Below are 230,686 nucleotides of genomic sequence, written 5' to 3'. Positions count from 1 at the left end.
GTATTTCAATAAATGTTTTCTCACTGAAGAGATTGAAATTGTCGATAGCAGTATTGAGTGCTTGCCAATTAAATCCCGTTTCAATAAAGAATAATTCTCCTTGCTGGAAGCCTTGCTGCCGGGCGGCCTGTCGAATGCTATCCCGAGTTTCTTGTACTAAAATCGGGGTGTCTGAACATATAAGATAAACGGGCAGGAGTGATTTTTGGTTTAGATGAGTGTCAAGTTGTTTGGATGATATTTTCATTTACCTTCAGTTTGGCCCCCTTTCCCGAAAACGGAAGGGGAAATCAAGCTTCTCCACATCTCTTTATAAATCAAAGATACCATCGTTCGGGTCATCTCTTGTTTCATTAGTCGGGTAGCGTTAGGAGTATATATTTGATTAGCATTTTGTATTAACTGACGTCGTAAAGTTAAATTTTTAGGACCCATCAATATTTGCCCGTTGACTGTTTCTAAGTCAAAGTCAACGCTTAATAAATAAGTGTAAAGTGTTGCTGTGCTGCCATATAAAATAGCAGGGATGAGAGGTTCCCAATTGATGTTAATAATTCGAAGGATAACCGGAGCGTCTTCTCTTGTTTTAGTTAAGTGGATGTTTAATGCTTGGAGCGTCCGGCTTAATTGAATAGGAAGTGGATCATAGGGATTAGGAGAATCGATATAAAGAATACGAAGATAAGAAGGAATATCATTGGATGATCGTGGTTTAAATCCACATCCTGCCACTGTGCTACAAATAAGCGTACCAATTAAAAGAATGAAAATCACTCGGATTTTATTTATCATGCGTCTTATACCACGATGTTGACCAATTTTTGAGGTACGACAATAACTTTTTTAATTTTTTTATCAGCAATATAGTGTTGGACACTATCTTGATTTAAGGCAGCGTTTTCAATTAGTTCGTCTGAAGCATCCGAAGAAACTTGAATTCGAGCTCGCAATTTCCCGTTGATTTGAACAACCATTTCAACTTGAGAAGTTTGTAGGGCTTTTAAATCTGGCTTAGGCCAGGAAGAATTTAAAATATTTTCCCCAAACCCTAAAGATTGCCAAAGAAAGTGGGTAATATGAGGGGTAATAGGGGACAACAAACGCAATAATATTCCTAAACCTTCATGAATTAAATGTGATTCTGCCTCATGTTCCGTGGTTAATTTCACAAGTAAATTTAAAATTTTCATTGTAGCCGAAACGACTGTATTAAATTGATAACGTTCTATATCGTTATTAGCTTGTAGTAAATGTTTATGTACCGATTGTCGAATGCGCTTGTGCTCAGAAGTTTCCCATTGGTAATGGTTTCGTTCTTTTTGCTGATTAATGTTCAGTAGAGCATCTTTAACCCGATCAGAGAAACCCCACAATTTTTTTAGAAAACGGTAGGCACCTTCGACACCACTATCTGACCATTCTAAATCTTGTTCTGGTGGAGCGGCAAAAATTATAAAAAGCCGAACGGTATCCGATCCATATTTTTTTACCAATGATTGAGGGGTAACTATATTTCCTTTGGATTTTGACATTTTTGCACCATCTTTTAAAATCATCCCTTGAGTAAGTAATCGCGAAAAGGGCTCATTAGAATTTAACAAACCAAGATCTCGGAGCACTTTATGAATGAAGCGCGCGTAAAGCAAATGCATGACAGCATGTTCAATGCCTCCAACATACTGGTCTACGGGAGTCCAATATTTAGCGCGATCATCTAGCATGGCACTATCTTGATCGGGGCAGGTATAACGAGCGTAATACCAGGAGGATTCGACAAAAGTATCCATTGTATCTGTTTCACGTACAGCAGCTTTATTGCAGACCGGACATTTGGTTTTATAAAATTCAGGACTCTCTTTTAACGGAGAGCCATGGCCAGTGGGAATTATATTTTTTGGCAAGAGGACAGGAAGTTGATTTTCGGGTACTGGAACGGTGCCACAACTTTTGCAATAAATAATAGGAATAGGTGTTCCCCAATAGCGTTGGCGCGAAATACCCCAATCGCGCAAGCGATAGTTTGTTTGGCGATTGCCGTGTCTGTGGGTTTTTAAATAATCTTCAATGACATCGAACGCTTTTTCTGAGTCAATCCCGTCAAATGGTCCTGAGTTAAAAAGTTTTCCAGGACCAATATAAGCGGCTTGATCGTAATTCCATTCACTCTCGTGAGTAGGTTTAATAACTGGCTTAATGGGTAGATTGTATTTCAGAGCAAATGCATGATCACGTTCATTGTGAGCCGGCACTCCCATAACCTCGCCGGAAGCGTATTCCATTAAGACAAAATTCGCAATCCAGATAGGTAATTTTTCCTGCGTGATCGGATGAATGGCAAAAAGACCCGTTACAATGCCTTCTTTTTCTTGAGTAGCTACATTCGCTTCCGACACACGTGTTTGTCTACATTTTTTAAAAAAGCAGCCACTTTTTTGGTTTTTTTAGCACGTGCTTTTGCAAGAGGATGTTCAGGAGCTATCGCAATATAGGAAATCCCCATGAGAGTATCTGGACGTGTAGTGAAAATCTTTAATTTATCAAGACTTTTTTCTAGAGCAAAAATTACTGTTGCCCCGTGAGATTGACCAATCCAATTCCGTTGCATTGTAATAACTTGTTCGGGCCACTCTTTCAATTCATCGAGATCTTTAAGAAGCTCTTCACTATAATTGGTAATTTTTAAAAACCATTGAGAGATTTCGCGCCGTTCTACAGCGACACCTGAACGCCATCCCCGTCCATTAATTACTTGCTCATTAGCTAACACGGTCTGATCAACAGGGTCCCAATTAACGATGGAGTTTTTTTGTAAGTGAGACCTTTTTTGTAGAGTTGGAGAAAGAACCATTGTTCCCAGCGGTAATAGGTAGGATCACAAGTCGCAATTTCTCGGGACCAATCGTAAGCAAAACCCAATTGTCTGAATTGTTTTCGCATTCTTTTGATGTTTCTACGGGTCCATTCCGTTGGAGGCAGTTTTCGTTGAATAGCGGCATTTTCTGCGGGTAGACCAAAGGCATCCCATCCCATGGGTTGCAAGACGTTTCGGCCTTTATGAAATTGGTAACGAGCAATTAGATCTCCAATGGTATAGTTGCGGACATGTCCCATATGGAGCTCTCCGCTCGGGTAGGGAAGCATTGTTAAACAATAAAATTTTTCCTTGCTTAAATCTTCTTTGACTTCAAAGCATTCATTTTCTTTCCAGTAATTTTGGGCAGCTTGCTCAATATCTAATGGGATATAGGGTGCATTCATAGTCAGTTAGGATACCTCACTGGTTAAGCTGATGGAAGCAGCGCCATAGATTCTTAAGGAAATATTAAATTTGATCAAAAGTTAACTATTTTTAGTATAACATTCTATTCTACAAAAAAATTAATTGTCTAAGGTAAAGAGAGTTTCTATGGAGAGGAAGGATTTACCAAAACGCAGAAGAGTAGTCGGAGCGAAATTAGTGTTTATTAGTAGAAAAAACAGGACTATTCATTTGGCTCCCAAAAGTCCAATTTATAGATCAGGGATGTTAATCCCCGTATAATCCCTCTTCATTTTTACTCGAGAGTAAACGTCATCAATTTTTGTGGCAGCACGTATCAAAATTAAGCCACCTGACTACTTCCTAATATGAATTTTTCTATGAGGGATTTTTTCCATGAGGGATTAGTAAAACGATTTGTCGATTTTGTGCAGGTTTTGCCTACGAGTTTAGGAAAACCATTAGGCAGTTTAATGAATGAAGGCTTATGAAGGCTTATTACAGGGGTAAATATTCATTAGACCATTACCAGAACAGCACTCTCAGGCGACCGCATTGGAACGTTATGCGGTATTCTCAACCGCTTTGCTCTAAAGGTGGCCCAATGTAATCGTCAATTAAAAGTTTTTTATTACTGATGAAGAGGGCAATTTCGTCAACCAATGGAATCCTTTTGAGGGCCTTTAACGGCAATCAAAAAAGCAGATTTTTATAAAATTATGCATTTTTCTTCTGCTTATTAGCGAAATACTTTTTCCATCACTCCTGTTTTAGCTCACCAGCTCTTATCTAAAGAGGGAGATTTTTGTGATTATCTAGGGGATAGGCTAATTTTTTCAGATTGGCTAGACGCTTTAGAAGGACAGTATACGGAAGGATCTGGAAGATTTTCTCATACCATTCAATTATTCAAACATGCGGGAGATGGTTTATTTGATATCTTGCCCGCTATCCCTGTGCAACTTCATGAATCTCCCGCAACAGCTCACGCTTTTGAACAACTCTTTTGAGAATATCAAAATTTTTCGGAAAATAAATTTAGCATGGATTTTATAAGCCACTTGGGTACTCGAGCAAATTCAATTCGAGAGGGAATACTTAAGGGAATGCTTATTGCTGATCCTAATTTAATTTTCACTCGAAATAACATTCCTTAAATATTCCTTTTATTTCTTCTAAAACCCCCGATATTGAGACCTAAAAAAATAAGCTCTAAATTAATTCTAACAAAAGAAAAATAATTACTATCCCTAAAATAGAGTAGTAGTTCCCATTTCATTAAGGGAGTTTTTTTACTCATTGGTGTTATTTGACCCGTCAAGACAATAAGTTTATTTTGTGGAACCGATTGGTGTATTTTTTTTCCTGAGGGATTCTATAATTGCAGTTATACCTGTGTTAGTGCTATAGATTAAGATCAAATAATGCCCTGTTTCTAAAGCACGCATCTGGGTAATTTGGAGTTGTTGAACAGAAGTGATAGTGTCATTAAACCAACTATGATCGCTCACTACCACGATAAATGCTTTTCCCTCCATACTATTTAGTACTTCGAATGGATAAGCAATTTCATAACAAATAAAAAGGAGGAAAAGAAATATTTTTTTGCATAAATAGCGGATTGGTTAATAGCGGACTAGTTCCATGGTCCGGAGCTTAAATCTGACATAGGAATATCGAAATATTTTATTACGCTTGGGTAAGCCGGCCGGTATTCGCCGAAAAGTACTAAATGACGCTTTAAATAAAGTCTGTATCCCTTACCTAAAACCGTAAGCCCATTAAAAAAACTTATATTAAAAAAACTTATTGAGTTTTTTCGTGATAAATTGGAATTCTAGAAATGACAGATGTTTGATATTCCTTTGATTTTTTATTCAAAGAATCGATAAAAGAAGAAATTTGTTTAGAATAAATAGGAATTCCAGCTTCAGACCATACACAATAGTATCACTCTGTCAGTGTTTGGATGTTTCCGTATAAAATAGGTGTGAAGAATTGAAAATAAGGGGTTAATATCCCATTCAATGGTTTAATGTATATTTCCTTAAACTATACTTAGTTGAAGAATCTCTTTTTAAGAGTGGGTCCATTGTCTGGTTGTCGAGCTTCCTCCCATAAGCAGAAAAATGACAATAACAAGAACGCTTAATATTTTTATTTTTACTTCTTTATGAAAAAATAAAAGATACAAACATCCGATAATTAAAGCCACAATTAAGGATACGCCATAGACCCCAATAAGAGGAGCAAAACCCTTGAAAGGAAAATGAATTTGGCTGTATCCCAGAAAAAGCCAAGGAAAACTAGTGAACAATTCACTTCGCAGCCATTCCCAAATTACCCACCAAGCGGAAAAACCAAACAATGAAGTTATTATTATTATTGCTTTTCGATGGAAAAGCAAAAAAAAAAAAAAAAAGAAAGAAAAACCCTGGATGATAATAAATACTAATAAAATAAAAATAAACAGGATAGTAATTAAAATTGCTAAAGGAACATTAGCATTTCCAAATTGATGTATTCTGACATAAATCCAACATAAATCCAAGAAGTCCCGATTCCAAAAAATCCCAAACCAAGTAACCATCCTCGCCATAAACTTTGTAAAGGATTAGAATGCTTCCAGATAGCTAATAAAATTTCTGGCGAAATAAAAGCAATTGGAAACCAATTGGCTGGCGCGAAAGCTAGAGGCAAGAGAGCGACAGCGAGTATTGTGAAAAGGTTAAAAAATTTTATTCATTATTAAGCGAAGTAATTGGATACTTCGTTTATTGACTAACATGATGGTTATTTTTAAGGAATCGATTTCAATCACTTCACACCCCATTTGGACAGGTGACCAATTTATTGCATGATATATCCATCAATCGTATCGAAATTTTCTTTACTAATTGTAGTTCCAAAGTAATCGTTGAAATCTTCAATTGGCGTCAGTGCTTGGACGATAAATTCATTTTCGCTACATTGAGTAATGTCAAGTTCTTCCTCTACGATATCAGTTTCATCTTTAATACTACCGACAATTTTTTTCAAAACATCTTCAATAAGTAATTAATCTGGAAACACCACCATACTTATCGGCTACAATATATGGTAGCGTTTTAATCGAAATTCTTTCAATAAAATGTCTACCGTGTTTACTTCTCGGGAATAAAAACAGCAGGCCGTACGAGGTCTTTAATTTGAATTTTTACTTTTCATCACGGCTTTCACTAATTACCGGAAAGCGAGAATTTTTGGAATCAATGGTAAGAGGGAGCGCTGACTATGGGGTTGTATCATGATCGATTACTACCATTTAAGCACAAGGAATCATGACATCAAGAACTTTCATTTGGAGACTTCTAAAACACCTTCAATAACACCTGCAATCATCGCCTAATGCCTCTCGATTGAGCAGTTTACGTTCTTTCGCATCGTGAAGGAGTTCAGTTAATTGTTCTCGGTCTTTGGGTTCTCGGAGTAAAACGTGACTTAAGCCGTTCCAAACAGGATCGGTTCGGGTTTGGTTCGTCACTCATTGTTTCTTACTGGTTATAAACTGGTTATAAAAGGGATTATTGTAACAAATATTACCCATCTTCATAAGGATCCTTATAGCCGAGTTGAGACAATATATTAATTTCTAATCTTTCCATTTCCGCGGCTTCTTGTGTTTCAATATGATCGTATCCTAACAAATGTAATACTCCGTGAATGACAAGATGGACAAAGTGAGCTTCTAAGGATTTATTTTGTGTCTCAGCCTCTTCGGCGACTATAGGAGTGCAGATAGCTAAATCCCCAAGTGAATTCGAGGGAAAGCCAAGAATAGGATCTTCGGAAAAAGACAAAATATTCGTGGGCCCCTTTTTGTGGCGATAAGTTTCGTTCAATGCGGCGCTTTCTTCGCGGTCAATAAAGCGAATTGTTAATTCGGATAAATTTTTATTCAAGGTTACTGGAACAAATTGAAAAGCAGTATTGACCCATTTCTGTAATTGCGAAAGAGTAGGAAGGGAAGAAAATTGGGTTGCATTTTGGACTTCAATATGAAGCTTCATTCTCTTCTTCGTATGCTTCGATAATCCGCTGAACCATAAGGGTGACGAACAATATCATTTGATTTGAAAAAAGTATTGGATTCTCATCAATGTCCCGCAATAGGGGAATAGCGTTTCGTAAACCGGACTCTGTATATTTGGGCAAATCAGCTTGGGTGATGTCTTTCCTGTGATTACAGCTTTAGAACTAAAACCTATACGAGTTAAAAACATTTTCATTTTTTCTTTAGTGGCGTTTTGTGCTTCATCTAAAATTACAAATGAATCGTTTAACCTTCGCCCGCTCATATACGCCAATGATGCAATTTCAATGGTTCCTTTTTCTAATAATTGATTTACTTTAACAAGCCCCAGAATTTTAAAATACGTAAGTTAAGATCAATTTTTGGGTTAAATCTCCAGTCAAATAACCCAATTTTTCTTCAGCTTCCACAGAAGGACATGTTAACACAATGCGGGAAACTTCTTCTTTTGCTAAATCTGCAATTGCACATGCAACACAGCTAGAAATGTTTTCCCAGTGCCTGAGGGACCAATCCCAAATTAATATCGTACTTCTGCATGGCATTGAGGTAATGCTGTTAAGGGGTATTAGGGGTAACGTGCTTTCACCTGTAATTTGGGGACTTTAAGTTCGTATTCGGCTTTTTCTTTATGGAAACTTTCGGGAGTTTGATAATTGATGTCTCGAATATGCAACAAAACTTCTTTGTCTACAGACTTGGGAATGTCAATAATTTTAAAGTTATTGCGGCGATTATCAATTTCTACCCCGAGATAATTTTCAATCAAATGTAAATTTCATCAAATTGACCGCAAAGCTTGGCGACCTCTGTTTATTGTCATCTGGCGTTAATTTGATCCCGTTGCGTTGATTCAGAAGGTTTCAACTTATCTTCCTTTTAACAGACCTCGCCCCACAAGGAATTCGGGCGGGCTTCTTTAATTCTAATTGTCACTATTTCTCCAATCAATCGCCCTTCTCCTATAAAATTCACCACTCGATTATTTTCCGTTCGACCGCTGAGTTGAACAGGGTATTTTTTGGAGGGTCCCGTAACTAAAACTTGTTGTTGAGTTCCTAGCATCGATTGGCTAATTTCCGCAGCTTTTATTTGGATACGATTTTGTAAAATCGCTAAACGTTCTTTTTTAACTGTAAAAGGGACATCATCAGGTAATTGGGCAGCAGGCGTACCTGGGCGAGGACTATAAATAAAACTGAAAGAATGATCGAAACCAATTTCGTGAATGAGATTCATGGTAGATTGGAAATCTGCCTTTGTCTCTCCCGGAAAACCGACGATAAAATCTGAAGAAATACTAATGCCAGGTCGAACCTGACGTACTTTACGAATTTTGGATTTAAATTCGAGGGCGGTATAGTTACGTTTCATGGCCGCTAAGATTCGGTCAGAACCACTTTGGACTGGTAAATGGAGGTGATTGACCAGTTTGGGCTCTTCGGCATAAGCATCAATCAAATTTTCTGAAAAAGCAGAAGGGTGAGAAGTGGTAAAGCGAATTCTCTTTACTTCTTTGATGGCCGCCAAATAATGAATGAGTAAAGCTAAGTCGGCTATCTGCCCGTCATGCATAAGACCACGGTAATCATTAACATTTTGACCGAGCAAGGTAATTTCTCGAACGCCTTGTTGGGTTAAACTGACGACTTCGGCAATGACGTCATCAAATGGCCGGCTAATTTCCTCACCCCGTGTATAAGGGACCACACAAAAGGTACAATATTTGCTGCATCCTTCCATAATGGAAACAAAAGCTGAAGGACCCTCTGCGCGAGGTTCAGGCAAACGATCAAATTTTTCGATTTCCGGGAAGGTTATGTCTATAACCGATTTTTTAGATTGGACTACTTCCTTTAACAGTTCCGGCAATCGGTGTAAGGTCTGTGGCCCGAAAACAATGTCTACAAAGGGGGCACGTCTTAAAATACTATCTCCTTCTTGGCTTGCCACACAACCTCCAACGCCAATGATCATATGAGGTCGTTTTTCTTTGAAGGGCCTCCATCGCCCTAATTCAGAAAATACTTTTTCTTGCGCTTTTTCTCGTACAGAGCATGTGTTAAGTAACAGAACGTCCGCGCTTTCGGGATTAGAAGTCAATTCCAAACCATGAGAAACATGAAGAACATCTGCCATTTTGGCAGAATCGTACTCATTCATCTGGCAGCCGTATGTTTTAACGTAAAGCTTCTTCATGAAGGATCAAATTCTACACGGTAATGAATGCACTAATCAATGTCTGAATTCATCTTTGGCAAAGCGTTAAGCATCATTCAGCCAAGATAACCTTTTTCGTTTTATTCGATGATTTTTCACTTCTTCATCGGGCACCGTCGTTGGAATACCCGTGGTTACTTCTTCTTCAAAACGAGCGAGTGTATCTTTCACATGCTTATCACTGGCTCGAAATGAAACAGCCAAATAAAGGGAAATAAGGGATAAAATACCAAGATATAAAAAATCCCAGCCAAAGGAGATCGCTTCGCGCCCTCCACCGTAAGAGCCTAAATAAGAAATAAGGCTCAGTCCAATTAGATAAGGCCACATCCAAAGAGAAGCGCGCCAATTCATATGGATGCCACGAGGGCGTTCAGAAAACAATCGATAAATAATAAAGAGCAAAAAAGACACGACCAAATTAATTCCCAATTTGGAAACGACACCCCAGCCTGTCCAATATATGATGAGAGTACAAATATAAAAGCCAATAAAACTCCATACCGTTGCTAACGGTAAACGAAAAACTCGTTTGTGGTCTGGCAATTGATAACGCAGCGATAAACAACAAATAGGCCCTGTGATGTAGGAAAGGGCGATAATTGATGACATAAATTCCGCCATGGCATACCATCCCTGGAAGGGTAAGAAAAATGTCATGCCAACAATAAAATTAATAAGAACGGCTTTGGCAGGAATCCATCTTTCATTTACTTCTTGCAAAAATTTAGGTAATTGGCGGTTAGTGCTTAATCCATACAAAGTTCGTGCTGCACTGGTACTATAGACAAGACCTGCGGCACTTGTGGCCACTAGCGCATCGACATAAAGCAAAATTGCCATCCAAGCGATGCCTAGCGTCATCAAAAGCCCGGCTAAGGGCCCTGTATCGCCCATAAAATGTATGTATAGCCAACCTTTTGATAAGGTGTGAGGACTTAAGGCACCAATGAAACTAATTTGCAATAGTACATAGATAATTAATACGATAGCTAAACTGCCAAGAATAGCGACCATAACAGTACGGCTTGGATTTTCTGCCTCCCCTGCGAGTTCCACCGCCTGTTTAAAACCATTAAAAGCAAATAAAATGCCTCCAGTGGCTAACGCAGCGAAAACTCCTTTCCAACCATTGGGGAGGAATCCACCGTATTGGAGATTAGCAAAATTATGTGGATGAAAAGCCACGATCATAAGAACAATAGCAGTCAAAATGGGAACAATTAATTTCCAAAATGAAAAAATGTTATTGAGATAAGTAATGAAGCGGATGGAATAAATATTAATCAAGCTAAAGCCCATCATCATGAACGTAGCGATAAGATAGCCTTCTGGACTCAACCCATGTACACCAGCGTCATGTTGGCGAATTAAATCGGGCCAGTAGTTGGTAGCATATTGGATCATCGCCTGAACTTCAGTAGCCGGGGCTGTCATTAAATTGAACCACGTAATCCAGCCAAAAAATAAGCTGACGAAGGTTCCATGAGTTAATTGGGGAAATCGGGTACTGCCCCCGGTAATGGGAAACATGGTGGCTATTTCTGCATAGGTGAGTGCGACAATCACTACCAACACCCCCGAAAATCCAAGCTAGGATTGAAGCAGGTCCTGCTAAACGGCCCACGTACAAGGAGCTGAAGAGCCATCCGGAACCAATCATAGCGCTCACAGCAGACATCATTAAACCAATTGGACCAATGCGTCGTTTGTAAGCATGAATATTGTTCATAACATCTCCTGGCATGACCCAGAAATTTAGAGGAGATAATTCTCCGCCAAGTTCAAGCTCATGGCGCACGAACGCTGAGATTATAACTACTTTTCCCTAGTGGGTTCAAATCGCACTGCTCCAGGATAATATCCAGGATAATAAATGAACAAGCAAATGAAGAACCTCTAAATAATTCGAGCGAATGGGCTAGGGGTCTTCCCGAATTATTACTTTTTGTTCTCGCAATATACGGTGACGTCTGAGTTAAAGAACAACGAACGAAATTTTTTCTTTAGTTTTTTTCTTTAGTTTCTCAGCTGGTTTTCTTTTCGTTTGATTTCCTTTTGGGCCTTTGACACGAAGTTTATGACTTGCGCCTCTTCTTGAGAAATAAGCGATTGGGGGTTAGAAAGTTTTGTCTCGACCTTAATTTCTTTAATCAACAATTTCTTTCCAGCCATTTTTAGCCGCTATCGCTAAAGGGAGTACCTTTCTCGAAGTCAGCTATAGGGTCGATACCCCGTCCGGCCTTATATTAAATTGCGCATTCCTCATTGACATTTAATACAGCGAGCTGAAGGGGGGTTTCCTTTCCCGTTTGAGCAAGCGCTGAAATGAGCACACTCAACGTTAATAAAGTGACTATAATTCATCGTGTACCTTTCCGCAGCGATCATCAGTTGATGTATAGCCTTCAAGAAGAAAACGTAAGATTCAACGCCTTTTTCGATCAAAATTTCTAAAATATCGGAGTTGCTTGTGATTACTGGCGATCCAGAGGAGGGCTTTCATTCCGTTTTCTTCACATCTTTCATGAAAAATATCCGAAATATCCCAAAAATTTTTACGCATAAATTTTTCTACATTAATTTTCCTACATTATTGAATGAGTCATTATAAGCATATAATTTGTACAGGAAAAGAATCTTTTCAGTAATAATATTCGAACATAAAGCTAAAAATCCCTAAGCCAGAACGTTAGTCTGGTCTGAACTGGAATGAAATTAGTGTTCATCTCTACTTAAGTGAGATACCATTATCGGATTGCTCTCTTAGCAGGAGTCTTACCATGAACGATTGTTATGTCACTACTGATGAAAAATCCCTGATTCCTATTAAGCCATTAATTTCAGAGAAATTATCCACGTGGCTCGATGTTCAAGAGCCGCGAGTGAAAGCCTGGGTAAATGCGAGTGGGTTTAAAGCAGAACCGGATACGCTCTGCCTTATTCCGGAAGAAACAGGCGCATTGCATCAAGTTTTAATTGGAGTAACAGATTCGGGACATTTTTGGCATTTTGGTGGGCTTCCGAAAATATTGCCGTCGGGAGTGTTTCAGTTGGATCCCACCGACTTTGAAGATGAAGATCATTTTCAACGGGCTCTGCTTGCCTTTGGGCTAGGCAGTTACCAATACAATACCTACCGTGAACGTTCGTCTTTTTCTGCTAAATTATGGGTTCCTTCTCACTATGAAACGTACCTCTTTAATTGGCTTACGACCATTTATTTAATTCGCGATTTAATTAACACCCCCTCTAAAGATATGGGGCCTACGGAATTGGCTGAAGCGGTGGTTAATGTTGCCAATGAGTTCGATGCAAAAATCCGAGTAATTCAGGAAGATAAACTCGAAACTGAGTTTCCTGCTATTTATGCTGTAGGTCGAGCTGGGGCTCGACCGCCCCTGTTTATTGATATGCATTGGGGCGATAAGAAAGCACCAAAAGTAACGTTGGTGGGAAAAGGCGTTTGCTTTGATACCGGGGGTTTGGATCTTAAAACTCCTGATGGCATGTTGCTGATGAAAAAAGATATGGGAGGAGCAGCTCATGCGCTTGGTTTAGCACGAATGATCATGCTACAGCAATTGCCAATACGATTACGATTACTAATTCCAGCGGCAGAAAATGCTGTTGGAAGTAAAAGTTATCGTCCAGGCGACGTTTTGCATACCCGCGCAGGGAAAACAGTCGAAATTACTAATACGGACGCTGAAGGTCGTTTGCTGTTAGCGGAAGCCTTAACGGAAGCAGTCAGAGAAGATCCTGATTTATTAATTGACTTTGCTACCCTTACAGGTGCTGCACGAGTAGCTCTGGGAGCTGATTTACCGGCGTTTTTTTGTAACCAAGATTCTCTTGCAGAAGAATTAATCGAGTCAGCGATTAAAACCCAAGATCCTATGTGGCGGCTCCCTTTTTATTTGCCTTATCGTAATTATTTAAAAAGTGAAATTGCAGATTTGGCTAATAGCAGCTCCGACCGTATGGCCGGAGCAATAACGGCGGCTTTATTTTTGAAATTTTTTGTTTCTGATCAAATCTCTTGGGCACATTTTGATATTTTTGCTTGGAATCAAGAAGAATCGCCCGGCCGGCCGGTGGGTGGGGAAGCTATGACTTTGCGAGCACTTTTTCATTATCTTAAAAGACGATTTTCATGATAATAGGGATATTCTTTGCTTGGATCTTTTTAATTAATTGGAGGGCATTTTGAATTATTATATTTTCGAACTCTTCCTAAATTCTGGATTCTAATTTCTATGAGCCTTCTTCTAATTAACAGTCCGAGCTTTCCTTTGGCATTAGTCGTTATTTTCGGAATAATTTGGTTACTTTTATCTGCGTTTGTTTTGATTTACCTGCGACATTATTTACTTCAATGTTTTAACAAACAATTGCCACCAATTTTCGAAGCAGAGAGGGAGGACGCTTTAGAGGCTGGTGATGTTTGGTGGAAAAAACAATTCTATAGTAGAAAACCCGATTGACAGAAATTATTTGCTCTGAAGAAACACTCACTCTTACACATGAGGAGAAATCCTTCATTGATAATCAATGATAGTCAAACGGAAACGTTGTGTGCGTTTTTAAAAGATTGGAAAATCTAACAAAACCAAAATATGCCAGAGCATGTGTGGAAATATATTAAAAAAGGAACGTTTTTGGGGCCTTATTGTTGATAAACGTTTGAAGGTCATGGATTTTATGCCCATGCTCATTCTACTGTCGTTGCGGGGCATCCAAAGAGGTGCCCCGGCATAAGCCCTCTTCTCTTAATCTCGCTTTTTTAAATGGCCCGATCTGGGTAGATAACATTTTTATTCCACTCGAATTTATTCTTGGTGGAAGATTAGCGCTTGGAAAAGGATGGTAAATGATGATGGAATGCTTGTGGATAGGGCGTGGAATTTCATTACTGTTTTAGCCATCGCCGTTGGACGAGGGATATGTGGATGAAGAAAATTAAATATCGATAGTGTTTGGGGGTGACATTTCCATCATCGGTCACCTCGTGGGAAAACTTACTAGTGGTATACGCTTAGTGCTTCATTTATTAGAGATATTAAAATAGAGATATTAAAACGTAAAAAAGCCAAACGAGGCATTGGAGCTCTTTGATTGGAGGGAGTAAGGCGGAGCTTGGAGAGGGAATAATTATGGTTGAAAAGCAAACTTACAAACATTGGTGGATGAAAACGGACGATGAAGAAATTCTTTGGCTTACGATTGACCGCGAAGATATGTCCATTAATTCTATGAATCGAGAGGTTTTTACAGAATTTAATCAGATTCTTGATTTCCTTTTAGACGAAAAACCCGAAGCAGTTATTTTATTATCCGGAAAGAAAAAAGGATTTATTGCTGGTGGTGATATTAAACAATTTGTAGATTTAAAAAACGAAAAAGAAGCTTTTGACCTTATTTGCCAAGCTCAATTGGTACTGGATAAATTAGAAGCCTTATCTATGCCAACCGCGTTACCATGATTAGTGGTTTTTGTTTGGGTGCTGGCTTAGGAAAGTGGCTTTAGCATGTCGCTATTGGGTGGCCGAAGATGATAAAGCCATGATTATCCGCTTGCCGGAAGTAAAATTAGGAATTCATCCAGGATGAGGCTCAGCACCGTTCATCTGCCTAAATTGATTGGTGCACCTAAAGCAATATCATGTTGCGGAGGTTCGCCTATCTCCGAGAAAAAAGCCGCTACACTAGATATTGTGGATGCAGCCATGCCACCACGAGAATTAAAGCGCGCTGCTCATTATTTCGTTTTACAAAACTACTTCCCATTATCCCAGAGGATGGGCCTCTTATTCGAATGCCGATTGGTTACGACTCTTGGTTGGGGCGAATATTTTATAAAAAATTAACTGCCGAAGTTAATTGAGCCCATTATCCTGCTCCTTATGCTATCGTGGATAATTGGATGAAATCTGGTATTAGTCAAGAGGCTTATTTAACAGAAGCCAAATCTATTGCGAAATTAATGCTGATAGAAATTAATTCTGATAGAAAATAGCAGTAATATGGTTGTGGGTGTGATAGGAGGTGATATTGCAACTTGGTGTGCTCTTCAGGGAATGCGGGTAACTTTACAAGATCAATCCACAGAAAAACTAGTGCCAGCCATTAGGCGAGCCTATTCTTTGTATAAGAAAAATTGGAGGTGCCTCAATTAATCTAAGAAGCGATGGATCGTTTATAACCTGATGCAGCAGGGAACGGAATTCGTACGGCAGATGTAATTATTGAAGCTGTATTTGAAGACTTAAAATTAAAACAGAATCTCTTTAAATCAATTGAGCCGCAATTAAAATCGGAAGCCGTTTTAGCAAAAAAACATAAAAACATCTAGTCTTTCTTTGGATGAGCTGGCTTCGGTTTTAAAAAACCAGAGCGATTAGTGGTGATTCATTTTTTCAACTCAGTAGTAAAACTGCCCTTGCTTGAATTGACGAAAGGTCAAAAAAACAGCTCTCGCTGTTGCTGAAAAAGCGGTAGCTTTTGTAGGGGAGATTGATAAATTGCCTTTGTCCGTTAGCATTAGCCAGGATTTTTTTAGTTAATCGGGCAATTATGGCGTATTTGTTAGAAGCTAATCGATTTTTAACGGATGGATTTTCTATAGAATTAATTGATAAGGCGGCAGTAGATTTTGGAATGCCCGTGGGGCCTATGGAATTCGGATCGAGTTGAATTGGATATTTGTTTGTTGGTAGCCAATCATTTGAAGGGTTTTTATGAGGATGAAGTTCCTCAAAAACTGGAATCTTTAGTTAAAGAAGACCATCTCGGAGTGAAAACTGGCCAAGAATTTTATTAGTATCGAGACGGAAAAAAGATAGGAGCAAAAAATGTGTCGAGCGAGTCTGCTAATTCTGATTTGACGAATCGATTGATATTACGATTTATAAACGAAGTAATGAAACGAAGTAATGAAATGTTTGGATGAAAGTGTTGTTGACAATGAGGATCTGGCAGACGCCGGAGTTATTTATATTCGGTGCGGGTTTCGCGCCTTTTCGTTGGAGGGCCTATTCATTGTGCCAGTGGCAATGAGTTTATACCCTGCAGGGCAAGAGCCCCTTTTTACTTAATTGGCTAGTCTTTGAAATATTACGGAGTTATTTTTAATATTACGGAGTTATTTTTAAAGCAATATTTCCTGTAACTCTACTGGGCGCTGTCATTAAAAATCTGTATTCGCATTTGGGAAATATATCTTCCCACCGTTAATTATATTTGATCCTATTTTTCATTATCGTTTTATTAGAAATTTATCTGTGTGGGTGCTCGCTTTGTACGAAAGCCGATGCGATTTTTAAGGGCATACCGATAAAATTAACTCAAGCATTTAGAAATGTCTACTTTAAGTTGTCATTAGTGTATTTGGAATTTTTTATTTTTATTATTGGTTTTTGTTTATTATTTTTTATTAGTTACTTCTTAAGTAATTTAATTGCATTATTTTTTATTTTTTGTGCATCAACCTCTTTTTCGAGCTTTGCTAGTATTAGTTTTTATTGCCTTCCCTTTGATGATTTTCTTTGTTTTATTTTTTCTTTTTTCTTTTGTAATTCTATTGGTGTTGAACCAGCTGAGTGTATGGGAAGGATTTCATCAAAGTGCACGCTACGTAGGATATAAAAACTAGTTACGAGTTTTTGTCTTATACGCTACCTATCTATTTTTTCTTCTTATTGTTTTGCCAACGACTTTGCATGGTAAATGGCTGATGGAGCATCATTTAAGTTTAATTTTTGATGCTATTATATTTTTAATTTTTGGACCGTTTTTAATTAATTTTACCATTTTGCTTTCAAACGACTTGCGATTACGCCATAGGGCATACATTAATCGCAATGAGTTTTGAGGAGATTTATTTTACTTTAGCCGACCAGGTAAGATTTAAGAGGTAAGATTTAAGAATAGGTAATAAGAATAGGTAAAAAGTGTCTGCTTAATTCTTCGAGCACTGCTTGATTTTCACTCCATACTTGATTTTCACTCCATAATTTTATTTTTAAATAGGGGGAACGTATACAATATCCCAAATTACACTGGAAATCTGGCATTAATTTTTCTAACTGACTAGCTAAAAGCCCTTCATTAGCCTTAACTAACAGCCAAGTTTTTCGATAAATTTTTTAAGGATAGTTACTTTCCTGCAATTTCGGAAAAAAGGCAGTGAAAAATAGGAAAACATTCTTTTGGCGGCCTTGGTAACATAAAAATATGTTTCCCTTGGTGCTGAAAATAGCAAGCTGCTGCTATTCCGTTAGTGTTGTGAATGGGTTTCCGTGCCTTCTGGTAATAAGGTTTGATGACGATTAGTGTCTAGAATAGGATATCAATAGGGTGTCCTCTATTAGTAAGTCAATTGACAATCCATTCCCAAAATTCCTCATGAAAAACTAAGCGACAACCTAAAGCGGATGAAAAAGCATAACGGACGCGATTATCAACAGTGGATCCCAAGCTTTCCGATCGTAAGCAATCAAGGGTTCGGTGACTAAAAAAACAAATAACGAATGGCTCGTAACGCATGGCTTATTGAATTTCTTGTTGATTATCACCAACGAGACAATCCGCTGACCGGTCTGGATACTATTTTCAATAAGAGCATGAATAAAATGAGTGGTATTTGTTTCAAGGGTATCCCACGTTGATAAGCTTTTCCCTGGTAGCGACGAAACCGACTCATTTTTTTATTCCGACCATTCGCGCTCTAGATATTGAAGCTTGTCAGGAATATCTGCCCAATCATCAGCATCTTTCGGAGCTTCTTTTTTGGCGGTAATAATAGGCCACTGCTTGGCAAGTTCTGCATTGAGTTTTAGAAAATATTGCTTTTCTTGGGGTAAGTCGTCTTCAGCAAAGATAGCATCGACGGGGCATTCCGGAACGCAAAGATTGCAATCAATGCATTCGTCTGGATCGATGACCAACATGTTGGGGCCTTCGTGGAAACAATCTACAGGACAGACTTCCACGCAGTCTGTGTACTTGCAACGTATACAGTGATCAATTACAATAAAAGTCATTTTACAGTAGCTCCCTTAGAAATTATAGTATAACGAAGAGTGTAATTGAAGCTATCAATTCCACTAAAATCAAAATCGTATCCCTATAAACAAAAACAACTTAGTTCAGTGAACATTTGTGGTAACGGTGGATAATATCAAAAGTTGGATTGAAGCGGGTTTGCCCGAGAGCCAAGTTGTTTTTGTAGAGGGAGATGGGCAGCATTTTGAAGCAGTGGTTTTATGTTCTACATTTGAAGGTAGAAACCGAGTAGCTCGTCATCGTATGGTTTACAATGCTCTCGGGAATCGCATGAAATCTGATATTCACGCCCTTTCCTTAAAAACGCATACGCCGGATGAATATAAAACGATCCCCGGGGCTAAAATTCTGGCTTACTGATTGTGTGGAGCGACTAGCGTCAAGGATGCATGAGAGATGGGCCAAAATAACCCACGGAGCAGAAAAATCACTAAGCCAGAGTTAAGTCGGAAACTATGAAAATAAAAAGAGATCAATTAATGAGTATCCAAGAAGAAATTCGACAACAAATAGAAACTAACCCTATTGTGTTGTATATGAAAGGAACGCCTGACTTTCCTCAATGCGGCTTTTCAGGACGTGTGGTTCATATTCTGCGCCAATGTGGAGCCCAGTTTACAAGCTTTGACGTTTTAGAGTCATCCGAGCTTCGTCAAGGAATTAAAGATTTTTCCAATTGGCCTACGATTCCCCAACTCTATATCAATGGTGAGCTTATTGGCGGAAGTGATATCGTTAGCGAACTGTTCACAAGCGGAGAGTTAACGAAATTGCTAGAAGGCTTATAGTTATTTACTCGAAATCCCATAAAGTTTTTCTTTTTACAGAAGAGGAAGAGGGAGTATTCTGTAAATGAAAAATTCGTTTGTATTTGGTGATTTCGGCCAGCTGCGTAGCTGACCATGCATGGTTTTGATCAAAATCAGCCAAACGCTTATCAATTTCGCTAATGTAAGCTCCTGAAGTCTTTTGATAATTATTTTTCTTTCTAAACATAAGCTCTGCTAAAATATGGTGCCTGATGAATTATAGTTAGATTGTAATATGAAATGAATATGCTTTCCATGACTAATTTACCACTGGTTCTGAAAGGATTCAACTTTTCAGAATTATTTACGATAAATGGGCTTGCAAAGCTGGATGCTGCTTTTCTGATTTTTCTAAAAACAAAAGATGAAATCTTGCACGCACGACTTCTGCGGTATCGAGAAAATGAACCCTTAAAACCTCAAGAGATCAGCGAGTTAATCATTGCCTGTGGGCCTCTTTTAGAAACTTTTATTGCAGATTTTTTTTCAATTGAGAAATCGGCCAACCATTTGCGTGTCGCCACTTTAAAAGAAAACATCATTTTTGCTTTCAAAAAATTCTATGTCTTGCGTCAAGCACGCAGGCTGCTCAAAAAGGCAGATTTAATAGAAAGTTTTTCACTATTAGATCAATGGGTAACTGATCAATTAGAAGAAAACAGATTAAATGAAGTTGATCGAGAATGGGCCATCGCTCGGTGGGGACAGCGGTTATTGGAAGCGCCTGAAGATAATGCAGCATTTATTGAAAAACTTACTTCCTGGTGTGTTGCTGCCCTTACTCAATTAGAAGGAAAGAATGCAGTAAGAGGATGGATAAGCTTTCGTTTACACAAACATCTAAATTATGAAAATTTAGTAGAAACGGTTGCTCTTCCTGAAGATGCACTGGGACGTTTAGAGGGGCCGCCGGAATCGCGCCGTTATCGGGACGGCTTCACTTTGACCGATCCGCGGATGGAACGGCGTGAAGCAATGGCCCATGTTCATTATTGTATTTATTGTCACAAAACTGATGGGGATTTTTGTTCCAAAGGATTTCCAGTAAAAAAAGGCGATCCAAATCGAAACCTAAAGATTAATCCTTTAGGTGAAACTTTAACAGGATGTCCCTTGGATGAAAAAATTTCCGAAATGCATATTTTGAAAAAGAAGGGCTATGCAATTGCTGCTTTAGCCACTGTTATGATCGATAATCCTATGTGCCCAGCTACGGGGCATCGTATTTGCAACGATTGTATGAAAGCTTGCATTTACCAAAAACAAGAGCCCGTTAACATTCCTCAGACTGAAACACGAATTTTAACGGACGTATTGGAATTACCCTGGGGTGTGGAGATCTATGATTTGCTTACACGTTGGAATCCCCTACGGCAAGAACAATACCTACCTAAAGCTTATAATGGAAAAAAAGTGTTGATTATGGGAATGGGGCCTGCTGGGTTTACATTGGCACATTTTCTTTTGATGGAAGGCTTTGCTGTTGTGGGAACCGATGGTTTAAAGATTGAACCCTTGCCTTCTGATCTTATTGCTGAGCCTATTCGAAATTATGTGGATCTAAAAAAACGGTTGGACAATCGGGTAATGGCCGGTTTTGGTGGAGTTGCCGAATATGGAATTACTGTGCGTTGGGATAAAAATTTCTTAAAACTAATTTACATCAGTTTATTAAGGCGTCCCTATTTTCAAGTATTTGGCAGCGTTCGTTTCGGTGGCACTTTATTGGTTGAAGATGTATGGCGTCTGGGTTTCGATCATTTAGCAATAGCTGTGGGGGCTGGTTTGCCGCGCGAATTGCAGATTCCAAATAGCCTAGCTCCAGGGATGCGCCAGGCTAACGATTTTTTAATGGCACTTCAATTAACTGGTGCTGCTAAATCCTCAAGCTTGGCTAATTTACAAGTGCGCTTGCCCGCCGTAGTGATTGGAGGCGGATTAACCGCCATCGATACGGCCACGGAAGTTCAAGCATATTACATCGCTCAAGTAGAAAAAATAACTCAACGATATAAAAAGCTTATCAAATTCTTTGGAGAAGAAGCTGTAAGGTCTCGTTTTGATCAAGTTTCATTGGAAGTTTTAGATGAATTTCTTAATCATGGGCGAGCTGTCGGTGCGGAGCGCCTGAAAGCAAAAGAAGAAGATCGACCGATTGATTTAGTAAAGCTTCTCCGAGGATGGGGTGGAATAACCATAGCTTATCGCCGGACTATGGAAGAGTCTCCTGCTTATAAACGTAACCACGAGGAGGTAATAAAGGCCTTAGAAGAAGGCATCTATTACGCTGAGGGTCTAGAACCAAAAGCCGTGAAATTAGATGCCCAAGGTTGGGCAATAGCTTTAGTATGTCAATGGCGTGTCATGGATGAAGAAGGGGTTTGGATTGTAACGGATGAGGATCAAACCTTGCCTGCCCGCTCCATTTTCGTGGCGACTGGAGCTAAGCCCAATATCGCGTATGCTTATGAGCATAGAGATACTTTCTCTCGTGAAGGCTTTAATTACCAACGATTTGAATTTAAAGATAATAAATTAAAAGAAGTTAGTGAAGAAGGTCATTGTAAAATTGAGGATTTTGGGCCCTTTACGAGTTATGAAAAGGGCGAGCATCGAGTAAGTTTTTTAGGCGACACACATCCCATTTTCCATGGAAGTGTCGTGAAAGCTATTGCCTCTGCTAAGCGGACCTATCCAAAAATTGTCGAAGCACTCGAACATAATCATCGGTTTAATGGAGACGTGATTGAATATGATAAATTCCGTGACCAGATGGCCACCCTTTTTGAAGCGAAGGTGATAGCGGTTCGACGACATTCTCCTGCCATGGTCGAATGCCAAATTAGAGCATTAATGGCAGCCCGTAACTTTCGAGCGGGCCAATTTTATCGATTGCAGAATTTCGAATGCTTATCACCCCTTATTGGCGATACACGGTTACAAACGGAAGCCTTGGCAATGATTGGTGTGAATCAAAATTCCGATCCAGATGTAGTGAGTTTTATGGTTTTGGAGCGTGGGGCGAGCTCCCGATTGGTAGCAACCTTAAAACCGGGCCAGCCGATTTCCATTATGGGACCGACAGGTTGTTATAGCAAAATTCCCACAGAGAGCCAGAAAAATATAATGATTATTGGAGGGGCTCTGGCTGCTTCACATTTGCGCTCTTTAGGGCCTACATTGCGGAAAGCGGGGCATCGCGTGTTCTATGTGGCCTTAATGGAAACGGCTAATGAACTTTACTGCCACGAAGAATTAGAGGCGGTAAGCGATGTTGTTTTGTGGCTGACTCAAAAGGGTGGAAGAATTAAACCACGACGTTCTCAAGATAGAGTCGCGCAGGGAGAACTTATTTCCGTTTTGCGCCGCTACGAAATAGAGCAACCATCCCTTTCGCTGCAGACGATTGATCGTGTGTACGTAATCGGTTCGACTCATCTTCTTCGGCAAGTTCAAAAAGGTCGAGAGGGCCTATTAAAGAAATATTTCAAACCTGAAGTGGAATTTGTCGCTTCGGTTTATGGGCCAATGCAATGCATGATGAAAGGGGTATGTGCTCAATGCCTGCAATGGCAAATCGATCCTAGCACAGGGAAGCGGACAAAAGCCGTTTATGCTTGTTCTTGGCAACATCAGCCTATGGAATTGGTGGATATTAAAAATATCGAAGAGCGTTTTTCTCAGAACCGAACTCAGGAAATTTTATCCGATTTGTGGCTGGATTACCTGTTTGCGACAGAAAGGATTGAGCGTGTGTGAAAGGCTCGCTATAATTTATCCTATGCTACCATATAGCTACGGACAAGGAACTAACGAATAATATATATAGACAAATTTTTCATATGGAAGCAGAGGCCTATGGCTCAGTTTGGGATGGTTCATTCCGCTGTGACGTTGGTTGTTGCTGGTGTGCGGTTTATGGGTGAAAGTGCAAAAATATTATTAAGCCCGGAAAAACGAATTTTGATGTCTACCGGTGAAGCCACTTGTTCGCTTGATCTTTCCTGTCCTGTTGACACATTTTCCCGATTTTATGATGAGCACCCTGATCGGAGGACAGACAGTGGTGGTCTATTGCAACACATCAGCAGCGGTTAAAGCACGAGTGGATAAGATAAAAAGATTTTATGGGCGCCTGATCCCGCGATACTTTGGAAATTACATACAAAAGAGAACAGAAGCCGATTTAATTTTATGGAATGGGGCCCTTGTATTGTGCATGAAGAGTTCAAAGGAGAAGCTTTTGCGGCTTTACGAAAAGAATATCCTCAAGCAGCCGTTTTAGTGCATCCCAAATCACCTGCTTCCATTATTGAACAAGCAGATGTGCAGTGTTCTACTCCGCAGTTGTTAAAAGCATCATAAGAGTTACGTAATTCCACTTTTATTGTAGCGAACTGATCACGGCATTTTTTACAAAATGCAGCAGTAATCGCTTCACAAAACTTTCATTGAAGCGTCCACTGCTGCTGGCAAGGAGCAACGTGTCGAAGAGCTATGGACCATTGTCCCTGGATAGCTATGAATATTACAAAATTTGGAGCAGTCTTTACTCACTGGCAATAATGAAATTTTATTGGATGCTATAGCTAAAGTTAAAGTTCCTCTTCAGCGAATGCTCGATTTCAGCTATGGGTATCACAAGAATCAGAAATAAATTTTCATTTTGAATATCCCACTTGATCTAATAGAAAGGGAACGACAGGCTATGAGCATTCTTGAGAATGAAAAGTTACAATGTAAACTAGAACTTCTAAAGTTAGAAAAAATTTGTCATCATATTTTTTATGTTGTGATCAGACCAAACCTCAATGCTATCCAGAGAATATAGGATTAGAGCCATGGGAATATTTAAAACGACGATTAAATGAATTAAATTTAACGGGTGCGGGAGGAATTTGCCGAACGAAAGCGAATTGTTTGCGAACTTGCTGTCAAGGGCCAATTACCGTAGTTTATCTCGATCGTATTTGGTATCACTCCTGCACTCCGGACGTTATTGAGCGAATTATCCAAGAATATTTTATTGTCGGAAAGCCTTTATTGTCGGAAAGCCTCTAGAAGAGTATATTTTCTTTAAAAGAAATGAAAGTTAATATTCATTTGAAAAAATTAAAAAGTATTTTTAAAGCTCCTGTTGAGTATTATTTAACTCACGAGAGCGGTGAAATTTTATTGAATACCTGGTTAGGTAAATCTATTTCATTCAACTATGCAGGATCAATTTATTGTATTCAATGCGGGCGTAAAACTAATAAAAGTTTTCAGCAAGGATTTTGTTTTCCTTGTTTGAGGAGACTGCAAGAGTGTGATCTTTGTATTATCCACCCGGAACGCTGTCGAGTAGAAAAAGAAGGGTGCCCTATTGGGGATTGGGCTCACATCCATTGTCATCAAAATCATATGGTTTATATAGCAAATTCTTCAGGTCTAAAAGTAGGCATTACTCGAGAAACGCAGGTGCCCACACGCTGGATTGATCAAGGCGCCATTCAAGGGGTGCCTATTTTACAGACGAAAAATCGTTATCAAGCAGGCATGATAGAGGTTAGCTTAAAAGCCTTCATTGCCGATCGTACGGATTGGCGGAGAATGTTAAGAAATCATATTGAAGAAATAGATTTAATCTCTGCACGAGATGCCTTGCTAAAGGAAGCCGACTCCTCTCTTTCCAGAGTGATAAACCAATTTAAAGAGGGAGATATTCAGAAACTCGAAACAACTCCGGTCACTCGATTAAATTACCCTGTTTTAGAATATCCGAATAAAATAAAAGCTCTTTCATTTGAAAAGACACCCACCATTATGGGATCCCTTTTAGGAATTAAAGGACAATATCTTATTTTAGATACTGGAGTGATTAATATACTGAAATATGGGGGTTATGATGTCGAATGTATGGTCTTATAAATGGGATATCTAATTCGATTTTTATCTCAAGAATTCAACATTATCGGCATCAGTGGGGTCCTTCTGGTTTTGTTAGCTTATTGTTTATTACAAATGAATAAGCTTAATCAAAGCAGTATTACTTATTCCCTCCTAAATTTTATAGGTTCAGGATTTATTTTAATATCTTTATATTTTTCGTGGAATTTAGCTTCGGGCATCATAGAAATTGCTTGGCTTTTGATTAGTTTGTTTGGTCTAACTAAAGCAATTTATTTTCGTAGAGAGATTAGATTAACTAACCTCAACTCTGGATAAGTGCATAGTTTTTACTCAAGATATAATTGTATTTTACACCCTCTTTGTTTGTTTTCCAGGCATAAGCAATCAATATGCACCCAGAACATTTTTGAAATAAGACAATAATTGTTATAGTTTCGCTCAGGCTCTCATTGTCCCTTTACGATCCGGTCGATTGGAGTTGAGTAATAAATACACCAATTTTCGTTTCAATACTGCTTGCAACAGTCATCAGTCATCAAGATCGCAAAAAAATCTCTGTGATTGGTGCCAACATCATCAACTCCTGTTGTGCAAAATCGGAGTCAAATTGTACTGGCATCAATATTTTTTCAATATTTTCAAATAATTGAATTATCTCTTATCCAGAATTGAGGTTAGTTATTTAATCTTCTCTTCTTTCTTGAACCCTCAAAATGATTGATCATCCTTCCCCTCCTAGCAGAACAAAAATTAAAACGCTTCCCATGTCAGCGCGTCCAGCGTGAAATTAAAAGTGCCTGCACCCATAAATGCCTCCAAAAGCAATTAAGGTTATCATGCCATCGGTGTAGATCATTCAAGCTATAAAAAAATAAAAAGATTGAGAGTTCGTTTTATAGAATGGAAGGTTTGTTTGAGCTCCTTTAATCCTAGTCTGATGGCTTGTTTCAAAGGATATTGATAAGAGGGTCTGTCTCGGAAAAAAGAAAAATCGGAAGGCTAAAATATAGCGAACCAGATTATTGCTACAAATAATGTAGTTAGACGAATATGAGCAAAAGATTCAATATTTAACGACGTAGGTTTAGAAAGTAGCAAAAATAAAGTGATAATCAATGACAGCAGTGCGCCCAAATTTCCAATGGACTAACCTAAGCGCGAAATACGGCCTAAAGTTGCTGAAATATTTTCAGCAGCAGTAGAAGACACACACAAGAGCGTATTATAAAAAATAAAGCAGGCTTCATAGGCAATATTGCAGATTATAATTAGGGTCAGGGTACGCAAAATGGCCGCAGGGGGGATTGAAAACTACAACAAAGCGGTGGCTAAAATAACAAACATAGGTACTAATGAACAGCCATAATTTTCTTTTACCCGCGTAATTGGCAATAGCCCATAAACTAACTAGGACTAATATAGCCGTGAGGAATCAGGCAAGAGCAATTGTGTAACCAACGTGTTCCTGTAATTATATTAGTGCTATATGTTGTGTAAAATAGGGAAGAAAGTTTAAGTCAAAATGTAAGAATGAACAATTGATGCTGTGATGAATCAATTTAATCTTAAATGAGTAATTCTACTCTACTTTGCCAAGCATCGGGAGGCTTTTTTGGATAATCTCTACAATGTTGGATCAGAATTTGAACAGACTTATCGTTAGAATTTTCTTGTAAAATTCCTTCAAATATTTTTTAGCTTTAGTAAATTATTCACCTTTAAAATTTTGTAAAGTTGCTTTTTTAATTTCGGCATCGGGTTGTGCATCAATAATTTTGTAGATAATAATTACATCTTCTGAAGCAATATCGACTACTCTTCCCAAGGCGGTGACCCTCTAGCTGCTGTTCGTTTCCAATGATTCCCAAAATGATATTTCCAATACTAAGACTAATGCTGTAGGATAGATAAAGTTTTTCAAAGCCTTTTAATTCGAGTGTTTTATTGAAAGATTTAAGTTTATCTTGTAATTCAATACTTGCGTCCAAAGCTTGATCTGCTCTTTTTAGAAACGGTGCAATGAAAGGCATCACCAATATATTTATTAATATATCGTCCATATTTTTTGTTCATATTTGTTAATTTTTGGCGTGATTGTACTTAAATACTCATTAATTAAATCAAAGACCTCAGTTAGGTGGAAGATAATTTTTCAGAAATTGACATAAAACTGGGCAAATCGGAAATTATAATGGATATAGATATATTAATTTGTTATCTACTAATTTTAATTCTGGTAGATTATTGCAGCCCAGCGATTTTAACAGTATCTTAGGAACAAACTGATCAATAGATTCATAGAGGATAGCATTTTCAATAGCGATGGCAGCTTGCTTTGCAGTAAGTTGGAGGAATTCCAATTGTTCCTATGAGTAAGCTTGAGATAATTTATGATTTTCACAACAGAATAACCCGATTAGAGTTTTTTGAAAAAAATTGGGACTAACAATGGCTGATTTAATTTATTTTGCTTCTAGGTAATCGATCAACCATTTAGGATAGGGTAATCGCTGTTTGGTTTTCTATAAAAAATTACGACTATTTCGCGTTCCACATATTTGATAAAATCGATGAGAAGGTCGTTTCGGCCACCGAGATGTTCTGAATGAGTCACAGCCGCTTCATTTCTGTTATAAGCATACTTGCCTTCAATAAAGATGAGATTTTTCTTTTTAAGAATAAAAAGATACGATCTGAATTCGTTTGATTTGAAATTTCAGTTAATAACTTTTTGATTAATGAGGACAAGTTAGTTTCTGATGTGAGGGAATTGCTAATTTTTAACATATTGTCAAAGTCGATGACCTGGAATAAACGAACTAATTCTTTATAGGGAAGAGAGGTGGCTGTGAGATCTTTATGAGCTCTCTCTTCTGCTAACTGCTCCTTAAAAGGGTTCTCTAATTGAAGTACTTTTCGATTAAATCCAAAAGCTTTGTAGTTATGATAAGTATCATGCAGATAATATTTAAAGACCAATTTTTATCTGTTTGACGATAAAATAAAGCAGCTAATTCATAAGCTAAAGCCATTTCTAATAAATGTTGTCTTTCTTTAGCTTGAGAAATAGTTTTTTCATAAAATTCTTCGGCTTTATTCTGGTTATTTATAAGTGAATAAAATTTCGCTAGAAGGCGATAATATTGTTGTAGATAATTAGTAGAATTTTTTGATTTTATCCTTTTTTGTTTTTAATCGAGAAATTATATTGCAAAGTAATAAGCCCTTATAATAAATAAAAACTAAATTAATGGGGGTGTTATTGAATGGTGCTTAGATTAGCATTGTTTCCAGTTTTATAAGCTTCTTGGTAATTCCACAGATAATAGTTTTTCTGTCTCATAGATAAAATGAAAGGCTCGTGTGTTTTGCTACGGTATTCTAATTCAGGTTCTATAAAGGGTTAGTTCAACATAAAAGTAATGAAACCGTAAGGTGAAAAGTCCTGATCAGTTCGGTTCGAACAAGTTTAAAGACTTAAACTTTGAAGAAAATTTCTTTCATTTCCTGATACTAATCATATAGACTTTCGCCACTTTGAAATTTAAGTATGAAATAATACCCGATACTATAAGTGGTATATTCGATATTTTCTTCCTGCAAGCATCGGAAAAAAATTTGATTTTAAGACGGAAATGCAATCACGAATGTTCTGAAGTCAAGGGCTGATAAAGTCTTTTACATGAAAGACTCCTCTCCTAAGCCAATTTTATTCTTTAATTCCTTCGTTAGGTGGATTTAAAATCATTACGTTTTTTTGAGTTCGTCTAGCTCATTTTACATCGATTTAACAGTAATTTCATTAATTTTTCGTAATCTTTCTGAAAGAATATGACTGATATTCTGGCTGATAAGCGATAATATTTGCTCATTCTTTTTGATAGGTTCCAGAGAAATTTCAATAAGTTTACTATTGGTTAAAGCAACTACCGAGATAGATCAGGTTTCAACTTATATGAGGACCATTTCTCCGATAGTGTTATTGGTAGAAAGTGTAGAAACTTCGTAAATCTGGCCGGTTGCTTTATACATTTTTCTAATGGAAACGGATCCGGAAACGATTATGTAGAATGAATTTAGTTTGTCGTTTTCTTAAAATAACGTATCTCCTTTTTTTAAAATAACGGATTTAGAATGGGCATAAATCCTCTGGATTTTATCATCATTTAAACCATTAAACAGTTTAATTTTTATTATTTCTTTCTTTTTCAATGTGAAATACTTGACTGCATTTGACGAATCCCTTCTAAAAGCTATTTTTCATTGAATGGTGTATAAGCCAATTTCGAGGAAGAATCTTACAGGCGCTCTCGTTCCGGATCGAAGTATCGCATTTGATTTTACAAGACCGGTAATTATTCTCTTTTTAGAGATTTTCAAGCCTTGAGTAAAGAATTTGGACTTTATGGGTTTGTTTATTATATCTTTTAGAGTATTATGAGAACGGTTACGGTCAAAAACATAGCGGTACCCATTCTCCTCTCTATCCTGAGAGGCATCTTCACAGTTAATTTTCGGTTAATTTTAATTATTGCGGAAACATCTGGCCTTTCCTGGCTTTTACGGTTTAGTCACGATATGCGCTCGCGAAATGGATTTTTACGCTAGGAGTAAATAGTGCCAAACTCCTATTCGTCACTCCCAAAAAATCTAGGTTTATTATTCCTCGAGACGAGTTCGATTGGAATCGATACCTTGATAATGAGATAATAAAGGAACATATTAGATTAACGTTGGTATATGTACATTGTTTCTTTCACAATCGGGAAAAGCCTAGATAATGAATTCGTGAGCGTTACGACAATAGGCCTTAATAGATCTGTGTCAGATTTTGTAGGTTTTGAGTTGAGTTACTTAGAGTAAGAAAAGAGTGACAGCTGGTGAGAATGATCTTCTATAACCGATTCCCACCAAACTATCACAAAAAACTTTCCTCTAGTTTTCTAGAGGAGGTCCCTTTCTGTCTTTCCTTGAATAATCGTCCATTTTGCCCTTATGGTGTATAATCCGATATGTTTAAATAATAGACATTATTGAGTGTAAAAGAAATCACCTAAGAACTCTTTTTTCTGTAAGATATGTCTTACAAATTTAAATCTCCATTAAGAGTTCATTAAGAAATTGGTGGCTTAACGGAAGAACAATTAAGTGGTTATTTTCCAATTTGAGAAGTTTTCGTTTTTGGCTAGTTTTAAGGCAAGAAGAAATAGCATGGGGGTTCAAGTCTGGTTCGTTTTGTGAAAAGCGTAAAGCGGAATCGGTTTTTGCAAACGAAGCGCATTTATCATAGATTCGAGGGGAAGCTCTTCTGGATGCAAACTTCTCTGGATGGAAACTTCGTTGACCTTCTAGAAAGGAATTTTTAGGATGCATGTAAAATCTAGGATTTTTGATATTCCAATAGCAAAAAATTTCATTTTCGAAAGTTAATTTGCTATGCGCTTCGGCCCCAATTCCGAGATAATCACCAAACTTGCAATAATTGATATTATGCTGACAAAAATAATTATCTCGACAATAAGCAGAAACTTCATATTGATAAAAACCTTGTTTTTTTTAATAATTGTTGTTGTCCCTTTACTTACATTTCCCAAATATAATCGTCTGAAGGAAGGAGGGACAGGTGAATATTTTTAGAAAAAAGTTTGCGGTTCTAGTGCTAATTGATACCACGAAATATGCGTAGAATCTAATTCGATTGCATTTTGTAAGTCAAAGAGCGCATCTTCAATTTTTTGTTTCGGTAAGTCAAACATTAAGTCAATATTTATGTTTTTAAATCCTGCCCGTTTTGCAATTTTGATGGCTTGCTTAGCATTCTCGGCAGTATGAATGCGACCTAGTTTTTTTAATTTATCATCTTAAAAACTTTGTATACCAAGAGACAAGCGATTAATGCCCGTTTTTCGATAGCCATTGAACCGATACTGCTCAACGCTTCCGGGATTAGTTTCCAGGGTAATTTCGATTTCCTCATTTAAGGTTAACACTTTTTTCATTTCATAAAATAATTTTTCGTAAGCTGACGCAGAGAATAAACTAGGTGTCCCTCCGCCAATAAAGATGGTATAAATGATGGGGTAATCAGTGATGAAGGACAGTCGTTGTTTGAGATCGTTAAGCCAAAGCCTGAACGTAATTTTCTTCCGGAAGAGGGTGATGTAAAGCGTGAGAATTAAAATCACAATAAGGGCATTTTCGGAGACACCACAGGGCATATGACATACAAACTGAGCGGTATAACTGACATCATAGAATTGTATCATTTTCACGTCCAAGCGTGAAAATGAGATTTGAACATGATTAAAAAACCAACCATTATCGATAAAACCGTCATTGCGCGAAGCCGATTATTCCAAATCGAAGAGTTGCATCTGCGCTTTTCCAATGGAGAGGAACGCTATTTTGAACGTATTCGTGGGCGCGGGTGTGGTGCTGTAATGATTATTCCTCTGTTAGATAGCGAAACGATATTGCTGGTTCGGGAGTATAGTATGGGGGTGAATGATTATGTGCTAGGGTTCCCAAAAGGCAGCATTGAAAAAGGGGAAGAACTTTTGCTTACAGCCGAGCGCGAATTAAAAGAAGAAGTAGGCTATGGTTCCCGTAATATGTCGATTATCGCTTGTTTTAGTGCTTCTCCTGGCTATTTAGATTCCATGATGCATATCATTTTAGCGACAGACCTTTATCGGGAAGCCATTCGTGGTGATGAACCAGAGCCCTTAGAGGTTATTCCATGGAAGCTTTCTAGAAGAAACGACTTGCTCGCTCATCCTGAATTTCATGAAGCACGCAGCGTAGCTGCCTTGTTTTTATTGGAGCATTCTCAGCATGTCCAATGATTGGTATCAACATGTAAATTCGTTCATCTTATTGGCCAAACACGCGGGAGCAGGAATTTTAAACTTTGCCCGGTTGCCCAAAGAGGCTATGCGGATTCAACAAAAATATAATAATACCTTATTAACCGAAGCAGATCTTTGCGCACATGGGATTTTGTATAAAGGATTACAGTCCTTAACGCCGAATATACCAATTTTGTCCGAGGAGGGCGAGATTCCTTCTTATAAAGCTCGCAGTCAGTGGCAGTGCTATTGGTTATTGGATCCTTTAGATGGCACGCGAGGTTTTATAGAGAGGCTCGACGAATTTACGGTAAATATTGCTTTAATTGAAAAGCATCAGCCTATCGTTGGAGTGGTGTATGCGCCTCTCCAAAAGGAATGTTATTTTGCTCATCAAAAACACGGAGCTTTTAAGCAGGTCAAGGATAATGTTCCTCAACAGATTCATACTCGAAAAATGAATTGGCAATCTTTTTCTGTTTATTTAGGTGAGTTTTTACATTCTCCTCGGTTACCTCGTCTATTTGAAACCATTCCTGCCGCCAAGGTTGTTCGATTAAATAGTTCTCTAAAATTTTGTCGGATCGCTGAAGGAGAAGGGGATCTCTATCCTCGTTTTGGCAATACCAGTGAATGGGATACCGCAGCCGCACAATGCGTTTTGGAGGCAGCTGGCGGTAGAATAGTTGATTTAAGTGGTAAAGCCCTGCAATATAACGCCAAGCTATCGCTCACTAATCCCCCTTTGTTGCAGTGGGCGATCCTACACAGAAATCCGAAATTATTGCATTATTGGAAACATAGAGAAGAGAAAAGTGATCAAGCATGTCAAAGTTGTAGTAACGGGTGCTGCTGGACAAATTGGTTATGCTTTATTGTTTCGTTTAGCTTCAGGCCAGGCATTTGGTTTAGATACCACCCTTGATTTACATTTACTCGAAATCGAACCCGCGTTGTCGTCGGCATTGAAAGGGGTCGTGATGGAATTAGAGGATTGTGCTTTTCCCTTATTGCGCAATATCGTAGTGACTTCAGATCCTAAGGTTGCCTTTAACAATGTTAATTGGGCGCTTTTAGTAGGTTCGGCGCCCCGCAAAGCAGGTATGGAGCGTAAAGATTTATTAGAGAAGAATGGTGAAATTTTTGCTGTGCAAGGAAAAGCGCTTAATGAACATGCAGCAAATGACGTTCGAATTTTCGTTGTAGGTAACCCCTGTAATACCAATTGCCTTATTGCTATGAATCATGCTCCAGACATCCCTAATGATTGTTTTTACGCCATGACAAGACTTGACCAAAATCGGGCTATTGGTCAGTTAGCTCTTAGAGCCGAGGTGGAAGTGACGGCTGTAAAAAATATGATTATTTGGGGAAACCATTCTTCCACCCAATACCCGGATTTTTATCATGCCACGATTAATGGCAAATTGGCCTCAGACGTAATTCGTGATAAAAAATGGTTGACGGAAGAATTTATTCCTCTAATTCAACAACGTGGTGCTGCTGTCATTAAAGCTCGAGGAGCCTCGTCGGCTGCTTCGGCTGCTAACGCTGTGATCGATAGCGTATGGAGTTTAATCAATACAACTCCTGTCGATGACAGCTATTCGGTCGCTTTATGTTCGCAAGGGCAATATGAGGTCGATGAAAGCTTGATTTTCTCATTTTCCTGTCGCACGGAGAACGGAATTGTTAGAGTTATTGAGGAGATTACGCATAATGAATTCGGTCAGCAAAAATTTCAAGCAACTTTAAATGAGCTTCGTGAAGAGCGTGACGCGGTGAAAGAATTAGGGCTTATTGAAGCTTAAATCCCTTTGCTTCTTTCGTTTCTTAAAATTTTCTTTTTGGACCCACCCTCTCCCTCAGTTTGTTGCCTGTATTTTCCAGGCGTAACTTTTTCTACATTTGTGACTAAAAACGAAACTGATGGTGGCTCTTTTTGCACTTATTGCCATTTTGTGGACTACCAACAGTTGGGCACAAAAAGGAGCTTGTAAATATTATCACTAACTCACGCTTTACATGTTATGTTGCAAAATGCTACTAATCAAACAATGACTTTTCCCGACATTCACACCAAAATCAATAAAATTGATGGAGGTCACACTGATTGGTGATCTTTCAAAGTGGCCTCCAGTGCTACATCGGAGTATTATCAGCGATCGATCATTTTCAGGTTGGTTCAATTACACACCACCACACCAACCGTTGAGTTTGTAAGTAGCCAGTGCTGGATATTCTGTTCTATCAGCGAAAATTTCTCTTATAAAAGAGTTTAACAATAGTTGGAAAGCTAATAAAAAATCCCGTTGCTAAATAAAATAACAATAAAATCACATCGACATGGTGAAAAAAGATAGATTGCAGCACGTAGCCAGTTGCGGGAATTAAAACTTGTTAGATAGAAAAAATGCGTGGTATCAATGATATTAAAGCGATGCTGAAAATCATCACTCCGTTGTAAAAATTAAGGTAATTCCAAGGTGTATTATGAGGAAATAAATTAAACAAACTATCTCCACTAACCAGAAGCGAATGGCGAGTATTTGGGTAGCTGTCAGCTGTGTTTGCTTGAAGAGTTTGTAACTCTGTTTTTTGTAGATAAAATTGCCAGCGCCATCGAGAGGGGCCGCTCAAAAAAAACACCTAGCCAAAGATAGAATGAAATACTTTCTTTAATTAAATAATCCCAGACAATAAAAATGCGGTACAAAATACTATTCCTTCTCCCGATATTAATAAATCGATATTTTTTCTTGTATAAATTGGGAGATAACGCTAAATAAAGAAGTTGTGGAAAAGAAAATTAATAATACTACAGCAGGGGCCGCAAAGGCCGGTGTATAATAGTGCATAACCACAATATACTAATACTAATACTGATCATAATTTGTAGCTATAACCACTTAAATTCCAAAGCTTTTTGATAGATCAATTTAGTCTTGCTCAGATTAAAAAAGTGAAAAAAACACTATGGTAAATAATGTGCCAACGAACAACGTTAGTGAGGGAGGCAATGTCTTAGAAGCTTGATGAATAAATATGACGGAAAGTCCAGTTAACAGCACATAACTAAAAAGTGTAAACATAATGAATCATAACTGTCCTTAAAAAGGTGGCCGCTTTTTCCAATTCGATGAGGATGTCATAATCCTTTAAGAGTTGTTCTTTGTCTTTGTTAACTAACAAAATGAATACCACAGTATCAGCCAATGCTTTAGGTGATTCTAAATAGGTGGTGCTTGGAGATTTCAACATTAAATGATCGTAATATGAAGAGAGAAGAGTCTTTAATAGAGCGATATTTAACGGCTTAATTTTATTTAGTTACCCACACAGTTTTACAACAGAAAATTAAATCGGTGGCAAAATAAGTTAGAAAAAGGTTGGGCTACTGACAGCTTTTTGCAGGGCTAATAACGTTCACACTAATTATTATAGCAAGGAAATAAATGGATTAGATATACTATTGTCATGAAATATGTTCTCGGTATTGAAACATCATGTGATGAATCTGCAGTAGCGCTCTATGACGGAGAGCATGGGTTATTAGCACATCGTATCTACAGCCAAATTGCTTTGCATTCGCAGTATGGGGGTGGTTCCTGAGCTCGCCTCACGCGATCATATCCGAAAAATCTTACCTTTAATCGAAGGGACACTCGATGATGCTAAGTTAGTGAAAGGTGATCTTAACGGTATCGCTTATACCAAGGGTCCAGGTTTAATTGGTGCGTTGATGGTGGGAGCTTCTATCGCTAAAAGTTTAGCTTATTCTTTGAGTTTACCCGTTGTGGGGGTACATCACATGGAAGCTCATTTAATGGCAGTGCAATTAGAGCAGGAAACGCCCAATTATCCATTTATTGCCCTGTTAGTTTCAGGGGGGCATACGATGTTAGTTCTTGTTGAGGGTCCCGGTCGATATAAAATTTTGGGTGAAAGTGTGGATGATGCGGCAGGAGAATCCTTTGATAAAACGGCGAAGCTGCTGGGATTAACCTACCCTGGGGGTCCTGCTTTAGCTCAATTGGCGAAAGAAGGGAACCCAGATCGATTTTATTTTCCTCGGCCAATGATAAAACAACCTCATCTTAACTTTAGTTTTAGTGGTTTAAAAACTCATGCGGTTAATTGTTTTAAACAATATGGCAATGAGAGGCAAACGCGCGCTGATATCGCTCGTGCTTTTGAAGAAGCAGTTGTAGATACTTTGGTACGTAAGTGCCTCTGTGCCATTAAAAAAACACGAATTAATACCATTATCTTGGTGGGTGGCGTAGCGGGCAACAAAAAATTGCGCCAGCGCTTAAATGAAGCTGTAAGTAAAGAAGAGGGGAAAGTTTATTATCCCCGTCAAGAGTTTTGTACTGATAACGGTGCTATGGTAGCTTATACTGGATGGCTAAGACTCAAGGGAGGTGAATGCGAGGACAGAAGTATCCGTGTTAGACCTCGTTGGGCAATGAGGGAATTGACTGCAATTCCTCTTTCCTAAAATTGAATTTTTCCTTCGGTCCTTTTTCGCAGACGCTGGATATTTTCCCAATGTTTCCATACAACAAGAATTGTGATCAATAAAACTGGGAAAAAATAATCAGCATGAGCACCGATCATCATATAGATAGGTGCTGCGACAGCGGAGACCAAAGTGGCTACTGAGGAATAACGAAAAAGGTAAGCAATAATAAGCCAACTAGCAATAAGGAATAAGCCGATCCAAAAAGACAAACCTAAAAAAGCACCCAACATGGTAGCAACACCCTTGCCACCTCTAAATTTAAAATACAGAGGAAAAACATGTCCAATGACTACTACTAAGGCTACAAAAGCTAAGCTTAGGCCATACGAACCTAAAAAACGGGCAATCAAAACGGCAATTAACCCTTTTAGAGCATCACCCAATAATACGTAGAGTGCTGCTTTTTTCCTGCTACGCGCAGCATGTTGGTAGCGCCCGCATTTCCTGATCCGGTGGTTCGTGGATCCCGAAAGCACATGAGCTTTGCGACGATAATTGCAAATGAAAGTGAGCCTATGAGGTAAGCCAGTATGATACTGATAAGAAATGCCATATATTATTAGTCCGTTACTTAAATTTGAATTATCATATCGATTTGCTGTTAGAATGTCTACTGCGTCTGGAGCGTGGAGAAGTTAAGATTAGATTTTTAAAAAATGTTTCCGGTAATAACGTAATTCTGCAATGGAATCGCGTATATCTTGTAAAGCTAGATGTTGGGATTCTTTAACATATCCTGTCATTATCTGGGGAGTCCAACGTTGAGCGAGAATTTTTAAGGTGGTCACATCCAGATGACGATAATGAAAGAATTGATCTAAATTGGGCATATAATGGTGCAAAAATCGTCGATCTTGACAAATAGAATTGCCGCATAAGGGTGATTTTTTAAGTGGCACATAATATTTAAGAAAATTCAACGTTTCTGTTTCAGCTTGGCTCTCGGTAATGCTGCTTTTTTTACTCGGTCGATTAACCCGGAAGCAGTATGGTGAGCAGTGTTCCAACTGTCCATGGTTTCTAATAATTCAGTAGGTTGGTGAATGGCAAAAACAAGTCCTTCTGAAATGATGTCGAGATTACTATTTGTTACTATTGTTGCAATTTCGAGAATTCGATCTTCATCCGGATTCAGTCCTGTCATTTCCAGGTCGAGCCAGACAAAATTGTCTTTATTGAAGGTCATGGGAGTAAATATAATTCTCGCAAGGATTTTAATTCGCAGCAGTGTAACAAAATCTTCGTCATTCAACCACTTTACTTGAATGTTCTAGTACTCTTACAAATTTTCGTTTGTGATTCCATTGGGCACGTGGCCTGTAGCAACATGTTCAGCGGCGGATTGGCAGTGTCCTTTTTGATCATCAAAAAAATATCAGCACCAAAGCCGCATAAAAAATTACTCTTTTCTAGCCCACCAAGGAATAAAGCTTCATCAATGCGGATGTTCCAAGCCAGTAAAGTTTTGATGACGCGTTCGTGCGCGGGGGCTTGTCGTGCGGTGACTAAGGCAGTGCGAATTGGACATTGATCCGCAGGAAATTGGCTTTGTAATCGTTGAAGTGCTTCAAGGAAGCCCTTGAAAGGACCTCCAGGGAGCGGATTATTTGCTGCCTTTTTTTCATTAATCGTAAATGCGGAAAGCCCTGCTTGTTGATAGATACGTTCAGCTTCATCTGAAAATAAAACAGCATCACCGTCAAAGGCAATACGTAGTTCAGGATTCGTGTTAGGCGGCGGTTTGACAGAAGGAAGAATGGTGTCTGCTGCATAACCCGCATTTTAATGCCTGTTTTACATCTTCTGGATTAGCAGATAGAAATAAATTAGCTTTAAAAGCTTCTATGTATCTATAAGGACTTCGACCGCCTGTAAAAGCTGCTCGAGTAATATTTATTTTATAATGTTGAATACTATTAAAAATTCGTAGTCCCGTATCCGCACTATTGCGGGAAAGCAAAATTATCTCAAGTAAGTCATTATTTTGATTAAAGGTTAAAAATTTTTTAACCAGAGGAAAAGCAAGACCGGGTTCCAAAATATAGTTTTCGTGTTCGATTTGATAACTGGCGTAGCTGTCAACGCCGTATTTTTCATAAATTGCGTTACTTTCATCGAGATTAAATAAAGCTCGAGATGAAATTGCAACCACAAGTTTGTTGGAAATATCGGTTGGCACTGAGAACTCCTCTAAAGAATATTGCTGCACAGATTGATCTCCCATTCACACCAGCCCTGACAAAGAGGAAAATAGAGGCCTAATTTAATAGGTCGATCTTCCAAAAGCTGGAAAGCTTTTGCGTATCGATTTAATTGGGATTCATACAAAATGCGCTGTTGCTGCAGGAAGAGAGATAGATTGGGCTCACTACGAGTGGAAGATTTGTAATCTATAACCCATCTCACACCTTGATCATCAATAAACGTGCGATCCACCACATAATGGATAACCTTATTTTTATCCATCATTGAAATGCAATATTCGCTTTGATGTTGGTAGTGAGGTGACAAAATCCATCGTCCCTTTGGGTGGGATAAGGTCAGGCGAATGGCTTTTTCAATTAAGGTTATTGAGGAATTTAGTTTAGAAAATGAAATTTTCAACTGAAGGAGTCGACGTTTAATAAATGATTTGCTTTTTATAATTCGTTTTTCATCCCAGGATTCAACTCCTTCAATTGAAATTTTTTCCAGAAGTTGATGAATAACAGTACCCACTGTCCTTTGAAATTGATCTTGGAGAGGGCTCGAGCTCGGGGAGAGGGGCTTTTCGGCTGAAGGATAAGAAGGAGTTATAAACGGTATTGGAGTAGTCCATTCGCTTGATAAGCGATATAAGCATTTACGTTGTTTTGATTCTAAAGGTTTCGTCTCTTTATAAAGATTTTTATAAAGAGAAATTGATTTTTTAATTTCTTCTTCACAAACATCCCAAAGCAAATTTGCAAAACTCCCGTTGGGAGGAGAAATAATAATTGACGAAGCTTCTTCTCTTTTGAGAATAAGAAGAAGATGTAATCCGATTTTTGCTCGTGTAGCAGCGACATAAAATAATCGAACAATTTCATTGTCGGATTTTTTCTTTTCTATTTGCTTTAAGTAGGCATAAAGAGGATCTGATTTTTCTGTTTCGGCCTTTAGAGGAGCTAAAATAAGATCGGAAATGCCTGTTGGGAGAGGTCGCTCCAACCACTGCAGCAAAAAATCCTCTTCGGATTTTGGAGTTCGCTCGAGACTTGGCACAATAACGTGATCAAATTCCAATCCTTTTGCTTTATGAATCGTCATAATTTGAATTGCTTGTGGATTAGGATTATCAATGGGAGCGTATAATTGGCGAAGATTTTTAATTAAACGTTCAATAGTAAATTCATTCTCTATTGATTCTAATAAATTAAAATAAGCACGAACGCTTACCAATTCGCCGGGATTATTTAAACAAGCAGGACCTCCCAACGCGATCCAAATCGTTTCAATCCAAATAGCTAAGGGCAAGCGATCGCGATTGTGCAAGGCATGAGATAAAATGGGAGTAATTCGTTCCAAACGTTTTTTTCCATCAAAAGTTAAATCTTTCAGGGTCTCTGTTTTTTGCAAAGTAAGCCACAAAGGTTTGTCTCCACTATGAAGGCATAGACGATGGATATCTTGCAAAGTCAATCCACACCACGGAGCACGTAAAATAGCGAGCCATGCAATGCGATCACCGAGATGATGAAGAGCTCGAGTAAGAGATAATAAATCTATAATCTCAGTTCGATAACCTAATTCTTCGATTTCTACAGCATTGAAAGGAATTGAAGCATTTCGAAGAGCTGGAATGATTTTTAGTAAATGTGAACGGGAACGAACTAATAGAGCAATAGTAGTGTTGTTATTTTGAGCGCGATAAGTTTGAATGATTTCTATAATTTTATGTGCTTCTTCTTCAGCTGAGGCGAGTGAGTGAAAATTAACTTCTGCTTTCCTGGGAAAATTCTCATTAGTTGTCTGAGACGGCGAGTAAGGAATTGAGCCTAACCAACTATTAGCTTCTGTGGGGAAAAGATGTTTAAAAACAAAATTAAACCATTCAATTAAGGTTTTTTGTGAACGAAAATTATTGCATAAAATAAGCGGAGTTAAGCGAACGTTACCAATACCTTTATCTTTTGCCTGTAAAAATAAACCCACTTCGGCTTGACGAAAACGATAAATTGATTGCATTGGATCACCGACTAAAAAAAGCGTTCGTCCATCGTTAGGCTGCCATCCGGCAATAAGTGCTTCAATTAAACGAAATTGGACGATTGAAGTATCTTGAAATTCATCGATAAGCAGATGATGAATTTGCGCATCAAGCTGTAAAGCATAATCAGAAGGCTGGTCAATATTGCCTAAAGCACGTAGAGCTCCAAGGGTGACTTCTGTGAAATCAATAATGTTATGATCTTTAAAAATTACTTGAAGTTGGGCTACTAATAAAGGAAGAAAACTAATAAGCGAGTTAAGAATGCACCATTGATTTTGAGTGTAATTAATAGGAGGGCAATTTTGTATTTCTTGTAGTGCTATTCGCAAATGATTATTAGATTGGAATTGTTTTAATAAATTCTGTATTTGTAACTTCTGTTGTTTATAACGTGCATCGGCTGGAAATCCAACGGACTTATCGATTCTTTTTCGCCACTTGCCCTTTTGGGTTAGAAGTAAATTAGCTATTCCTTTCCATGCTGAAAGATTTTGGATATTTATTTTGGGTAGTTCAGTAAGGGGGCATAAGCACTAATGGCATCACCGGGTTTTATTTTTTGTATATTAACACTGGCAAATTGAATCAAAGGGATAAGTTGATTAGCTAAAGTATTATCTATTAAATCATATGCCTTTTGCATTTCATCTAATGCAATAAATTCCAATGCTTTTTCAAGTTTCTTTTTAAGTAAATACGGATTCGAATAATAGTCGATAATATGTCCTATCCATTGTTCACGGTGGCTCAGCATTTTTATTAATAATTTTTCCAATAAATCCGCTTTATTATCTAAATGTAATAAAAGTGGTTCAAGAATCTTTGTGTAATCGTCTGACATTAATAATTTTTCTATGGCAGATCGATAGAATACTTCTATTGCATCGCCTTCTCTTATTGCGGGTAGAGCACCGAACCCTGTCAAAATAGGCATCTGCAAACAAATCTGATGAGCCAGTGCATCGATGGTTAAAATGCGTAAACGATTGGCGTTGATTTCCAGTTGCCAGTGAAAAAGTTTATTTCTTTCTAAAACATTTTTTGCGAGCTTCCAAGTGAGAGCTTTGTAGTCATCTTTTGGTCTTGGTTGATTTTTTGCTTCATTGAGGGATTTTAAAATTCGTTCGCGCATTTCTATAGCAGCTTTTCGTGTGAAAGTAATGGCAACAATTTCTTCGGGCGTACAGCCTGTGCTAAGTAATTTTAAAAACCGTTGGATTAATAGTTCTGTTTTACCTGATCCCGCAGGAGCTTGTACGATATACGATTGAGTCGGGTTCAGTGCTTGTTGTCGAATTGCTTGATCAGTCATTCCTCTTCTCCGACACGACATAACGGATGCAAACCGCAAAATTTGCAAGTGGTTTTAATGTCGAAAGGGTTGACTTCAGCTTTTCCTAATGAAAAATCGATTGCTAATTGGTGAAGAATGGTTTTCCAATGGTCGAGCAAACTTTTCCATGGAAGAGGTGCAGAACCTATATTATCAAAAGGTTGTTCCTCAGAAACTAGCCATCCTTTAAAGCTCATTTTTTTACTGGCAACTTCAGCATAAGCAATTCCCACCACATCACGGACGGCAAACGTACAATATAACGGAAGTTGAACGTTCTTCAGGCGATTGCCTAACCAATCGGTAACTTGATTTTTATCATTAGTTTTATAATCGATTATAAAATTTCCTCCTTTGACTATATCAATTCGGTCGATCCGTATATGAAGATTAAGTGGTCCTATTTTTATAAATCGATCTGTTTCGCGTTGACTTACATTAAAAGGAGGGCGATTTTTTTCAAGTAATAGCCATCGTTTAATTAAACGTTTAATCCTTTTTCTCTCTACGCGAAAGAAAATGGAATCCGAACCAAAAGAAAAAGATAATTTATTTATAGTTTCATCTATTAGAGTTTCTAATTCAGTATCAGAATAATTAATCAAATTTTGCCAATTTTTAATTTTTTTCCAGAGAACATCTAAGGCGCGATGTACAAAATTACCTCGATTTGAGTCACTTAAACCAATTTGAGGTTGTTTAAAGGGTTTTGCTCGCAATCGTATTTCAGCAAAAGCTTGAAAAGGACAAGCGGATTGACTTTGTAATATTCTGCTTCCGCCTTTTATAAATTCTCCTTCTTGAAGAGGGGGGCTTGATTGTCCTCGATTTTTTCCATGTATTTGCTTTTAAATAGGTGCTCGCTTAATGTTTTGAAAAAAGGCAAGCGCAATTCTTCAATGGTTACTTGTGGGAAATCAAGAATGAGAGGACTGGGAGATAATTGGACTTCTTGATCTTGTAAGGATGCGCTTAAAATAACCTCTGAGGCGCTATTTATTAATCGCTTCTGAAGTTGAAAAGCATAATCCGATTCACGTTTGAAAGAAGAGTGGGGCATTTGGTGGCGTCGTTGTAAGCCGATGGGTAAAAATGGATTAGGCTTTGGTGGTGATGGCCAATTCTTATTATCTAATCCCATTATCCAAAGACTATCGAATTCAAGTCCTGTGGCCTCTAATAATCCCAAGATTTGAATAGAAGTATTTTGAGCGGATTGAGGTTGAAAAAGAGTTTTACTGGCTAGTTGCCATAACAGCTGAAAAGCCTGTTTTCTTGTTTGTGGCGGAATTAGAGAGTCAAATCCAACAAACTCTTTCAACATTTCCTTCCAACGCTCTAATTGTTGGTACTCTTTACTATCCAACGAACGCTGTCCAGGCCATCCCAAGGCAGAAAGTTCTTTTTTAAAATGCTCTATCCACTCACTTGGCAGAAGAGTCCCGGGAGGTCGCTCGAGAGATAACCATTGTTGGTAACGAATTTTAAGGGTGGCAGCGGGAAAATTTTTTTGCAGCTCGTCCAAATGATGTAAAATAGATGTTGAATTTGTTTGCCACTGCTTTGTTTCTCGTAATTTTACATCTAGCATGGCGGCGAGATAGGAATTATCGCCCATGCTATTCACGTAGGGTAAGCAAAAAAGTGTACCCAATTCTGTGACCTCGATATGAAAGGGATTTAATGACAGTATTTTAAGTGCAGTTTTAACTAAAGGGAGATGAGCTAATGGTTCACCAACAGAGATATTAAAATATTTATCCGATCCAAATACATTTTGGAAAAGCCGACAGATTTGTGAACGATGTTCGGTAAGGGCGGGTATAACACAGCCAATTCTTTTTGAAGAATTTTTTTGCCATTCAGTGTAAGCCCATCGTGCCATTGTTTGAATTTCTGATTCGCGCTCTTTGAAGCTGAGGCGGTGAATGCAGTTTTTTTGATGAGGACGGCTTAAATAACATGAAATAATAGTTTTCTCTGCGAGCGCATTCAGAAATTGTTGTATCGTCGGTATGAATTCATCAAAACCCAGAAGAATAATCTGTTGAGGTAGATTTAGATGTGGAATTAATGCTTCTAACTGCTTGGGTAACTCTACTGCATTAACTAATTTTTGTTTTTCGAGTTCGGTTTCGAATTGATAGGCCCATTGAATAAAACACCGGACTTCACTATTGGCTTCTAGCTCAAGCTCCTTTAAAGATAAATTCCAACCTTTTATTAATTGCCATGCTTTCTTGGCGAGGTTAGCCGTCTGAGGAGAAAGTCCTAGAATTTTTTGCCAAAGGATTTCTTCTTGGACATCGCTTATTAAAAAACCTTGAGTGGATTCACAATGCTGCCAACAATGAGAAAGCCAAGTGTTTAAGGGTAAAATTGTTGGTCTTAACCAGGCCTTTTTTCCCATCTTAATTTGATAGTGAGAATATTGCTCTTGAAGGTAGCGGCTTAAACGGCGATTAGCAGTCAGAACAACAATGTCCTTATCTAATGTAGCCAATAACTCACAATGCATTGCGGTCAATTTCCGTTGAAGTTCATTTCAAAATTATTAAGTTGCTAACAGGTCTAACGGATAATAAAAACTCTGTCAAACTTTTTCGAATTGCTTGCCACAAAATCGTTTAAAAAAAGTTAAGTAATTGAAAATATGAAATTAATTTTCTTTGCTTATTTTGTTTTCAATCTGTCTTGAAGGTTGTGATATCAATAGATTAAAAGCCATTCTGACAAAATACCCACAAAGTTATACACAGAAATTGTGAATAATGGGAAAAGTGACATGAAAGTCTAATCCTTTTTCGCTTTTAGGTGTCTTAAGGGCGATTTCCGCACTATGTAATTTGGTAATTGAAGCACAAATACTCAAGCCAAAACCGGCTTCCTGTGGCTTGGTTCCCAATCATACGAAAAACTTGTTTAAATACTTACTCACGCAATTCTTCGGGAATACTGGCGAGTCCATTATTAATCACGAGGAGGGTAATCTTTTGTTCATTTTTTTCAAGCTTGATCGTTACTTTACTTTTTTCTGGCGAGTATCAAATAGCATTGTTACGAATGAGAATGCTGATAGCCGTACTATTACCTTTAATTTTTAGAGGATGATTTTTAGAGGAGTATTCGGAGTAAATTAGTTCCAGATCAATATTTTTAGCGATGGCTTCTATCTGTTCGGCGGTGCGAATGAGTTGGGTGTTTAATTGGATTTAAATGTCTTTATGAGCTAAAAAAGGTTACCAATAATTGCTAGTGGTGTGATAAGAGTAACACTCAGCAATAAATTGATTAGTAAAAACGTACGGATCGATGGCGTCATTCAGACTTTTTTTCTATCATGTAACCTACACCATGAACACCACAATACGTATAAGCTTGTAAGCTTGGTCCTAAATCGTTTACGTAAGTTATGAATATGAACTTCTAATGCATTGCTATCGATATTTTCTCCCAACCATATAATGTTTGGTTGAGTTGTTCGCGTGAGATAACGCACCCAACGTTTTCAAGCAATTTTTGGAGAAGCGCAAACTCTCGTCGAGAGATCATAACTTCCTTTCCCTTGAGAGTGACCCACGTTCGAAGCAAGATCCAAGGTAATTTTCGGCATAACTAATTAATTGGTAAATTGGCTTAGCGTGAGATTTAGAACGTCGTTGCATGGCTCGCATCCAAGCACAGAGAGTTCATCGAGGTCAAACGGTTGTGTGAGATAATCATCCGCTCCCTTATTTAACCCTTAGTATCTCCTGCTGTTAAGACTGACCACGGGGTAGTTACATTTTTTTCACGAATACTTTTTAAAATGTCTAAACCGAAACGTTTTCGGTAGTCTGAGATCGAGAACAATAATGTCGAAAGTTTCATGGGCGGAAGAAAGAACTTCACGGGCAGCTTCGCCATCTTTAACCTAAGTCGATTGTATGTCCGTAATATCTTCCCGTTCGGATACCATCGCCAAGAAATTCATCATCTTCAAAAATCAATATACCCGAATATTTCACCTTTATACTGCAAGCATCTCTGATGGTCATTAGAGGCCACTTTTAATCTATTACTCAGTGACTTAGACATAAAAAACCTGTAATCAACTGATTACGTTCTTTCATTTTACATGATAAAATAAGAATAAAATAAGACTGGTTAATAACTCACTTTAAATTAAGTGCATAATAGTTTAATTATGCTTTAAATGCAAGCATATTTTTCTTAATCCAGCAAGCATTATTTTCTGCTGAAAAATATAGAGGTTCCAACTGTGGCACATGATTATATGTCCTCCACCGAGGAAATAATTGAAAAAATAATGGGTTACCCTAAAGAGCACACACCGAAAAACGGAATCAACCTACTTATTAAATTCATCCGACTTTTTTATGTCAACGTTTCCATGGAAGACATTCAAGAGCGTTCCGTCGCAAATTTATATGGGATGGTTAATTCTCAATGGGAGTTAATGTTTCACCGTAGGTCTAAAGAAACAAAAATTCATGTATTTAATCCTAATTATGAGCGCGATGGTTGGCAGTCTACCCATACGATTATACAAGTCATAACCAACGATATGCCTTTTTTAGTTGATTCTATTCGTATGGAAATCAATCGATTAGGACTTACTACCCATTTAATGATCCATATGGGTGGCATTAGAGTTTACCGAAACAAAAAGCATCAAATTGATGACGTACTCGCTTACCATGAGGAACATCATCAAGAGAGTGTTATGGAAGCGCCGATTCATATGGAGATAGATCGGCAAACGGAGCCTAAAGTATTGGCGGATATTCAACGTAATATTCGTCGAGTTTTAAGGGATGTGCGAGCGGCGGTCGAAGATTTGGAGTTGATGCAACAGCGGGTTCAAGAAGCTATTGAAGACTTAGACCCAACGAAGATAATTCAACATCCGGAAGAAATTAGCGAAACCAAAGCATTTTTAAATTGGTTACTAGATAATTATTTTATTTTCTTGGGTTTTTGTGATTATGAAATGGTTGGAGAAGGAAAAGAGCGAGCTTTACGGTTAATTCCCGATTCGGGTTTAGGAGTTCTGCGCGATCACGCGCACAGTAAAATGTTGCGGCAGTATTCTGATTTGCCAAAAGCGGCACGTAAAATGGCGCTGTCAACCGATCAAATATTGATTATGTCGAAAACAAATACCATGTCGACAGTCCATCGGCCTACCTATACAGATTATATTGGAGTTAAACGCTTTAATGAAAAAGGAGAATTAATTGGTGAGCGCCGTTTTATTGGTCTTTATACTTCGGATGTTTATCGATCGGATCCCAGAGTAATACCTATTATTCGGCTCAAGGTAGAGTCCGTTTTGAGGCGCTCGCGATTGCCTACTAAAAGCCATGGTGGGAAGGACTTGTTACATATATTAGCTACTTTACCGCGGGATAATTTATTTCATGCAACAGCCGATGAATTATTTGAATGGGCAATGGGAATTTTACATTTACAAGAACGTCGTCGTATTCGCTTATTTTTGCGGAAGGATGCTTATGGTCGTTTTGTTTCCTGTTTGGTTTACGTGCCGCGCGATACTTTTACAACCGACTTAGTGATGCGAATGCAGGATATTTTAGTTAAAGCATTTCAGGGACTGGATGTTACATTTACTACTTATTTTTCTGAATCAATATTAGCTCGTATTCATTTTGTAATCCGTATTAATCCACGGCGTTTGCTTGAATATGACGTAAAGGAATTAGAAGAAAAATTGGTGGCTATTGGTGTTTCTTGGGAGGATGAATTTTATAAATACGTTCTGGAATTTTTTGGTGAAGAACGAGGTAATGATATTTTTTCTCGATATCGTCATGCTTTTCCCTTCAGTTATCGAGAAGAATTTAAAGCCCAACAAGCAGTATTTGATGTTGCTCATATTGAAAAATTATCGAAAACCCATCAATTAGAAATGAGTACCTACCGCCCACGGGGAGTAGCCAAGGACGTTATTCGCTTTAAACTATTTCGTCCCGATTTTACTGTACCTTTATCAGATGCATTGCCCATGTTGGAAAATATGGGTTTTCGGGTAATAGGAGAACAACCTTACGAATTAACGTTCCGGGATGGGCGTAAAGTTTGGATTAATGATTTTCTTATGACTTATGCTAAAGAGCCAAAGTTCGAAATCGAAACGGTTAAGACAATTTTTCAAGAAGCTTATCAAAAAATTTGGTTTGGAGTGGCTGAAAATGATAGTTTGAATCGATTAGTCTTAGAAGCTCAATTGACTTGGCGAGAAATTTCAGTTTTTCGTGCTTATATGAAATATTTTCGACAAGTAGCTTTTACCTTCAGTGAAGGATATATAGCGGATGCTTTGGTTGATAATCCTCAGGTCGCACAGCTTCTTATTGAATTATTCCAAAATTATTTTGATCCTAAGCGAACATCTGAATCAAAAGAACAGCTAGAAAATATTGAACAAAATATTCAAAAAGAATTAGACGCTGTAGCTGTTCTCGATGAAGATCGAATTCTAAGACGATATCTAGATTTAATTCACGCCACTTTGCGCACGAATTATTTTCAACTGGACGAAGAAGGGAATTCAAAACCTTATCTTTCTTTTAAATTGGACTCTTCAAAAATTCCTGATATGCCATTACCTCTTCCAAAGTATGAAATATTTGTTTATTCACCTCGATTCGAAGGCGTTCATTTGCGTGCTGCCAAAGTAGCTCGAGGAGGAATACGTTGGTCGGATCGGAGAGAGGATTATCGAACCGAAATACTTGGTTTAATGAAAGCTCAGCAAGTTAAAAATTCCATTATTGTACCCGCAGGTGCAAAAGGAGGATTTTATCCAAAGTGTTTGCCCTTGGGGGGAAGTCGTGAGGAAATTATGCAAGAAGCAATTTTCTGCTATCGAAATTTTATCCGTGGCCTCTTAGATTTGACGGATAACTTAAAAGATGGAGAAATCATTCTACCCCCGAATACAGTCTTTTACGATGGGCCCGATCCTTATCTCGTGGTTGCCGCTGATAAAGGTACAGCGACATTTTCAGATATTGCGAATAGTGTGGCAATTCAAAAGGGTTATTGGATGGGGGATGCTTTTGCGTCAGGAGGATCGACCGGTTATGACCATAAAAAAATGGGAATTACTGCAAGAGGCACGTGGGTGGCTGCAAAACGTCATTTCCAAGATTTAGGAATTAATTTGGATGAATCGGAAATAACGGTAGTTGGTATCGGGGATATGAGTGGCGATGTATTTGGAAATGGGATGTTATTGTCAAAACATATTAAATTAGTAGCAGCCTTCGATCATCGGCATATTTTTTAGATCCGGATCCTCAACCGGAGTCCAGTTATCAAGAACGGTTGCGATTGTTTAATTTGCCCCGTTCCAGTTGGGATGATTATGACCGAACTTTATTATCCAAAGGTGGAGGAGTTTACGCTCGAGCAGCTAAAGCGATTCGGTTATCGCCAGAAGCACGAATCGTCTTAAATCTTGAAAAAGAAATAATGGTACCGAATGAATTAATTTGCGCTATTTTGAAGGCGCGAGTAGACATGATTTGGAATGGAGGAATTGGTACTTATATTAAATCGAGCAATGAAAAAAATAGCGATGTTGGCGATCGCAGTAATGATAATTTACGTGTAAACGCTAAGAATGTTCGCGCACGAGTTATATGTGAGGGAGGAAATTTAGGGGTTACCCAATTGGGTCGAATTGAATTTGAATTAAAGGGAGGAAAACTTAATACTGATTTCATTGATAATTCTGCAGGCGTTGACTGTTCTGATCACGAAGTGAATATTAAAATTCTATTGAATCAGATCGTGGCCAGAGGAGGTATGACCGAAAAGCAGCGTAACCAGTTATTAGCCAGCATGAAAGATGAAGTGGCTCAATTAGTTTTGCAAGATAATTATTTTCAAAATAAAGCTATTAGTTTGGCGTCCTATTTGACGGTACAGGATTTAAATTTGAATATCCAATTTCTTAATGCTCTGGAACAAGAGGGGAAAATTAATCGAGTGTTGGAATTTCTTCCAGATGATAATGAGTTGCTTGAGCGTCGAGCTGCAGGAATAGGATTGACCAGACCTGAATTAAGTATTCTCTTTGCTTACAGCAAAAATATTCTAAAATCGAAGATTAAAAAATCGGCATTAGCAAAAGACCCCTATTTGTCACAATATGTAAGCTATGCGTTTCCAAAACCATTGCGACGCCGATTTGCTAATCAAATGAAGGAACACTATCTTGCTAAAGAAATTATTGCTACACAACTTAGCAATCAACTTGTTTCAATGATGGGTATTACCTTTATCTATCAAATGCAAGATGAAATGGGCGTTTCAGTTTCTTTAATTACCCGTGCTTTCGTGATGGCTTTGAAAATATTTAAAATGGAGGATTTGTTAAAAGAAATCGACGCATTAGATTACAAAGTTGATCCGGCCGTCCAATATCAAATTAATGTAGACGCTATTCGTCTCATTCGTCGAGCGACGCGTTGGCTGTTGCGTCATCGTCGAGAAGATCTTGACATTGCCTCTACTATTGCGCATTTCCGAGATCATGTTACAGCCATATATATTCGTTTACCTAAACTATTGTTAGGGGCTGATAAAGTAGCAATGGATGAACAGCAGAGCACTCTAGTAAGCCAAAATGTTTCAGCAGAATTGGCATTGCGTATAGCAGGCACGGCTCCACTTTTTCACGCGTTAAACATTGTGGAGGCGGCAACCACTTACCATGAAGAAGTCTTTCGTGTGGCAAAAATTTATTTTATGTTGGTGGACCGATTAGATTTATTTTGGTTTCGTAAAAGGATTAACGCCTATCCCGTTGATGACCGTTGGTCAGTTTTGGCGAGAGCTGGCTATAAAGGTGATTTAGATTGGATTCAGCGAGAATTGACGGTACGAGTCTTATTGGATACAAAAGCGCGCAGTATTCCAGGAAAGGTTAAAGAATGGCTCACTCGACATGAGCCTATGATTCGACGTTGGCAAGCGATTTTAGCGGCAATGCGTAATGCAGATAAAAAAGACTTTGCTATACTCTTCGTAGCCATTCGGGAGTTATTCGATTTAACAGCAAATACGACCAAAGAATCATAAGGATACGGTATGCCAGATTACGTTTCACGCTTTGTGACTCTTAACGGAACAAAAATGCATTATTTGGAAGCCGACTGAGGGAAGTCCGGTCCTTTTTATCCATGGAATGCCCGACCTCATTTTATTTGTGGCCGTCATATTCTTCCTGCTTTATTGGACGCTGTGCATTGTCTTATGTTGGAGCTAATGAGGATGGGAAAGTTCGGACAAAACTGATATTGATTATACAGTTTTTGATCATATTGATTATGTAATTAGTTTATTGAGACGTTAAATCTATAAAGATATAACTTTGGTTGTTCGTGGATGATGGGGGATTTGGGGCTCCGTAATTGGATTCGATTGTGTCAGATGTAATAATAAGAATGTTAAAGCGTTAGCATTTTTTGAATTACACGTTCATCCAGCAACGGATTGAAAAACGTTATCATTACCAGTTCAACAATTAGCTATTTTATTACATCGTCCTAGATCGTCGCTCCTTTTTAACAAAAAAAGTCGAAATCCGCTATGGCAGTATGTTCAGGATTTGCCCTTGGGTGAAACTGAAGGACACCTATCGTAAAGTTAATGAAAAAATATTCGCATTGGTTACAAAAATCTCGACAACCGAAATTAATGATATATGCGGTACCCGGTTTTATGACGACAATAACCGCCGTTCAATGGGCAAAAAATAACCTAACTAATTTAGCGTTCGTCGAATTTCAGGACGTGTTACATTTTACACAGGAATCTATTTCTGATATCTTTTCGCACAAGTTGCAAAAATGGTATGTAAATAACTGTAAATAGCAATCCTTGCATTTCCGCAAAAATACCCCTAAGATTTTTACGTGGCGTTAATTCACTAACTTGAAAGGATCAAAATTATGAGTAAAAAAGGCGTTGTCATTGCTTCAGCTGTTGCTGCTGCTTTTGTTCTTTTAACCGGTTGTATTCCACGGGAATCTATGCCAGTGATTCAACCTGTTTATCAAACAGGTCCAAACACAAAATTGGGTCCTGTCCATCATCGTTGCAAATGCTATCACCATCATCATTGTGTTCGTTGCAATCATAAGCATATGTAAGCTGAATGCGCTATTAAAAAAGCCAGGTTTCATGCCTGGCTTTTTTTATGGTATTTCGTAACTATTCAGTTCTCGGGAATTTGGAGAAATTTCAGTTTTGTGTTGATGAACTTTTTGGTGCGATAGATAGATGAATAGTTATATTAGTTCTTCTTCAAGACTAAGGGTATCAACATGAGTGGGTATTTCCACTTTTTCAATTTTATGAAATCGCCCCGTAATTTTTTGGGACGATTTATGCACTTCTGCGATTCCTTCGTGGGCCATATTGATGTGTCGCGATAAATTATCCATCCGATTTTGAAAACGATCAAAATCTTTGCTAAGCATGTTTAAATGTTCTCGAATGATATGCACTTGTTTACGAGTAGCCGCATCTTTAAGAACAGCTCTGGCAGTCGTTAAAATTGCCATCATCGTTGTGGGAGATACTAACCATACACGAGATTGATGAGCTTTTTCAACTAAATCAGGGTAGCTAGCATGAATTTCAGAAAATACAGCTTCTGCGGGAATAAACATTACAGCACCATCAGCTGTTTCTCCAGAAATAATATATTTATTTGCGATGTCTCGAATATGCTTTTTAATGTCGGTTCGGAACTTTTTTCGGCGTTAATGCGTTCTCCTTCTGGCAGATGAGTGTTATGAATTTGCTGATAGCTTTCGAGGGGAAATTTTGCATCGATGACGATATTACCCGTCGGTTCCGGTAAAAATAAAATACAATCACAACGTTTGCCGTTGCTTAACGTGTGTTGGAGGGCATAATGGGATTTTGGTAGCATATTATTGATTAAATGGGTTAATTGCACTTCGCCGAAAGCACCGCGTGAACGCTTATCGGATAATACTTCTTGTAAAGTCACCACACTGCTCGATAATTCAGTGATCTTTTTCTGAGCTTCATCGATAATGGTCAATCGCTTAACGACATCGGTGAATGTAGTCGTTGTTTTCTCGAAACCTTCCGCTAATTTACGATCCACGTGACCGCTAATTTCTTTGAGTCGTTCTTGTGTTTCGTGAGTGAGTTTGTCCACTCGATCGCCTAAACTTTTCGCATGAGTGGCAAGCGTGGCCCCAACTTGTTCGCGAACGCTTTGCATATTCTGCACAAGACTGTCTTGAATTAATTTCAAACTCTTTATTTGATGCTCATCAAATCGCTGTCGTTGCTCGTTTTGTTCTTTTTGCTGTTGGTTAATAAGAAGCTGAACAAAATTCCATTGTTCGTCAACGTGTTTAAGTCGATCCTGAATAGTGAATAACTGTTGGCCAAAGGTTTGATGCAAGCGATAATGTTGTTTTACTGCCAGATAGATCAAAATACCTATCCCGATAGTGATTAGGGTAGAAGTCAGAAGAATAATCAGTATTGATTGGCAATCTATCATAGCATTCATAGCATAATAAATAATAACCGAATTTTAGGAGGTTGTACGTACGGTTGCCCTCTACTTCAACATTGAGTGGCTAGTATCGGTGAATGCATGATTGAAATGGTCTCCCAAAATGATTGCGATTTTCATATGAACTTTTCGGGAGATACATTAAATACTGCTGTTTATTTTATACGCTCATTAAATAATAAAGCTAAAGCCTCCATTCGAATAAAGCCTCCATTCGCTTAGATTACATAACTGCCTTGGGAGATGGATGACTCTTTTAGTCGCAAAATGTTAGAGCAATGGTTAACAGAAGGAATCTAAGTTTCTTTGGTACGACAGATTCCTACCAAGCTAACCTAGTTTATATTTTATTTAAAACAATTAGGAAGGTGAACAATTTTTTTATTATTATCGATCACAGTTGCCTGCGCGTAAATTGTTTGAAGGTAAAGAGGGTGATCGTTTATGTCGATCATTGCTGAAATTTGACACGATTATTTATCGGGAATTACGATGGCTATTCTGCACAAATCTGGACGCTCTACACTTATCGACTGTCTTCAAGAAACATGCTTCAAGAAGCGTGTTAGAAAGGAATAACAATATATTTTGATACTAATTTCCGTCTCCGCGCCTTTGGCAAAAGGTGGTTGACACCACAGTAGCACGGGAAATTCTTTTTAATGCTGTTTGGCTGCTCCCCGCCTTTGAGGGCCAGACTCAAAAGGAGGCCTTCTCATAAATCTGCTCGGATAGGCCCGCTATTGTCGTTAGCTAAAGGGGGCGGCTATCGTGACGATCGATTGATTTTAGATTATAATTTTCAAAAGTTTCATAAGAGGGGATGAATCATTAGAGTAAGCTATCATTAGAGTAAGCTTTTCAGTAGTATTGGAAGTATTGGGAGCAGTTCTTTGTTTTATGGCGATGAATGAATGTTCTTGCAAAGGATTTTTTTATTGAATTCAAGAACGAAGCGAATAGCGTCGTGATAGAAATTAATCAAACAACAATAAATTCCCAAGAGAAAATGTCTGCAACTTTTCCTTGTCAAAAGGTTCTGTTGTTAAGGTCATCAATAAAGGTGACACTACTAGAAGTAGTAATTTTAAATTTAAGAGCGATCTTTTAAAGCAATTTTTAAATGAAGAGGTACTCAAGCATACCTTAATTTTTCCTCGTGACTTCGAGTCAGTCTATAGTAGAGAACCTCAGTGTGGTGATTGTCAAACCGATTTAGGAATACCCAGAAAGAGCCCGCCTGTCGAGAACTGGATTGTCCTTGTAATACTTGTTGATAAAGTCATTGTACTGAACTAAAAAATAAGGGGATTTTGAACAAAATCCCCTTGCTCGCATTTATTGCGATTAGTACAACAATTAACATAGAATTAGTGGAAAAGGGGATAAAATTAATGTTCAGTGGAAGCTTAGTTGCCGTTGTCACACCTATGAAGCCAGATGGGAAAATCGATTATAAGGGTTTGGAAAAGCTGATTTATTGGCACTTGGCCAACGACACTGATGGATTGGTTGTTCTAGGTTCGACTGGTGAAGCACCAACAATCACTTTTGAAGAACGAGCAAAAATCATTCGCCAAATAGTTGATCAAGTTAATGAAGAAATTCCAGTGATTTTGGGTACGGGTTCTAATTCAACTTCCCATACCATAGAGCTAACTCAACATGCAATGGAATCCGGTGCTGATGCTGCATTAATAGTCACCCCTTATTACAATAAACCTACTCAAGAAGGGCTTTTCCAACATTTTCAGGCGATTGCAGAGGCTGTACCTGTTCCTCAAATACTTTATAATGTGCCTTCCCGAACCGCTTGTGATCTCTTGCCCGAAACAATACTCCAGTTAGCGGAATGTTGTACCAATATAATTGGCATTAAAGAAGCGACAGGAGATATCGGACGGATTAAGCGATTATTACAAGAGGATAATCGATTAGATTTATTCAGTGGAGATGATAATACCGCAATGGACTTTATATTGGCAGGTGGTAAAGGTATGATTTCGGTAATTGCGAATATTTTGCCGAAGCAATTGCACGCTTTATGTGTGGCAGCGATTTCCGGTAAGATAGACCTCGCAAAAAAATACAATGACGAATTGTCGTCTTTATATAAACTACTCTTTGTTGAATCCAACCCTATCCCCATTAAATGGGCATTATCTCAAATGGGAATGATTCCTGAAGGCATTCGTTTGCCTTTAACACCTTTTAATGAAAAATACCATAACGAAATGCGAGAGGCGATGCATCGAGTAGGTATCAAAAATTTGTGATGGAGTAACTGCTATGCGATATACAGCATTATTAACGACAATAGCAACGCTTGTATTTTTAAGGGGCTGTGTAAAGTATTCCCAAGATTATATTATTCATTTTCGAAGAATTGCCTCTCTGGCTGTATCTGCAAATACGCGTATAAGAAAAGGACAGAATTATTATCTAGTTCCGAATGCACCTTCCGTAACGCAAACAACTTCGCAACTTCCACTGGGCAGAAATTTAGAGCGGTTTCAAAACCAAAGTCAATTACAATCATCACCTGTCAGCCAAAAAAGCTAGTTGTGATGCAACCTTCTATTGATGAACAACCCGGTTTAATTATGTCTAACAATATTAGTCAGGCTTGGATGAAGATAGGGCGTGCCTTACAAAAAACTTCTTACCAGATACTGGACCAAGACAGCATGTTAAGCTCTTTTTATATTTTAGATATCAAAAGTACGAATAATAAAATTACTAAAGCGACTCCAATTTATCGAATTTATCTGAAGCCTCAAGGGCACCAAACACAAGTAGTTTTGTTAAATAAAAATAACCAACCTGTAGCGAAGGATGTAGCCCAACGGGTATTATCAGATATTCAACAAAAAGTGGTTTAAAGCAATAAAAGATGAATTTAATAAAACAAAGATTACTTTATAGTGGTAAAGTTAAATTCATGTATGAGACGGATAATCCGGAATTTTTAATTGCAGAATTTCGTAATGATACCACAGCGTTTGATGGCGGAAAACACTAAAATTAGCCAAAAATGGAAGTTAATAATAAAATTAATGCGCATATCATCCAGGTGTTAAAAGATTCTCGCATTCCTATCGATTTTGAAATTTGAAAGCCTAATTGCATCTAATGAATCCATTGTTCATCGCCTTAAAATGATTTCTCTCGAATGCGTTGTACGTAAAATATTACTGTCGGCAGCTTATGTCGTCGTTTGGGTGTTGAAAATGGACTGCGATTAAACCCGTCTCTGTATGAATTATTTTTAAAGAACGATGCCTTACTACACGACCCCATGATCAATGAGAATCATATTTTAATTTTCGGGTAGGTGGGATTGGGCTCAGGCACAACTTGATCATATTAAAGCACTGTCGTTGAAAATTAATAAGGTGCTTTTTGCCTTATTCTCAAATGCTAATTTGATTTTGGTAGATGCGAAGTATGAATTTGGTGTTAGTGATGGTGAAGTTTATTTGGGCGATGAAATAAGCCCTCGATTCCTTCCGTATCTGGGACGCAAAAACAAAAAACCCCTGGATAAAGATCGATTTTGTAAGGATCTAGGCTTGGATAGTTGAATCCTACGAAGAAATTGCTCATCGTTTACAAATTCCCTTAAACTAGTCGTTTTGTTTTCGGCGGGTGTTCGTTTTTGCGATGGACTGTTTTAGCTCAGTTCTAAATTTGCTAGCTAGTTCCTATTTCTATAGAATGGTTCGCTTCTAGGAGGGGTACCGAAGCGGCCATACCGGCACCGACTCGAAATCGGCTGAGGCTTTTACCGGCCTACGCGGGTTCGAATCCCGCCCTCTCCGCCAATTTTAGTTCTAATCTCTTTGATGACTTCAAAATCGTCATTCGAGTAATTCGCCTCGCATTTATATCAGTCTCTGAAACGCATCGAAGAAAGAGGTGCTATTGAAAGTGCTCATCGCATTCGACAAGTATGTGGCCAAATTTTTCGATTGCAATATCAACTGCCCTCTTTAAGCAGCAAGAGCTGCAGTGTGCACTATCTTTCCAACCCAGCTTTTTCTATGAATTTCTGCTCAGGGAGGTGTTCTAAAGAAACCAAAAATGTTTGCCTTGATCTGGTGTGGATTTCCAAAAAAATTTGTACTTTGTCAGTATTAGTTCGATTATGATTTATAATGGTATATTTAATGGCGGTCCAATAAGCTTTATAGATATAGCGTCTTATTCTCTATTAGTATCTGATCAAGGTATTTGAGGAAGATCAAGAATAGGCATCCGATGACATTCGGTAAAAAAGTTTTTTTGGATCAACTCATTTAATGCTGGATAAATATCTTGTTGGTTATGGTAACCATACTTTTTCTAAAATCTTGAACGTTATTTGTCATAGAAATAACGATGTTACTTGCTATAGCATTACATGTTTATAAATCTATTTTATTTCTTAGATACAGCGTTTTTCAATTTTTCTAAAGATAAATAATTTCGTTGTTTAACTTCTTTCGTCATAATCATCTTTCTCGTTAAAGTAAAATTTCAATTACAATAAAAATTTTACTTCCCTTTTATTAAATTAAAGTTAAATATTGCAACTTAAAAAATACCGCTGTTGTATGATCAAGGAGTACAAAGCGAAGCACTAACTTTGGTGATAAAACGCTTCTTCCCTTAACGACTAAATTTTATTAAAGTTTTTCCAGTTAGTACTTGTTATGTCACTTTTTTACCACCACGAAAAAATTGGTATTTTAAGGGTATTTATTAAATTTGATTTTTTTCAAATTGATAATAATCTATAAGATATTGTTGTAATTCGATAGACACCCTCTTCGCCATTAACTTATTTATACTCGTCTGTATCTGTTTTTATAATCTATTGTTACTGATAGTTTTTTACAGCATTGTTTGTGCACTAATATAGACTTTCCAGAGATTCCTTATGGATCGCAAATTACTTCTCAAATTTGTTCTGAAGAACATTTTAATTTGTATTGATATTGGGTTGTCTCTCTAAAATGAAAATTCAAAATCATGAGAAACGGCTCAAGGTGAAGGAAAGTGTAGGGAAATAAATTAAACTTTATTTCAATATGTTAATACACTGATTTTGAAAAGAGATTAATAATTATGACTCCAACCATAATTAAAAATAACCCTATTATTGCGAAAGCATCAAAATGCTTTCGGAAAATAATCCACCCAATAAGTGAAATAAGCATTATTCCTAGTCCATTCCAGATAGGATAAGCAAGGTCTAACGGTATACTTTTTAATGTTAATGTTAATGTTAATGATAAAAAATAAAATGTTATTCCGTAACCAATGATTACAATAATAGACGGGCCGAATTTAGCAAAACCCTAAGAAGCTTTAAGAGCAGAGGTGCCGATTACTTCAGAAATAATTGCGATAAAAAATAATTTTCTAATTAAAAAGGGAATATTAACCCATAATTGTAGTTTTTGCATTCATAAATTCTTGAATTCCTTCTTCTCCTATCCTATAACCCAGAATTTTTGATGTGCCTCCCCAAAAGGCAGGCTGATGATAGCATACCACATACCAGCCTGAAGTCTTCGAGCGGGGATATTCTCGCCTCGTGTGATATTTTTTGTAAAAACGGCAGCCGAGGACCAAATTTTGAATCGTTAGCTAATTCAATTGCTTCTTCTTCATCTTTAGCGCGAATAAGCGCAATTACAGGCCTAAAAATTTCTTCATTAAAAAACGCTCGTTGGCCTGGATTCACTCCTGATAACAGTATAGGAGAATAATAGAAGCGCCTTTACTTTCGGGAATTTCTCCTTCTGCTGCTAATATGGTGCCCTTTTCAAGGAAATCATGAATTTGTTGATGTACATTATCCCGTAAATCAGAACGGGCGAGGGGACCAAGATAGGTTTTTTGTTTTAAAGGATCACCCATTAGATAGGATTTCATTTTTTCGAAGACGAGATCTTTGAAGTCGTCATAAACGGTATCTACAATAATTAAATAATTAACTGCTTTGAAGCGATGCAGGATTGTCCGGAATTAATCAGTCTCGCAGTTACACAAACTTCTGCAGCTTGTGTTCTAAGTCGGCGTCTTCTAAAATTAAGTATGCGTCACTGCCTCCTAATTCTAATACGCACTTTTAGAGACGCTCCTGCCGTTTTTGTAACGGCTTTATCAGCTCCTTCGCTACCTGTTAAAGTTTACCCGCAGCACAACTTTGGGATTAGAAATAACTTAGGAAGTTTTTTAACGTCAATAACCAGAGCTCAGAAAATATTAGGAGGCAATTTAGTAGATTGCATTAGTTTCTTAATAGCAAGGGCTTGTCTCCCTGTCGAAATCGATGCGTGTTTTAACAAAAATGTGTCCCTCCATTAAATTAGGGGAGCTGTGAATCCGAATACTTGTGCCACATGGGAAAATTCCAAGAAATTATGGCAAAAAAATAGGCCCGCTTGGTTAATAAGTAACGTACTTTTTTTCGATTCAGTGTTTACAATTCGAGGTTTTAGAAATTCTTCAGACTGTTCAGCATAGTAATCGTAAATCCAGACGAATTTTTCAACTTCCGCTTCGCTGGCGGTAATTGGCTTTTACCCATTTCTTTCGCCATTAATTTCACGTAATCTCTTTTATCTGCACGTAATAATTCAGGAATCCGGTGTAATTTTTCTCTACGCTCTGTAAAACTAACTGTATGCCAACTTTCGACTATATGCCAATTTTCTTAAGCCTCATCTACTTCATCAATAATTTCTTCAATTTTTTGATCGGACATTTCTTCATATTCTTTGAGTACTTTCGCAGTACTCGGGTTAACGGTTTGTATTGACATGCTTATTTTCTCTCATTTTTAGAATGACTGCTGACTCGATAGGTTTCTTTAGGCATTGTAACAAAACGATGCGGATTCGCTTCTTGCCAGAGTTTTTTATATCTTTTACATTTTTTTGGAATTTGCCCTTTCAAAATATCCTTAATAAAAATTGCTATAAAGACAATGGCTGATATTAAATAAAATAAGAATAAATAATAATCTTTTCCCGAACTACAGGAATTCTTTTTAGATTATCTGACAGTAGTCAGTATAGAATATATTATATGTATTTTTAACTAGTTAATGATTGAATTGAAATGCGCTTCTAAGCTTTGTACAATAAACAATCATGAAAAAATTTTGGAAAGCCAGTGATTTTGATTATTATTTGCCCAGCAATTAATTGCGCAACAGCCTTTGCCGAAACGATCTGCTAGCTGATTGTTATGCATTGATCTCAGTCAACAAACGATCTCTCATCTTTGTTAACTTTGTGGAATTAAACAATTTAATTGTTTTGAACGATATCAAAGTCATTCCTGCTTGATTGTTAGGTTATAAAGAAACAGGAGGAAAATTAGAATGTCTTATTGAACGTATTTTTTTATCGTCAACCGATTTTTGGCTCATATACGAGCGAGCAAAGCACCCACCCAGATAAAGCACCCAGAGCGGGAATGTGTGAGCATTGGATATATAGCGAATGGATGGAAGTTTCTCCCTCCGTATGTGGTGAGGCTATCAAGTTGTGTCATGAAAACAACGGTTGGGTAATTGCCATCGGGATGACAGTTATGCGCTCTTTAGAGACAGCTGCCAGAAGTGGAGAATGCCAACCTTAATAAAGTGGGAGACTGATTTATTTATTTACCCTGGATTTAAAATTTAATTGCGTGGATATGTTGTTAACCAATTTTCAATTGCTAAAATCTACTTTGTTGATGCTGGTCTGTGCTTTTGATAGTTATGAATTAATAATGGAATCTCTTACCAAGAGGTAGTTTAAGAGAGAATATCAATTTTTTAGTTATGGTGATCCAATGTTGATTTCATAGAAGTCCTTAGTTAAGCTACATACCATAATAATAGCTAGATAATAAAAAGCTAGATAATAGCTAGGAGATACTTTTGACGTATCAACATATTCGCATTCCCGCTCAAGGTGAAAAGATTACGGTTAACAATGAAGGTAGTTTAAGTATACCGAACCAACCGATTATTCCCTATATAGAAGGAGATGGCATTGGGGTAGATATTACGCCAGTAATGAAAAATGTTATCGATGTAGCCGTAGAGAAGGCCTATAAGGGAAAGCACAAGTTGGCATGGATGGAAGTTTATGCGGGTGAGAAAGCGACCAAAGTGTATGGAAAAGACATTTGGCTGCCCGATGAAACTTTGGAAGCGATTAAAACGTATCAGGTAGCTATTAAAGGTCCTCTTACCACGCCTGTCGGCGTAGGGATTCGTTCGTTAAATGTAGCGCTTCGTCAAAATTTGGATCTCTATGTCTGTCTTCGTCCTGTGCGTTATTTCAAAGGTGTGCCAAGCCCGGTGAAGGCGCCTGAAAAAGTGGATATGGTTATTTTTAGAGAAAATTCAGAAGATATTTATGCGGGCATTGAATGGAAGGCAGGAAGCCCAGAAGCCATTAAACTTATCGATTTTTTACAAAAAGAAATGGGGGTAAAGAAAATCCGTTTTCCAAAAATGACAGGTGTTGGGATTAAGCCTGTTTCTAAAGAAGGAAGCACTCGGCTCATACGTCGAGCGATTCAATATGCCATCGATAACAATAGCGATTCCGTAACCTTTGTTCACAAAGGCAATATTATGAAATTTACGGAAGGTGCCTTCAAAGATTGGGGCTATGAGGTGGCCATTAAAGAATTTGGTGCAAAACCATTGGATGGTAGCCCTTGGCATTCGTTTAAAAATCCAAAGTCCAGTGAAACCATAATTATTAAGGACGTAATTGCTGATGCTTTTTTACAGCAAATTCTTCTACGACCCTCCGAATATAGTGTTATCGCTACCCTTAATTTGAATGGTGATTATATTTCGGATGCTTTATCAGCAGAAGTCGGTGGAATTGGTATTGCTCCCGGTGCTAACTTAAGCGATACCATTGGTTTATTTGAAGCGACCCATGGTACCGCACCTAAATATGCAAGACAAGATAAAGTCAATCCGGGTTCTCTCATTTTGTCCGCTGAAATGATGCTACGTTACCTCGGTTGGAAAAAAGGAGCAGATCTGGTTATTAAGGGCATTGAAGGTGCCATTGAGTGTAAAACGGTAACCTACGATTTTGCTCGTTTGATGGATGATGCTCACGAGATTAGTACGTCCCAGTTTGGCAAGAAAATTATCGAACATATGTAAGGGCGGCCTACCACCTCTTGCCAAAATGGTGGAGGGGTGGTTGGAGGAGAGTCAAAGAGAATTAAGTTCTGGGAGTTGAGCTTATAGATTTATGACTAGCGGTGGTAATAGCCATTTCTACAGTACGAGATAGTCTTAATTCCTGGGCATAGGCTTGAATTTGCTTATCTGTTTTCGGGCTATTGGTTAATACTTATTTTAATCTCTTCTCGTCGGAAAATTAGCAGATAAATATAGCTTCTAATGTTTGAATATCCACCACCGTCTTTAAAATCGGGTTTCGGTCTCGTGGCATGTTCTTTTAAAGCATTAAGTTTGTTTTGGAGAGTTCATCCGATGTTTGTTTATCTGATGTTTGAATGACTTCTTCAATTTTCAAAAGAGTTTTCTCGTCGTTAATTAGGATACTGCGGATGCTTTGAAACGGGCTGTTGAATTATCGGCCCGTTATATTTCCGACCGTTATATTTCCGATCGACAATTGCCAGATAAGGCAATCGATATCATCGACATCATCGACTAAAGACTTTGATAAGTACCAAAGAAATTGAAGCGATTATTATCAACATGGCACAGATCCCTATTTATAATATTGCTCAAACCAATAAAGAATTGTCACTGGAATTAGCTAAGTAACCTAAAAAGTAGTTTTTGGGCAAAGTATAAAACGGTGGAAGCTCTGTGTAACGTTGTTAAATTATTGCATGCGGGTTAAATAATGCTGATAAACCCGTAGGATCATTTTTGTTAGCAGGGTCGCGTTCCTATACAGGAGTAGGTAAAACTAAAGTCATTTGTCAACTAGAAAGTGCATTGGGGATTGAGTTAATTCAATTTGATATGTCGGAATATATGGAACATCATACGGTCTCTCGTTTAATTGGCCATCCCCCTCTGGCTACGTTACGTTGGTTGGGTATGATCAAGAAGGTTTGCTTCTTACTAAGGCTATCCGAAAAAACAACCTCATGCTGTTTTTCTGATGGATGAAATCGAAAAAGTGCATCCAGACGTTTGCAATATTTTTTGCAAGTAATGGATTATAGTTATCTGACCGATAATAATTGGCGAAAAGCTGATTTTCGTCATGTCATTATTGTTATGACAACTAATGCCGGTGCCCAGCAGTTGGAGCGTAGAACGATTGTTTTTGCCGATCAAGATATAGATCAAGAAAGTTTGAGCTTAATAATCGATTGGATGCAATAATTATTCAATTTAATTACTTGGATAATGTCACAATACTTAAGATTGTTGATAAATTTATTCGTGAATTGTGTGGTCAGCTGAAAGAAAAAAGAAAAAGGTATGAGATTGAATATTAGCATTATAGTCGACGTAGTGGGAGGTCATCTGGCTATTCAACATTTAGTGAATAATTTACAGGGGGACTATATCTTCTGATTGAGCAGATTTCCTTCCTGCTTCACGATATACAATTCGGCCCCGACTTAAATCGTAAGGAGTTAATTCTACGATCACTTCGTCACCCGTTAAAATGCGAATATAGTGTTTGCGCATCCGCCCCGAAATATGGGCCGTGACGACATGACCATTTTCAAGCTTAACTCTAAAAGTTGTGTTAGGCAGCGAATCAATCACCACCCCTTTCATTTCAATAGATTCTTCTTTTGGCATAAAACTTGATTCTGTTTAAAAAAAGTAATAATGCCTGAAATAGTCTCTTTAATCAATAGGATTTTAAATCCAAGAAAGTCAAAGTGTTAATCTTTCATTTAGCAAAGCTAACTCTGCTTCGTTATTATCATCTTGGATGGTGAAGAGAAAGACCTGGCTGAACAGATCTGGCAAAAAATTCGAGTTGAGAAAACTATTTTTTTAGATTATGGAGATGAGAGGAAGGTTGCCGAAGCAGTTGTTAAGAACGAGGATATTTTGTTAATGAGCATAAAAAGCGCTGATAACTTTATATTATTGGTTTTACCCCGAAACAGGTCTTGCTTTTTGAGGCGTTTAGCTCGAGGTTTAGCTCGAGTAGTAATTAAGAAAACGCGATTAAACCCTCTTACTTATGATCTTCATGTGATCTTCATGAGCTCGTTAATGAGGTTTGTGGGAAGTAGTCACCTGTAAATAAGCTATTCAAATAGCGCTCTGCATCCAGAGCCGCCATACAACCCATCCCTGCGGCGGTGATGGCTTGGCGATATACGTGGTCGGTAACGTCGCCCGCCGCAAATACACCCGGAATGTTGGTGGCGGTAACGTTGCCTTCTAAACCGGATTTGGCGCGTAGGTAACCTGCCTCATTCATATCGAGTTGGTCCTTAAAGATTTTTGTATTAGGGTCATGACCAATGGCGATAAACAAACCATCGATGCGGAGTTCTTGGGTTGTCTCATCTCGAACATTTTTAAGACGAACGCTGGTTACGCCTTGACCATTGCCGAGGACTTCGTCAACTACGTGGTTCCATTCAATTTTGATATTTCCATCCTCCACTTTTTTCATCAATTGCGCAGTAAGCATTTTTTCGGCACGTAATTTATCCCGACGATGAATGAGTGTCACATGAGAAGCGATATGGAAGAGGTAAAGAGCTTCCTCTACAGCTGTATTTCCGCCCCCTACGACAGCGACTTTTTTCCCGCGATAAAAGAAACCGTCACAGGTAGCACATACCGAAACTCCTTTGCCTATATAAACCTTTTCCGAAGGTAGTTCCAAATATCGGGTGGAAGCTCCTGTAGCTATGATTAAAGCATTGCAAGTGTAAGTGCCGCTATCACCATTGAGAACAAAAGGCCGCACTTTTAAATTTGCTTCACGAATGTGGTCAAAAATTATTTTGGTATCAATACGTTCTGCATGTTTCTGCATCCTCTTCATAAGTTGAGGACCTTGCAATCCCGGTGCTTCGCCAGGCCAATTATCCACATCTGTGCTAGTCATTAATTGCCCGCCTTGTTCAATTCCCGTGATCATAATAGGTTTGAGATTAGCGCGGGCGGCATAGATCGCTGCAGTATAGCCGGCGGGACCGGAGCCTAGAATGATAAGAGAATAGTGTTGTTGGTTATTCATGATTTTATCTGATTTAGGTGTTTGTTAGAATTATTTAGGCTATAATATTAATCGCAATTATCCAGCAGTTCTAGTGTTTATTTAATGACAGGTTCGATTAGAACTGAGATTTTTTCCTTCCCAGTTCTAATTGCATTCTCATCGACGTAGGTGAAGGAGTTCTGATGAAGCGAGGTAAAAAGCGCAAAAAATTAGAAAAGGAAACGAAGATCAATTCTAGAATGAATTTGCGCTATCGTTTGCGCGAAGAATGTTTTATTTTAGTGCTCGCATTTTCCGTTTTCCTTCTTCTTGCCCTAGTGAGTTATCACCCCTCAGATCCTAGTTGGTCGCATAGCGTAGCAATTAAAAAAGTGGCTAATGTTACAGGAGAAATAGGGGCGTGGATTTCTGATTTTCTTTTATACACGGCTGGATACTTGGCTTATCTTTTTCCTTTCATGCTTTCCTTTGCTGGATGGATTTTCTTCCGAAATCGACATGAACAACGGACTGAATCTCTCATAATATGGTCTTTGGTTCTTTTACGTTCTATGGGATTTTTATTGCTGTTATTAGCAGGTACAGGGTTGGCTGTTATTCATTTGTCTTTTTCACCCTCTCATCTTCCGTTTAATGCAGGTGGGATACTTGGCACTGTGGTGGCTGGAACATTATTGCCTATTTGTAACAGGGTAGGAACCACATTAATTTTATTTGCTTTCCTAATGATTGGAATCACTTTATTCACCAGCTTATCTTGGTTTCAGTTTTTGGAATTTTTGGGTGGAGTTTTAATGAAGCTCGCAAAGTTAACAAAAGAACAGTTGCGAGTAATTTCATGGAAATATTTATTTCCCATCCCCTCCCTCAGAAATCAAGAGGTATCGGTCGCTATTCCTCAAATTAAACGGGTAGAGCCGATATTCATTCTAGAACCGCAGGAAATGAATAGCAAACCAAAAATCGCTAAACGTCCCAAATTGGAAATTGTGGATACAGAGTTTAAAGTACCTCGATTTAAAGGTTCTGAGATCATTCCAGATCTTTCTTTGCTGGATAAACCTGTTAAGGATCATGAAGCCTCTTATTCTGAAGAGGAATTACAACAAAGGTCTAAAGAATTGGAATTGCGTTTAGCAGACTTTGGAGTTCAGTCTCAGGTGGTGGCTGTCCATCCGGGGCCTGTGGTAACTCGTTTTGAGTTAAAGCTGGCTGCTGGGACTAAGGTAAGTCGGGTAACTAACTTAGTGAAAGATTTAGCTCGTTCTTTATCGGTGATCAGTGTGCGAGTGGTTGAAGTCATTCCGGGTAAATCCGCTATTGGCATTGAGCTCCCTAATAAGGTTCGGGAGGTAGTGCCATTGTATGAAGTTTTAGCCACCAAGCAGTATCAAAATGCGCGATCCAGTTTAACGTTGGCATTAGGGAAAGATATCGGAGGTCACCCGGTCATCGTTGATTTAGCAAAAATGCCTCATTTGTTAGTAGCAGGCACAACGGGTTCCGGTAAATCCGTTAGTTTGAATGCCATGTTGTTAAGCCTTCTTTATAAAGCTACTCCGAAACACTTACGCCTCATCCTTATTGATCCCAAGATGCTGGAACTTTCTGTTTATGAAGGGATCCCCCACTTGCTCACTCCCGTAGTGACTGACATGAAAGATGCAGCTTCAGTGTTACGTTGGTGTGTGGCCGAAATGGAGCGGCGTTATCGTCTCATGGCTTTGTTGGGAGTGCGTAATATCCTGGGCTACAATGCTAAAGTGCGAGAGGCGAGTGAAGCCGGAGTGCCTTTGCTAGAAGACCCACTGCAAACCAATAAAGAAGGGGAGCTACCAGAGCTCCAAGAGTTGCCACAGATTGTAGTGATTGCGGACGAATTTGCGGATATGATGGTAGTAGTGGGCAAAAAAGTCGAAAATCTCATTGTTCGTCTCGCGCAAAAAGCTCGCGCATCAGGGATTCATTTAATTTTTGCTACTCAACGACCCTCTGTAGATGTGATTACAGGTTTAATAAAGGCTAATATTCCCACCCGTATTGCTTTCCAAGTTTCTTCCAAAATCGATTCGCGGACCATTTTGGATCAACAAGGAGCAGAACAACTATTGGGCCATGGAGATTTGCTTTACTTAGCCCCAGGTACGGGAGTCCCGGTTCGAGTCCATGGCCCTTATGTCAAGGATGAAGAGGTGCATCGCGTAGCGAAATATTTGAAGAAGAGCAGCGAAGCCAATTATGTAGAAGGAATTCTCGATGAAATGACGGCTCAGGACTTAAGCGGATTTACGGAAGCCGCTCTAGGGGTTGGATTCGAGGAAGGCGAGCCAGATCTCCTTTATGACCAAGCGGTAGAGGCCGTTATTCGGTCTCGGCGGATTTCTGTGTCGAGTATTCAACGCCGCTTTAAGATTGGGTATAATCGAGCTGCTCGAATCGTGGAAGCCATGGAAACAGCCGGTGTAGTTAGCTCCATGGAAAATAATGGAACCCGCGAAGTGCTGGTACCTCCCCCCATAAGAAAATTAAAATAGTGAATCTGTGAAGGTTCTAAATAAGGTTCTAAATAAGGTTCTAAACAATGTGTTTGGTTTGGGTCAAAAATAAACCTATTAAAATAACCTTATTAAAATAATCGAAATTAATACAATGAATTATAATACAATAATTATAATACAATGAATTATAAAAATAAATTAATTTTTTTATCTGCTTATCCCTTTAGTTGGTATTGCAGTTGATCAACCTGATGCTACTTCTCAGTTAAGTCAATTGCTGTTTGGTTTTCATACTTATCAGGCTACATTCAGACAGACAACTTTCGATAGTGAGGAACGAGTAATCCAACAAAGTTGGGGCCAAATAATGATCAAAGCGGCCTGGGCGTTTTCGGTGGGAAACAAATATTCCTACCAATCAAATTATCATCACCAAAGGAAAAACCTTATGGGTTTATAATAAATATTTATCTCAGGCTACCCAACAACCAGTGGTAAAAAGAATAAATATTAATCTTGTCTCTTTATTATCAGGTTCTATAAAAGATTTAAAACAAAACTTTACAATAATAAATCACCAAATGATGGCAACTGTAGTGTTTGAATTAGTGCCTCGAATTATAAAAGATCTCAATTTTAAATGGATCCAATTAAAATTTTCTCAAAAGTAACTGACTGAAATGACCGTATTAAATAATTTAGAGGAAAGAACTATTTTTCAATTTAGACAAATTAAAATTAACCAACTGCTAGCAGCAAATCACTTATTCGAATTTAAACCCTCGCGTGAATATTCTCGCGTGATGTTGATGTGTCATCAAACAATGATTTTATTCACCTTGCTATTCGAATGCGTCCTCGGCTCACTGGGAGAAATTTATTAGTTAAGAGCATTATATATCAAGAGCATTTATTCATTTATTTAGGTGGTAAGGATAAGCTTTTTTTCGGGCAATAGAGAACATGGAAAATTACATCCTATGATATTGTAGGGGCCTTCCGGGGACGGGCAAAACAACGTTGGTAGAAATAATGGCTCAAAAAAGTGTGGAGCGCGTGTGGAATCTTTGTCTACTGTTTTATAGCAGATGAAAGAATATTCGTGATGTAGTAAAGCGGGAAGAGCAAGCTCAGATCTATTACTTTAATTGGTGCTAAAACGGAAAATCCCTCTTTCCAATTAAACAACGCCTTATTCGCGAACACTATAGTATATGTATTAAAAGAATTAGCTGAAGCGGATTTATTAAATATTTTAGAGAAAGCTCTCGAAGACTCCGAATGAGAGTTGGCCAAAAAAAGACTCCGAATGAGAGTTGGCCAAAAAAACCTTAGAAATTCTTCGTTCGTTGTGTGAACGTATCGTAAAATTTTCTGATGGGCTATGCTCGTCAGTGTTTAAATATTTTGGAAATCCTGGGCTTGACACTACTTTGCTGTGAAGAAAAAGGAAAAATGGGTGGTGTGTGTGGGGGTGCCGGTTGATAAAGTCCTTACCGAAGGTCTACGTCGCTTTGGTAATCGGAGTGAGGCTTTTTATCATAAAACTTCCGTCTTACATAAATCAGTGCGTGAGTGGTCTCCCCAAAAATCCCGATGCGGCGCTTTACTTGTTATCGCGAATACTGGATTGGTGACTGTGACCCCTTTTATGTCGCAAGGCGCATTTTATAAATGGCAAGTTGAAGATATTGGAAACGCACAGACCCTCGCGTATTACAAAGCCCTCCCTTGATGATTAGAAAACTTATGAGCGAGAGAGTGGGGGAACAACCAGAGCGAGAACTTGCCTTAGCGTAAGCTGTAGTTTATTGCGCTTATGCATCTAAAAAGCAACGTAGTTTATAAAGCCTTCAATGCCGTGTCCTAAATGCCGTGTCCTATGGATGTCAAAATGAAATCCTTAGATTATGGAAAGAGTATAGATACGCGCACGATGAGCGACAAGTTTGTTGCAGGAGTAAATTAATTTCCCGAAGCATTAAAAGATCGTCGATATTATTTTCGATTAAATAGAAGGTTAGAAATTAAGATTAAAAAACTTGAAAATTTAAAAATCCTCTATTAATTTTAAAAATCCTCTATTAATTGGCGAATCAATTGGTCCTTTATTGTTAATGAAATTTTACCCAAAAATTTTCCCTGGGGAGTTTTGGTTATCAATCTAAATCTAATTGGTTCCTTTCTTATTGGGATTTTTCTTATTGGGATTTTGTCAGGTATGTTAGTCGGGGGGTGTCGCTTTGCTTTATCAGCTGTTTGGCGAGCGGGGAGTCTTTATAGGCTTCTTGGGAGGGTTTACTACTTTCTCCAGCTTTAGCTTTGATACTGTCTCTTTATTTCAATCGTATGCTTTCGGTTCTGCTCTTGCTAATATCGGCGCCTCTTTGATATTGTCATTCACAACAACCGCTATAGGCCTTTGGTTAGGTCAAGCGATCATTTTTTGAGGAAACATTGTGTTAGATCCTAAATTGTTACGCCAAAATTTAAATGAAGTGGCGCAAAAATTGCGTCGCTGCGGTTTTAAATTCGATAAAAAATTTTTTTTAGAGCTTGAAGAGAAGCGAAAAGCTTACCAAACGGCCACTCAATCGCTGCAGACTCAACGTAATCAATTATCCAAAATGATTGGGATGGCGAAATCGAAAGGTGAGGATGTTCCACTTTTAATGAGTGATGTTTCAAGGGTGGGAGAGCAATTAAACCGACACAAGTTTTTGCTCGAGACTATTCAAAGAGAATTATTAGACTTTCAATTATCACTTCCCAATTTACCTAACGACTCCATTCCTGATGGTAAGAGCGAAAATGATAACCGAGAAATTCGCAAATGGGGTGAGATACCTTATTTTAGTTTTTCTCCTAAAGACCATATTTCTTTAGGAGAAGGTCAATTGGATTTCGAAGCAGCGGCTAAATTATCAGGTGCACGGTTTGTTGTTTTACGGGGTGGATTAGCTCGGATGCAGCGCGCTCTAGCACAATTTATGATGGATTTGCATATCGAAGACCACGGCTATCAGGAAGTATATGTTCCTTATTTGGTTCATGAGGAATGCCTGTACGGTACTGGACAATTACCTAAGTTTCGAGAAGATCAATTTAAGGTAGCGGGAGAGTGGGACTTTTTTTGATTTCGACAGCAGAAGTGCCTTTGGTTAATTTAGCCCGAGATGAGATTTTTGAAAGTAACCAACTGCCTAAAAAGTGGGTAGCCCAAACACCGTGTTTTCGAAGTGAGGCAGGTTCTTATGGAAAGGATGTTCGCGGAATGATTCGACAGCATCAATTTCAAAAAGTAGAACTTGTTCAATTAGTAAAGCCAGAAAGTTCTTATAAAGCTTTAGAAGAATTAACGGGTCAAGCGGAAAGGGTATTGCGGTTGTTAAACCTGCCTTATCGAGTGGTAGAACTGTGTACCGGTGATTTAGGATTTTCTGCGGCTAAGACTTATGATTTAGAAGTTTGGTTACCCGCTCAAAAACGCTATCGAGAAATTTCTTCTTGTAGTAATTGTGAAACCTTTCAAGCTCGTCGAATACAGGCACGCTGGCGCAATCCTAAGATAAGAAAACCTGAATTGCTCCATACTCTCAATGGTTCAGTGCCTTGCCGTGGGCCGTACTTTAATTGCTATCATGGAAAATTACCAGCAAGTGGATGGTCGCATTCGTGTGCCAGAGGTATTGAAACCTTATATGGGAGGAATGGATTATTTAGAATTAGCTTAACCCTCTCTGAGGAGAGTGTTTAAGTGATTAGAGAAATTAATTCATGAAATAAGAGTTGTGGTTTTCTTGAGGGGCGTATGCGAACACGAAACTCCCACCTTAGCAAAATATCCATAGCTACGTCTTAAGCGACCTTCTTTTGGGTAGAAGGTAAACTGGGTACTGCTATTTTGTTATTAAGACCTTGTTCTCTAAGTCGTGAAACACGCACAGATAAGCCGTGATGCCCGTAATAGCTCTATTATCCAGTTATTATGGCACCAATTGAAAAAGTATCAGAACCGGGTTGCTTTGAGAATAGGGTTGTATAAAGAATACCGGTGCCTTTCCTTTGAGCTACATAGCCGCCACTGAATAGCAACTTACCGTTTCGCATATCAATTATCCACAGTCTCTTAGAAATATCCACCACCATGACAGTATGCTTTTGCCCAATTGTAATACGCAGTTGTAAGATTTGAGTGCTAACTTCAAAGCTTGAGGGGGAAAGCCCTTTATTAATAAGTTACTGACATTAATAAGTTACTGAAAGTTTCGATAATACTGCGATGATTTGATCGAATGGAAGCCAAAGAAGTAGTAAGGAAAATAACACCACTTAAAAGCACTATGATTATAGTGCCTATATTTCTACCTTTAATTAATCTGTATCATTACGCTCCTAATCAATTAATAATCTTTCCGTTGATTTCCCCCTTATAGTCTCAATTAAACAGACTATATAATACACAATATTAGTTACCCCTTTTCTAGTTCTTTTTGCCTTTTATTTTTAACTAATTAAAAATATTAAATTTTGTTGGTCTGTTTCCTTGTGGGATTTTTTAAGGATCTAGTTTAAAGATCTAGATAGACTCTGGTAGTGCTTATACAAGGATTGCCGTATATAATGAAGCAATCAGCTTGTCAGAAGGCGAGTAGTGTGCATATAAAAAGAATTCCCGAACTAGAAAACAAGGACCCCCGTTCGGGAGGGGTCACATCCATTAACTGGAGAGATGGCAGAGTGGTTGAATGCAGCGGTCTTGAAAACCGTTGAGGGGGCACAACCTCCTCCCAGGGTTCGAATCCCTGTCTCTCCGCCAGCTATTGAACGATTATGATCATTTCTGATCCTAAAGCTTATCTGTACACCCTTCCAACAGAGCCAGGCGTATACCAAATGAAAGACTCCCACGGGGAAACCCTTTATGTGGGTAAAGCACGCAATTTGGAAAAGCGAATAAGTAGTTACTTTCACCGCCGTCTCGATAGAAAAACTCAAGCAATGATGGCGCAAGTTTATGCTATCCAAACCACTATTACTCGTAACGAAAATGAAGCACTTTTATTAGAAGCGAGTTTTATCAAACAGTTCCAACCGCGTTATAATGTACTGTTACGAGATGACAAGTCTTATCCCTACCTTTATCTTGCTACCCACCATAAATTTCCTCGATTGGATTTTTACCGCGGATCTAAAAAAGTTCCAGGTCGTTATTTTGGGCCTTACCCTACAGCAGGTTCTGTTCGAGAAAACTTAACATTAATTCAAAAATTATTTAAGTTGCGCCAATGCAGTGATTCCCTTTTTAAAAACCGAACCCGTCCTTGTTTACAATACCAAATTAAACGGTGTACAGCGCCTTGTGTGGGTTATGTTGATGAGCCCAGCTATCGGCGCCAAGTAGAAGATGCTATTTTATTTTTTGAAGGAAAAAACGATGAAATTATTAATAAATTAAATTATAGAATGGAGGTAGCTTCTGGAGAATTAAATTTTGAAGAAGCGGTCTATTATCGAGACCAGATTCGGCAATTGCGCCAGCTTCAAAAGCAACAGTTCATTATGAGTGGGAAGGAGAATGTGGACGTAATTGGCGTTTCACAAACCAGCGGAGCTATTGGGTTTGCGATTTTATTCATTCGGACAGGTCGCATTATTGGCCACAAACCTTTTTTCCCTAATATGCCTAAGGGGGTGACGGTGCAGAAAACAGCCCTGGCAGAATTTATTTCCCAATATTATTTAAGCCCTCTACGCAATGGCGACATTCCTGAACGGATTGTAACTAGTGAGCCCTTGCCTGACCGGCTATGGATTCAGAGAGCCCTATCTTCGAGTTTACAGCGAAAACTAGTGATTACCGATCAAAAGCGCGTACCCTATAAGCAGTGGCAACAAATGGCTATTCGCAATGCGCGACAAGCCCTTTCTCAACATGTATCGGAAAGAAATACCTTCTTAATTAAATTAGAAGCGTTACAGAAAGTCTTACAATTACCTAACCCTATTTCCCGTATCGAGTGTTTTGATATAAGTCATTCTCTTGGAGAGGCCACTATTGGCTCTTGCGTTGTTTTTGGAGAAGAGGGACCGATAAAACGCGAGTACCGAAGATTTAATATTTCCGATCTCCAAGCGGGAGATGATTACGGAGCCATGGGGCAAGTCCTTGTACGACGTTACATACGATTGAAAGAACGATTGAAAGAAGGAGAAGGCTTTTTACCTGACCTCTTAATAATCGATGGAGGTAAGGGACAATTGCGATTAGCGGCAGAAGTATTAGAAGAATTACAAGTAAGTGAGGTAATCTTGCTTGCTATAGCCAAGGGCCCTGCTCGAAAATCCGGCTTAGAAAAAATATACATTTGGGGACGAGAAGAAGAAATCCGTCTTCCTCCTGATAATGTGGCTTTTCACTTGATTCAACAAATTCGTGATGCAGCTCATCGATTTGCTATCACAGCACATCGGACCAAACGGGCCAAACGTAGGGTTGAATCTCCCTTGCAGCAGGTAGAAGGGATTGGACCTAAACGTCGCCGTGAATTGTTACGATATTTTGGAGGGTTACAGGAACTTCAAAAGGCGAGTGTGGAAGAAATTGCCAAGGTTCCCGGTATTAGTGAGAAATTAGCTAAATCTATCTACCACTTTTTGCACGGTTCTTCTAATTAACTTGACCTCTTAACTAATCGCCGTAGAATTTTATTATGAATATTGCGATTTTCCTTACCTTGACCCGACTTTCCTCTATTCCTATTTTTGGTCTTTTTTATTATTTACCTTTTAGATGGGCTCACCCGGTTGCTGCGATAATTTTCGTATTTGCTGCACTAACAGATTGGCTAGACGGTTATATAGCTCGAAGTTTATCACAAACGACTGACTTAGGTGCATTCTTGGATCCTGTAGCCGACAAGTTACTAGTAGGAGCAGCGTTAGTTCTGGTGGTTGGAGAATGTTATGTAGGGTATTTGGCGATCCCTGGAGCGATTATCATTTGTCGAGAAATAATTATCTCCGCTCTGCGGGAATGGATGGCGGAATTAGGCAAACGTACCAGTATGGCTGTTACCTTTCTCTCAAAGATTAAAACGACTCTCCAGATGATCGCTTTGATTTTATTGATTTGGTACGTGCCTGGGGCACCCTCGTGGATCTTACTGAGCGGGGTAATTTTTTTGTGGGTTGCGGCCATTCTGACCGTATGGACAATGGTTATTTATTTAAAGATAGTCTGGGAAGACTTGACAACCAGTTATGAAAGGTAATAATAGCCGTCTAACTATAAAGGAAGCGCTCTGGCAGAAACCTACTTTAGGCTAATCTACGAATCATTAAAATACCAGAGTATCTAGAAATTGGCTTAGATGGGCGGGAATAGCTCAGCTGGTAGAGCACAACCTTGCCAAGGTTGGGGTCGCGAGTTCGAATCTCGTTTCCCGCTCCAAAAAAACTTTACGAAATAAAAATTTTTATTAATCTTTTTTTGCAAAATGTATCTCGCCTATTATTACTTTTGACATAAAAATACGAACCATAATTTAAAGTACATGTTTTGAGGAAGTGTTTTATTTGTACTTTCGAGATCCGTCCTCCATAGCAGCTAAATTTTATTAACGTTTTCCTAGTTAGGATGCATTGCGTTCCTTTTACGGGTTTAAATAAATGCGAGGGGGCATACAAGACTCAAAATAAATACGTGAAACAGATTAGCTTGCCTTTGGAGTTAAATTCAAAAGAATAGCCCATATCTTGCAATATTTGGATTTGCTTCTTAATGGAAGTTTCACCTGTAATCAAAGTGATTCTTCCTCCAGCAGAAAACCACCGCAGGCAACGTACTCAAATCAATCATTCTTCGCTCTCTTCACTGCTTTTTTGCTTAACCAAATTTCCTCGCGATCGACAGCTAGGTTTTTGGGGCGCTGATTCGAAGGGCGACCTGGTGACCGTTAGATTCGAGTACTTCGATACAGCACTCATTGCGCTTATCGGCGATATCGATGCGTTCACTGGATTTTCGAGTAAGGACGAGAGGATCCCCGCCTTCAATCATGATCTTTTCTTCTTTTTTTCATACCAATGTTTCTTGAGTCATACGTCTCTCCTTATAAAAATTTATATTCTACTTCTGTCCAGCTATTTCGACCATTAATGCGTTTTAATTCGTAACTCATGTGTGAAAAGTCATTGGGACAGATATGCCACAACAGTAGGGTGTCTGGGTGACTTTCTGACTTTATTCTCATTGTTAATTCTTTATGAGCGCTTGTAATAGGCAAAAACAAAATATAAGAACGCTTGTTTGTTAAAGCGATTATAAAAAGCTTAACCACATCCAAATCATTTTTAATTCCTCTTTTTTAGAACGGCAACCCATCATCATCGATGTCATCCTCAGTTTTAGCGGCGACGCGTGCATCATTCTTTATCTCAGTTTTCAGATAATCGGTGACGACGTATTTTTTTAAGGCTGATTATTTTTATCACGATAGGTTTCGAGCGTGACGATACGCCGTCCGGCATTAGCTTGACAGTGGGCACTTGTAAGCTCGCCTTGTTGATAGCAGTTCTCAAGTCCATAAGTGTTTTAACTTTTAAATCATTTTGGATGTATTGACGAGGTAGTCAAACGCTATACTTTTGTTACCCCCTAGGCATCGCGAATCGTGATGAGGAGTTTAATCATTTGATTTCAGGTTGTTGAGCGAAATTTCATTGGGGCTTTTTTGAAAAAAAGACCACCTCACTGGGTTTAACTGAGGTATTGAAGTATTGGTGTTCTCCCCGTACCTCAATTGTGAGGTTTTCTTAGTCGGATACGGATTTAAACAACACAAAGATGCTCCTTAAGATACTCCTTTAATCGATATCACTCAAACTCCCCATGTAGCGCGCGTAAGAAAGATCACAAATTGAGCTGAGGCCTTATTGCTCACTTATTATGGAACCGATTTCTTCAATAACTTCATTCACAACCCAAAAGGAGTTTTTTATTCGTGAGTTAATTATTCACTGTGTGGCGGGCCGATAAGCATCGGATTTAACGTTGCCCTTTTAGGACTTTTTTTGACTAAACACGGTTTTTGTTGAACCACCGATGGGCGCTCTTTGTCTTTTGTTTTTTGCTGACACGTTGTGGCTGACAAATTTACTAAGCTGCATTTCTAAATATTTTCTTGATTGTTAAATAACCCAAATAGGAGAGAACGATAAATAGTAAAGAACTAACGATCCTTATGAGCGGGATAGTGCCATCACTTTTTAAATTGTTGGCACAATAATTCTTGGAAGGATACGGGTCAACAATGACAAAATTGAAATTACCTGTACTCTTCAAGTTAACAAAAAGCTGGTTTTGCACAAAGTCCAATCTATTTATTAAAAACGCCTCGACGACGGAGGGCCAGTAATAACTATAACCAAAGATTATATACAAACTGATTTTGTGCTATTTTTTAGTAAACATATCAGAGAGCTAATGAAATAAAATGTAGGGAGCTCCATTTCTAAATGGAGGACAAAATCGAAAAAAACTTATTCAGCATTAGTTATTGCTAATTATTTTATTAAACGTAATTGAAAATCTGAAAAAGCTGATCTTCAATTGTCTGGCATGAAGTTTCAGAAAATATTTATCTGGCTCATGGCGCTTCTTGGTTAGCAACTCGAAATAAACTCTTAATTAATGAATCCATAGAAGCATCGCGTTATGGTCCAGTCATTCGTAGCTTGTATGAAGCAATTAAAGGGAATGGTTTAAAAAACTAACCTTTCTCATTCTCAATGAGAAAGGACAACCTTATGAGATTGATGATATAGAAATTATCGAATTCTTAGAGAAAGTTCGCGAATCTACTTTACCTTTGACCGCAATTCAAATCTCTAATTGGGGTCATGAAACAGAAGACTCATGGAATAAAGTTTACAATGAACCTCAAGGTAGGTAATACAGTATACGCAACGATCAGTAATGAATTATTAAAATGTTATTTTCAAAAGAAAGGCAAAATAACTAATGGATTATGACAAGAAGTTCATTGATGCGCTTGTTGAACATGCAACTCAAAAATAACCAATCCCACTATTACCCAAGAAGAAGCTAATAGCTATAAAAAAATGGGTCAAGAAGGGCTTTCTATGTGACAAACACATGGAAATTGGAAGATAAAAAGTCGAATGGGTAAGGGAATATTTATTTTCGCTTCTTTATCCTTAATTTTAGCAGAAAATGTTGTTTATGATTTGCATATAAAAATTTTTGCTTCATTTAGACTAATTTTTACAGGATTTGTTAAGGATTTGTTATTTTAATATTTGTTGCTGTATATTGTAGATCCCAAACTTCCTAAGTTATTAAAAGATCTTTGGGGGTGTATTTCTTTTTTTCTGATTCAGCCAAAGATTTCAAATAAGCTCCTCTCTATCCAGGCGATGCCAATTCGTGACAATCTATGAGAGGAAGGGAATAAATGGAACAACCGATAATAGTCCTGTCTTTGTAAACCGTTATTGCCTTTCTCATTTGAAGCACACATGACACGGGGATTTTTAAATAATGCCAATATTGTATTACGAGCCCAATGAACCGATTTTTCTAGGTTCGCTAGATTTAAATGATGTTGGGGCGCAATCGCTCAGTCATCTTGGTGCTACGATGAATTTAATTAATCGTGGTGATCATATCACACCATAATTGATTAATGATTGGACCGAATAACAATAAAAACAGCCTGAACAGAAAATACTTGCATCTACTCGCGGTGCTGAAGAAACGATTGGGACTTATAATTGAACTTGTTAAATCAGGAGTTGAGGAGGGTTTAATTAAGGCGAAAGACGGTGAAAAAGAGATACAGAATATTCGAAAATCCCATTCTGAAAATTTATTTTTAGCCTATAAGTTCTTTGCCTCTCGAACAAGCCAAAAAATTAATGATGCTCAAAAACACGGGATTAATTTTTTATCGCCTATTGAAATCTAAATGGTCGTAAAACGCAAAACGTGACCGAACTTGCCTTAATCAAGGAAAATGAACGATTACAGTTGATTAATGCCGCAAGAGGGTGCTCAATAGACATTGTAAGCGTTAGACCACTTTCAAAATGTCTCACCCAAAGAAGTGACCGGATTATCACTAAAAATTCAAGAAACGCAAAAAAGGTATACTGCTGCTTCTGCTTTAAAATTTCTGCTTTTAAATTTTTAAATAACCCAACGACGTCCTATCAAGACATACTGAATGAAAGCACGCGATTAAATGCCAAACCGACCTTTAGTGAATAAGGTAAGATTAATGTTATCGAACAAGGTTCAGGAACAGTGCTTTATTCAGCACTCTACAGTAAAGAATTACAAAAGGCAGCAAATAATTCCTGTAAAAAAAGAAGTTTATTAATACCGGAAAATCTAACTTTAATAGTAAGAAGTTGAGAATAACTAATGCGAAATCTCCTTGCCAGATAAACACCGGATCCTGAAGCAATAACGAATAACCTACTGATCCGAAAGGATTTTTTAAAACGATGGAATTAGGTGCAGAAGAATTTTTTCTTAAATCCCATGTGCTGTTATTACAGTAACAGTATTTGTATTACAGTAACAGTATTTGCTACCACATGAACTATTCACGCAAAGAATTTGAAAAAATTAATGATAAATCGTGGGTGATTGAACAAGAAGCTAATGCCAGAAACCCTATAGCCCATTACCATTACGCAGGATTACTACTGAACTCATACTTTTACTTATTTTTCATTTGCTGTGGCTCATAGCCTAATCGATTGGGAGGGGTTAATTTTGCTGCACGACGATTGGCGTGTAATGGTAAAGGAATCAATAAAGATTTGGTGGACACTATTCTGAACAGCTCATTAGAGTGTCTGTACAGCAACTCTGAAAAAATTGGATTCTTGACGAATTTGTTAATCATCAAATCAAATCGAGCGCTTACAAAAGTTGTTTGAGGAATGACGTCACTTTGAAGACATAATTGATCGATCACAAAAAAGTATTTTCGCACAATTTAAAAGATTGTATTCTTGGATTTATGATCAACTCGAAAAGGGCCACGTGATTGCAGAGCTAATCCCTATTGAAATATAACAGATTCTTATTAGGAGTAAGGGCCCGTCCGCTTATAAGCTTATTGATCCTACGCTCATCGATCAAACGGAACGGTTTCGAACGCTCGTTCAAAAAAAGATATGGAATTAAACTTTCGAAGTGATTGTTTACTAAGGAGAAACTATTCGATGAACTAATCCGCTATTTGCAGCGTGAGGAAGCCGCTCGGAATTTTAAAAAGCCGGTTTGTCTTTTAACGCCGTGAGAGAAAATTTAAGGGCTTCGTGAGAAACTGTTAAAACCAAATGGCAAATTAAAAAGTAAGTATTTTAAAACGAGTGCTTATTCACGTTTAAAATACCTAGACGATCGCTCAAAGGGTGCACATTTATTGTTGTCGCGTGTGTCGCGTGAAAAAGCGCTCTAGCAGCAAAATCATTTTCCTAGGGTGTGGCCCTTTATCTTTTAGCAGGGAGTGACCGATTAAAACTAATACAAGATTAAGATTTACAGTTAAGACGCTACGGTCGATTTTTAACGGCGGATGACATGGGGCACGTTCCTAAGGGTAGTACTGGGACATTCGATGAATCTAAAGGCTTTTAAAATCACTAGGAAATTTTTGATGCGCTCGAAAAACGATTAAAAACATGAGCGAGCAGGAGTTTGTAATGACCATAAACGAGATAACACCCGTTTTTTAATCATCAATTATAGAGCGACTGAAGACAATCAGATGTTATTTCAATTTTTATTTCTGATTTTTAATCTGGAAAATTTGTAAATTTATTGAAAATTACCGACGAGTGCCAATTCCGAATTGATTGATCCAACTGAATATAGCGTTTTATTTAATAAAGAAGTAGAGAGGGTGTCACGATTAGGTTAAAAAATGGTGTACTGAAAGGTATCGAATTATGATTGACTGAGCCGTCTCGGTTGCGTCTTTTTAATTATCACGAAGGAGGCCCTTTTACCGCGGAGGAATTTAACGACACGTTAGATCATTTGTTCGTTATTGAGCAAGAAATTAAAGCGCTCACTATGAATCATAGGCTGCTTTTCTTAGTAAATAAAGCCTTAATTATCTGTTTGAGTTAACAGATGAACTATGGTTTTAACCCTAATAATTGAGAATGTTGAGACATACATTTGAAAATAGCGATTACAGATTTGGGTTGATAACGGACAAGGTGTAATAAAGAAATCAGATTTGTTTCCGGTACTAATAATTCTCTCAATGATGGGATTGAATTATTCAAGAGAGTTAGATCTAAAGAAGTTGAGAAACGAAATTCCCGATGAAGTTCTGAAAGTTCATTTTCATCATTAATATCACTTTTTAAATAGGGAAAAATAGAGTTTTTAAAGATATCTATGGCAGAAATTTCTTTGTGTTGTACCATTAATTCCCAAATCATGGTTTTTATTTTCAGTGAATGATGTAACAATCTCATCAAGGAATCTTCATTATTTCTCGCCTGTTGATGGTTTAGTATTTTTTTTAAAGTTTTTGAATCGTTAAAGAACTTAGAAAATTTTCTTATGAATTCTAAAATAATTTTTGAGACTTCTGGTTTGTCGTCTAAAATCAGTAACAGGAGAGTATTTTCATCTGTCTGAGTAGCTTGAGTTAGTATAGTTTCTATAGCTTTAGGATCATTAAGATATTTAATAATAAAATTTAAAAGATTTCTTTTAATTTTTGATTAATAAAATACATTTATCATTGAAATATTCATGTATTTTCTTGTATGAATAAATATTTTTTTAAGAACTTCTGATCTTTATTAATTGATTTTTAAATACTAATGAATTCAAAAAGAACGTTAGTTGCCTTTAGTCTATGAATTACTGCTATCATTTGCTAATTCGCGGATTACAAATTCTAATAAAATTTTTATCAGTTTAGACCGATATCGGAGTATTCCTTAGAGAGTCAACGTAAGCAACAGTCACATATGTTTTAATAATAATTATCAATTGGAAGGACTGAAATATTTCTAATGTATCTCTGTATAGTTTTTCTATTTATTTCATAAGATAAGTAATTAATGAATTAAAATTAGAAAGTAAATTTTTTTCTTTAATAAATTCCATTAATCGTTCATAATAATCGCGAAATTCTAATTGAATCTAATCTAACTTCTTTAAAAATTCCGAATATTATTTTTGATTAATTAATAATGTAGTGATAAAAATTAATTTATCTCCAGAAATTTTGAAAAGATTGATAAATTGAGGGCTAGTTAATATCATAAACATGAGTGTCGTAAATAGTGTCATTTTAATTTATTTCAATTTCGATTAAAAAATATTTTTACTAACTTGCATATTCATCAAGAATATTATATGAATTTTTTCTGTAAAATGGTTAAGAAAAAATTGCTTAATAAATTTCTCAAAATTGTCAGTCCTTACTAAAAGGTAGGAATTTCTATTTGTTTTAGTATTATTTGATAGCGCTGCATAATTTTTTTTAAAAGAAGTTTTTTAGACGCTCTGCCAACAGAATAGGTAAATTTAAATGAGTAAATTTTTTCTTTAAAGTGTTCCTTATAGTTTCTTCCTGCAAAAGGCATCGATAATTATCTGTGTCTCTTATTGACTTAGTCTCTTACTGACTGAATTCCTAGACCATCAGTAGCAGCGACAACAGTGATTTAATTATTTGTGTGAACTTGATCATTTTTTGATTGCAATTCAGCGACAAGTTTTCTTCAGATGCAGTAAAGTAATTGAGGGAATGTTGACTATTTTTGAAAGGAAGCTAAAATATTCTCGACATGGTCATGAAAACCATCTGTACATTGATTCATTTCTTCTACTAATTGGAAAAATAGTATTTCACGTGAATTTTTAGATAATTTTCCTAATTGCTTATCAAGAATGCCTGTTAATTGATAATAAATTAGTTTCAAAGAATCAATTAACAATGATTTAAATTGATACTTAGAGCTTTTCCCAACATGGATTCCAAATAAGTTTAGGGTGAAAGGAGAATTGTGTCCGCGATAGATGTTTTCAAATTGTATGAGCTAATCCTTCGGTGGAGAGGGGGACAGCTTTGAACGATCAATATCATCTAGCGGAATGTATTCAAAGGCTTTTCTAAATTTAATACTTCGTAAAAAAATGTAATAGGCATTTTGCATATATGAATCACCATTCAGCGGATTGTACGATTTTTATTTTATCGAGCAAAGTTACTAAGAGTGCTACAAAGTTACTAAGGGTGTTATTAGAAATGATATTATAACTTGTTAATCTTAGGGTTAATCTTAGGGAAAGTTTAGTTCCTAGGGAAAGTTTAGTTGGGCTATCAATTTTTTTAAGGTTTACTTAAGGTTTTGGCTCTATACTGATCGTTTCTGCCTCTTATGAGTGAGTAAACCAGAATACACCTTTGTCTGTGATGTTTGGGATGAGATGTGTTGGATCAGTTTAAACTCGGATTTAATATGCTTAGATAAATTAAATTCTATTAAAATCAGCATATTATAAAAAAAGAGTATCTTATTTTTAAGCCAATTTTGTCGGGTTTTCTTATCGGGTATTTTTATAAGCTAATCAATGGACTTGGAATGGATTCCCCGATTTTAATTAATTTGCTCTGGCGATGGGTTTATTGGCCTCTGTGATGCTTGTTCTTTTGGATTATACCACAGCTGCTAAAAAAGCAGCTTCTCGATTAGCATTTTTTACCAAAACCTACTCTCTCTATTTTTTTATATTGATTTCTTTTTCCGTTTTAATGAACGGTAATTCAATACACACCATTCTCACGGATCGATTGCGCTTTATTACACTTTGATATCAAGTCTTGAGGTTTAACACCACCACACTCTTGCAATGGACCACAGAAACATCTCTTTATTAAAGAGCTGTTGGTATGAGGACATACAAATTTTTAGCCTTTGAAATCTTACTGGAACCTCTAATTTTATTCTGATTTGATAAAAAACAGGTATATCAATTTTTTATAACGATGCTTATTACTTTTTTAATTGGCACCACTATTTATTATTTTCTTCCAACAGCAACGCCCGTTTCTATTATTCAGAGTCCATACTTCATCCTCAATACGTATTCGCCGTATATAAAATTCTATGAAATTGATCACTATCAAACCATTACCGTTAATGACACCAGTTTAATTGCTTTGCGCTAGGTAAAGCACTCAAATGGGGTCAAATAGAAATAAAATTGGTATTTTTAGGAAGCCATAAATTAACTTCTAAAATATAGAAAGCAGCTAAAACAGTAACTGTCCGAGCACCTAAAAAAGAATAATTGAATGATAATAACCTTCAGTAGCTACTAGATATTATAGGTAAAGCGAGCATTCCCCCGCCAATAGAAACAATTATGAGCAAAATTGTCTCGAAGACTTTCATTAATTTCGCTCTAATTCGTTTTATTCGTAATCGATTGTATAAAGAAGTTAGTTCCCACAGTGATTCTAGAGTATAGGAGGATCCGTTCATTGTAAAGATGCTTCCATCAATAAAACGATGGTTGATATTGAATTTCTGGAGAGCTTCCATCTCTTCCAATGTTAATTCTATCTTGAGAGAGTCGAAGTTTTCTTGCAGTTGAACGGGATTTACTGACTTAGGAATAACAGCAATGATTCGGTTTAATTGCCATGCAATTAAAATTTGAGCTGTGTCGTAGTATTATGCTTTTTAAAAATTGTGTTAATAGTAAAATTAGCAATTAAAGAAAGGTTATTTTCATCTTTGAGAGCTTGGGGTCGATCTCCTGAACCCAATGGCGAATAAGCGGTCATAACGATTTTATGTTCTTAGCAAAAACTTAGAAGTTTATCTTGTGCTAAGAATGGATGACTTTCTACTTGATTCACTATAGTTTTTAATCGAAGCGTGATTTAATATTTTTCTTAATTTAAAAATAGAAAAATTAGATACTCCAATAGAACTTAGTTAATTCTTGGGAAAATAAAGCTTTTATAGCTTGTTATGTGTGGTACTAAGAGATAAACTTTTCAGAGATATGTAATCTTTGGCATTTTCAGAAAGCTTATATCCCACTGAATACTTTTGAATTATGGACCAATGTATTAAAAATATAAATTTTAAATAATCGAGCTGTAAATCTTCCAATGTTTTTTACAGGCTGGTTCAATACCTTCTGGTGCATGATCGCTATTCCACAGTTTCGAAGTAATCCATAATTTCTAACGTTTTACTTTTCCATTCTTAAGTGCGTTGCTGAGAGCTTTCCCTATGGTTCTTTCATTGAGATAGATGGCCGCGCGGTCCCCCACGCAATCAAAATGGTGGCAGCCAATTTTGATTGCTTTATGGATAGATGTACAAAGCTCTTCATTTGGAAATTTCCAAGTGCCAAGCCAAGGTCAAGAAGAGGAAAACTTTGTCCTGAAGATAGAGTGACGTACTTCATGAGATCTCCTGATGAGTATTCTGCGAATCTAAGATTCCCAAGGGTATATTCCACTTTGAATAAGTGAGTAACAGATTAATACGGATTTTCTCTCTCTCTAGAGGATTTACAATATTAAGTGATTTAAATCAATAACTTATATAAATTTTTTAAGCGATGAGTTGTAATCAAATAAAGATTTGGACTAAATGGTAAAACTAAGATAGAGGGTTGGAGATTAGGAGTAATAACATGGATGGACCAAATCATAGGAAAAAGATGAGGCGGGAGTCTAAAGGTAGGAGAGAAAAGGGCTAAAAGCTTACAAAAAGATAATAAAAATAGGCCAGTGCCTTCTCAAGACATTTCCTTTTTGGAAGCGATAGAAGTTTTTACAGAGATGATTCTTAAAAAATGGAATACGTAAATTCGTTATGCGATGGAGAATCCTAGATTTTTTCAAAGTCGACCTCTTCAAGTTGATATTCTTTAGAGGATCCTTTATATCCGACTGAAAGGCAGATTGATTTAAGTGAGATGACTTTTCTGCCTACGAAGCTTATGTAATTAATAACATAGAAAAAGCCTACAAAGGCTATAAAAATCTTGATAAGAAATATCCTGAAGATACAATAGCTTGCTTTTATTTAAAGCGGTGTGAATCTTTGAGTGAGTAGGGTTTATCTTCATGCCACTAGATAGCTATGATAAACCTAATTTGGTAGGAAATTATTAATTTCTGATTACTTTTTGCTTTTTTATGATAAATTTTACACAAGTAGTCAGTTTCATTTATTTAAAATAATACTTTTAGGGGAAGAAATGTATAAAATGGAAAAAACCTATTCAAGTTTGGTGGTTGGTAATTATTTTATCAAACGGAACATGGAATTAGGGGCTCCTGATCGCAAATTGTCTGGTATGAAGCTTCAAAAAATGATTTATATGGCAAAAGGGGTATTTGGCTGGCTTCTCAGGATGGGATAAGCCTTTAATTGATGAATCTACTGAAGGATGGCGGTATGGTCTTCTAGTTCGAAGCGTTTACGATGTGACCAATGCAAAAGGTTTGGTAATGCTAACAGATCTCATGACCGATAGCCAAGGAAAGCCGTATGAAATGGATAAAAAATAAGTTATTGATTTTTATAAAAAATTAGGAAATCGACGTTCCATTTAACAGCTATCTAAATGTCCGCTTAGAGTTATAAGCTAGAAAGTCCTTGGAGCAAGATATAATGAGCTTCAAGGAGGCACATAGGGTATGAAACGATTAATTAGGAAGGAAGACGGTGTGTAGATAATGGATTACGACAAGAAGCTCATTGATGCCAATGTAGCTCAACTGACCAAAAACATAAGCAATCCCGATATTACTGAAAAAGAAGCCACCACTTATCAAAAAATGGTGGAGAATGCTCTTTCCCTGAGAAAGAGTCATGGCAATTTGAAAATAAAGAAAAGGATTGGAGTAGGATTGGTTGCTATAAGCCCAATAATTTTATTGGGGGATGTAGTAGCTTATGATTTTTACAAAAAACTTTTCCTCTTTTGAAAAATTTTTTTAACATGTATTATTCTGATTATTATTGCTATTTAGTGCATCGATCACCGGGTACACAATTTAGCACCGGGTACAAAATTTAGTAAAGTCGATACGGGAACTCATTTTACTAAAACGCCAACCTATGGGAGATTCCGAATAGTGTATTTAAACTGAATGATTAGGCTAATCAGCTCCCCCTTACCGCAGGAGAGGATCGATTATGACTTTAAAAGTCTTTATCTTGAATTGTACACTTTAAATATTCTCCTACAGTTTCGAAACCGAAGCTCTAATTAATAAAGTCTGTGAGATATTAAAAACCTTAGATTTTAGTTGTGAAATCGTTCGAGTGGTGGATCATAAAATTAAATTTAGTGTTTCTTCCGATTCGAGTGGCCAGCCATTCTTAAAAAAATTAAGTGATGCGACATATTTATTATCGAATATATCCATTTGGTTTGGTGTTCGTTCTTCTGTTGCACAGATAATTATATCGAACGATTGGATGGCACTTATGAAGAAACTGACTCGGAAAGATAGCAATTTCATTTTTATGGCAAGGTAGATTGGTGTTATTGTAATTGGAAATGAAGACGAAGCTCACGAAAACAGCGGGAACCATTTTATTTAATTTGTCATATTTAGGTTGCACCATTTCTCCAAATTCGGAACTGCTATTGGGTGAGAGATGCCGGTCCAGGACCGAGTTATATAAACGCCAGAGGCGACAAACATACGTATACAAATAATGGAAATTCACTATATGGCTCATAATTTGTCTTATATGGCAAGGCTTTTAAAGGAAAACCCCAATTCTAACTAATATTAAACAACTTGCAGAAAAATCGAAGCAGGAAAGTAAGGTTAAGTTGCCCTCAACGTCACGTGAATAGCAAAGAAAGGGAGCGAAGAAAGGGAAAATTCTGTGTTTGTTTAAATAGGTCTTAAAATTTATGACTACAATGAATTATTTCCCAAACTTTGATGATAATTGCTCTTGCAAATAATTAATCTTTCTAAAAGATGGGAAGTAACTTCTATTAGTCTAAATGAATTTGGAAGAGTATTTATTGAAAAATTTGTATCAGAGAGAAGATAGATAGCTTGAATCTCTTGAGGTAACTTATTCCAATAAAAACTGGCTTCTTGATTAAATTTCTCTATAGTGTTTTATTCCACCGATCCTTCCAGCAACATTTATTCATATTCAGAACATAAAAAGCATAAAACTGCTTTCGGTAGATTAGTACGGTAGAGTAGATTAGTAAGATCATACTATTGTTGAATGTCCATGTGTGTCATTAATATAATAAGTTATTTTCTTTGGTAAATTCATAAATCTGCATAGTTCTAATATGCCGGACAACCATTCGACGTGGGTTGATACTTGAGAATAAACTTCTTTCTCAGCGAAATTAAACCATGCTTTTAAATGTGCTTTCATTGCAATTAACAGATTTCCATTCATTATTTTTCCCTTTTGGTACCTATAAATGATGCTTATCGTTTAACAGAATTTCTAATTCGAATTAACAAAAAGCTCAGCATTTTTATCGAAAATGTCACTAATTTCCCGGTCCGTATAAGGGGGGCGGAGAGGGATTTACTTTTCCGTAAAGTATCAGAGTGACTCCCTCATTTTCATGTTGCGTTAAAATAACTCGGTTACTTAACTGACTACGATTTTTTTCCAGATACCTATCATACCAAAATTCCATACCAAAATTCTGTAGTTTCAGTTTGCAGGCTCATCATCTTGTATTATTATCTTGTAGTTGGTACCCTCTTCTTGTGAGGAAATAGAATAACTAAAGAATGGAATTGCCACCATAACAATCACCTAAAAAGGAGGCATTGGTATCCCATTGCTAATTTTTAGTTTCCCATTCTCACAGAATAATTTGGTTAGGCAGTCCGCTTTCTGTACAGACCCTTGCTTTTAAGTTCAAAATTATGGGTTTGTCTGTTTGGCTGATGAAGCTGATGGAGTAGTAATATCCCGCTAAAGCTACATTCATTATGCTGACTAGAAATAAAGCACCAAACACGAGCAAGATTAATTTATAATTCCCTTAGTTTGAATAAATAAGTTGGCATGACTGCTTCTCAAGTGTTAAATTATACGATAAAGTATAGCACAGAATAGCACAGATAAGATGATTAGTATCTTCCATTCTAGTTCATATTTTCTTTTTGATTGACTTTATTCTAAAATTCCTAGTCAGGAATAACTTATTGATTCATAATATATAATTCCAATAAAAGGAGTGAACAATGAGTGAAATTAGCCATGGTTCAAAAGTTCAAGGCTTTCCGAGATGGGGAAATGGATTTTCAATTGATTTGCCAATTAGGTTCAGCTAATTACGGAGGCACTTCAGCTGGGGGAAGTGTTTGCGACCATGGGGTGAATGATCGAAGATCAAAGACCTTCGGTCATAGGTTGAAGTTTTTTCTAACCTTGCGCTTTGAAAAATGGAAGACTGGGGATCAACGGGAAACTAAAAGATACAGTATAAGTGCTCGTGACCAATGGTTTAAGGCATGTAATTCCTTTTTTGCAGCAGAATACTATACACCTTGCCTGAAGCCAAAGCATAAAGAATTGGGTTTACATTCTGGGGCTTGTTTTATTAAGGCTATGAAATATATGGTCTCATTCCTTTGAGGAAAATATGCTTCCTTATAAGGGAAAAAATTATCTCCTGTGTTTCATGATACCTGATAAAACAACCCAAAAAAGAAAAACATTATTAATTGCGAGTGGATTCGATAGCACACTTGAGGAAGAATATTTAATATGTGGCCGTGTGCTGCCTTTGAAAGTGAGTATAATATTTTAATTTTCACTCTTTCCGGCCAAATGGATGTCTTTCGTTTTCATAATACCTATTTTGAACCGGATGTTGAAAATACTGTTAAGAATGTAGTAGATTTTGTTACCAAAAAATCTCGATTGATCCGCAAAAGCTGGCACTTATAGGAATTAGTTTTGGTGGGTATTTTGTAACACGTGCTGCAGCACATGAACCCAGAATTAAAGCATTATTAATTGCTGATTCGCCTATTGTAGATTTTAAAAGCTACATAGTAGCCTTTCAAAATTCCGATCCTGATGATCTTCCTCCTCAGAAAATTTTACGTGCGATAATATTCCTCATATCCCAGATGATATAATGCCCCCTCTTCAATTAAAGAAATGTATGATGTGTTAATGACTCGATTTAGTCAAAAGACCTTTAGAGAAACTTTCATTTACTTAAAACAATTTAAAATAGGAGAAAGTATTGCAAATATTCAATGTCCCTGTTTATCAATAGTAGGGAAAGGGAAAACTGAAGAAGCGGAGCGTCAATTTAAAGCCTTTTGTGAAGGGGTATTATCCGGATCAGTAACCTCCTCCTGTGAGGTTTAAAATTTCGAAGGTGCGAGGGAACGCATTGCTAAGTTGGAACCCCTGATTTTTTAATGTAGTTGCTTTGCATTGGTTGGATGAAGTATTTGCAAATACTGTTTTTTAAAAAACTGTTTTCTGCATCCCGAAATTAGTAGAAAGGAAGCCTTTATTAGATGAAGACGAATAAATTCTAGATTTTTCAAATAAAAATTAGGACATTACTCAAATTTAAGTTGCTTTCTTTTTAAATTTCCTTACAATTTGAGCATCTAAAATTTTTAATATAGGTGAAAATATGCCATCTAAAAAGAAAACTTCTCAAATTCAATTGACGAAGAAAAAAGAAAAGTCACTGACTTCAAAAATAATGGCTGTTAAAGAACGAATGATGAAGCTACAGGTCTTAACTCACTTGTCGGAAAAAATTGAACTTATAAAAAAGCAAGTATCTAAAGTGTTTGAAGCACTAGCTGATTTGACTCATGGGCATCTAAAGAAGGGTGGGATAGGTAAATTTGTGATTTCAGGGCTTGCAAAATGCACAATTAAGCGTAAACCTGCATCAAAAGCGCGCCATAGCATTAATCCATTTACAGGTGAGGCGATGACTTCTAAATCCAAACCGGATCGAAATATCGTTAAAATTCGTCCACTTAAACAACTTTTGAACAACTTAAATAAATAGTTTAGTAAGATAAATGAATGGGAGAGCAGTTTTTTAATTAACTAAGAGGAAGAAAAATGCCAAGACCAGCCAAATCTAGTACTATTAAAAAAGCAGAGTTGGAGGTTAAAAAATTAAAACTTCAGTTAAAAAAAATAGAAGCTAAAATCAAAAAACAGTTAGCTGAGGCTAAAAAGGCTAAGGCAACGAAAGGAAAGATAGCTAAAAGACGTGGCCGTCCTCACAAAAAATCAGTCTTACTCACTATAAGGGGGCAAAAAGAAGGAACAAAAATAGTCGACCCCAAAATACACAAAAAACGAGGTAGACCTCGTAAATTTATTTAAGTTTAGTAAATGTGATTGTTAATTGGTTAAATCGTAATTCTTCTCTGAGGCTTCCTCAACTTCCCCCTCTCCTGGGAGAGGGGATAATAGCAATCATCCTCCTCTTACGAACGGATTAATACTATTCCATATCTTGTTAGCATGGGCCGCTGTTATAGTTTGGATCTTATAAAATCTCACTAATTAGTTCCTTTAGAAACTAAGGTAGTCCACAATTAAGTAATGCGAAAGGTTTTATTTTTTTAGATAGTCTTGGTGACGTTGCCGTTAAGCAGTTTTTTCAACCAAACAGTGACTTTGATTTTTGATGTAATATTTATAATTGAAATCCTTGTTACATCCCAGCAATGCAAAATGTTTCTTTAATCTTCAATGTGCGAGATGTCGTTAGCCCAGATAAGGGTCTACCTTTCTATTCATAGAAATCAAAACAACCTATACACCCAACCTCTCTTTCAAAATGAGAGATTGACTAACGTTTGTGAATATTATTCCAATCGGGTCAGGACTTTTATTGTACTGGAAAATAAAAAGTTCCTACTCCGTTGAACGTCTCTTTGGACGCCAGCTTCATCTGGTAAGTACAAGCAAAATTACCAATGGAATTTACGAATTTCAAATTCTGGAAGCGGTGGTAATTGTTTTATTGATTTGAAGAAAATATGTTGATCTTTTTAAGGAATAATTGCCAGCTAAGATTTAGATCCCGAAAACTCTTTATGACAAAGAATTTTCGTCAAGTTTAAAAGAAGTTAGCTGAAGAGTATTTTATTCCAACAATAACACTGAAGGAATCTTATGGGGATAAAGTACTTTAAGTATCATATAAATTGTCCTGGAGATTCCTGTCATCAAACTAGCGGTAAAAGTGATTGCTAGGAATACCTGTACTAATGGCGTTTTCTCAATTTTTGTTAAGATTGTCTCAAGAGGAGTTAAATAATCTTCTTTTCTTGTAAGGATAAATTCTAAGTCGCCTAAATCACCATGACATAAGTTTATATATTTACGGAATCCATTTTGATAAATATTCTGGCAAGCTAATTTAATTTAGCTACTATTTTTCTTATTTTACTATCTTTTTGATAATGCTAATTTAGAAAGAGCTATTCCAGTTGTGCTATGACACTAGTGGTGTGGATAATGAGTTCTTTTTTAAATTTACATTCACGTTTAAATTTACATTCACGAAGATCTGGCCAGCCTTGATATTCTTTCGAAAAATAAGAATATTAGTAGCTTATTGCTTTTTAATCCACTTTTTAACCATTATAGTTAGGATTAATTTGATCATATCGATCGAATGCATAAATAATTCTAGATATACGATGGACAAATCCTAATAATTGCTTTTTCATGATCGGATTTTTTATGGAATTGGGAAGAATTTGAGGATCGTTGTACTGTCCAATAAGTGATCAACGCACATCTTTTTAAGAAGATCAAATTTTCTGGGCACTATAAGTTTTTGAGCATTGATTAACGCTAGCAAAGATTAAGCAATGCCGCTGATGATATAAAAATGATTATCTTTGAGTATCATTGTGAACAAATGATTACAACAATGATCGATATCTGACGATATCTAATTTTAATGATTTTTTATCTAACCAGTAATAAAAATATTTTAACACATAGATTATTCAACCCAATCTTGAAAAAGCTCCAACAGTCGTTAAAAATTAGATTTTTTATCTGAGATGGTAGTACTTAAACTGTTTAAAAAATAAAGGACTATTTCAATATCATCGAAATTATTTAATAACTTTCATTCATAATTAAAATCAAGTATAATACTCGATAATCCGTAGTATAAATTAATATCTGTCATCTTTGGTTATAAAAATTTTTGGAATTCTTCTGTATACAAGGAAAAAATATTCTGTCCAGATTTTATATTTTTTGAGACTCAATACTTCTAGTTGTTTTGAATGAATTGAGTAAATTCTGTTTTTTTAAGTTCTTTTTTTATTTTTTATAAGTTTAAAATATGAGTGTTCAGGTTTATGCTTATTTTCGTTTAATGAAGCTGCTTCAAAATAAGATCTAATGATATTAACTTGTGTTTCGCAATATTTTTCTGAAAACCAATTATTTAATTAAATTTTAGTTTGCTCAAAGCTATTGATTATAATAGAAGTCTTAATAATTGAAGTCTTAATGAGGTGATCAGAACTATTATAAATTTCTAGACTATCATTGTATGTATAAAAATAAAGAATATCGCTGTATTTTAATTCTTTTTTTGCTCAAATAAATTAAATTATTATATGCGTTATTTTTAATTTATCAAAATAATATTTTCTTTTTCTCTATCATACATCTCTATCATACATTAATATTAAGTGATAATTATTTAAAATTTTAGAAAAGTAATTAGTTTTATTTCTAAAAATAATCTGGGTCTTCATATTTTTAAACTCATATAATTCGATTTTATCATTATTAAGATTGTGTTTATTATTTAGAAGAGTTTTATACATCTACTTAAATCCATAAATAAAATTCTCGCAATAGTTCAGGAGATTGACTTCTCTTTCAATTAAAATTTTCCTATTATAAAATGTATCAATATATTGATTTACTCGTTTCAGTAACATTTCATCTGTGCCTTCTTGATCCTAAACTATCGACTTGCTTTCAACGATTATTTTTTCAAGAAATATAAATTAAAAATTTAGTTTTTTCTTATTTTTGCTGTGATAGAAAATAAGTATCATTTCCATAATGGTAATTTTTCTGATATATACGGAATCATGATGCTCTCAAGATCGATAAGTAGAGAAAATTCTCTATGAAAAATAATATTTTCTGACGGATATCAAATCCAATAAGTAGCCCCATCACGGTAAGAAATACGTTAACCGATGGTAATAATTTTTTAATTTCTTTATATTTCTGACAACTTTTAACATCCATAAACTCAGACCAACCATAATTTTATTTTTCAATTATTGTTAGACTTTAAATTTAAGATTATATCTATTTTCAGTTAAGAAATTAATTAATTTATAAAAATATATCGGGACTCATAGATTTTATTTTATAAAATATATTTTTCAACTTATTTTTATTTTAAAAATTTATGATGAGGACGCCATGAACTTGGAAACGGAGATTACCGAAAAATGAGATATCAGATATAAATTTCTATCTTAAGAAAAATAGATCGAAAACTATTAAGAGAAGTCGAATAGACAGATTTAGCAAATAAAGATATTTTAATGCATGCTAATTTTTATAGAAAAAAAGCTAAAATAAATTCAGAACGATATTTATATAAATAAAAATTTATTTAAAATGGGTGCAGACTCTTTCATGGTTTTAAAATATTAAAATAAAATAAGCTAATCTAAGCGTTTGAAAGGTTTTTTCACTTTCTAGTTTATTGAATTATCATCCGATTCAAAAATTAAGTTCTTATTTGAATAAAGAATTTACTGATGGGAATATCTTAGAAGCATGAACTCACGAAAAATTTTAATCATTGGAATGTCTTTCCGATTTCCAATGTCCAATTCGATTATTAAATTTTGAAAAAACTAAAAAACCTATGTGGAAGGAAATAGTTTTTGATTTAATTTAGTGAATCTAAATTAATTGAAGCAGACTATTCATCTTCTTTTCTAAAAAAGGAAATTTTTTCCTGTTAATAGAATTAAAATTAAAATTGATTTCAAATATAAATAGCTACTAGTATTAGAACTTTAAGTACTCAACTTTCTTATCAATTAAATTTTCAAAGAAAAATTGTTAGTTTAAATAAAGATTGCTCGACAGATCTATTTCCTTTATTGAAACTTGTAATGAATTGATTGAAGGAAGAAGCAATATTGTGATATAGCAAGTCTGTTTCCATCGAACTTCAACAGATTAAAAGGTATTTTTAAGAGATAAAAGGTGTTTATTTTTCTGATGGGCATGTCGTCCATTTTTACATAACACTAATGGGATAGTTTTTTTAAATGGAATAGGAATTTTTATTTTAAAATAATTGGAAAACACTATTTCAGATCGAAATACTATTTATTCTATTATTTAATAGATACGGAATCAATAATGACGGATCCGATAAACTTAATTATTTTGAATCCAGTGTGAATGAATAAGATTGTTGTATTCAGTCAACCCTGACTAATTCTAATATTTCGGATGAGGATGTTAGATTTTTGGAAGCGCATGGGACCAAAATGACCTTAGGCGATTTAATTGAAATGACATCCCTAATCTAATTGTACCAACATTTACTAGAAAAAATAAATATTTTGTCTTTAGATCTGTGAAAAGTAACATTGGTTATACTGATATTACTACTTGTATAGACAGATTAATAAAATCGGTTTTTTTATGTTCCTATTATCAAAAAATATTTTGACGATCAATTTTTAAAAAACCAATCCCAAAATTTTATTTGAAGTGACTAATCAGATAATTTTAGAGCGTCTTTCTGATGACCAATGTGTTGATCAAATACACGACTATTTAGGTAGAATCATTTATAAAATTTCTTATTATTTATATTGAAAATATATAAAATTTTGTTATCTTTTGCAATAAAATAACTTAAAAAATCATTATTCTTTCTTCAATTGAAGAAGTAATCCATAAAACGGATTATGACTTTGGATAGGATAAGGATTTATTTAATAGATACGAAAAAATAGAAAAATAAATAATAAAAACAGGAAAATAAAAATTAAATCTGAAAGAAAATCTCATCGATAAAGAAAGGAATTTTATCTACTCGTAAATAAAATTCTATATTTTTTTATAAAAGAGAAAAATTATTTCAATTTTTGGTATTTCTGTTGATATTACCGAACGTAAAAATATCGAAAAGGAGATGCGAAAATCTAAATAGGCAGTTGAGGTATTTAATAAAGTGAAAAATAAATTTATCGCTAATATGATCCATGATATTTTCATTCTTATTGTAAAGATCTTGGATATGATTTAGGAGCTTTTGAATGTTGACTAAGAAATAAAGTTATCTGCTAATTATCTGAACTATCTAATATCGTTAAAATTATTCGTCGAGATTCTGAACTTTTATGAAAGCGACTAAAGAATTATTAAAATTTTGTAATGAGATTTTACAAGTTTTTCGATTAGAATAAGTTAAAAAAATTAGAGTTCTAGAAGTACTTAATTTACATAAATTAATAAAGCACAATATTGAATTGCTTTAACCAGTAGTACATCACAAAAAATCAAAATTGTTCTTATAAATAGTTGAATAAGTTCCTCAATATCTCGAAGGAATAAAAATCTATCTTGACAACATATTGCTAAACCTAATCAGAAATGCGTTAAAATTTACAGAAACTAGTTTTTTTAAAGTGAGCGTATATTTTTCAGATAAAATCATTTCGAATTATCAAATAAAAGATAGCATTACGATTCAATTTAATATAGAAGATAGTGGTTTGATACCTAATGATAAATTTAAAATGCTATTTGAGGATTTTTCGCGTCTCATGCCATCTTATGAAAAATTTTATAAGGGAACAGGTATTTAGGTTTGTATATCATCAAACGTTATATTGATGCGATTATAGTAAGCACTCCTTTTGCTGTTTCTGATTATGCCAATCGATCCAAAGTCTCTATAAAAAAAGAAAAGGTATTATTAAAAATATTGATTAACGTTTATTTCTTCACCTTATTTTTCTGGAAATTATAGGTAGTATTATTGAAACTTATTTTTAAAAAAGCAGATGAAAATATTATCAATCCCATTGTTTTTATTTATTTTTTTGAAATGGGAGTAATTATCTTATATCGAGGATTTCGTAAAATTAATTGGGTGAAAAATTTAATTCGGCTAATTCATAAAATATCAAGATGAAAAACCTACTCAATGATTATATTTTCTCATTCCAATCGTATTATAGTTGGATTTTCTCATGTGGTTGGTGGTGGGATGGGGACTAATCACCTTATCATCGTTTCTGACGCAAGATAATGAAGAGCCAAAGTATACAGTAAGTACAACCAATTTTTCTGAATTTCTTATTTCAGTGAGTTCTTTTCCCATCTTTCTTACGGCGATTAGTATTTCCATTTTCCTATTATAATAGGGTTAATTGTTGATGGAGGGATTGTTGTCCCTTTATCTGCATTTGTTATTCATTGTTTGATTTAAAAATTATTACTCTCAATCATAGGATTCTTAGTAATTCTGGTGAGTATAAGATGGATCATTTTCATTTTTAATGTTATCAAACTTTTCTAAAAACAGTGTTCTGACTCTGAAATAACTAGAACGACCCGTAATGAATGGGTGATCTCATATAAGTGATCTAGCTCTTTTAATTAGAATAAAATCAGTACTTTTTTAATAAACTTTTAAAAATCAATTTTGAAAAAAATGGAAATGTTATAAATTTTGAAAGAAAATTACAGTAAAAAATCTCGAATCACATATTTATTACAAAATATTGGATAAAACGACGAGTGTCTTTTTGTTTCTGTTAGATAGGAGATTTAAACTAAAGAAGTTTTTTGTACACTTTAACACAAATTAAAATGCTGAATTGATACTAAAACGTCGTTGTATTGGTAGGCGATGCTTGTCAATTTCTAGATTTAATGGCAGGACAAGGAGCTTTAATGGAAATGGCTAGAGACTATACTTTATAGACAATATTGAATCAAAATAGGAGAAATTATCAACATGTCAGAAATTACTAAATATTTTTTTCTGGATAAGATTTTTAATCTGTATACAGATTGAATCATAATTTTATTTTTAATACTTTTAAGCAAAATAATTTTGAGATCTCCGCGCAAGAAAGTGTAAACATGGTATTTAAGTATTTTTCGAAGTTTTTCAATATCTAATTTGGAAGTTTCCATTTTTGATTAAAGTAATTAAGTCTCATCTAAATAAAGCAAGAAAATAGTAGATTTAAAAAAATCGTCTAGAAAAACAATTTGTCAATAACCGACGTGAATACCTTAAAAAAGTAAGTTTATGTAAAGATACTTGAAGAGAAATCAATTGATTGTATTCATTATCAAAAATAATTAGTTCGATATAAGATTTTATTTTTTATACATAACTGTTTTTATAATTTAAGAATTCTTAATCGTGAGAATATCCTATTTGATTAGACAAGCTAACAAGCAAGACATAGACAGCATTGATTCACTATTAGAATCTTATCAGAGTTTTTATAAGCCCGCATGAGAGACAAAAAATTATTTCGTTTATTGAGACATGTTTACGTCGACAAGAAATGTTAGTATTTCTTGCATATGATACTTTAAACCCAAAACATCATCGCGTTGTTAAGATTGATTAGTTCTATCCATTATTTAGCAGATTGTCGCTCGATAAAATTTAGATCTTGCAACACTCGTATATTGACGAAATGCATAGAGGAAAGGGGTATAGGAAAGATTTTCTTAATCACGTCAAAAAATTTTTTATAAACGATAGTATTTTTAAAATTATTATGAAAACTAACCATAATAATCTCAATGCTCGTACGAGTTATAAGTGTTATGGTTTTAACTTAGATAATAAATATATTTCTTATCTTTTTTCTATAGAATAAGATTTATAATTTTTTCCATATTCGTTACATAAGAGAACTAAACCAACGCGTTAAAATGAGAGTGCTAAAAATTATGATACATTTAAAGATTTTTTTGATCTCACTTGTAGCACAGAATCTCAAATTTTTTATAACAGAATATAGTTTTCAAGTAACTGGATCAAATATTAACCAGAAGATACCTGTATCGAAAAAAACCAAAGAAAACAAAAAAACAAAATGAGATATTAAAAATTTTTTCAATTTGATAAAGTTCTTTTCACGATCAATTAAAAAATATATTATCAGGATTTCAAAAATATAGAATTAATTCATTTTTTTATTATAAATTTAAAAAACGTAAACGAAAAATCTTAATCGACATAAATATCTCATAGATCCAATGTTTACATGATTCTTGTAAAGATTTCAAAATAATATTTTAAAAAAATTTTTTGGATTATTTTTTATTCTATAAAAATCTAGATCAAAACATTAAATAGATTATTAAATCTGAATCGAATATACTTGTATAATATATTTTTTAATAAAAATTTTTGTGAGGTCTTCTATTTTATTTAATCGAATAAAACTAATATCGCTAATAAAAATTTATTTGAATGACAAGAAAAATTAGTTGAATTTAATGTAATTTTAATAAAGATTTAAAAATATTATTAAAATTTTTACTTTAATTGACGAGAATATTAAATCGTTTTCGCAGATATTAAATTCTAATAGTGTTTCTAATCCTACAGATGAATTTAATATCAAACAATACTATCTGAATTATAGTTATAAAAAAATTATTTAAAAATAAGATATTTTATATTAAAGGAATTGATCATTGGAAAATCACACGAGAAAATTCAAGAAGAATGTGGTATTTATTATATAAATATATTTATAAATAATTAAAATAATCTTTCTTTCCAGATTAGTTTACTTATTATTAAATTCGTTTAAACTAAGCACTTAAGAATATATGGTTTTTAATTTTATAATTATTTTAATAAATTATCCAAAAACATTAAAAAAAATATGTATGTGGTTTTACGAATATTTTATTTTTATTAATAACTATAATATCAGACATTATTAATAGAGAAGGTTTATACGTACTGTAGTAAAAATTATCGTATTTAATAAAGATTCCGCTATTCGATCAGACCAAAGAGCCATTCATAAAAATATCTTTTGATAAAACAATATTAAAAAATGTTTCAATTAGAGTATATTTAGATAGTTCAGATTTAGAAATATTATCAGCATATAAAGAAAGGACAAATTATTAATTACAAGAGCATTTCTTTTGTTACTAACATTTTTGAGATGAATACCATGAATAATCATCTATTAAAAAATATCAAGATCATTAAAATTTATAATAAAATATAATATAAATAGATTATATCTGATTATTTTATAATAAAAACTAAATAAAACTAATATAAATTATAAAAATTTCCATTTTTTATTTTAATTACTGTAATAATCATGAAGTCTATCAATTAAATGAAAAAGGTAAAACAATTGTATAAAAAGGAGAAATAACTTATGATGCTAACTTCCATTTATTATTAAATCAAAATCATTAAAATATAATTTTAATGATTTTAATAATTTTAAATTTAGTTCAATTATACATATTAAAGAAAAAATTAGAAAATATTTATAAAAATTTTAGAAATCAATTTTCAAGTTATAATTAATTAATTGAGAAAATAAAAAATTTATCCATTGTATGTCTATTTCGATTGTGAATGTATTGATGATATTTATATAGAATACAGAGAATACATGGTAAACAAAAAATATTTATCAAAAATCGACGATTTTTGATAAATACTATACTTGGATTTACCAAAATCTAATTGTTTTGTTACTAATAAATCCGATGTAGAAGTGTACAAATTATCTATAGATTCAAATAAAATGGAGAGTCGTAGTTCAATGAAGAAAAGATAGAAAAGACAAAAACAATGATGACAATGCGTCGGTGATATAACCATAAGCGGCTGCTTTATTTATTAACGCCTGTTGAACTTGCTCGGCTGAGGAAAACATCCTCAAGTATGAGAATCAAGCATGAGAATCGCCGTTAAAACTTTTTTAAAAGTGAACAAACGGTTCACGAGTATTTAATCATGAGTATTTAAAAATCCATAGTCCCTTTATCTTTTAAAAGTCGTTGATGATAGTAAAACAGATGTTCAGCGTCCTTTGGATTCCCTTCTCGGATCTTTGGTGTTTAAGAAAATCGAGCTGTGACGGGAGTCGGTTGTGGGTATGGAAGTTACATTGTTTCCCTAACGATTCGATAATTCAACTTTCTGCTATATGGCTATGGATCATTTCGCCTTTGGATTGACAAAGAAGGGAGATCTCTTTATGTGTAAAGAGGGTGTGCAATAACAGCGGACCAGTTAGATTTCGAAATTATAGTTTAGTGGCGAATACACTAACAGTGATACCCAAAAATCGATTTCCTGATATGCCCTTGCCCATGACAGCATTGTCAATTTTATTAGTAAATAGCTCTCTTTTTGTGATAACCAGCGAAAGTCGTCTTTATACCTGGACTCCACTTGAAGTGGAGTTATCAAGAGCATTATTGCCTCGAAACTATTTCTCTAATATCTCACTCGATGCTCAGATTATTCGATTTATCAACTTTATCGACGACTCAGAGGAGAGAGCTGTCGCTTTGACAGCGGAAGGGGGCGCGCCTCTTTGTATGGCGCCTTGAGCACTTGGAATATTTTTCGTTAGGACAACTTGGATTAGGAAATAAGAACTATCGAAATCTACCGACGAAAGTGCATTTCCCAGACCCATCCCAAACAGATTGTATTATTCGACTGTTTGTTGGAGAAGCCAATGTTTTCGCATTTACAGAAGAGGATCGTATATTTGGGTGGGGGAAAATAATGCGGCCACTTTTGGTTTAGTGATGGCCATAAGAGTGTGATATATGGGAGAAAAGCCGGCCACGCTTTTTGCGATTAAAATTTTTGATCCACTCGATCATTAGGCGCAGGTTTTAGAGTTTATAAAAGGTTTATACGTCAGCGCACAATGGAAAGAATTTAGAAAACCTCAAGCGGAGGAATTTATTGAAGAACCTATCGAATCAACATAATTCCTCTTTTGTTGATATAGAATATCAAAATTTTTAATTACAAAAGTAAAAGGAACTACAAATATCCTATAAAAAGCATAATAAAGTCGATCTGATTTTAAAACGAGTTTTTTAATTTAGTCACGTTTAAAACTATGAGGTAGAGATGATGCCTTATCATTAAATCCGTTATCACTTATTGGTGTTTTATGGCACAGTCTCAGTGAGACTCCCGTTAGCAATCCACGCCAATGAAAACCATACCAATGAAAAAAACTACTGGAAGAAAATAATATGTTTAAACGCAAGCATTTATTGAAATATAAAATAAAATTTTTTCCCAAGAAAATTTCATTTTATGAAAATTAATAATTTAAAGAGTATAAATTTTATAATGAAAAATTTTTTAATTTTGCCGCGTTTTGTTCGGCTTAGAGACGCTCCCTTCTTACCTAGGCATAAATCATCATCCCTAATGTCAGCGTATTTGTAATACCAGCACATATTGTGGTAGAGGGCAAAAACGCGTGCGTTTGATTAAGAATAGGCAGGACCGTTTTAGTTGTTCCATGATTTAAAGCACACGTTTGGACGAAGATTGCGTACTGCCAGAGTCAATTTTGAAGATCGGCAGGATTTGCTCGGTTACAAATTGGATCGGATGACTACACATTACTCAGCGGCGGAAGTTGGAAAACTATTGGAAGCCGCAGAGAAAGTATGTGGAAGAAAAGCGAGCACACCAACGTTAACGTTACTCCGTATCACATAGTTCGACTTCCACAATTCTTTTCTTTCACATAGAATTTTGTGGAAGTAAAAAATGCAGTGTAATCTATTGATTTTATATTGGCCAGAGGCAGAATTGAACTGCCGACACGAGAATTTTCAGTCCTCTGCTCTACCGACTGAGCTATCTGGCCGAGCGAGGGCCCTTATAGTGCTTGAGCTTGCCTTTAAAGTCAATACCATTTCTCAATTTCAAGTTTGTGACTGGGCCCAAGCCTTAAAGCCCCCATCCATTTCCATTACAGGAAACTCTTGATCTGAAAATTTTACAGCAGATTTAGGCCGTAAATGGCACACGTGGCTATAACAATAAACAATATTAGTTTTTGTCTAATTTTTCAGCTGCTTTGTCCCATTCTTTTAGGAGAAGGAAGCACGAACATTCACTATCAGAACTTCCTTATTTTTCTTAATCATTTTAGAAACTTCCACCGGTCCTACGGAGAAAGCTATTTTGTTTTCAAAATATTCTTTTGCTTTTTGGGTATCGTATGTTAACGGATTCATAGATCCTCCTTGAAAAAAATTAATTAAAGACAAAATAAGTTTGATACAAATACACTCTTTAATGTGGTGCTTATGCTTAATCCTATTAGTCAATGTTTCTGCCCTATGCCTAAGAGAATTATTTTCTTTGTAGCCCTGATGAAGATGGTTTCTCCAGGAGATATATCCTTGGTACCTCTTGCATGTGCCACAAGATGTAAACTTCTCTTCATCGCCTCTTATTGTTTGCATTTTGATACGCTTTCCTGCGTGCTGCTTTCTTTGTTGCTTTCCTTTCAATATGTATTATTCAATATGTATATAAAGATCAGGAGAATTGTCTTACTGTTGCTTTTCAGAGCGAACCTGATCCGCTATGCCAATTAGTATCGGGATATTTTTGCCAGCAACATCATATGCGCCAGAAATATGGAGGAGAGGCTACTCGTCCATGTGAATAAGAGCGGTTAAGTTTCTTTAGCGAGGAGGGTAAAACCTTGGCGGCTTCTTACTTTCCGTTTCAAAGAGGAATTTTTCCATCTCTTGTTCGAGGAAATAACGAGTTTTGGGGTCAATGAGATTCAGGCGATATTCATTAATTAGCATGGTCTGATGAGAAAGCCAGGCTTCCCAAGCTTGTTCAGAAATTTGTTCGTAAATGCGTTTTCCTAATTCGCCCGGATAGGGTTGATAATTTAACTTATCAGCCTCTTTACCTAGTTTTTGGCAGAAGATACGGCGGCGAGTCGTCATATTACTTATCGTGCTTTAATTGTTCAAGTAATCGTGCTACTGGTGCAGCAACCCCTCCTGGGAGGGGAGAGCCTTCTTTATACCAGATTTGGAATCCACCTTCCATAATTTCTTTCATAATTTGCGAAGCTCTCATGCCAACCTGCAGTAAAATCGGTTTAATTTCTAGCTCAAAGTGGCTAAATTTGTGAAAAAAAGAGTTCCATCGTTCGAGTTGGATAGTATCGTCAATATTAAATTTTGTCCGACACCAACTTTTGATATTTTTATCTATAGGACATTCCGGAAAGCTCCATAATCCGCCCCATATTCCTACGGGAGGCCGTTTTTCCAGCAGAATATGGCCTGTGGTATTTTGCAGTAAGACCAAATAGATACTTTTGCGTGGTCGATTTATTTTGGGTTTCTTGACAGGAAGTTCGGTTTGACGAGCTTGTTGATTAGCAGAACAGTTTTTTTTTAAAGGACAAAGAGCGCATTTAGGTTTTGTGCGGGTGCATACCATAGCGCCAATATCCATCATGGCTTGATTGTAATTCCAACAGTCCTTTCGAGGGGTGTATTTTTTTGCTAAATCCCATAATAAATTGATCCCATCCGATTGATTAATTGGGGTATTCAAAGCATGATAACGGGCTAAGACACGCTTTACATTGCCATCCAAAATCACCGCATATCGATGCATCCCCAATGATAAAATGGCACCTGCCGTCGATTGGCCGATGCCGGGTAATAAAGTCAAATTTTCTACTGTAGTAGGAAATTGACCCTGATGTTTTTTGTGAATAATTTGCGCAGTGCGATGAAGATTACGGGCGCGGGCATAGTAACCTAGACCCGACCAATGAGCAAGAACCTCATCAATATTTGCCAAAGCTAAAGTTGTAAGAGTTGGAAATCGATCCATAAAACGTTTGAAGTAGGGGATTACTGTCGCAACTTGTGTTTGTTGCAGCATAATCTCGGAAACCCAGACTCGATAAGGAGTGATATCCTTTTGCCAAGGAAGATTGTGGCGGCCAAAACTCTTAAACCAAAGCAATACAGCTTGTGAAAATTGTTGGGAATCCATTTTTATAAATTTTATAAATTTTTAATAAATTTATCTAGATTCAATTTTTTACCAATCTTATCTGTATATTTTTCTACTTTTTTCTTAATCTCATTAGTTGATACTTTTGTAGCTAAACTTGATTAAGTCAGGTCGAAGTTGGGGAATCTAAGCGTGCCTCTAATTAAGAAAGGCACTTTAAATTAGGTTTGTTGGTCTCCCTCCGTTTCATGTAGGCTGATGTTAGATTGTAATCAATATTATTAATTAGGCAAATTGATAAGGCCTAACCCAACCCGGGTTGCTCTCACTTAACCTCCGTCCATTTTAAGGTCGCTTCCGTTGGTAAGTTAATTTATGTAAAAAAATATGGCTGCTGCTCATACGGTTAAGGATCCGACATTACTCTTCTTATTACGCTTTCGAAAGGATTCTTTAACTTAATTTTAAAAAATTACACGTTTCCACGATATCGATATCAATATTGAAACATTTGTAAAACATATTCCTAAAATTTTAAATATGATTAGAGATAAAAATATGGCTGTCACATAGCTGTTATAGATTTTACCCACTAAGAAAAAATTTCAATATCAAGATGATATTAAATTTGCACGAGCTTCTGCTAATAGGGTGGTAGTTCTTTAGAGATTATCTCATGATTTAGAGGTTATCTCGTGATAGAGATTATGATGATTTTTTATTAGGAACTCTACTACATGCATATTCTATTACTAACGAGGATTCTTCAAAGTTTGTCTTAGTTCGAAATCATGTGGTATTTTATAATATGGTTTGATATCTTACCAGTGCAGCTACTCTTTGTTGGACTCTGGTTTTATTATCTCAAAATCCTAACACTCGTTAGCAAATTGCTGAAGAAGTGGCGGCAGTCTGTTCTAATCCCCTTCCTAATTATGCGGATTTTGAAAAACTACTTATACTCAAGCAGTGGTTTTAAAAACATTGCGATTATATTCACCTGTTGTTTATATTTTTCGACAGGCCATTGCTAAAGATGAAATTAGAGAATATCCCATTCAACCAGACGACTCTCTTTGATGATTAACGTCTATTTATTACATCGTCATCCTAAGTTCTGGAGTAATCCGAGAAATTTTATCCTCAACGCTTTTTAAAAAAGCGATGGGGCAAGATTGCCAATATACTTATATTTCCTTTTGGAGAGGTAAGCGCAGTTGTTTGGCAAAGGAATTTGCTTTTCTAGAAATTTGTATTGTAGTTGCAATGATCTACAGGCAATTTGAGCTCCATTTGCTCTCCGAAAAAAATAGAAATGAAATTTTCATCGAATCTTACTATCCACCCGAGTCTAGAAAAAATGATAACACGTAAAATTCAATTTCCCGAAGAATTAGGTACTATTTGAAAAAATGAACTTCATCTTCCTAATACTGCGTGGAGCTGATGTCTCATCATTTATTGCTTGTGAGAGATGAGATATTAATTCTTCCTCGGATTTGATCCCTTCCTTAAAAGCGACTACGATTGAAGTGAGTGCTGCAGTACGTTCACAAAATGTATGGTTTGGCTCTTCGTTCTCAGCGGGCGCTGCCTCTGCCAATAATACTAATAATGAAGTGGCAGCGATTTCTTCTGCAGGCTTCGGGTGTTAATTCTAATAAGGCATAAGGATAATAAGAAGATGCTTGGGTATTTTCTTAATCCGCTTTTTTTAATTGCTCATCAGCGACGAGATTGCACATAAGTTTTTCATAACTCATATCGTTTTCAGTTATTTCTTCTTTCCTAAATTCATCATCATGCATTTCGTTTTCTACTTGGGTTTCTATGGCATTTTGTAAATTTAGGACTGGGTATTAAAAAATTCTAAAAATAAAGTATTTAAGCTTGGATTTAATGGTAAAATAAAGAGTAGAGTTATTGCTCTTTGTAGCAGTATTTGTTTAGTTATCTTCAAACTCTTTCTCAAAAAGAGGAATAAGTTTTTTGCCATACTGATTAAGTAATCGGTATATATCAGAGGGATTGTTACCCGTTATTTGTTTTGACGCCCACATCAATTCCTTATTTTTTGCTATTCGCAAGAGTAATTGTCGATCTCCAATCAAAATCATACCATTTGCTCTCCATTCCTGGAGATTTTGGTGAATACGGGTAGGTACTCTTGCGTTATATTTATATTTATATTTATATTTTATCTTGTATCTAAAAATCTTATATCTAAAAAATGAGATTGAGGAAACAGTATATCTCAATAACCCTAAAAGAAGATTAAAAACGTGATATCATCTTGATTCTTTGTAGTCCCTCCTTAGTTCATTGAATCTCGGTCCAAGCCTGTGGGGTGTTAGGACCCAGATAAGGAAATGGCAGCGAGACGTAAATCCAATTATACTCAGCAACTCGATGTCACGACAGTAAAATGAGTATTGTTCATGTATAAATACTGGAAATCTGGATTCTTCTTGAGTCTTGTCGTCATTCTTGGCATTGATTTCTTGTTCAGCCCTATGTGGGTTCGAGCTGCTAAGTCCGTGCCTGTGGGGCCACAGCCTGTTTTTGTGGATGTGACTCAAGTCAAAACGGCCGATATTCCCAATTCTGTTAATGCGTTAGGTAGTTTGTCTGCGGTGCGAGTCGTCACAATTAGCGCCGAATCGGACGGACGAATAGCAGGCATTCATTTTAAAAACGGTCAAGAAGTGGACCAAGGAATGCCCATTGTGGAGCTCGATAATGTGCAAGCACAAGCCGATTATCAGTCAGCGGTAACTGCCATGAAATTAGCTCGCACCAAATATGAGCGTTCCCAGCTATTGTTAAATCAGGCAATTTCTCAACAGGAATTAGCTACCTTGAAAGCAGATGTGGAAAGTAAGGAAGCGGCGGTAAAAAGTAAGTTAGCTTCCTTAAATCAAAAGATTACAATCGCACCGTTTTCTGGCGTATTAGGTATTTTTCATGTCCAAATAGGAGATTACGTTAAGGCTGGAGATCCCTTAGTTACTTTAATAAACACCTCCCAGTTACGAGCGGACTATCAATTGCCAGAAAGTTTTTTGCCTGAATTGAAGTTAGGTCAGCTGGTTACTATCACTAGCAGCACTTACCCTAAAAAAGTTTTTTATGGCACAGTAAGTTTCATTTCACCAACAGTTAATTCCGATACACATTCAATCTCTATCCAAGCATTAGTCCCCAATGATACGAAATTATTGTCACCGGGTATGTTTGTGCATGTTTCTCATCAAATTTCGGTTGCTAAAGATACAGCTGTGGTTCCGGAAGAAGCTATTCAAGCGGACATAAAGGGATATTATGTTTATAAGGTGATGGGCGATAAAGTAAGGCAGACATATATTAAAATCGGTGCCCGGTTGGATAATCAGGCACAAGTGTTAAGCGGTTTAAAAATTGGAGATATCATAGTAGTGGCAGGACAGCAAAAATTAGACGATGGAAGTATCGTGAGAGTCGTGAAGCAAGAGGCGTAATCTTTACCAAGTAATTTGAGTAGTAATGGTTTTGAAATGAAATTGTCTGAAATTTGCATTCGTCAGCCTGTCTTGGCTATTGTTTTAAGCTCAATTTTAGTTGTTTTAGGAATTGTTTCGTTCCAACGTCTTGAGCTGCGTTTTTTTCCTAAATTACAACTACCGACAGTGACAGTAGTTACTTCTTATGAAGGTGCAAGTGCCGAGTTGATGGAGAGCCAGGTCACGACTCAAATTGAGAATGCGCTATTGGGCGTTGATCATGTAGCTGCTATTAATTCAATAAATTATTCAGGTAGCAGTTATGTGACTGTTTTATTTCGTCTGGGAGGCAATTTTGAAGAAGAAGCGAATGCCGTTAGAGATAAAGTATTTGGTATTCGCCATAAATTGCCTCCCGATGCTAATCCCTCGACCATTACGGTAGGAACTAAAGGAAGTCCAGTTTTAGGAGTGGGATTTATTGATCCTCAAAAATCATCCGCTGATATTCGAGATTATGTAGAACGCACCGTTCAACCTGCTTTGCGGCAATTGCCCGGTGTGGGCGAGGTTGATATTTTAGGTGCAAGCGATTATGCCATGCGTATATGGTTGGATGCTTCAAAAATGGTTGCTCATCAAGTGACTGTGACTGATGTCAAAAATGCGCTGACCGCCAATAATATCTATTTTCCTGCCGGCTCCATCCAAGAACCTAAACGAAATTTTGGCATTGTGTCGCATACTCAATTAAAAAATGCGGCTGCTTTCGGCAATATAATAATTAAACACACCGATGGCGGTACGGTTCGCTTAAACGATATTAGCCATGTGGAGCTAGGCTATCGTAGTTTATATCAAGTACCTATGCGGATTAATTGTCAAAATGGTATTGAAGTTTTAATTGAACCCTTGCAAGAAGCCAACCCAATTACAGTAGCTCATGAAGTAAAACAAGCTTTGACCCAGATTCAGGAGAGTTTACCGAAGGGAATGCAAGCCAGCGTGAATTATGATGCCTCTATGTTTTTAAAATCTTCAATAGAAGAAACATTTTATACGATGGGTGAAGCGGTTATTTTAGTTATTCTCGTCGTATTTTTATTTTTGGGTTCGGCAAGAGCGGCAAGTATTCCCATTATAACTATTCCCGTTAGTTTAATTGCGGTGTTTGCTTTTATTGCATTATTAGGTTTCACCATAAATACCATGTCATTGCTTGGTATTGTATTGGCCATTGGTTTGGTGGTGGATGACGCTATTGTGATGTTGGAAAATATTCATCGTCACATCGAAGAGGGAATGACACCAATGCAAGCAGCGATTAAAGGGAGCCGTGAAATCACTTTCCCTGTTATTGCAATGGCTCTCACGTTGGTGGCTGTATATGCACCAATTGGGTTTTTTCAGGGATTTACGGCAGGGTTATTTAAAGAATTTGCATTTACGTTGGCCGCCGTGGTAATTATTTCAGCCTTTGTTGCATTGACCCTATCACCAATGATATGTTCGAGAATATTATTGGTGCGTACTCACGATAGTCGATTAGTCGTAATCATTGATCGCTTATTTTCTCAACTGGCAAATCATTACCAACGTCTCTTGAAATTTGCCTTAAGCAAGCGTCGATTCTTTGTCATTGCTTTGATATTTATTGCAGACCTGGGTTATCTGATTTTTATGAGTTTACCTTCCGAATTAATACCAAAGGAAGATATTGGTTTAATTCAGGTAAGTGTGACTTCACCTTCCGGTGCTAGTTTAAATTATACCGATCAATATGCTGAACAGATTGAACATATTATTAAGCAGAACCCTGCTGTTGCCAGTGTTATTAGTCAAGTATCTACCACTAGCAGCGTAAATATTCGCGTTACCTTAAAACCGTGGGGTGATCGAAAAGAAACTACTGAGGAAGTGATCGCTGACTTAAATCCAAAATTAGGAGCGATACCGGGAATCGATGCAACGGCTTATATTCCAGATATTGTTAATTATGAATTAGAAGGAAATGATATCGATTTGAATTTTATGACAGGTGGGAATTACATGGATTTACTCGACCCGATTAATAAGATGGTTAAAATTTTAAAGCAATACCCCGGAGTAATGAATGTCCATACCAATTTGAAATATGATACTCAGCAATATGCCATTACTATCAAACGTGATCTAGCAGCGGTACTGGGTGTAAATATTCAAGATATTGCGGATACGGTAAGCGCGATGATGAGTGGGAATCATTGGACCGATGTTCAAGCAGGTAATAAGAGCTATGAAGTTATTGTTCAAATGCAAAAAGATGATCTATGTAATTTTAATGCACTTAGAAAGCTATATGTGCGAAGCAGTGTGGTCCCCTCCTTATCTGGTAATAAAGAAAATATGATTCCCGTCTCAAGTTTAATTAATTTGACTCCAACTGTGGGACAGGGGAATTTCACGCATTATGATCGTTTTCGTTCAGGAAATATTTCTGCTCGTCTTTCGCTAGGATATTCCGAAAGTCAGGTAATTAATTATATTAAAGCTCATTTACTTACAGTATTAACCTCAAACGTACATGCTGCCTTTTCAGGAAAAGTAGCACAATTTTTAGAATCATCCCAAAGCATTATTGGTATTGTTATTATGTCATTTATTTTCATTTACTTGATGTTGTCAGCTCAATTTATGAGTTTTATTGATCCCTTGATTATTTTATTAGCTGTTCCTTTGAGCATCGTGGGGGGATTGTTGTCATTAAAGTTAGCCGGTGGAACTTTGAGTATTTATTCCCAGATTGGGTTAGTTACATTAATTGGTATGATTAGTAAACATGGGATTTTGATTACGCAATTTATAAATGATTTACGCAAACAAGGTATAGCCACGTCAGATGCTATTATTGAAGGCGCGACGATTCGATTGCGACCTATCTTAATGACAACAATGGGTATGGTATTTGGTGCACTTCCTTTGGCCTTAGCCATAGGACCGGGCTCTATTGGTCGACATCAGATTGGTTGGGTGATCGTAGGTGGTTTATTGTTCGGTACTTTTTTCTCTCTCATTGTAGTTCCCATCGCTTATTCGTATTTCGTTCGATTTAAGAAATCCTTAATTTCTATGGCGGATACAAGATAATTCTTTAACGATACTTTACTTACGATTGAGGAGTGTCTTTGGGTTTTTCTTTAAATCCGGTATAGTTCTTGTATGAAATCAATCGATATCATTAAGAATAATTTACCGGGAGTGATCTTAAGTGTTTGTAAAACGGGAAATCGTATCCGCCATTATTGCGCAGGTTACGCTAACGTAGAAACTCGCGAACTTCTTTCTGCGGAACATATTTTCCAAAGTGGGAAAATTACTCGAATGTTTACTGCTACTCTTATTTTGAAGCGAGTTGAGGAAGGTGTATTGGACTTAGATTCACCATTGGCTCTTTTAAGTAATCAACATCTCCTGGATGGTGGCCGCCTAAAGCTGATCGTCAATCTCTATCCTTACCTAAAACCTGTAACTTTGCGAGAACTGCTGAATAATACCTCGGGCCTTCCGTCTTATGATGAAACTGTGGCTTATCAAAAAGCGTTTGCTGCCAAACCTCAGAAGATTTGGCAAGCTGAAAACTATTTAGATTTAATTACAGGTTCCAATGTACGATATCGCTTAGGATATTTATTACCTTTTCGAGGAATTTTAAGTGATTCTGCAACTAATTATATTATTGCTGGTTTAGTTTTAGAGGCTGCAACAGGCCGTAAATCTTCACAGCAAATGCGAGAATTATTTGATTCCGTAAGTTTAAAATCGACGCATTATTGCTCTTACGGTGTGCTGGAGGAAGATTTATTGCCTCAATTGGCGCATGGTTATTTACCTATTTCCCATCCTTACGCCAGTGGTTTTAGCAATCAGCCCGTAGTAACTTACAATAATAATCGCGAATTGCAAGTATATGATGTTACCAGTGCTTATAATTTTAATGGATTGGCCGGAGCAGCTAGTTTATCCAACACCAATGATCTTATTCGTTGGATGCGAATGTTGTTAGAAGGGCGAATTTTAAGGGGCTCTCTTAAACAATTATTTGATGGAGTTCCGGTAGACCCCAAGGCGAGTCCTCGCGAGGATCAAGACTTTTATGGTTTAGGAGGGCTATATAAAACAAGGTTTCGACGGTGGGGCGATGTAGTGTGGAGCGCTGGTAATAATTTAGGATATGGGGTGTTGGTAGCTCATGTTATAGAGCGAAATGTCACTTTTGCTTTAGCTGTCAATGTAAGTCGCAAAATTATTAATTTTCACGAGCCCACATTAGTGGCTCCAATTTTTCAGGACTTATTAAAATAATACTGCTCTAAATTAATCCAAGTAGTGTTATAAATTTTCAATTTTCGCATACTGTAATTGTAATTTCTTTAAGGTCTTTTGTGTTTTTTCTAAAAGCAGCCGTTCCTTTTTTACAATTTCTTTAGGGGCTTTTATTATATAATTAGGATTATCTAATTTTTTTAGAGAGTGTTCTTGTTCTCTTTGAAGCTTGGTAATTTCCTTTTTTAATCGAGCAAGTTCAATATCTTTAAGGATTAATCCTGCTAAAGGAATATGAATTTCAAGATTTCCCATAATCTCGGTGGCACTGGGAGGTAGCGATTCATCAGTATTCGCCCATCGCCATTGAGCAATTTTCCCTAATGATTTTATATACTGTTCAGTTTCCTGCAGACGTTTTTTATCATTGTCTTCTCCTTTGTTGAAAATAAGTGTAATAGTTTTAGCGGGAGAAATATTCATTTCAGCTCGTAACGTTCGAATGGAGGTGATGATATTTTTAAGCCACTCAATTTCTGCGTTGGCCTCTTTATCAAGCTCGGACTTATCAAATTCAGGGTAAGGTTCGATCATGATGCTATTGCCATTTTTATCTACGAGTGGCGCTACCGTGTGCCAAATTTCCTCTGTGATAAAGGGTATAAGCGGATGAAGCAGTCGTAATAAGGATTCCAGTATTTCAAGGAGAGTTATCCGAGTGCCACGTTGCTGAGAGGGCTTGGTATTCTCGTTATAGAGTACATATTTAGCTAATTCTACATACCAATCGCAATATTCGTTCCAAACGAATTCGTATAAAATTTGAGCAAGCAAATCAAAGCGGTAATGATCCAAGGCTTTTCTAGCTTCTTTAATAGCTTGTTGTAAGCGACTTCGGATCCAACGATCAACAGTATTATAGGTTAAAGGTTTTTCAGGATTTAAATCTTTTCCTTCCGTATTCATAATAACGAAACGAGCCGCGTTCCAAATTTTATTGCAAAAATTGCGGTATCCTTCAATACGGCCCATGTCAAAATTAATGTCGCGTCCGGTACTTGCCAAAGCACAAAAGTAAATCGCAAAGCATCTGTTCCATAACTGGCGATGCCCTGCGGAAATTCCTTGCATGTTAGCTTTTCAATTGATTTAGCCATTTTAGGTTGTAATAAAGCACGAGTTCGTTTCTTGATAAGCTTTTCCAGAGAAATTCCATCAATAATATCGATTGGGTCAATAACGTTACCCTTAGATTTGGACATTTTCTTTCCTTGATTGTCCCGGATTAGCCCGTGAATATAAACTTCATGGAAGGGAAGTTTCCCCGTGAGCTTTAATCCCATCATTGCCATGCGGGCAACCCAAAAGAAAATAATGTCAAAACCAGTGACTAAGACTTGGGTAGGATAAAAAGTTTTATAGGTTTCAGTTTTATCGGGCCAACCTAGAGTAGCGAAGGGCCATAGACTGGCTGAAAACCAAGTGTCGAGTACATCGATTTCTTGCTCTAATTTTATTTCAGTTTCCAAATGGTATTTTTTTCGAATTTCTTCTGGCGAATGACCGACATAGTAATTTTTTCTTCATTGTACCAGACTGGCAATCGATGTCCCCACCATAATTGTCGACTGATGCACCAATCTTGAATATTGGTTAACCATTGTAAATAAGTTTTTTCCCAAGTGGCTGGAATTAGCTTTAATTCTCCTGATTTGACAGCGGCCAAGGCTGGTTCTACAAGCGATTCCATTTTTAAAAACCACTGATCCGTTAAGAACGGTTCGATAACAGCTCCGGAACGTTCGCTTCGAGGAAGCGGAACACGATGAGGCTCGGTTTTCTCGAGAAAATTATTTTCTTCAAGATCGGCCACAACTTTTTTCGAGCATCAAAACGGTCTAAACCTTGATAAGGCTTGGGTACATTTTCATTTAATTGTCCCTTAGGAGTGAGGATATTAATTAAAGGTAATTGATGGCGTTGGCCCATCTCATAATCATTAAAATCATGTGCGGGCGTGATTTTTACGCTACCCGTCCTAAATTCCCGATCCACAGTGGTATCTGCAATGATAGGAATAGTCCGGTTAGTCAAAGGTAAATGAACTTTTTTGCCAATATAATGTTGATAACGTTCATCATTGGGATGAACAGCGATGGCTACATCACCTAATAATGTTTCCGGTCGAGTGGTTGCCACTATTAAATGTCTGGTGCCATCAGTTAAAGGGTATCGAAGATACCACAGCACACCATCGATTTCTTTGGTGGTTACTTCCAGGTCGGATATGGCTGTATTTAAAATAGGATCCCAATTGACGAGCCGTTTTCCTCGATAGATCAAACCTTCATTATAAAGACGAACAAAGGCTTGAGTAGTGGCTCGCGAAAGACCTTCGTCCATACTGAAACGTTCCCTGGACCAATCGATGGAGACACCCAGGCGGCCCATTTGGTGAGTAATTTTATTTCCTGAACGATCGCACCATTCCCACACTCGCTCAATAAAGGATTTCCGTCCTAAATCATGGCGAGTGAGTCCTTGTTGAGCAAGTTGTTGTTCGACCACCATCTGAGTAGCAATTCCTGCATGATCTGTGCCTCCTTGCCAAAGAGTCCGATGACCTTGCATTCGATGATAACGAGTTAAAACATCCATGAGAGTTTGCTGAAAACTATGGCCCATATGGAGGGTGCCTGTTACATTGGGGGGGTAACATGATGCAATAGGGAGTTCCTGAACCGGGGGGCGACTTAACTGATGCTTTTTCCAGTAATCAGCCCATTTTTTTCAATGAGTTTGGGATCGTAAGTTTTTTCCATGTTGTATTGTGCTCTGGTAAAATACAAACAGCTCATTAATCAGAAATGTTGTATTCAACCATAAAAGATTTGATTTGTCAGTGATTGTCTTCCGTTATTTGAGTAAGGAAATTCTCAGTACTTTGTTAGCGACAACGTTAATCTTACTAATTATTTTTATCATTAACCAATTTATTCATTATCTTAATGATGCCGCTGCTGGTAAGATCACCGTTAAAGCGGTAATGGAAATTATGTCATTGCAGGTACCTTTATTATTGGGTTATTTGCTTCCCTTGAGTTTGTTTCTTGGCAGCTTGTTGGCTTTGGGACGGATGAGTGTGGATCATGAAGTGGTTGTTTTGACTGCGTGTGGGGTAAGCCGTTCTCAGATTATAGTTATGATTATGATCATAGCCACCTTTATCACACTGATAGTGGCTTGGTTGATGTTGTCCGTTGAACCTCGAATGGAGTGGTATCGTGCTAAGATTCTTAACGAGGCTTTGGCAACAGCTTCTCTAGCGAAGATTATCCCAGGCCGGTTTCAACCTTTGGGCAGTGATGGTAAGGTTTTTTATGCTGGCGGTGTTAATAATCATCATAGAAAAATGGTCAACGTTTTTTTAGTAGAAAGCGAACAAACCGTGGGGAACAAGGAGCGCTGGAGTCTTGTCTCAGCCACTGAGGCCGGTGAAAATAGGGAATTTAATAATTCTAACTTTGTTTTGTTTAAAAACGGGTCCCGTTATGTAGGGATGCCAGGAGATTTAAAGTACGATGTTATAAAATTTGGCCAATACGGGATCCGTCTCGACTCACCCCAAATGAGCATTACCGGGAAAGTACAAGCCATACCCACAACTAAACTATGGCGATTAAGCAAAACGGATCTGAAGGCAGCAGCTGAATTGCAGTGGCGATTGGCAATACCTATCTCTGTGTGGATTTTCGCTTTATTAGCGGTGCCTTTAAGTGAACCTAATCCTCGAAAAGGCAAGTTTGCTCAAATATTACCGGCTGTTTTGATTTATATCGTTTATGCCAATTTAATGTTCTTGAGCCGAGCCTGGATTGAAAATGGGGTAATGAGCCCAACAGTCGGATTAGAATGGATAAATGGATCACTTTTAGTGGTAGCGTGTACTTTATTCTTTTTTCAATCGCATTGGTGGCACCGCCTTCGTCTGAATCGGAAAGCACCTTCATGCGACTACTAAATCGCTATATCCGTGAAGCTATCATTAGCGCGACAGTGCTAGTCGTTCTTATCTTACTCGGCGTTGAAATTTTTATAGAATTTATCGGCCAATTATCCAAAATCGGCTCAGGTCATTATGATTTGGAACAAGCTTTTCTGTATGTTTTGACTCAATTACCTTCCGATTTGTATCAATTGTTCCCAATGGCCGGATTTTTAGGTTGTTTGATTGGTTTAGGCCGATTGGCTTCTAGTAGTCAATTAATCGTAATGCGGGCAGCAGGGGTTTCTATTGCTCGCGTAACAGGATCGGTTGTAAAAGCAGCATTGCTTATGATTCTAGTGGTAACGTTTATTGGTGAATTTGTGGCCCCCCGATTAGAATCAAAATGGGCACTAATGAGATCTCTTGCTTTCTCAAAGGCAGTTGGCTATCGGGCATTGGGTGGGGTATGGCTACGTGATAGACATTCGTTCATCCACATTAGCTCCATTGATTCAAAACATAAAATTAGTAATGTAAGTCGCTTTCAATTTAATCAACATCGATTGCTATCAGCCGCCTTTGCTTCCGAAGGCCGCTATTCGGAAGGCCGCTGGGTGCTCTATCATGTTAAACAGTCTTTTTTTACACCCACTCAAATAAAAAAAATCGAAATAAGTCAGCTCCCCCTACAGATTGTGTTTGATCCTCAACAATTACAGCAAGGTCGAAAGACAGTTGAAGAACAATCAATTATAGGCCTCTACCATACGATTCGATATCGTATTCAAGCAGGGCTCCAAACTAATTTCTTCGTTTTTGCTTTTTGGCAGAGGATTATTCAGCCTTTTACTACTGTGGTAATGATTTGTTTGGGAGTGCCCTTTATTTTTGGTTCGTTACGTCAGGCTAGCATGGGGATTCGAGTTTTAACTGGCGTCATTATTGGTTTTGCTTTTTATATGTTGAACCAGTTTTTTGGACCCTTTGCGATAGTTTATCAGTTGCCTCCACTATTAGCAGCCTTAATGCTCACCGTGTTATTTGCTATTGCTTGTGTTATCCTGCTCTGTTACTCGCGACGATAAAGACACATTTAAGATTAGGTAAATTAGTGAGATGTCATTAGAAAGAGAAAGTAAAACAATTATACGTCGGACTTTCGCAATAATTTCGCATCCAGACGCAGGAAAAACCACTTTAACGGAAAAGTTATTGCTTTTTGGTGGCGCTATTCAATTAGCGGGGACGATTAAAGGCCGTAAATCAGCTCGTCATGCCACCTCCGATTGGATGGAGCTAGAAAAAGAGCGAGGAATTTCCATTACTACCTCCGTCATGCAGTTCCCTTATCAGGATTATTTAATTAATTTATTAGATACCCCTGGTCATGCAGATTTTACAGAAGATACTTATCGAACACTGACAGCGGTGGATTCAGCATTAATGGTGATCGACGCAGCAAAAGGGGTTGAGCCGCGTACTATTAAATTAATGGAAGTTTGCCGCCTAAGAAATACGCCGATTATGACGTTTATTAATAAAATGGATCGCGATTCCCGTCATCCCGTGGAACTCTTAGATAAAATCGAATCGGTTCTGAAAATTTATTGTGCTCCTGTTACTTGGCCGATAGGGACGGGTAAGAGTTTTAAAGGAATATACCATCTGCTTGAAGATGCTGTTTATTTTTACCAACCGGAAAAACATGAACGCGTTAATGAAAACTTACGGATAAAAAATCTTAATAATTCCGAATTGGATAAAGCATTGGGTGATTTGGCTGCGGAATTGCGCAGTGAAGTTGAATTGGTAAAAGAAGCAAGTGATACTTTTAATCACACGCAATATTTGAAAGGGGCTTTAACACCAGTATTTTTTGGATCTGCTATAAATGATTTTGGCGTACGTGAATTATTGAATACTTTTGTACAAGAAGCGCCCGCGCCACAATCGCGAGAAACCGATGTCCGAGTGGTTAAACCGGAAGAGAGAAAATTTAGTGGATTTGTTTTTAAAATTCAGGCCAACATGGATCCAGACCATCGTGATCGAATTGCTTTTTTACGGATCGCTTCAGGTCAATATAAAAAAGGAATGAGAGTTTATCATGTGCGACTCGATAAAGAGGTTCAAATTAATAATGCATTGACATTCTTAGCGGGAAAACGCGAGAACGCAGAGGAGGCCTGGCCAGGGGATATTATTGGTTTGCATAATCATGGAACTATCCAAATTGGAGACACTTTTACGCAGGGAGAAAAAATGAAATTTAGTGGTATTCCGAATTTTGCGCCTGAACTTTTTCGATTGGTGCGACTTAAAGATTCTCTTAAACAAAAAGCTTTATTAAAAGGATTAACGCAATTGTCTGAAGAAGGTGCCACCCAACTCTTTCGGCCTCTGGATAGCAACGATTTAATTTTAGGAGCAGTGGGTCTTTTGCAGTTTGATATAGTTGCTTATCGATTGGAAAATGAATATAACGTAAAATGTGTTTATAAAGCTGTTAACGTGGCCGCCGCTCGATGGATTACTTGCGATGATAAAACTATTATGGAGCAATTTAAAAGAGAGCAATCTCGCAATTTAGCGTATGATGGCTCAAAATATTTGACTTACCTAGCGCCATCCCGAGTTAATTTAGAAATTACTATCGAAAGGTGGCCTAAGATTATATTTAGTGAAACCCGTGAACATTAAGCTTCCTTCTTTAAAGGTCGTGGAATCCACCCGTCAGCTAACAAAAAGTATTGTGAGTTTGGCTTTGCCGATGGCTGGTTTGTGCTTGATTCAAATGTTAAGCGGATTTATCTCAGAATGCTGATGTTGGCTCGCTTAGGCCATTCGATTTTAGCAGCTAGCATGTTGATGACCTCTACACAAACTACTCTTATTGTTATTTTTATTTCTGTTTTGTTTTTATGAGAGTTGTGGTCTGGTAAGTCAGACCTATGGTGCTCAGAACTATTCAAAAATAGGAGAAATTTTACCAAGGCTGCATGTTGGCTTTAATTCTTTGATGTTAACTTTAATTCCTTCTGTTCGATTAATATTTTTATTTTTAATAGTGGATCGTTTTCTACTAGCTTCCGGCCAGTTATCCAAATTAGTAGTTTATTTAAGACATTATTTCCGCACTTTAGTATGGGGAACTCCTGGTTTTATGTTATTGGCAGCTCTACAGCAGATGCTATACGGAATCTGTCGTCAATGATTAGTGATCTTGGTTAATCTCTTTTGTTTAATAATTTTTATTATTTCTGCCTAAATTTTAATTTTTGAGCGTTTAGGCATTCTAGCTCAAGGGATCGCAGGTTTACCTTACGCTTTTACGATTCAATCCTATCTCAATATCCTAATTTTATTATTTTGTTTTTATTATCAAAAGCAATTTAAAGCCATAGAAATTTTTAAATATCGTCGTTCCTAAAACCGGCATTACTTAACCTAAAACAATTATTTTAAATTGGATGGCTCATAAGCCTTTAATTTGGTATTGAATTGGTAGGATTTTTGTAGTAGCTGTTAATGATAGGGTGGTTAGGTACAAACGTATTAGCCGCCTCGCAAGTAACTCAGCAATGTATGTTCTTGTTTGTGGTGCCGATGTTTGCCATAGCACAAAGGCGACTGGAATTATGGTCAGTCAAGCTATCGGGGAGAGTGTATCAGATTGTAAAAAGAATTGGAGAAGGTTGTTTAATTATTTCTACCCTTCTTACTTTGGTTATATCAGCAGTATTTCTTATTTTTCCTAATTTTTTTAGAGTTACTTTACTTGAAGGCCACTATTCCTAGCTATGCTAAAATCATCCATTTAATGAAAATTTTATTTATTTTATTGTCTTTTAGTATTGTTTTTTGATGCTTGGCACAGTATTTTAACCAGAGCTTTACGTGGTTTTACAATATCCGCACCTATAGGTTAACTAAGCTGTTATTTGGGTTATTTTAGTGCCAGGTGGTTATTTGTTAGGAATTTTTTTCACTTTAAGAATTTAAACTAGTACAGTAAGTTACTGATACCACCTGGAGTGCGCGTTGTTACCTTACCCTAAATAAGGCTCCCTATTTTCCTCCAATACGAACTAAGAAAATTTTAAAATTGTCGTTTCGATCATGTTAGAAAATATGATCGAAACGGCAATTTTTGTGTTTTTAAAAACTTGATATCAATTTTTCTCTTTTTTAATTAATACACTAACGACGATTCGTGTGTCGAAAAAGAAACGAAATCGCTAAAATCTTCCATCCTTTTTCTTATCTCTCGATCGATTTTCAAAAATAATTCAGGAGATAGAGTTGAAGTATCTGTATGCCTTGTTGCTTTCATCATTTTTTCTTTAAATAAATTACGAAATTAGTCAGATCGCGCCTCAATCTTTATCAAAATATTTTCTTTATTATGATCTCTAACAAAATTTTGAAATTTAATCTCTGCTAGATCCTTTTTGTAACACTCTCTTTCGCTATCAGATTCGATGTCAAAAATTATTCTAAATGATTGGTAATATGAAATTTCTTCCGTTTCGCGAATACTTCCTTTCGAAACAAAAATTTTACCATCCGCTCTAATCCAAGGAAAAATAATTAAATAACCTATTTGAGCTCAATCACCAAAAGAAATTCTGATATAACTAATATTAGAAGGAACATCTCTCAGAATAGAACTAAAAAGCACGAATTCAGCCATCACTTCATAATTTCTAATTCCATGAAATGAGGAAGCAAAAACTTCATAAAGAAGTAACATTATCCAAAAATTTTAAATCCAACTCCTAATAATAATCTCCAATATTTTTCAGGATTTTTTTAAATTTTGATATATCTTTATGAGATGAGAACGCTAAACTTTTATTTAGTTTATTTTTTTAATTTTTTATAAAAAATAATTTCATTTTGAATGAGAGATATAATTTCAATATTAAAAAAATTTAATTGAGATTGAAAAATTTTAGGTAGATCTTTATTCGTATTACCAAAATAAAAAGCAATTCTAACATAATCTAAAACAACGCGAGCCAAAATTTCTACATCTGAAGAAATATATCCTCATCATTGTTTTCACGATATTTTATTTATGTACTTTTAAAATTCTTTCCAAGTTGCAGTTTATTTATTTTACTTTAATAATTAATTTCTGATTCTATAAATGTATTATATTCAACTGTATTATTATTTCATTAGTCAATACAAACATACTCATTGAGTATTTCTTAATTAATCTTTTATCTATGAAAAAAATATTTCTCTGAGAGAGAACTAGTATTGAATTCCCATCCAAATAAAACAAAATGATATCACTTTATTATTTTGGTACTGAGAATTATGATTTGAATTTCTTTTCAAACTATAAATCCAAAAAATAATGAAAATAGATATTCTATAGAAAGAGCTTAAATTGTCTTTTACCTAGCCTTGACTTTCATTACTAAATTTTATGAGCTTTTTGGCGCATCACCTTCATTCCCTAAATTATTCTTAAAGAGAAGTAATAATAGTTTCGTAAAATTTCGGTAAATCATTCGGCTGCCTGAAAGTAATTAAATTACCATCTTTAACTACAGGTTGGTCTACATAATTACCTCCTGCATTGATGACGTCATCTTTTATTATGTGATAACAAATCAATTTCTTGCCTTTTAAAATATGGGCAGATACTAAAAAACCCAATCGGCGTGACAAATCGCAGTAACCGTTTTTCCGTTCGAACACGACACCTACTAAATCAATCATTCCAGAATTAATTCGAATTTTATCTGGCGTATAGACCCACCGGGAATGATTAACTTGTCCATATTATTATGGATCAATTGAGTTCGCATCAGCATCAGAAATTATAAAGGTATCCAAGTTTACTTTTATAAGTTTGTTTAGCTTTAGGCGCCACGACAGTGACTTTTGCTATTTTTTCTTTCATCCGAAGCAGTGTGGGTATTAATCAAAGTTCTAATTCTTGATAATTATTTTTATCAAAGATAATGATCTCTTTGTTTTTAATACTCATTTCCGACTCCTCAAGAGCTAATATTCTCAGAACATCATTTTGGAAAGGAAACAAGATCCAAGACCTAAGGAGGCCCTTCCAACCAGAATTTAAATCAATCATAACAAAAAGCCTATAATAAGAAACAGGTCATAAAACCAATCCCAGAGTTATTCATGATCATAATATAGTTTTTCTAGTCAAGCTAAATTTACTTTTGATTCTTAAATAGGAGGTGTACCAAATTAAAATCCTTTGAATTCGCTATGTGTGATAAAGAAGTTATCTATCCTAACACTAAAGGAGAATAGCATGAAGCTTGATATTAAACACGACGAAGTCAAATGTTTTTACGCAAATTTTAAAGGTGAAACCGGTAAATTAAAACATAAAAAATAGATGACGACACTTTAGATTTCACTAGCACTTTTGTTCCAAAATCTTTGAGAAATCAAGGAATTGCAGTAGAAATAGTGCAACATTCTTTAGAATACGTCAGAGAGCACCACTATAAAGTCATTCCTAAGTGTTCCTTTTTTAAAGGATACATTAAAAAATCCAAAATATCCGGATCTTGTTAAAGAATAAATGGGATTGAGTCCAGCTCATATCCTGGTTATCTGTCATTGTTATCGTGAAAATGACGGTGTCATTCGAACTTCACTGGCTAGAAAATATCATAGAATGAATCTCTGTATTAAAAAAATTTTACAAATTAATACCTGAACTTAATAAGTTCTTAATCAATAAAAATTATTCTTTTAAATATAACCTCCAGAGAATTTTTTGTTGTTTGGTAAAAACAAGTAAACACTCACCGTCGAATGTTTATCATAAATATTTAAGCAGAGTAGGTAAATCAGTGATAACAGATTAAGAAATAAATTTTTTTCAAGGTTATTTCCCTACCTATAAAGGCTTCAGATAAGAAAAAATAAGATAACATTGATAAACTTTGTAAATAATTATTATGGATTATTTTATCCCTTAAAGGTAATTAAATCAAAACTGAGTTCCATAGCTCTGCAAGAGCTCTACAAGAAAGGTGAAATGAATGAAGAACTTTTGAATCTAGGAGCTTTTGTTGACCAAGCTATAAAAAGTTAAAAGAATTGAAAGAAGTGTTATACTGCCATGGTGGTCATCGATTCCTGTGCTAAAAACGGTTTAGGAAGTTAAAGTAGCAAGGATATAAAAATTTTTCAGGCTAATCTTTCTGCAATAAATCATTATTTCTAATTTTGAAAGAGTTGTATTAAGTGAAGAAGAAAAAAATGGGAGTTCAGTGAAGGTTATCAGGAACTCAAAGAGTAGAAGTATACAGTATCCTTTCTTAAAAAATGTGCGCGCGTTGTCTTATCTATTTTTATGCTTTAAGTATTATTACTGGTTTATTAATGGGTAGGAGGAATTTTAACTAAAACGTTTGCAGGGCCTATTACTTTGACCATTATAGGTGCTGAAATAACAGGTGCTTATATGTCTGGACTTGGTGTCTTTGGTGTTAAAATATCCCGTTCTTCATTAGGTGCAGCATTTCATTTATCAATTTGTATTATGCTCGATCTTTATTACATTCACTTCGGGCTAAGCAGCGCAAGATCTATCGAATTTAACTTTATCTATGTTTAAATATTAAGCTCAGAGAAAAAATAAGAAATTTGAATAATGAAGTCATTAAAATTTTTTTAGAGGAATTGATCTCGAAGGCAGAAATGCTCTATATCTTAATGATGTTGATAAATTAATTGCGGGCCCCGTCGTCACCGTGATAGACAAGATAAAGGATGATTGATATTACAGAATAAGGATATCGCTAAAATAAAGGATTTAATTCGTCATTGAGGGAAGGGAAAAATATACTTTAGCTGAAACCATTAATATGAATCACAGCGAGGTCTTTAAGAAAATGTGGACTACTACGACTCGTTTCTTTAAAGCAGAAGGACAATCTTTTGAGAAAAGTTATGAATTTAGAGAAGATTTGTGGGGTTGAACTAGGAGATAACTTTGTTTGAAATGAAATACGGTGGTTGCTGAACCACCTGTTTAAGTGGAGTGAAGACATTAATCATGTTTTCTTCGATAAAGAAGATAATGAGGTTCCCAAATATTTTGCTTCACGAGAGCTTTTACGGATTGGTCACTGGAAACTTCTGTCACACCCTCTTTAATAGCAGTTTTTGCTACTGCACAATAGCCACATGGATAAGAGGCTTCTTATGCCTGTGCCTGAGGAATGCCTGACAGTAAACGATGAGTAGTTTCGTCCACATATCGACTCTTAAGGCTTCGCTGGTACTCCAAAACATATTGTCAGTAATTTGTTTGGCTTTAATAGCAATAACACTAAGACCAATTCCTGGAAAAACTAAATAATTATTACATTGACTTATTGACTTATGGGAAATTTCTTATTTTCAAAAATAATATCTTAAAAAGGACTGCCGGTCGCAATTAATACTTTTCCCCTACTCCACTGGAAGAGATCAGTGGGTTCTACTTCGCATTTTTCTGTTGGATATAGCACTTATCCCATTGATCTCCGATGCCAAGCACGACTTTACTATCGCTAACAACAATAAGGTCGATGAGGGGATTAGATTGATTATCTAAAATTTCAGGAATGTTCTTACGATCTTCGTAGGAAATGTAAAGATCACGCACGTGGATGCATAAATTTTTTATTAAATGCGCGGCACGGCATTTCCTACAATACAATAGAAGTATAAATAGTTGGTAGCATTTCTTGTAAGTGATCTTTAATCAAACGATAGAACAAAACTTGATTAGTATTTAAGCTGATTTAAGTAATTATTATGATTAATTTGAATATCGAAGTATTTGTATTGCAAGTAAGCTAGGACCACCTGATTATTAAGACTTTCCATCCTATTGGATAATTTCCCTCTTAAGTTAAAAATTTGCCGTTCTTCTTTACTAAATGTAGTTCCTTTATTTAATTAGGAGGATAGTTAATAAAGCTTTAACCGAAATGTTAGTTTTGATATAAGGTTCTCCATTTTCGTCAGGTTTGAAGAGAAAATCTAGCATAGTGTGGCTATTATCCTTTAATAAATTAATGATTAATTCTAATGATTAATTCCATTTAAAATTGCCGACTTTTTTGCGAGCGATGCAGCGAAGCCAGTATAATTGCTAGGAGTGAGTGATTTTAAATATTCTTTCGCTTCCTGGGGAATAGGTAATTTTTCAACAAAGTCTTTCAATTGATTTTCATTAATCGATTTATCTCGAGTCAATTCTTTCAATTGCTCATAAGCGTCTGATACGCCGTATCGACGCATGACCGTTTGTAGTGCTTCCGCTAGTACTTCCCAATGAGAATTAAGGTCTTCCTTGATTCGATTTTTGTTAGCGTTTATTTTTTTTAGGCCTTTAAATAACGACTCATAGGCAACAAGCGAGTAGCCAAACACAGATCCCAAATTTCGCAAAACCGTAGAATCTGTTAAATCCCTTTGCCAGCGTGATATCGGGAGTTTATTTGCCATATGATCGGCTAACGCATTAGCGAGCCCTAAATTGCCTTCGGCATTTTCAAAATCAATAGGATTTACTTTATGGGGCATTGTTGAAGAACCAACTTCATTTTTTACGGCTTTCTGATAAAAATAGCCTAGACTAATATAGCCCCATATATCTCGGCAACAATCGACTAGAATATTGTTAAGACGAATTAGTGATTGTAAGAGCTCACTCAACCGATCATGAGGCTCAATTTGGGTGGTATACTCATTGGCTTCTAACCCGAGCGATTCGACAAAGCGTTTCGCAAAACCAGGCCAGTCAAAATTAGGATATGCCGCTTGATGAGCATTAAAATTGCCAACGGCACCATTTATCTTGGCTAATAATTTCAGGTTTGCAAAATGCTGATATTGGGAGTGAACACGGGCTACTATATTTGCTAATTCTTTGCCTAAAGTTGTTGGTGTAGCGGGTTGGCCATGAGTGCGACTCAGTAGAGGAAAGTTCGCGTAGTCTGATATCATAGCCTGCAAACGTAGTCCAATTTTTTTAAGAATGGGAACCAAAACTGTCTCACGAGCTTCATTAATCATAAGAGAATAAGAAAGATTATTGATATCTTCGGAAGTGCAACCAAAATGGATGAAGTGGATCAAATCCATGAATCGTTTTTCTTTTTTTAGTTCTTGTTGTAAATAATATTCGACTGCTTTGACGTCGTGATTGGTAGTTTTTTCGATTTCTTTAATCGTTTCTGCAGCTTGTAGATCAAAATTTTTTGAAATCGCTTCTAATTTTTCATAATCTGGTGTAGTTAATTTTGGAATTTCGGTAAGGAAGCGTTCACGAGATAAAAAAAGTAGCCATTGTAATTCAATTAAAATGCGGTATCGAATGAGACCATGCTCGCTGAGAATTGGTCGTAAATTATCCAATTTTTTATGATATCGGCCATCCAGAGGTGATAAGGCTGTGAGAGGAGTGAATTTCATAATTATAAAATCATACACGAGAGATTCTTTAAAATCACTATTGCGATTTTCGCCGTCGATGAACAATGATTTTAAATCGAATAAGCAGAGTAAACAATCGTTCGTGAAAAAAGCACTTGCTTGGGAAGGAACTTAGGAAATAGTGAGCAAAGCCGTGGATAATTGAGATTGCAGTTAAAGTTTGTTTTAGAGTAATATTTGTCCGCAATGGCAGGCAAATAACAGAGAGGGGCATCGGGATGATGAAATTTATTGATTTAAATCAACAATATCGTCTGATAAAAAGCACTGTCAATAAGAATATTCAGGCCGTCTTGGATCATGGACAATATATCATGGGTCCAGAAGTGGAGGAATTAGAACATCACCTGGCTGAATGGGTAGGTGTTCGTCATTGTATTACCCTTTCTAATGGAACAATGGCTTTATTGGTTGCATTATTGGCATTGGGGATCGGTCCAGGTGACGAAGTAATTACTTCGTCATTTAGCTTTTTTGCCAGTGCAGAAACTATTGTTTTTTTAGGGGCTAAGCTTGTTTTTGTCGATATTGATCCTCGTACGTACAACATAGAGCCTTCTCAAATCGAGTTTGCGATTACTGGGCGAACGAAAGCAATTATGCCTGTTAGTTTGTATGGTCAGTGCGCTAATATGAGAGCAATTAATGCCATTGCTCATCGTTATGGTCTTCCCATTATTGAAGATGGCGCCCAAAGTTTAGGAGCCACCCATTGGGGGCGTCAATCTTGTGGCCTTACGACTATAGGCTGCACGAGTTTCTTTCCTTCTAAACCCTTGGGATGCTATGGTGATGGCGGTGCTTGTTTTACAAATGATGATGTTTTAGCTGAAAAGATACGCTTAATTCGTAATCACGGACAACAAACACGTTATCGTCATATTCAAATTGGTTTAAATGTACGCTTTGATACCTTACAGGCGGCCGTTTTATTGGCAAAATTAGAAGTCTTCCCCGAAGAATTAAAACGCCGCCAACAAGTAGCGAAATGGTATTCCCAAAAATTGGGCGATCATCTTGTTACACCTCATATTGAGGCTGGGAATGTTAGTGCTTTTGCACAATACACTGTTCGAGTGGAACGACGACAAGAAGTTCGATCTGTCTTGAATAATGCAGGTATTCCCACAGCCGTTCATTATCCACAACCATTGCATAAGCAACCGGCCATTCGGAATTATCTGCAAGATGATTACAATTATCCTGAAGCCGAAATTGCAAGCCAGAAAGTTTTAAGTTTACCATTCCACCCTTATTTGATGGAAGAAGGAGTTGACTCGATTTGTGAAGAACTCTTGAACATGGTGACTATTAGCTAAATATTCTAACTTTTTAGAGTATCTTGATATTTTTTTTGCAGTCGGATACATTGCTCAGGTATTGAGCGCTAATCGATTTTTTTAGTAGAGAGGGTGGTTGTCCCCCAAGATACTTGATTCAAGTGACAAATTTATAGGAAATTAATTTCCATTTGCAGGAGCAAATAAATGAATCCACTAAAGGTTGTAGTTGTAGGAGCAGGCTACTGGGGGAAAAATTTAGTTCGAAATTTTGCGGAATTATCAGTATTAGGCGGTATTTGTGAATCTAATCAAACTCTGGCAAGACAATTTGCCGTCCAATATGGAACCGCGTTCCTTTCTTGGAAAGAAGTTTTAGATAGTCCAGAATATCACGCTGTTGCAATTGCAACCCCGGCTGTCCATCATGCAAAATTGACAAGAGAAGCTTTAGAGGCAAAAAAGGATGTATTCGTTGAAAAACCTTTGGCCCTAAAAATAGAAGATGCAGAAAAAAATTATCAAATTGCCTCAAAAAATAATCGCATTTTGATGGTGGGCCATTTGCTACAATATCATCCCGCTTTTATTACATTAAAATCTCTAGTTCATGAGGGGAAATTGGGAAGATTACAATATCTTTACTCCAATCGTTTAAATTTAGGAAAAATCCGCCGGGAAGAGGATATTTTGTGGAGCTTCGCGCCCCATGACATCTCCATGATTTTAAGCTTAGTAAATGAAGAACCCATTCTGGTAAAAACAATAGGAGGATATTTTCTCCATAAATCTATTGCCGATGTTACTACGACACATCTGGAATTTTCCAGTGGTGTCCAAGCGCAAGTTTTTGTTTCATGGTTACATCCTTATAAAGAACAAAAATTAATTGTGATTGGTTCTAAGGGAATGGCTGTTTTTGATGATACTAAAACTTGGAAGGAAAAATTAATTCATTATCCCCATCAAATTAACTGGCAAAATGGGATTCCGTTGCCGGATAAATCTGAAGCTAATTATATTCCTTTGCCAGAAGGTGAGCCATTGAAACAAGAATGTTTTCACTTTATAGAATGCGTGGTTACACGTAGCCAGGCAATTACGGATGCTCAAGAAGGTTTGCGTGTATTGAAGGTTTTAAATCAGGCTACAAACTCGCTTAAGTTGCATTATTCTCTCTCTTCCCAGTTTCCTAGTGTAGAACCAGAAAATTGTAACGACAACAACGCCTTTATTCACCAATCTGCGTTTGTAGATAATGGAGCGAAATTAGGTCGCGGTACAAAAATATGGCACTTTTCTCACATCTTAGGAGGGTGTCAAATAGGAGAAAATTGTATTATTGGACAGAATGTTATGATCGGGCCGGACGTTATCATTGGTAATCGTTGCAAAATACAAAACAATGTTAGCCTCTATAAAGGAATTACATTGGCAGATGGAGTGTTTTGTGGCCCTTCTTGCGTATTTACGAATGTAAATAATCCACGTGCTGAAATTGAAAGAAAAAATGAATTTAAAGAAACCCGAGTAGAGCGAGGAGTAATGATAGGTGCCAATGCCACCATTATTTGTGGGGTTCAATTGGGCGCTTATTCGTTTATTGGAGCAGGAGCAGTGGTTACTAAAGATGTTAAACCGCATGCGTTAGTGGTGGGCAATCCCGCTAAACAAATTGGATGGATGAGTCATGCCGGTGAGCGGCTGGGGTATGATTTAGTGTGTCCACGAGAAGGTAGACGTTACTATGTAACAGAAAATAATTTTCTAAAAGAGGAAGCCAATGAAGCGCTTGAGATTAGTGGTGGAACCATTTAAATGTGTGGAATAAGTGGAATTTGCAATTTAAATCATTTCTCTAATACGAATATAAAATTCCATCTTGAGGTAATGAGTAACTTGTTGTCGCATCGAGGTCCCGATGATGTTGGGAGTTGGTGCGATAGCCGATATAGTATTGGTTTAGCGCATAGAAGGTTAAGCATTATAGACCTTAGCGCCTCGGCACATCAGCCCATGATTGGAAGAAGTGGGAATGTTATTGTTTTTAATGGTGAAATTTACAACTATATCGAATTGAGAGAAAAACTTTCTCATAATTGGACATTTTTAACCTATTCAGATACGGAAGTAATTTTAGCTGCTTACGAATGTTATAGTGACGAATTTTTACAGCATCTGCGTGGAATGTTTGCTTTTGCAATATGGGATGAAAAGCGCCAAGAACTTATTTGTGCTCGAGACCGATTCGGTATTAAGCCTTTTTATTATACTATTGTAGATAACATTTTTTATTTTGCTTCTGAAACTAAGGCCTTACTTCCTTTCTTATCTGAATTAAATATAAATGTGAATGCCTTTAGTGAATATTTAACTTTCCAATATACGCTTGGCTCAGATACTTTATTTGAAAATATTAAACAATTGATGCCTGGAGAGTATTTGCGGATTTCTGGAAAAGAAATCAAATGTAGAAAATATTGGGATGTATTTTACCAAATTGATTATGATCATATACCCTCCTATTTTGAAAGGCGCTTGCAGGAGCTTTTGTCTGAAAGTATTAATTTGCATTTACGAAGTGACGTTCCCGTGGGTACTTATTTGAGTGGTGGTATTGATTCTAGCCTTGTTACACTTCAAGCTAACGCGCAGCAAGGGGAATTGCCTGGACTTTTTCATGGTCGATTTACAGATTATAAAGGTTATGATGAAAGTTATTATGCTCAAATAGTAGCGGATTCTATTGGCCAGCCATTGCATATTGTCGATATTAAATATACAGATTTCATTGAAAATTTGACTAAGATTATTTATCACATGGATTTTCCTGTGGCCGGTCCGGGTTCTTTCCCGCAATTTATGGTAGCGAAAAAGGCTGCTCAGCACGTTAAAACTTTATTGGGAGGACAAGGAGCTGACGAAATTTTTGGAGGTTATGCGCGCTATTTGATTGCTTATTTCGAACAATGTATCAAAGCTTCTATTGAGGGGACTGCGCATTTGGGTCACTTCGTTGTTACAGCCGAATCTATTATTCCTAACTTGCAAGTCTTACAAGAATATAAACCACTAATTAGTGAATTTTGGTGTAAAGGTTTATTTGAAAATCTTGATCAGCGTTACTTTCGTCTAATTGATCGATCGACAGATATGCAAAACGAAATTATATGGGATGAGTTAGATAAAGAAGCAGTCAATTTAAAGTTTATAGAAATATTTAATGACAGTTCTCGAGTAGGGAAAAAAGCCTATTTTGATAAAATGACTCGCTTCGATTTCAAATGTTTGCTTCCTGCCTTGCTCCATATTGAAGATAGAATGAGTATGGCTCATAGCCTTGAATCACGTGTTCCCTTTCTTGATCATCCGCTTGTTGAGTTTGTTGCAACTATTCCTGCAGATATAAAATTTCCTGGAGGGAAAATGAAACATCTACTGAAAAATACGTATAAAAATGTCTTGCCGGAAATATTGCTTAATCGGCATGACAAAATGGGATTCCCCGTGCCATTGAAAGAGTGGTTTTCGAATGAGCTTAAAGGATTTTTATTAGACACTTTTAGTACAATAAAAGTAAAAAATAGGCCTTTCTTTAATTATAAAAATGTATGGGATACTATACAGAATCAACAACGCAAATTTTCTCGTAAAGTTTGGGGGTTATTGAGTTTGGAGATATGGTATCAAACCTTTTTCGATAGACATATAGAATATAAGAAAATGCTAAATAACAAGAGTGTTTTTAAATAAGAATAGAAATCAAATAAATTTTCTATAGCGAGAGGATAATTATGAAAAAAATATTTGTAACGGGTGGTGCTGGTTTTATTGGCTCGCATTTAATAGACCGTCTTTTAACACGTGGTGATCAAGTGATGACAATTGATAATTATGCGACTGGACGACGAGATAACCTTAAACCGCATCCTAATTTAAAACTAATCGAGGATATTATTTCCAATGCAACATTGGTCCATTCCTTAATAAAAGAATTTAAACCCGACGTGATAGTTCATGCAGCAGCGTCTTACAAAGATCCTAATAATTGGAAAGAAGATGCACTTACGAACATTGTAGGAACGGCAAGTGTAGTTCAAGCTGCGCAAGTTGAAGGAGTGGACCGATTCATTTATTTTCAGACTGCATTGTGTTATGGCCTTAAACCCTTGGAGCAGCCAATTACTTTAAATCACCCTATTCTGCCAGGCGGCTCCAGCTATGCTATTAGTAAAACTGCTGGAGAGGAATATGTGCATCTTTCTGGGCTTAATTATGTGACTTTTCGATTGGCTAACGCTTATGGACCTCGAAATATTAGTGGTCCACTACCGACATTTTATAAAAGGCTTACTTCCAATCAATCTTGTTTTGTTATGGATACACGACGTGATTTTGTTTATATCGATGATATGGTGGATTGCATCCTGCTCGCTATTGATGGACAGGGACGAGGAACCTATCATTTATCATCTGGTTCTGATTACTCAATCAAAAAATTATTTGATGCCATTTTATCCGTCTTGGATATTAAAACGGATGTAGAAGTTAGAGAAAGACAGCCTGATGATGTGTTTTCTATTTTTTTAGATCCTTCACGTACCCAAAAAGACTTTAATTGGAACGTTAAAACACCTTTAAATGAAGGAGTTCTGAAAACAATTCAATACTATAAGGAATATGGTATTGAGGAAACTTACACTCATTTAAAACAAGAAAAAGAGAGTGAAAAGGTTTAACCATGAAAAATAGTAAGGTCTTAGTGGTTGGCGGAGCCGGGTTTGTAGGGAGTAATCTTTGTAAACGCTTTCTTAAAGCAGGAGCGGCCGAAATTGTAATTTTAGATAATTTCCTGTCGGCAGATATAGTTAATGTACCGAATGTGGATAAAATTCGCTTGATTAATGGTTCTTGTTCTGATGACAGAGTTTTAGCCCGTTTGGATAAAAAATTTGATTATATTTTTCATCTGGCTACTTATCATGGCAATCAATCAAGTATAGCTGATCCTGTTGAAGACCACAGAAATAATGCTTTGACAACATTGAAGCTTTGTGAGCACTTTAAATCTCGTGAAATTAAAAAATTTGTTTACGCCTCTGCAGGTTGCACAGTGGCTGAAAAAACTTTTGATGAAGCAGAGGCCACTAAAGAAGATAAACTAGTTTCTCTATTTTTGGATAGTCCCTATCAAATTTCCAAAATTATTGGAGAATTTTATGGTAATTACTATTGGATGCGACACAAGTTTCCCTTTGTAAAAGCACGGTTTCAAAACGTTTATGGGCCTGGAGAAATTTTAGGGGCTGGAAAATGGCGTGGAACTCCAGCTACCGTCTGGCGTAATGTAGTTCCGACTTTTATTTGGAAGTCTATTCATGAAGAATCGCTACCTGTCGAAAATGGTGGCATAGTTTCACGTGATTTTATCTACGTAGAGGATATTGTGGATGGCTTAATCGACTGCGCTTTGAAGGGAAAAACGGGGGAAGTGTACAATTTAGCTTCAGGAGAAGAACGAACAATTAGAGAATTGGCTGAGACCATTAATGCACTTACTCGGAATCCTGCATCCATTCAATTTGAACCTGCTCGGAATTGGGACCGTTCGGGACGTCGTTATGGAGATACAGTTAAAGCAGAGAAGGAAATAGGTTTCAAATCAAAGATTGGCTTGGAGAAAGGGTTACAAGAGACGATTAAATGGGCTATTCAAAATAGAGAAACCATCAGACGGTGTATTCTGCAACACCGCTTCTATTTGCCAGAACTTGCTTGTTATCAATTCAGTATAGAGGAGAGGGTAGTCTAGTTTAATTGTGGAATATTGATGATGAAGAACAAAAAAAGAAAAATATTAACTGTAGTTGGCGCTAGGCCTCAATTTATTAAGGCTGCAGTGGTAAGTTATCATTTTTGTACAGCTCCAAATCTGAATGAAATTCTGATTCATACCGGTCAACATTTTGATGATAATATGTCAGAAGTTTTCTTTAGAGATTTAAATATACCTTTACCTCAACATCAGCTTGATATAAATAATAAATCTCATGCTGAGATGACGGGTCATATGTTAATTGCTTTAGAAAAGATAATGTTGCAAGAAGAGCCAAATATGGTTTTGGTGTATGGCGACACAAATTCTACTCTAGCTGGAGCCTTAGTAGCATCTAAATTAAAGATCCCTATTGCACATGTCGAAGCCGGATTACGCTCCTTTAATAAATCCATGCCTGAAGAAATTAATCGCGTTCTTGTGGATCAAGTCAGTGCTATTTATTTTTGCCCAACTTTTCGAGCCGTCGAAAATCTTAAAAACGAAAATATTATGATTAATGTACATCACGTAGGAGATGTAATGTATGATATGGTGCAACATTTTAAAAATAAACTGAATTCAAAGCAATTCCTTAATGCTTATAATCTTAGTTTTAGAAAATATATATTTTTAACTATTCATCGGGAGACCAATGTAAGTGAAGTAAGCCAACTTCGGGATCTTTTACATTATGTTTATGATTATGCAAAACACTTCAAACATAAGATATTATTTCCCCTTCATCCGAGAACGAAGAAACGGATAGATCCTGATTTGTACGAAAAAATGAATGACAGCCTAATTATAGTTGACCCTTTAGGTTATTTTGAAACGCAAGTAGCCATCATGAATGCGCAATCTGTTTTCACAGATTCCGGTGGGTTACAAAAGGAAGCTTATTTCCACCGTGTGCCTTGTGTTACCTTACGTGATGAAACGGAATGGGTAGAAACAATTGAAAGGGGTTGGAATCGTCTTTGGAAAGTGCCTCAATATATCCAACCTTGCCAGGAAATTGATGAGTACGGAGATGGTAATGCAGCTTTTAATATTGTGAACACGATAAACGACTATTTAAATTAGATAATTATGAAGATTGCGTTAGTATATGTTAAGTTTACTTATGCTTCAAAGCTTTCCTACCTTGATGACTGGTTAGACGCCTTCATTTCATGCCCCGAGTTGGAAGTAGATCTAATTAATATTGCTACAGAAGACAGAGTTCTTGTCAGACAAATTCAGGACAAGATAGAGAAAGTTCCTTATATTATTCTCCATCATTCCGTTTTGGGCGATTCACTTCAATACATTCAACGGTATGTACAAGCATTTAAATATCGACGAGGAAAAATGCTTTGCTTTGTAGGTAATGAAGTTAACTTACCTATTCTGGGTATGAAACCCAAGTTAACCCTACTTAAACAAATAAAACCGCAAATTGTTGCGACCCAATTGTTACAAGCTGCGGGTGAATGGCTCTATGCTGACTGTACTTCTGCAGTTCTTTCAATACCTCATGCACTAAATCCCAAAGTTTTCTCCGCTAAAAAAACTTATGAGAAAAGATCGGTTGACGTGGGTACACGTTCTCATCGTTACCCCCCATCTCGGCGACGATGAGCGTAACCGACTTCTCGAGTATTTTGCTGATACAGTTCCAAATAAATTCCATTTGCGATGCAATGTGGATACTAGTACTCGGTTTAATAGAGAGGGATGGGCCGCTTTTTTAAATCAATGTAAAGCAACTATAGCAACCGAAGTGGGAAGTTTTTATTTGCAAAAGGACGACGCTTTAGTAGATGAAATCAACTGTTTTTTCTTAAAAAACAGTAAAAAGCCAATTTTTGAGGAAAGATCTTTCTTAAGAGCAATAGCAAGAGGACTTTTGCCAAAATTTATAAAAAATAAAATTAAGCAATATCTTATTATTCCTGAGGATTTAGAAAAGAACGCAGATTTTAAAGTTATTTATCATCAGATTATTAAAAAACATCTACCTTGCCCCGAATATTCGAAGACAATATCTTCTCGACATTTTGATGCTATTGGTACAAAAACTTTACAGATCCTTACCCTTGGACGTTATGCTGACATACTAAAACCTTATAAGCATTATTTACCCATTACGAAGGATTTTTCTAATATAGAAGATATTATCAATTCAGTTAAAGATAAAGCGATATACAAAATAGTAACCGAAGCTGCTTACGAGCATGTCATCAATAATCATACCTATCAGCATAGGATCGATCAGGTTATAGAAGCTTTGGGATAAAGAGAAGGGGTAAGCTATGTTTCATTATAGGTTTCATTATATCAGAACTATTTTATCCTTCATGAACGATAAAGATTATCAAAATTGATGATTTTGATAATTCTAATGGTCTTCGCGGCAGGAATCGAATCGAGCTTTGTGGGTGTCGGTTCGATTTTTTCTTATATAAAAATATTGGGAGATCAAGAAATTATAAAAACCAATTCAATTTTGAGTTCGATTTTTTTTTAATTTCTTCCATTTTAAAACTAACAATTCATTTCTAATGTTTATTGGTGGTTTAATATTTATAATGCTGGTCTTGAAGGCTGTAATGACCTGTTTAAATGATTTTTATTAGGCGAAATTTGTTCAAAATTTAAATACCCGAATTTCTAGATTTTGTATTAAAAGTTATATTTTAATGCCTTATCAAAGAGCAATTAAACTAAACATGTCTACCTTATCGAAAGGTATATTAATGGATGTTACCTACACTATAAATGTTGTGATCTGTATGTTGTCAATTGCGACAGATGTTATTGTGGCAATTTCTTTGGCTTGTTTAATTTTGTGGATAGATTTTAAATTGGTTTTATTTTCTGTTACGACATTACCTGCCTTGCTCTTTTTACCTTCAGCGCTTATGAATTTGATAGCTTTTCCAATGCTCTTAATTGTTCTTCTTTACTTGTTGTTTTCTCACGGAAATTTAGTTGCTATTTTACCGATAATCGGGTTATCGCTATTTCTATTCAAAGAATGTTACCATCCATGGCACGGATATCCTTGGTATAGGGTATTAGGAAATGTGAGGCAATACCATGCATGCTAATATTTTAGTCGTTCGCAAAGCTGTAGATAAGAATGAGACAATATACACAACGCAATATTAAATTTGAACGAGAGTTAAGATTAGAGAATATTGCTTACTAATATCCACAGGCAAAAGAAGAAACGTTAAAAAATATTATGCTGACAGTACCTAAAAATACTTCTTTAGAGATTTTAGGCGCCTCTGGAGCAGGAAAAATACGTTTCTGGATGTTATCCTTGGACTCTTGTCAGTTAAAAGTAGTTCTATTTACTGCGACGATGTGGATATTACTAAGCACAGCCATATGGATTTATCACATTTGTTGGGATATGTGCCTCAACATACCCTTCTTATAGAAGAGACATTATTGGAAAGTGTAGTTATAGGCATAGAAGAACATCATATCGATCATCAAACCATAGAACGGGCAATTAAGAATAGCACAATTGCAAACTTTAGTGAGTGAGATGCCGGATGAACTCAACACCCGGATAGGTGAAAAAGATTTGAAATTATCAGGAGGTTAACGCTAACTGGCTGGAATTGGCAGAGCCTTATATTATGACTCTAACATTATTGTTATGGTTGAGACAACCAACGCGTTAGATTTAGAAACAGAAAGTGAATTTAATGAAGCTCTACGGTTTTTAATGGGCAAAAGGACCTTAATCATTATCGTTCATAGACATAGTTCCATTTTGTTTTGTGATAATTTAGTAGTACTTCACAAAGGGAAAGTGGTTTCAGAAGGGAGTCATGGCGAATTTATGATTACTTCTGAAATATATAGAACCCTATGTGGGTTGGAAATGAATTAATGACCAAATTAAAGTTTGATATAGGTATAATCATTCCGGATTTAGGAGGAGGAGGAACTCAGCGTGTTCTTCTGAATTTAGTGAGAGAATGGTTACGACACAATAAGAAAATCTGTGTAATTACTTTTTCTATCGAAAACACAGATTTTTTTAAATTACCAGAAGCTGTTTCTCGAAAATGTATTGATTTTATTAAAGAATCTGAGGGATTTTGGGATGCAATCAGGAATACCTTTAAAAGAGTAAAAGCATTGAGGTCGTTAATCCGCGAGAACCGTCCCGCCTGTATTCTAAGCTTTCTTAGTACGACCAATATTTTGACGCTTTTAGCTACTCGAGGCATGAATATTCCTGTCATTATTTCAGAGCGAAGCGACCCAGCAAAAGAATATCTGAATATACGATGGAGTTTGCTCCGTTATTTGTTATATCGCCAGGCCACCGTTGTTACGGCGAATAGTTATGACGCTATTAGATTTTTAGAAAAATTTGTTAAGAGTAAAAAATTAAAATATGTTCCCAATCCCGTTCATATTGAAAAAACTCCGCGCCTACTAAAATATAATTTTCCTGTGGTTCTCGCTGTAGGGCGCTTAGGTTATGAAAAGGGTCATGATATTTTGTTACGTGCGTTTGCTAAATTTATTTGCCGTTATCCAATGTGGCGACTTGTCATTGTAGGTGACGGTAAGTTGCGAAAAGATTTGCAAAAACTTGCGTTTAGTTTGGATCTGGCAAACTCTGTTATCTGGTGTGGAATGAGAGCCAATGTTTTTGCTTATTATCATGCCGCTACGATTTTCGTTATGCCCTCTCGTTATGAAGGCACTCCGAATGCCTTATTGGAAGCTATGGGGTTGGAATTGCCAGTTGTGGTGAGCAACGCATCTTCAGGACTATTGGAATTTGTTAAAAACGAAGAAACTGGGTTAGTGGTACCTACAGAGGATGTAGAGGCCCTTGGTGCCGCTTTGATCTATCTTGCAGAAAATGAATCCTTGAGACAGCGTTTAGGTAGGACGGCCCGTCAACGAGTTGAGATTGCAAATCAATCAGCTTATCATATGTGGGATATTGTGATTGATGAGGCTTCTCAGTTGGCGTCTTGTTCTCAATAATTTTTCTGCTTCATGATGAAGCAGGCATTTTCTATGAAAATTTGGGGAACAGCCTTCTGGATTTTTAGGGTATCTGATCTGCCTTTATCTGATGAGTCTATGCTAGAATTATTCTTTTGAAGACTATAGGAGGTGGATTAGCAATGAATAAAAAAAGTTTAATTCTTATTGCGATCCCCTCTTTAGATATTGGGGGAGCTGAAAAACATCTGCTTCGAATCTTACCCTTATTAAAGCAACGAGGTTACAATATAGCTTTGTACGTCACTAACCATCGGGGGATTATGTATGAGGAAATGATTGCTGCGGAGGTTCCTGTTATTGCGCCGCCTTTCTGCGAATTCTTAAACAAGTTAGGTAAAATTGGAAAGCCTTTTATATATTCTGCTTCGATACTTAACCTATGCTTAGTTATTTTTAAATATCGACCTTCAATTCTCCATTTTTTCTTGCCGGGTACCTATTTGTTAGGAACCGTTAGTGGGTTAATGATGCGTGCGCCATGCATGGTGATGAGTCGGCGTATTACTAATGAATATTATAAAATACATCCTATTATTGCCCAAATAGAACCGTTCTTGCATAAACGAATGAGAGCAATATTGGCAACATCGTTACGAGTGCGAGATGACCTTTTAAAAGAGGGGGTTTCTTCAAATAAATTGGGATTAATTTACAATGGTGTAAATCTAGATAATTATCAAATTTCCTATAATAAAACTGCTATTAAACGCTCGCTCTGTTTAGCCGAAGATGATTTTATTATCATAAATGTAGCAAATTTATATAAAAGAAAAGGCCAAGAGGATCTTTTACACGCATTAACTTTAATTAAAGAAAAATTGCCAAAAAAATGGAAATTATTATGTATAGGAAGAAATGGGGGGAAAGAGAAGCGTTGGAGGATTTGCGTGATCGCTTAAATTTAAAAAACCAAGTTATATTTCTAGGTCAGCGGCACGATGTTTCTCAATTATTGGCCATTTCTGATGTGGGAGTTTTAAGTTCCCATGAAGAGGGATTCTCGAACGCTTTACTGGAATGTATGGCCAGCAGTTTATCTATGGTAGTGACAGATGTGGGAGGTAATGCAGAGGCTGTGATTCATCACCAATCGGGATTAGTAGTTCCACCTAAGGAGCCGCAACAGTTGGCTGGAGCATTATTAACATTAATAACGGACGAGGAAAAACGAAAAGAGTACGGACAAGCAGCTAGGGAACGGGTTGCGAATCATTTCAGTTTGCAGACTTGCGTGGATCGTTATGATCGGTTTTACCAAGCGTTGTTACAAGCAGATTGTCATCGGGCTATGGAAGCTGTTGCAATAGAAAAAAGATAAAATAATATGTGTGGAATTGCAGGTTTTTGGGACTTTCGCCGGTCTCGTCGAAAAGAGCAATATCTTAAAATCGTCACTACGATGACGAACCAGCTTTTATCGCGGGGTCCAGATTCGGCAGGAGCCTGGTGTGATGAAACCACAGGTTTAGTTTTTGGGCATCGGCGTTTAGCCATTGTTGATCTTTCTTCGGCAGGGCATCAACCTATGATCTCTCAATCGGGAGATTCTGCTATCATTTATAATGGAGAAATTTATAACGCGCCTTCAATTCGCTCCGAATTAGGAAAATTAGGTGTTTTTTGTCGCAGTTCCACGGATACTGAAGTTCTTTTAGAAGCTTGCGAGTACTGGGGCCCCGAAGCTGCTGTCAAAAGAATGAACGGAATGTTTGCTTTTGCCTATTGGGATAGGCGCCAACAAAAAATTTATCTTGTTCGTGATCGTTTAGGAATTAAACCTTTATTTTGGGGATTAAAGAATAATATTTTTTATTTTGCCTCTCAGTTGAAAGCACTAATTGTTCATTCGGATTGGCAAGGGAGCATCGATCGTCAAGCATTAACGTCTTATTTTCGATTTAATTATATTCCGGCTCCATTATCTATTTATCAAGGGATTTATAAATTAGAACCAGGCCGTATCCTTATCATTGATGCTAACCAACATTTAAGTGAAAAACAATTTTGGTCGTTGGAAACTATCTGTCAGAATCGTGTTCTTGCATCTTTCAATGAATTTGAAGCTCTCGAAAAAATGGATTATTTATTACGCGATGCTGTCAAATGTCGGATGTATGCTGATGTTCCTTTAGGCGCTTTTTTATCCGGTGGAATTGATAGTTCTACCGTAGTATCTTTGATGCAAACACAGAGCGCAAAACCTGTAAAAACATTTTCAATTGGCTTCCATGAATCTTCATATAATGAGGCCACTTATGCAAAAGCTGTTGCTCAGCATTTAAAAACTGAGCATCACGAATTATATTTGCACGTTGATGAAGCGGAAAAATTAATTCCCCAAATTCCTGAATGGTATGATGAACCTTTTGCAGATTCCTCTCAAATTCCAACGTACTTGGTTTCTCGATTAGCAAGAGAACATGTGACTGTCAGCTTGTCGGGGGACGGAGGAGATGAGCTGTTTGCGGGCTATAATCGCTATATTTTAGCGGAAAAACTATGGTCGCGCCTAGCTAGTCTTCCTTCTCCTTTCAAGAAATCAGCAAGTAAATTAATTGGCTCTTTTCATCCTGCAACATGGGATAAAATTGCCAAAATTATTCCTAGACGTTGGCGACCGTTACGGGTAGGTGATAAAGCGCATAAACTTGTTGCTCTTTTAATGCAGTCGTCTGATGATCTTTATAAGAACCTCGTAAGCTTTTGGGAAAGGCCGGAGGAACTAGTAGTGGGTGGATCAGAAATTTTGTTGTGGCCGCGGACTATTAATCCTTTAAATTTTGTTGAACAAATGCAATATGTCGATTCGATTACCTACCTGCCAGATGATATTTTAACAAAAGTCGATCGAGCCAGTATGGCTGTTAGTTTAGAAGTAAGGGTTCCTTTGCTCGATTATCGATTAGTGGAATTTGTGTGGACATTGCCTCTGCAATTTAAATTGCGAAATGGAGAAACCAAATGGCTCTTGCGTCGAATATTAGAACAATATGTTCCTGCACCACTTTTTGAGCGTCCCAAAATGGGATTTGGTATTCCTATTAATTATTGGTTGCGAGGGCAATTGAGAGAATGGGCAGAAGATCTTCTTTCCGTTCGCAAATTACAGGAAGACAATTTATTAAATTTTCAATTAATTCGCCAGCGTTGGGAAGAGCATTTATCAGGAAAAAGGAATTGGCAATATTCACTATGGGGTGTTCTTATGTTTCAACTATGGCGAAAGCGGAATTGAAAAAAAAATTATTAAAAAAATTATTAATAGTAGTTAGCGGTGCAAAATTCTTTATTTCCCATCGCTTAAGTTTAGCTCAAGCCGCAAAAGCAGCAGGCTACGATGTCCATATCGCAACTCCAGATTATAACGAGCAAATTAGCAAGGCAGGTTTAGCGCATCACGCAATTATACTTAATCGTGGGAGTTTAAATCCTGCCAAGGACGTAGGTGCTTTTTTTTCTTTATTACGATTATACAGGAAATTAAAGCCCGACATTGTTCATCATGTCACAGTTAAACCTATTTTATATGGAGGAATTGCTGCTCGATTAGCTCGAATTCCGGCAGTGGTAAATGCTTTCACAGGACTTGGATTTATATTCATTGCTCAATCGCGGTTTATGAGATTACTTCGTAAAATGATGCAAAAAGGCTATCAGTTAGCTTTTGGTCACCAAAATATGCGAGTTATTTTTCAAAATAAAGATGACCAAGAATATTTTATCCAGGCCAACATTTTAAAAGAGAATAAAACTATTTTGATTCCAGGGTCGGGCGTATGTATGAAGACCTTTTATCCTATTGATGAGCCTGCTGGGCTGGTGCGGGTGGTGTTGGCTTCACGGTTGCTTTGTGATAAAGGAGTGGGTGAGTTTGTTGATGCTGCTCGATTACTTAAAAAACGCAAAGCAAACGCTCAATTTGTTTTAGTGGGTGCTATTGATGCAGCTAATCCTGCTGCTATTTCTGATGTCCAATTGGAACAGTGGAAAAAAGAAGGACTTATTGAATGGTGGGGCGAACGAACTGATATGCCACAGATTATGCGTGAAGCGCACATCATATGTTTGCCTTCTTATCGGGAAGGTTTGTCCCGTGTGCTTATAGAGGCGGCTGCGAGTGGACGTGCAATCGTCACTACAGATGTTCCTGGTTGTCGAGACCTCGTGCACGATGGTGAAAACGGTTTATTAGTGCCTATGAAAGATAGCGAAGAATTGGCTCTAGCCATTGAAACCTTAATTCAAAATCCATCGCTTCGAAAAGAAATGGGTTTTAAAGGGCGGGCAATGGTAGAAAAGGAACACGAATTGAAACGAATTATTGAACATACTTTGAATTTATACGAAGAACTTAGTGGACAGCAATGCCATAAAATTCTAAATACCAATCAATAAAATTTTTGATCCCTTCCAGTAAGGAGGTTTTTGGTCGGTAGCAGAAATCATTTTCGAGAAGAGAAATATCGGCATAAGTCTGGGGAACATCACCGGGCTGAATAGGTAGAAAATTTTTAATGGCTTTTTTTTAAGAACTTTTTCCAAAACTGCGATGAAATCTAATAAAGGAATCGGATTATTGCTACCAATATTATAAATTTGATAAGGAGCTTTGCTCCTTGCAGGGTTACCTGTCGTCCATGTGAGATTCGGTTTAGGCGGCTGATTTAAAGTAAAAAGAATACCTTCCACAATATCATCGATATAGGTAAAATCCCGCAGCATATTTCCTTGGTTATAAACATCGATTGGTTCATCAGCTAGTAGGCAACGGGTAAATTTGAATAAGGCCATATCCGGCCGCCCCCAAGGACCATAGACCGTAAAAAAACGAAGTCCTGTACAAGGAAGATGAAATAAATGAGCATAACTGTGGGCCATTAATTCATTGGCTTTTTTTGATGCCGCATACAAAGCAATGGGGTGATCCACACTATCACTTTCTGAAAAAGGGTATTTTTGATTTGCACCATATACGGAACTGGAAGAAGCAAAGACAAGATGTTTAACGGATTGATAACGGCATCCTTCCAAAATATGTGCAAAACCTACTAAATTAGCATCGACATAAGCATAAGGGTCTGTAATGGAGTAACGAACACCTGCTTGAGCAGCGAGATGGACCACACGATCAAAGGTTTGCTGTTGAAATAAATCGGACATGCCCGGACGGTTCGCAAGATCTAATTTAACGAAATTAAAGTGAGAGAAGTTTTTTAATTGAATTAAACGGGCTTCTTTTAATTTAACATCGTAATAGGGATTTAGATTATCCAGTCCGGTAACAGCCTCACCTTGTTCCAATAAGCGCTTGGTTAAATGAAAGCCAATGAAGCCTGCGCAACCGGTGACGAGTATTTGCACTTAAAGCCTCCACAAAGTAATGCCATTCCCTTTGCATTCTTTGAAGTTGAGCAATCCTTTAACATCAACAATAAGTGAATGATGTGCCAATTTGACATGATACGCTTCCAGGCTAAAGTGTCGAAATTGATCGTGGGCGACAGCAACGATAATAGAATCAACGTTTGAAATATCTTCCCATGGCTTTAATTCAATATCGTAAAGTCTTTTAGCTTCTTCAGGATCAGCGATGGGATCGTGAACTATACAGTTGACGCCATAATCCGATAGCTCATGGATAATATCAACTACCTTTGAATTTCGAAGGTCAGGACAGTTTTCTTTGAAAGTGAGACCCAAGATGGCGACTGTAGCGTCTTTAATAGTGTAGCCAGCGTGAATCATTTGTTTAATAGTCTGTTTCGCCACATATTTTCCCATATTATCGTTAATGCGCCGACCAGCCAAGATAACTTCAGGCTGGTAACCGTAACGTTGTGCTTGGTAGGTAAGGTAATAAGGATCGACGCCAATACAATGTCCTCCCACCAATCCTGGTCTGAAGGGTAAAAAGTTCCACTTCGTTTGAGCGGCAGCCAACACTTCTTGGGTATCTATGTTCATGCGTTGAAATATAATTGCTAGCTCGTTCATTAAAGCTATATTCAAATCGCGTTGGGTATTTTCAATTATTTTAGCAGCCTCGGCTGTTCGAATATTAGGAGCTCGATAAATACCTGCTGTTACCACACTTCCATAGACGTAGGCAACGATATCCAATGTTTGCGGATCAGAACCTGAAACTACTTTAGTAATTGTTTCAAAACGATGTGTTTTATCACTGGGATTGATTCGCTCAGGGGAATATCCGAGCGTGAAATCCGTACCGAATTTTAATCCTGAAATAGCTTCAAGTACGGGTGCACAATCGTCTTCAGTAGCGCCAGGATAAACGGTTGATTCAAAAACTACAATATCGCCCCGTTTCAAATACTGACCGATGGTTTCCGATGCATTTAAGAGCAAACTTAAATCAGGATGATTTGAGCAATTAATAGGAGTAGGTACGGCAACGATATAAAAATCCACCTCGGCGAGATCATCAGGATTATCAGTAAAATACAATTGACAGTCGCGTAATTGTTGTGAATCTATCTCGTCACATCCGTCATAACCTTGTTTAAGAGCATGAATGCGGGCAGAATTCTTGTCGTAAGCGATAACATGCTGTGTACGGCCGAAAGCTACAGCGACAGGAAGGCCCACATATCCGAGGCCAATGACGGCAATTTTCCTTATGATCTCACTCATGTTGCCGGATTGTATCGCAAGTTCTTAGGAAACAGCAATTCATTTTCAGGAGCGTCTTAATGAAAGTAAGCGTTTATGGAGCAGGCTATGTTGGTTTAGTTAGTGCTGTTTGTCTGGCAGATCTTGGGCATGAAGTTTGTTGTTGTGATGTGGATGAAAAGAAAATCACTCAACTTAAACAAGGCCTTTCTCCTTTATACGAGCAGAATCTAGATGATTTATTAATTAAAAATTTAAAGTTGCAACGAATATTTTTTACCAGCCATTCCGAAGAAGCTGTCAAGCATGGGGTTGTCCAAATTATTGCTGTTGGTACGCCCTCGATGGGAGATGGAGGAGTGGATATGCGATTTGTTAATCAAGTCGTGCAAAATTTGAGTGGTCATTTATCTGATTATGCTGCGATAGTAATGAAGTCGACGGTGTCAGCAGGTACGGCTGATCGCATCCTTCAGCAAATTGCTAAGGGCCTTCAAAAAAGAAGACTCGCTATTGAATTCGATGTTGTTTCTAATCCTGAATTTTTGAAAGAAGGAACAGCAGTTAAGGATTTTCTAGAACCCGATCGAATAGTTGTGGGGATTAGTAACGAGCGAGCAGCTAGTCAAATGAGAGAGCTTTATAGGCCCTTGATCGAAAATGGTCGGCCTTTTGTAGTGATGGATCAACGCTCTGCTGAACTTGCAAAATATGTATCGAATGCTTTTTTAGCAACGAAAATTAGTTTCATTAATGAAATCAGTTATTTTGCAGAATATTTCAATGCAAATATCGAAAAAGTAAGAACAGTCTTGGGATTGGATTCGCGAATTAACCCCGAATTTTTTAATCCTGGGTGCGGTTTTGGTGGTTCCTGTTTTCCGAAAGACTTACTAGCTTTACAAAAAATTGCGAAATCCGCTGCTATTCCGGTCTCACTTATTGATTCTGTCCTTGAAATTAACGAGCGCCAAAAATTAATTTTGTATCAAAAAATTCGTCGTTATTTTAAAGACAAATTGCAAGGTAAGGTTGTGGCACTTTGGGGATTAGCATTTAAACCGGGCACCGATGATGTTCGTTTCGCATCCAGTCGAAAATTAATGGAAAGTTTATGGTCCGCAGAGGTTCGAGTTCAAGCTTATGACCCTTTAGCTATGGAAAATATTCGGCAGATCTATGGAGAATCTACTCGTTTGAAATTATGTCAAGATCCTTATGCAGCGCTGGACAATGCCGACGTTTTAGTTATTGTAACGGAGTGGGATGAATTCAAGAATCCTAATTTTGCTCGCATCAAAGATAAATTACACTATCCTGCAATTTTTGATGGTCGCAATCTTTATCAGCTTGAGCAAGTTTCGAAGTGGGGATTTGATTATTATGCGATTGGATTTACCCACTATAACAATTTAAATCTCTCAAAAGTAAGTGATTAGGTATAATTAAGAGGGACACTGAAATATGGAAATAAAAAATCAGGTGTCAGTAATTACAGGAAGTGGCTCCCGGGCGGGGGATGGGTGCCGGGAAACGGTTCGCTTTTTGCATTAGATTTGCATCAGAAAGGAGCGAAAGTAGCCTTGCTAGATAAACAATTTAATTGTACAAAAGTACTGGTCGATGAGTTAAATGGCCGATGAGTTAAACAGATTCGCAATCGAATGTGATGTGAGTGATGCCCAAAGCGCGAAACAAGCAATTGAAGCAATGATTAACGAATTTCGAGCCATTATTACCATCTGATTATTACCATCTGCATTAACTGTGTAGGCATTGCACCTGATTTTCTTATTATTACTCGCGATCGAGCTATCCCCTTAGAGAATTTTCAGCGAGTAATCGAAGTTAATCTCATCGGCACGTTTAACATATTGCGATTATGTGCTGAACAAATGATGAAACAGGAAGTTCTCGATAAAGAGGACGAACGTAGGGTCATTTCAATACCGCTTCTATAGCCGCGTACGAAGGTCAAATCGGCGAAGGTCAAATCGGCCAGGCAGTTTTTACAGTGCTTCTAAAGGGGAAGGTGTTGTATCATTGACCTTACCTGCAGCTCGTGAATTTAGCAAATATGGAATACGAATTATGGCAGTTGCACCGGCGTTATTGCTACGTCAATGATGGAAAATATGCCTAACGAGGTACAAAAAAGCTTAACGAGGTAAAAAAGCTTAGCTGTTTTCCGTTCCATTTCCTCCTCGTTTGGGCCTTCTGGCTGAATATGCACAGCTCGTTGGGGAAATTATTCGGAATCCCTCTTCCCTATTTTGAAATATTTGAAAACGGTAGCGTTATTCGTCTCAATGGATCGCTTCGTTTTTCGCCTAAATGAAGGAATCATGACAGGTTCGGACTATGAGCGGAATTTCGTTGGCAGGTGGTTATGGAACTCAGCTCTACCCTATTGACTATGGCGATGAGTAAACATTTACTGCCTTTATTATAACAAACCGATGATCTATCATTCTCTAACGACATTGATGAGAGCGGGAATCCGGAAAATTCTGGTGAGATTACCCATCCTCGTGAAATGGGCTGTTATCAAAAAATATTAGAGGACGGCTCTCAGTGTGGACCTCGATATAAGACCCAACCTAAACCCGTAAATATTGTAAAGAATTTTGTTTTAGCAGAAGAATTTGTTGGTGAGCAATCTTTATGTTTGATATTAGGTGACAATATTTTTTTGCGGCCATGCGCTATCTCATTTATTAACTCAAGCTCAGTTGAGTTTACTAAAAGCATTTACCTGCCTTGTCAAAGAAACCGATTGAGAAACCCATTAATAGCAGTTCGAAACATGCTATAATAAGTCTTTATTTTTATAATTCTAATGTTTTTAAGCTCATTCGTTCGATTAAAATAGAAGATCGTGAAAAATTTACTGTAACTGATTGGAATCAGCTTTATTTAGAAAGTAAAAATTTAAACATTATTCCTCTGCCGTCCGAAATTCGATGGTTTAATGCTGGCGCTCATGAGGTACTTCTTGAGGTAGCTAATTTTGTAAGTATGTGTGAACGAGAAGATAACTCCCTTGTAGGTTGTCCAGAAGCAGTTGCTTGGCAATGCCATTAAATGGCATTACATTATATTAATGATCAACAATTAAAATGCCTGATAGATATAGAAAAAATGGGACTTATGAGCCTTATTCTCAGAAATTATTGATTTTAGGAGTATCTCGCGATAGGGTAATTTTATGAAGCGATTAACGGATATGCCTGAGTGGCAAATGTTAAAATTAAAATTTTCGAAATTAGCAAAAACTCATATGCGCGACATGTTTGCTAACGATCCACACCGTGGTGAAAATTTCAGTTTAGAAGCGGCAGGTCTGTATTTAGATTATTCTAAAAATAGAATTGATGCAGAAACCCTGCATTTGTTTGGTAAGCTTGTTGAAGCGTGTAACCTTCGGAATCAGATGGAATCTCTTTTTGAAGGAAAATTAAGAAAAGGTTCGATGAAAATATCAGTGGTTCACCCAGCCCTACGTAACCTCGATCTTTTCCCTATAAACCTGGAAGGTGGAAATTTCACTGCAGAAGTGAAAGCTTCTTGGGAAAAACTTAAAAAAATTTCAGAGCGAATTCGGGAAGGAGATTATAAAGGATTTACGGGGAAACCCATTATCGATATTGTTAATATTGGAATGGGAGGCTCCTTTTAGGGCAGCAGATGACTTATTATGCGCTTAAGCCTTATACAAAATCTACTTTGTGTTGTCATTTTATTTCTAATTTAGATGCAACTAATGCGGAAGAAGTTTTGCAACGCCTTGATCCGGAAACGACCCTCTTTATTATTACCTCAAAATCTTTAACAACAAAAGAAACTTTAGAAAATACCTCACGGGCTAAGCGATGGCTCATGCAAGCTGCGAAAGAGGAAAAATTAATACGTCCCCATTTTATGGCAGCAACAGCAGCTCCAGGTAAAGCATATGAGTTAAATGTCCCAACGGAAAATGTTTTTATTATGTGGCCCTGGGTTGGAGGGCGATTTTCCGTTTGGTTGTCGGCGGGACTGTGTGTGGTAATGGCAATTGGTTGGGAAAATTTTTACAAGTTTTTGTCAGGCGCTCATGCAATGGATAAACATTTTCGGAGTGCTGAATTCCTTAAAAATATGCCTGTTTTATTAGCATTACTCTCTATTTGGTACATTAATTTTTTTGGTAATCAAACTCAAGCGATTATTCCTTACAGCCAACGGTTGTATTATTTGCCGAATTATCTCAAACAGTTGCATATGGAAAGTCAAGGGAAAAGCGTTCAAATAGATGGGTCGCCTGTTAACTACGATACAGGTCCTGTAGTTTGGGGAGGAGTTGGGACAGATAGCCAGCATAGTTTTCACCAACTCTTTATGCAAGGAACCTTCCGAGTTCCTATTGATTTTATTGCGGTACTCAAGCGGAATAATGAAGCGGGTTGCCAATTTTCTTTGCTTGCTAATTGTTTGGGACAAAGTGAAACTTTGATGCGAGGATATGATAAAAAAACACTAATTGCCCATTTAATCGCTCAGGGTTTTAATATTCAAGAGGCCGAAAAACTTGCTTCTCAGCGTGAAATTAGAGGAAATAATCCTAGCAATACTATTGTTATGGAGAAGTTAACGCCCTATACATTAGGTTCTTTGTTAGCTTTGTACGAACATAAAGTGTATGTTCAAAGTGAAATTTGGAATATTAATGCTTTTGATCAATGGGGGTAGAGCGGGGGAAGCGTTTAGCGGAAGATATTTTAGCATCTTTTGAAGGAAAGATTGATTCTTTCTCTTTTGATAGCTCCACGACGCATTTAATTAATTATGCGATGAGTAAAAATAAAAACACGGAAACTGTTTCATGAAAAAGATCACTACGGCTATTTTTCCTGTAGCAGGTTTGGGGACTCGTTTTTTGCCAGTAACAAAAGCCAGTCCAAAGGAGATGCTACCGATTGTAGATAAACCTATTATCCAATATGCCGTAGAAGAAGCGATCGGAGCAGGAATTACTCATTTAGTATTTGTGACAAGCAGTAGTAAGCATGCTATTGAAGACTACTTTGATAGCAATTATGAATTGGAAATGCGCTTACAATCGAGGGGAGAATTTAACGCATTAAAATTAGTTCAAAATATTTTGCCTAAAGAAGTGAGTGTAAGTTATGTGCGCCAATCCCATCCTTTAGGGTTAGGAGATGCTGTCCTATCGGCCCGTCACGTGGTGGGAGATCAGCATTTTGCAGTATTGTTACCTGACGATATTATTGATTGTAGGGAAAAGAGCTGTCTTCAATTGATGACCAGCATTTACGAAAAATATCACGCGAATGTCATTGCTGTTGAGCATGTAGCGGCTAAAGAAGTAGACAAATACGGGATTGTTTCAGTGAGGGAGGATCAAGGAGTAAAGCGAATCACCGGAATGATTGAGAAGCCCCCTATAGGAAGCGCTTCCTCTGATTTGGCGGTCACAGGACGTTATATCTTATCCCCCGGTATTTTTAAATACTTAGATATGATAGAACATGGAATTGGAGGAGAAATTCAGCTTACAGATGCTATTGTAAAGCTTATGCAAGAAGAACTAGTTATTGCTTACCCTTTTGAAGGACGTCGTTATGATTGTGGCAGCCGCTTAGGATTCCTTCAAGCAACTATTGCTTATGCCTTGGAACGTAATGAATTTAAAGAGCCCTTGCGGACCTATCTATCAGAATTACTTACTGCAGTATGTATAGACGTTTCAATGACTAACCTTTGAACTGATCGATGCTTGGTTTAAAAAAAGCGCTAAAAATTTCTGTTTTTATTGAAGTATTCTAGAATATTTATTTGGTAAAAATATGGATATCACTCATCGTAGGACGTCGCCATAAACCATACCGCTTTTTAAATATCAATATGTTTTAATGTTTTTCTATTCTATTTGCTCTACCTTTTTCTGCAATGAAACATTCATTTTTCCCGTTTAGTGGGTTACGTGAGAGGTGAGACTGGATTCGATCTTTACTGTTTTTCTTTTTATTTTTTTATACTGATGATATACGGTGTGCGACTTTCTTTACTAATGAGTGTTCCTTTTTGTAAAGTATTTTATGTTTGTAAAGCATTTTATGTGAGCATTGGTTATGGACTTAATAATATCTTGCCATTCCGTTTAGGAGATATATTTAAAATTTATGTTAAGAAACGATTTTATGGGATTTAAAAGAGCCACACTTTAGCGGCTACGCTGATGGAACGCTATTTTGATTTAATTATGCTTCCTTATTTTAGAAGCTATTGCTTTATTCAGCGTCCAATATGGATTAGAAGTCGACTTGATCTACTTCTTGATCTACTTATTTAATAGCACTTTTTAGTTGTAGTATTTAGTTATGATTTTTTATTACTATTTTATTGTGAAGGATAGCTTTTTAAAAAAATATATTTCTCGCATGGAGCGGGGCGGATTAAACCCCTATTAATCGCTATTGAAGCAAGCTTGTATCCAAGCCGCAACAAATTATGGATTTTCCTTCTATCTGCAGCTATATGGCTAAGTTTTCTGTCAATATATGATTTCTTTTTTACTTTAAACTTACCTTTACATTATATAAAAGCGAATAGTGCCATTTTCCTTTTATTTACGATCATTTTATCTTTTGCTATCCCTTATTCATCGGCTAGTATTGGGATTTATAAGACAGCCATTTTTATTGTCTCGTTAATTATCTTTATGTATTGCTCACTAAGGCTTTGGCATTAGCTTGTAGTTTTTCATTTTACTACAGCAATCCCTAGATTACCCTCATGGCAATCTAATTGCCCGTCAATCAATTGACTCCTTTAATTTGGTCCGTTTTCAAAGAAGAACTTAAGCTGTTAAATCTTCTGGAAAAAACAGTCTTCGCAGAAGTTCTTCTCTTTAGGTAACTCTTGGCAAAAAGCTGTGATGATGTTCTTCGGAAAAATCACTAACCAAGAGCGTGGCCGGGAACTAAACTACTATTTGTGTCGGATTCTCTACCAAGGTATAATGCACTATTTTTTAAGCCTGCGATGTCTGCAAATGACAGTGTATATCCGTTTACTAATAAAAGAGGTAAATATGTCATTAACATCTACAGAGACAGCTAAAATCTTAAAGGAACATCAACGAGATAATAACGACACAGGTTCTCCTGAAGTTCAAGTAGCTATTCTAAACGCTAAAATTACCAAGCTTATTGAGCATTTTAAAACCCATAATAAAGATCATCATTCGCGCCGAGGCTTGTTGTGGATGGTGAGTCAACGGCGGAAGATCCTCAATTATTTGAAGAAAACCGACATAGAGCGATATCGAAAACTCATTGAACGATTAGGATTGCGATCATAATTAAAGGAAAAATATGACAAAAATTAGTAAGACTTTCCAGTATGGTAAACACGATGTTACATTTGAAACAGGAGAAATAGCCCGTCAAGCGACGGGTGCAGTGATGGTTCGAATGGGTGACACTGTTGTCCTGGTCACAGTAGTTGCTCAGAAAGATGTTGAAGAAGGGTGTGACTTTTTGCCCTTAACCGTCAATTATCAAGAAAAAACCTATGCTGCGGGGAAAATCCCGGGGGCTATTTTAAACGTGAAGGGCGCCCCACTGAAAAAGAAACCCTAACTTCTCGGTTAATCGACCGACCCTTACGACCTCTATTTCCTAAAGGTTTTACCAATGAGGTTCAAATTATTGCCACCGTACTTTCTGTGGATTTAGAAGTGCCCACAGATATTCCTGCTATTTTAGGTGCTTCGGCAGCTTTGGGCGTGTCAGGTATTCCTTTTAACGGTCCTTTAGGTGCCGCACGAGTAGGTTATCGAGAAGGTGAATATCTTTTAAATCTTTCTTTAGAAGAATTAAAAGGGTCTCAGCTGAATTTGGTTATCGCTGGAACACGTGATGCGGTGTTGATGGTCGAATCAGAGGCCCAAGAATTGCCAGAATCGACTATGCTGGGAGCTGTGCTTTACGGGCATAATGCCATGCAAGCCGCTATTAAGGCAATTGAAGAGTTTGTTAAAAAATCGGGTAGTACTCGATGGGAGTGGCAACCGCCTGAGTCCAATAGAGAGTTAGAAACTTTAGTAGCTCAAAAAGCTGAAGCCGCTCTTCAAGAAGCCTATCGTATTGTAGAAAAGACGGCTCGAAAAAATCGCATTCAAGCCATTCGAGACGACCTCTTAGGAGGATTTACGTCAGAAAATGAAGATGAAAATTCCCCTAATTTACATGAAATAGCCGCTATCTTCCAGGATTTGGAACGCCGGATTGTTCGTAATCAAATTTTATCCGGCCAATCCCGAATTGATGGGCGCGATACCGAAACCGTGCGTCCCATTACTATTCGAGTAGGTATTCTTCCGTGTTCTCATGGTTCCGCTTTATTCACTCGAGGCGAGACCCAAGCTTTAGTGGTTACTACATTGGGAACTGAGCGGGACGCACAGATGATAGATAACTTGGATGGTGATCGGCGGGAAGATTTTATCTTCCACTACAATTTCCTACCTTTTTGTGTCGGTGAAGTTGGTTTTATGAGTGGCCCTAAACGACGAGAAATCGGCCATGGACGTTTAGCCAAACGAGCAATCGTACCGGTGGTTCCCACTTTAGCAGAATTCCCCTATGTGATTCGGGTAGTTTCTGAGATCCTTGAATCGAATGGTTCTAGTTCTATGGCAAGCGTATGCGGGAGTAGTTTGGCACTCATGGATGCGGGAGTGCCTACAAAAGCACCTGTCGCGGGTATTGCTATGGGATTAATTAAGGAAGGCGAAAAATACGCAATCCTCTCGGATATTCTCGGTGATGAAGATCATTTGGGTGATATGGATTTTAAAGTCGCTGGTTCGGAAAAAGGCGTGACAGCGTTACAAATGGATATCAAATTCAAAGGAATCACTAAAGAAATTATGGAACGAGCTCTTGATCAAGCAAAGAAGGGTCGTCTGCATATTCTCACTATAATGAATAAAGTTATTGCCCAACCTCGTTCTCAAGTTTCTCAATTGGCTCCGCGCTACATTACGATGAAAATCAACCCAGAAAAAATTCGTGATGTCATTGGAAAGGGTGGGGTAATAATTCGAGAAATTACCGAAGCAACAAATTGTGCTATCGATATTGCTGATGACGGTACAATTAAAATTGCTGCTCATTCCATGGAAGAGGGTGAAGCTGCGAAAAGACGGATCGAAGAATTAACGGCCGAGGTAGAGCTGGGGAAAATGTATGAAGGCCCGGTTCTTAAGATCTTGGATTTCGGTGCAGTAGTTCAAATTTTTCAAAATTATCAAGGGCTTGTGCATATCTCCCAGATCGCTCAGGAGCATGTGGAAAACGTGCGAGATTATCTTCAAGAAGGTCAAATCGTTCGCGTTAAAGTCATTGAAATCGATAGAGAAGGTCGAGTTCGCCTTAGCATGAAACAGGTTGACGAGGTTAAGAGATAGGGCGGTTGCGATAACTTTTATAATTAGGAAGTTTCCGAATATTCTATTCCAACCAAGGAGTGCCCCCCAAAAAAAGAAAATTAAAATATCGACGTGCTTATTAATGATTTCAGCTCCAATTTGGAGATCTCCTTCTAAAGGACCACTTTTTAACTTGTGGATTGTCATGTCTAGGAGGGTTTCTATAAAGCGTCCAGTAGAACCTGTGACTAAAAGTGTATGTTTTTTAATTTTTTTGTGTTTTTCTACCCATGCCACTAATTCTTTTTTCATGCGATCATGAGCCACTAGCCACTAGAGTAATAATTCGTTTAATAACTATAGCAATATTCACTTTTTACAGGAAAAAGGAGCTAATATATTCCCAATCGAGGAAATGCAATACCATTGAATAAAAGTGAATAAACTAAAAATGAATTGATTTTGGCTGATATATTTTAAAGATTTTTCTTTCGGCCGAGAAAAATGGATACTATAATATTATATTAGATCCCTCATTTTAGATTTTGCGAAAAATCATGCTATCACACTAATGAATCTTCTTCAATGAATCTTCTTAAAGAGGAAAAGCAGGAGCTAGTGAGAATTTTATTGGCACTATTAGCACGGCAATAGAGAGTTCTCGTTTAAATCTTGAAAGACCGATAATTAATGAAGTCTTGAAGCCTTATTAAATTGGAAAAGGCATTTAGAATTATTATGCTATTCAACATGAGCGTCAGCAGCTTGAGGAGCTCACCAGAGCTTTAACAGAGAAGCAAATTTCAGGAAAAGTGAAACTGTTCACTCCTCTCGACGCCGCTAATCGACGCCGCTAATCATTGGCGAGTGAGTATTATAACTTTCAGGCTCGGGCCGTGGAGTAATTGCACAATTGTGGGATCCTTTGGCCACTTCCAGCGACAGCAAGGCAGGCCAGTAACCTATCAAAATATGCAACAAGCTATCGATCGCGTTAAGCCGATTAGTATTAAAGTATAATTTGAACCCGACAGTATTCAAAAGAATAGCTTTCAGTCCATGGATTTTTCTATATAACCGGTCAAATTCATGGGTTGCTTTAAGAGAATACGTTAGGAATTCAATAAATCACAAAAAAATAATCGTCTCTCATTCGCTTGAATTGGTACGGAAAGCATCCTATTCTAAGAGTAGACGACTTGTTGGTATTTGGTAGTGAAATTGAAGCTTCCCTATGGGCTTCTCCAATCCTGGAGGATTTAATTATCAGCAATGGTTGTTTATTAACGGCATTTGGGCAATCGGTTCAGTGATTAATCGGATGCCATTTAAATTATTAAAGCGATCACCGTGGGAAGAACCTATGGATTATTTGCGCCAGTCTGTTCAAACCGCCATTCAAAAAAAAGGGTTAAGAACCCTGAATTAGTGTGGGGGCCCCTTTCGGCGCTGACAGTGGGTTCTCGTCGAAGTCTTTTACAGAGTTCTCAATATTGCCGCTGTTTTATTGCCGCTGTTATTTATTTTTTAACGAGGATTATTTGGGGCGGCGCTTTCATTTTTTGTTATTACGTTGTCCTGCTGCCCAGACAGGAGTTGGTGCAGCTATAGTGGGAGCTATTTCGTACGGATTATTAGATAGATTTTCTCTTCCCACTCAGCGAGCAGTTATCATGATTGTGATATTAAGGAGTCCAAAGAACCTTTTGGTTATGATGCCGTCCATCCTAAGTATATTCTTTTTCCAACGGGCTATTACACGTTATCGTTTTTCCGAATTATCCGGTGATAGAATGATATAAAAGGAAATGAGCCAAGGATTTTTAAATACTGCCACAAATGGTGCTATTTGCATCCGGCTTTCCTCAGACGATAAAATGGTGATCTGGGCCGCTTATGAGCGGCGTTATTTTTGGCAAGGGTCCCTTCAAGCTATTGATGAAAAAAGTTAAACGAGAAGGCGTTAAAACCTATGGACGTCTTTTGCAAGCCACTAAACGATATTGGGCGATCTTTATTTTTGGGATTATCGGTACGATAGTAGTCTCGCTAATGGATGCCGGATTTGCTTGGTTAATAAAACCAATTATTAATCATGGACTTATCTCCCGTGATGCCAGTTTTATTCGGTGGCTTCCTTTAATCATCGTGTTAATTTTTCTATTTCGAGGGATGGCGGGGTTTTTGTCGACTTATTTTATTAATCGAGTGGCTCGTAACATTGTAATGGATTTTAGACGTATGATTTTCAGTCATTTATTACGCTTACCTGCTAAATTTTATGATCAACACAGTTCGGGTTATTTATTATCTATAGTGATCTACAATGTAGAGCAAGTTGCTCAAGCTAGTTCTGATGCTCTAGTAATTACACTCCAGGAATCCTCCTTAGTAATTGGCTTGTTGACGGTGATGTTTTTAGTCAATTGGGAATTAACGTTATTTTTTTTGATAATTACTCCGATTATTGCCTGGGTAATGAAAATTTGCAGCGCACGGTTACGCCGATTGAGTACCAGCGTACAACGATCTGTGGGTGAAGTTACGCATATTGCAAGTGAGGCCATAGAAGCTTATAAAGTAGTTCGTCTTTTTGGCGGACAAACTTATGAAAATGAAAAATTTCGCAGTGCCACCAAGGTAAATCAACAGCGCGAATTGAAAGTCGTAGTCACTAATAGTGTCAGTACTTCATTAGTGCAATTACTCATCGCTATCCCGATTGCTCTCATTTTATTTTTTGCTACTCAGCCTTCTTTGCATGTAACTGCCGGCAGCTTTGTTTCTGTGGTTTCTGCAATGATCATGATGCTTCGACCCGTGCGCCGACTCACTATGGTTAATAGTTACATCCAAAAAGGTATTGCCGCTGCGGAAAGTATCTTCAAACTGTTAGATGAAGACATCGAAAAGGACAAGGGAAGCCGTCATTTATTACGAGCAAAGGGTACCATAGGATATTTTCACGTCTCTTTTACCTATGATAAGAGTCAAAAACCTATCCTTTCAGATATTAATTTGACTATTGAGGCAGGACAAACAGTTGCATTAGTTGGTCGATCGGGCGCAGGGAAGTCTACGCTAATTAATTTATTACCGCGATTTTATGAAATTTCGTCAGGCATCATTAAAATTGATGGCATTAATATTAAAGAATTTCATTTGCAAGAATTGCGCAATCAATTTGCTTTAGTATCTCAGAACACCATCGTATTTAACGACACTATTTTAAATAACATTGTTTATGGTCAAGAAGTAGGACGTATTGATAAAAGAAAAATTATAGAAGCAGCTCGAGCGGCCCATGCGATGGAATTTATCGATCAATTACCTGAAGGCTTAAACACTGTTGTAGGAGAAAATGGTGTTCTTCTTTCTGGAGGTCAGCGCCAACGGATCGCTATCGCTCGTGCTTTGTTTAAAAATTCTCCGATTCTTATTCTCGATGAAGCAACGTCTGCGTTAGATACCCACGCAGAAAGACATATCCAAGCAGCGTTGGAAAACCTAATGCACCAACGGACTACGTTAATAATTGCACATCGACTGTCTACCATTGAGAAGGTGGATTGGATTATTGTGATGGAGGGGGGCGCATTGTAGAAAAAGGAACTCATCAGCAACTGTTGGCTTTAAAGGGAATTTATGGAGAATTGTATCGGATGCAATTCTCGGAAAAACCCATTGGGGTTATCGCTGAGGGTCCATAATGATAACAGCGCCGCAGTTTTGGTATCAACCACACTCTTGGATAAGTCGCCTTTTAATTCCTTTTTCTTTGTTATACCGACTGGCTGTCGCTCTCCGAAGGTCAGCCTATGCCATTGGGCTTAAAAAAATCGACAATTTTCGATACCTATCATTGTGATAGGCAACGTCACTGTGGGCGGGAGCGGAAAAACTCCTTTAGCGATTTGGTTGGTAAGTTACTTAAAAAAGCAGGGATTTCAACCAGGACTTGTTAGTCGTGGTTATGGTGGGAAAACCAAAAATCGGCCCCAAGTCGTTACGCCCAATAGCGATCCTCGCGTAGTTGGTGATGAAGCTATTTTACTGGCAAGAACCGGTTGCCCAATGGTGGTGGGTGTCAATCGACCGGCTGCTATAGAACATTTATTGAAAAATTTCAGTTGCAATATTGTTATCAGCGATGATGGTTTACAGCATTATTCACTATCACGAGATATTGAAATCGCTGTTATAGATCCGGATCGTCAATTTGGAAATGGATTGTGCTTGCCGGCAGGACCTTTGCGCGAACCTAAATCACGGCTAAATACTGTAGATTTTCTTTTTGCAAAGCAATTGTGTCCTGTGAAAATTTATCAATTAAAAAATCCAGAAAAAAAATAAATTTTGAGGAATTACAAGGGAAAACTATCCATGCCGTTGTTGGATTGGGGAATCCACACAGTTTCTTTCATCAGCTTGAATTATTAGGAGCAAAAGTAATAAAACACATATTTCCCGATCATTATTTTTACCAGGAAAAGGATTTTCAATTCGGGGATGACAAAATAATCCTCATGACAGAGAAAGATGCAGTTAAATGCAAACAATTTAACAGTGAACGATTGTTTTGTTTATCCGTTGCTTTAGAGGTTCCCGAGAAATTCTCGCGAGATTTTTCTCAACACCTCGAATCAAAAATACGCTCTAAACATCTTTTGAAAATCCAGAGGTGATCGGGTACCGCCGATCTTTTCCAAAAGCGCGTTTCGTAATGCGGATACCAATCGGCGCTTGTCGCCGCTTATATTCATTACGATTTATCATTCGGACTACTTTCTTAACAATATTAATGTCAAAACCAGCAGCCGCGATTGTGTTCGGATCTTCATCTTTTCCAATATAACATTCCAAAATTTCATCTAGCACTGGATAAGGTGGTAAGGTGTCTTGATCTTTTTGATTGGGGGCTAATTCTGCAGAAGGTGCCCGAGTTAAAACGTGTTCGGGAATGACAGGCGAAATGGTATTGCGGTATTTACACAATCGATACGCCATTGTTTTATAAACATCTTTTAAGACTCCGAAGCCTCCAGCCATATCACCATACAAAGTAGTGTAGCCGACAGCCATTTCACTTTTATTTCCGGTGGTTAATACAATAGCTCTTTTTTTATTGGAAAGAGCCATCAATAATGTGCCTCGAATACGTGCTTGTAAATTTTCTTCAGTAACATCTCGAGGAAGTCCTACAAACTCCGGTGCAAGGTTTCGAAGGAAAGCTTCGAATATGGAATTAATATCAATAACGGAAGTCGAAATTTTTAATGCTTGAGCTTCGATCTTTGCATCCTCAATGCTCATGGAAGAAGTAAAAGAGGATGGCATTAGGACCCCACTCACGCGTGATGGGCCGATGGCGTCAACAGCAATGGCTAGCGTTAAAGCAGAATCCACTCCTCCGGAAAGACCAATGATGGCGCTAGGAAAATTGTTTTTATTAATATAATCGCGAACACCTAATACGAGAACGTTATAAATTTTCTCTTCATCCAGTGGTTCGGGCGGCAAAGGATGCTTGGTACAAACTTCTAATGGGTTTTCGAGGTCAAATTCAATAGTCATCAACTCTTCTTTGAAATAAGTGCCTTGCTGAACGCGCTCTCCATTTTGATTAAATACCATTGAACCGCCATCGAAAACGAGTTCATCTTGTCCTCCAATTAAATTTAAGTAAATAATAGGGATACGATATTTCTGGGTACGTTTCGTTAACAAATCTCGTCGGTGATGGGATTTATCTTGAGCGAAAGGGGAAGCGTTAATGCAAGCGATTAATTGTGCTCCGGCCTTGATAGCACATTCTAAAGGGCTTTCCAACCATAAATCTTCACAAATTAATAGCCCAATTTTTACTCCCTTAATTTCGATGATACAAGGTTGATTTCCGGAGAAAAAATAACGTTTTTCGTCGAAAACTCGATAATTAGGCAGGGCGTGTTTTGCGTAGGTCGCCATTATTTTACCCTCAGCAATTACTGCCGCCTTGTTATAATAATGACTGTCTTGAAAATCTGGATATCCTACGACGATGGTAGTGTGTTTAACTTCTTCAGCAATCCGTTGAAGTGCTTGATGCACACGTTGATAAAGTGCAGGTCGAAAAAGCAAATCTTCGGGTGGATAGCTTGTAATGGCTAATTCTGGAAATAATACAACATCTGCTTTACTCTCGCGATAAGCACGATTGGCTGTATCGATGATGAGTTGGGTATTGCCTTCAATATCCCCAACCAGCAAATTAATTTGAGCTCCTACAATAACTAATTTTTTCATGAATTAGAATTATTATTTATGATTAATGCTGCCACTATCTTCCGCCCTTCGGACATTAGCGCTGCATAGGTTCGACAAGCGCTGCCTGTATCCATGGATTCAATCCCAATTCGTTTTTGGAGAAGCGGCATGACCTTTTCTTTAGGCAGAAAAATAAATTTTTTTCCGGTCCCAAGAATAACCACTTCGGGATTTAAAGATAACACAGTTTGAAAATGTTCTGGTTTTAAGTCCTCTAAAGATCTTGGTTCCCAGTCAGGAATAAGCTTATAGGGGGAAATAATTACGCTTGACTTATAGAGGGTTTTGTTAATTGTGACTGATTCGGCATCGTAAGCTCGAATGTGATAATTACCAATACCAGCATCTTCAGTGAGTAGCATAGTTTTCTGGCCTCATGATGATTCCTAATCATAGCATGAATTTCTAAAAGATTGGTTCCTTTACTCTAGGCTCAAAAACCTACAAAGCCAAGAGCTTTAAGTGGAATCCCGGGCGCCTTGGATTTAATTTGATATCTTATGTGGAATTGGTTAAAATACGGCATTTTTACTCCTTGCTCCACCGATTCAAACCTCGGAAGGGGGCTGTTAAACCGAGAGAAAATCGCTAATGCGACATTATGAAATCGTGATTCTAGTCCATCCCGACCAAAGCACACAGGTGCCGGCGATGGTTGAGCGCTATCAGGCAATGATTAAAGAAGGCCAGGGCAAAGTCCATCGCTTAGAAGACTGGGGACGTCAACAATTAGCTTATTCTATCAACAAAGTACATAAAGCTCATTATATTTTAATGAATATTGAGTGCGATAAAGCTGTTCTAAATGAGCTGGAAAATGCTTTTCGTTACAATGATGCGGTAATTCGCAATTTAGTTTTAAAGCGCAATCACGCTATTACTGAGCCTTCATCCATTATGCAAAGCGCTGAAAAAGGGAAGTCTCGAAAAGAGAAACCAAAAATTGTCGTTGAAGAGACTGCTAAAATACCCGAAGAAGCTTAAGAGGAAATATATGTCATTTCGTCGCAAAAAATTCTGTGCTTTTAAAGCAAAAAACATTCAAGAAATCGATTACAAAGATATTGACACATTAAAAGATTACATTATGGAATCCGGTCGGATGGTTCCGAGTCGGATTACCGGAACAAGCGCTAAATATCAGCGCCAATTATCTCGTGCTATTAAGCTGGCTCGTTATTTGGCTTTGTTGCCATATTGCGATACGCATCGATAAGAGAAATTGAGCCTCTCCTCTCTTGTGATTAGCAGGCAGGTGAGGGCAATAATTTGGGCAAGTTAATGAAGAACTTGGGGAAATATTTATTAGCCGATAACATTCACGCAGCTATGGCTGCGCTGGCTTCTTCATTATTAGCTTTTCTTCTACCTATAGGGTTCGTTGTCACTCTAATTTTAGGATTAGTTACTCTCCAAAAAGGCTATAAGGCAGGGTTGGCCGTTTTAGCTTTTGTTCTTTTACCCGCAATTGCATTAGTAGTAACCCGTCATTTTGGCTTTTTTTATCAGTTTGATTTACTACTTATCCAATGTGGTTTAGTGTTTATATTCGCTTTAATCCTATGCCGCACCGCTTCTTGGCAATGGGTTTTAGAAGCGGCTGCTATAATTGGTATATTGGCAGTTTTCGTGGTGCACCTTATTTTTCCGAATATTCGGCAAATATGGATAGGATTAATTCACAATTATTTGCAGGCTAATGGTTGGGCTTTAACTTTCCATTTAAGCGCCGATTGCTCTGCAGAATTTGCCCAGCATCTTTCTGCTATTGCCACGGGAGGCTTTGCTTTTTTTGTTTTATTTGGGATGATTGTTTTGCTGATTTTAGCCCGTTGCTGGCAAATGGCTCTCTTTTCTCCTGGACGATTACAGTTTGAATTTGCTAGAATTCGTATCAGTCAAGCGGGTGCAGGCTTGTTAATCATTGCCAGTATTGGTTTAATGTGGGAGCCAAGTTGGCTGGTGGATATCTATCCTGTGTTATTATTTCCATTTATGATCGGGGGCTTAAGTATCTTTCATCGATTGGTAATGAATCGAAGAGAAATGGCCTTACTAATAATAATAGTTTACATCGCCTTATTGTTATTAACATTCTTTACAGTGATTGCTTTAGCCATCGTGGGACTTATCGATAGTTTTTATAATTTTCGAAAGCATTATGCTTTACTACAGAATTAAAAAATGAGGATTTAAATTATGAATATGAGAGTTATTTTGCAGGAAAAAGTGGCCAATTTGGGCAACATTGGGGATCAAATACTCGTAAAGCCTGGTTATGCTCGTAATTTTTTGTTGCCGTATGGAAAGGCTGTTCCTGCCACAGCAAAACATATTGCAGAATTTGCAAAACAGCGTGCAAAATTAGAGAAGTTAGCAGAAGAACAATTAGAGAAAGCAAAGGTACGGGCGAAAAAATTGGAAGGAAAAACCTTTCATATCTCAGCAAAGACAAGTGATGAGGGTAAGCTCTTTGGGTCGGTGGGATCCCGTGAAATTGCTGAAATAATTTCCAGTGAGGGTGTCGTTGTCGAAAAACGCGAAGTAACCTTACCTGAAGGTCCTATTCGACAAATTGGTGAATATGAAATTCCGGTTCATCTTCATACCGACGTTGCTATTACGGTAAAAATTGAAGTACTTTCTGAATAATTAAAAGGAGCATCATCTCTTTTTATTTTAAGTAGTGTTACCATTTTGTGCCCTATCTCAATTAGGGTTATGAGGCTTATTATCACCTTATTTAATTGGTGGCGTATAGGATTTTCTTGGGATCGGGCCTCGCAATATACGGGAAGTCTTGGGTGATCTTGAGACTACGGTAGTAGCGCCAATGGTTACAATGTATAAGGCTAAAATATCACAACCTAATTTGCTTATACGGGGGTTGCGCAGGGATCGGATTTTGAACTACAAAATTGATGAACTTATGCTTTCAATCCCAATCCAATTGTATTTCCTAGTGGACCAGTAACTTTTGCAGGAAAGAGAGTGAGAATGCTACACTAGCGTCCATGCCCCCACGTCAGAAACCTAAAGATTTACTTCCTAAAATTCCACCTCACTCTCAAGAGGCGGAACAATCTGTACTCGGTGCCTTAATGTTGGACAATCGCGCGTGGGATCGCATTACTGACCGAATAAGTGCCAAAGATTTTTATCGATCCGATCATCAGGCAATTTTTGAAACGATGACACACTTGATCGATCAACATAATCCTTTGGATGTATTAACTATATCAGAAGCGCTAAAAGCGAAGGATCGATTAAATGCGCCTGGAGAAGCTTATCTTTATGAATTAGCTAAAAATACACCTAGCGCTGCAAATATTGTCGCTTATGCAGATATCGTCCGAGAACGGGCCATTTTACGGCAATTAATTGAAGCTGGAACGGATATTGTGCAGGATGGTTTTAACCCTGATGGCCGTGACATTAAAGAATTACTCGATAAGGCTGAACAAAGGGTTTTTAATATTGCTGAAAGTCGCTCTCGGGGAGCTGGACCTGTGCCAATCAGCACCTTGTTGGCCAAAGCCACGGATCGAATTGATATGCTCTATCATTCCGATAGAGCGCTCACAGGCCTTTCATCAGGTTTTACCGATTTAGATCGATTAACTTCGGGCTTACAACCCGCCGATTTAGTTGTGATCGCAGGCCGCCCCTCTATGGGAAAAACCATATTAGCGATGAATATTGCTGAACATGCGGCCATAAAGGGAAATGTTCCGGTTCTGGTTTTCAGTATGGAGATGCCCGCTGAAGCACTGGTTATGCGGATGATTTCGTCTCTAGGAAGTATTGATCAGCATAAAGTGCGCACGGGCCAACTCAAAGACGATGATTGGCCTCGAATTACCCATGCCATTGAAATGCTCTCAGAAACCAAATTATTTATCGATGATACCCCTGCTTTAAGTCCCGGGGAGATTCGCTCACGGGCAAGACGTTTAGCCCGTGAGCATGGGGGGGCTCCTCGGTTTAATTGCTGTGGATTATCTTCAATTGATGCATGTTCCCAACAATCGTGAAAACCGCAGCATAGAAATATCTGCAATTTCCCGCTCTTTAAAAGCGCTAGCAAAAGAATTAAATATTCCTATTATCGCTTTATCTCAGCTTAACCGTAGTTTAGAAGCTCGCACCGATAAACGTCCAGTGATGTCTGATTTACGTGAATCAGGTGCAATTGAACAAGACGCTGATCTCATTGCTTTTATTTATCGTGATGAGGTTTATCATGAAGACTCTCCCGATAAGGGAAAAGCAGAGATTATTATTGCAAAGCACCGAAATGGCCCAATTGGGAAGGTGATACTCACGTTTCGGGGGCAATATACTCGCTTTGACAATTTTTCTCATGAAAGTATGCCACAGCGATCACCTTTTGGAGCGCGAGCGTGAATCGAGCAGTTGCTACTATCGATTTACAAGCGCTCAAACATAATTTTTCTCGGATAAAAGAAATTGCTCCCCAATCTTTTGTTTTAGCTATGATTAAAAGCAATGGTTATGGCCACGGATTGGTGCGGCTTGCTAAAACACTTCCCCTGGCAAATGCATTTGGTGTGGCGTGTATTGATGAGGCGTTAATTTTACGGGAAAACGGGATCGCAACGCCAATTGTGGTTATGCGCGGCTTTATTGATGAAAAAGAGTTAAAAGAATTTATTCACTATAATTTAGTAGCAGTAATTTACCACTCTCATCAATTGAATCTTTTAGAAAAAAATAAAATTTCTTCCCCTTTACAAGTTTGGTTGAAGATCGATACGGGAATGCATCGATTAGGTTTTTCCCTACAAAAGGTAGCTTCTGCTTATGACCGTTTGTCTGCTTGTCCGTCGGTACAAAAACCAATTGGCTTAATGACCCATTTAGCTGACGCTGATAATAAAGATCGGTCGTTTACCGAATGGCAAATTAATCAATTTAGAGAAATTGTTAAAGATAGAGACGTCCCTAAAAGTGTTGTAAATTCAGCAGGCGTATTAAGCTATTCCACTGCTTTTTTAGATTGGATCCGCCCTGGCATTATGTTGTATGGCGTGTCGCCTTTTTCTTGGGAGATCGGCGTGAAACGAAATTTAAAACCAGTAATGACTTTATCTGCGAGGATAATAGCAATTAAAAATTGTCGTCCAGGAGAAGTTGTGGGTTATGGGTGTATATGGCGTTCCTCCAAAAATACATCTATTGGTATTGTTGGTATTGGCTATGGTGACGGATACCCACGCCATGCTCCCTGTGGAACACCAACATTATTGCATGGAAAAATATGTCCGTTAATTGGTCGAGTATCTATGGACATGATCGCCATTGATTTACACCGCGAGTCAGCGGTTAAAATTGGTGATGAGGTAATTTTGTGGGGGAATGGATTGCCTGTCGAACAAATAGCTGAACAGGCTGGTACTATTAGCTACGAATTATTGTGCAAAATAACTCAACGCGTTCAATTTAGAGAAAAATAAAATGGGCGAACTTTTGGAAGCGAGAAAAATTAAATGGAAATGCCGTCGTGGAATGCTGGAATTGGATATCCTTTTGGAGCGATTCTATGAAAATCAATTTCAAATTTTGACGGCCGAGGAAAAAAAATATTTAACCGTCTCCTCGATGAACCAGATCCTTTGCTTTACGATTGGTTGCTTGGTCACGAAATTCCTTCCGGTCCTCAATTTCAAAGTTTAGTCGATAAGATAATAACTTAATTATAAAGAAATGATTTTTGGATTCACTAATTTTTCATAATCTTCGCAAGCTAGCTTAACTAATTGAGAGTACGTTCCTGCATTAAAAGCGATTTTCTTCTCATCATCAAGCCAATCATTTGAATCAAGATCGTTTGCCAACTCGAGGCTGGAGCAATTTCTTCTGAGTCTACTGATTTTTTTGCTATAGCTATAATTCTTTATTTTAGCTGGAATAGTTGAGCGCTTAGAGACCCCACAGCTTTCTGGCCATTCTAAGAGCATTCTAATAGCAGGAATGTGGGAAATAAACGCAGTTTTCCCTTAATATAGACAGTTTATAGTATTAATGCTATTAAAATGCGATGTCTGGGAATACCTTTGGAAAACTATTTACCGTCACTACTGCTGGTGAAAGCCATGGTTTGGCGTTAGTGGCCATTGTGGACGGGTGCCCTCCTGGCCTTACCTTAAGCGAAGGAGATATCCAACCGGACATTAATCGACGTAAAACTGGTCAGTCACGCTTCACATCACAGCGACGAGAAACTGACCAAGTCAAAATACTATCAGGCGTTTTAGAAGGAAAAACCATAGGCACGCCGATTGCATTACTAATTGAAAATACAGATCAGCGTCCTCAGGATTATTCACAGATAAAGTCGTTGTTTCGCCCGGGGCATGGAGATTATACCTATTTTAAGAAATACGGATTTAGGGATTATCGTGGTGGGGGAAGGGCTTCAGCTCGAGAAACAGTGATGCGAGTTGCTGCTGGCGCTATCGCTAAAAAGTATTTGCGAGAAAGATTGCAAATCCACATTCAAGGATATACTGCTGCCGTAGGGCCTATTCGGGCAGAAAAAATTGATCTCTCTCTGGTAAAAAATAATCCTTTTTTCTTTCCTGATGAAGATAAAATTCCCGAACTTGAACGGTTCATCATGGAATTGCGACGCCAAGGGGACTCAATTGGAGCTCGGGTTAACGTGGTAGCTAAAGGAGTTCCTATAGGATTAGGAGAGCCTGTATTTGATAAGTTAGATGCCGAGATCGCCTCCTCCATGATGGGGATTAACGCAGTAAAGGGAGTAGAAATCGGAGACGGATTTGCGGTAATTGAACAGAAAGGGTCAACTCATCGCGATGAAATGCGAAAAAGAGGATTTTTATCTAATCACGCCGGAGGAACATTAGCAGGCATTTCATCGGGTCAGGATATCATAGTAAGCCTTGCTTTCAAACCGGCATCAAGCATCCGGATCCCCGGAAAAACTTTTGATGTGAAAGGAAAAGAAGCCGAAGTGATTACTACGGGTCGTCATGATCCTTGCGTGGGACTTCGTGCTACCCCCATTGTTGAAGCTATGTTGGCGTTAGTTTTAATGGACCACTATTTGCGACATAAGGCCCAAAATTTATGAAGCGTTGAGGAAGTAAAAAATGACTGTTTTTTATAATATTGCTGTGGTAGGAGCAACAGGGGTGGTTGGGGAAACAATCCTCCAACTTCTCTACGAACGACAATTTCCTGTGGGAGAAATATACCCAATTGCGAGTGAGAATTCAGAAGGGAAGAACGTACTTTTTGGTGGGAAGCAAAAAAAGTTCATAATCTAGCAAAATTCGATTTTTCCACGGTCCAATTTGCCTTTTTTCAGCCGGATCCGAACGTTCAGCTGAATATGCGCCTCGGGCCGCAGAAACAGGATGTATTGTGATCGATAACACCTCCCATTTTCGACATGAGGATGATATCCCCTTGGTAGTGCCAGAAGTGAATCCTTCCGCTTTAGAAAACTATCGTAATCGCAATATCATTGCTAACCCGAATTGCTCTACTGTTCAATTAGTGGTGGCTTTAAAGCCTATCTATGATGCGGTAGGAATTACCCGGGTCAATGTTGCCACCTATCAATCTGTTTCAGGAGCGGGTCGACAAGCTATTCGAGAGTTAGCAGAACAAACGACCCATTTGTTAAATGGTGAGCCTATCAAAAAATCCAGTGTTTTTCCTGCACAAATTGCATTCAACGCCCTTCCACACATCGATATTTTTTATGAAAATGGTTATACAAAGGAAGAAATGAAAATGGTCTTGGAGACCCAAAAAATAATGGGCGATGTTAATTTGTGGGTCAACCCGACAGCCGTTCGTGTTCCTGTTTTCTTTGGCCATTCTGAAGCTGTACATATCGAAACGCGCCATCCTATCAGCCTTGAAGAGGTGAAAGAATGCTTAGCCCAAGCACCAGGGGTTATTATAGTAGATGAAAATAATTCCTATCCGACTGCAATTAGCCATGCTGCTAGTGCTGATGCGGTTTTTGTCGGACGTATTCGAAAAGATATTTCCCATCCCAATGGAGTAAATTTCTGGATAGTGGTCGATAATATCCGAAAAGGCGCTGCACTTAATGCCATTCAAATAGCAGAGGTATTAATTAACGAAAACTTTTTTGCTGACGGCACATTTCATTAGTAGTGAACTTCATTTTATGCTAAAAAGACCAATTATTTATTATTTATTTATTATCCTTTCGAAAAGAATTCTTTTCTCTAATTCAATTGCCTTTTTGTTATGATAGAAAACATCCGAAATATTGCCATTATTGCCCACGTCGACCATGGAAAAACTACATTGATTGACCAGTTGCTCCAGCAATCGGGGAGCCTAAGCGGTCGAACGGCGTCCATTGAGCGGATGATGGATTCTAATGAACTGGAGCGAGAACGTGGTATCACCATTCTTGCGAAAAACACCGCTATTCAGTGGAAAAATTATCGTGTAAATATAGTCGATACGCCGGGTCACGCGGATTTTGGTGGTGAAGTAGAGCGTATTTTATCGATGGTAGATTCTGTTTTATTACTGGTAGATGCGGTTGAAGGCCCTATGCCCCAAACGCGGTTTGTAACTCGTAAGGCTTTCTCGCGGGATTTAAAACCGATTGTAGTGATTAATAAAATAGATCGCCCCGGAGCACGCCCCGATTGGGTAGTGGAACAAGTTTTCGATTTATTTGTAAGCCTGGATGCAACAGATGCTCAATTGGATTTTCCACTCGTTTATGCATCAGCTTTAAAAGGTTATGCTACATTGGATCCTTCGCTAACTTCTTCGGATATGAAGCCACTTGATATGAAACCACTTTTTGAAACGATTCTGTCCAAGGTAGAACCGCCTAAAGTTGATTTAAATGGTTCTTTTCAAATGCAAATTTTCTCGTTGGATTATTCAAGTTATGTGGGGGCTATTGGGATTGGGCGGATTCAACGCGGTACCGTACGTCGAAATACACCAGTGATTATTATTGATCGCGAAGGTAAGAAGCGTTCGGGTCAAATTTTACAGCTGTTGCGATTCTTAGGGCTACAGAGAGTCGATATTGACACGGCCACCGCCGGCGATATTGTGGCGGTTACAGGCATTGAAAATTTACGAATTTCGGACACGCTTTGCGATCCACAATACCCGGAAGCTTTGCCAGCCCTTACTGTCGACGAATCAACGATTAGCATGACTTTTCAAATTAATAATTCACCTTTCGCAGGTCGCGAAGGAAAATTTTTAACGAATCGCCACATTAAAGAACGGTTAGAGAGGGAGTTAATTGCTAATGTGGCTTTGCGAGTTACGCCAGGCTCTGATACAGATAAGTTTATTGTCTCCGGAAGAGGTGAGCTTCACTTATCGATATTGATTGAAAATATGCGCCGCGAAGGTTATGAGTTTGCGGTTTCACGTCCTGAAGTGATTAAAAAATTTATTGATGAAGTAGGGTATTATGAACCGTTTGAAAATTTAGTATTGGATATCGAAGAAGAACATCAAGGAGACATCATCCAAAATTTAGCAAAACGTAAGGGGGATTTGAAAAATATGATCCCGGATGAGAAAGGGAGAGTGCGCTTGGATTACATGATTCCAACGCGAGGTTTAATTGGATTTCATTCTCAATTTTCGACTTTAACATCTGGTTCGGGCGTTATGTATCACGTGTTCGACCATTATGGGCGATTGATCGAGGAATCTTTGCAAACACGCAATCGTGGAGTACTAATTTCTAATAGCCAAGGTGTTACCACGGCATATGCCCTCTGGAATTTGCAAGCACGAGGAGATTTGTTTATTGGACCACAGCAATTGGTTTACGAAGGTATGATTGTCGGGCAACACTCAAGGGATAATGATTTGATTGTAAATGTCTGCCGTAAAAAACAGCTTACTAATGTTCGAGCTGCGGGCAGTGATGAAAATATTATTTTAACGCCGCCTGTTAAATTCAGCTTAGAACAGGCTTTGCAATTTATTGCGGACGGCGAATTAGTAGAAGTTACGCCGCAATCTATCCGTCTTCGTAAAAAATTATTAAAAGAACACGAACGACGCCGATCGGTAAAATAGCGAGTAAAGTTCGTTTTTTATCCATCCACTGGTCCCTCGGACAGCCGTGAGACGACGAGAATAGGCACTTTTTATGAAAGCATTTTTTTGTGAAGTTTTAATATTTCTTTAATGTAGGTGTTTTATAATTCCCTCTCTCGATTGAGAGCGAAGCTTACGCGCTATAAGAGAAAGTAATAAAAAAAGATTTGTTGATAGATAGGCCCTCCTAGAGAATTTGTTCATTCTTTTGGCCCAGCACCAACTACCAGTTCCAATGCTCAACATAACTTTGATATCAAAAAATTATCGCCGACCTCGACATAGAAAAAATAGAAGTGGTGATTATGGCAGAAACCTTTTTGGATCCTGAAGTGGGCGAAGATCAAATCTGTTATAAAAAAATTAGATTTTAGCGAAATTGGAATCATATTAAGTCTTGAGCAACTAAAAGTCTTTCCTAAATTGGAGGGAACAATTCTCTATACAAGAAGAGATGATAAACCTTATTTTTCAAGCAAGCTTAAAAAATACAATAAAATATTTGCCTTATCAAGCGTGTCTTATCTATCCGATTATCTATCCGATTTTTTTAAAGAATTGGGTTAAGAAGTTTTACCCTGTTATCAAGAAACTAAGCTTCAATTTTTTGATTTATCCGGAAGAGGATCGATTCAAAATCGCTGAGAACGTGCAGCCTGAAATTCAGATTAAGACTCGGGTTTACCTCGATGTTGATTATACAGTTTTAGATCCTATAATCCACCATTCAAACCGGTATCACTACTTTAAATAAAGCCGTTATAGATAAAATTAAAGATATAAGAAACGCCACACCACTCTAATGTTCAATTTTCGATTATAACTGCTCGCCTTAAAGATAATAACGAAGATAATATTGATATTCCTTTATCTATCAAAGCAGTTCTAAACAAATTAAAAGAAGAAACTGGAATAATAATCGCTGTAGAAATCTGGAAGATTTAATTATTTTTCTAGACGATTCGTTTAAGGAAATAGGGAAACTTTAATGGCGGTTCCTAATAGAAGGATGGGAAAAGAATAGAAGGATGGGAAAAGAGGAAATTGAAAATCTATTGGAAATTGAAATTTCAGAGGAAGTACTACTGCTAAGGTGTGTCTAATTTGGCTTCACCGAGACGGGGATCCGAATTTTGAAATAGAAGAGGTTTGCTTTCTTATCAGGTTGAATTAGAACTAGAATCAGCATCCGAAACAGGAGCCGAATTAGAATTAGAATCAGAATCCGAGCACAAAGAAGAATAGGTTTTACAACTTTCATCTGTACCTACTCCTGAACCTACCTCATCTCAGCTACCTCTTAATTCACTGTTTGGGAAACGATGTTTGGAAGAAAATTTGGACCACGAAAAACTAGAATTTACGTGCGGACGGTTGAAATTAGGTTAGCCCACGAGGTAGAACTTAGCGCTGGGATGCTTCTTGATAAAGCTCAGTGAGTAAGGTTATGCTATTTTCCATCTATGTTAAGCAATCAAAAAATCCTTCTTGGTATCACAGGCGCTGTTGCTGCTTATAAAAGCATTGAATTAGTCCGTCAATTGAGGAAGCGTGGGGCGTTAGTTCGAGTCGTAATGACGTCGGCAGCCAAAGCTTTCATTGGGCCATTGGCTTTTCAGGCAGTGTCAGGGTACCCAGTGGCCAGTGAGTTATTTTCTTCAGAAAGCGCCTCCGGGATGGAGCATATTACTCTCGCTCGTTGGTGTGACCAAATCCTTGTAGCGCCCGCCAGCACAGATTTCATTGCACGTTTGGCCTATGGTCACTCGGATGATTTACTAACAACCCTCTGTTTAGCGACAAAGGCGCCTATCGCTGTGGCTCCTTCCATGAATCAACAAATGTGGCTCAATAAAATAACTCAAGCGAACATTAAACGGTTGCAAAAATATGGAATTGAAATATTTGGACCAGGAATTGGTTCTCAAGCGTGCGGAGATTATGGTCCGGGGCGATTGTTGGAGCCTGAAGAATTAATCGGTTGTTTGGAGGAGCCTCCTGTTGAAAAAATTCTGATGGGCAAGCGTGTGCTCATAACAGCAGGTCCCACGTACGAAGCCATCGATCCTGTGCGTTACCTCACCAATCGAAGTTCTGGAAAAATGGGTTATGCTTTAGCAGAGGCGGCTGCTGAGATGGGTGCCGAAGTTACTTTAATCAGTGGGCCAACTAACTTATCCCTTTCTAAAACAATTAATCGTATTGACGTCGTTACTGCGCAAGAAATGTTTAAAACGGTGATGCAGGGAATTTCAAATTATGATATATTTATCGGTGCGGCAGCCGTAAGCGATTATCGTTCCGAAACAGAATCAACTACAAAGATAAAAAAATCTAAAATTAATTTAACTCTTAATTTAGTTAGAAATCCCGACATTGTATCAGTAGCAGGCGGATTATCTAACAAACCTTTCATAGTGGGTTTTGCCTTGGAAACCGAAAATCACTTGGAAAATGCAAAAATAAAATTACAACAGAAAAATTTGGATATGATTGTACTTAATTCGGAAAAGGCATTCGAACGTGATGAAAATACCGTCATTGTGATTAATCGTTTAGGGGAAATAAAATATTTTTCTTTAAATAACAAATCTTTTTTGGCAATCGATTTGATGAAATTAATTACCGCCAACTTAATTCGACTCGATCAAAAAAATAAGCAGTGATGCTAAGGATAGGGACTAAGGGATAAATGCAAATACGTTGATACCAGCAAAAATTACAGACAGGAAAAGCCTGGGAAATACTAAAATAGAGAGAAACTGCAGTGGCAATAAGTGCCACTCACTAACCAAGCGAAATATACACTATAGATTTTCATTATCAAGTTCTATTTTGTGCAGCGGCTGCTTCTATTAATGCAGTTAGCACGTTTTGCTGTTAAAGGTTCTACAACCTTTCCATTGATGTATAGCGAGGGAATGGCTATTGGGTTTATGATTTTGCCTGCGAGGGTTAAATTCTGCTGTAAAAGCTTAGTATGTTTTCTGATAAAAATACAATTGCTGAGCTTTTGCATCTTAGCTTGCAGTATACGGAATTCGAAGCAAATTGGAGCAATCGAGGAATTGTAGCCCAGTCTTGAGCCTCATTCAGCTGATGTTGATAAAGATAGAATAAAATGGGAAAAAATAATTTTCATTTTGTTCATAGAGATATAAAGCGACGTTCCCTGCCAGAATAGAACCGAGAAGAAAGGCGAGAGTAATTAAACTGTATTTAGCAATCCCTTTGTCGATGTATTTTTTCTTAATGATGGGGAGGAGTTCATTACTAAACCAAGCACAATTAAAATATTTAAGATCTTCGAAGTTTAAGATCTTCGAAGGCGACAATCTGAAGTTGATTGGTGGTGTCAATATTCGCAGACTTCGGCGGCGTAGATTTTTCAGTTAGGCCAAATGCCAAGGCTGAGACGATGATAGTGATAATGGCTGTTGCAACGACAAAACGACAAGGGGTTTTATGAAATTTTTTTGCATGAATCTTTCCTACAACGCAAATTAGCCGGTACAGCAAAATCCATTTTTGCTGATTTCGCTAAATAAGTTGATTCATAATATTAGCATATTCTTCTAGACTGCTTACTTGCAATCGAGGATTATAGTATTTTTATTTCTGCGGATAAAATCGCGTGCGGGATAAAACAATTTCCTCAGATAACTTAAGCAGCTTAAAAAAGAGACTCTCATATTGTTGATAAGGGTGAACGTGAGCTTTTTGAAAATCCGCACGTCCTATCCCACGAATGAATAAGGTATCACCGGTAAATACTTCATCATAAATACTCCATCATTTATAATGATAACTATACAAATCATTTGTATGTCCGGGAGTGTAAGGAGAGCCTCTAATTTTATTTCGCTGATAGCAATCTTTTCGCCTTCTTTTTCAGCTTGGGTCGTTTCACCCATCGCAATTTGACTATGAAATTTATCTTGGAGCGATCCGGCTGCTGTTATGTGGTCGGTATGAGTATGCGTTTCTAATGTGAGTACTAATTTTAATTTTAATTCTTCAAAAAGTCGGATGTACAAAGGGACTTGTTCTAGTACAGGATCGATCAGCAGTGCTTCGCGGCCTGTCCCACTCGCAATTAAGTAGGTATAAGTGCGAGAGGTTGTGTCAAATAGTTGACGAAATAGCATAGGCTGATTATAACAACGTTTAAGAAAGAGAATGAGACCAGTCAGCTTCCAAGACAACAAACTATCCAAGACAACAAACTAAACAAACTATCTGATAATTGAGAAATTTGGTATAGTTTTGGTGCTTATTTAAATTAAAATCTCAGGAGACGGCGGTGAAACGCGGTATCTTGGTTTTTGTTCTATTTTATTTAGCTTTGCTTTAACTATTTTGATTACCGATGCAATTAGTTCTGAGATGGGGAGAAACTATATCCGTACAATCTTTTCAAGAGGCTGAAAGACAAACTCCCTCATCAACTGACTTGTCCCAACTGAGACCTCCTAAAAAGGCTTCGCCGGAAAAAATGTGCTATTGAATAAAGCAAGCAAAGCAGCTTCTCAGGATACCATTCTGAATAAACCTGCGGTTAAGGAGGTCGTGCCTTCGACGGCCACAATGTCTCTTTCAAATAGTGATGATGTTTTAGCTTCAGCTCCTACCTCGTTGGATCGGGCTTCTGTGAGCAGCCTGAAAGGAAAGTTGGCACAACTTAATCAGAATAATTTGCAATTTCAGCAACAAACCGATGAACAACTTATTACTCTAAGTAGTAACGTGCAACTTCTTCAACAACAATTACAGAATTTGGAAAAAGCCATGACGTTGCTTAATCAGAAGTTGATTCAGCTAAGATGAGAAAGGATAATCTCTCTGGTGAGAGCGTAGGAGATACAGGGGAGGAGTATGATTACATGAGTAGTTTGGAAAGCATTCCCGCCAAAATCAATTTGGCTCGAATGTATAATGCTATGGAGGATCAGGAGACAGCACGAAGGGTGTTAAAAGAGGTTCTTCAAAGTGGAAACAAAGAGCAGAAAAAGGAATCGAGAGAACTTTTGAAAGAGCTCTCCCTATCAGGACTTAGATCATGGCTCGTATTGCTTTAGGCATCCGTTATGATGGATCTGCCTATCACGGCTGGCAAATTCAAGAAGAGCTTAGAACGGTCCAAGGAGAAGTGGAAAAAGCGTTATCGGCAGTAGCTAATCATCCTGTTTCTTTGGTTTGTGCGGGTCGAACTGACACTGGAGTACATGCGAGTGGACAAGTGGCGCATTTTGATACCACTTCTTATCGCAGTGAACACGCTTGGGTTTTTGGTGCTAATAGTAAACTTTCTCCTGACATTAGTATCTTATGGGCTAAGGAAGTAGATGAGAATTTTCATGCTCGATTTTCTGCTCAAGCGAGACGATACCACTATGTAATTTATAATCATGAAATTCGGCCCGGCATTCTACGCAAGGCGGTAGGTTGGCATTACCGGCCTTTGGATGAAAACCGAATGAGAAAGGCTGTGCAATGTTTCATAGGTGAGCACGATTTTCGGTCTTTCCAAGGAGCTGGCTGCCAATCACAAACTTCGGTGCGCACTATCTTTCAGATTGAAATTTTTCGAATTCGGCGTATGGTAGTTATCGAGGTGCAAGGCAATGCTTTTTTGCTGCATATGGTGCGCAATATTGTAGGAGTATTGGTTGCTATTGGCAGTGGAGAGAAAACCCAAGAATGGGCGGAAGTTGTCTTAAAAGCTAAAGATCGTCGTCAAGGAGGAATAACGGTGTCGCCGAATGGATTGTATTTGGTAGAAGTGATCTATCCTCGAGAATTTAGCTTACCTCAGATCCCGCTGGGGCCGTTTTTGCCTTAATTAACTAAGGTTCAGATAAAATGAATTGGTTTATAAAATTGTTGCCCCGAATTTCTACACCTACAAAAAAGGGGTGCCGGAGGGAATTTGGGATAAATGCCCTTCCTGTATGGCGGTTCTTTATCGTGCCGAGTTAGAGCGGAATTTAGAAGTTTGTCCTAAGTGTAACTATCACATTCGCATTAATGCTCGAAAACGGCTAATGCAATTTTTAGATGAGGAGGGACAACAAGAAATAGGGGAAAACATCATACCAACTGATCGCCTTAAATTCCGTGATTCAAAGAAATACAAAGATCGGCTTAATGCTGCTCAGAAAGCAGCCAGAGAGAAAGAAGCCCTGATCGTGTATAAAGGCAATCTCTATACCATTCCCATTGTTGCTGCTGGGTTTGATTTTACTTTTATCGGGGGCTCGATGGGCGTTGCCGTGGGTGAGCGATTTGTAAAGGGCGCAGAGACAGCCATGGATGAAGAAAGGCCATTTATTTGTTTTTCAACGAGCGGAGGAGCTCGAATGCAGGAAGGGCTCTTTTCCTTATTTCAAATGGCTAAGACGGGTGCTGTATTGGTACAGTTAGCTAAACAGCAAATTCCATTTGTTTCAGTATTAGCGGACCCCACTATGGGAGGGGTTTCTGCCAGCTTAGCCATGTTAGGTGACATTATCATTGCTGAACCTAATGCATTGATTGGATTTTCTGGCCCCCGCGTAATTGAGCAAACTATTCGAGAAACCCTCCCGGAAGGATTTCAACGCAGCGAATTTTTATTAGAGCATGGGGCCATTGATATGGTAGTGGATCGTCGCGAATTGAGACCGACCGTGGCATCTCTAATTGCCAAATTAACCCACCGATCTCAGCCGGATGTGGAGTCCGTAGAAACAATTTAATCTAAATCTCTTTAGATTAATTGTCAGAACTCACCTGACGCAAGTATAGTAATTAGGGCTCCCAAACAGGAGAAGTAAAATGACAACTCCGCGAGATATGAACGATTGGCTGGATTATATTAATACACTTCATTTTCGTGAAATTGATTTAGGTTTATCGCGGGTTATCCATGTGGCAAAAAAATTAGGGTTGACTACTTTTTCATGCCCCGTCATCACTGTAGCAGGAACAAATGGCAAAGGGTCTGTAATTAAATCCATTGAAAGTATTTATCTTGCTGCTGGCTATCAAGTAGCCGCTTATACCTCACCCCATTTATTATGTTTTAATGAACGTTTGCGTTTTAATGGCGAACCAATGCTTGATAGGGATTTTATTGAAGCTTTTACGTTTATTGAAGAAAATCGTGATCAGGAACCTCTTAGCTTTTTTGAATTCACCACTTTAGCCTGCTTTTATATTTGTAAAAAATTAACCTTGGATATTCTCTTATTAGAAGTAGGATTTGGGGGACGGTTAGATGCTGTCAATATCGTTGATCCAGACATCACGGTAATTACCACAATTGATATAGATCACACAGATTGGTTAGGAAGTGATCGAGAGTCTATTGGATGGGAAAAAGCAGGAATTTTTCGGACACACCGCCCGGTGATTTGTGGTGACCCTCACCCGCCGAAGAGCCTTCTTGAAGTGGCTCAACTCTTGCAAGCCCCCGTTTTCCAGTTTATGAAAGACTTCTCAATAATCGAATATGAAAAAACGTGGAAGTGGCAAGGACCTAAAATTAATTACGATGCTTTACCCTTACCTCAATTAAAAATTCAAAATGTAGCCACCAGCTTGATGGTAATAACTCGCTTACAAAATCGCCTGCCTGTAAAGAAATTGGCTATTGTAGCTGGTATTCAAAAAGCTACTCTACCTGGTCGTTTTGAGAGAGTGGAAAAGCCCGTTTCTGTTATTTTTGATGTGGCACATAATCCGCAATCGGCCCATTATTTAGCAGAACAGCTTTGTTGTTCCCCTCATTTAGGGAGAACGTTTGCAGTGGCGGGAATGTTAAAAGATAAAAATATTTCAGGCACTTTCTCTCCCCTGCTTTCCTGTATTGATCGTTGGTATGTAGGTGACCTATCAGGAATACGCGGTGCTTTAGGTAAAAAATTGGCGGAAACTTTGAAGACAGAAGGTGTTGAAAATTGTTATAATTTTACTTCGATTAACGAAGCGTTTGAAAAAGCAATTGCGCAGTGTAAAGAGCAGGATAGCATCGTAGTTTTTGGTTCGTTTTATACAGTGGCTATAGCTAAACAATTTCTTTCCCGAGTCCAGAATCATGGAAATTAAAATTAAACAACGATTAATTGGAGCGGTAGTTATTCTTGCTGTAGGAACAATTTTTTTGCCGTTGTTATTTCATAACCCCTATCCAACCACCAGTTTATCAATGGTGACGACAGTTCCGAAAGCACCAGATAAACTTGAAATGCAATTGCAATTGTCAGAGTCTACAATGCTACAAGAGAAGGCAATTTCAAAGGCAATTCCTATTCCTTCCAAGTCAATTGCCACAGAATCAAAAGAAAAGACTATCCCCTCGACTTCACAATCAGCCAAGGTACCGTTCTCTACGGTTTCGTCAGAATCCCCTAGAAAATCTAAAGCCTTTACCATCTCAAAAACTAAAGTTTTATCTACTCAACACCATGAATTTAATGTTGCTAAAAAAGCTTCAGAAATTAAGGAAAAAGTAGCCATAAAAAAACTTCGTTCGTCGGATAATTTATTGTTATCCAGGACTCCTAAGGCTTGGGTAATTCAAGTGGCCAGTTTTGTAAATCAAGACAATGCAAAACGATTGCTTAAACAATTGCAAGCGAGCGGATTTGATGCTTATACTCGTCAGAGTAACGAAGGAAAAGAAGTCAGCCGTATTTTTGTAGGTCCTCTAATTGATTACGCTAAAATTATTGAACTCCAGAAAGAGTTAAAACAAAAATTGCATTTAAAGGGTGTTATTAAACAATATCAAATGGTTTATAGATAATTTTAATTAAATAGGCGCTGAAATGAATTTTAATATTTTTTCACATTTTAATTGGGTCGATTTCACAATTATTGGAATTATTGTTTTCTCGATTATTATTAGTTTTTTTCGTGGTTTCGTACGAGAAGCTATTTTATTGGTAATATGGATTGGAGCCATCGTTATTGTTTTTAAATTTTCAGAACCTGTTCAAATTCATTTGCGCCCGTGGATTAATTCGGATTCTCTTCGGTATGCGGCCGCTTTTGGGATTTTACTTTTAGCTGTTTTTATTTTTGGAATTTTTATTAATTTGATTGTACATGCGCTCGTAAAAAAAACAGGACTTACTATTACCGATCGCTTGTTGGGTATTTTTTTTGGAGCAGCACGTGGTTTTCTTATCGTTGCTGTTTTTCTCATGTTTGTTAGTGTGGGTAATATCAAGGACGGAACGGCGGTTGGCCAATCGCAATTAGCGTCTAAATTTGAACCGATAGTAACTTGGCTAAATCAGTTTTTACCTTGTCAGCTTAAAAATATTTTTCAATGGTTGGTAGAACCACCTCAAACCGAAATTAATAGAGGTGATATGTAATATGTGGTATTGTCGGTATTATTTCTCATAACCAAATAAATCAAAGCAATTTATAATTCGTTGACCATTTTACAACACGCGGGCAAAATGTAGCTGGCATTATGACAAGTGATGGAGAGCAGATTTTTTTACGAAAATCAAATGGATTAGTTCGTGACGTAATTCATGAATCTCATATGCTCCGCCTCTTGGGAAATATGGGAATCAGACATGTTCATTATTCTACGGCAGGAACGGAGAGCCCTGCCGAATCGCAACCTTTTTATGTAAATTCTCCTTGTAGATTGATTCTCCTTGCGGATTGAGTTTAGTTCATAATAGGAATTTAGTGAATGTTAAAGAATTGATGAATGATTTAATACGTACAGATTTGCGCCATTTAAATACTACTTCGGATTCGGAAATTTTACTCAACATAATGGCCTATGAATTATAGCGTTCTGGACGTGCACCTTTCTTCCAAGCAATTTTAAAGCGATGACTAAAGTATGTAAGTGAGTCAAAGGAGGCGTTTTTTTGCCGTCATAATTTTTTTGCCGTCATAATTATTAATGGTTAATGGTGTAGTGGTGGGTTTTCGCGATCCTCACGACATTTGGCCATTAGTGTATGGCAAAAGAGATAACGAAAATGGTTCGGAATTCATGTTAACTTCAGAAAGTATTGCTTTAGATGCATTGGGCTTTGAACTGTTGGGTGATTGTTTGGTCCTAGCAGGATTATTTATTTTGATCGAGAAGGACAAATTCACCGAGAGCAATGTGCTAAAATGGTTAGTCATTCAACTTGTATTTTTGAGTATATTTATTTAGGCGTCCCGATTGTATTATTGATAATGTACCTGTATATCATCAGGCTTGGGTCGACATATGTAAAAGCTTGGATGAAAAGATTTTATGAAAGCAGCCGGATCATCATGATATTGATGTAATAATTCCAATTCCTGACACGAGTCGTAATGCTATCCATGCTTTAGCGCAGGTTTTAAAAATTCCTTTTCAAAAGAAATCATTTGAAATTCGTTATTCTAATGTGTGTGGAATTGATATGTCTACAGTTCCAGAATTAATCGCACACGAAAAATCAGTTGATAACATTCGAAAATCAATTGATGCAGATTGGTTAATATGTCAAGATTTTCCAGATATTTATCGGGCGGTGAACGATGCAGTAATATGATGCAATAATATTGGGGAAGCTAAACATTGAACGATTCGAAGATTTTGTTTTTACTGGAGACTACATTGCTGGTAAAATTACTAAAACCCATTTGGATGAATTATTTGGATGAATCAGCTGAATTACGTAATGAGATCGTTAAAGTAAAAAACGAATTGTTAGTAAAAAAATAAGTTATGAATGAATTACTATCAGAACTATTTTTTACATTTTATTTAATATTAGTGATTCTTATTTTTTCGTTTAGTGTATTTATTAAACGTCACGATTACACTCGCAAAGAAAATTCTTGTTTGCATGTTCGAAAAACCTTAGTCCGCTGACATTTATATTCCTCAATGTACTTTTCTTCGGTGATTATATTTCGAAGCAATGTAATCAAGAGCACTGGGAAATGCTGGTGTGTTACTTTGCGAGGGAAAGAAATTCTTAATAGCCGAACGCCACTTGGGAAAACACCTGATCAGTGTCGGTTGAATTGGGTTTACGAATTGTATTGTAGAATGCAATAAAAGGATGATTTATGAAAACTTGAATTATTGTAGCTAAATGCTAGTACCGAATGCTAATATGTCAGATTTCGCATCATGTGTTCCTGTATACCGACATAGTAACTACTGCGGTTTAATTAAAGTCAAGTCCCAAAAAAGAAGCTTTTAGGATACTTGCCTGAAAAGCTCCATTTGGCCTTACAACTGGAGGAGTTCCGATCCCCAATCGGAGCAGTTTTATATTCGCGTATGGCTTATAAACAGGGTTACGGATGAAGTTAATAGGTTGTCCCAGCAAAACCGAGTAAAACAGCAGGTCGGTGTGTGGGCCGTGCTTATTAAGAGAAGCTAATTTAGTAGCAGATTGTGTATCTGCTATGCAAACAGCAAGCCCCCACAGATTTCCCGTCTCAATTAAAACTCGAATAGAGATAGATGATTGTGACGATTATTCGCACTTACATAATTTTGTAAAAACCGTGGCGAGCGCTGGTTCTCGTATTTTTATTATCCACGCATAAAACTTGGTTAAAAGGATTAAGTCCAGCCGAAAATCGAACTATCCCTCCATTATGCTACCCCATGGGTTATTGCATTAAGCCGAATTTTCCGGAGTTAGAGGTGTGGGTTATTAACGGAGGTATCAAAACTATCCTCAAAACTATCGAATCCATCAATATAGGGTGATGATTGGCTGAGAAGCCTATGCTAACCCTTTATTGTTTGTTACATTTGATCATTTGTATTTCAATGAAGAACAAAAAGAAACAACGCCAAAAATATATTATTTCGTTACTTACCCCTTGTGTAGCTTGGCAATTGGTTGTTGGAGTGCCTTTATATTTGATGGTACGCTATTTGAAAATGGTTTATTTCATAGACAAAAAACCAGGCAGCGCTAAGAATAAGAAATGGTGACGGCTTTTACATGAAAATACTCGGTTAAAGGTAATAAATGGAAAAGACATTACTGCCATTGAAGACCTTTTACAGTTTGTAAGTCAATAATCCAAAAGAATTATTTTTTTGCCTTTTCGGTATTGGCTACTTTACGTTTAGCGTATTTCTTACGGAACCGTTCGACGCGACCCGCTGTATCAATAATTTTCTGTTGTCCGGTATAAAAGGGGTGGCATTCAGAGCAGATTTCCAGATGAAGATCTCGCTCCAAAGTCGAGCCTATAGAAAAGGTATTCCCGCAACTGCAGGTAACTTTAACTTCTTGATAGTTCGGATGAATTTTTTTTTCATATTCTTTTCTCTAAAACTGAGCGTCGCACTATAACCTAATTTAAACGGGATGACAAGAGAAGCTTCCGCTTTCTTTATAGAAATTTCTCATCTTTCCATGGGACTAGCTCGTTTAGGATAAAAATGGTAATCTAGTATCATAGGAAGAAATTACCAGAAAAGGACAATAAAGGAGAAAAGGACAATAAAGGACAATTTTCGATGTCTGCCATGGATAATTTGCGCTTTGGTAGGTCTTTTCTATTTTTATGCTTATCTTCTCCAAGTTATCCACAGCGTAATAACTTCGCAACTTTTAGCTGCTTATCGATTAAACACCACCTAATTTGGTAATTTAGAAGCGGCTTATTATTATACTTAGTTATATAGGTCGGTTTTTAATAGATTTTGGATCGGCTTTAAAAATTTCTTGTATTGTGGAACTCTGCCTACTAATCAATTTGCTTTTATTACTCGGGTAATTACATCCTTTAGTGTGCATTAGGAGTAGGAGGGAGGGATGTGTGGGGGCACACACCTTGTTGGCTGGATTAGCAAATTACTAGATGGCGACTCGCCAACTATTCTGTACCTATGTATTGGAACTCTTTTAAATTTTTTGTTGTTGTTAATAGGAAACAGGAATTCTATTATTTTTCATAAAGTTCAAGAAGAAAAAGTATTAGTGTCTAGTTTGCGTAAAGGATTACAATGATTATGGGAGTTACTTGATTATGGGAGTTACTTCACGAACGTCAAGTTTGGATTAATTGTATAATTGGTTGTTTGTTATTTATTCTTCTTGCAAACTTTGCCGATTCTTAGGAGGTTTCTTATTTAATGGTTAGTTATCTTATTATTTGCCGAAACCTAGCTGTTGCCGGAACAGTTTCACCTATTTATTTAGGTTGGTTTGTGGAAGCCCCTTTTGAAGGATTAATCTCTGATAGATGATAGTAGGAGCTACATTTTAAGCGATATTATTATCCGTCATTTTATATGTGCCTATTTTATATGTGCCTAATTTAAGCTATCACCCGCTGCTTTTAGCGTTATTTTTTTGGGGTGGGGATTATTTGCCAGCATGCAACTTATTGTGTTTTCAGTAAGTCGTGAATTAAGTCCTCCACCCTTAATAGTAATAGCTATTGCCTTAATTAACATGATAGTAGCCTTTTCTGGTGTTTCTATATCTCCTTGATAGGATGGTTATTAAATTCATTCTGGTCTCTATTTATTCCTGACATTACCAATTGGGTTTTGCTATATTGGCTTTCAGCCTAATTATTACTGTATTTTTAACTTTTTATTTAGAAGATACAAATTGTTGGCGCGTTACTGGTTCTGAGCTCGTACACCAAGATGCTTTTATTTGAATTCGCAAAGCGTGAATATCCGTTTTCATTAAATCATTCAAGGCTTCATAAATCATTCGATGACATTCGACGGAATTTTTATTTTTAAAAGCTTTCGCTACGATAGAAATAGTGAAATGTCCTTTACCTTCTTTAGCACCGACATGACCCACGTGATAATGACTTTCGTCGCGTATGGTTAATTTTTCTGGATGAAAAATCTTCATAAGCCGTTCTTGAATGTGAGCAATGCGATCTTCTTGAAGAGACATAGGTTCAATAATTATGGCATAATTTTTTTAAAATGGTAGACGATTACTCGAGCATAAACATTTGCGGTAACATAAGGATCCACTGCGGCCCATTCCTTCGCTGCACTAAGGTTGGCAAATTCCGCGACAATCAAAGAACCTTTAATTCCACCCAAAACAGGATTTTCATTATCTTCATTAAGCAGATGGCCCGCCAGAACAAGACGATTTTGTTCTCGAAATTCTTATAATCGTTGTAAATGTGCAGATCGAACGCTCCACCGACGCTCGAATCTGTCTTTTTGGTCTTCAAAATAGATTGCATAATACATAATTAACTATGAGACTTGGTTTTTGGTTGCGAATGACACGCAATGTAGAATGCTTGCCCCAAAATAAAAACTAGGATAAGTCCTAAGGTCCCAAATAGTTTAAAATTTACCCAGATATTGGTGTCATAATTTTACTGGGTAATTTAATGTTTTCTTTAAGCATTCGAGGCATAAGGGTGTGTTTTCCAATAAAATCGCTACCAAGTAAAACCACCGCGAATATCAAATAAACAATGGTGGGTTTCCATTTGATAAAAATGGCTTTGTAGAAAGTGAGAGTAAAGGTTCCCAATAATAAAATGAAAATTAGAGTAATAACATGAAATTTTTAAAAGCGACGAAAGTCCAGCTAATAAGCACCAACTTGTAAAACGGAGGCAATCATAGCTATAGCGGTAGTGGTGTAAATTCTCGAGAGCTTATTATAGGAAATGAAAAAGAAAATACTTGGAAAGTAACCGAAAAGGAAATGCATTAAAAAATTATTCCTTTCTGCTTTGCTAAAAGCAATAATATATTAGTATTAATTATACTATTATTATTAATCTATGTCGACAATCCGAATACATCCTGACAATCCACAGTCTCGCTTAATTAGACAGGCGGTAGCCACTCTCGAGGAAGGTGGAGTGATTATTTATCCCACTAATTCGGGTTATGGATTGGGGTGTGGCTTGAGGAATAAATTCGGAGCGGAGCAAGTACGTCGTTTAGGACAGCTGAATAAAGCTCATCTTTTTACTTTAATTTGCCGCGATCTTTCTGAGATTGCCAATTATGCTCGCATCGATAACCCTACTTTCCGATTTTTAAAAGCTCATACGCCAGGTTCTTATACCTTTATTCTACTAGCTACGCGAGAAATACCGCGTCAGATGTTACATTCCAAACGAAAAACAATCGGTATCCGACTGCCAGGACATCCCATTGTCCAGGCTTTATTGCAGTCTTTTCAAAAACCTTTAATGAATGTCACGCTTACTTCTTCCCAAGGCTGGCCATTGCCCAACGTAGTAGAATTAGAAGAAAAATTAGTCGATCAGGTGAATTTGATCATTGACGGAGGATTAACCAGTATAGATCCTTCCACTGTAGTAGATCTTACTGGGGAGATACCGAAGGTGCTTTGCGAAGGCAAAGGAGTGACACGAGTGAAATTTAATTTCTATGACAGCTGACTTTACCTTAACTAAGCCTATCGTCGGTGCAGTTTATTCTTATTTTTCCTTGTAATCTTTATTTGGTGAGCCTCTACCTGTATCTCTAAGAAGGATTAATGAGGTATGACAGCTAAAAACCGAAGCTGATTTACATATTTTAAATATACTTTAAAAAATAATACTTTAAAAAATACTTTAAAAGTGTATCCTGTAAAAGTATTTACGGTGAAACCAAAAAGGAGGAAACCAAAAAAAATTGCTCAAAATTTTTAAAACGCGAGCTTACCTGCCATTACTGCTCATCCTAAAGGAATTTACCAATAATGCGGCCCTTATTATTTCCTAATTGTTTAACTGGATAAACAGAAAAAAATTAGCTTCTTATTATGAAATTTCGCTAGAATAAATAGAAATTATAGGAACTTCATTAGCTTATTTTCATGGAAATACTTTGCAACCTTCACAATTAAATTTGCCCGAATTAAATGATTCTTTTTATAATTCTCGTTACGACAAAAACCTTTGGATACGCACCGGAGGCTACTTTTCTCAGAATAAGGGAGCGCGACCAATTGCAATTCTTAGTGCCGTTGTTAATGAGAGCGGCCGAAACAGGAAGCGCGGCAGTACAACGATTATCTTTTCGTATTATTAGTCATCGAGATATAAACCCCAATGATGTTATTTGGAATTAGCAGGACTTATTTCACCATACCATTGAATTGATTGGTATGGCTTTTGATTGGAATATCATTCGACCAAGTCAAATTGATGATTATCATTACCAGCAGGTAATTCAGGGATACTTACATTCAGGTGGTGTTTTGAACCAAATAACTTTAGCTTTTGAAGCTTTGATGAGCGTTTGGTTGAATTAGCTTCTTTATAACTTAGAACGTTTTATAAAACGGGAAGGATTCTGAGGTAGGGGAACGCGAAGCAGTTCATAAGTTATTAACTTTTAGGAAAGTTTATAACAACCAGGAAAAATGGTTAAGTTTCTTAAAGTAGCGCTTTTGGCTCATTCCAATTCCAATACGTACCTTGTGAGTCATCTACCATCTCACCTCAACATAAGGTATTATTCTTACTAGCGTTTAAGCAATACGAATTAGTATGGAAAATCAAGAAGTTGTCATTCGGTGTCCGACTATGAAATAAAGGTGTCTGGCCAGCGGTTGGTGAAGTTGCCAGAAGACTTATATATTTCCCCCATGCACTTCAGGTATTTCTCGAAGCTTTTGAGGGCCCTCTTGATTTACTTCTTTATTTGATAAAGAAACACAATATCGATATTTTGGATATACCTATTGCAGAAATTACTCGCCAATATATGCAATTTGTAGATCTTATGCGTGAAATGAAAATTGAACTGGCAGCCGAGTATTTAGTAATGGCAGCCATGCTTGCTGAAATAAAATCACGGCTTTTACTGCCCCGTTCAACGATCGAGGAAGAGGAAAGCGATCCTCAAACAAAGCTGGTTTGTTGTTTGCAAGAGTATGAGCGTTATAAAAAGGCAGCTTACAATTTGGATGTGTTACCTCGAATGGAGCGGGACACGTTTATTGCCGACGCTGCAGCTCCTCGGATGAATATTACTGAAGTATATCCGGTGGTAGAATTAACAGAGCTTCTTCGAGCTTTAAATGGCGTATTACAGAGAGCTTCTTTATATCAATCGCATGCTATTACCCGTGAACCTTTATCTATTCGGGAAAGGATGTCGTTCGTTTTGGTGGCAATTCGTAAGGAAAGTTTTATAAGTTTTACGGAATTATTTAGTTTTGAAGAAGGCCGGATCGGTGTTGTCGTTACTTTGATCGCTATTTTAGAATTAATCCGTCAATCTGTAATTGAATTGGTCCAAACCGAACCATTCGGGCTTATTCATATTCGTGCCAGGGGATAAGTAGGATGAGTGAAGTGAAGTGAATCGTAAATACATTTTAGAAGCGGCGTTGTTTGCTTCGCCAGAGCCATTAACTTTGGAGCGACTGCAACAATTATTTGAAAAACAGGATAGACCTTTACCTGCCGAAATTAAAAATTTATTATCCGAACTCAGCGAAGATTACCAAGAGCGTGGCGTAGAGTTGTGTGAAGTGGCTAGCGGTTATCGATTCCAGGCAAAATCAAATCTTGCTCCTTGGTTGCAGCGGTTATGGGAAAAAAACCACCTCGATATTCACGAGCTTTATTAGAAACTCTTGCTTTAGTTGCCTACTGCCAACCCATTTCGCGAGGAGAAATTGAAGAAGTCCGCGGCGTAACAGTGAGTTCGGACATTATGAAAAAATTATTGGATCGTGAGTGGATTAAAGTAGAAGGTTATCGGGACGTCCCAGGGAAACCAGCTCTCTATGTAACCACAAAAGCTTTTTTAGATTATTTTAATTTAAAAAAGATAACTGACCTACCTCCTTTAGAGGAGATGGTGGATTTAGAAGAAAAAGGTACTCAATTAGCAGAACAATTAGCTTCCAAAGAAGAAGAGGATAAAGAAGAAGATAACGAAGACCTTCGCCTCCCTAAAAAAGGCGCGGGTTAATTTTTATGACGGAACGTATCCAAAAAGTTTTAGCCCGAGCGGGCTACGGTTCACGACGTAAAATCGAAAAACTTATTGAAGCAGGACGCATTCAAATTAATAATCGCACTGCAAAATTGGGCGATCGACTCTCCCCAGATGATGTTGTTTATATTGATGGTAAGCTATATCAAATAAGTTCTGCTGAGAAAGTGCGAATTTTACTTTATCACAAGCCGTTGGGGGAAGTATGTACCCGCAAAGATCCCGAGGGTCGACCCACAGTGTTTGAGGCATTACAGCGACTGTTCAGCGGATGCTGGATCAATGTTGGGCGCCTAGATATAAGTACTTCGGGACTATTGCTTTTTACCAATGATGGCGACTTCGCAAACCGTTTGATGCATCCTTCATCTAAGATTGAGCGTGAATATGCCGTACGGATTATTGGTAAGGTTGATGCTGATACAATAAAACGCTTGACCCATGGAGTGAAATTAGAAGATGGAAAAGCGCGTTTTGAAGATATTGTGGATGCAGGCGGGAATGGAAAGAACCATTGGTTCCATGTGGTTGTGGTAGAGGGACGCAACCGATTGGTACACCGATTATGGGAATCCCAAGGAGTTAAAGTCAGTCACCTTATCCGCGTTCGTTTAGGTTCGCTTGTATTACCTAAATCTTTACGCCGGGGTGAATGGAAGGAGTTAGAACCTTCTGAAATTGCAGCCTTACAAAATATCCTTAAAATCTCTATCTAATTTTTCAGTATTTAATTGATTTAAAAACAGCGAATAATCTGACCATGTACTTAATGCTGATAAATCTTTAAATAAATCTTTAAATTGATAGGGAATGTATTTAGGAAAGTTTAATAATCCTTCTTCTGCTATCTTGCTCAATAAATGAATGCTTTGTAAATCTGTTTTTCCTACAAATAAAAGCGAAAGTCGTGATGGATCGACGCTCTGAATGGAAAGACGAATGTAATTGAGAATTAAAACAAATCCTTTAGACTAAAATAAGTCTTTATCGAAAGGACCTTGATAAGGTGTGTTTCCTCGAAAAACACGAACCGTGTTATTATAATTTTCCTCTTCGTTATGGCCTTTGTTAGCGACAATATGATTGGTTATTCTCCAGACCCGTGCAGGATAAGAGGAAAAAGTAAATATCTCAATCAAAATTGCCAAATCTTTATTCAAATCCATTCAGAGTTATACCCAAATGTACCCACCATTCGTGAACCTCGTAAAGTTGCAGAACGCGTTCTCTAAATTTTAGATCCTTACGTAATTTAGTTGTATCAGCAGTGCCAGCAGAAGCATCAGCGATAATATCGTCGCTGACTTTAACATGAATTACTATCTTTGCCGCGAAATATTTTTTAACCGTTGGCTTAAAATCTTTACGGCTTCTTTAGCGGAATATTTATTTTCATCTTTTTTTTGTTAAGAGAGTTGTATCGCCGACGTTTTCTAAGGTTCTACCTACTACTGAGAGATCTTTTAAAGTGGGTGCATTAGCATAAAAAGAATCTTCTGAACTTTTAAAGATCTTGAGAAATTTTCGTAAATTGCTTTGTTCCGCGAGCTTTCAAAAGCTGAATGACATCACGATATTCTCGGCAACGGGGGTTGCATCAAGGTGCTGGACGGCATTATATTTCCCTAATTCATGTTTAATGCGAAGTTCTATGTCATAAAATTCTTGTAATTTTTGATCGGGATCAAAACCGAATTTATTTTTTTAATAATAATCCAAATCAACTGTGGGTAATTTTTTAAATTTGTGTTTAAAGAAATCTTTTTTGACAGTGTAGCTCCATTTGACTGCGTCTAGAATGCAAATAGGATTTTGGGCAACAATAACGAGGTCCGATAATTCGTGGATCTTATTTTAAGCGGGTTTCAGATTTGCCATCATTTATGTTGTTACTGTCTCTATAAATAGCTTTTTTTGCATTAATTTCAGTGTCGACTACTTCCCTGAGTAATTGATTCTTCCGATGTTCGAATCAATCGTTTTAATAGTGGAATTAACACAAAGCTAACCATAGTAAGTATGGAAGTAATTGTGCCATATACCAAAAAGGCGTGGGAGTATATCGACAACGAGCAGATCGGGGAAAGTTGAGCAGGCACCGAGGCTAAAGTGGCCAAACTTCCTGCAATGGCGAAAGCGGCTGATTGGGAGAGGAACCATATTCCCATCATCAACCCTACTAAGCGTGGGGGTGATAGAACAGTGATCATAGCAAGCCCCACAGGCGATAAAAATAATTCCCCGATAGTTTGTAAAAAATAACTTGAAATAAGCCACCAGGGAGAAGTAAGCCCATTAGTACCAAAAAATTGCGTACCAAAAGCTAGCAATAAAAACCCTAAAGCAACGAATAAAACGCCTAATGCAAACTTAGTAGGTATCGAAGGGTTAATTTTTTTCTTGTCAAGACTAATCCATAAGCGACTTAAGAGTGGACTCAAAGCAATTATAAAAAATGGATTAAAAAATTGGGTAAATTCTGCATTAATTTTAAAGCCAAACAAGTGGGTATCCATATTACGATCGGCGAATAACATTAAAGAAGAAAAGGTTTGATTGTAGAGAGCCCAAAAGCCAATAGAAATGGCAATTAAAATAAGGCTTGCCGTCATTTTATTTCGTTGTGCACGTTTCTCTTTGAGAAGGAGATAAACTACGGCAAGGAAGATTAAAAAAGTACCAATAACTACAATCGTGTTAGTTAAAGCTGGAAAATCAAAACAAAGTTGAATAAGAGCAACACTCGCTATAATCCCTAAACATAATACGGTGTTAAATTTGATTTTAGTTGAGAAGCTGTTAAGAGGGCTTTGCGTAGGAAGAGCGCCGCGATTACCTAAACGTTTATGTCCAATGAAGAAGGTAATCATGCCAATAACCATGCCCAATGCAGCGAATAGAAAACCGACATGCCAGCCGTAATAATGAACTACCGCACCGATGAAAATAGGAGGAATAAGTGAACCTACATTAATTCCCATGTAAAAGAGAGTGAAACCCCCATCTCGACGGGGATCATCCCTTCCATAAAGGGTTCCCAGAATACTGGATACATTGGGTTTAAAAAGACCATTAGCCACAACCAGTAGAGCTAATCCAATAAAAAAACCCTGCTGGCTTGGGAGTGCTGTGAGCAGATAGCCGAGTATAAATAAGCAGCTGCCCCATAAAATGGTTTTTTGGAAACCAATATAACGGTCTGCAATAAAACCCCCTAATGGGGGCGTCAAATATAAAAGAGCGCTGAAAGCACCATACAATAAGTCAGCGTGTTGATCTGTAAAATGCAAGGATTGTACTAAATAAAGAATGAGGATAGTGGTTACTGTATAGAAGCCAAATCGTTCCCATAACTCGGTAAAGAATAAAAGATAGAGGCCTTTCGGATGTTTTTCTGTCATTGGTTAACTAGAAGGAAGTCAAACTGAAATGGTGCCATAGAAGAGGCTATGGATCAATTTTAGCCTCTATTCGGGAAGAGGGATTAGCATGAGAATTTAATTCTCTTTTTCAAAATCCGCAATTTTGTTAGGTTTGAGCAGTGTACGCCATAAACCTGGCAAGCAAAATCCACGGGTAATAATTTTCCATGTCACCATCCAGGTGATTTTTACAGTATCAATCAGTGGCTTATAATGGCTCGGGCGAGAATTTTTGGGATAATGAGAATGGATTGGAATGGAGATGGGTAAATAGCCTCGACGGCTGGCTTGAATCAACATTTCGCTTTCAAAAGCAAACCGTTGAGAACGCAGCCTACGCAGGCATTGATAGAGAAAATCACAAGGATAGAGACGATAACCCGATTGGGTATCGATAATACGATGTCCGGCAGCCCAGGAAATGAAGAAATCAGCAATCAGGTTCGCACATCGCCGCGCTTTAGGAGCGCTTTCCGCATTATAGGTTCGCGCGCCGATGATAATATGGTTGGGGTATTCCTCCATTGCTTGAATAAATTTAGGAATGTCATGAGGATCATGTTGGGTATCGGCGTCCATGCAAATAGCGGCACGGACATTTAATTCCTGGAGATGACGAAAACTGCGCATTAAGCTTGCACCTTTACCTTGATTGGTGGCGTTTCTAAGAAGTGTCACAGGCAAATCTTTCAATTGCATTACCGTTTGATCTGTGCTTCCATCATCAACTACGATAACTTTATTGGTAAAAGAAAAAACAGATTCAACAATAGTGCGAATACTGGCTTGTTCATTATAAGCGGGAATAATAATAGCAATATCGGGATAAAGATGTTTCATGATTTTTGTCGAAGTTCAATTAAACAATAAAGAATGTCCAAGGCTTGTTTGGGTGTCAGATCATCGGGGTTGATTTTATTTATTTCCATTAGCAGAGAATTTTCAGATAAAAAAGTTCGTTTTGTTGTAGCATTATTTCTCCTCGGGTTGAATTTTTAAGTTCTTCTAATTTTTGATGCGCCTGATGAATGATAATTCGAGGAACTCGAGCCAATTGAGCAACATGCAACCCATAATTTTTACTGGCAGGACCCTCCTTGAGAGTATGTAAGAAAACAATTTTTTCTTGATGTTCCACGGCATCTAAATAGACATTTCTGACTGCGGGAAATATTTCAGCAGGTCTGGTTAATTCAAAATAATGTGTAGCGAATAAAATGAAAGCTTTTAATTGCGTAGCTATATAAGAAGCACATGCATAAGCAAGCGAAAGACCATCGAATGTATTCGTGCCTTGCCCCACTTCGTCTATTAACACTAAGTTTCGTTCAGTAGCATTATAAAAAAAATAGCCGCTGTTTCCGTCATTTCGACCATGAAGGTCGACGATCGTCCACTAACAGAGAGATCATCTGGAGCACCGATGCGTGTAAAAATAGGATCGATTGGGTCCACACAACAACTTTTTGTAGGTACAAAGCTGCCGATATAAGCGAGTAACACAATTAAAGCAGTTTGTCGCATACAAATAGACTTGCCACCCATATTTGGACCGGTAATTATTAACATTCGCCTTTTGTCATCAAGGCGGGTATCGTTTGGCATAAATGGATCGAGCATTACATTTTCCACCACAGAATGGCGGGGCGACCCTGCTTCAATATGAATGACGGGCTCGTCACAAAATTGTAGAGCGCAATAATTAATTAAGAGTATCCGCGCACGCTCTGCTAAATTATTTAATACATCCAATTTGGCAACGGCCGTTGCGCATTGTTGTAACTGGATTAACTTTTCAATTAACACATCCAATAATTGCTCATAAAGTTCTTTTTCTCGAGCTAAGGCTCGAGAGCGACTACTCAAAACCTTGTCTTCAAAATTTTTTAATTCAGTGGTTTGATATATCGCTCCACATTTTTTAATGTTTGACGGCGAATATATTCAGGAGGTGCTTCTTTTGCCTGTGCCCGTGAAATTTCAATGTAATATCCGTGAATTCGATTATAACCCACTTTTAGTGTATTTATTCTTTTAGTGTTATTCTTTTAGTGTATTTATTTTTGTCCGCTCGCATTCGCGTTCTTCTAAGTCTAATAAGAATTGATGAGTACTGCTGTTTAGATTGCGAAGCTCGTCTAAAGTGCTCGTTTAAAGTTGAATCAAAACATTACGCAATGACGCTCCCGTCGCGAATGACAACAGGAGGATTTTCTACTATTGAGTCTTGCAATAATTGAAATAAATCATCGAAATGACACAATCTATTTTTAATTTCTTTGTAATAATTTACTTGCCGACAAGAAAATTAATTTCTGATCTAAAGTTGGTACTAAACTTAACCCCTGCCGCAATTGCATTAAATCTTGAGGTCGTACCGAACATAAATCTGCTCGGACGATGATTCTTTCTAGGTCCCTAATTAGGACAGGACATATATTTTCCCACAGCTCAGCATAAAATTTTTTCTCAAAATAAGCGTGATCGCGCTTTGTCTTTTTGCAATAGAGCTTGATCACGCAGGGGACGATTTATCCATCGTCGCAATAATCGACGGCCTATTGGGGTTGCTATTCGGTTTAACACCCAAGCAAGGGAATGAATTTCTTCGCTCTGCAAGTTTTTGATTAATTTGAGATTACGATGCGTGCTTGCGTCCATGAGAATGGATTCTTCATTTTGTTTGGCTTGAATGGAGTGAATATGGGGGAAAAGTGAATATGGGGGAAAGTCGTTCTTTAGGTATATTTTGCATACTGCAATAAACAACCGGAGGTGCCAGTGACAACGGGCAAATGCGTAACCCCAAAACTATCCAGTCCTTGAGTTTGAATTTGAAATTGTTGACACAAGAGCGTTGTTGCGGTGTTACGATCAAATTCCCAGGGAGGACGATGTTTGACCTCTACTCTAAGTGATTCGATCTGTATTTCTTCATTGATTATTTCTTCATTGATTAATAATTAATAATTCAGCAGGAAAAATACGTTTAATTTCTGCGAGAAGTTCGGTTAGAGTATTATCTCGATGTTCCTCTAGTAAAATTTTATCACTTGCGGTACGTGGAGTAATAATTCGGGTTACTTCGCGAGTCACAGGTCCTTTACTGGTAGTCAGATCGCTAATTTGTTCGAAAATAACTACTGATTTACCGAGACCAATTAATTTAGTTAAATAATTGTCTACGGAATGATAAGGGACTCCGGCCATGGGAATAACTTGGCCCCCGGACTGATCTCGAGTGGTTAAAGTAATATTTAATAATTTAGCGGCTCTTTGAGTAGCGGCTCTTTGAGCATCCTCATAAAATAATTTGTAAAAATTACCAATACGGTAAAATAATAAAAGATCTGGATATTCCTTTTTTGATCCCAAAATTTTTTGATCCCAAAATATTGTCGCATCATTGGGGTATGTTGGCTGAAATCTTCTTGATAAGGTTGTGCTTTTATTCGAGTGCCCATATCCTTGAAAGCTTAGTAAAAGCACTGGCGATACTCAAGAGGTATTGTTATGATTTTACATTCTCCGGCCTATCTTTCACCATGGAGCTATAATGGACGTTAATAGTTATCCTTTAAGCCGTCAACTCGGATTAATTTTAAAAGAAAAGGGAATGAAATTAGCGGTAGCAGAATCTTGTACAGGTGGTGGATTTTGTCGAGCAATTACGCGTGTTCCAGGAAGTTCTGTTTGGTTTGAATGTGGATTTATTATCTACAGTAACAGTGCAAAAGAAGAACTTTTGGAAATAGACCCACAATTAATAAAATGGGAGGGCGCGGTTAGTGAAGCAGTAGCACGGGAAATGGCTGTAGGAGCTTTGAAACGAAGTCATGCTGATATCGCTTTGAGTATCACCGGTATTGCGGGGCCTAGCGGAGGAATCCCCGATAAACCTGTAGGGACCATTTGGTTTGGAATTGCAAAAAAAACGGCAAAAAAAACTGGCGAAGTAGAATGTTACAAAGCTCATTTTAAAAGCGGACGCAAACACGTTCGAGATTCGGCAATTGCTTATGGATTAAAATGTTTGCTTAAATCTGTTACTGGTTAATGGAATAATACTTTCACGATTTTTTGTGAAAAAACTCTATACTTGTGGTGTAATTGTTTTAAATCGATTATTTTTCAAATCGATTATTAAGGAGCAAGAATGGACGATCGCAATAAAGCGTTAAGCGCTGCTTTGTCCCAAATTGAGCGCCAATTTGGCAAGGGCTCAGTCATGCGGCTAGGCGATGCTGGTATTATTAAAGATATCGATGTAATTTCCACAGGCTCACTGGGTTTGGATATTGCATTGGGCGTAGGCGGCTTGCCTCGAGGACGTGTAATAGAAATATATGGTCCAGAGGCTTCCGGAAAAACGACTTTAACACTTCAAACGATCGCCTCTTGTCAACTAATGGGTGGTACAGCCGCCTTTGTGGATGCTGAACATGCTCTAGATGCAATCTACGCCCAAAAATTGGGTGTTAATGTTGACGATCTATTGATATCGCAACCAGATACTGGAGAGCAAGCCTTAGAAATCACCGATATACTAGTTCGCTCCGGTGCCGTTGACGTTGTGGTGGTCGATTCAGTGGCTGCTTTAACGCCCAAGGCCGAAATTGAAGGAGATATGGGTGATTCTCATATGGGACTCCAGGCCCGGTTAATGTCACAAGCATTGCGTAAACTTACCGCTAACATCAAGAAATCCAATACATTGGTAATATTTATTAATCAAATACGAATTAAAATTGGTGTCATGTTTGGTAGCCCCGAAACCACTACGGGTGGAAACGCACTTAAATTTTATTCTTCAGTCCGATTGGATATTCGTCGCATTGGATCGATTAAAAAGGGTGAAGAAATTATGGGTAGTGAAACGCGAGTAAAAGTCGTCAAAAACAAAGTAGCACCACCGTTTCGTCAAGTGGAATTTGATATTTTATATGGGCTGGGCATTTCGCGCGAAAGCGAATTAATCGAGCTTGGTGTTAAAAATGAACTTATCGAAAAATCAGGTGCTTGGTACAGCTATAATAGTGAACGCATTGGGCAAGGGAAAGAAAATGTTCGCCAATTTTTAATGGAAAATCAGGAAGTTGCAAAAGAAATTGAAACTCATTTAAGAGAAAAATTATTGTCGAAGCAAAAAAGTGGAGAAAAAACAGATGAAGAAACTGCCGTGACAGAATGATGGAGCTTCGTGAACGCGCTATTGCTTTATTGGCAAGACGCGAGTATTCCCAGTTAGAATTAAAGCAAAAACTTCTAAATAAGAGTTATAAACTTCCAGAAGTGAAAACTTTGATAATATCATTAGCTGTTGAGGGTCTTCAAAGTGATGAAGCGATACACTGAAGTTTATGTGCGTCAACGTATCGCTGCAGGATTTGGTCCTAATTATATCATAGCGGAACTTAAACATCGAGGAATAACACATTCATTAGTCCGCCAATATCTTCCTCATGATGCAATGCTTTGGTGGGAAGCACTGTTCTCAATTTTACAAAAAAAATATCAGGAGCAAGATTTAAATTTAACTAAGAAGAGTTCTGCTCGGTTGGTCCGCTTTTTAATGCAACGAGGTTTCGATTCAGAACGCATCTATCGTTGGATACAACAATGTCAAATTACATGAATAGCAATCAATTACGTCAAATTTTTATTGAATATTTTAAAAAACTGGATCATGAAGTTGTTCCAAGTAGTTCATTAGTTAATGAAAATGACCCAACTATTTTATTTACGAATGCCGGGATGGTCCAATTCAAAGATGTATTTTTAGGAATTGATACGCGTCCTTATCAGCGTGCCGTTTCTATACAGAAGTGCATGCGAGCCGGAGGGAAGCACAACGATTTAGAAAATGTGGGGTATACGTCCCGCCATCATACTTTTTTTGAAATGCTTGGGAATTTTAGTTTTGGAGATTATTTTAAACGGGAAGCAATTGACTATGCCTGGCGCTTTTTAACGGAAGTTCTAGAGTTACCAAAAGAGCGCTTGTGGGTTACCGTTTTTCGAAATGATCCTGAAAGTGAAGCCATTTGGCTTAAAGAAATGAAAATTGATCCTCAGCGTTTTTCTCGATGCGGCGAAAAAGAGAATTTTTGGCAGATGGGAGATAGCGGACCTTGCGGTCCTTGTACAGAAATATTTTACGATCACGGGCCCACCGTAGCCGGAGGGCCACCGGGAAGTCCCGACGCGGATGGGGATCGTTATGTGGAGATTTGGAATTTAGTATTTATGCAATATAATAGAGACTTATATGGTAAACTGTATCTTTTAGCTAAACCTTCTGTTGATACTGGGATGGGACTTGAGCGTATTGCGGCAGTGATGCAGGGCGTTCATGACAATTACGATATTGAATTATTACAATATCTTTTAAAGACCTTAGGATCGTTGATTGGTAATAAGGATTTTCGCAATACCTCCATGCGAGTAATTGTAGACCATATTCGTTCGGCTGCTTTTCTTATTGCGGATGGTGTTATTCCCTCTAACGAAGGAAGGGGATATGTTTTGCGTCGTATTATTCGTCGCGCCGTGCGCCATGGTTATAAGCTGGCACAACAGAAGGCCTTTTTTTATCAGTTAGTAACTCCGTTAACAAAAGTGATGGAGGATGTTTATCCCGAACTTTATAGAACTCAGCCCATTATTGAACAAGTTATTTGTCAGGAAGAAATTCAATTTTCCCAAACATTATCAAAAGGTCTTAAGATTTTAGATCAAGAAATGGCTGAGTTGTCTCATCGAAAAATTCCTGGCGAGGTGATTTTTCAATTATATGATACTTATGGTTTTCCTCCGGACTTAACGGCAGATATTGCTAGAGAACGTAATTTTACGATGGATTATGCTGAGTTTAATAAGGCAATGGAGCGCCAACGAGAACAATCTCAACAAGCCCAACATACTCTTGATCACACTCAAAAAGTACACATTAGCGGTGAAACTGAATTTATTGGTTATGAGACTTTAAATGCAGAAGCTTCTGTAACTGTGCTTTTAGAAGATAATAAACCGGTAACTGTCTTAAATGAAGGAAGAGAAGGAATGGTCGTGCTTAATCGCACTCCTTTTTATGCTGAATCTGGCGGGCAAGTGGGAGACAGGGGTTATTTATTTTTTGAATTCGGGAGCTTCCGTGTTAAGGACACCAAAAAACAGGGTGCCGTTTATTTGCATATCGGTGAAATGGTCAAAGGAACTTTGCATGTCAAAGACAAAGTGGAAGCAAAGGTGAGTAGTTCACGTTTCGATATTATGCGAAATCACTCAGCCACCCACTTGTTGCATGAAGCTTTGCGACGTGTATTGGGGAATCATGTCATGCAGAAGGGTTCTCTTGTAGAAGCTAAGCATTTGAGATTTGATTTTTCCCACCCGCGCCCTATAATCCGGCAAGAATTACAAGCTGTAGAAAAATTAGTGAATCAGCAAATTCAAGCTAATTTGACTTCTAATGTCAATGTCATGACACCTAAGGAGGCAAAAGAATTTGGAGCGTTAGCCCTTTTCGGTGAACGATATAGAGAAAGAGTTCGTGTTTTAAAAATAGGTGATTTTTCTACCGAAATTTGTGGTGGCACTCATACTAAACAGACTGGAGAAATTGGTTTATTCAAAATTGTTTCTGAATCGGCCTGTGCTGCGGGTATTCGTCGTATTGAAGCGGTTACTGGCCAAGCAGCGCTATCTTATATTGAAACCAAAGAAGAGCAGTTAGAAACTTTAAGTAATTTATTAAAAACAAATAGGGACAAATTGATTTTAAAGGTGAATCAAATTTTAAAAGAAAATCGTAATAGAGAAAAAGAGTTAATAAAATTAAAACGACAAATGGCCTTACAGCAACTTTCGTATTTAATAAATGAGGCAGTCGATATTCAAGGGATAAAGGTTTTAACATCAAAAGTAGAAGCCGCAGATCACGATACCTTACGTGCTATGGTTGATGAATTAAAGCAAAAACTTGGAAAAGCGGCTATCGTACTTGCTATAGTAAAAAAGGACCGAGTCCAGCTGATTTCGGGGGTTACAAAAAATTCCTTAGATTATTTTAATGCCACGGAATTATTAATGTCTGTGGCCGTACAAGTCGGAGGACGAGGCGGAGGTCGTCGTCCTGACATGGCTCAAGGAGGAGGAGATTCTCCAGAGCGATTGAATGAAGCTCTGGACTCAGTATACGAATGGGTAAAAGAGAAATTAACAGCAATAGCTGAACATTAACAAGGATTTTCCTGGAAACTGCTAAAATTAAATTGGAGTCGTCGACGTGGCTTTAATCGTTCAAAAATTTGGAGGCGGTTCTGTTGCAGACATCAACAGAATACAGAAAGCTGCTGATATTGTTTCGGAAGCGCGTCAGCGAGGGCATGCAGTGGTTGTAGTCGTTTCTGCAATGTACAGTGAAACAGACCGGTTGATTAAACTGGCCCGTTCCATTTCTGACACCAATTTGCGCGAATATGATGCATTAGTATCAACGGGTGAGCAAATGTCAGCTGCTTTGCTCAGCATGGCGTTAGAAACCCGAAATTGTCTTGCCCATTCTTATACCGCTGCGCAAATCCGTTTACGGACTACTAACGAACACCAAAAAGCTCGAATTATTGATATTGATCCTCAGATTTTATTGGCCGATTTAAAAGAAGGGCGCACGCCAGTAGTGGCTGGATTCCAAGGAATTAGTGAAATTGGTGAGATTACCACCTTAGGCCGAGGAGGGTCTGATCTTACCGCGGTTGCTTTAGCTGCCGCTTTGCAAGCGGACGAGTGTCAAATTTTTACCGATGTCGACGGAATTTATACCAGTGATCCTAAGGTCGTTCCCGCTGCGAGGCGAATTTCGAAGATCACTTTCGACGAAGTAATGGAAATGTCTAGCCTAGGTGCTAAAGTACTTCAAAATCGATCTCTCGAATTTGCGGGGAAATATCAGGTCCCTATTCGCGTATTGTCCAGCCTACGAAAAGGACGATTGGGAACCTTAATTACTTACGAACGGGATTGTATCGAACAGCCGCTTGTATCGGGCATTGCTTTTGAAAGACGTCAAGCGAAACTGACCCTCCAAGGGATTCCAGAAAGGCCTGGATTAGCTAGCTACATTCTTGGGCCTATTGGGAAGGCAGATATTGAAGTGGACATGATTGTTCAGAATGTCCCCACCGTGGATACGAAGATCGATTTTAGCTTCACTTTGCAGCGGGATGATTATGTAAAAGCTTATCCTATCATACAAACAGTAGCAGAAGAGCTCGGCGCCCGGACTGTACTTAGTAATAGCAAGGTTGCCAAGATCTCTTTAGTAGGTGTTGGGATGCGTTCCCATGCGGGTATTGCCTCACAAATGGTTAGTGCCCTAGGGCAGGAAGGAATTCATATCCACTTGATAACTGCTACTGAGATCAAAATTTCCGCTGTTATTGATGAGAAGTACCTGGAAGTGGGCGCCCGGACACTTCATTCAGCCTTTAAACTCGATTGTAAGTTAAAAATTTATTGATTTATCACGGAATTCCAATATTATCTTAAAGTCTTTCGAAGACTGGGGAGCTTTTTAAGGCTCTCGATAAAAAAGATAGGGAGGTTTTGCTCCACAGGCTTGCAGGTAAGGATTTCTCTAAAGAAGGAGAGGAAGATGTTAATACTAACGAGACGTATTAGTGAATCGGTGATTATCGGAGACGACGTCAAGGTGATTGTGCTTGGTGTGAAAGGCAACCAAGTTCGCATTGGGATTGAAGCACCGAAAGAGGTTTTTGTTCACCGCGAAGAAATTTATGAGCGGATTCAACAGGAAAAACTAGCGAAGCTACAAGGTAAAGTTGGCACTGAAAAGACTTCTGAATCTGAGTAATTTCTACCCAGCAGCTGGTGGGGGGTATATCTTGGATTTTTTCCGTTCTGTCTTTCATCCTATTATTTTATTTCACAGGCTTTTTGTTTTTTTATCCGTTGAATTCCTCATTCAAATCTTAAATTTTAAGAGTGAGAAAATAACTCATTTTATTTCTGTTGATAGGAGTGTTATTATGCTTGCCTCGCAGAGTCCTAGAGGGAGGCTCGACCGGAAAATTATTGACCTTTCGTCCACGAGGTTCCAGGTAAAAGGTAATTAATGGAGAGATGGCCGAGTTGGCTGAAGGCGCTCCCCTGCTAAGGGAGTATGGGGCGAAAGAGCTCCATCGAGGGTTCGAATCCCTCTCTCTCCGCCAATTTGAGCAATTGATTGGGATCAGTGCTTTGATTATCAGCTCGATTCAGTCCTGTTAATGTAAATGAGTACTTGTTGCAATTGCTTGCAAAGCGTAATCCTACTCATAGTGCATTTTAACGATCAGTTTATCTCTTTTACTTTTTTCAGAAATAATTTCTCTAAAGAGGGACCAGAGGAAAACATTAAAAGAACCGAAATTAGTACCCCCTCTCAAGGGGGATCTCCCTGGCATTTAGCCGAATCGTTAAGAGGACTTGTTAAGAAGACTTTCTTTAATTTAACGTAAAGAGAGCTAATCCAATTAATTTTATTTTAGATTCAATATTTAACCAAAAAGATCCAAACTACCTTTTTCTTGAGTCGAAATTTTTTGGGGGATTCAGATAGCCCCATAAAGTTCATTTTCTTGTTAAGGGTGGCTAACATAAAGTAGGGTGCTTGGGTAACTTTTTCAAGTGTGGGAAGACCGTTGAAAATGAGAAATGTGAATTTTTAAATCTTGAAGATTATAGTAGCCTAGCTGATTTTGACAATTTTTAGCAGTAATTATTATTTTTCTAGAATTTCATTTTCAAGATTGAGAGATAATTTTTTCTAAAAAATATCAAAATCAGATTTTAAGCAAGGAAATGTTAGAAATATTATAATTCTTAATTAAATTACTTTTTTCTTTAAACATTTAAAGTTAAAAGATTTTACAAATTCATTAAATTCTGCAGGAGTTAAATGTTTTTGACCTCTATCAAAAACGAGGTCAAAAACATTAGGGTACATGAGGTTAATTCTGTAAATTAAAGAATCGTCTTTCACAGAGACTTTGGCAATTCCGCCGTTACAACGATTGCCGTTATCCAAAAAAAGAGAAGCACCCGAATCATCTTCCCTCACACTTGAATTTTGGAGGGTTGGAGCCGTGATTTCCAAAGCAAGGGAGGAATTTTCTATTACTATCTGATCAAGTAACTCTATACCTTCAGGTAAGTTGGTGAGTAAATAAAAGTAAATAAAAAGGAGAAGTGGCCTTCCCATAACGGGGCGCCCGTAGCCAAGGGTCGTCCGAGTGCCATATCAGAGATTTCTGAAAGTAATTAGGGTTTAGATTTCCAGGAGCTTGTCAAACACAATTTGACGCCGTGAGTAGAAATCAACGAGCCAAAACAGCATGGAGGTGCCTTCATAAGGACCCATTAAAATAGGGCGACGAAAGTTTTCACCCCTGATGTTTTGGATTTACCCCACACGGTGGGGTATCGAGAAACCTTATAAGTAGGCCATACGCTTCTTTATCTACAGCACCAATGAGCCAATAAAATACAGAAAGCCACCTTGGTTCAAGTTCTTCGGAGCATATAGGACGGACAAAGGACTTCTGTTGTAATTCCTTGCGCTAATTGAGGATTTTTTTGGAATATTTCTAGGAGAAACGATCTTCTATCGGGATATGCAGTTAACCCATAAAATGGAGATACTCCAACCCTCGCTATTTCCATATGAGATAAAATGCTTCTGTAGAAATTTCTTGAATTAATTGTGGTTTTATTCTTAAAAGTTCTTTGAATAATTGCTGGCATGCATGGTATTGATAAGCCAATAAATCAAGCTAATATCTGTTGCACCACCCAGCTTTTTGCAAAGATCTTTTCCTGAAAAGATCCTTTCGAACAATGCAATAAAAGTGTTATTAATTATTTGCTTTTACCTCTGTTTTTATATATGAGATTTAATTACAGTGAGCCTTATCTGTGGAGTAACATTAAGAAGGAGAATAAATTTTGATCAATGTTATTTTTAATTGAAGACAATGTATTGATTCGTCGCGGTATGAGCTTGATGCTAGAACAAATCAAGGGTATCCGTATAGTCGGGGAAGCGAGCACCGGGGAAGAAGGCCTTACTCTGCGACTGGAAAAAGAACCCGATGTGGTTATCCTCGACTTTCAACTATCTGATATCAACTACCTGATACGAGTGGCCTTGAGTTTGCCCAAAAATTTTATGGAAAATGAGTTGCTTCCTATACGTTTACCTGCAAGCAGGCGTATGTGGATTCATTACTAGAAGTAGCGATTCTACTGAGTTAGAACATGCCATTCGCGCAGTGCATAGCGGTCAGCGATAACATTAGTTCAGCAGTGGCAAGCCACGTAGCTTTAAGGAAAGCTACTGCTTCGGAATCACCATTTGATGACTTGAGTGATCAACAAATGGAAGTTTTGTTTGCTAACCAAAGGGATGAAAAAAGAAAAAATTGCTAAACAATTGTGTATTAGTACTAAGACGGTGAATTCTCACGGCTATTGAATGTTTGAAAAGTTGAATGATATTGATAAAGCTTAAACGGTCTGCAACTTTCTTGCCTACAGCAATTCTAGGAAGAATCAAATGTCTGATGGCTGTCTGATGGCTTAGAAACGCATCTTCTTTGTAAAGTCCCACTCCATTATTATGGAGTCACAAGATCTTCAGAAATTGAAGCAAATCAAGCTTTGCCCTATTATTAAGAGTTTTCTGCTTTCTCGATGATTAGAACTTCCTTATGAGGATTCTAAGGACACTCAGGATAAAAATATCCTTTACGGACTTAAGCAATTGGAAAAATAATATATATTTGTATTTGCTGATTTATTGAATCAAAAAGAAATTAAAGTTTTTCCTTCTACTATTGAATTAATCCAAAAATTTAGGCAAGAAAGAGTTCCAGTAGGTGTGGTATCATCCGGTAAAAATTGCCAAACATTACTGGAAAGGGTATAGATCGCAGATTTATTTTTAGTTCAAATCGATGGTATTACCCGTCAAGAAATGAATTTAAATGGAAAACCCCAATCTGATATATTTTTAGAAGTAGCTGCCCAATTAAAAATCACTCCTTTAGATTGCGTGGTTTTCGAGGATGCCCTGTCAAGAATACAGGCTGCGGTGCGAGGTTATTTTTGGTTAATTATTAGGGTTGCTCGTAATTCAAATTTACGCAAATCTACGCAAATCGTTAAAGCGAGAAAGGAGAGATTAGGTAGTTGATGACTTGAAAATGATTCGTTTTGAAGAATTGTCGAAACATATTTCTCCGCCGCTTCTTAACACATTAAATTGTCTACCTTGTATTATCGAGAAATCGACCAATAAAAAGTGGTTGTTTTTTAGGATTACCATGGAACATTGATACCAGTAGTAGATAATCCTGAATATGCCTTTTAAATGATAAAATTCGTGAGGTATTGATAAATCTAGGGCAATATATGGCAGTTTTGATTTTAAGTAAACGACAATTAGAGAGTTTGCACCAATTGTTTGGTTTAAAAGAATTATTTTACGTAGGTAATCATGGAGATCCGCTTTCTCAAAATACTTTTACGATGGGAACAGAATATAAAGAAGCTGTATTGAATGTTTATAATTTATTGACACAATTACTTTAAAATATTCCTAGGGTCATCATTAAACATAAAATTTTATCCTTATCTTATACACTATAGTTTAGTAAAATCTGAGAATCTTCCAGTAATCGAAGAATAAATTGATAGAACTTTAGAAGTATATCCTCAATTAAAAAAAACATTTAGGTAAAAAAGTTTTCGAATTGCGACCCGCTGTTGATTGGCATAAAGGTAAAGCCTTATTACATATTATAGAACTATTAAGCTATCATTACGCTCGTATTTACCCAGTTTTTATTGGGGATGATGTTACGGACGAGGATGCCTTGTAGCAGTTAAAAACTGTGGATAAGGTATTCTCGTTTCTCAAGAATAACGTAGAACAGAAGCCGCTATAATTTTAAAAGATAAGAACGAAGTTGAAAAATTTCTACATTCATTGTTAATCAGCCTCTATCCAATCTCGCAAAATGGAAATATAGCAACTATAATATCGTGATTTTATATTGCACTTCAACAGCATTTGCGAGAAACTCTATACACTTTAAGAAACGGTTGTTTTGCGACCCGAGGTGCTTGGAAAGAAGTTCAAGATGATGTCGTTCATTACCCGGGAACTTACATTGCTGGATGCTGCAATCGTTTAACGATTGAAATTGCGAAATTGCAGGTTAGAATGTTACTAATGAGGAATTAGTTAATTGTCCAAACTGGTTACCTCAATGAAAATTGGGTTATTTTAATGAAACTACTTTAAAAGAATATAAATAGACTTTAGATCCGTTTCACGGAATTTTAAAACGACAATTTTTTATAGTCGATAAAAAAATTGTAAAATAAGAATTATTACCCGATGCATTGTCTCTATGGATAGTCCTCATTTTGCAGCTATTGAATATAAGCTGATGCCTTTAAATTGGTCTGATGAAATTGAGATACGTTCAGGTATTGATGGCAATTTATCGACAATTAGCACAGCGTCATTTAAAAGAATTCAGAGAATAACTTGCGAAATATGATTTAATTAAGTATGATGACAAGTTAATCACAAATACATATGGAATACATATGGTGCTAACAGATCGGACAGAAATATATCCAAACGGAAATATATCTGAATCAAAATCGCAAATCGACATAAAAAGAAGATACAATAAGAATTGTTTCTCCTGTTTGAAAGAGGCCTATCTTAATTCATAAGTTTTCAAAGTCCTTGCCCTTCCGAGAATAGAAGCGGTAGCACCTACAAGATAAATACACGCTAAGGCTTTTCTTCTATTCCGGAAATGTAACTCAATATTAATTTGACGCAATGAAGTTTTAATCTTTAGCCAGTTTTTAATCTTTAGCCAGTATTAATCAATTTATTAATCATTTTCCTGGATTATAACAAGTCTAGGATGAAAAATGCTAATAAAAATTGGAAAACTGTTGACGGAAGAACAGCGAAAAAGGAATTCCGAAATATTAAGAAGATATTTTGAGCACCAATATAAAAAATAAAGTTCCCGAAGAAGTATCTATTGATGCATTTATCAGGCGGTTCAATGAAAAGGAATATTATCTTGAAAAACCTAGTTATTTTATATAAATTTTAAATTAATATAAATTTAAAATTTTACACTCCTTCACTCTCAATTTTTCTATGAATTTATTTTTCAATTTGTTAAATCCATGTCGGAGCAACCATTCGAAGAGTTTCTTTTAAATATCCTGATTTTGGAAGGTTTTTTACCATGGCAAGTTACAATATGGAGCAGGCGGTCTTATTGCACAAGGACATGAGATCCTCCATAATACTCTGTTAACCACTTATACTAAATATTATTTGTGGAATAATCTTACTTAACCCTACTGATACCCTTTCATACACTAGATCATTGGGCATTTTTGGAAATTCAGATTACGTATATGAAAAAGATTATCTTTTCCGGTGTGAACTGACTCATTGGCTCTATCTGACGAACGTAAAGCGATTAATAATCGTATTTTAAGCACAGTTCTGGAAGTGGGCACTCAGTAATGAATATAGTATTAGTATGTCAACATCTTATCAAAGTTTTTATCAAAGTTTGCAATACACGCATGAACAAATCACAGGTGAAAATCCCTCTGTTTTCTTGATAATTCGAAATTGTTTGTAAGCTTATGAAGAAGAGAATCCCGTTACTCAAGCTCAAATACTAGATGAACTTCGATTGGTAATTTGCCAATTAGTCCTAACAATTATGCTTGCGAAGTGGGCAATATATTCCTTATAACATTCTCCTTTTTCCAAAGGAAATCCGTTTTCATCAAATTCCGTTTTCATCAAATTCTTAAGAATTGTCTAGAATAAATAGATTTGGTGTCTTAAACTTTAAATAATATTAAAATTTATTACATTTATTACAATGGTTGTTGTTTATTTTAAGAATAATTCTAATGATTAATATTCTTTTAACCAAAGATCACGTATGAGTGCGTGAGGTATATTCGTCTCATGTTGTCTGCTATTAAAGGGATTCGCATTGTAGGCGAGGCTAGCACGAGGGAAGAAGGTCTGGCGAATGAAACAAAAAAATCCCGATGTCTTGATTTTAAACTTTTACTTATCCGATACAGATAGTTTGGAAGTAGGAAAGAAAATATTGCGACTGAGAGCCTGATATTAAAATATTGATCATAACAGAGATGAAAAATTAATCCTACCACTTCAACTTTTAGAAGTAGACGTACATGGATTGATTACTAAATGCAGTAACTCAGCAGAATCAGAACGATCCATTCGCGCAATTCACGGTGGTCAACACTACTAAAGCCCTACTAAGCTCTAGTATCGCCACTCAATTGGCTTTAAGCAAAGTGAGTGGTAATTCACCATTCAGTCAACTCAGTAAACAAGAAATGGAAGTATTATTCTTGTTAATTAAACGAATTAGTGTAACGGTAAATGGCTATCGTTACAATATGTTTGAAACACTTGGTGTAAATAATGATATTGGGCTCATCAAATTTAATCAGTCAAAGAAATAAGTTAAGGAAACGGTCAAACCTCAATACGGGCACAGACCTGCTCTATGGCATCGATAGTAATGTCTTTTAATTCTTCGATTACGGAGAGCTCAATATTGAGTGGAGGCAACCAATAAATTGTATTTCCTAGAGGGCGTAGTAAGGCGCCCAATTTTATGGCTTCTTTATAGATCTCATAGCCCAGTTTAGGACAAGCGGGATGATAACGCAAATCGGCTGCGACTATGGCACCAATGTTTCGAATATTCATTAATTGACCTGTTTTCTCAGAAACGATATTCATATTTTTATGCAGAATTTCGCTAAAGGCGGCGGCTTTTTCGCATAGATTTTCTTTATGAATAGTTCGTAAGGTAGCGAGAGCAACGCTGGCTCCTAATACGTTTCCTGAATAAGTATGGGAGTGGAGAAAAGCTTTGCCAGTCTCATAATCGTCGTAAAAATAGTTGTACATTTCCTCATGCGTCAGAACCGCACTGAAAGGCAACCAACCTGAAGTAAGACCTTTTGAAAGACAGACGAAATCGGGGATAACTTGGGCGTGTTCACAGGCTAACATCTTTCCGGTTCGCCCTATACCTGTCATTATTTCATCTGCAATTAAATGGATATTATGTGTTTTAGCCCATTGAGAGAGTCGGGCTAAGAAATCTTGGCTGTAAATTTTCATACCGGCCGATCCCTGAACGATGGGTTCTACAATAACAGCCGTAGCGGTTTCCACATATGGTTCAAGTAAATTTTCAATCACTTTCCACTGGTTGGTGCAATCATTCCATTGGTCAACCGTAATATTGGAAACGTAGGGAATCTCACTAATAAAAAAAGGTTCAAATAACATGGCTGTATAGGGAGATCGATAGAGCCCAAGATCACTCACACTAAGAGCACCCGCAGTTTCTCCATGATAACTATTTTTTAAAGCAATAAACTTTGTTCGTTTTTGATTGCCAGTAATAGTCCTTGAATGCAGGCTCATTTTCATTGCTACCTCAACAGCACAAGAGCCATCCCCTGTATAAAATACTTTATTTAGGAAGGGTATCAGCGTAGCTAATTTCTGAGAGAGTTCGACGATAACTTCGTTAGTCGTATTTGCTAAAATAACATGTTCAAATTTTTCTAGTTGTTGTTTTAAAGCCGTTTTTAACAATGGATGGTTGTGCCCCAATGATTTACACCACCAACTAGAAATAGCGTCAATTAATTTTTTGCCATTTTGAAGTTCAATGTGACTACCTAAGGCACTTTTAATCACTAATGGCTTGAATTCTTCGTAATCTTTCATTTGCGAACAAGGATGCCAGACATGTTTAAGATCTAGCAATTCAAGAGATTCCATATCGTTAACTCATTATTTTTGTTTGGTTGACTAATTAGAAAGACTATTATAAACTTTTTCTCTTCAACAATAAAAGAGGTTTTGTATATGGAAAAGGAGACCTGGAGTCAAGAGTCTATTTCTCATTTATTTGAGTTACCATTTTTCGAACTGCTTTTCAAAGCTTATAGTGTGCATCGAGCAAATTTCGATATCAAAGAAATAGAATTTTGCACCTTATCGAGCATAAAAACTGGAACTTGTCCGGAAAATTGTGCCTATTGTACTCAAAGTGGTCATTATAAAACTGGCCTTAAGCGAGAAAAATTAATTGACATTAATTCGGTTATCGAACAAGCCAAACTGGCTAAAAAAAATGGTGCTAAACGGTTTTGCATGGGTGCAGCTTGGAGAAGCCCGCCGAAAGGAGAACTGCCAAAGGTCCTAGAAATGATTAAAGCAGTTAAAGCATTAGGTTTAGAGACCTGCGTAACCTTGGGAATGCTTGATAAAGATCAAGCCCATGATTTAAAACAAGCAGGCTTGGACTTTTATAACCATAACTTAGATACTTCTCCTAATTTTTATCAAAAAATTATTACTACCCGGACCTACCAAGATCGAATCGATACTTTAAAAAACGTAAGAGATGCGGGGATTAATGTTTGTTGTGGTGGTATTTTGGGAATGGGGGAATCGCGAGAAGATCGAATTGAATTATTATTGCAACTTAATCAACTACCCGAGCCTCCAATGAGTATTCCATTTAATCAGCTCGTTCCCATGAAGGGTACGCCTTTAGAAAATGCAGCGCCTTTAGATTCCTTTGAATTTATAAAAACCATTGCTGTAGCTCGGCTTATATTTCCCAAATCGATGATCCGATTGTCTGCAGGACGTGAAGAAATGACTGATGAGTTACAGGCCTGGTGTTTTATGGCGGGAGCAAATTCAATTTTTTGTGGAGATAAATTATTGACAGCAAAAAATCCAGGACAAGATCGCGATTTTAATTTATTAAATCGATTAGGTGTTAAGATCCCTCTTCCAGCACAAGTGTAGGTTAGGTTGCTATGCTAGTTGCTAAAGTCAAAAACAGACTAGATCGATATGCAAAAAATTCACTTTTAAGAAAGTGTTTTGTTATTACAGGACGAGAACATAATAATTTGATCAAAGTTAATGGCCAGTCTTGTATTAATTTTTGTAATAACGATTATTTAGGCTTAGCCAATCACCCAGCAGTAAAAGAAGCTTTTATTGAAGCGATTCAACTCTATGGAACTGGAAGCACCTCTTCGGCAATGGTATCAGGGTATTTTAAACCTCAACAACAATTAGAAGAGAAATTTGCTGAATTTTTAGTGCGAGATCAAGCAATTTTTTTTAATTCAGGATATATGGCAAATTTAGGAGTTATTACTTCTTTAGCGGCGCGTAAGGACGTTATTCTTTCAGATAAGTTTTGTCATGCCTCTTTACTTGATGCCATTCAATTATCAAAGGCTCAGAATTATCGTTTTAGACATAATGATTTGGAACATTTTAATTATCTATTACATTTAAAAAAACCTAACATTCTGATTACAGAAGGTATTTTCAGTATGGAAGGTGATCTTTCACCCTTACCGGCGATTAATCACTGCATTGATGGAAAAAATATTTTATTTGTTGTAGATGATGCTCATGGTATCGGAGTTTTAGGGAAAAATGGAGGCGGAAGTTGCGAAAAGTGGGGATTGACTCAATTAGAAATTCCCTGCCTTATAACCCCTTTGGGAAAAGCGTTTGGTTGTTCAGGTGCTATTGTTTCGGGCAGGAAAGATATTTTAGAGGGCGTTTTGCAATTTTCTAGAAGCTATCGTGCCACTACTGCTTTACCGCCCGCTCTTTGTATGGCTGCTTTAAAATCGTTAGACATTGTTCAAATGGAATATTGGCGACGAGAACGACTCAATGAACTTGTTCATTTTTTTATACAACAAGCAGAAAATAGAGGTCTTAAATTAATATCGGAGGATGAAACACCTATTAGGTGTTTGCTTGTTGCAGACAATGAAAAAATTCAATGGATTCAAGAAAAATGTTGGAAAAAGGGTTTTTCATTTCCTGTATTCGTCCCCCGAGTGTTCCTGAAGGTACTGCCAGAATTCGAATTTCCTTAAATTGCTTACACACTAAGGACCAAATCATTCAACTCCTTTATCACCTTGCTTTTTTCTATGTTAGTTAAGTCTTCAATGGCATTTATCGCGGGATGGGGATTTAAGTCTTCTCTTTTAAGAGAAAGTAGTTTGTATTTAAAAGGATCTTTCTTAATCGATTTGCCTAATCTTGAAGAATTGACCTTGGAGAAGGTTACTTACAATTTGTCTTGTTCAATACCGGATGACACCACGTTAATAGGATGGTCTCTAGGAGGGTTAATTGCAATCCTATTAGCTGCTCAATTTCCAAAAAAAGTAAAAAAACTTATTTTATTATCAAGTTCCCCTCGCTTTATTCAAGGAAAGGGATGGTCGGGGATTTCTTTAGCGGAAGCCAATAAATTTATTAATTTAGCGGAGAGAAATTTTGCTAGTTTATTCAATTATTTTCTCTCTATAGTCAACTATCCGAATAAGGTGCTTCATTATAAAGACTTGCTAATGAAAAATTCTCTAAATTTTGAAAAACATCACGATTTGTTATTTAACTATTTAAAAATTTTGTTCGAATCTGATATCAGAGAGTCTTACAAAAGAATTAAAATGCCACTCTTCTATCTTTTAGGAGAGCAAGATATTATTACTAAGTTAAAACCTCAAGAGCTTTACGATTTAAATCCCAGCGCTATAATTTATGTCATTCCTGAAGCCGGACATTTAGCTTTTTTAACACATGAGAAGAATTTCTATACTCAGTTATTAAAATTTATTAATCATGTTTAATGAAAAAAAATTCGTATACAACGCTCCTTCAATAGAGCATTTAAAACTTATGATGCGTATAGTTATATGCCGGCAAAAATTTGCAAAGAACTATTGAACCAGTTAAAAAAAATAGAATTTAATTATGAAGTTATTGCTGATTTTGCTTGTGGAACAGGAGTTAGCACACAAGAAATTAGTTCGGTCTTTTCATTTAATAGCATGTATGCGATTGACTTCTGTAATAGCCTTTTGGATGAAGCTCAAAAAAAATTAGAAATTCTAAAGTTATATTTATTTTGGCTGATTTTGATGATTTTTTATTTTTTGAAAATTCACTGCAGCTAGCTTTTTGTAATATGGGGTTGCAATGGTCTTTAGATTTAAAGAATACTTTTAAAACATTTTCTTATCAATTGATTCCCTCCGGTATAATGGCTTTTTCAATTCCTTTAAAAGGGACATTTAATGAGTTGGGAGAAAATTCTCGGAATCAATTTTATCCACTAGAGATTATTACAAATTTTTTGACGGTAAGTGGTTTTTCGATTCTTTCTTATCAAGAAAAAGTTTTTATCGATGAATTTAAAACTTTACAGGAAGCAGTTCGTTCCATCAAATATATTGGAGCAAATTGTCTGGTTCTGAGGAAAAAATCAGATTTATCAGCTAAGCCGATTTTAAAATTTACGGATGAAGCAACAGTCAAGTTAACTTATCGAATTGGATTTTTTGTTTGTAGAAAGGTTTAGATATGGTGATAAAATTTTTTGTTACTGGAACGGATACGAACGTGGGAAAAACTTATATAAGTATGGCCTTGCTGCGAACATTCACGAGCAGAGGATTTTCTACTTTTGGTATAAAGCCTATCGCTTCCGGATGTCGGAATATTAATGGTTTGCTTCGCAATGAAGATGCGCTTGCTCTACAAGAGGCTTCTTCGGTAAAAAAGCGTTATGAATTGATTAATCCGGTAGCTTTTGAAGCGCCGATTGCCCCACATATTGCCGCGCAATTGCAAGATTTGCGTTTAACAACCACCGTATTGGTAGAAAAAATCAATAAATCACTTTTAATTTCCAGTGATGTGTTTATTGTTGAGGGAGCAGGCGGATGGTTTGTTCCTTTGAATGATGAAGAATCAATTGCTGATCTTGTGAAATTATTAAATATTCCTGTTGTCTTGGTGGTGGGAATTAAATTAGGTTGTTTAAACCATGCTATTTTGACTGTGAATGCAATAAATCAAATGAAAATTCCGCTTATAGGATGGGTGGCAAATTGTATAGAATCGCAAACAATAGTAATTGATGAAAATATTCAAACTTTAAAAACATGGATAAAAGCGCCTTGTATGGGTATCGTCCGTTACGGAGAGAATCCACAAGATCACCTTTCCCTTCAACCGGTATTAAATTTTTCAAAAAAAGAAGATTATTTTTCTCTCACTAATGGGAAAGAGCCAGGTAAAGCCGGGAAGGATTGAGTCGGATCAGAGTTATTTCATTAAAGTAGCGTCGCCGGAAGAAAATGCTTTTTGAAATCCGTCAGTTAATTTGAGGATTAAATTTCCTTGCTCATTAATTCCAGCTCCAATACCTTGGAATTCTTTTTGGCTTGACCTAAGATTTAAGGATTTATTAAAAAGATAATCTTTTTTTTGCCAGGGATTTTGAAAGAAGCTAAAGCCATGTTTTTCAAAAGCTTCCAAATAATGCATCAAATAATTAATTAATGCCGTACAGAGCTCATTTCTGTCGTGATAGGCTTCAGTTAAATTTATTAAGGATGTCCAATCATGATTGATTTTTTGGTCAGTATCGTTTTGCATATTAACATTAAGGCCAATACCAATAATAACGGAACAGAATCCGTGAGTTTCTGCTTGAATTTCAATTAAAATACCAGCTAATTTCTTATTATCACAAATAATATCATTTGGCCATTTAATAAAAATAGGTAAAGATAAATGACAAATTGTTTCAATAGTGCGACATACCGCGAGCCCGCATACCAAGCTTAAACCGGCTAGCTCACTAATATCTTTATTAAAAGAATATTTTAAGGATAAATAAATATTTTGTCCAAAGGGCGAATGCCACTGCCGGTGAAAACAGCCTTTACCTTTTGTTTGCATCTCTGAAATGCAAATTGCCAGCTTGTTTGGATGGGATGCTATTTTTAAATAATCGTTGGTAGAATCTACTTGTTCCAACAACTCGAGTGGAATTGATTTTATTTCTAAAGTGCTAACTATTTTTTGTTTGTCTAACAAGATTAATGGTTGAGTTAAACAATAACCCTTAATTTTTAGAGATTTTATTGGAATTTGATAGCTCTTTAATTTTTTGATGGCTTTCCATACCGAAGTGCGACTGATATTAAATTGCTGTTTAATAGCGGTCCCATGATGGAATTCCCCATCGTTTAATAACGTTGTTGTTTAAATATCTCATAATCCGCATTTTACTCTGTAGTTGGTGACTATCAAGGCTATCCCAACGGTTGTTTTTTTAGTATAGTTACCCTTTATGATAAGGCCTCTTGCTCTTTATGTCGGCTTGCGTTACACACGCGCTAAGCGCCGTAATCATTTTATCTCTTTCATTTCTCTTGCCTCTATGCTGGGAATTGCCTTAGGTGTTGCTGTATTGATTGTAGTTTTATCTGTAATGAACGGATTTGATTATCAGATTCGAACTCAGTTTTTTGCGATCGCGCCTGAAGTTACGATTCTATCAGGTCAAGATATTTCTGAAACTTGGCCGACTTTACAAAAGATCATTAATGCTAACACTAATGTTATTGCTTCAGCTCCTTTTGTCACGGGGTTGGGGATGCTGAGTAATGAAGGAGTGGTTAGTGGGGTGAATGTTTTGGGAATATTACCCTCGCAGGAAATGGAGGTCTCAAAGCTTGATCAAAAAATGGTGCAAGGGTATTTAAACAGTTTAGTTGCGGGAAATTATAATATTATTCTAGGGCAAAAATTAGCAAACCAATTAGGTTTATCTCTCGGAAATAAAGTCAACTTATTCACTCCTCAAGCTACAACAACACTCCTGGGGGTATTTCCTCAATTTCACCGTTTTACTGTTAGCGGGATTTTTAGTGTGAAAGGTGGTTTTGATTTTGATACGGGAATTGGTTACATTAATATGATTGATGGAATAAAACTATTTCCCCAAGGAACAAGCGGATTACATGTTAAAATAAAAAATATTTATCAAGCGGGAGTTGTTTCTCAGGAATTGCAAAATGCTCTTCCAAACGGATTTATGGTAACGAATTGGATGGAGCAGTTTGGTTCATTTTTTAATGCCATTGCTATGGAAAAGACGATCATGTTTGTTATTTTATTATTGATCGTTGCGGTAGCCGTATTTAATTTAGTTTCAACGCTTGTGATGGTGGTCAATGACAAACGAGCTGATATTGCCATTTTGCGAACGTTAGGGGCGAGTCCCCGTACTATTATGTCAATTTTTGTTATCCAAGGAGCCATAGTTGGCTTAATTGGTACGCTGATTGGCGTAATCGGAGGAGTTATTTTGGCATGGAACGCAACAGCTATTGTTAATTTTGTTCAAAATCTTTTTCATGTTCAATTCCTTAAAAGTTCAGTCTTTTTCGTTAATTTTCTTCCTTCTCGATTGGAATGGTTGGATGTTTTAAACATTTCTATTATTGCCTTAGTGTTGAGTTTGATTGCAACTATTTATCCGGCTCTCATTGCTTTTCAAACAGAACCAGCAGAAGCACTGCGGTATGAATAAAGAAACACCGGTCATTCGTTGCGACAAATTGAGTAAGGCCTATCTCGAAGGGAAATTACACGTGCCTGTTTTGCATGAGATCGATTTTTCTGTCGCGCCAGGGGAGCGCGTGGCGATCGTGGGTGCTTCAGGAACAGGAAAATCTACTTTTTTACAATTGTTAGGTGGTTTAGATAAACCAACGGCAGGAAAAATATGGGTGGGAGATAAAGATATCAATCGTCTTACGGAGCGAGAAAAAGGGTTATTACGTAATCGATATTTAGGATTTGTTTACCAATTCCACCATTTATTGCCGGAATTTAATGTGTTGGAAAATGTTTGCATCCCTTTGCTCATTCGAGGGATCAAACCTAAGCTCGCAAAAGAAAAATCCATCGCTTACGTTGAAAAAGTTGGATTAATTCATCGACAAAAACATCGGGTTGGAGAATTATCAGGAGGAGAAAAGCAACGAATCTCTATCGCGCGAGCTTTAGTAACGGAACCTCGTTGTGTACTCGCCGATGAACCCACAGGCAATTTAGACGAAGAAACTGCCGATCAGGTGGCTGATTTGACTTTGCAACTAAATCGTTCTCTGAATACGAGTTTTGTCATCGTAACGCATAACCGCTTCTTATCCGTAAAAATGGATCGAATCTTTTTATTGGAAAAAGGCCAACTCTACATTAAAGAGAAATAATTGAAGCAGTCCAGCCGTTATTTTATTGATCGTTATGAAGGTGGTGAACGTACTCTTTTTTTAGTACATATCGATATTTCCTTATTATACAAGATCTTATACAAGAGAGGCGTGATATAAGGACTGAAAAGAGTGATCAAAAGAGGCATCTTTGTTTAATTTTGGAAATACAACACAAGGATTACCAACGGTTATTTGGGAATGTTGACAGTTAACGGAGAATGAGTTAATGAATATAGTAATTCTAGGAACCCAATGGGGGGATGAAGGTAAAGGAAAGATTATCGATATGCTTACAGATAAGGTTGCGGCAGTGGTTCGTTTTCAGGGTGGCCATAATGCAGGGCATACTTTAATTATCGATGGCGAAAGGACAGTTTTGCGTTTAATACCCTCAGGAATTTTATGGAAAGATGTTCTTTGTTTGATTGGAAATGGAGTGGTTTTGTCTCCCGCGGCATTAATGGAAGAAATCCAAGAACTAGAAGTTAAAGGGATTCCAGTAACGGATCAGCTTAGAATTAGTTCCGCTTGTAATTTATTGTTGCCTTATCATATTGCGCTCGATAAGGCACGTGAAACTGCGTTAGGAAATAAAGCTATCGGCACTACTGGTAAAGGAATTGGCCCTGCTTATGAAGATAAGGTGGCCCGCCGAGGTATTCGTGCAATGGATTTGTTACATCCTGATGTCTTGTTAGAAAAGATAAAAAAGCTACTGCTTATCATAATTTCCAGTTGGAATATTATTCGCAAAAACCTCTCGATTATATCCAGATTTATGACCAATTAATGGAAATGAGAAATAAAATAAGGCCAATGATCGGAGATGTAACTCCCTTATTATTTGAATTATGCCGAGAGAAAAAAATATTATTTTTGAAGGGGCGCAAGGTTACTTGTTGGATGTGGATCTTGGAACTTATCCGTATGTTACTTCTTCAAATACCACAGCAGGGGCAGCTGCTACAGGTAGCGGCTTTGGCCCCCTCTATTTTGATCAGATATTAGGGATTACCAAAGCTTATGTGACTCGCGTTGGTATCGGACCTTTTCCAACAGAATTAAAGGATGAGGATGGGATAAAAATGGCAAAGCGAGGAAAAGAATTTGGTTCGGTGACGGGTCGCCCTCGGCGTTGTGGTTGGTTTGATGTAATTAGTATGCGCCGATCCATTCAAGTAAACAGTTTGACGGGTATTGTATTAACCAAATTAGATGTATTAGATGAGTTTGAAACTATTCGTTTGTGCACAGGGTATCTCTGTAATGGAGAATTGCTCAACGAGTCTCCCTTCGATCAGTTCCTGTTAGAAACTTGCGAGCCCATTTATGAAGAAATGCCTGGATGGCAAACTTCCACTTATGGGCTTATTAACTATAATCAAATGCCTAAAGAAGCCCGTGATTATATTGCACGTATTGAAGCGTTGTTGGAGGTCCCTGTTACTATGATTTCTACAGGTCCAGATCGAAAACACACTATTGTGCGTAAAAAAATTTTTCAAACAGAAGAAGCCCACGCGTTTTCCCCTCTTCCTTAGCTGGATAGAGAAACCCTTAACTTTTCCTCTGCCGTAGGAGAGGGATCAAGGGGGAGAAAGAAATTTTTATAAAAATTAATTTATCAATAAATTAAAATAATGGTCGACAAGTAGGGCTGCAAATAAAAGCATCAAGTAGAAAATGCTGTATCGAAAAACTTGCATCGATATTTTGGAATCATTACTCACAAATAAGCGAATCGCCCAATAAATAAAACCTGAATTTAAAAGACAAGCACTAGAAAAATAGATCCATCCCGATATTCTGATAATGAAAGGCAGTGAGCTAATTACGGCAAGCAGCAGCGTATAAAATAAAATATTTAATTTGGTGTAGGGAATGCCGTGAGTGTTAGGTAACATAGGAATATTTGCTTTGGCATAATCATCTATACGGTGAATGGCAAGTGCCCAAAAATGTGGAGGAGTCCAAATGAAAATAATTAGCAGAAGGATTAAACTAGGTGGATTAATGTGTCCTGTGACAGCTACCCATCCTAATAAAGGAGGAGCGGCACCTGCTAATCCTCCGATAACAATATTCTGCGGAGTGGCGTGTTTTAAATAAAGTGTATAAATACCCGCATAGCCAATAAGCGTGGCAAAAGTTAAGAACGCTGTGAATAAGTTAACAAAACTGACCAAAATTACCATAGACAAAATACCTAAAATGCTGGCAAAAATAATTGCATTTCGCCGACTGATTCTGCCTTGCACGATAGGACGGCGGCTAGTTCGATGCATTAATTTATCCAGATGGTGCTCTAAAATCTGGTTCAACGCGGCTGCAGAAGAGGCAGCAAATGCGATACCCAAATTACCGAACAACAAAATACGCCAGCACACGATATCGGGACTAGCCAAACACATTCCCACTAGGGCTGTTAATATCATTAATAAAATGACACGTGGCTTACATAATTGAAGATAATCTCGCCAAGTAACGTCGTGGGTTTGAATAAGCGAAACTATTTCAGTATGTGTTTTCACTAGGAGCTCATATTTTTGGGTGATTTATAATGTCTTCGCAACTTTTCTAATCGCTTATCGATTCGGCTTCGTTTTAATGACGACAAATGGTCTAGAAAGATGATACCGTTTAAATGATCCAATTCATGTTGAATACATTTTGCCATAAATCCATCGGCTTCTAACTCTAGTGTTTTTCCATAACGATCTTGCGCACGTACTTTAATTTTAGCAGCGCGAGTGACTTTTTCGAAGATGCCTCCACCAACTGACATGCAGCCTTCTTCTTCTGCACACTTTCCTACGCGCTCAATAATTTCTGCGTTAACTAGACATAAGGGTTGATTTTTTTCCAGAGAAAAATCGATAACGGTGATGTGTTTTGGATTCTTTAAATCTAGTTGGGTAGCAGCTAGGGCTGCACAATTTTTGGTGTTGTAATGAGTCAAAAACATTTCGTCGATGATTTTCTCTAATTCATCATCAAAGGTTTCAACCCGTTTCGCTACGGTTTTTAATTGTGGATTGGGATACTGTAAAATTTTGAGCATTCTCGTAACTTACGGGTTTGCCGAGGAGAGGACTTGAACCTCCACGGAGTTGCCCCCCACAAGTACCTGAAACTTGCGTGTCTACCAATTCCACCACCTCGGCATTTGGTGTAAAACTCTATCTGTCAGCCCAGAAAATGTCAAATCAAGTAAGGAAGGAGCTTGAATCTCATCTTCTCACATAGAGGCTAGACGCGCATAGCTAATAAGAGTCGTGGGACTGGAATAGGTAGTCTAGTGTCCAGTCGATTTCCTCACGGCCCATTGCACGTAATAATGCATTAGCTTTGGAAAAATGTCGGCATCCGAAGAATCCCCGGTTCGCCGAGAAGGGCGAGGGATGGGGAGCTTTTAAGATTCGGTGTCGGATATTGGTGATCAAACTGGATTTTTGTTGTGCATAAGCTCCCCACAAAAGAAATACGATCCCTTTAGGATGATCGTTCAAACTAGCAATCACATGGTCCGTAAAACGATGCCACCCAATAGAAGCATGGGATTGGGGTTTGCCTGCTTCAACGGTCAGAGCTGCATTTAACAATAGAATACCTTGTTTGGCCCATTTTTCCAAAGTTCCTTGAGAAGGAATAGGAATGTTTAAATCCTCATGCAGTTCCTTGAAAATATTTTGGAGAGAAGGCGGAAAGGCGACGCCGGGACGTACAGAGAAAGCCAACCCATGGGCTTGATTAGGCCCGTGATAGGGATCTTGTCCCAAAATAACTATCTTAACCGTCTCGTAGGGTGTTAATTTCAATGCATTAAAAATATCTTTTTGAGGGGGATAAATAGTTTTCCCCGCTTTACGTTCTTTTTTGACGAAATCTAAAATAGCTTGAAAATAAGGTTTTTGTTTTTTTTCGTTGAGAACAGTTTGCCAGGTGATGTTTTCAGTCATAGTTAATAGTTATCATTAATTACTCTTCGCTGGTGATGGTTATAGGCTCTCCAAAAGCCCAATTTTTTAAGTTTTTTATAGAGATAATCAGACTCACTAATATTCGTTAGGGGTCCAATTTGCACTCGATAAATAGGTAATTGATTATAAATTGTTTTTAAAATAAGAATGGGTTTTCTTATGTAAGCGCTTAATTCTCTTTTTAAACTTTCAGCATATGTGGCCTGCCGAAAAGCTCCTAATTGTAAAAATAAATGAGAGGAATGAAGGGAATGTGATATAGGAATGGACGATTTTGCGAGCATTATTGATCGAATAGGAGTGTGATGATAGATATCTATCGCTTTAACTTCTACAAATGCAGTTCCCTTGTTGGCATAACCCAATTTTTTAGCTGCTGCATAGGATAAATCAATAATGCGACGAGAGGCAAAGGGACCTCGGTCGTTGATTTTAACAATGACAGAACGACCGTTACTTAAATTAGTTACTTGTACAAAACAAGGAATAGGTAAAATAGGACTTGCTCCAGTCATTGCCAGCATATTGTAAGGTTCGCGTGTTGAAGTCAATTGTCCGTGAAATTTGGTCCCATACCATGAGCCAATACCGCGTTGTATATATCCGCGTGTAGATTTTAAAACTCGGTAACGTTTTCCATTAACTACATAAGAGGATGGATTTCCGTATTTGCTACGCGAGAGGAATTTAGGTTTTGCATTAGGAATTTTACTAACGTCCACATAATATCGAGGAGGGCCATCTTTTATTTGAGAAGCGCAGCCTGAAAAAAGAATAAGCAAAATGCTGATAAAAATTGTAACACTAGAACGAAACAAAAAGCGCTTCATGGGGAGTTGCGGTCCTTCAGTTTTTAAATATAAATTGTTACACTTAATTGAGTATATCTTAACGAAGTTTAAATATTCTGCAAGAAAGATTATTGAAAATATGAACAAAATGCGAATTGTGTATGGAATCCATGTTGTGCGAGTTCTTTTAGAAACGGCGCCTCACACTGTTATCAATTTGCATGTACAAAAAAATCGGGAAGATCAACGTTTACAATCCATTATCAAAATAGCAGAAAAAGCAGGTGTAATTGTTAAATATACTTCTCGTAAGGAATTAAATATTTTTGGGGAAAAACATCAAGGAATAATTGCTAAATGTAAAAATTTCGAAAGTCTTGATGTAAATGCATTGCAAACTGTAATAAAAAATCGTGAGACCTTTGCATTATTATTAATTCTTGACGGAGTAAAAGATCCACATAATTTAGGTGCTTGTTTTCGAAGTGCTGAGGCGTTAGGCGCCCAGGCTGTGATCGTACCTAAGGATTGGGCGGTTGGAATAACGCCTGTTGTTCGTAAAGTGGCGTGCGGCGCGGTTGAGATGCTTCCCTTTATTCGCGTGACGAATTTAGCGCGTACCATTCGTTGGCTTCAAGAACAAGGGATTTGGATCATTGGGACCGCGGCCGATGCGGATTTGCACCTTCAAGAGATTGATTTAACTGGAGATTTAGCTATAGTTTTGGGAAGCGAAGGCAAAGGGATGCGTCATTTAACAAAGGAATGTTGCGATTTTTTAGCACAAATTCCTCTGCAAGGTAGCATAGAAAGCTTAAATGTTTCTGTGGCGTGTGGAATTTGTTTGTACGAAGTAGAACGGCAACGGATGCTCATTAATCAAGTCATCGGACAAGAGTAGTTATAAGCTTAAATGACTTATTTTATTTCAACCCATTGAGTTTTAATCAGTTGTGTTTCTTCCTGGTGAATCTGTTTAAATTCGGCGTCTAACTTTTTTAACAATTTGTTGAGGGTTGAATCATCGTGTGGTTGTTTTGACGACTAAAAACGCTGTGAATAGTCAAATAAACTTTTAAACGATAATAATTTTCAAAATTTATAGCAGTAATAAATAGCAGTAATAAACGGCATAGAAATATTTAAATTGACAAAACGATTGCTAAGTTCTAACAAGGGTTCTTGATCTTTTAATTCTTTTATTTCAATTTTTGAGAGGAGAATATTTTTAAAGTTTAGTGCTATGGCTAATTGTTAGCTCTACGTCTCTTGTTTTTCTTGTCATTGATTGTGATCAGAATTGGTAAGATCATTCAATTTTTGTTACACTTGGTTTGAATTTTCAGGAGAAAGTTTGGGGAGAAAGTTTGGAGAAAGTTTTTCTAATTCTTTTTTTCTAGACTATTTTCGCGAGGATTATTTTTGAAAATATCATCTCAAATCATTACTAAATTAAGAGCATTTTAAGAGTAGTGAAATAACCGAAAGATTGGCTTTTGTTAGAAACAATATTATAACAAGCTTGATTCGCAATAACAACCGCGGTTTTCGACAATTCACCTGGCCTTTAAACGGCGAGCAGATTCTGCTATGTCATTCTCCTCGATGAGAGGGCAGCCCCCCAAACAAAATGAGTCGTTAAAAATTCACGACATTGACACAGAGCCTGACGATGAGAATGAATTTCCGTAATTTGTTTTATTGAAATTCTAAGAAAAGTAATTAAATTTTGACTCACTGGAATGTGAAACATATCTACTCTACAATTTGACAACGATATTTGGTCAACGCTTTGATACTCTCAGTAACAATTGCCGTCCTGGGCATTTTCTATAGCAAAAATGCCAAAATCAATTTCTTTATTTTTAAGAGCTCGAAGTACATTTTCGGAAGACATTTTCGGAAGATATCAAATAATTAATTGAAAAATTGTTAATCTTTTGTGTCTTTTTCATTTTTTAATTCCGGATAATTATTGATTTTCAGATCTCGACATTTTTCATCTTTTCATCATAGATTTAAAAATAGCAATAACTGCTTCCGCCGGTAAAGGTCCTTTATTGTGAGTAGTGATTTTTTCTAAAATTTCTGCTCTCCCGTTCAGGACGATAAAATTTCATAAGCTTCCCATCTTGCTACCTTGACTTTCGCAATTTCTAATGCGTATTCTGACTGTTGATCAAGCAAATCAACAACTTGATAATCCTATTTCATTGATTTTTTGGCGTAGTTTAATTAAAACCTCACTATTGTTGGACACTCGTTTTCTCCTCATTCTGGCGACGCCGGGCAATAACAGCGTCAGCCAATTTACTAAATGCTATTTCTGTGTCTTCCCAGGAAATACAAGCATCAGTGATACTTTGTCCATACTTTAGCAGTTTACCGGATTCTAGAGGTTGTTTTCCTTGAATTAAGTTGCTTTCAATCATAACGCCAAAAATTGAGAAGCTTCCTTGATGAATCTGGTCGCAAATTGAATCGATAACTTGGATTTGTTTTTTATGATCTTTACCGCTATTACCATGGCTGCAATCGACCATTATCGAAGGAGATAAATGGGCTGACTTTAATCTTTTTACAGTTTCTGCAATTGTTATCGGGTCATAGTTAGTGCCTTGAGTGGAACCACGCAAAATAACGTGACTGTCTTGATTACCTGTAGTGCTGATAATAGCGGCGATGCCCTGTTCAGAGACACCCAAGAAATGATGGGAGTGATGAGCAGCAAGGACAGCGTCAATAGCTACTTGTATGCTTCCTGCTGTTCCATTTTTAAAGCCAATAGGCATCGAGAGTCCTGAAGCGAGTTCTCGGTGGATTTGACTTTCGGTGGTTCGAGCTCCGATGGCTGACCAGGTCGTTAAGTCAGAGATGTATTGGGGAATAATAGTATCTAAAAATTCACTACCGGTGGGCACTCCTAATTGATTAATATCTAAAAGCAAACGTCGGGCGATCCGTAAACCTCGATTAATTTGAAAACTGCCATCCAAGTGGGGATCGTTTATTAAACCTTTCCATCCAATAATAGTGCGAGGCTTTTCAAAATAAACTCGCATGACAATAAATAATTCACTTGAGTATTGGGCCATGCAGTCTTTAAGCCGAGAAGCGTATTCCAGAGCAGCTCCAAAATCGTGTATGGAACAAGGGCCGACAACCACCAACAGGCGATCATCTTCTCCATGGATAATGCTTTTCGCGACTGCTCGTGCTTGGTTTATCTTGTTGGCAATTGTATCTGTTAGGGGTAACTCTTCGATGAGAAGAGCGGGAAGCATCAAGGGCCGTATAGTTTTTATTCTTAAATTGTCTGTTTTTTGCATAATAGCGACCTTTAAAGTCTGTGTTTAAATTGATTATGGTGAATTTGAAAAGGTAAAAACAGATAGTTAGCGCTTTTAAGGGCTACACCAAAAAGAATAAAAAATGAGATAAACTCTATATTGTAAGATCATAATATTTTTTACCATCCTTATTGTTAAATTGTCAAGAATTCTTTCACCATACGGCAGTAAAATCACTAAGCCATAATTTATCGAAGTTTTTTCTACATATTTGATTATATGCTATTTTTGATATAAAATGACTTTTTCATTTTATTTATAGGGAGTAAAAAATGAAAATAAAAAACTTTACAGAAGATGGGCATGGTTGGGCAACCACGAAAGCAGAGGTGCTCACATGAAACGCGCTAGGTAAAAATGTACTGCTCATAGCCGATTCCCAAGTAATCGTCATATCTTCCATTACAGCATGAGATAATATCTGAGGTATTGCCATCATGATAAGATGGCAGCTCAACCAAACAAAATGGAGATACTAGATACTAAACTAGACGGTTTCGCAATTTTATTTTTTTGGTTTTTGCAGTAATTTATATGGCCCTCTTAGCAGATTACAAGCCTTCCCCAAGGGTCTCTCCTACCGGAGACCTCATTCACACAGATTAAACAATGGTATATACATGCTATATGTTAAAAACCGCGCTTGGCCACGGGGGCTTTGGATCGGTACTTCGCACAATCGGTTTTATGCTAAATTCTACTATTTTACTCATTGTGATCGGTTCAGTGGCAGGCCAGCTATGTGCTATTTTAGCTATTGCAAAAGATGGTAATCTTTTGGTTAGCTTTTAAGCTGGTTGTTAATTAGCTATAGACAAGCCTTAGTTTAATTTCAGTTTAATTTCAAAAGCTGAGCGCCTTCATCTACTAAGTCACCGGTTTTACACAGTAGGGCTTGTATCACTCCATCTTTAGTGGCTGTGAGAGTATGCTCCATTTTCATGGCTTCTAAGATAAGTAGGCGATCGCCTTTTTTTACTGATTGATTAGGTTCAACAAAAATTTCAATAACGGTTCCTGGAATGGGAGCAATAAATTGATTATCAGCAATTGCTTCGTTAGTCATTGAAGCTTTAGGATTTTGCTTTGAAAGTACAAAATGGCTCGCTTTATAAAAGATATGCCAATCTTCTTCACAAAGAATGGCCGCTGCTTCTAAAACTTGATTGTTGTAAATAATTTTAAACTGATAATTATTTTGCTTTTGCCCAGTAATCAAAAATGAACGTTCAAGAAGAATTAATTCATCAGCTTTAATTTCGAAACTATCTTCTTTATACCAAAATTGTAATATTTTTTCAGGCGGTGAAAACAAACGCCAATTGTCGTGAATAAACCACGGGGAGTAAGGATCTACTGATTGGAAAGCTAATTTTTCAATTGCCGTTTTTTGTTGCTGCAACTCGGCGAAACAAGTAATTAATAAAACCTCATCGGGTAACAATTCTTTTTTAAGAATTCTAGAGATTTCAACTTCAACTAATGTTGTATGAATTTTAGCCTCTTTAAAGGCTTGAGTTCCACATATTTGGTGAAGAAAGGATATGTTTGTATCGATTCCGATAATAAAAATTTTTTCTAAGGTGTTTTGTAATAATTGTAAAGCAGTTGCTCGATCTTTTTCGTGAACAATTAATTTGGCGATTAGGGGGTCGTAATAGGGAGTAATAATGTCATTTTGAGTGACTCCCGTATCGAATCGTATTCGTTTCTCTTCGGGAGGTAAATTAAAGTAAGTTATTTTTCCCATAGAGGGAGCGAAATTATTTTCGCGATTTTCCGCATAAATCCGCGCTTCAAAAGCATGTCCTGTTACTTTGATTTGCTCTTGAGAGCAAGGAAGAGATTCGCCGCTAGCGATTCTGAATTGCCATTCTACCAAATCTAATCCAGTTATCATTTCCGTTACCGGATGCTCAACCTGTAAACGAGTATTCATTTCCATGAAGTAAAAATTTTCTGACTGATCTACCAGAAATTCGACCGTTCCGGCGCCTTCATAATTAACGGTTTTGGCGGCTTTTATAGCAGTTTCCCCCATTTTTTGTCGGGTAGTTTCTTTTAAATTGGGGGCAATAGCTTCCTCGATAATTTTTTGGTAGCGACGTTGAATAGAACAATCTCGATCGAATAGATAAATGCCATCGCCTTGCTGGTCCAAAAAGATTTGCACTTCCACATGGCGCGCCGGTTTTATATATTTTTCCAGAAAAACAGTATCATCATCGAAACTAGATTTTGCTTCGCGTTGCGCGGATCGCAGTGCGTTTTCTAAGTCATTACTATTGGTCACTAAACGCATTCCTTTCCCTCCGCCGCCAGCAGCTGCTTTAATTAAAAGAGGAAATCCTATGGTTATAGCTTGTTCCTGCAATATGTTTAAATCTTGGAAGGCACCTTGATAACCTGGCACCACCGGAACACCGGCTTTTTCCATTAATTTCTTAGCTTCGCGTTTGTCTCCCATAACACTAATAGCTTGAAGAGGGGGACCAATAAAAATAATTTCTTTTTGTTGACATAGACTGGCAAATTTTGCATTCTCAGATAGAAATCCATAACCGGGATGAATAGCTTGCACTTTTGCTTCCAGCGCAACGTTGATAATTTTTTCACCATTTAAATAACTTTTTGCAGGAGGGGGCGGACCGATCAAAAAAGACTCATCAGCTAATTTGACATGATGCGCCTCTTTATCAATCGAAGAATAAACTGCAACAGTCTTAATGCCATATTTTTTAGCCGTTTTAATTATTCGACAAGCAATTTCGCCGCGATTAGCAATTAATAATTTGCGAAACATATAGAGATTCTGAACTCCTTAACTACCGATTAGACTTTATTTTTTAAAAATATTTGAATTCTATCTTGAGCTTCCTTGGAAGAACGAACGGTAGCTAAAAGCGCTGCAGTTTGCGAAACAACAGTTCCGTTGATTGGATACAAATTATTGAGCAATTGTTTGACGTGAGATAAAGCTTGTGGACTATTTTGGGTAATTAATTTAGCAAGATTTTTTCCAGTTGTTAGCAATTCATTCTGATTAACAACGTGGTGGAGAAGTCCTAATTTTTGTGCTTCTAAAGCATTGAAAAATTCCGCCGTTAGAAAATAGCGGCGAGTAGCGCTATATCCAATAGCGCGAATGATGTAAGGTGCAATAGTTGCAGGGGTTAGTCCTAATCTAACTTCTGAAAAAGAAAATTTCGTATCGGTAGAAGCAATTACAACGTCGCAGCAAGCAATTAAACCAATACCTCCCCCAATAATATTTCC

Annotated in this window: 193 protein-coding genes, 6 tRNA genes and 39 pseudogenes (2 of these 238 cut by a window edge); 150 read left to right on the top strand and 88 right to left on the bottom strand. The window is 37.3% G+C overall.

All coding sequences use genetic code 11. The features are described 5' to 3' along the window. The 15 genes and pseudogenes from holA to MRH55_RS06110 form a co-directional block, all read right to left on the bottom strand. Positions 1 to 247, bottom strand: the 5' portion of a protein-coding gene (gene holA, locus MRH55_RS06180) for a DNA polymerase III subunit delta (RefSeq protein ID WP_304985327.1). The gene continues 767 nt to the left of window position 1, outside the view; only the first 247 of its 1,014 coding nucleotides appear in the window; its start codon is at positions 245 to 247; the stop codon falls past the left edge of the window. Next, on the bottom strand, positions 244 to 792 hold the full coding sequence (locus MRH55_RS06175) for an LPS-assembly lipoprotein LptE (protein ID WP_304985326.1): 549 nt from the start codon (positions 790 to 792) through the stop codon (positions 244 to 246). The genes holA and MRH55_RS06175 overlap by 4 nt, the downstream gene beginning before the upstream one ends. Before the next feature lie 5 nt (positions 793 to 797). Then, positions 798 to 3,258, bottom strand: a pseudogene (gene leuS, locus MRH55_RS07915) (leucine--tRNA ligase). Between the two features lie 1,332 nt (positions 3,259 to 4,590). After that, entirely contained in the window at positions 4,591 to 4,797 is a 207-nt protein-coding gene (locus MRH55_RS06155) for a hypothetical protein (protein ID WP_304985324.1), read from the bottom strand. Positions 4,798 to 5,336: 539 nt separating this feature from the next. Further along, positions 5,337 to 5,849, bottom strand: a complete 513-nt coding sequence (locus MRH55_RS06150; RefSeq protein ID WP_304985323.1) for a hypothetical protein — start codon at positions 5,847 to 5,849, stop codon at positions 5,337 to 5,339. After that, positions 5,750 to 5,959, bottom strand: a complete 210-nt coding sequence (locus MRH55_RS06145) for a hypothetical protein (protein ID WP_304985322.1) — start codon at positions 5,957 to 5,959, stop codon at positions 5,750 to 5,752. Before MRH55_RS06145 ends, MRH55_RS06150 begins: the two co-directional genes overlap by 100 nt. Before the next feature lie 150 nt (positions 5,960 to 6,109). After that, the gene (locus MRH55_RS06140) at positions 6,110 to 6,298 is read right to left on the bottom strand and encodes a transporter associated domain-containing protein (RefSeq protein WP_304985321.1); all 189 of its coding nucleotides are present in this window, start codon (positions 6,296 to 6,298) and stop codon (positions 6,110 to 6,112) included. Positions 6,299 to 6,620: 322 nt separating this feature from the next. Beyond that, entirely contained in the window at positions 6,621 to 6,782 is a 162-nt protein-coding gene (locus tag MRH55_RS06135; protein ID WP_304985320.1) for a hypothetical protein, read from the bottom strand. A 55-nt stretch (positions 6,783 to 6,837) separates the two neighbouring features. Next, positions 6,838 to 7,308 carry an rRNA maturation RNase YbeY gene (gene ybeY, locus MRH55_RS06130; RefSeq protein ID WP_304985319.1) on the bottom strand — a complete coding sequence of 157 codons (471 nt, stop codon included), beginning with the start codon at positions 7,306 to 7,308 and terminating at the stop codon, positions 6,838 to 6,840. Between the two features lie 54 nt (positions 7,309 to 7,362). Further along, positions 7,363 to 7,614: a PhoH family protein gene (locus MRH55_RS08115; protein ID WP_439647897.1), complete on the bottom strand. Its 252-nt coding sequence runs from the start codon at positions 7,612 to 7,614 to the stop codon at positions 7,363 to 7,365. Positions 7,615 to 7,666: 52 nt separating this feature from the next. Further along, positions 7,667 to 7,876, bottom strand: a complete 210-nt coding sequence (locus tag MRH55_RS08110; protein ID WP_439647878.1) for a PhoH family protein — start codon at positions 7,874 to 7,876, stop codon at positions 7,667 to 7,669. 23 nt (positions 7,877 to 7,899) lie between these two features. Beyond that, positions 7,900 to 8,100, bottom strand: a complete 201-nt coding sequence (locus MRH55_RS08105) for a hypothetical protein (RefSeq protein ID WP_439647877.1) — start codon at positions 8,098 to 8,100, stop codon at positions 7,900 to 7,902. A gap of 110 nt (positions 8,101 to 8,210) precedes the next feature. Next, positions 8,211 to 9,530, bottom strand: coding sequence for a tRNA (N6-isopentenyl adenosine(37)-C2)-methylthiotransferase MiaB (gene miaB / locus MRH55_RS06120; protein WP_304985318.1), 1,320 nt, complete (start codon positions 9,528 to 9,530; stop codon positions 8,211 to 8,213). Between the two features lie 66 nt (positions 9,531 to 9,596). Beyond that, positions 9,597 to 11,283 (bottom strand): annotated as a pseudogene (locus MRH55_RS06115) (APC family permease). 287 nt (positions 11,284 to 11,570) lie between these two features. Continuing rightward, positions 11,571 to 11,726, bottom strand: a complete 156-nt coding sequence (locus MRH55_RS06110) for a hypothetical protein (RefSeq protein WP_304985317.1) — start codon at positions 11,724 to 11,726, stop codon at positions 11,571 to 11,573. 608 nt (positions 11,727 to 12,334) lie between these two features. Between MRH55_RS06110 and MRH55_RS06105 the strand changes: the two genes are divergently transcribed. From MRH55_RS06105 to MRH55_RS06090, 6 genes and pseudogenes are all read left to right on the top strand, one after another. After that, a complete protein-coding gene (locus MRH55_RS06105) occupies positions 12,335 to 13,711 on the top strand; it encodes a leucyl aminopeptidase family protein (protein WP_304985316.1) in 1,377 nt (458 codons plus the stop codon). Between the two features lie 954 nt (positions 13,712 to 14,665). Next, positions 14,666 to 15,037 (top strand): enoyl-CoA hydratase/isomerase family protein, encoded by a 372-nt coding sequence (locus MRH55_RS06100; protein ID WP_304985315.1) that lies wholly within the window; start codon positions 14,666 to 14,668, stop codon positions 15,035 to 15,037. Between the two features lie 123 nt (positions 15,038 to 15,160). Beyond that, on the top strand, positions 15,161 to 15,421 hold the full coding sequence (locus MRH55_RS06095; RefSeq protein ID WP_304985314.1) for a hypothetical protein: 261 nt from the start codon (positions 15,161 to 15,163) through the stop codon (positions 15,419 to 15,421). A 356-nt stretch (positions 15,422 to 15,777) separates the two neighbouring features. Further along, positions 15,778 to 16,041: pseudogene (locus MRH55_RS07910) on the top strand (3-hydroxyacyl-CoA dehydrogenase NAD-binding domain-containing protein). An 86-nt stretch (positions 16,042 to 16,127) separates the two neighbouring features. Beyond that, positions 16,128 to 16,247 (top strand): 3-hydroxyacyl-CoA dehydrogenase family protein, encoded by a 120-nt coding sequence (locus MRH55_RS07905; protein WP_369421102.1) that lies wholly within the window; start codon positions 16,128 to 16,130, stop codon positions 16,245 to 16,247. Then, complete coding sequence (locus tag MRH55_RS06090) at positions 16,207 to 16,374, top strand: 3-hydroxyacyl-CoA dehydrogenase family protein (protein ID WP_369421100.1); 168 nt, start codon at positions 16,207 to 16,209, stop codon at positions 16,372 to 16,374. The genes MRH55_RS07905 and MRH55_RS06090 overlap by 41 nt, the downstream gene beginning before the upstream one ends. Before the next feature lie 1,885 nt (positions 16,375 to 18,259). Here the strand turns inward: MRH55_RS06090 and fdxA are convergent. Then, complete coding sequence (gene fdxA / locus MRH55_RS06085; RefSeq protein WP_304985313.1) at positions 18,260 to 18,595, bottom strand: ferredoxin FdxA; 336 nt, start codon at positions 18,593 to 18,595, stop codon at positions 18,260 to 18,262. Positions 18,596 to 18,722: 127 nt separating this feature from the next. Between fdxA and MRH55_RS06080 the strand changes: the two genes are divergently transcribed. Then, entirely contained in the window at positions 18,723 to 18,977 is a 255-nt protein-coding gene (locus MRH55_RS06080; protein WP_304985312.1) for a BolA family protein, read from the top strand. 119 nt (positions 18,978 to 19,096) lie between these two features. After that, positions 19,097 to 19,405 carry a Grx4 family monothiol glutaredoxin gene (gene grxD, locus MRH55_RS06075; protein WP_304986157.1) on the top strand — a complete coding sequence of 103 codons (309 nt, stop codon included), beginning with the start codon at positions 19,097 to 19,099 and terminating at the stop codon, positions 19,403 to 19,405. Positions 19,406 to 19,409: 4 nt separating this feature from the next. Here the strand turns inward: grxD and MRH55_RS06070 are convergent, their stop codons facing one another. After that, positions 19,410 to 19,613 (bottom strand): CBU_0585 family protein, encoded by a 204-nt coding sequence (locus MRH55_RS06070; protein WP_304985311.1) that lies wholly within the window; start codon positions 19,611 to 19,613, stop codon positions 19,410 to 19,412. A 59-nt stretch (positions 19,614 to 19,672) separates the two neighbouring features. Between MRH55_RS06070 and MRH55_RS06065 the strand changes: the two genes are divergently transcribed. From MRH55_RS06065 to MRH55_RS08100, 5 genes and pseudogenes are all read left to right on the top strand, one after another. After that, complete coding sequence (locus MRH55_RS06065; RefSeq protein WP_304986156.1) at positions 19,673 to 23,185, top strand: FAD-dependent oxidoreductase; 3,513 nt, start codon at positions 19,673 to 19,675, stop codon at positions 23,183 to 23,185. Between the two features lie 99 nt (positions 23,186 to 23,284). Next, positions 23,285 to 23,791: pseudogene (gene nadA / locus MRH55_RS06060) on the top strand (quinolinate synthase NadA). Positions 23,792 to 24,134: 343 nt separating this feature from the next. Continuing rightward, positions 24,135 to 24,487 (top strand): annotated as a pseudogene (locus MRH55_RS06055) ((2Fe-2S) ferredoxin domain-containing protein). Positions 24,488 to 24,511: 24 nt separating this feature from the next. Next, positions 24,512 to 25,336, top strand: a complete 825-nt coding sequence (locus MRH55_RS06050; protein WP_304985310.1) for a DUF2797 domain-containing protein — start codon at positions 24,512 to 24,514, stop codon at positions 25,334 to 25,336. Then, positions 25,337 to 25,633 (top strand): CBU_0592 family membrane protein, encoded by a 297-nt coding sequence (locus MRH55_RS08100; protein WP_439647876.1) that lies wholly within the window; start codon positions 25,337 to 25,339, stop codon positions 25,631 to 25,633. 5,546 nt (positions 25,634 to 31,179) lie between these two features. Here the strand turns inward: MRH55_RS08100 and MRH55_RS06045 are convergent. Next, positions 31,180 to 31,584 (bottom strand): radical SAM protein, encoded by a 405-nt coding sequence (locus tag MRH55_RS06045; protein WP_304985309.1) that lies wholly within the window; start codon positions 31,582 to 31,584, stop codon positions 31,180 to 31,182. 33 nt (positions 31,585 to 31,617) lie between these two features. Between MRH55_RS06045 and nudE the strand changes: the two genes are divergently transcribed. From nudE to MRH55_RS06030, 3 genes are read left to right on the top strand one after another with little or no spacing between them, the layout of a single operon-like run. Further along, positions 31,618 to 32,163, top strand: a complete 546-nt coding sequence (nudE, locus tag MRH55_RS06040) for an ADP compounds hydrolase NudE (protein ID WP_304985308.1) — start codon at positions 31,618 to 31,620, stop codon at positions 32,161 to 32,163. Then, positions 32,153 to 33,091 carry a 3'(2'),5'-bisphosphate nucleotidase CysQ gene (gene cysQ / locus MRH55_RS06035; protein ID WP_304985307.1) on the top strand — a complete coding sequence of 313 codons (939 nt, stop codon included), beginning with the start codon at positions 32,153 to 32,155 and terminating at the stop codon, positions 33,089 to 33,091. The genes nudE and cysQ overlap by 11 nt, the downstream gene beginning before the upstream one ends. After that, the gene (locus MRH55_RS06030; RefSeq protein ID WP_304985306.1) at positions 32,982 to 33,977 is read left to right on the top strand and encodes a malate dehydrogenase; all 996 of its coding nucleotides are present in this window, start codon (positions 32,982 to 32,984) and stop codon (positions 33,975 to 33,977) included. The genes cysQ and MRH55_RS06030 overlap by 110 nt, the downstream gene beginning before the upstream one ends. A gap of 1,264 nt (positions 33,978 to 35,241) precedes the next feature. On the opposite strand, the gene MRH55_RS06025 is transcribed toward MRH55_RS06030, so the two are convergent. Continuing rightward, entirely contained in the window at positions 35,242 to 35,427 is a 186-nt protein-coding gene (locus tag MRH55_RS06025; protein ID WP_304985305.1) for a hypothetical protein, read from the bottom strand. A gap of 216 nt (positions 35,428 to 35,643) precedes the next feature. Here MRH55_RS06025 and tsaD point away from each other — a divergent pair. Next, positions 35,644 to 36,667, top strand: a pseudogene (gene tsaD, locus MRH55_RS06020) (tRNA (adenosine(37)-N6)-threonylcarbamoyltransferase complex transferase subunit TsaD). On the opposite strand, the pseudogene plsY reads toward tsaD, so the two are convergent. From plsY to MRH55_RS05985, 7 genes and pseudogenes are all read right to left on the bottom strand, one after another. After that, positions 36,664 to 37,244 (bottom strand): annotated as a pseudogene (gene plsY / locus MRH55_RS06015) (glycerol-3-phosphate 1-O-acyltransferase PlsY). The pseudogenes tsaD and plsY overlap by 4 nt on opposite strands. Before the next feature lie 88 nt (positions 37,245 to 37,332). Continuing rightward, positions 37,333 to 37,877, bottom strand: a pseudogene (gene orn / locus MRH55_RS06010) (oligoribonuclease). A 93-nt stretch (positions 37,878 to 37,970) separates the two neighbouring features. Then, a pseudogene (locus MRH55_RS06005) lies at positions 37,971 to 38,915 on the bottom strand (5'-nucleotidase). Further along, the gene (locus MRH55_RS06000; RefSeq protein ID WP_369421095.1) at positions 38,882 to 41,251 is read right to left on the bottom strand and encodes a UvrD-helicase domain-containing protein; all 2,370 of its coding nucleotides are present in this window, start codon (positions 41,249 to 41,251) and stop codon (positions 38,882 to 38,884) included. Before MRH55_RS06000 ends, MRH55_RS06005 begins: the two are co-directional and overlap by 34 nt. A 170-nt stretch (positions 41,252 to 41,421) precedes the next feature. Next, entirely contained in the window at positions 41,422 to 42,234 is an 813-nt protein-coding gene (locus tag MRH55_RS05995; protein WP_304985304.1) for a UvrD-helicase domain-containing protein, read from the bottom strand. After that, positions 42,231 to 44,773 (bottom strand): annotated as a pseudogene (locus MRH55_RS05990) (PD-(D/E)XK nuclease family protein). Before MRH55_RS05990 ends, MRH55_RS05995 begins: the two are co-directional and overlap by 4 nt. Before the next feature lie 908 nt (positions 44,774 to 45,681). Continuing rightward, the gene (locus MRH55_RS05985; protein ID WP_304985303.1) at positions 45,682 to 45,807 is read right to left on the bottom strand and encodes a helix-turn-helix domain-containing protein; all 126 of its coding nucleotides are present in this window, start codon (positions 45,805 to 45,807) and stop codon (positions 45,682 to 45,684) included. A gap of 724 nt (positions 45,808 to 46,531) precedes the next feature. Between MRH55_RS05985 and MRH55_RS05980 the strand changes: the two are divergent. After that, a pseudogene (locus MRH55_RS05980) lies at positions 46,532 to 51,369 on the top strand (NAD-glutamate dehydrogenase). An 872-nt stretch (positions 51,370 to 52,241) separates the two neighbouring features. Beyond that, on the top strand, positions 52,242 to 52,442 hold the full coding sequence (locus MRH55_RS05975; RefSeq protein WP_304985302.1) for a hypothetical protein: 201 nt from the start codon (positions 52,242 to 52,244) through the stop codon (positions 52,440 to 52,442). A gap of 183 nt (positions 52,443 to 52,625) precedes the next feature. Here the strand turns inward: MRH55_RS05975 and MRH55_RS05970 are convergent. Beyond that, positions 52,626 to 53,836: pseudogene (locus MRH55_RS05970) on the bottom strand (DNA recombination protein RmuC); the annotation flags it as partial. Positions 53,837 to 55,248: 1,412 nt separating this feature from the next. Here MRH55_RS05970 and dapA point away from each other — a divergent pair. From dapA to MRH55_RS08080, 7 genes and pseudogenes are all read left to right on the top strand, one after another. Then, a complete protein-coding gene (dapA, locus tag MRH55_RS05965; RefSeq protein ID WP_304986154.1) occupies positions 55,249 to 56,130 on the top strand; it encodes a 4-hydroxy-tetrahydrodipicolinate synthase in 882 nt (293 codons plus the stop codon). Between the two features lie 348 nt (positions 56,131 to 56,478). Then, positions 56,479 to 56,736 (top strand): annotated as a pseudogene (locus MRH55_RS05960) (outer membrane protein assembly factor BamC); the annotation flags it as partial. Between the two features lie 11 nt (positions 56,737 to 56,747). Continuing rightward, positions 56,748 to 56,876 carry a phosphoribosylaminoimidazolesuccinocarboxamide synthase gene (locus tag MRH55_RS08095; RefSeq protein WP_439647875.1) on the top strand — a complete coding sequence of 43 codons (129 nt, stop codon included), beginning with the start codon at positions 56,748 to 56,750 and terminating at the stop codon, positions 56,874 to 56,876. Positions 56,877 to 57,071: 195 nt separating this feature from the next. Then, positions 57,072 to 57,188: a phosphoribosylaminoimidazolesuccinocarboxamide synthase gene (locus MRH55_RS08090; protein WP_439647874.1), complete on the top strand. Its 117-nt coding sequence runs from the start codon at positions 57,072 to 57,074 to the stop codon at positions 57,186 to 57,188. A gap of 61 nt (positions 57,189 to 57,249) precedes the next feature. Further along, positions 57,250 to 57,438, top strand: coding sequence for a phosphoribosylaminoimidazolesuccinocarboxamide synthase (locus MRH55_RS08085; RefSeq protein WP_439647896.1), 189 nt, complete (start codon positions 57,250 to 57,252; stop codon positions 57,436 to 57,438). A 147-nt stretch (positions 57,439 to 57,585) separates the two neighbouring features. Continuing rightward, positions 57,586 to 57,678, top strand: a tRNA-Ser gene (locus MRH55_RS05950). Positions 57,679 to 57,750: 72 nt separating this feature from the next. Then, complete coding sequence (locus MRH55_RS08080; RefSeq protein ID WP_439647895.1) at positions 57,751 to 58,005, top strand: hypothetical protein; 255 nt, start codon at positions 57,751 to 57,753, stop codon at positions 58,003 to 58,005. Between the two features lie 924 nt (positions 58,006 to 58,929). Here the strand turns inward: MRH55_RS08080 and MRH55_RS05945 are convergent. The 3 genes and pseudogenes from MRH55_RS05945 to MRH55_RS05935 form a co-directional block, all read right to left on the bottom strand. Then, a pseudogene (locus tag MRH55_RS05945) lies at positions 58,930 to 59,304 on the bottom strand (DMT family transporter). 32 nt (positions 59,305 to 59,336) lie between these two features. After that, positions 59,337 to 59,585: an aldehyde dehydrogenase family protein gene (locus tag MRH55_RS05940; protein ID WP_304985300.1), complete on the bottom strand. Its 249-nt coding sequence runs from the start codon at positions 59,583 to 59,585 to the stop codon at positions 59,337 to 59,339. Then, positions 59,582 to 59,824 (bottom strand): aldehyde dehydrogenase family protein, encoded by a 243-nt coding sequence (locus tag MRH55_RS05935; protein WP_304986153.1) that lies wholly within the window; start codon positions 59,822 to 59,824, stop codon positions 59,582 to 59,584. The genes MRH55_RS05940 and MRH55_RS05935 overlap by 4 nt, the downstream gene beginning before the upstream one ends. 1,503 nt (positions 59,825 to 61,327) lie before the next feature. On the opposite strand from MRH55_RS05935, the pseudogene MRH55_RS05930 reads away from it, so the two are divergent. From MRH55_RS05930 to MRH55_RS07895, 5 genes and pseudogenes are all read left to right on the top strand, one after another. After that, positions 61,328 to 61,651: pseudogene (locus tag MRH55_RS05930) on the top strand (S-adenosylmethionine:tRNA ribosyltransferase-isomerase). A 121-nt stretch (positions 61,652 to 61,772) separates the two neighbouring features. After that, positions 61,773 to 63,035, top strand: a complete 1,263-nt coding sequence (gene icd, locus MRH55_RS05925) for an NADP-dependent isocitrate dehydrogenase (protein ID WP_439647894.1) — start codon at positions 61,773 to 61,775, stop codon at positions 63,033 to 63,035. A 418-nt stretch (positions 63,036 to 63,453) separates the two neighbouring features. After that, on the top strand, positions 63,454 to 63,558 hold the full coding sequence (locus MRH55_RS05920) for a hypothetical protein (RefSeq protein ID WP_304985298.1): 105 nt from the start codon (positions 63,454 to 63,456) through the stop codon (positions 63,556 to 63,558). A 221-nt stretch (positions 63,559 to 63,779) separates the two neighbouring features. After that, positions 63,780 to 64,025: an AAA family ATPase gene (locus MRH55_RS07900; protein WP_369421090.1), complete on the top strand. Its 246-nt coding sequence runs from the start codon at positions 63,780 to 63,782 to the stop codon at positions 64,023 to 64,025. Further along, a pseudogene (locus tag MRH55_RS07895) lies at positions 64,018 to 64,244 on the top strand (AAA family ATPase). Before MRH55_RS07900 ends, MRH55_RS07895 begins: the two are co-directional and overlap by 8 nt. Positions 64,245 to 64,415: 171 nt before the next feature. Here the strand turns inward: MRH55_RS07895 and infA are convergent. After that, positions 64,416 to 64,673, bottom strand: coding sequence for a translation initiation factor IF-1 (infA, locus tag MRH55_RS05910; protein WP_304985297.1), 258 nt, complete (start codon positions 64,671 to 64,673; stop codon positions 64,416 to 64,418). 132 nt (positions 64,674 to 64,805) lie between these two features. On the opposite strand from infA, the gene MRH55_RS05905 reads away from it, so the two are divergent. Further along, positions 64,806 to 65,129, top strand: coding sequence for a hypothetical protein (locus MRH55_RS05905; RefSeq protein ID WP_304985296.1), 324 nt, complete (start codon positions 64,806 to 64,808; stop codon positions 65,127 to 65,129). On the opposite strand, the gene trxB is transcribed toward MRH55_RS05905, so the two are convergent. Beyond that, positions 65,086 to 66,081, bottom strand: a complete 996-nt coding sequence (trxB, locus tag MRH55_RS05900; RefSeq protein ID WP_304985295.1) for a thioredoxin-disulfide reductase — start codon at positions 66,079 to 66,081, stop codon at positions 65,086 to 65,088. The two genes, MRH55_RS05905 and trxB, sit on opposite strands and share 44 nt — an antisense overlap. 164 nt (positions 66,082 to 66,245) lie before the next feature. Here trxB and MRH55_RS05895 point away from each other — a divergent pair, with 164 nt between their 5' ends. From MRH55_RS05895 to serS, 5 genes and pseudogenes are all read left to right on the top strand, one after another. Beyond that, complete coding sequence (locus MRH55_RS05895; protein WP_304985294.1) at positions 66,246 to 68,597, top strand: DNA translocase FtsK; 2,352 nt, start codon at positions 66,246 to 66,248, stop codon at positions 68,595 to 68,597. Between the two features lie 175 nt (positions 68,598 to 68,772). Next, positions 68,773 to 69,349, top strand: a pseudogene (lolA, locus tag MRH55_RS05890) (outer membrane lipoprotein periplasmic chaperone LolA); the annotation flags it as partial. A 650-nt stretch (positions 69,350 to 69,999) separates the two neighbouring features. Then, positions 70,000 to 70,296 carry a hypothetical protein gene (locus MRH55_RS05885; protein ID WP_304985293.1) on the top strand — a complete coding sequence of 99 codons (297 nt, stop codon included), beginning with the start codon at positions 70,000 to 70,002 and terminating at the stop codon, positions 70,294 to 70,296. Positions 70,297 to 70,804: 508 nt separating this feature from the next. Next, positions 70,805 to 71,011 (top strand): fluoride efflux transporter FluC, encoded by a 207-nt coding sequence (locus MRH55_RS07890; protein WP_369421086.1) that lies wholly within the window; start codon positions 70,805 to 70,807, stop codon positions 71,009 to 71,011. A 9-nt stretch (positions 71,012 to 71,020) separates the two neighbouring features. After that, positions 71,021 to 72,295 (top strand): annotated as a pseudogene (serS, locus tag MRH55_RS05880) (serine--tRNA ligase). A gap of 241 nt (positions 72,296 to 72,536) precedes the next feature. Here serS and MRH55_RS07885 read toward each other — a convergent pair. Next, on the bottom strand, positions 72,537 to 72,671 hold the full coding sequence (locus MRH55_RS07885; protein WP_369421548.1) for a hypothetical protein: 135 nt from the start codon (positions 72,669 to 72,671) through the stop codon (positions 72,537 to 72,539). A 616-nt stretch (positions 72,672 to 73,287) separates the two neighbouring features. On the opposite strand from MRH55_RS07885, the gene MRH55_RS05875 reads away from it, so the two are divergent. The 4 genes and pseudogenes from MRH55_RS05875 (at position 73,288) to MRH55_RS05860 (ending at position 76,014) form a co-directional block, all read left to right on the top strand. After that, a tRNA-Ser gene (locus MRH55_RS05875) sits at positions 73,288 to 73,380 on the top strand. Positions 73,381 to 73,394: 14 nt separating this feature from the next. Next, positions 73,395 to 75,239, top strand: coding sequence for an excinuclease ABC subunit UvrC (gene uvrC, locus MRH55_RS05870; protein WP_304985292.1), 1,845 nt, complete (start codon positions 73,395 to 73,397; stop codon positions 75,237 to 75,239). 27 nt (positions 75,240 to 75,266) lie between these two features. Beyond that, positions 75,267 to 75,835, top strand: a pseudogene (gene pgsA / locus MRH55_RS05865) (CDP-diacylglycerol--glycerol-3-phosphate 3-phosphatidyltransferase). Between the two features lie 103 nt (positions 75,836 to 75,938). After that, positions 75,939 to 76,014, top strand: a tRNA-Gly gene (locus MRH55_RS05860). A 462-nt stretch (positions 76,015 to 76,476) separates the two neighbouring features. On the opposite strand, the gene MRH55_RS05855 is transcribed toward MRH55_RS05860, so the two are convergent. Further along, a complete protein-coding gene (locus MRH55_RS05855; protein ID WP_304985291.1) occupies positions 76,477 to 76,623 on the bottom strand; it encodes a carbon storage regulator in 147 nt (48 codons plus the stop codon). Positions 76,624 to 79,125: 2,502 nt separating this feature from the next. Here MRH55_RS05855 and MRH55_RS05850 point away from each other — a divergent pair. The 3 genes from MRH55_RS05850 (at position 79,126) to MRH55_RS05840 (ending at position 81,735) form a co-directional block, all read left to right on the top strand. Then, positions 79,126 to 79,263, top strand: coding sequence for a hypothetical protein (locus tag MRH55_RS05850; RefSeq protein ID WP_304985290.1), 138 nt, complete (start codon positions 79,126 to 79,128; stop codon positions 79,261 to 79,263). A gap of 82 nt (positions 79,264 to 79,345) precedes the next feature. Beyond that, positions 79,346 to 79,552: a hypothetical protein gene (locus MRH55_RS05845; protein WP_304985289.1), complete on the top strand. Its 207-nt coding sequence runs from the start codon at positions 79,346 to 79,348 to the stop codon at positions 79,550 to 79,552. 2,003 nt (positions 79,553 to 81,555) lie between these two features. Continuing rightward, complete coding sequence (locus tag MRH55_RS05840) at positions 81,556 to 81,735, top strand: hypothetical protein (protein WP_304985288.1); 180 nt, start codon at positions 81,556 to 81,558, stop codon at positions 81,733 to 81,735. A gap of 8 nt (positions 81,736 to 81,743) precedes the next feature. Here the strand turns inward: MRH55_RS05840 and MRH55_RS05835 are convergent, their stop codons facing one another. Next, positions 81,744 to 82,091, bottom strand: coding sequence for a hypothetical protein (locus MRH55_RS05835; RefSeq protein ID WP_304985287.1), 348 nt, complete (start codon positions 82,089 to 82,091; stop codon positions 81,744 to 81,746). Between the two features lie 1,296 nt (positions 82,092 to 83,387). Continuing rightward, on the bottom strand, positions 83,388 to 83,555 hold the full coding sequence (locus MRH55_RS05830) for a hypothetical protein (protein ID WP_304985286.1): 168 nt from the start codon (positions 83,553 to 83,555) through the stop codon (positions 83,388 to 83,390). Between the two features lie 1,067 nt (positions 83,556 to 84,622). On the opposite strand from MRH55_RS05830, the gene MRH55_RS05825 reads away from it, so the two are divergent. After that, a complete protein-coding gene (locus MRH55_RS05825) occupies positions 84,623 to 84,805 on the top strand; it encodes a hypothetical protein (RefSeq protein WP_304985285.1) in 183 nt (60 codons plus the stop codon). Between the two features lie 139 nt (positions 84,806 to 84,944). Here MRH55_RS05825 and MRH55_RS05820 read toward each other — a convergent pair whose 3' ends face one another. Next, positions 84,945 to 85,256, bottom strand: coding sequence for a hypothetical protein (locus tag MRH55_RS05820; protein WP_304986152.1), 312 nt, complete (start codon positions 85,254 to 85,256; stop codon positions 84,945 to 84,947). A 1,615-nt stretch (positions 85,257 to 86,871) separates the two neighbouring features. Between MRH55_RS05820 and MRH55_RS05815 the strand changes: the two genes are divergently transcribed. From MRH55_RS05815 to MRH55_RS05805, 3 genes are all read left to right on the top strand, one after another. Further along, positions 86,872 to 87,027 carry a Panacea domain-containing protein gene (locus MRH55_RS05815; protein WP_304985284.1) on the top strand — a complete coding sequence of 52 codons (156 nt, stop codon included), beginning with the start codon at positions 86,872 to 86,874 and terminating at the stop codon, positions 87,025 to 87,027. Further along, entirely contained in the window at positions 87,002 to 87,175 is a 174-nt protein-coding gene (locus MRH55_RS05810) for a hypothetical protein (RefSeq protein WP_304985283.1), read from the top strand. Before MRH55_RS05815 ends, MRH55_RS05810 begins: the two co-directional genes overlap by 26 nt. Before the next feature lie 168 nt (positions 87,176 to 87,343). Then, complete coding sequence (locus MRH55_RS05805; protein ID WP_304985282.1) at positions 87,344 to 87,595, top strand: hypothetical protein; 252 nt, start codon at positions 87,344 to 87,346, stop codon at positions 87,593 to 87,595. A gap of 1,261 nt (positions 87,596 to 88,856) precedes the next feature. Here MRH55_RS05805 and MRH55_RS05800 read toward each other — a convergent pair. Then, a complete protein-coding gene (locus MRH55_RS05800; RefSeq protein WP_304985281.1) occupies positions 88,857 to 89,054 on the bottom strand; it encodes a hypothetical protein in 198 nt (65 codons plus the stop codon). A gap of 822 nt (positions 89,055 to 89,876) precedes the next feature. Between MRH55_RS05800 and MRH55_RS05795 the strand changes: the two genes are divergently transcribed. The 5 genes from MRH55_RS05795 to MRH55_RS05780 all read left to right on the top strand — a co-directional run bounded on the left by MRH55_RS05795 (position 89,877) and on the right by MRH55_RS05780 (position 91,994). Continuing rightward, positions 89,877 to 90,254: a hypothetical protein gene (locus MRH55_RS05795; protein ID WP_304985280.1), complete on the top strand. Its 378-nt coding sequence runs from the start codon at positions 89,877 to 89,879 to the stop codon at positions 90,252 to 90,254. Between the two features lie 281 nt (positions 90,255 to 90,535). Further along, positions 90,536 to 90,763 (top strand): alpha/beta hydrolase family protein, encoded by a 228-nt coding sequence (locus tag MRH55_RS07880; protein WP_369421546.1) that lies wholly within the window; start codon positions 90,536 to 90,538, stop codon positions 90,761 to 90,763. Positions 90,764 to 90,785: 22 nt separating this feature from the next. Beyond that, positions 90,786 to 91,001, top strand: coding sequence for a hypothetical protein (locus MRH55_RS05790; RefSeq protein ID WP_304985279.1), 216 nt, complete (start codon positions 90,786 to 90,788; stop codon positions 90,999 to 91,001). A 277-nt stretch (positions 91,002 to 91,278) separates the two neighbouring features. Next, complete coding sequence (locus tag MRH55_RS05785) at positions 91,279 to 91,668, top strand: HU family DNA-binding protein (RefSeq protein WP_304985278.1); 390 nt, start codon at positions 91,279 to 91,281, stop codon at positions 91,666 to 91,668. 98 nt (positions 91,669 to 91,766) lie between these two features. Next, a complete protein-coding gene (locus MRH55_RS05780; protein WP_304985277.1) occupies positions 91,767 to 91,994 on the top strand; it encodes a hypothetical protein in 228 nt (75 codons plus the stop codon). A 768-nt stretch (positions 91,995 to 92,762) separates the two neighbouring features. Here the strand turns inward: MRH55_RS05780 and MRH55_RS07875 are convergent. Continuing rightward, positions 92,763 to 92,996 carry a hypothetical protein gene (locus MRH55_RS07875; protein ID WP_369421544.1) on the bottom strand — a complete coding sequence of 78 codons (234 nt, stop codon included), beginning with the start codon at positions 92,994 to 92,996 and terminating at the stop codon, positions 92,763 to 92,765. A gap of 3,116 nt (positions 92,997 to 96,112) precedes the next feature. Between MRH55_RS07875 and MRH55_RS07870 the strand changes: the two genes are divergently transcribed. The 4 genes from MRH55_RS07870 (at position 96,113) to MRH55_RS05770 (ending at position 103,428) form a co-directional block, all read left to right on the top strand. Continuing rightward, positions 96,113 to 96,226: a hypothetical protein gene (locus tag MRH55_RS07870; protein WP_369421542.1), complete on the top strand. Its 114-nt coding sequence runs from the start codon at positions 96,113 to 96,115 to the stop codon at positions 96,224 to 96,226. Between the two features lie 1,053 nt (positions 96,227 to 97,279). Then, the gene (locus MRH55_RS07865) at positions 97,280 to 97,513 is read left to right on the top strand and encodes an ATP-binding protein (protein WP_369421078.1); all 234 of its coding nucleotides are present in this window, start codon (positions 97,280 to 97,282) and stop codon (positions 97,511 to 97,513) included. Positions 97,514 to 101,984: 4,471 nt separating this feature from the next. Continuing rightward, positions 101,985 to 102,284 carry a hypothetical protein gene (locus MRH55_RS05775; protein ID WP_304985276.1) on the top strand — a complete coding sequence of 100 codons (300 nt, stop codon included), beginning with the start codon at positions 101,985 to 101,987 and terminating at the stop codon, positions 102,282 to 102,284. Positions 102,285 to 103,218: 934 nt separating this feature from the next. Further along, positions 103,219 to 103,428: a site-specific integrase gene (locus MRH55_RS05770; protein ID WP_304985275.1), complete on the top strand. Its 210-nt coding sequence runs from the start codon at positions 103,219 to 103,221 to the stop codon at positions 103,426 to 103,428. 78 nt (positions 103,429 to 103,506) lie between these two features. Here MRH55_RS05770 and MRH55_RS05765 read toward each other — a convergent pair. Both MRH55_RS05765 and MRH55_RS05760 read right to left on the bottom strand, forming a co-directional pair. After that, a tRNA-Phe gene (locus MRH55_RS05765) sits at positions 103,507 to 103,579 on the bottom strand. Between the two features lie 226 nt (positions 103,580 to 103,805). Next, positions 103,806 to 104,231 carry a hypothetical protein gene (locus MRH55_RS05760; RefSeq protein ID WP_304985274.1) on the bottom strand — a complete coding sequence of 142 codons (426 nt, stop codon included), beginning with the start codon at positions 104,229 to 104,231 and terminating at the stop codon, positions 103,806 to 103,808. Between MRH55_RS05760 and MRH55_RS08190 the strand changes: the two genes are divergently transcribed. Further along, positions 104,198 to 104,392 (top strand): hypothetical protein, encoded by a 195-nt coding sequence (locus tag MRH55_RS08190; RefSeq protein ID WP_500784522.1) that lies wholly within the window; start codon positions 104,198 to 104,200, stop codon positions 104,390 to 104,392. The two genes, MRH55_RS05760 and MRH55_RS08190, sit on opposite strands and share 34 nt — an antisense overlap. Positions 104,393 to 104,408: 16 nt before the next feature. Here the strand turns inward: MRH55_RS08190 and MRH55_RS05755 are convergent, their stop codons facing one another. Further along, positions 104,409 to 104,684, bottom strand: a complete 276-nt coding sequence (locus MRH55_RS05755) for an oxidative damage protection protein (RefSeq protein WP_304985273.1) — start codon at positions 104,682 to 104,684, stop codon at positions 104,409 to 104,411. A gap of 1 nt (position 104,685) precedes the next feature. Beyond that, positions 104,686 to 105,756: an A/G-specific adenine glycosylase gene (gene mutY / locus MRH55_RS05750; protein ID WP_304985272.1), complete on the bottom strand. Its 1,071-nt coding sequence runs from the start codon at positions 105,754 to 105,756 to the stop codon at positions 104,686 to 104,688. A gap of 1,460 nt (positions 105,757 to 107,216) precedes the next feature. Between mutY and MRH55_RS05745 the strand changes: the two genes are divergently transcribed. The 4 genes from MRH55_RS05745 (at position 107,217) to MRH55_RS05730 (ending at position 113,537) form a co-directional block, all read left to right on the top strand. Further along, complete coding sequence (locus tag MRH55_RS05745) at positions 107,217 to 107,372, top strand: hypothetical protein (RefSeq protein WP_304985271.1); 156 nt, start codon at positions 107,217 to 107,219, stop codon at positions 107,370 to 107,372. A 783-nt stretch (positions 107,373 to 108,155) separates the two neighbouring features. Beyond that, a complete protein-coding gene (locus MRH55_RS05740; protein WP_304985270.1) occupies positions 108,156 to 109,214 on the top strand; it encodes an efflux RND transporter periplasmic adaptor subunit in 1,059 nt (352 codons plus the stop codon). 36 nt (positions 109,215 to 109,250) lie between these two features. Continuing rightward, positions 109,251 to 112,322 (top strand): efflux RND transporter permease subunit, encoded by a 3,072-nt coding sequence (locus MRH55_RS05735; RefSeq protein WP_304985269.1) that lies wholly within the window; start codon positions 109,251 to 109,253, stop codon positions 112,320 to 112,322. Positions 112,323 to 112,394: 72 nt separating this feature from the next. Continuing rightward, complete coding sequence (locus MRH55_RS05730) at positions 112,395 to 113,537, top strand: serine hydrolase domain-containing protein (RefSeq protein WP_304985268.1); 1,143 nt, start codon at positions 112,395 to 112,397, stop codon at positions 113,535 to 113,537. A gap of 27 nt (positions 113,538 to 113,564) precedes the next feature. Here MRH55_RS05730 and MRH55_RS05725 read toward each other — a convergent pair. Beyond that, a pseudogene (locus tag MRH55_RS05725) lies at positions 113,565 to 116,320 on the bottom strand (valine--tRNA ligase). 80 nt (positions 116,321 to 116,400) lie between these two features. On the opposite strand from MRH55_RS05725, the gene lptF reads away from it, so the two are divergent. The 4 genes from lptF to MRH55_RS05705 all read left to right on the top strand — a co-directional run bounded on the left by lptF (position 116,401) and on the right by MRH55_RS05705 (position 121,284). Further along, a complete protein-coding gene (gene lptF, locus MRH55_RS05720) occupies positions 116,401 to 117,519 on the top strand; it encodes an LPS export ABC transporter permease LptF (protein WP_304986151.1) in 1,119 nt (372 codons plus the stop codon). Continuing rightward, a complete protein-coding gene (gene lptG / locus MRH55_RS05715; RefSeq protein ID WP_304985267.1) occupies positions 117,507 to 118,571 on the top strand; it encodes an LPS export ABC transporter permease LptG in 1,065 nt (354 codons plus the stop codon). The genes lptF and lptG overlap by 13 nt, the downstream gene beginning before the upstream one ends. A 31-nt stretch (positions 118,572 to 118,602) precedes the next feature. Further along, positions 118,603 to 120,186: a peptide chain release factor 3 gene (locus MRH55_RS05710; RefSeq protein WP_304985266.1), complete on the top strand. Its 1,584-nt coding sequence runs from the start codon at positions 118,603 to 118,605 to the stop codon at positions 120,184 to 120,186. Between the two features lie 828 nt (positions 120,187 to 121,014). Continuing rightward, positions 121,015 to 121,284 carry a hypothetical protein gene (locus tag MRH55_RS05705; protein WP_304985265.1) on the top strand — a complete coding sequence of 90 codons (270 nt, stop codon included), beginning with the start codon at positions 121,015 to 121,017 and terminating at the stop codon, positions 121,282 to 121,284. A 1,683-nt stretch (positions 121,285 to 122,967) separates the two neighbouring features. On the opposite strand, the gene MRH55_RS05700 is transcribed toward MRH55_RS05705, so the two are convergent. After that, positions 122,968 to 123,222, bottom strand: a complete 255-nt coding sequence (locus MRH55_RS05700) for a DJ-1/PfpI family protein (RefSeq protein ID WP_304985264.1) — start codon at positions 123,220 to 123,222, stop codon at positions 122,968 to 122,970. Positions 123,223 to 123,915: 693 nt separating this feature from the next. Between MRH55_RS05700 and MRH55_RS07860 the strand changes: the two genes are divergently transcribed. Then, complete coding sequence (locus MRH55_RS07860; RefSeq protein WP_369421072.1) at positions 123,916 to 124,053, top strand: GNAT family N-acetyltransferase; 138 nt, start codon at positions 123,916 to 123,918, stop codon at positions 124,051 to 124,053. 1,605 nt (positions 124,054 to 125,658) lie between these two features. Here MRH55_RS07860 and MRH55_RS05695 read toward each other — a convergent pair. From MRH55_RS05695 to purB, 4 genes and pseudogenes are all read right to left on the bottom strand, one after another. Next, on the bottom strand, positions 125,659 to 125,817 hold the full coding sequence (locus MRH55_RS05695; RefSeq protein WP_304986150.1) for a hypothetical protein: 159 nt from the start codon (positions 125,815 to 125,817) through the stop codon (positions 125,659 to 125,661). Positions 125,818 to 125,906: 89 nt separating this feature from the next. Further along, the gene (locus MRH55_RS05690; RefSeq protein ID WP_304985263.1) at positions 125,907 to 126,002 is read right to left on the bottom strand and encodes a malic enzyme-like NAD(P)-binding protein; all 96 of its coding nucleotides are present in this window, start codon (positions 126,000 to 126,002) and stop codon (positions 125,907 to 125,909) included. Then, positions 125,972 to 126,139, bottom strand: a complete 168-nt coding sequence (locus tag MRH55_RS05685; protein WP_304985262.1) for a hypothetical protein — start codon at positions 126,137 to 126,139, stop codon at positions 125,972 to 125,974. The genes MRH55_RS05690 and MRH55_RS05685 overlap by 31 nt, the downstream gene beginning before the upstream one ends. Before the next feature lie 432 nt (positions 126,140 to 126,571). Beyond that, positions 126,572 to 127,956: pseudogene (gene purB, locus MRH55_RS05680) on the bottom strand (adenylosuccinate lyase). 242 nt (positions 127,957 to 128,198) lie between these two features. Here purB and MRH55_RS05675 point away from each other — a divergent pair. From MRH55_RS05675 to MRH55_RS05600, 15 genes and pseudogenes are all read left to right on the top strand, one after another. After that, on the top strand, positions 128,199 to 129,296 hold the full coding sequence (locus tag MRH55_RS05675; protein WP_439647893.1) for a DegT/DnrJ/EryC1/StrS family aminotransferase: 1,098 nt from the start codon (positions 128,199 to 128,201) through the stop codon (positions 129,294 to 129,296). 168 nt (positions 129,297 to 129,464) lie between these two features. After that, entirely contained in the window at positions 129,465 to 131,075 is a 1,611-nt protein-coding gene (locus MRH55_RS05670) for a Gfo/Idh/MocA family oxidoreductase (protein WP_304985259.1), read from the top strand. Further along, positions 131,076 to 133,010 carry an asparagine synthase (glutamine-hydrolyzing) gene (gene asnB / locus MRH55_RS05665; RefSeq protein WP_304985258.1) on the top strand — a complete coding sequence of 645 codons (1,935 nt, stop codon included), beginning with the start codon at positions 131,076 to 131,078 and terminating at the stop codon, positions 133,008 to 133,010. It abuts the gene before it with no gap. Positions 133,011 to 133,051: 41 nt separating this feature from the next. Then, the gene (locus tag MRH55_RS05660) at positions 133,052 to 133,996 is read left to right on the top strand and encodes an NAD-dependent epimerase/dehydratase family protein (protein ID WP_304985257.1); all 945 of its coding nucleotides are present in this window, start codon (positions 133,052 to 133,054) and stop codon (positions 133,994 to 133,996) included. 2 nt (positions 133,997 to 133,998) lie between these two features. Continuing rightward, complete coding sequence (locus MRH55_RS05655; protein ID WP_304985256.1) at positions 133,999 to 135,069, top strand: NAD-dependent epimerase/dehydratase family protein; 1,071 nt, start codon at positions 133,999 to 134,001, stop codon at positions 135,067 to 135,069. Between the two features lie 18 nt (positions 135,070 to 135,087). Beyond that, on the top strand, positions 135,088 to 136,158 hold the full coding sequence (gene wecB, locus MRH55_RS05650) for a non-hydrolyzing UDP-N-acetylglucosamine 2-epimerase (protein WP_304985255.1): 1,071 nt from the start codon (positions 135,088 to 135,090) through the stop codon (positions 136,156 to 136,158). A 6-nt stretch (positions 136,159 to 136,164) separates the two neighbouring features. Further along, complete coding sequence (locus MRH55_RS05645) at positions 136,165 to 136,695, top strand: hypothetical protein (protein ID WP_304985254.1); 531 nt, start codon at positions 136,165 to 136,167, stop codon at positions 136,693 to 136,695. Beyond that, on the top strand, positions 136,646 to 137,353 hold the full coding sequence (locus MRH55_RS05640) for a glycosyltransferase (protein ID WP_304985253.1): 708 nt from the start codon (positions 136,646 to 136,648) through the stop codon (positions 137,351 to 137,353). The genes MRH55_RS05645 and MRH55_RS05640 overlap by 50 nt, the downstream gene beginning before the upstream one ends. Before the next feature lie 460 nt (positions 137,354 to 137,813). Then, positions 137,814 to 138,167 carry a hypothetical protein gene (locus MRH55_RS05635; RefSeq protein WP_304985252.1) on the top strand — a complete coding sequence of 118 codons (354 nt, stop codon included), beginning with the start codon at positions 137,814 to 137,816 and terminating at the stop codon, positions 138,165 to 138,167. A gap of 226 nt (positions 138,168 to 138,393) precedes the next feature. After that, positions 138,394 to 138,615 carry a P-loop NTPase family protein gene (locus MRH55_RS05630; protein WP_304985251.1) on the top strand — a complete coding sequence of 74 codons (222 nt, stop codon included), beginning with the start codon at positions 138,394 to 138,396 and terminating at the stop codon, positions 138,613 to 138,615. A 115-nt stretch (positions 138,616 to 138,730) separates the two neighbouring features. Beyond that, positions 138,731 to 138,967, top strand: a complete 237-nt coding sequence (locus tag MRH55_RS05625; protein WP_304985250.1) for a hypothetical protein — start codon at positions 138,731 to 138,733, stop codon at positions 138,965 to 138,967. Continuing rightward, entirely contained in the window at positions 138,967 to 140,085 is a 1,119-nt protein-coding gene (locus tag MRH55_RS05620) for a glycosyltransferase family 4 protein (protein WP_304985249.1), read from the top strand. The genes MRH55_RS05625 and MRH55_RS05620 overlap by 1 nt, the downstream gene beginning before the upstream one ends. A gap of 143 nt (positions 140,086 to 140,228) precedes the next feature. Further along, positions 140,229 to 141,427, top strand: a pseudogene (locus MRH55_RS05615) (glycosyltransferase family 4 protein). Positions 141,428 to 141,433: 6 nt separating this feature from the next. Continuing rightward, positions 141,434 to 143,344 (top strand): asparagine synthase (glutamine-hydrolyzing), encoded by a 1,911-nt coding sequence (asnB, locus tag MRH55_RS05605; protein WP_304985246.1) that lies wholly within the window; start codon positions 141,434 to 141,436, stop codon positions 143,342 to 143,344. Further along, complete coding sequence (locus tag MRH55_RS05600; protein ID WP_304985245.1) at positions 143,326 to 144,504, top strand: glycosyltransferase family 4 protein; 1,179 nt, start codon at positions 143,326 to 143,328, stop codon at positions 144,502 to 144,504. Before asnB (MRH55_RS05605) ends, MRH55_RS05600 begins: the two co-directional genes overlap by 19 nt. Here the strand turns inward: MRH55_RS05600 and MRH55_RS05595 are convergent. Beyond that, positions 144,461 to 145,470: pseudogene (locus tag MRH55_RS05595) on the bottom strand (NAD-dependent epimerase). The gene MRH55_RS05600 and the pseudogene MRH55_RS05595 sit on opposite strands and share 44 nt — an antisense overlap. Further along, entirely contained in the window at positions 145,471 to 146,760 is a 1,290-nt protein-coding gene (locus MRH55_RS05590) for a nucleotide sugar dehydrogenase (RefSeq protein ID WP_304985244.1), read from the bottom strand. 59 nt (positions 146,761 to 146,819) lie between these two features. On the opposite strand from MRH55_RS05590, the gene MRH55_RS05585 reads away from it, so the two are divergent. The 7 genes and pseudogenes from MRH55_RS05585 (at position 146,820) to pnp (ending at position 156,214) form a co-directional block, all read left to right on the top strand. Beyond that, positions 146,820 to 148,178 (top strand): UDP-glucose dehydrogenase family protein, encoded by a 1,359-nt coding sequence (locus MRH55_RS05585; RefSeq protein WP_304985243.1) that lies wholly within the window; start codon positions 146,820 to 146,822, stop codon positions 148,176 to 148,178. A 1,097-nt stretch (positions 148,179 to 149,275) separates the two neighbouring features. Then, positions 149,276 to 149,554 (top strand): hypothetical protein, encoded by a 279-nt coding sequence (locus tag MRH55_RS08185; protein ID WP_500784508.1) that lies wholly within the window; start codon positions 149,276 to 149,278, stop codon positions 149,552 to 149,554. Continuing rightward, a complete protein-coding gene (locus tag MRH55_RS05580; protein ID WP_304985242.1) occupies positions 149,500 to 149,823 on the top strand; it encodes a sugar phosphate nucleotidyltransferase in 324 nt (107 codons plus the stop codon). Before MRH55_RS08185 ends, MRH55_RS05580 begins: the two co-directional genes overlap by 55 nt. 124 nt (positions 149,824 to 149,947) lie before the next feature. Further along, positions 149,948 to 151,604 (top strand): annotated as a pseudogene (gene pgi / locus MRH55_RS05575) (glucose-6-phosphate isomerase). After that, positions 151,601 to 152,503: a UTP--glucose-1-phosphate uridylyltransferase GalU gene (gene galU / locus MRH55_RS05570; RefSeq protein WP_304985241.1), complete on the top strand. Its 903-nt coding sequence runs from the start codon at positions 151,601 to 151,603 to the stop codon at positions 152,501 to 152,503. The pseudogene pgi and the gene galU overlap by 4 nt, the downstream one beginning before the upstream one ends. A 1,329-nt stretch (positions 152,504 to 153,832) precedes the next feature. Continuing rightward, on the top strand, positions 153,833 to 154,102 hold the full coding sequence (gene rpsO, locus MRH55_RS05565; protein WP_304985240.1) for a 30S ribosomal protein S15: 270 nt from the start codon (positions 153,833 to 153,835) through the stop codon (positions 154,100 to 154,102). A 13-nt stretch (positions 154,103 to 154,115) separates the two neighbouring features. After that, positions 154,116 to 156,214: pseudogene (pnp, locus tag MRH55_RS05560) on the top strand (polyribonucleotide nucleotidyltransferase). A 132-nt stretch (positions 156,215 to 156,346) separates the two neighbouring features. Here the strand turns inward: pnp and MRH55_RS05555 are convergent. After that, positions 156,347 to 156,487, bottom strand: a pseudogene (locus tag MRH55_RS05555) (methylglyoxal synthase); the annotation flags it as partial. Positions 156,488 to 157,015: 528 nt separating this feature from the next. Continuing rightward, positions 157,016 to 157,156 (bottom strand): hypothetical protein, encoded by a 141-nt coding sequence (locus tag MRH55_RS05550; protein ID WP_304985239.1) that lies wholly within the window; start codon positions 157,154 to 157,156, stop codon positions 157,016 to 157,018. A 253-nt stretch (positions 157,157 to 157,409) separates the two neighbouring features. On the opposite strand from MRH55_RS05550, the gene MRH55_RS05545 reads away from it, so the two are divergent. The 4 genes and pseudogenes from MRH55_RS05545 to lpxK all read left to right on the top strand — a co-directional run bounded on the left by MRH55_RS05545 (position 157,410) and on the right by lpxK (position 160,860). Beyond that, positions 157,410 to 157,604, top strand: a complete 195-nt coding sequence (locus MRH55_RS05545) for a hypothetical protein (RefSeq protein ID WP_304985238.1) — start codon at positions 157,410 to 157,412, stop codon at positions 157,602 to 157,604. 379 nt (positions 157,605 to 157,983) lie between these two features. Then, the gene (locus MRH55_RS05540) at positions 157,984 to 158,127 is read left to right on the top strand and encodes a hypothetical protein (RefSeq protein WP_304986204.1); all 144 of its coding nucleotides are present in this window, start codon (positions 157,984 to 157,986) and stop codon (positions 158,125 to 158,127) included. After that, positions 158,114 to 159,885 (top strand): annotated as a pseudogene (gene msbA / locus MRH55_RS05535) (lipid A export permease/ATP-binding protein MsbA). Before MRH55_RS05540 ends, msbA begins: the two are co-directional and overlap by 14 nt. Beyond that, positions 159,885 to 160,860 (top strand): annotated as a pseudogene (lpxK, locus tag MRH55_RS05530) (tetraacyldisaccharide 4'-kinase). Before msbA ends, lpxK begins: the two co-directional pseudogenes overlap by 1 nt. Here the strand turns inward: lpxK and MRH55_RS05525 are convergent. Then, positions 160,832 to 162,460: an NAD+ synthase gene (locus tag MRH55_RS05525; RefSeq protein WP_304985237.1), complete on the bottom strand. Its 1,629-nt coding sequence runs from the start codon at positions 162,458 to 162,460 to the stop codon at positions 160,832 to 160,834. The pseudogene lpxK and the gene MRH55_RS05525 overlap by 29 nt on opposite strands. Beyond that, positions 162,457 to 162,843: an Mth938-like domain-containing protein gene (locus MRH55_RS05520; RefSeq protein ID WP_304985236.1), complete on the bottom strand. Its 387-nt coding sequence runs from the start codon at positions 162,841 to 162,843 to the stop codon at positions 162,457 to 162,459. Before MRH55_RS05520 ends, MRH55_RS05525 begins: the two co-directional genes overlap by 4 nt. Positions 162,844 to 163,072: 229 nt before the next feature. Between MRH55_RS05520 and rpsF the strand changes: the two genes are divergently transcribed. The 7 genes and pseudogenes from rpsF to MRH55_RS05485 all read left to right on the top strand — a co-directional run bounded on the left by rpsF (position 163,073) and on the right by MRH55_RS05485 (position 168,198). After that, positions 163,073 to 163,465 carry a 30S ribosomal protein S6 gene (gene rpsF, locus MRH55_RS05515; protein ID WP_304985235.1) on the top strand — a complete coding sequence of 131 codons (393 nt, stop codon included), beginning with the start codon at positions 163,073 to 163,075 and terminating at the stop codon, positions 163,463 to 163,465. A gap of 10 nt (positions 163,466 to 163,475) precedes the next feature. Then, on the top strand, positions 163,476 to 163,697 hold the full coding sequence (gene rpsR, locus MRH55_RS05510; RefSeq protein ID WP_048875358.1) for a 30S ribosomal protein S18: 222 nt from the start codon (positions 163,476 to 163,478) through the stop codon (positions 163,695 to 163,697). A gap of 65 nt (positions 163,698 to 163,762) precedes the next feature. After that, positions 163,763 to 164,662 carry a hypothetical protein gene (locus MRH55_RS05505; protein WP_304985234.1) on the top strand — a complete coding sequence of 300 codons (900 nt, stop codon included), beginning with the start codon at positions 163,763 to 163,765 and terminating at the stop codon, positions 164,660 to 164,662. Between the two features lie 24 nt (positions 164,663 to 164,686). Next, positions 164,687 to 165,133 (top strand): 50S ribosomal protein L9, encoded by a 447-nt coding sequence (gene rplI / locus MRH55_RS05500; protein ID WP_304986149.1) that lies wholly within the window; start codon positions 164,687 to 164,689, stop codon positions 165,131 to 165,133. A 362-nt stretch (positions 165,134 to 165,495) separates the two neighbouring features. After that, positions 165,496 to 166,888: pseudogene (gene dnaB, locus MRH55_RS05495) on the top strand (replicative DNA helicase). Further along, positions 166,885 to 167,958, top strand: a complete 1,074-nt coding sequence (alr, locus tag MRH55_RS05490; RefSeq protein WP_304985233.1) for an alanine racemase — start codon at positions 166,885 to 166,887, stop codon at positions 167,956 to 167,958. The pseudogene dnaB and the gene alr overlap by 4 nt, the downstream one beginning before the upstream one ends. 1 nt (position 167,959) lies before the next feature. Further along, positions 167,960 to 168,198 (top strand): annotated as a pseudogene (locus tag MRH55_RS05485) (FAD assembly factor SdhE). Here the strand turns inward: MRH55_RS05485 and MRH55_RS05480 are convergent. Continuing rightward, the gene (locus MRH55_RS05480) at positions 168,199 to 168,462 is read right to left on the bottom strand and encodes a hypothetical protein (RefSeq protein ID WP_304985232.1); all 264 of its coding nucleotides are present in this window, start codon (positions 168,460 to 168,462) and stop codon (positions 168,199 to 168,201) included. 80 nt (positions 168,463 to 168,542) lie between these two features. Between MRH55_RS05480 and aroC the strand changes: the two genes are divergently transcribed. From aroC to coaBC, 4 genes and pseudogenes are all read left to right on the top strand, one after another. Beyond that, on the top strand, positions 168,543 to 169,601 hold the full coding sequence (gene aroC, locus MRH55_RS05475; RefSeq protein WP_304985231.1) for a chorismate synthase: 1,059 nt from the start codon (positions 168,543 to 168,545) through the stop codon (positions 169,599 to 169,601). A 19-nt stretch (positions 169,602 to 169,620) separates the two neighbouring features. Beyond that, a pseudogene (locus MRH55_RS05470) lies at positions 169,621 to 170,659 on the top strand (aspartate-semialdehyde dehydrogenase). Between the two features lie 99 nt (positions 170,660 to 170,758). Further along, on the top strand, positions 170,759 to 172,585 hold the full coding sequence (typA, locus tag MRH55_RS05465; RefSeq protein ID WP_304985230.1) for a translational GTPase TypA: 1,827 nt from the start codon (positions 170,759 to 170,761) through the stop codon (positions 172,583 to 172,585). A gap of 1,484 nt (positions 172,586 to 174,069) precedes the next feature. Then, positions 174,070 to 175,272: a bifunctional phosphopantothenoylcysteine decarboxylase/phosphopantothenate--cysteine ligase CoaBC gene (gene coaBC, locus MRH55_RS05460; RefSeq protein ID WP_304985229.1), complete on the top strand. Its 1,203-nt coding sequence runs from the start codon at positions 174,070 to 174,072 to the stop codon at positions 175,270 to 175,272. Here coaBC and MRH55_RS08075 read toward each other — a convergent pair. From MRH55_RS08075 to MRH55_RS05445, 4 genes and pseudogenes are all read right to left on the bottom strand, one after another. Beyond that, positions 175,250 to 175,427 (bottom strand): annotated as a pseudogene (locus MRH55_RS08075) (disulfide bond formation protein B); the annotation flags it as partial. The gene coaBC and the pseudogene MRH55_RS08075 sit on opposite strands and share 23 nt — an antisense overlap. Before the next feature lie 271 nt (positions 175,428 to 175,698). After that, on the bottom strand, positions 175,699 to 175,941 hold the full coding sequence (locus tag MRH55_RS05455; RefSeq protein ID WP_304985228.1) for a thioredoxin domain-containing protein: 243 nt from the start codon (positions 175,939 to 175,941) through the stop codon (positions 175,699 to 175,701). After that, positions 175,904 to 176,125: a hypothetical protein gene (locus MRH55_RS05450; protein ID WP_304985227.1), complete on the bottom strand. Its 222-nt coding sequence runs from the start codon at positions 176,123 to 176,125 to the stop codon at positions 175,904 to 175,906. The genes MRH55_RS05455 and MRH55_RS05450 overlap by 38 nt, the downstream gene beginning before the upstream one ends. A gap of 218 nt (positions 176,126 to 176,343) precedes the next feature. Further along, positions 176,344 to 176,811, bottom strand: coding sequence for an MBL fold metallo-hydrolase (locus MRH55_RS05445; protein WP_304985226.1), 468 nt, complete (start codon positions 176,809 to 176,811; stop codon positions 176,344 to 176,346). 298 nt (positions 176,812 to 177,109) lie between these two features. Between MRH55_RS05445 and MRH55_RS05440 the strand changes: the two genes are divergently transcribed. From MRH55_RS05440 to MRH55_RS05385, 13 genes and pseudogenes are all read left to right on the top strand, one after another. Then, positions 177,110 to 177,433: a hypothetical protein gene (locus tag MRH55_RS05440; protein WP_304985225.1), complete on the top strand. Its 324-nt coding sequence runs from the start codon at positions 177,110 to 177,112 to the stop codon at positions 177,431 to 177,433. Further along, entirely contained in the window at positions 177,430 to 177,684 is a 255-nt protein-coding gene (locus MRH55_RS07855) for a FimV/HubP family polar landmark protein (RefSeq protein WP_369421055.1), read from the top strand. Before MRH55_RS05440 ends, MRH55_RS07855 begins: the two co-directional genes overlap by 4 nt. After that, positions 177,666 to 178,448, top strand: coding sequence for a tRNA pseudouridine(38-40) synthase TruA (gene truA, locus MRH55_RS05435; protein ID WP_304985224.1), 783 nt, complete (start codon positions 177,666 to 177,668; stop codon positions 178,446 to 178,448). The genes MRH55_RS07855 and truA overlap by 19 nt, the downstream gene beginning before the upstream one ends. A 20-nt stretch (positions 178,449 to 178,468) precedes the next feature. Next, a pseudogene (accD, locus tag MRH55_RS05430) lies at positions 178,469 to 179,343 on the top strand (acetyl-CoA carboxylase, carboxyltransferase subunit beta). 79 nt (positions 179,344 to 179,422) lie between these two features. After that, positions 179,423 to 180,694: a bifunctional tetrahydrofolate synthase/dihydrofolate synthase gene (gene folC, locus MRH55_RS05425; RefSeq protein ID WP_304985223.1), complete on the top strand. Its 1,272-nt coding sequence runs from the start codon at positions 179,423 to 179,425 to the stop codon at positions 180,692 to 180,694. Then, complete coding sequence (locus MRH55_RS05420) at positions 180,684 to 181,394, top strand: SPOR domain-containing protein (protein WP_304985222.1); 711 nt, start codon at positions 180,684 to 180,686, stop codon at positions 181,392 to 181,394. Before folC ends, MRH55_RS05420 begins: the two co-directional genes overlap by 11 nt. Positions 181,395 to 181,416: 22 nt before the next feature. After that, positions 181,417 to 181,971, top strand: coding sequence for a CvpA family protein (locus MRH55_RS05415; RefSeq protein WP_304985221.1), 555 nt, complete (start codon positions 181,417 to 181,419; stop codon positions 181,969 to 181,971). 101 nt (positions 181,972 to 182,072) lie between these two features. Next, positions 182,073 to 182,276 (top strand): hypothetical protein, encoded by a 204-nt coding sequence (locus MRH55_RS05410; protein WP_304985220.1) that lies wholly within the window; start codon positions 182,073 to 182,075, stop codon positions 182,274 to 182,276. Positions 182,277 to 182,522: 246 nt separating this feature from the next. Next, positions 182,523 to 182,783 carry a hypothetical protein gene (locus tag MRH55_RS05405; RefSeq protein ID WP_304985219.1) on the top strand — a complete coding sequence of 87 codons (261 nt, stop codon included), beginning with the start codon at positions 182,523 to 182,525 and terminating at the stop codon, positions 182,781 to 182,783. Positions 182,784 to 183,176: 393 nt separating this feature from the next. Continuing rightward, positions 183,177 to 183,323, top strand: coding sequence for a hypothetical protein (locus tag MRH55_RS05400; RefSeq protein WP_304985218.1), 147 nt, complete (start codon positions 183,177 to 183,179; stop codon positions 183,321 to 183,323). Between the two features lie 3 nt (positions 183,324 to 183,326). Continuing rightward, positions 183,327 to 183,662: pseudogene (locus MRH55_RS07850) on the top strand (thyroglobulin type-1 repeat-containing protein). A 299-nt stretch (positions 183,663 to 183,961) separates the two neighbouring features. Further along, positions 183,962 to 184,162 carry a tRNA-dihydrouridine synthase gene (locus MRH55_RS05390; RefSeq protein WP_304985216.1) on the top strand — a complete coding sequence of 67 codons (201 nt, stop codon included), beginning with the start codon at positions 183,962 to 183,964 and terminating at the stop codon, positions 184,160 to 184,162. Positions 184,163 to 184,331: 169 nt separating this feature from the next. Then, positions 184,332 to 184,559 (top strand): hypothetical protein, encoded by a 228-nt coding sequence (locus MRH55_RS05385; protein WP_304985215.1) that lies wholly within the window; start codon positions 184,332 to 184,334, stop codon positions 184,557 to 184,559. Between the two features lie 100 nt (positions 184,560 to 184,659). Here the strand turns inward: MRH55_RS05385 and rpmE are convergent, their stop codons facing one another. Beyond that, complete coding sequence (gene rpmE, locus MRH55_RS05380) at positions 184,660 to 184,881, bottom strand: 50S ribosomal protein L31 (RefSeq protein WP_304986148.1); 222 nt, start codon at positions 184,879 to 184,881, stop codon at positions 184,660 to 184,662. A 510-nt stretch (positions 184,882 to 185,391) separates the two neighbouring features. Between rpmE and MRH55_RS05375 the strand changes: the two genes are divergently transcribed. Further along, entirely contained in the window at positions 185,392 to 185,586 is a 195-nt protein-coding gene (locus MRH55_RS05375; RefSeq protein ID WP_304985214.1) for a hypothetical protein, read from the top strand. Positions 185,587 to 186,177: 591 nt separating this feature from the next. Here MRH55_RS05375 and MRH55_RS05370 read toward each other — a convergent pair. The 3 genes and pseudogenes from MRH55_RS05370 to MRH55_RS08070 all read right to left on the bottom strand — a co-directional run bounded on the left by MRH55_RS05370 (position 186,178) and on the right by MRH55_RS08070 (position 187,101). Continuing rightward, positions 186,178 to 186,498 carry a BolA family protein gene (locus tag MRH55_RS05370; protein WP_304985213.1) on the bottom strand — a complete coding sequence of 107 codons (321 nt, stop codon included), beginning with the start codon at positions 186,496 to 186,498 and terminating at the stop codon, positions 186,178 to 186,180. A gap of 11 nt (positions 186,499 to 186,509) precedes the next feature. Continuing rightward, the gene (locus MRH55_RS05365) at positions 186,510 to 186,683 is read right to left on the bottom strand and encodes a YciI family protein (protein ID WP_304986147.1); all 174 of its coding nucleotides are present in this window, start codon (positions 186,681 to 186,683) and stop codon (positions 186,510 to 186,512) included. Positions 186,684 to 186,811: 128 nt separating this feature from the next. Further along, positions 186,812 to 187,101, bottom strand: a pseudogene (locus tag MRH55_RS08070) (septation protein IspZ). Positions 187,102 to 187,357: 256 nt separating this feature from the next. Between MRH55_RS08070 and MRH55_RS05355 the strand changes: the two are divergent. The 5 genes and pseudogenes from MRH55_RS05355 to rluB all read left to right on the top strand — a co-directional run bounded on the left by MRH55_RS05355 (position 187,358) and on the right by rluB (position 191,260). Beyond that, positions 187,358 to 187,987 (top strand): L-threonylcarbamoyladenylate synthase, encoded by a 630-nt coding sequence (locus MRH55_RS05355; RefSeq protein WP_304985212.1) that lies wholly within the window; start codon positions 187,358 to 187,360, stop codon positions 187,985 to 187,987. A gap of 713 nt (positions 187,988 to 188,700) precedes the next feature. Further along, a complete protein-coding gene (locus tag MRH55_RS05350) occupies positions 188,701 to 188,847 on the top strand; it encodes a hypothetical protein (protein ID WP_304985211.1) in 147 nt (48 codons plus the stop codon). Between the two features lie 238 nt (positions 188,848 to 189,085). After that, a pseudogene (locus tag MRH55_RS05345) lies at positions 189,086 to 189,881 on the top strand (segregation and condensation protein A). 19 nt (positions 189,882 to 189,900) lie between these two features. Continuing rightward, positions 189,901 to 190,520, top strand: a pseudogene (gene scpB, locus MRH55_RS07845) (SMC-Scp complex subunit ScpB). A gap of 5 nt (positions 190,521 to 190,525) precedes the next feature. Continuing rightward, positions 190,526 to 191,260, top strand: a complete 735-nt coding sequence (rluB, locus tag MRH55_RS05330) for a 23S rRNA pseudouridine(2605) synthase RluB (RefSeq protein WP_304985208.1) — start codon at positions 190,526 to 190,528, stop codon at positions 191,258 to 191,260. Here the strand turns inward: rluB and MRH55_RS07840 are convergent. From MRH55_RS07840 to MRH55_RS05280, 12 genes are all read right to left on the bottom strand, one after another. Beyond that, complete coding sequence (locus MRH55_RS07840; protein ID WP_369421538.1) at positions 191,231 to 191,473, bottom strand: tyrosine/phenylalanine carboxypeptidase domain-containing protein; 243 nt, start codon at positions 191,471 to 191,473, stop codon at positions 191,231 to 191,233. The genes rluB and MRH55_RS07840 overlap by 30 nt on opposite strands. 42 nt (positions 191,474 to 191,515) lie before the next feature. After that, positions 191,516 to 191,710 carry a hypothetical protein gene (locus tag MRH55_RS07835; protein WP_369421048.1) on the bottom strand — a complete coding sequence of 65 codons (195 nt, stop codon included), beginning with the start codon at positions 191,708 to 191,710 and terminating at the stop codon, positions 191,516 to 191,518. Continuing rightward, the gene (locus MRH55_RS05320; protein WP_304986146.1) at positions 191,697 to 191,861 is read right to left on the bottom strand and encodes a tyrosine/phenylalanine carboxypeptidase domain-containing protein; all 165 of its coding nucleotides are present in this window, start codon (positions 191,859 to 191,861) and stop codon (positions 191,697 to 191,699) included. Before MRH55_RS05320 ends, MRH55_RS07835 begins: the two co-directional genes overlap by 14 nt. A 608-nt stretch (positions 191,862 to 192,469) precedes the next feature. After that, positions 192,470 to 193,945, bottom strand: coding sequence for a peptide MFS transporter (locus tag MRH55_RS05315; RefSeq protein WP_304985207.1), 1,476 nt, complete (start codon positions 193,943 to 193,945; stop codon positions 192,470 to 192,472). A gap of 96 nt (positions 193,946 to 194,041) precedes the next feature. Beyond that, positions 194,042 to 194,806, bottom strand: a complete 765-nt coding sequence (locus MRH55_RS05310; protein WP_304985206.1) for a glycosyltransferase family 2 protein — start codon at positions 194,804 to 194,806, stop codon at positions 194,042 to 194,044. Continuing rightward, the gene (locus MRH55_RS08180; RefSeq protein WP_500784507.1) at positions 194,803 to 194,895 is read right to left on the bottom strand and encodes a hypothetical protein; all 93 of its coding nucleotides are present in this window, start codon (positions 194,893 to 194,895) and stop codon (positions 194,803 to 194,805) included. Before MRH55_RS08180 ends, MRH55_RS05310 begins: the two co-directional genes overlap by 4 nt. Then, positions 194,895 to 195,284 (bottom strand): MutS-related protein, encoded by a 390-nt coding sequence (locus tag MRH55_RS05305; protein ID WP_304985205.1) that lies wholly within the window; start codon positions 195,282 to 195,284, stop codon positions 194,895 to 194,897. The genes MRH55_RS08180 and MRH55_RS05305 overlap by 1 nt, the downstream gene beginning before the upstream one ends. Then, positions 195,284 to 195,832 carry a MutS-related protein gene (locus MRH55_RS05300; RefSeq protein ID WP_304985204.1) on the bottom strand — a complete coding sequence of 183 codons (549 nt, stop codon included), beginning with the start codon at positions 195,830 to 195,832 and terminating at the stop codon, positions 195,284 to 195,286. The genes MRH55_RS05305 and MRH55_RS05300 overlap by 1 nt, the downstream gene beginning before the upstream one ends. Positions 195,833 to 195,852: 20 nt before the next feature. Next, entirely contained in the window at positions 195,853 to 195,981 is a 129-nt protein-coding gene (locus MRH55_RS05295) for a hypothetical protein (RefSeq protein WP_304985203.1), read from the bottom strand. 454 nt (positions 195,982 to 196,435) lie between these two features. Beyond that, positions 196,436 to 196,627 (bottom strand): hypothetical protein, encoded by a 192-nt coding sequence (locus tag MRH55_RS05290; RefSeq protein ID WP_304985202.1) that lies wholly within the window; start codon positions 196,625 to 196,627, stop codon positions 196,436 to 196,438. A gap of 77 nt (positions 196,628 to 196,704) precedes the next feature. Continuing rightward, entirely contained in the window at positions 196,705 to 196,890 is a 186-nt protein-coding gene (locus tag MRH55_RS05285) for a hypothetical protein (protein ID WP_304986145.1), read from the bottom strand. Positions 196,891 to 196,915: 25 nt separating this feature from the next. Further along, positions 196,916 to 197,341, bottom strand: a complete 426-nt coding sequence (locus MRH55_RS05280; RefSeq protein ID WP_304985201.1) for a MutS N-terminal domain-containing protein — start codon at positions 197,339 to 197,341, stop codon at positions 196,916 to 196,918. A 181-nt stretch (positions 197,342 to 197,522) separates the two neighbouring features. Between MRH55_RS05280 and MRH55_RS05275 the strand changes: the two genes are divergently transcribed. The 8 genes from MRH55_RS05275 to MRH55_RS05240 all read left to right on the top strand — a co-directional run bounded on the left by MRH55_RS05275 (position 197,523) and on the right by MRH55_RS05240 (position 204,198). Continuing rightward, positions 197,523 to 198,023: a CinA family protein gene (locus MRH55_RS05275; protein WP_304985200.1), complete on the top strand. Its 501-nt coding sequence runs from the start codon at positions 197,523 to 197,525 to the stop codon at positions 198,021 to 198,023. Positions 198,024 to 198,122: 99 nt separating this feature from the next. Next, complete coding sequence (recA, locus tag MRH55_RS05270) at positions 198,123 to 199,157, top strand: recombinase RecA (protein WP_304985199.1); 1,035 nt, start codon at positions 198,123 to 198,125, stop codon at positions 199,155 to 199,157. Beyond that, positions 199,154 to 199,321 (top strand): regulatory protein RecX, encoded by a 168-nt coding sequence (locus MRH55_RS05265; RefSeq protein WP_304985198.1) that lies wholly within the window; start codon positions 199,154 to 199,156, stop codon positions 199,319 to 199,321. Before recA ends, MRH55_RS05265 begins: the two co-directional genes overlap by 4 nt. Next, positions 199,305 to 199,601, top strand: a complete 297-nt coding sequence (locus MRH55_RS05260; protein ID WP_304986144.1) for a regulatory protein RecX — start codon at positions 199,305 to 199,307, stop codon at positions 199,599 to 199,601. Before MRH55_RS05265 ends, MRH55_RS05260 begins: the two co-directional genes overlap by 17 nt. After that, positions 199,598 to 202,207 carry an alanine--tRNA ligase gene (gene alaS, locus MRH55_RS05255; RefSeq protein WP_304986143.1) on the top strand — a complete coding sequence of 870 codons (2,610 nt, stop codon included), beginning with the start codon at positions 199,598 to 199,600 and terminating at the stop codon, positions 202,205 to 202,207. Before MRH55_RS05260 ends, alaS begins: the two co-directional genes overlap by 4 nt. Positions 202,208 to 202,253: 46 nt before the next feature. Beyond that, positions 202,254 to 203,486: an aspartate kinase gene (locus MRH55_RS05250; protein ID WP_304985197.1), complete on the top strand. Its 1,233-nt coding sequence runs from the start codon at positions 202,254 to 202,256 to the stop codon at positions 203,484 to 203,486. A 135-nt stretch (positions 203,487 to 203,621) separates the two neighbouring features. After that, the gene (gene csrA / locus MRH55_RS05245; protein ID WP_304985196.1) at positions 203,622 to 203,840 is read left to right on the top strand and encodes a carbon storage regulator CsrA; all 219 of its coding nucleotides are present in this window, start codon (positions 203,622 to 203,624) and stop codon (positions 203,838 to 203,840) included. A gap of 263 nt (positions 203,841 to 204,103) precedes the next feature. Further along, a tRNA-Ser gene (locus MRH55_RS05240) sits at positions 204,104 to 204,198 on the top strand. 656 nt (positions 204,199 to 204,854) lie between these two features. Here the strand turns inward: MRH55_RS05240 and MRH55_RS05235 are convergent. Continuing rightward, positions 204,855 to 205,229: a hypothetical protein gene (locus MRH55_RS05235; protein ID WP_304985195.1), complete on the bottom strand. Its 375-nt coding sequence runs from the start codon at positions 205,227 to 205,229 to the stop codon at positions 204,855 to 204,857. Positions 205,230 to 205,979: 750 nt separating this feature from the next. Between MRH55_RS05235 and MRH55_RS08065 the strand changes: the two are divergent. From MRH55_RS08065 to MRH55_RS05205, 8 genes and pseudogenes are all read left to right on the top strand, one after another. Next, positions 205,980 to 206,156, top strand: a pseudogene (locus MRH55_RS08065) (response regulator); the annotation flags it as partial. A 276-nt stretch (positions 206,157 to 206,432) separates the two neighbouring features. After that, the gene (locus MRH55_RS08060; protein WP_439647892.1) at positions 206,433 to 206,501 is read left to right on the top strand and encodes a hypothetical protein; all 69 of its coding nucleotides are present in this window, start codon (positions 206,433 to 206,435) and stop codon (positions 206,499 to 206,501) included. Positions 206,502 to 207,002: 501 nt separating this feature from the next. Further along, entirely contained in the window at positions 207,003 to 207,221 is a 219-nt protein-coding gene (locus MRH55_RS05225; protein ID WP_304985194.1) for an HAD-IA family hydrolase, read from the top strand. A gap of 197 nt (positions 207,222 to 207,418) precedes the next feature. Further along, positions 207,419 to 207,619 (top strand): hypothetical protein, encoded by a 201-nt coding sequence (locus MRH55_RS05220; protein ID WP_304985193.1) that lies wholly within the window; start codon positions 207,419 to 207,421, stop codon positions 207,617 to 207,619. A 161-nt stretch (positions 207,620 to 207,780) separates the two neighbouring features. Continuing rightward, entirely contained in the window at positions 207,781 to 207,909 is a 129-nt protein-coding gene (locus tag MRH55_RS05215) for a trehalose-phosphatase (RefSeq protein WP_304985192.1), read from the top strand. A 191-nt stretch (positions 207,910 to 208,100) separates the two neighbouring features. Next, a complete protein-coding gene (locus tag MRH55_RS05210) occupies positions 208,101 to 208,274 on the top strand; it encodes a hypothetical protein (RefSeq protein WP_304985191.1) in 174 nt (57 codons plus the stop codon). Positions 208,275 to 208,443: 169 nt separating this feature from the next. Beyond that, positions 208,444 to 208,596, top strand: a complete 153-nt coding sequence (locus MRH55_RS07830; RefSeq protein WP_369421040.1) for a hypothetical protein — start codon at positions 208,444 to 208,446, stop codon at positions 208,594 to 208,596. 1,762 nt (positions 208,597 to 210,358) lie between these two features. Then, positions 210,359 to 210,592 carry a response regulator transcription factor gene (locus MRH55_RS05205; protein WP_304985190.1) on the top strand — a complete coding sequence of 78 codons (234 nt, stop codon included), beginning with the start codon at positions 210,359 to 210,361 and terminating at the stop codon, positions 210,590 to 210,592. Positions 210,593 to 210,605: 13 nt separating this feature from the next. Here the strand turns inward: MRH55_RS05205 and bioA are convergent, their stop codons facing one another. Continuing rightward, complete coding sequence (gene bioA, locus MRH55_RS05200; RefSeq protein WP_304985189.1) at positions 210,606 to 211,934, bottom strand: adenosylmethionine--8-amino-7-oxononanoate transaminase; 1,329 nt, start codon at positions 211,932 to 211,934, stop codon at positions 210,606 to 210,608. 87 nt (positions 211,935 to 212,021) lie between these two features. Between bioA and bioB the strand changes: the two genes are divergently transcribed. From bioB to bioD, 6 genes are all read left to right on the top strand, one after another. After that, positions 212,022 to 212,975 carry a biotin synthase BioB gene (gene bioB / locus MRH55_RS05195; RefSeq protein ID WP_304985188.1) on the top strand — a complete coding sequence of 318 codons (954 nt, stop codon included), beginning with the start codon at positions 212,022 to 212,024 and terminating at the stop codon, positions 212,973 to 212,975. Between the two features lie 11 nt (positions 212,976 to 212,986). Continuing rightward, positions 212,987 to 214,078, top strand: a complete 1,092-nt coding sequence (locus MRH55_RS05190) for an aminotransferase class I/II-fold pyridoxal phosphate-dependent enzyme (protein WP_304985187.1) — start codon at positions 212,987 to 212,989, stop codon at positions 214,076 to 214,078. Positions 214,079 to 214,135: 57 nt separating this feature from the next. Beyond that, positions 214,136 to 214,843, top strand: a complete 708-nt coding sequence (locus MRH55_RS05185) for an alpha/beta fold hydrolase (protein WP_304985186.1) — start codon at positions 214,136 to 214,138, stop codon at positions 214,841 to 214,843. 66 nt (positions 214,844 to 214,909) lie between these two features. Next, positions 214,910 to 215,170, top strand: a complete 261-nt coding sequence (locus MRH55_RS05180; protein ID WP_304985185.1) for a methyltransferase domain-containing protein — start codon at positions 214,910 to 214,912, stop codon at positions 215,168 to 215,170. Beyond that, positions 215,122 to 215,574, top strand: coding sequence for a methyltransferase domain-containing protein (locus tag MRH55_RS05175; protein ID WP_304985184.1), 453 nt, complete (start codon positions 215,122 to 215,124; stop codon positions 215,572 to 215,574). Before MRH55_RS05180 ends, MRH55_RS05175 begins: the two co-directional genes overlap by 49 nt. 2 nt (positions 215,575 to 215,576) lie before the next feature. Further along, a complete protein-coding gene (bioD, locus tag MRH55_RS05170) occupies positions 215,577 to 216,311 on the top strand; it encodes a dethiobiotin synthase (RefSeq protein WP_304985183.1) in 735 nt (244 codons plus the stop codon). 12 nt (positions 216,312 to 216,323) lie between these two features. Here the strand turns inward: bioD and MRH55_RS05165 are convergent, their stop codons facing one another. Then, complete coding sequence (locus MRH55_RS05165) at positions 216,324 to 217,205, bottom strand: biotin--[acetyl-CoA-carboxylase] ligase (protein ID WP_304986142.1); 882 nt, start codon at positions 217,203 to 217,205, stop codon at positions 216,324 to 216,326. A 151-nt stretch (positions 217,206 to 217,356) separates the two neighbouring features. Between MRH55_RS05165 and MRH55_RS05160 the strand changes: the two genes are divergently transcribed. From MRH55_RS05160 to MRH55_RS05150, 3 genes and pseudogenes are all read left to right on the top strand, one after another. Continuing rightward, positions 217,357 to 218,601: a lipoprotein-releasing ABC transporter permease subunit gene (locus MRH55_RS05160; RefSeq protein WP_304985182.1), complete on the top strand. Its 1,245-nt coding sequence runs from the start codon at positions 217,357 to 217,359 to the stop codon at positions 218,599 to 218,601. After that, positions 218,594 to 219,286, top strand: coding sequence for an ABC transporter ATP-binding protein (locus tag MRH55_RS05155; protein WP_304985181.1), 693 nt, complete (start codon positions 218,594 to 218,596; stop codon positions 219,284 to 219,286). Before MRH55_RS05160 ends, MRH55_RS05155 begins: the two co-directional genes overlap by 8 nt. 229 nt (positions 219,287 to 219,515) lie before the next feature. Then, positions 219,516 to 220,830: pseudogene (locus MRH55_RS05150) on the top strand (adenylosuccinate synthase). A gap of 75 nt (positions 220,831 to 220,905) precedes the next feature. On the opposite strand, the gene cyoE reads toward MRH55_RS05150, so the two are convergent. The 5 genes from cyoE to MRH55_RS05125 form a co-directional block, all read right to left on the bottom strand. After that, on the bottom strand, positions 220,906 to 221,820 hold the full coding sequence (gene cyoE / locus MRH55_RS05145; protein ID WP_304985180.1) for a heme o synthase: 915 nt from the start codon (positions 221,818 to 221,820) through the stop codon (positions 220,906 to 220,908). Further along, the gene (gene def, locus MRH55_RS05140) at positions 221,820 to 222,350 is read right to left on the bottom strand and encodes a peptide deformylase (RefSeq protein WP_304985179.1); all 531 of its coding nucleotides are present in this window, start codon (positions 222,348 to 222,350) and stop codon (positions 221,820 to 221,822) included. The genes cyoE and def overlap by 1 nt, the downstream gene beginning before the upstream one ends. Before the next feature lie 18 nt (positions 222,351 to 222,368). Continuing rightward, a tRNA-Leu gene (locus MRH55_RS05135) sits at positions 222,369 to 222,453 on the bottom strand. Between the two features lie 99 nt (positions 222,454 to 222,552). Beyond that, positions 222,553 to 223,248 carry a uracil-DNA glycosylase gene (gene ung, locus MRH55_RS05130; protein WP_304985178.1) on the bottom strand — a complete coding sequence of 232 codons (696 nt, stop codon included), beginning with the start codon at positions 223,246 to 223,248 and terminating at the stop codon, positions 222,553 to 222,555. A 2-nt stretch (positions 223,249 to 223,250) separates the two neighbouring features. Further along, positions 223,251 to 224,099, bottom strand: a complete 849-nt coding sequence (locus tag MRH55_RS05125) for a septal ring lytic transglycosylase RlpA family protein (protein ID WP_304985177.1) — start codon at positions 224,097 to 224,099, stop codon at positions 223,251 to 223,253. Between the two features lie 100 nt (positions 224,100 to 224,199). On the opposite strand from MRH55_RS05125, the gene rlmB reads away from it, so the two are divergent. Beyond that, entirely contained in the window at positions 224,200 to 224,961 is a 762-nt protein-coding gene (gene rlmB / locus MRH55_RS05120; protein WP_304985176.1) for a 23S rRNA (guanosine(2251)-2'-O)-methyltransferase RlmB, read from the top strand. A 687-nt stretch (positions 224,962 to 225,648) separates the two neighbouring features. Here rlmB and MRH55_RS05115 read toward each other — a convergent pair. Together MRH55_RS05115 and MRH55_RS05110 are read right to left on the bottom strand one after the other, a co-directional pair. Next, the gene (locus MRH55_RS05115) at positions 225,649 to 225,813 is read right to left on the bottom strand and encodes a prephenate dehydratase domain-containing protein (RefSeq protein ID WP_304985175.1); all 165 of its coding nucleotides are present in this window, start codon (positions 225,811 to 225,813) and stop codon (positions 225,649 to 225,651) included. A 493-nt stretch (positions 225,814 to 226,306) separates the two neighbouring features. Further along, entirely contained in the window at positions 226,307 to 227,389 is a 1,083-nt protein-coding gene (locus tag MRH55_RS05110) for a 3-deoxy-7-phosphoheptulonate synthase (protein WP_304985174.1), read from the bottom strand. Between the two features lie 630 nt (positions 227,390 to 228,019). Here MRH55_RS05110 and MRH55_RS05105 point away from each other — a divergent pair. Then, positions 228,020 to 228,202 carry a hypothetical protein gene (locus tag MRH55_RS05105; RefSeq protein WP_304985173.1) on the top strand — a complete coding sequence of 61 codons (183 nt, stop codon included), beginning with the start codon at positions 228,020 to 228,022 and terminating at the stop codon, positions 228,200 to 228,202. 40 nt (positions 228,203 to 228,242) lie between these two features. On the opposite strand, the gene MRH55_RS05100 is transcribed toward MRH55_RS05105, so the two are convergent. Both MRH55_RS05100 and MRH55_RS05095 read right to left on the bottom strand, forming a co-directional pair. Next, on the bottom strand, positions 228,243 to 230,213 hold the full coding sequence (locus tag MRH55_RS05100; protein ID WP_304985172.1) for an acetyl/propionyl/methylcrotonyl-CoA carboxylase subunit alpha: 1,971 nt from the start codon (positions 230,211 to 230,213) through the stop codon (positions 228,243 to 228,245). A 29-nt stretch (positions 230,214 to 230,242) separates the two neighbouring features. Beyond that, positions 230,243 to 230,686, bottom strand: the 3' portion of a protein-coding gene (locus MRH55_RS05095; RefSeq protein WP_304985171.1) for an enoyl-CoA hydratase-related protein. 324 nt of this gene lie beyond the right edge of the window; the window shows 444 of its 768 coding nt (coding positions 325-768); the start codon falls outside the window, past its right edge; it ends in the stop codon at positions 230,243 to 230,245.

The sequence above is a fragment of the Coxiella-like endosymbiont genome, assembly GCF_030643785.1.
GTDB lineage: Bacteria > Pseudomonadota > Gammaproteobacteria > Coxiellales > Coxiellaceae > Coxiella.
Note: the sequence above shows the minus strand (reverse complement) of the source record. Positions and strands in the feature narration are given on the sequence as shown.

Coding starts and splice junctions, on each gene's coding strand:
- MRH55_RS06045 (WP_304985309.1), bottom strand. CDS start 31,584: ATGATACAATTCTATGATGTCAGTTATACCGCTCAGTTTGTATGTCAT.
- MRH55_RS05795 (WP_304985280.1), top strand. CDS start 89,877: ATGGTTCAAAAGTTCAAGGCTTTCCGAGATGGGGAAATGGATTTTCAA.
- MRH55_RS05480 (WP_304985232.1), bottom strand. CDS start 168,462: ATGCTCTTAGAATGGCCAGAAAGCTGTGGGGTCTCTAAGCGCTCAACT.
- MRH55_RS06050 (WP_304985310.1), top strand. CDS start 24,512: ATGAAAGTTAATATTCATTTGAAAAAATTAAAAAGTATTTTTAAAGCT.
- MRH55_RS05735 (WP_304985269.1), top strand. CDS start 109,251: ATGAAATTGTCTGAAATTTGCATTCGTCAGCCTGTCTTGGCTATTGTT.
- ybeY (WP_304985319.1), bottom strand. CDS start 7,308: ATGAAGCTTCATATTGAAGTCCAAAATGCAACCCAATTTTCTTCCCTT.
- ung (WP_304985178.1), bottom strand. CDS start 223,248: ATGACTGAAAACATCACCTGGCAAACTGTTCTCAACGAAAAAAAACAA.
- MRH55_RS06175 (WP_304985326.1), bottom strand. CDS start 792: ATGATAAATAAAATCCGAGTGATTTTCATTCTTTTAATTGGTACGCTT.
- asnB (WP_304985246.1), top strand. CDS start 141,434: ATGTGTGGAATTGCAGGTTTTTGGGACTTTCGCCGGTCTCGTCGAAAA.
- MRH55_RS05505 (WP_304985234.1), top strand. CDS start 163,763: ATGAAGAACTTGGGGAAATATTTATTAGCCGATAACATTCACGCAGCT.
- fdxA (WP_304985313.1), bottom strand. CDS start 18,595: ATGACTTTTATTGTAATTGATCACTGTATACGTTGCAAGTACACAGAC.
- MRH55_RS05670 (WP_304985259.1), top strand. CDS start 129,465: ATGAATCCACTAAAGGTTGTAGTTGTAGGAGCAGGCTACTGGGGGAAA.
- MRH55_RS05705 (WP_304985265.1), top strand. CDS start 121,015: ATGATAGGGTGGTTAGGTACAAACGTATTAGCCGCCTCGCAAGTAACT.
- bioA (WP_304985189.1), bottom strand. CDS start 211,934: ATGGAATCTCTTGAATTGCTAGATCTTAAACATGTCTGGCATCCTTGT.
- MRH55_RS05700 (WP_304985264.1), bottom strand. CDS start 123,222: ATGATTGATTTAGTAGGTGTCGTGTTCGAACGGAAAAACGGTTACTGC.
- bioD (WP_304985183.1), top strand. CDS start 215,577: ATGGTGATAAAATTTTTTGTTACTGGAACGGATACGAACGTGGGAAAA.
- MRH55_RS05850 (WP_304985290.1), top strand. CDS start 79,126: ATGCCAATATTGTATTACGAGCCCAATGAACCGATTTTTCTAGGTTCG.
- truA (WP_304985224.1), top strand. CDS start 177,666: ATGGCTCGTATTGCTTTAGGCATCCGTTATGATGGATCTGCCTATCAC.
- MRH55_RS05290 (WP_304985202.1), bottom strand. CDS start 196,627: ATGGACGCAAGCACGCATCGTAATCTCAAATTAATCAAAAACTTGCAG.
- MRH55_RS05975 (WP_304985302.1), top strand. CDS start 52,242: ATGAGTAAAAAAGGCGTTGTCATTGCTTCAGCTGTTGCTGCTGCTTTT.
- MRH55_RS05790 (WP_304985279.1), top strand. CDS start 90,786: ATGTATGATGTGTTAATGACTCGATTTAGTCAAAAGACCTTTAGAGAA.
- MRH55_RS05520 (WP_304985236.1), bottom strand. CDS start 162,843: ATGCTACTCACTGAAGATGCTGGTATTGGTAATTATCACATTCGAGCT.
- MRH55_RS05115 (WP_304985175.1), bottom strand. CDS start 225,813: ATGTTTCACATTCCAGTGAGTCAAAATTTAATTACTTTTCTTAGAATT.
- MRH55_RS06105 (WP_304985316.1), top strand. CDS start 12,335: ATGAACGATTGTTATGTCACTACTGATGAAAAATCCCTGATTCCTATT.
- grxD (WP_304986157.1), top strand. CDS start 19,097: ATGAGTATCCAAGAAGAAATTCGACAACAAATAGAAACTAACCCTATT.
- MRH55_RS05625 (WP_304985250.1), top strand. CDS start 138,731: ATGGTTGAGACAACCAACGCGTTAGATTTAGAAACAGAAAGTGAATTT.
- MRH55_RS05800 (WP_304985281.1), bottom strand. CDS start 89,054: ATGAATGGAAATCTGTTAATTGCAATGAAAGCACATTTAAAAGCATGG.
- MRH55_RS05855 (WP_304985291.1), bottom strand. CDS start 76,623: ATGATTGAAGGCGGGGATCCTCTCGTCCTTACTCGAAAATCCAGTGAA.
- MRH55_RS05310 (WP_304985206.1), bottom strand. CDS start 194,806: ATGAAACATCTTTATCCCGATATTGCTATTATTATTCCCGCTTATAAT.
- MRH55_RS07835 (WP_369421048.1), bottom strand. CDS start 191,710: ATGGATTTGAATAAAGATTTGGCAATTTTGATTGAGATATTTACTTTT.
- MRH55_RS05275 (WP_304985200.1), top strand. CDS start 197,523: ATGGACGTTAATAGTTATCCTTTAAGCCGTCAACTCGGATTAATTTTA.
- MRH55_RS05100 (WP_304985172.1), bottom strand. CDS start 230,213: ATGTTTCGCAAATTATTAATTGCTAATCGCGGCGAAATTGCTTGTCGA.
- MRH55_RS05235 (WP_304985195.1), bottom strand. CDS start 205,229: ATGGGAAGGCCACTTCTCCTTTTTATTTACTTTTATTTACTCACCAAC.
- cysQ (WP_304985307.1), top strand. CDS start 32,153: ATGTCCAATGATTGGTATCAACATGTAAATTCGTTCATCTTATTGGCC.
- MRH55_RS05620 (WP_304985249.1), top strand. CDS start 138,967: ATGACCAAATTAAAGTTTGATATAGGTATAATCATTCCGGATTTAGGA.
- MRH55_RS05740 (WP_304985270.1), top strand. CDS start 108,156: ATGTATAAATACTGGAAATCTGGATTCTTCTTGAGTCTTGTCGTCATT.
- MRH55_RS05370 (WP_304985213.1), bottom strand. CDS start 186,498: ATGTCTCTTCAAGAAGATCGCATTGCTCACATTCAAGAACGGCTTATG.
- MRH55_RS08180 (WP_500784507.1), bottom strand. CDS start 194,895: ATGGAAATAAATAAAATCAACCCCGATGATCTGACACCCAAACAAGCC.
- MRH55_RS05895 (WP_304985294.1), top strand. CDS start 66,246: ATGAAGCGAGGTAAAAAGCGCAAAAAATTAGAAAAGGAAACGAAGATC.
- MRH55_RS05825 (WP_304985285.1), top strand. CDS start 84,623: ATGCTTATTACTTTTTTAATTGGCACCACTATTTATTATTTTCTTCCA.
- MRH55_RS05995 (WP_304985304.1), bottom strand. CDS start 42,234: ATGACTGATCAAGCAATTCGACAACAAGCACTGAACCCGACTCAATCG.
- csrA (WP_304985196.1), top strand. CDS start 203,622: ATGTTAATACTAACGAGACGTATTAGTGAATCGGTGATTATCGGAGAC.
- MRH55_RS05185 (WP_304985186.1), top strand. CDS start 214,136: ATGTTAGTTAAGTCTTCAATGGCATTTATCGCGGGATGGGGATTTAAG.
- MRH55_RS05710 (WP_304985266.1), top strand. CDS start 118,603: ATGTCATTAGAAAGAGAAAGTAAAACAATTATACGTCGGACTTTCGCA.
- MRH55_RS05590 (WP_304985244.1), bottom strand. CDS start 146,760: ATGAGTGAGATCATAAGGAAAATTGCCGTCATTGGCCTCGGATATGTG.
- rpsR (WP_048875358.1), top strand. CDS start 163,476: ATGTCATTTCGTCGCAAAAAATTCTGTGCTTTTAAAGCAAAAAACATT.
- miaB (WP_304985318.1), bottom strand. CDS start 9,530: ATGAAGAAGCTTTACGTTAAAACATACGGCTGCCAGATGAATGAGTAC.
- uvrC (WP_304985292.1), top strand. CDS start 73,395: ATGATCATTTCTGATCCTAAAGCTTATCTGTACACCCTTCCAACAGAG.
- rpsF (WP_304985235.1), top strand. CDS start 163,073: ATGCGACATTATGAAATCGTGATTCTAGTCCATCCCGACCAAAGCACA.
- MRH55_RS05835 (WP_304985287.1), bottom strand. CDS start 82,091: ATGAGATTGTTACATCATTCACTGAAAATAAAAACCATGATTTGGGAA.
- MRH55_RS06150 (WP_304985323.1), bottom strand. CDS start 5,849: ATGGTTACTTGGTTTGGGATTTTTTGGAATCGGGACTTCTTGGATTTA.
- MRH55_RS05675 (WP_439647893.1), top strand. CDS start 128,199: ATGAAATTTATTGATTTAAATCAACAATATCGTCTGATAAAAAGCACT.
- MRH55_RS06095 (WP_304985314.1), top strand. CDS start 15,161: ATGAGGCTCAGCACCGTTCATCTGCCTAAATTGATTGGTGCACCTAAA.
- dapA (WP_304986154.1), top strand. CDS start 55,249: ATGTTCAGTGGAAGCTTAGTTGCCGTTGTCACACCTATGAAGCCAGAT.
- MRH55_RS05260 (WP_304986144.1), top strand. CDS start 199,305: ATGAAGCGATACACTGAAGTTTATGTGCGTCAACGTATCGCTGCAGGA.
- folC (WP_304985223.1), top strand. CDS start 179,423: ATGACAACTCCGCGAGATATGAACGATTGGCTGGATTATATTAATACA.
- MRH55_RS05585 (WP_304985243.1), top strand. CDS start 146,820: ATGAAAGTAAGCGTTTATGGAGCAGGCTATGTTGGTTTAGTTAGTGCT.
- MRH55_RS05415 (WP_304985221.1), top strand. CDS start 181,417: ATGAATTTTAATATTTTTTCACATTTTAATTGGGTCGATTTCACAATT.
- rpsO (WP_304985240.1), top strand. CDS start 153,833: ATGTCATTAACATCTACAGAGACAGCTAAAATCTTAAAGGAACATCAA.
- MRH55_RS05420 (WP_304985222.1), top strand. CDS start 180,684: ATGGAAATTAAAATTAAACAACGATTAATTGGAGCGGTAGTTATTCTT.
- MRH55_RS05600 (WP_304985245.1), top strand. CDS start 143,326: ATGGCGAAAGCGGAATTGAAAAAAAAATTATTAAAAAAATTATTAATA.
- MRH55_RS05755 (WP_304985273.1), bottom strand. CDS start 104,684: ATGACGACTCGCCGCCGTATCTTCTGCCAAAAACTAGGTAAAGAGGCT.
- MRH55_RS06070 (WP_304985311.1), bottom strand. CDS start 19,613: ATGTTTAGAAAGAAAAATAATTATCAAAAGACTTCAGGAGCTTACATT.
- rplI (WP_304986149.1), top strand. CDS start 164,687: ATGAGAGTTATTTTGCAGGAAAAAGTGGCCAATTTGGGCAACATTGGG.
- rlmB (WP_304985176.1), top strand. CDS start 224,200: ATGAACAAAATGCGAATTGTGTATGGAATCCATGTTGTGCGAGTTCTT.
- MRH55_RS05180 (WP_304985185.1), top strand. CDS start 214,910: ATGCCGGCAAAAATTTGCAAAGAACTATTGAACCAGTTAAAAAAAATA.
- typA (WP_304985230.1), top strand. CDS start 170,759: ATGATAGAAAACATCCGAAATATTGCCATTATTGCCCACGTCGACCAT.
- rluB (WP_304985208.1), top strand. CDS start 190,526: ATGACGGAACGTATCCAAAAAGTTTTAGCCCGAGCGGGCTACGGTTCA.
- MRH55_RS06065 (WP_304986156.1), top strand. CDS start 19,673: ATGCTTTCCATGACTAATTTACCACTGGTTCTGAAAGGATTCAACTTT.
- MRH55_RS07830 (WP_369421040.1), top strand. CDS start 208,444: ATGGATAGTCCTCATTTTGCAGCTATTGAATATAAGCTGATGCCTTTA.
- MRH55_RS05225 (WP_304985194.1), top strand. CDS start 207,003: ATGAATTTAAATGGAAAACCCCAATCTGATATATTTTTAGAAGTAGCT.
- MRH55_RS05540 (WP_304986204.1), top strand. CDS start 157,984: ATGAGCCAAGGATTTTTAAATACTGCCACAAATGGTGCTATTTGCATC.
- MRH55_RS05805 (WP_304985282.1), top strand. CDS start 87,344: ATGGATTACGACAAGAAGCTCATTGATGCCAATGTAGCTCAACTGACC.
- MRH55_RS07905 (WP_369421102.1), top strand. CDS start 16,128: ATGGCGTATTTGTTAGAAGCTAATCGATTTTTAACGGATGGATTTTCT.
- MRH55_RS08100 (WP_439647876.1), top strand. CDS start 25,337: ATGGGATATCTAATTCGATTTTTATCTCAAGAATTCAACATTATCGGC.
- MRH55_RS06025 (WP_304985305.1), bottom strand. CDS start 35,427: ATGTTGAAATCTCCAAGCACCACCTATTTAGAATCACCTAAAGCATTG.
- bioB (WP_304985188.1), top strand. CDS start 212,022: ATGGAAAAGGAGACCTGGAGTCAAGAGTCTATTTCTCATTTATTTGAG.
- MRH55_RS05635 (WP_304985252.1), top strand. CDS start 137,814: ATGGATGTTACCTACACTATAAATGTTGTGATCTGTATGTTGTCAATT.
- MRH55_RS05655 (WP_304985256.1), top strand. CDS start 133,999: ATGAAAAATAGTAAGGTCTTAGTGGTTGGCGGAGCCGGGTTTGTAGGG.
- MRH55_RS08110 (WP_439647878.1), bottom strand. CDS start 7,876: ATGCCATGCAGAAGTACGATATTAATTTGGGATTGGTCCCTCAGGCAC.
- MRH55_RS05160 (WP_304985182.1), top strand. CDS start 217,357: ATGATAAGGCCTCTTGCTCTTTATGTCGGCTTGCGTTACACACGCGCT.
- coaBC (WP_304985229.1), top strand. CDS start 174,070: ATGTTAAGCAATCAAAAAATCCTTCTTGGTATCACAGGCGCTGTTGCT.
- MRH55_RS07855 (WP_369421055.1), top strand. CDS start 177,430: ATGAGAAAGGATAATCTCTCTGGTGAGAGCGTAGGAGATACAGGGGAG.
- MRH55_RS05190 (WP_304985187.1), top strand. CDS start 212,987: ATGCTAGTTGCTAAAGTCAAAAACAGACTAGATCGATATGCAAAAAAT.
- MRH55_RS05265 (WP_304985198.1), top strand. CDS start 199,154: ATGATGGAGCTTCGTGAACGCGCTATTGCTTTATTGGCAAGACGCGAG.
- MRH55_RS05105 (WP_304985173.1), top strand. CDS start 228,020: ATGGTATATACATGCTATATGTTAAAAACCGCGCTTGGCCACGGGGGC.
- aroC (WP_304985231.1), top strand. CDS start 168,543: ATGTCTGGGAATACCTTTGGAAAACTATTTACCGTCACTACTGCTGGT.
- MRH55_RS05525 (WP_304985237.1), bottom strand. CDS start 162,460: ATGAAAAAATTAGTTATTGTAGGAGCTCAAATTAATTTGCTGGTTGGG.
- recA (WP_304985199.1), top strand. CDS start 198,123: ATGGACGATCGCAATAAAGCGTTAAGCGCTGCTTTGTCCCAAATTGAG.
- infA (WP_304985297.1), bottom strand. CDS start 64,673: ATGCCAAAAGAAGAATCTATTGAAATGAAAGGGGTGGTGATTGATTCG.
- nudE (WP_304985308.1), top strand. CDS start 31,618: ATGATTAAAAAACCAACCATTATCGATAAAACCGTCATTGCGCGAAGC.
- MRH55_RS08095 (WP_439647875.1), top strand. CDS start 56,748: ATGAATTTAATAAAACAAAGATTACTTTATAGTGGTAAAGTTAAATTC.
- trxB (WP_304985295.1), bottom strand. CDS start 66,081: ATGAATAACCAACAACACTATTCTCTTATCATTCTAGGCTCCGGTCCC.
- MRH55_RS05350 (WP_304985211.1), top strand. CDS start 188,701: ATGGCTTTTGATTGGAATATCATTCGACCAAGTCAAATTGATGATTAT.
- wecB (WP_304985255.1), top strand. CDS start 135,088: ATGATGAAGAACAAAAAAAGAAAAATATTAACTGTAGTTGGCGCTAGG.
- mutY (WP_304985272.1), bottom strand. CDS start 105,756: ATGGATTCCCAACAATTTTCACAAGCTGTATTGCTTTGGTTTAAGAGT.
- MRH55_RS07885 (WP_369421548.1), bottom strand. CDS start 72,671: ATGCGAAACGGTAAGTTGCTATTCAGTGGCGGCTATGTAGCTCAAAGG.
- MRH55_RS05315 (WP_304985207.1), bottom strand. CDS start 193,945: ATGACAGAAAAACATCCGAAAGGCCTCTATCTTTTATTCTTTACCGAG.
- asnB (WP_304985258.1), top strand. CDS start 131,076: ATGTGTGGAATAAGTGGAATTTGCAATTTAAATCATTTCTCTAATACG.
- MRH55_RS05785 (WP_304985278.1), top strand. CDS start 91,279: ATGCCATCTAAAAAGAAAACTTCTCAAATTCAATTGACGAAGAAAAAA.
- MRH55_RS06155 (WP_304985324.1), bottom strand. CDS start 4,797: ATGGAGGGAAAAGCATTTATCGTGGTAGTGAGCGATCATAGTTGGTTT.
- MRH55_RS06110 (WP_304985317.1), bottom strand. CDS start 11,726: ATGGCTGGAAAGAAATTGTTGATTAAAGAAATTAAGGTCGAGACAAAA.
- MRH55_RS05545 (WP_304985238.1), top strand. CDS start 157,410: ATGGGCTTCTCCAATCCTGGAGGATTTAATTATCAGCAATGGTTGTTT.
- MRH55_RS05355 (WP_304985212.1), top strand. CDS start 187,358: ATGTCGACAATCCGAATACATCCTGACAATCCACAGTCTCGCTTAATT.
- MRH55_RS05730 (WP_304985268.1), top strand. CDS start 112,395: ATGAAATCAATCGATATCATTAAGAATAATTTACCGGGAGTGATCTTA.
- MRH55_RS05985 (WP_304985303.1), bottom strand. CDS start 45,807: ATGATCTCTCGACGAGAGTTTGCGCTTCTCCAAAAATTGCTTGAAAAC.
- MRH55_RS05375 (WP_304985214.1), top strand. CDS start 185,392: ATGTGTGGGGGCACACACCTTGTTGGCTGGATTAGCAAATTACTAGAT.
- MRH55_RS05110 (WP_304985174.1), bottom strand. CDS start 227,389: ATGCAAAAAACAGACAATTTAAGAATAAAAACTATACGGCCCTTGATG.
- alaS (WP_304986143.1), top strand. CDS start 199,598: ATGAATAGCAATCAATTACGTCAAATTTTTATTGAATATTTTAAAAAA.
- MRH55_RS05125 (WP_304985177.1), bottom strand. CDS start 224,099: ATGAAGCGCTTTTTGTTTCGTTCTAGTGTTACAATTTTTATCAGCATT.
- MRH55_RS05405 (WP_304985219.1), top strand. CDS start 182,523: ATGGTTAATGGTGTAGTGGTGGGTTTTCGCGATCCTCACGACATTTGG.
- galU (WP_304985241.1), top strand. CDS start 151,601: ATGAAAAAGATCACTACGGCTATTTTTCCTGTAGCAGGTTTGGGGACT.
- MRH55_RS05410 (WP_304985220.1), top strand. CDS start 182,073: ATGACAAGTGATGGAGAGCAGATTTTTTTACGAAAATCAAATGGATTA.
- def (WP_304985179.1), bottom strand. CDS start 222,350: ATGCTCAAAATTTTACAGTATCCCAATCCACAATTAAAAACCGTAGCG.
- MRH55_RS05815 (WP_304985284.1), top strand. CDS start 86,872: ATGGAAAAAACCTATTCAAGTTTGGTGGTTGGTAATTATTTTATCAAA.
- MRH55_RS05660 (WP_304985257.1), top strand. CDS start 133,052: ATGAAAAAAATATTTGTAACGGGTGGTGCTGGTTTTATTGGCTCGCAT.
- MRH55_RS08185 (WP_500784508.1), top strand. CDS start 149,276: ATGGGCTGTTATCAAAAAATATTAGAGGACGGCTCTCAGTGTGGACCT.
- MRH55_RS05155 (WP_304985181.1), top strand. CDS start 218,594: ATGAATAAAGAAACACCGGTCATTCGTTGCGACAAATTGAGTAAGGCC.
- MRH55_RS05645 (WP_304985254.1), top strand. CDS start 136,165: ATGAAGATTGCGTTAGTATATGTTAAGTTTACTTATGCTTCAAAGCTT.
- lptG (WP_304985267.1), top strand. CDS start 117,507: ATGCGACTACTAAATCGCTATATCCGTGAAGCTATCATTAGCGCGACA.